Origin of the sequence: Stenotrophomonas tumulicola (genome assembly GCF_014117215.1) — a bacterium.
GTDB classification, from domain to species: domain Bacteria; phylum Pseudomonadota; class Gammaproteobacteria; order Xanthomonadales; family Xanthomonadaceae; genus Stenotrophomonas; species Stenotrophomonas tumulicola.
Map to the genome: position 1 here is coordinate 227,429 of NZ_JACGXS010000001.1, position 219,543 is coordinate 446,971.

Genomic DNA, 219,543 nt, shown 5'->3' on the forward strand with positions numbered 1-219,543 from the left:
TGATTGCTTCCGTGCTGGGCAGCTTCGGCACCGCCGGTGTGCCGGGTACGGCCGTGGTGATGGCCACCGTGGTGTTGAGTGCGGCCGGCCTGCCGCTGGAAACCATCGGTTACCTGTACGCGATCGACCGCATCCTGGACATGATGCGCACGATGACCAATGTCACCGGCCAGATGCTGGTGCCGGTGCTGGTGGCCAAGGAAGCGGGGCTGTTGGACCAGCAGGTCTACGACAACCCGTCCACCAACGTGGGCATCGATGACCCGGATCCTGCCCCGCGCGCGTGATGGATCATCTGTCGGGTGATGGCCCTTGGTCGGCGTGTGCGGGCATGCCGCAGCCGATCATCGGTAGAGCGTGGCCATGCCGCGCTGGCAGGAGCATGACGGTGAAACGAAAGGCCGCGGGTCATTGGGGGGGCGCTCTCCTCCCGGTGCTGGCATCGCTGCTGCAGTCGGCTCCGGAATCCACCAGGCGGTAATGAAGGCAAATGCGAGGCGGGCCGCCGATGACGGAAAAATCCGTCCCATGAGAAAAGCCGCTGGCTGGCAGCGGCTTCCTGGACGGTGCGGCAGCGTCGCGTGGTTCAGAGATCGACGCGGCGTGCCTGCATGAATTTGTTGCCCCAGTAGCCGGTCAGCAGGGTGTCCACGCGAACGTCCTTGCCGGTGCTCGGGGCATGCAGGAACCTGCCTTCGCCGACGTAGATGCCGACGTGGTCGACGCGGCCCTTGCGGCCGAAGAACACCAGGTCGCCTTCTGTCAGCGCGGTACGGTCGTTGATCAACTCGTTCTTGCGGTCGCTGGCCATGTCGCGCGATACGCGTGGCAGTTCGATGCCCAGCGCAGTGCGGAAGACGTAGCCGACCAGGCCGCTGCAGTCGAAGCCGCTGTCCGGCGTGCTGCCGCCCCAGCGGTATGGCGTGCCCAGCAAGGTCATCGCACGGCGCAGCACGGACTGGATCTTGCCGTTCTCTTCTGCTCCGGCGACCACGATGGAGCCGGATGCATTGGCGTCATAGTTGGCGAGCAGGCGGCTCAGGTCGCCAGCGACCATGGCCGAACGGTCCATGAGGGGAATGCTGTCGTTGGCGGCAAGATGCGGCAGAAGGGCGGCGAGGGTAGCGCTGGCCGCTGCATCGGCGCGGCTGCGTGGAGCAACGATGGCCTGGGCCCTGGTTGCGGCAGGCATGCTTGAAGCGGCAGGGGGCTCGGCCGCCGTGACCGTGACCGGGGAACTCTGCGCCCATGCGGGCACGGTGGTCAGTGCAAGGGCCAGAGTGAGCAGGACGCGCTGGGTGCGCTGGGGCGAGCGGGGTGAAATCTGGGCACGCTGGCCTTCACACATCAGGTCGTCGGTCGTCACGCGGCGGTCACAAGGTTAAAAGCGATGGGGAATAATGCCTTGCAAAGACGTCAGACAAGTACAAATTTCGTTAATATTTCGTTTATATAAACGTGATGTTCGTCACGCTTCTGTTCTTCTACCCTGTTCATGTCAATGCAGGACGCGTTTGGCACCGGTGTAATGGTCCTTCCAGTAGTGCCCGCCCAGCGAATCCAGCCTGACGGTACCGCCAGTGCTGGGTGCATGTACGAAGCGACCTTCGCCTACGTAGATGCCAACGTGGCTGACATTGCCTCGGCTGCCAAAAAAGACCAGGTCGCCGGTTGCCAGGCGCCGTGGTTCGATCTTCGGCCCCTGCACTGCGGCCAGCTCGCGCGAGGTGCGCGGCAGCTTCAGGTCGACCATTTCGCGGTACACATAGGTCACCAGGCCACTGCAGTCGAAACCGGATTCCGGTGTATTGCCACCGTAGAGGTAAGGAGTGCCGACCAGTCCGATGGCGCGCATCAGCACCGCGTTGGCTGCCTGCGGATTGGCCGGTGCCACGCTTGGCCAGGTCCCGGTTGCAGGAGGCGGGGCGGCCGCGCGGCTGGCCTTGCCGCCACCGCAGGCGGTGATCAGGGCCGCCATGCCCAGCAGCGCGAGGGCAACCATGGTCCGGCGCAGGCCGGGCGAAACTGGCGTCATGTCCACGATCTCCGGATAATGCGCGACCTCAGATAGGCCGTCATGATGGCGGCGTACCCGTCGGGCGGCAACCCGCCCCCCTCCGCCTGCCCTCGGCAGCTACCAGACAGAGTTGCGCATGAAGATTGAAAAAGACCGCGTTGTCCGCTTCCATTACACCGTTTCCGAGGTTGGCCAGGAGCCGATCGAATCGTCCCGGGAGCGCGAGCCGCTGGCGATCCTGGTCGGCCATGGCAACATCATCCCGGGCCTGGAAAACGCGATGATGGACAAGGAAGCCGGCGCCACCTTCGGTGTGGACGTGGCATCGGCCGATGCCTACGGCGAACGCCGCGACGGCCTGACCCAGCGCGTGCCGAAGAAGCATTTCGGCAAGGAAAAGCTGGTTCCGGGCGCGCAGGTCGTGCTGCAGACCAATTTCGGCCCGCGTGCTGTCACCGTGCAGAAGGTCGGCATGAGCGTGGTCGATGTCGACCTGAACCATCCGATGGCCGGCAAGGACCTGCATTTCGACGTGGAGATCATCGACGTGCGTGAAGCCGGCAAGGAAGAGCTCGAGCACGGCCACGTGCATGGCGATGGTGGTCACCAGCACTGAGTGCTGGCGCCCGCGCTGTAGTGCGAACGGCCCGCGGAAGCGGGCTGTTTTGTTTTGCAGCGGCGAGCCACGCTCGCTGCATTCCCGCGTCGCGCGCATCGCCAGCGCGGCCAGGTCCCGTTCTCCCGGTCTTTTCCTGCGGCGTGAGGCGGTTCCACCTGTTTGCCGCATCTCCCCCGCATAATGACCCTCCTTGATCCCGGATTTCCCGTGACTACCGCGTCTTCGTCCTTGCAGCCACTGCCGGCGGCCGACCGCATCACCGTGATGGACGTCCTGCGCGGGGCGGCCCTGCTGGGCATCCTGCTGATGAACATCGAAGCCCTTGCCGGCCCGCTCGATCTTTCCTTCACCGGCATCGACCCGCGCTGGCACGGGATCGACTACGCGGCTGACGCGCTGGTCTACGTGCTGGTCCAGGGCAAGTTCTTCCTGTTGTTCTCGCTGCTGTTCGGTGCCGGCTTCGCCGTGATGGCGCAGCGTGCGCTGGACAGCGGCCGTGCGTTTGCGCCGCTCTACCTGCGGCGCAGCCTGGCACTGTTACTGATCGGTACCTGCCATGCCGTGCTGGTGTGGTCCGGTGACATCCTGGTGATGTATGCCGTGCTGTCTTTCCCGTTGCTGGCCTGCCGCCGGTTGCCAGTGTCGGCGTTGCCGGTGGCCGGCGGGCTGGCGTATGCATTCGCGGTCGGCTTGAGCCTGCTGTTCGCACTGGTGGTATGGGCAGCAGGGCGCGCTGATCCCACCGCACTGGACAGCGCCGGCGCCATGCGCGCCGCACAGGACATCATCCAGGCACAGCGGCTGGCCTATGGACAGGGCAGTTGGGCCGAGGCCAGCCTGCAGCGCTTGTCGGACCTGCGGCATATGTTCGGCGGCATCCTGGTGACCGGTCCTGAGATATTCGGCATGTTCCTGATCGGCGCCTGGTTCGCGCGTCGTGGCGTCCTTGCCGATCCTGCGCGGTTCGAAGCGCTTTATGCGCGGCTGCGTTGGGTTGCCTTGCCGGTGGGCTTGCTGCTGATGCTGGCCAGTGCGGCGTGGCATCCGTACCTGGCGCCTGGTCAGTTCACCCCGGCGACTGGGCTTTCCTATGCATTGGCTGCAGTCGCCAGCCTGCTGATGTGCCTGGGCTACCTGGCGTGGATCGTGCGCGCGCGCAGCGCGCTGGGCTGGTTGGCCGCCCCGGGACGTATGGCGCTCACGCATTATCTGCTGCAGTCGCTGCTGTGCACGTGGATCTTCTACGGGTACGGCCTGGGCTTCTTCGAACAATTGCCGCGCGCCTGGCAGGTGCCGTTTGCGTTGGCGGTGTTTGGCGCGCAGGTGTGGCTAAGCCATGCCTGGCTGGCACGTTTTCGTTTTGGCCCGGTGGAGTGGTTGTGGCGGGCGTCGACCTATCTGCGCCTGCCATCGATGCGGCGTGCGGTAGCGGGCGGCTGAGCCCGCGCTGCGCACGTGCATGTTGCGCGACCTGCAGTACATCGTGGCATCGTCACGTCTGGCACGTGGCAGGTCATGGCATGCTCCTTGTCGACGCGAGTGCCGGCACCGGCCAACCGATGGCCGACCCTGCGCGACGCGCTGGTTCCGTAACGATTTGAGCGACTCCAATGACCAATACCCGTGATGACCGCTATGACTATGACCTGATCGTCCTTGGAGGCGGCTCTGGCGGGCTGGCGGTGGCGTTTCGTGCGGCACAGCATGGCAAGCGTGTTGTCATGCTGGAGCCGGACGAGCTGGGTGGAACCTGCGTCAATGTCGGTTGTGTGCCCAAAAAGGCGATGTGGCTCGCGGCCGACCTGGCCGGACGCATCGGCCTGGCACGCGCAATGGGCTTCGACGTGCCGTTGCGGCCGTCGCTGTCCTGGAAGGAACTGGTGGTGCATCGCCAGGGCTACATCAGCAACATCCACGCCAGCTACCGCAAGCGGCTGGATGAGTCCGGCGTGGTGCGCGTGCCACGACGCGGGCGCCTGGTCGATGCACACACGGTGGAATGCAGCGACGGGGTGCGCGTCAGCGGCGCGCATGTCGTGCTGGCCACTGGTGCCCACCCGCAGCGGCCGGACATCCCTGGCGCGGAGCTGGGCCTGGTATCGGATGACTTCTTCAATCTCTGCCACGCACCCGCCGAGGTCGCCATCGTCGGCGGCGGTTACATTGCCGTGGAGCTGGGAGGGCTGCTGCAGGCACTGGGCAGTCGTGTCACGCTGCTGGTACGCGGCAGTCGCCTGCTGGACCGTTTCGACGGCGAGTTGGCGGCGCAACTGGCCGAGAACCTGGTCCAGCAGGGCGTGCGCATCGAGTTCAATTACCGCCTGCGCGAACTGCAGCGTGATGGGGATGGAAAGCGCGTGCGTGTGCTCGGCCACGATGGTCCGTTGGACAGTGTGTTCGACGATGTGTTCTTTGCCATAGGCCGTCGCGGGAATTCCAGCGATATCGGTCTTGAGGACGTGGGCGTGGAGGTTGGCGATCGCGGCGAGGTCGTGGTCGACGCATGGCAGGCCACTGCGGTGCCGAGCGTGCATGCGGTCGGTGATATCGCCGGCAAGGTCGGGTTGACCCCGGTGGCGATAGCCGCTGCACGACACCTGGCCGATCGCCTGTTCGGAGGCAAACCGGACGCAAAGATGGATTACGACAACGTTCCCAGCGTGGTGTTCACGCACCCCCCTCTGGGCCAGGTCGGACTGGGCGAGGACGAGGCGCGCGAACGCTACGGTGATGTGCGGGTGTACCGCAGCAGCTTCCGCCCGATGCTGCAGGCGTTGGCTGACGGCACCCAGCGCAGCCTGTTCAAGCTGGTCTGTGCCGGCCCGGAAGAGCGCGTGGTGGGCGTGCACCTGCTGGGCGAGGCGGCTGACGAGATCCTGCAGGGCTTCGCAGTGGCAGTGAAGATGGGGGCGACCAAGGCACAGTTCGACGCCACGGTGGCGATCCATCCGACCTCGTCGGAAGAGATCGTCCTGATGCGCTGAAGCGTCCGGTGGCGGCGGCCGCCCCGCATCATCCACCGCATCGCACATGAGACAATGGCGCGCCAGATGTCCACGCCCATGCCGCCGCTTGCCACGTCCTCCTCCCGCATCGCACTGGGGGGAATAGGGCTGGCCGCCGTCGGCGCAGTGGCTGCCTCGGGCAAGGCCATCATCGTCAAGCTGGGCCTGCGCCACGGCGTGGATGCGACCACGCTGCTGGCGCTGCGGATGGCGATGGCGTTTCCCTTGTTCCTGCTGCTGGCATGGTGGTCGTCGCGACGTGCCGCGCCGCTGGGCTGGGCTGATCGTGCACGCATCGCGTGGCTGGGCTTCACCGGCTACTACCTGTCCAGCTGGCTGGATTTCCAGGGCCTGCAATACATCAGCGTGACCCTTGAACGGCTGATCCTGTATCTCAATCCGACCCTGGTGCTGTTGATCAACGTGCTGCTGGCGCGGCAGCGTCCCGGACGCTGGCAACTGGTGGCGCTGGGCCTGAGCTATGCCGGCGTGCTGGTGGCCTTCGGGCACGACCTGCAGCGCGAAGGCGGCCAGATCGTGCTCGGCAGCCTGCTGGTGCTGGGCAGTGCGCTGAGCTACGCGCTGTACCTGTTCGGCAGCGGGCAGGTGGTGGCGCGCGTGGGCGCGGTGCGGCTGACCGCCCAGGCCAGCTGCGTGGCCTGTGGGCTGGTGCTGCTGCATTTCGGCCTGACCCACCCGTGGCCATTGCTGTGGCAGGCCCCCGTGGCCGTGCAATGGTTGTCGCTGCTCAACGCCACCGCATGCACGTTGCTGCCGGTACTGGCGATCATGCTGGCGGTCAAGCGCATCGGCTCGTCGTTGGCGGCACAGGTCGGTATGCTCGGTCCGGTATCCACCATCGTGATGAGTCTATGGCTGCTGGACGAACCAATGGGCCCGGCGCAGATCGCCGGCACCGTCCTGGTGCTGTGCGGCGTGCTGCTGGTGACGCGGCTGCGCCGCTGAGCGCGGAAGAATCGCGCCTGCGCATCCTGGCGGTGATCCGCGCGATACCCGCGGGGCAGGTGATGGGCTATGGCGAAGTCGCGCTGAAGGCGGGCCTGCCCGGACGTGCGCGGCTGACGGCGCGCGTGCTGGGTGGCAACGACGATCCGCACCTGCCCTGGCACCGCGTGCTGCGTGCCGATGGCCGCATCGCCATGCCAGAGGGATCGCGTGGCTGGCGCGAGCAATGCCAGCGTCTGCGCGCCGAGGGCGTGGTGGTGGAAAACGGACGCGTGCGTCGGCCCCGTCATGATCCCGTGCAGGCCCTGGATGCGGCGATATGGGGGCCGCGCTGAGCACGGCGGCGCGCTGAACGCCGATGGTGGAAATGGCCGACAGGATCGGGCACTGCGGCTATGATGGAGGTTGATCCAAAGGGTGCCCCATGTTCCCGCGACTGCCAACCGTCACCAAGGCGCTGCTGATCGCCAATGCGATCCTGTTCCTGCTGCAGCAGCCTTTCCTGCTCGGCGATGCCACGTTTGCACCGTTCATGCTGCAGCCGTTGCAGCAGGGCTTCGATGCGTTTTCGCCCGGCGGCAACTTCCAGCCCTGGCAGTTGCTCACCTATGGCTTCCTGCACGGCAGCTTCGGCCACCTGTTCTTCAACATGCTGGCGGTCTTCATGTTCGGCGCGCCGCTGGAGCAGACCTGGGGCGAAAAGCGCTTCCTGATCTACTACCTGGTCTGCGTGGTCGGCGCTGGCCTGTGCCAGTTGCTGGTCGGTGCCCTGATGGCCAACCCGGCGACGGTGCTGGGTGCCTCCGGTGGTGTGTTCGGCCTGCTGCTGGCCTATGGCATGTTGTTCCCGAACCAGCGGGTAATGCTGCTGTTCCCGCCGATCCCGATGAAGGCGCGCACCTTCGTGATCCTGTTCGGCATCGGTGAACTCGTGCTGGGCGCCACCGGCTGGCAGCCAGGCGTGGCGCATTTCGCGCATCTGGGCGGCATGCTGTTCGGCTGGCTGCTGATCCGCTACTGGCGCGGGCAGCCACCGTTCAACAACCGTCGTCCACCCGGACCACCAAAGCGCAAGAACCACCTGCGCAGCGTGTAAAAAAGGGGACGGAGGGGATTAAAGCGACTTAATCCCCTCCGTCCCCTTTTTCAGTGGTCGGCCAGGATCACCTGGGCTGCGTTGTGGCCTGGCGCCCCGGTGACACCGCCCCCCGGATGCGTGCCTGCCCCGCACAGGTACAGGCCTGGCAGGGCACCGCGGTAGCCCGCCTGGCCAATCATCGGCCGTGCGGCGAACAACTGGTTGAGGCTCAGCGCGCCATGGAATATGTCACCACCTACCAGGCCAAAAGTACGTTCCAGATCCAGCGGTGACAGGATCTGGCGGCCGAGCACGCTGGCAGTGAAACCCGGCGCATATCGCTCCACGGTGGCAACCATCAGATCGGCCACCTCTTCGCGGCACATGTCCCAGCTGCGGCCGTCAGGCAATACCGGCGCTACGTGCTGGCAGAACAGGCTGGCCACGTGGGCACCCGGTGGCGCCAGTGAATCGTCCAGCGTGCTGGGGATCAACATCTCCACGATGGGCTCGCGCGACCAGCCGAAGTGGCGCGCGTCCTGCCAGGCGCGGTCCATGTAATCCAGGCTGGGCGCGAGGATGATGCCGGCGGTCAGCTGATCGCCGCTGCCGGGCAGTGCGCTGAAGTCTGGAAGTCGTGCCAGTGCCACGTTCATGCGGAACGTCCCAGACCCGCAGCGCCAGTGCGCCATGCGCTCGCGGGTAGCGTCCGGTACCTGTTCGGGCGCCAGCAGGCCCTCGTACAGCAGTTTCGGATTGACGTTGGCGACGACGCACTTCGCTTCGATCACCTCGCCATTCTGCAGTGCCACGCCGACCACGCGTCCGTTCTCCACCAGCAGGTGCTGCACGGCGGCGTCGACCCGGATCGTCGCCCCCGCTTCGCGCGCGGAAGCCGCCATGGCCTGGGTGATCGCACCCATGCCGCCGAGGGCATGGCCCCAAGCTCCTTTTACGCCGTTGCATTGGCCGAATACATGGTGCAGCAGTACGTAGGCGCTGCCCGGTGTATACGGACTGGCATAGTTGCCGACCACGCCGTCGAAGCCGAACAGGGCCTTGATCGGTTCGCTTTCAAACCAGCGATCCAGATACTCGGCGGCCGACAAGGTGAACAGGTCGAGGAGCTCCTGGCGCAGTGCGGGGCTCAGCGCGGCCAGTTCGCGACCGAGGCGGCCCATCTGCCACAGCGCGGGCAGTGCCTGCCAGCCTGGCTGGGCGCCCAGGTCGGGTGGGGCGCGCAATGCCCAACTGCGCAACACATCGGCGAACAGCTCCAGACGCTGTTCATAGGCGGGCAGGGCGGCCGCATCACGACGCGAGAACTTCGCTACTTCAGCGGCTGTTCGCCCGGCCGCGGCAAGCAGGTAACGCCCGTCGGGGAGGGGCAGGAAATTGTTGGCCCGGCGCAGGACGGTGCGCAGCCCATGCCGCTCCAGTTGCAGGTCCTGGATGACCTTGGGTTGCAGCAGCGACACCGTGTAGGACGCCACCGAGTTGCGGAAGCCGGGATGGAATTCTTCGGTTACGGCGGCGCCGCCGACCACGGCGCGTCGTTCCAGTACCAGCACGCGCTTCTTCGCCTGTGCGAGATAAGCGGCACAGACCAGTCCGTTATGGCCGCCGCCGACAATGATGGCATCCCATGTCATCGCTATCTCCCGAAAGAGCGTGGGCGGAGGGGATCAATTCGATATCCGCACGGTGCCGGTAGGCGAAGTCGAAAGCGACGTATCAATCGCTTCCGTCTCCTTTCCCGATTGCCGCTTCGATGGCGGAGATATCGATCTTCTTCATGGTCATCATTGCATCGAAGGCGCGCTTGGCCAGTGCCTGATCGGAGCTGGTGACGGCCTCGACCAGCACGCGGGGGCTGATCTGCCAGGACAGCCCCCAACGATCCTTGCACCAGCCGCAGGCGCTTTCCTGGCCGCCGTTGTCGACGATGGCGCTCCACAAGCGGTCGGTTTCTTCCTGGGTTTCTGTGGAGATCTGGAACGAGAACGCTTCGGACTGCTTGAATGCTGGTCCCCCGTTGAGACCCACGCAGGGAATGCCGCAGACGGTGAACTCGACTGTCAGTACGTCGCCTTGCCTGCCGCTTGGAAAGTCGCCGGGGGCGTGATGGATGGCGGTTACCGCGCTGTCAGGAAACACGCTGGCATAGAAGGTAGCGGCCTCCTGTGCGTCGCTGTCGTACCAGAGGCAGATCGTATTCTTGTAGGCCATGACCGGGCTCCGCAAGGTGGCGGGTGCGCACCATTACCACGATTGATGTTAACGCGTGATCAGTCGCAGCGACGCAATGCGCCATATATTCATGGCTGGAGTCGGAAGCATTTTTGTGTAGAAAATTCCGGAACGTACGTCACAAGTTTTTGATCGGCGTGTCGATGAATATGTTCAAAAAATTGGACGGCCATTTTTCGTTCAACTTCCGTTGCAATTTCATAAAGGTTGTACTTAGTATCGATTCATCTGCAATCAAACGTTCACGTTTTTGTGGTGCGGATGACACACGTGGTTGCCTCTTATGAACAAGGGAATTTCATGATCTCCAGCAAGCAGGCCGCAAGGCTGAAACGCACGGCACTCGCCGTTGTCCTGACCTCTTTCGTAGGTGCTGCCGCAGCGCAGAGCACTACGGGTTCTCTCTACGGCAACGCACCGGCCGCCGCAGGCACCACGGTGGTCGTGCAGAGCGATACGGGCCTGACGCGCAGTGCAAGCGTGGACGCGAATGGTCGTTACAACCTTGGCTCGCTGCCAGTGGGTCGCTACAGCATCTCGCTGCAGCGCGATGGCCAGGTGGTCGAGCGTCGCGAGAATGTCCAGTTGCGGGTCGGCGTGGGTACCGAAGTCTCCTTTGGCGGTGGCGGCGATGCGACGACGCTGGGCGCGGTGAACGTCACTGCGGCCAACATACCGAAGATCGACGTGAGCAATACCGTTTCCCGTTCGGTCATCACCTCCGAGCAATTGGACGTGCTGCCCCTGGGGCGCAGCGCCGAAGCCATCGCCCTGCTCGCACCGGGCGTTGTTGCTGGCAGCAGTGCATTCACCAACGGCTCGCGTTCGGTACTGTCCTTCGGTGGCTCCAGCGTCACCGAGAATGCGTACTATCTCAACGGCTTCAATGCCTCCAACCCATTGAGCAACCTGGGTGGCGTCAGCCTGCCGTATGGCTCGATCGACCAGCAGGAAACCTACACCGGCGGCTACAGCGCCAGCTACGGTCGTTCCACGGGTGGTGTGATCAACCAGCTCGGCAAGCGCGGCACCAACGAATGGCACTTCGGTTTCCAGAGCACCTGGTCGCCGGACACGCTGGCGGCGTCGGCGGCAACGGTGATGCATCCCGACCGTGCACTCCCTGCAGGCTACGAGTATGACGACCCGAGCCGGCCGGGCACGCTGTATCGCTACCGCCACAACGACACGGCGACGCGGACCACGGTCAGTGGCTATGCCAGCGGCCCGCTGATCGAAGACCGCCTGTTCATCCACCTGGCGGCGGAAACCGACAAGACTGACGGTGTGTCCACCAACAGCGTCGCCGCTGCGCAGCAGGCACGTGACAATTACAGCATCGACACGCCGAAGTTCTACGGCAAGATCGACTGGAACATCAACGACAGCAACACGCTGGAATACACCCGCGTGCAGAATACCGACCGCCAAAGTGGTTACTACACGGCGTTCGACTATGACACCCTGTCCGAGGGCGAACGCACGGGAACGTACCCGAACACCACGAAGGTGAAAGATGACTACGACATCTTCAAGTTCACCAGCTACCTGACCGACGACCTGACCCTGAGCGCGGTGTGGGGACGCAGCAAGCAGAGCAACCTGGAGTCCAATCCGCTGGAGTCGGGCAATCCGTACATCAGCGGAGCGAACAGCCAGGATCCTTCCATCACCGGCGGCAGCCCCATCCGCAATGACCAGCCGGCGCAGTATACGAAGGCCGATGATGCCGGCAGCAAGACGCGCGGCCTGCGCGTCGACCTGCAGTACCGCATCGGTGATCACGAGATCACTGGTGGTATCGACAACATGTATTACCAGGCGCATAACGAAGGCCAGGCGATGACCGGGCCCGGCTATGCCTGGTATTACCAGCGCGTAGCGCCCGGTGAGTCGCCGAGCCCGGGATTCGGCATCACGCCCCCGGGCGGCGATGGTTACTTCGCCTACAAGTACATTTTCTCCACCACCACCAGCATGTCGGTCGAGCAGAAGGCGTATTACCTGGAAGACCGCTGGCAGGTAACGCCGAACTGGCTGGTGACCCTCGGCATCCGCAACGACAAATTCACCAACTTCAACAGTTCGGCCGTTCCCTACGTGGAAAGCGGCGACCAGTGGGCACCACGCCTGGGCGTCAGCTGGGACGTATTCGGTGATTCGTCATTGAAGATATTCGCGAACCTGGGTCGTTACTACCTGGCCCTGCCGAACAGCGTCGCGATCCGTGGCGCCTCCGCATCGACCTATACCCGCGAGTACTTCACCTACGGCGGCATCGATGCCAATGGCAATCCGACCGATCTGACTGCCCTCGGGCCAGGCCCGGTGTCCTCCAATGGCGAATACGGCGCGACGCCGGATCCGCTGTCCGTGGCACCCACGGACCTGAAGTCGCAGTACCAGGACGAGCTGATCCTGGGCTTCGAGAAGACCCTGGGTTCGGCCTGGAACAGCGGCGCGAAGTTGACCTACCGTCGGCTGCAGTCGGCGATCGATGACACCTGTGACGCCGATCGCATCTACGACAAGCTCGACGCGATGGGCGTGGATTCGAGCGGCATGGAGGTTCCCGGCTGCGTGATCTTCAACCCGGGCAAGACCAATACCATCATGGTCAAGCACAGCGATGGGTCGGGCTACACCCCGGTCCGGATGAGCGCGAACGATTGGGGTTATGGCAGCAACAAGGCCAAGCGTGACTATGTCGCGGTGGATCTGTTCATCGAGCACCCGATGAGCGACAAGTGGTACGGACGGGTGGACTACACCTGGTCGCGCAGCTTCGGCAACACCGAGGGCCAGGTGAAGTCGGACATCGGCCAGGATGATGTATCCAAGACCCAGGACTGGGATGCGGCGACCATCATGGAGTACGCGGGCGGGTATCTCGCCAATGATCGCCGGCACCAGTTGAAGGGATACGGCGCGTATCAGTTCAATGATGAGTGGATTGCTTCGGCGACCCTGAGCATCATGTCCGGCATGCCCAAGAGTTGCCTTGGCTACTACGGCACCGATGAAAGCGACCCGCTCAATGGTTACGGTTCGTCGTACCACTATTGCAACGGCAGCTTCTCGCGTCCGGGCGATGCAGGGCGCCAGCCGTGGACGACGCGTGTGGACCTGGGCGTGATGTATCGCCCGGCATTCGCCGACCACAAGCTGTCCTTCGGCCTGGACGTGTTCAACGTGCTGAACCAGCGTCGCCAGATCCAGTCCGAAGCACAGTACGAAGAGGGTCCGTATACCGTGTCCAACACCTACAACATGGGCACCTACTTCAGCACGCCGCGTTCGGTTCGACTGAGTGCGTCCTACGACTTCTGACCGTAGCGTGTAGAGGCTTTCTCTTTTTTTGTTGTGACACATTCGACCCCGGCATCCTGCCGGGGTCTTTTTTGGGGCTGGACAGTAAAAAAGGGCGCCCATGGGGCGCCCTCGAGTTCATGTCAGTAATGGGGATCAGTGCCAGACGCGGATCTGTTCGGCCTCGATGCGCTGCATCGGCTGGCCCGGCTTGCAGCTGAAGCTGGCAGAGAACGCCGGCAGGTTGGACAGCGGTCCGTTGGTACGCCACTTGCCCGGCGCGCGGATGTCCGCTCCCACGCGTGCCACGGCCTCGTTGGGCGACAACTGCTGGCCCCACAGCGCCGCCCAGGCGCTGAAGAAGGCCTGCTGGTCTGCCGGCTTGGCATTGGGTTCCAGCGCCGCGTAGGCCTCCCAGGCCAGCTCCAGCCCGGCCAGGTCCGCCAGGTTTTCTTCCTGGGTCAGCGTGCCGTTGACCTTGGCTCCCTTCACGCCCGGGAAGTCATAGCTGCCGTACTGCGCCGCAACCCGGCTGCCCAGCAGCGTCCAGGCGGTCTTGTCGGCCGGGCTCCACCAGCTGCGCAGTTCGCCGCGGGCATCGATCAGCGCGCCCTTGGCGTCGATGGCGCGGGTCAGCTCATGGCCGACCAGTGCGCCATAGCTGCCGTACTTGTTGGCTGCGTTGGCCTGTGCGCTGAAAATTGGCTCCTGCAGTGCGGCGGCGGTGACGATCAGGCGGTTCTGCGCCAAATCGTATGCCAGTGACGGCTGCTGCGGCAGCACGTCCCAGCGACGGTCGGCGTTGCCCTTTCCGATGCGCTTCATCTCCTCGCGGTGGCGCCAGGTGGAGGCGATCAGCATGTTGCCACCGAAGCTGCCACGGCCCATCGGTTGCACGCTGTAGTCCAGGTCGCGCAGGGGGGTGCCGATCTCGATCTTCATCGCGCCCAGCTTGGCCTGTGCTTCAGCCTTGGCTTCTGCGCTCAGCCAGGTGCTGCGCTTGAGGGCTTCGATCTGCGTTTCACGCAACTTGTCGATGATCACCGCTGCCTGGCGGCGATCTTCGCCCGACAGGTGCCTGGCGGCATATTCACGGCCGAGCATCGGACCGGCCGCTACGTTGATCGCATCCAGCACCTGCTCCCAGCGCGCCGCAGGCAGGGTCTGCCCGCGCAGCACGCGGCCGCGGAATTCGAACTCGGCATCGCGGTAGGCCTTGGACAGGTACGGTGCCATCGCATCACCCACGCGCCAGCGCAGGTAAGCCTTCCACTGGTCCGGCTTGATCCGGGTGACCATGCCGTCCAGCGCCTTGAACAGGGATTCGTCGGACAGCGACACCAGGTCGTCCTTCACTCCCTGTACCTTCAGGAAGGCGTCCAGCTGCAGGTTTTTGTAACGGCCGTTGAGATCCTTGGTGGAGATCGGCGCGTAGTTGCGGAACGGATTGTTGAGGTCGGCCAGTGACTGGGCATTGCGCGCCAGTTCGGTTTCCAGCGCGATCACCGCCTGCGATTCGGCGTCCAGCTTGTCGGCCGGGGTGCCGGTCAGGGCCAGGATCTGTTTGACATAGGCGCGGTAACGCCCGATCACCGCCACTGTATCGGCATCGGTGCGGGTGTAGAACGCCGGGTCTGGCAGGCCCATGCCGCCCTGCATGAAATAGCCGATATGGCGGTCCAGCGCCTTCAGGTCCACGTCCGGGCCGAAGTTGAAAGCTACCGGAATGCCGACCTGGTGCAACGCCGCGAAGGAGGCTGGCACGTCCTTGGCCTTCTTGATCGCATTGATGCGGGTCAGCAGCGGAGCGATCGGATTGGAACCGTCGGCTTCCACTGCTGCCTCGTCCAGGCCGCTGGCCCAGAAGTCACCGAGCAGCTTCTGCACGTTGCCCTGCGGGCTGGCCATGGCGGCATCCAGCAGCTCGCGCTGCTGCAGGCGGCTGCGGTCCACCAACTGGCCCAGCGCCGTGGTGGCGCCGGTCTGCGGCACCGGATTGGCCTTCAGCCACGCTGCGTTGCTGTAATCGTAGAAGTCGGTGCACTGCGCGGTTACTGCCGGCGCACGTGCAGCCTTCTTCTTGGCGGCCAGCGCATCGTGTGCAGGAAACAGCATGGCCAGGCTGACGCCCAGGGATATGGCAAGCGGACGAAGATTGGGCATGGAAGAGCGAATCCATCGAGGATTGAGGGCTGCGGCACTATAGCAAGCCCGGGCCGAAGGCGGCGTGCTCCGGATGGGGGGATCAACGGCTGCTACCCACCCCATTCGGCAGCGCGTACCGGATACACAAAGGCCCGGGTTTCCCCGGGCCTTTGTGCGGTGCACTAGCGGTGGCGCGTTACCAGATCACGACCTGCGCATCGCCAGCGCGCGACATCGGCGTACCGGCCTTGCACTGGAACGCCGTGGCGAAGGTCGGCAGGTTCGACGGCGCACCCATCGCGCGGAACTGCGCCGGTGCATGCGGATCGGTGGTCAGGCGGACCTTTGCGTTCTCCGGGGTGTATTTGGTACGCCACACGGTGGCCCAGTTGAAGAAGAAGCGCTGGTCGCGGGTGAACCCGTCAACCTTCGGATCTTCCTTGCCGGCCGATGCTTTCTGCAGTGCATCGTAGGCCGTGGCAAGGCCGCCCAGGTCGGCGATGTTCTCGCCCAGCGTCAGGCTGCCATCGACGGCCTGGCCGTCCACCTTGTACCCGTTGAACTGCTTGACCAGCTTGCCGGTGAGGCCCGCGAAGTTCTTGCTGTCCGCCTCGGTCCACCAGTTCTCGAAGTTGCCGGTCGGCCCGAAACGGCTGCCCTGGTCGTCATAACCGTGGGTCATCTCGTGGCCGATCACCGCACCGATGCCGCCATAGTTCAGTGCGTCGTCGGCGTTGGGATCGAAGAACGGCGGCTGCAGGATCGCTGCCGGGAACACGATCTCGTTCTGCAGCGGGTTGTAGTACGCGTTGACGGTCTGCGGGGTCATGCCCCACTCGGTCTTGTCCACCGGCTGGCCGATCTTGGACAGGTCGAACTTGTAGTTGAATGCGTTGGCAGCATGCACGTTGCCGAGGAAGCTGTCACGGCCGGTATCCAGGCCCGACCAGTCGCGCCATTTGTCCGGGTAGCCGATCTTCGGCGTGAAGGTTTCCCACTTGGCAATCGCCTTGGCCTTGGTCTCGTCGCTCATCCACGTCAAACCCTGGATACGCTCCTTCAGCGAATCGGCAAGGTTCTTCACCAGCGTTTCCATCTTCGCCTTGGATTCCGGCGAAAAAGCGACCTTGACGTACAACTGGCCGAAGGCTTCGCCGGCGCCGTTCTCGATGGTGCCGAGCACGCGCTTCCAGCGTGGCTTCTGTTCCTTCTGGCCGTTGAGCGTCTTGCCGTAGAAGGCGTAGTTCTCATCGGCGAAGGCATCGCTCAGGTACGGCGAGGCGCTGTCCACGGTGTGGAAACGCAGGTAGGCACGCCATACGGCCGGATCGGTGTCGGCCAGTGCCTTGCTCACTTCTTCATGGAAGGCGGGGATGGCGAGCGAGAACTTCTCCGGTGCGGCTACGCCCTGCGACTTGAAGAACTCGGTCCAACTGAAGTTCGGGGTCAGCTTGTCGGCGTCGGCCAGGGTGACAGGGTGGTAATACAGCGAGACGTCCCGCGACAGCTCGACGCTGGACTTGGAGGCCTTGGCCAGGCGGGTTTCAAACTTGATGACCTCCTCGGCCTGGGTGGCGGCATCGGCGGCGGGCACGCCGGCCAGCTCCAGCACCTTGGCCACATGGGCCTGGTAGGCCTTCAGCTTGTCCGCTTTTGACGCGTCGGTATAGAAGGTCTTGTCCGGCAGGCCCAGGCCGCCCTGGCTGGCATAGGCCATGTTGACGGCGGAGTTCTGGAAGTCGGCTTCGGCACCGAAGCCGAACAGCACGTTCTCGCCCTTGGCGGCCGTGTCGCGCAGGTAGGCGGCGATCGCGTCCTTGTCGGACAGCGCGTCGATGGCAGTGAGGTCGGCCTTGATCGGCTCGATGCCCTGTTCGTTGATCCTGGTTTCATCCATGCCGGTGGCCCACAGGTCACCGACCACCTTTTCGATGTGGTTCGGATTCTTTACCTGCGCCACCTGCTCGGCCAACTGGTGTTGCACGGCGACCGAACGTTCGTCGAGGATGGTGAACGCGCCCCAGCTGGTGCGGTCGGCCGGGATTTCGTTGGAAGCCAGCCACTTGCTGTTGACGTAATCGCCGAAGGCCGTGCAGGCGTCCAGGCTGCTGTCCAGGTCACTGGCCTGGAAGGCGTTGTAGGCCGGAAGTTTGGACTGGTCCAGGGTGTAGGTGGTTTCGTTGGCGGCCGGAGTGGAGGCGGTGCCATCCGTGGCCGGGGTTTCGTTCTTGCCGCAGCCGACCAGCGCGGCCGAAACGGCCAGGGTCAGCAGGACGATCTTGGGAGTACGGGTCACTTTGTATGGCCTCCAGGCCGCGTGATGTCTGGGAATGGCCCTGCAAGGGCCATAGGGCGGACGATACGCCTCCGACCCCCCCTGCAAGGGTGTCGAAGGTCATGCCGCCTTGCAAGGGTAGGCGCGCGGGCAGTATCGGCAAAGTGGCGTCGCAGGGAAAAAGAGGAGGCCCGCCTTGCGGCGGGCCTCGTCTTTGGCGCCCTGTGCAGGGATGCAGTGGCGCGGATTATTACTTCGCGCCGAACTCGTACTTGGCCTGCACGTAGATCGCACGCCCGTAAGCGTTGTACAGGTAATTGTTGTATGGCTGGCCGCTGGTCCCGGCGAAGCTGTAACGCTGGTTGTCAGGCATTTTGTTGAACACGTTGTTGACCATCAGCGACAGAGTCAGGTTCTCCATGGCGCGGTAGTTCACGCTCAGGTTGTAGGTGGTATACGAGCCCCACTTGCCGGCCTTGTACCCGGATGGGTGGATATAATCGTAGCCGTTGCCCAGGTAGGCCATGTAGTTCGGCGTCTTGCCGATATAGTTGGCATACAACGTGGTGGTCCAATCGCCCTTGGCCCATGCGACCGAGCCATCGGCGCGCACCTTGGCGTAGGAATCATAGATCCACATGGCATACGGGTCGCCCAGCAGGTCCAGGTAGTCGTCACCCGGCTGCGGCTGCAACTCACGCTCCAGCATGTTGGTGTAGTTGCCGGAGAACTGCAGTGCGCCGAAACGGCCCATGTCCTGCACGTACTTGAAGCTGGCCGTCAGCGCCTGCAGGTTCTGGCTGGCGACGTTCATCTTCGGTGTATAGATCTCGTCCAGCACGCCAGCGCCGTCACGGGTCACCCAATCGGCCACGTTGTCGCAGCTGGCCGAAGTATTGTTGGACAGGCCGTTGCGGCAGTAGTATTCCGCCAGCAGCAACTGGTCGGAACTGAGCGTGTTGACCTCGTTCTTGATTTTCCAGTTGTAATAATCCACCGAGAACGACAGGTTGTTCAACGGCGCCCACACAATGCCGGCATTCCATACATCGGCAGTGATCGGCTCCAGGTCCGGGTTGCCGGACTGCACGCCGAATACCGATTCGTTGTCGTAGGGGCAGCCAAGGGTGTTGGCCGGGTCGTAACCTAGCTGGCCGCAACGGTAATAGTCAGTCGAGCTATTGGCGTAGTAGCCGCTCATTCCCTGGAACGCATCAGCCAGGGTCGGGGCGCGGAATGCCGTACCGTACTTGCCACGGAACAGCAGGCTTTCGATCGGACGGAACTCGACGCCCACGCTGTAAGTGGCCTTGTCGATCGTACTGTCCTGGATCTTGAACGCGTCGTAGCGGCCAGAGGCGGTGACGGTCAGGGAATCCAGCAGTGGCAGGCGCAGTTCGCTGGTCACCGCGTAATTGCTGCGGTGGCCCGCACCTGAAACCGCCGTGGTGCCCCACACGCTGCCGTCGACCAGGCCCGGATCGGGCGAGTAATCCCAACCTTCGCTGCCGCCTTCCACCACCACTGCGAAGCCGGCATCGCCACCGGGCAGCGAGAACAGCGAACCATTGGTCAGCTGTACGCGCCCCAGGTTCTGCCAAGTACGGCTCTCGCTGTAGCTGTATCCGGTGAAGCTCTGGAAGTCGCCGGCGGGCATGGGCGCGTAGAACGCTTCCCAGTTGGGGTTGTAGATGTTGTAGCCATCGTCGTCGACGCCCAGTACCGGGCCCAACACGTGATCTTCGAAGTAGCTGTCGATCGGGTCGGCCCAGCGTACGAAACCGCGTTCGGTCAGCTTGTATTCGCCCCGGCTGAAGCTGGCGCTGTAATCCCAGTTGCCAGCCGAGCCGCGACCGCCGAGCGTTACCTGGTAGGCCTTGTTGCGGTCGGTATTCAGGATGTCCTTGTAGCCATTGGGGCCGATGTCTTCCGGCGCGAACACGCGCTGCAGGTTCAGGTACTGGTCCGAGCCCTGGTCATAGAACGCTCCCCAGCCCGCTGACGTACCCCACCAGGTGTAGTTGGAGCCGGTGGCGTACTGGACTTCTTCCAGGTTGACCAGCGCATCACCGAACAACTGGAAGTTGTCATTTACATCGAAGGTCAGCGAGCTGTATATCTGGCTGCTTTCCTTGCCGTTCTTGATAGTCTTGTAGCCGGTGCCGTAGATCGAGCCGCAGGCTTGGCCCGTCGGACGCGTGCCCAGCACCGTGGTGCCGCCGAACTGCCCGGCGACGTTGGCGCACAGGTTCGGATCCATCATTGCATAGCGGTTTTCATTGTCTGGCTGCAGTACCAGGAAATCATTGGATACGTACTGCGGGCTGTAACCATCGGGGTTGTTGACCTTGGTCAGGTCGCGCTGGTAACCCCAGATCGGACTGGTCTTTTCATACTGGGCGTTGACCAGTACGTTGAGGCGTTCATCGGCGCTGGTGAAGCCCTTGGCCACGCTGAAGCGGAAATTGCTGCCGCCGCCTTCCGAATAGGCTCCGCCGCGCACATTGATCGAGCCACCATCCAGGCGGTCCTTCAGGATGATGTTGACGACGCCGGCGATGGCGTCTGAACCGTACAGCGAGGATTGGCCTCCTGGCAGGATCTCGATGCGATCGACGATATCGATCGGGATGCCACTGATGTTGTTGAACGAATCGCTGCCGTTGTACAGCGCAGGGTAGGCCAGCATCGGGCGGCCATTGATCAGGTACTTGGTGTAGCCGGGGCTCAGCCCGAACATGCCGGCCGCCTCGGCACCCTGGGTGAAGGATGCGGAGGTCTGGCCGCCCTGCAGGCCGCCGGTGGTCAGCGACGACTGTTGCAGCACGTCGGCGACACTGGTGAAGCCGCGGGTCTGGATGTCCTCGGCGGTGACCGTCAGGACCGGCGTATGGGTCTCGATTTCCGTCTGCGGGATCAGTGAGCCGGTGACTGTGACCCGGTCAAGGCTGGTGGGTGCGTCCTGGGCCAGGACCGGTGAGGACACGGCGATCAGGCTTGCAAACAGGGCGATGGTTAGCGGGTGGCGCGTAATCATGGAACGCTGGTGCATGGTGGGTATCCTGAGCAGATGGCTGGATGCTGGCCATGGTCTTCCGTGACGCTTCATCGCCCGTTCAGACCTGGTGGCGTCGCCAAAACGTAACACAGCATTAACGAGGGTGACATGTTTTCTTGGAAATGAATCACAATTTTCGAGATATTTGTGAATATGTTTTCTTTATAAAACAAAGCCTTGCTGATTTTCTTGAAAGGAAATTTCCGTGCTCGGTGAGTATCGGTTGAACTGGCCGGGATTTTTTTCATCGGTGTTGGCATGGTGGAACGGGGGCTTGAAGTCCCCGTCGGCGACGGCGGCGCAAACCCGCATCGGTGCGTTGCTCCGCACCCATCCCGACTAGGCGACGGCTCAATGACCGACGGATCTGCCGCGGCTTGTATCATTGCGCCTTACGTTCGATTCGATGATCCCGGAGTACCGCAGTGAACAACCCGCAACGCCGCCCGCACGCCAGCCAGGTGCAGAAGGGCCTGACCCCGCATGCGCGAATCCGCAACGTGGTGGCCGTTGGCTCAGGCAAGGGGGGGGTAGGCAAGAGCACCACGTCGGTCAACCTGGCCGTGGCGCTGCAGCAGCTTGGCGCGCGGGTAGGGGTGCTGGATGCGGACATCTACGGACCATCGGTGCCGGCCATGCTGGGCCTGTCCGGCCGCCCGGAAAGCCCGGACAACAAGAGCATCGAGCCACCGCGCGCATTCGGCGTGGATACCATGTCGATAGGCTACCTGATCGAAGACGAGACGCCGATGATCTGGCGTGGCCCGATGGCTACGTCGGCGATGACCCAACTGTTCAATGATACGTTGTGGGACGATCTGGACGTGCTGTTGATCGACCTGCCGCCGGGGACAGGCGACATCCAGCTGACCCTGACCCAGAAGATTCCGCTGGCTGGCGCCGTGATCGTCACCACGCCGCAGGACATCGCCACGCTGGATGCCAGGAAGGCGCTGAAGATGTTCGAGAAGGTGGAGGTGCCGGTACTGGGCATCGTCGAGAACATGGCCGTGCATACCTGCAGCAACTGCGGGCACGTCGAACACCTGTTCGGACAGGGCGGCGGCGAGAAGATGGCCGCGCAGTACGGCGTGCCGCTGCTGGGCTCGCTGCCGTTGCAGATCGAAATCCGTGAGCAGGGCGATGCCGGAACCCCGATCACCGCCTCGCAACCGGATTCTGCCGCCGCGCAGGCCTATCGGCATGCGGCGCAGCGGCTGCTGGAAGAGCTGGCCAAGCGCCCGCGTGCGTCGATTCCGATCCTGTCCTCGCTGGTCTGATCCCAATCATCCGGGTAGCGCCGAGCCATGCTCGGCGAACGGCATGGCACCCAATGCCTGTTGTCTGCGGTGGTAACCCCGCCGGGCATGGCCCGGCGCTACACCCAGCTGCGGCGGCAACTGTAGAATCGTGGCCCGGGCGTCCGCCCGCCCCATCAAGCAGCCAGGACCGAGCATGAGCATCAAGAGTGACCGTTGGATCCGTCGCATGTCCGAGCAGCACGGCATGATCGAGCCGTTCGAGGCTGGGCAGGTGAAGCAGGCCGACGGCCAGCGCATCGTCAGCTATGGCACGTCCAGCTATGGCTACGACGTGCGCTGCTCGCGTGAGTTCAAGGTATTCACCAACATCAACTCGACCATCGTCGACCCGAAGCACTTCGATCCGGGCAGCTTCGTCGACGTCACCGCCGATGAGTGCATCATCCCGCCCAACAGCTTCGCGCTGGCACGCACGGTGGAGTATTTCCGCATCCCGCGCGACACGCTGGTGGTCTGCCTGGGCAAGAGCACCTATGCACGCTGCGGCATCATCGTCAACGTGACGCCGCTGGAGCCGGAGTGGGAAGGGCACGTGACCCTGGAGTTCAGCAACACCACGCCGCTGCCGGCGCGCATCTACGCCAACGAAGGCGTGGCGCAGATGTTGTTCTTCCAGGCCGATGCGGACGACGTGTGCGAAACCTCGTACAAGGACCGTGGCGGCAAGTACCAGGGCCAGACCGGGGTGACCCTGCCGCGCACCTGAGCGACGCGGCATTGCATGACGAAAACGCCGGGCGTGGCCCGGCGCTACCTTATTTGCCGCGGCCGAACAGCATGCCGACGCCGACCGCCACCAGGCCGACGGGCCACCAGGTGGTGAGCAGGCGGGTGAAGTTCATGTTGGTCCAACCGAGGTTGGTGGCGAGCATGAACAGCCCGACCAGGATCAGCAGGATGGCGGCAACGAGATTGAAACGCATCGGAGTCTGCAAACGCTCAGGAGTGGGGCGGATATCCTAGCCGTTCCTGCCAGTACGCGACACGCTGCTGCAGCACGGCGGGGGCGTGGCGATGTGCCTGCCCGCTGCCCCAGACCGGCCCCGGCCACGCAGGATCGCCCTCGTGGCGCCCGATGACATGGAAATGGAACTGGCGCACGATGTTGCCCAGCGCTCCCATGTTGATCTTTTCGACGCCCTCTTCGGCCTTCAGGGCCTTGGAGGTGCGGTTCAGTTCGGTGCGCAGCTTGTCCTGCTGGTCACCATCCAGTTCGATCCACTCGACCAGGCCGGCCACGCGGGGCACGACCACCAGCCACGGGAAGCGTTCGTCGTTCATCAACCGGATCTGGGACAGCGGTCCTTCCGCCACCAATACGCTGTCGGTGGCCAGGCGCGAATCCAGTTCAAAATCGCTCATCCAATATGCTCCTTGAAGAATTCCAGGGTGCGGTCCAGCGCCAGCGCGGCGCTGTCTGGATCATACGCATGTCCGACATCGCGGTTGAAGCCATGGTCGGCCGGATAGACGAAGCTTGCCATCCTGGGCAGCTTCTCGCGGTGGGCCGCGATGGCTTCCGGGGGGATGCTCTTGTCCAGTGCGCCGAAGTGGAACATCACCGGCGCCTTGGGGCTTTCATCCAGGAACTGCACGTTGCGGGCACCGTAATAGCTGACCGACGGCAGGCCCAGCCGCAGCGCCGCCAGCAGTGCGATGCTGCCGCCCCAGCAGTAACCGACCGTGCCGACCTTGCCGGCTGACGCCAACCGGGTCGCTGCGGCGCGGACGAGCACCAGCGACTTCTCCACGCCCAGTTCGTTGACGCGTTCCAGGCCGCCCTTTACGCCATCAGCGTCGTAGGCAAGTTCCAGCGGTGGGGCATCCGCGTCAGCTTCGACCAGGTCGAAGAACGAGGGTGCCAGCACCGCGTAGCCCGCCGAGGCGAACCGTTCGGCCACCGAGCGCATGTGCTCGTTGACCCCGAAAATTTCCTGGATGACCACCAGCCCGCCGCGTGGCGTGCCTTCGGGTAGCGCTTCCCATGCCTTTGCTTTGCCATGGTGGGTGTCCAGCGTGATCCACTTGCCCATCGTGCAGCGCCTTCTTGAGTGATTGCTGGCGCCATTATCCTCCGATGGCGGGTTAGGGGGCCGTCAGCGGAAGGCTGTCCCCCCTGACCGGCCTGCGGACAAAAGGGCTATCTGCAACCCAGGTTGCGCGGGGCCTTGCCCTGTGCCTGGAGATCACGCAGGAATGCCTCGAACTTGCGCTGTGCTGCCTGCAATGTGGGTTCGTAATACTCGACTCGGCGAACGACGGGCGTGCCCCCCTCATGGATCTCATAGGAGCACAGGTAGTAGGTATTGCCGGCGCTCGCCGTGCCTGCGTTGCCCGACAGCAGAAGGGCTGTCAGCCAGATTGGGGTGAAGAGCTTCATGCGACATCTCCTTTCGGTTGGCTGAACGGCAGGGGGACGGTGCCGCGCAGCACCTGATGGCATTGCTGGATGGAGACATCCTGTGCCTTGGGCTTGCATTGAGCTATGAGGATTACTGCAATCGCAGCGCCCGGTATGCGGGGCTACGGAATGGTTCAGGGGCAGGCAGGATGCCCGGTATACTTGCCCGATCCAGGCCCCCAGGCCACGCCCGGCCCAGGCCCCCAGAGTCTCCCGATCCATGTCCCAGCTGAACCCCAAAGTCGGCTTCGTCAGCCTTGGCTGCCCGAAGGCACTCGTCGATTCCGAGCGCATCCTCACCCAGCTCCGGGTGGAAGGGTATGACATCGTCCCCACCTACGACGCCGCCGACGTGGTGGTGGTCAATACCTGTGGCTTCATCGACTCGGCCGTTGCCGAATCGCTGGATGCCATCGGTGAGGCGATGAATGCGAATGGCAAGGTCATCGTCACCGGTTGCCTGGGCAAGCGCCCCGAGCAGATCCGCGAGGCGTATCCGGACGTGCTGGCGGTGTCCGGCCCGCAGGATTACCAGAGCGTGATGGAGGCCGTGCACGCCGCGATACCGCCGCAGCACGATCCCTTCGTCGACCTGGTGCCGGACTACGGCATCAAGCTGACGCCGCGGCATTATGCGTACCTGAAGATTTCCGAAGGCTGCAACCACCATTGCAGCTTCTGCATCATCCCGTCCATGCGCGGCAAGCTGGTCTCGCGGCCGGTGGACGACGTACTGCGCGAAGCCGAACGGCTGGTGCGCGGCGGCGTGCGCGAGCTGCTGGTGGTCTCGCAGGACACCTCGGCCTACGGCGTGGACGTGAAGTACGCCGAGCGCATGTGGCGCGACAAGGCCTACCAGACGCGCATGAAATCACTGTGCGAAGGGCTGTCCGAGCTGGATGCCTGGGTGCGCATGCATTACGTCTACCCGTATCCGCACGTGGACGAAATGGTGCCGCTGATGGCGGAAAACCGCATCCTGCCGTACCTGGATATTCCGTTCCAGCACGCCAGCCCGCGCATCCTGCGACTGATGAAGCGCCCGGGTGCGGTTGAAAAGACCCTCGAGCGGGTGCAGAACTGGCGCCGCATCGCGCCGGACATCACCGTGCGCTCGACCTTCATCGTCGGTTTCCCCGGCGAGACCGAGGCCGAGTTCGAAGAGCTGCTCTCCTTCCTCGACGAGGCGCAGCTGGATCGCGTCGGTGCGTTTGCCTATTCGCCGGTGGAGGGCGCTACCGCCAACGGCCTGCCGGACCCGGTGCCCGAAGCGGTGAAGCAGGAGCGGCTGGCCCGTTTCATGGAAAAGCAGGCACAGATCTCCGCCGCCCGCCTGGAAGCGAAGATCGGCACGGTGCAGCAGTGCCTGGTCGATGCGATCGAGGGTGATATCGCGGTGGCGCGTTCGAAGGCCGATGCACCGGAGATCGATGGCCTGGTGCATGTCCAGAACGCCGATACGGTACCGCTGCGCGTGGGTGAGTTCGTCGACGTGGAGATCACCGAAAGCGACGAGCACGATCTGTACGGCGATGCGCTGCCGCCCGCGCGCAAACCGTTCGATCTCAAGATGCTGTGACCGGGTCGGCGGCCGCCGCCGACACCGGCCGCGTTCGCCGGCGTTTCATCGCGCCCTCGCGCGAAGCGGTGGACCGGGCCTGTTTCAGCCAGCCGTTGTTCTCCGGCCTGCGCGCTTTCCATGAGCTGATGACGGCTGCCGACTGGCCGTCCGTTGGCGCGCTGGATGCACGCCTCGTGCTGCCTGGCAAGCACCTGGTGATGCAGGATGAGGCGCTGCTTGCGGACGGCCTGCACTACGAACGCCGCATTGCCGAGCGTGGGCAGATCGCCACGCGGGCGCGCAATTGGCATGACCTGTTCAATGCCCTTGTCTGGGCGCGCTACCCATCATTGAAGTTGGCGCTCAACGCGCGGCAGTGCCTGCATATCGCGGCGATGGGAGTGGGCGCACGCAATCGTGCGCAGGCCGCGCTGACCCAGTTCGATGAGGCCGGGGTGATCGTGCGGGTGCGTGATGCCAGCCTGTTGCCTGCGTGGGATTGCCACGACTGGGAACGTTTGTTCGCGCAGGGCGCCGGGCAATGGCGAGATGGCGATATCGCTGTTGTCGCCGTGGTCGGGCATGCCTTGATGGAGCAGGCATTGCTGCCGGGGCGCCTGCTGGTGGGCAAGTGCGTGGTGGTGCAGGGTGAAGAGGACGCCGCCTGCATTGCCGGGACCACCCGGGCCATTGGCGAGGGCAGGGTGCTGGAGGACCCGCTGCAGCTGCGCCCGTTGCCGCTGGCGGGCATACCCGGGTGGCACGGCGGGCAGGACAGCGCTTTTTACCGGCAGTCCGACTATTTTCGTCCGCTACGCGAAGGGCGGATCTATCCGCCGCCGCTTGGCATGACGCCGGACCACGACAGGTAGCGCCGAGCCATGCTCGGCGGCTTTCCTATTCGCTGTGGTACTCCACCGACAGGATTGCAAAGTCGTGGCGGCCGCCGGGCAGGTCGACTTCGAACTCATCGTCTATCCGCTTCTTCAGTAGTGCGCGTGCCAACGGCGAATCGATGCTGATCCAGCCGGTGCTGGCCTCGGTTTCGTCCGGGCCGACGATCCGGTAGCGGCTGACCTCGCCACTTTCCACGTTCTCGAGTTCCACCCACGCGCCAAAGAACACTGCCTGCGGATCGCTGGGCTCCCCATCGACCACGCGCAATGCCTCCAGCCGTTTGCTCAGGTAGCGCACCCGACGGTCGATCTCACCCAGCTGCTTCTTGCGGTAGGTGTATTCGGCGTTCTCCGAGCGGTCGCCTTCGGCAGCAGCGGCGGCAAGCGCCTTGACCACGTCGGGCCGGCGCACGCGCCATAGATCGTCCAGCTCCGCTTTCAGCCTTGCGTGGCCGCTGGAGGTGATCAGTGCGGTGCTTTTCTCTGCCGGGGGACGCCAACGGGACATCTACTGCTCTCTGCTGCGGAATGAACACCGACAGCTTACGGGAAGCTGTCCGGCGGCACCGCTCCAGCCAGGGGACGGCAGTGGAGCGGTGGGGCATGGGGTGGCGGCGATCTGCAGTGACGGGCATGCCCCGTCCCTGCCCACGCTCAGCGTTTGCCGCCGAAGATGCCGCCCAGGATGCCGCGCACGATCTGGTTGCCCAGCTTGGTACCGACGGTGCGGGTGGTCTGCTTGGCCATGGTTTCGATCATGCCCTGGCGGCGCTTGGTGCCGAAGATGGCATCCTTGATCGATTGACCGAAACCGCTGTCCTGTGCCTCGTCCTGTTCACGGGTGCGGGCCTTGGGCGTGTCGCTGGCCTGGACCGTTTTCTGCGCACGCTGGGCCAGCAGCTCGGCTGCCGACTCGCGGTTGACTGCCGTGTCGTATCGGCTTCCGACCGGGCTGCCGGCACGCACCTGTGCACGTTCGGCCTCGCTCACCGGGCCCATCCGGCAGCGTGGCGGGGCGATCTGTGTCTGCTGCACGGGCATCGGTATGCCTTTGTCCTGCAGGGTGGAAACCAGGGCCTCGCCGGTGCCGAGCTGGCCCAGTACGCGGGTCACGTCCAGCTTCGGGTTCGGCACGAAGGTCTCGGCGGCGGTTTTCACCGCCTTCTGGTCGCGCGGGGTGAACGCGCGCAGCGCATGCTGCACGCGGTTGCCGAGCTGGCCCAGGATGTTGGCAGGCACGTCGTCCGGGAACTGCGAGCAGAAGTACACGCCCACGCCCTTGGAGCGGATCAGCCGCACCACCTGCTCGATGCGTTGCACCAGGGCCGATGGTGCATCGTCGAACAGCAGGTGTGCCTCGTCGAAGATGAACACCAGCTTCGGCTTCTCCAGATCGCCGACTTCCGGCAGGGTCTCGAACAGTTCCGACAGCAGCCACAGCAGGAAGGTCGAATACAGCTTGGGCTTGAGTACCAGCTGGTCGGCGGCGAGGATGCCGATCACCCCGCGGCCATCATGGTTGACCCGCATCAGGTCGGCCAGCTCCAGGGCCGGTTCGCCGAAGAAGGCTTCACCGCCATCCTGCGACAGTCGCAGCAGCGAACGCTGGATCGCCGCCACCGATTGCGCGCTGACCAGGCCATATTCGGTGGAAACGTCCTTGCGCTCCTCGGCGACCAGGCCCAGCAGTGCACGCAGGTCGTCCAGGTCCAGCAGCAACAGCCCGCGGTCGTCGGCCAGCTTGAACACGATGTCCAGTACACCGGCCTGGGTATCGCTCAGTTCCAGGATGCGCGAGAGCAGGGTCGGGCCCATCTCGCTGACCGTGGTGCGCACCGGATGGCCCAGCTTGCCGTACAGGTCCCAGAAGATGGCTGGGCTGGCGGCGGGGGCGTAATCGGCCACGCCGATCTGCGCGGCGCGTTGCAGCAGTGCCTCGCCGCCGGCACCGGGCACCGCCAGTCCGGATACGTCGCCCTTCACGTCGGCCAGGAACACCGGCACGCCGATCCTTGAGAAACCTTCGGCCAACGTCATCAATGTCACCGTCTTGCCGGTGCCGGTGGCGCCGGCCACCAGGCCATGGCGGTTGCCCAGTTTCGGCAGCAGGGTAACGGGGACGTCGTCGGTGGTGCCTTTGCCGAGCAGAATCGGGTCCATGGTCCAGCCCTTGTGATGAATGCGCCCAATGTTAACCGGCCTCGCAGCGGGCGCGTGGCCCGGGTTGCCGGGACCTCGGCGGCACCGCTACTCTGCCTGCCTGTTTCGTACACAGTGCCAAAAATGCCCGTTTCTGTCCTGCTTGCTCGTGGCTTGCCCATCCTGGCCATGGCCAGCCTGCTCGTCGCCGTGCCCGATGCGCACGCGCAACGCGTCTCAACCCGTGACCGGGCCAAGGCAGACGTGCTGCAGCAGCGCATGGCTGTTGCCGAGAAGCGCTATACCGACGCGCTGGTGCAGGTGGCCAACGCCGACCCCAAGGGGACCACTGAAGCCGATGCGGCGCTGGAAGACATGGAAGACGTGCTCAGCGCCTGCGTCGGCCAGAAGGGCTGCCAGATGAGCACCCTGCTGGCGACCTACAAGCGCCTGCTGAAGCGCGACGCCGACGCTGAAGGCGAGGACGCGGTGGCCGATGAGGCGGGCGACCCGCTGCATGCCGACCCCGACCATGTCGCTCCGCTGGCGGCCGACGTACCCGAAGCGGCGCGTGCAGCCGCACTGCTCAACGACAAGCGCCACGCCTTTGACAGCATGGTCGAGTACAACCCGGCCATCCAGGCTGGTATCCGCCGCTGGCTGACCGACATGCGCCCGGCCTTGCTGACCAGCTATGAGAATTACCAGAACCTGCGTGCGGTGATGTGGCCGGAATGGGAGAAGCGAGGCCTGCCCGAAGCGCTGTTGTTCGGCATCATGGCCAAGGAATCCAACGGCCGCGTACATGCTTCTTCACGTGCCGGCGCAGCGGGCCTGATGCAGTTCATGCCCGCTACCGGCCGTCGGTTCGGGCTGGGGCCGGACGGAACCGGCTTCGATACGCGGTTCGATGCACGCAGTGCGGCCGAAGCCAGCGCGACCTACCTCGACGAGCGCCTGCGCCAGCTGGACAACAGCATCGAACTGTCGCTGGCAGGCTACAACGGCGGCGAGGGCCGTGCGCTGCGGGTGTCACGGCAGAACCCGGGGCAGAGCTTCTGGGTGAACAACGTCTACAGTGAGTTTCCGGCCGAAACCAAGGACTACGTGCCGATGGTGATCGCCGCGGCGTGGATTTTCCTGCACCCGCAGCAATACGGCGTGGAATTCCCGAAGGTCAACGCGCAGCCGACGACGCTTCGCCTGGCGAAGTCCACCACGATCTACGAATTGACCATCTGCCTGGGTAGCCATGGCACGCGCGATGGTTACATGCGTGCGCTGCGCAACCTCAACCCGCGATACGAGGCGGATGGCTGGATCCCGGCGGGCACGCTGATCAACGCCACCACGCGCATCGCCGGCCTGTACGCCCGCAACTGCGTCAGCGGCCCGCGTGCGGACCTGGCGCGGGCATTGATCACTGCCGATCTGAATGCCGCCATCGTGCGCCCCAGTGCGGCCAGTTTCACCGGCAGCGTAGCCGTTGGCGGCGTGGTGCCGGTGGCGGCCGCTGGCGCCAATGCGGTACCGGCTGCACCTGCTGCGGTGGTGGCCACGCCGCGTCCAGCGGCGCCGCGAGCCAAGCCGGTGCGCAGCCATAAGGTGGCCAAGGGCGAAACGCTGGGACGGATCGCAGCGAAGTTCCAGTGCGATGTGCCGACGCTGGCACGTGCCAATGGCCTGAAGGCACCGGCCTACAGCCTGCGCCAGGGCCAGACGCTGAAGCTGCAGGGCTGCGGCGACTGAGCCGGGGTTTCGTGTTGGGCGCTACCGAAGCGCGAAGGCGATGGCGCAACCCTACTGCAGGTCGCGCAGGTTCAGGCGGCGCAGGGTGGGGTTCTTCCATGCGGTGATGCCGGCCACGCTGAGCACCGCGAAGCCGCCCAGCACCACCGCCGGCACCAGCCCCAGCAGCCGGGCCATGGTGCCCGCATAGAACGCGCCCAGTTCGTTGGACGAGCTGATGAAAATGCCGTTGATGGACGACACCCGCCCGCGCATCTCTTCCGGCGTGGCCAACTGCAGGATGGTCGAACGCACCACCACCGAAACGCCATCGAAGGCCCCGTAGAACAGCAGGATCAACGCCGACAGCCAGAAGTGGTGCGACAGTCCGAAGCCGATCACGCACAGCCCGAAACCGGCGACGGCGAACAGCAGTACGCGGCCTGCATGCTCCTGCAGCGGATGGCGTGCCAGCCACAGCCCCACCGCGATCGAGCCCAGTGCCGGTGCCGCGCGCAGGATGCCCAGCCCTTCCGGGCCATGGTGGAGGATGTCCTGCAGGAATGCCGGCAGCATCGCCACCACGCCACCCAGCAGCACCGAGAACATGTCCAGTGCCATGGCGCCGACCATGATCCGGTTACCGACCACGAACTTCGCGCCTTCGGCGATGCTGCGGAAGATCGGTGCGGCAGGGCCTTGGTGTACCGGCTCGCTGACCTTCAGCGTGGCCAGGCAGGCGATCGCCACCAGCGCGAATCCGGTCGCCACGCCATACGCCACGCCCTTGCCTCCCCAGCCGACCAGCACGCCGCCCAATGCAGGGCCGAAGACCATGCCGGCCTGGAAGAACACGCTGCCGAGTCCGGCGCCACGCGCGAACTGGTGACGCTCCAGCACGCGTGCGAACAGCGCGTTGTAGATGGGCGACAGGAACGCACGGACCATGCCGGTCAGCGCGATGGCCGCATAGATCGGCCAGACGCCGTGGAACGGCAGCCAGTCCAGCGCCACCGCGCACAGCACCAGTGCGGTGGCGACCAGGCCGGAACACGCCACCATGCCGAGCCTGCGCCGCGGCAGATGGTCGACCAGGTAGCCGGCAAACGGGGCTACGCAGAAGAACGGCAGTACTTCGGCCAGGCCGACCAGGCCCAGCGAGAATGGATTGCGGGTGACTTCGTAGATGTGCCAGCCCACGGTGACCGCGACCACCTGGTAGGACAGCATCGCGAAGATGCGGTACGCCAGCAGCTTGGTGAAGCCGGGACGGGCCAGCAGGGTCCGTGCGCTTTCTTCGTCCGCTGCGCCGGCGCTCACGGTTGGGCGCGCTGCAGCTGGGCCTGCGCGGTCTCGCGGATGAAGGCCAACATCGCCGCCACGCCATTGCTGCGGGTCGGCGACAGGTGGCGAGCCAGGCCGATGTCCTGGATATAGGTCGGTTCGGTTGCCAGGATTTCGCTGGCGCTGCGCCCGGAGTAGACCCGCAATGCCAGGAAGATCAGTCCGGAGACGATCGCCGAATCACTGATGGCATGGAAGCGCAGCATGTCCGCATTGCCCTCCGGCACGATCCAGACCATCGACTGGCAGCCCAGCAGGCGGTGTTCCTCGCTCTTCCAGGTGTCCGGGAATGCGGGCAGCTTGCGGCCAAGGTCGATCAGGTACTGGTAGCGCTCGGACCAGTCGCTGAAGAAGGAGAACTCTTCGGCGATGGCGGTCTGGGCTTCGGCGGCGGTGGTTTCAAGCGGGAAGGGGGAATCGGTCATTTCGTTCTTCAGGTGGCGGGTTGCTGCTGGCCCCGTGGCGGGCCGGCCAGGGAACGACTAGGCGCGCTTGCGCACCCAGCGCACGCCCTGTGCGGTGTCTTCCAGCACGATGCCTTCGGCGGCCAACTGGTCGCGGATGGCGTCGGAGCGGGCAAAATCACGCGCCTTCTTGGCGGCAGAGCGTGCTTCGATCAGCGCCTGGATGCGCGCATCGTCGTCGTGGTCACCGGCGGTATTGCCGAACCAGGCCGCGGGATCCTGCTGCAGCAGGCCCAACGCCAGGCCGGCACCGAGCAGCTCGCTCTTCAATCGTGCCTGCTCCGCCGGGCCGGTCGCCTTGCGCGCCTCGCCGGCGATGCGGGCCAGCTCGGCCAGCGCCAGCGGCGTATTGAGGTCATCGTCGAGCGCTGCTTCCACGGGTGCCGGGATGCTTGCCGTTGCTGCCACGTCGGCCAGCTCACGCAACGTGCCATACAGCCGGTCCAGGGTGCGTCCGGCCTGTTCGATCACCGCATCGGACCAGTCCAATGGCTGCCGGTAGTGTGCCGACAACAGGGCCAGGCGCAGCGCTTCGGGCGGATGCTGGCGTACCAGGTCGTGCACGCGTTCGATGTTGCCCAGCGACTTGCTCATCTTGGCGCCGCCGAAATTCAGCATGCCATTGTGCAGCCAGTAGCGGGCGAACACCGCCCCGCCATGCGCGCACTCGCTCTGCGCGATTTCGTTCTCGTGGTGCGGAAACTGCAGGTCTACGCCGCCGGCATGGATGTCGATGGTCGGGCCCAGATGGGCGGCCGCCATCGCCGAGCATTCGATATGCCAGCCAGGGCGGCCGCGGCCCCAGGGGGAGTCCCAGCCAGGCAGGTCATCGCTGGAGGGCTTCCACAGCACGAAGTCGCCCGGGTCGCGCTTGTACGGGGCGACGTCGACACGGGCGCCGGCCAGCATTTCCTCCGGATCGCGACGCGACAGCTTGCCGTAGCCCTCGAAGCTGCCTACCGCGAACAGCACGTGGCCTTCGGCGGCGTAGGCATGGCCGCTGCTGGCCAACTGTTCGATCATGGCGATGATCTGCGGCATGTGGGCGGTCACCTCCGGCTCGATGTCCGGTGGCATCACGCCCAACGCAGCCATGTCTTCCCGGTAGGCGGCGGCGAAACGGTCGGTGATGGCGCTGATCGGCACGCCCTGCTCGCGTGCGGCGGTGTTGATCTTGTCGTCCACGTCGGTGATGTTGCGCGCATAGCGCAGGTTGCCGAAGCGACGCCGCAGCAGGTCGGCCAGTACCCCGAATACCACCGGGCCACGCGCGTTGCCGATGTGCACGTAGTTGTAGACCGTGGGGCCGCACACATACAGGGTCGGACAGGCCGGGTCGAGCGGGATGAACGTTTCGAGCTGGCGTGTCAGGTTGTTGTGCAGGCGCAGGGTCATGGCGAGGGGGCTGGGGGACAAGCCATGGATTCTAGCGCGTGGGCAGGTGGGGAGTCGCGGCGGGAAGACCCTGGAGGTGGGGCAGGCTGGCCCCACGCGCGGCGGAAGGGTAAGGTTCAGCCCTTTGGCGTCTGCGCTGCCTACACTATTGCCGTGCCTCTGATCCCGTTGCCGATGAGAACCGTCCTTCCGCCCGTGCTGGCCTGCCTGCTGGCCGGGCCTGCCATGGCCCAGTCCGACGACGGCGAGCCGCGCAACCGGGTGGTCATCGTCGAAAACCTCAAGTTCGACTATGCCCAGGTGCTCAACGTGGAGCCCGTGTTCCAGACCCTGCGTGCCACGCGCACCGAGGAGCAGTGCGTGCCGGTGGCGACCCGTACGCTGGCGCCGGTGAACGTCACCGGTGACGAGCCGGAGGAGGAGAGGGGCCGTTTTGGCCGGTTCTGGGATTCGGTCCGGTCGATGTTCAAGCCGGGCGAGCAGGAGGGCGACGGAATGCCGGTGGCACCTGCCGAAGCCCCGGCCAGCAACGCACCCATGCTGACCCGTGATTGCCGCATCGTGCCGGTTGGACGCGAGTTCCGCCGCCCGATCGCCTACGACGTCGACTATGTCTACAAGGGCACCAAGTACCGTTCGCGGCTGCCGGAAGACCCCGGCAACCGATTGAAGATCCGCGTGTCGGTCACCCCCTGGGTGGGCGCGGAGCAGGGCGGCTCGGCAAATCCCTGAAGGGGCCGGATCCATGGAAGGGGCTGGACCCTCTTGCACTGCACAATTGCCCGTGCCACCATGGGCGGAAATGAACGCTACCGACTTCCAGCACGACACCAGCGCCGCCCGCCAAGCCACCGGCATGACGTCGCGTGCCCGCCGACCGGAACCCCACATTTTCGCTGGGTGACCGGAGCTTCGTGCTGTCTGTTCGGAAAAAACCCAGCCTCCCGGCTGGGTTTTTTCGTTTCCGTTTCCAGGAAAGTTGTTCCTGAAAGTTTTCCCTCCACCGAGCACCCGGCGCTTCGCGTGCCCCGTGCCCAACGCAAGGATCGATGATGTCCCTCAAGCACTTCCTGAACACCCAGGACTGGAGCCGCAGCGAGCTCGACGCGCTGCTGACCCAGGCCGCGTTGTTCAAGCGCAACAAGCTCGGCGACCAGCTCAAGGGAAAGTCGATCGCGCTGGTGTTCTTCAACCCCTCCATGCGCACCCGCACCAGCTTTGAGCTGGGTGCGTTCCAGCTTGGCGCGCATGCGGTGGTGCTGCAGCCGGGCAAGGATGCCTGGCCGATCGAGTTCAACCTGGGCACGGTCATGGACGGGGACACCGAAGAGCACATCGCCGAAGTGGCCAAGGTACTGGGCCGGTACTGCGACATGATCGCCGTTCGCGCCTTCCCGAAGTTCGTCGACTGGTCCATCGACCGCGAAGACACCGTGCTGAAGAGCTTTGCCAGGTACTCGCCGGTGCCGGTCATCAACATGGAAACCATCACCCACCCGTGCCAGGAACTGGCCCACGTGATGGCGCTGCAGGAGCACTTCGGCACCCAGGACCTGCGTGGCAAGAAGTACGTGTTGACCTGGACCTACCACCCCAAGCCGCTGAATACCGCCGTGGCCAACTCCGCGCTGACCATCGCCACGCGCATGGGCATGGACGTCACCCTGCTTTGCCCGACCGAGCAGTACATCCTGGACGAGCGTTACATGGGGTGGGCCGAGCAGAACGTCGCGCAGAACGGTGGTTCGCTGCAGGTCAGCCACGACATCGACAGCGCCTACGCCGGTGCCGACGTGGTGTATGCCAAGAGTTGGGGTGCGCTGCCGTTCTTCGGCAACTGGGAGCCGGAGAAGCCGATCCGTGACCAGTACAAGCACTTCATCGTCGACGAAGCGAAGATGGCGCTGACCAACAATGGCGTCTTCAGCCACTGCCTGCCGCTGCGTCGCAACGTCAAGGCCACCGATGCGGTGATGGATTCGCCGCAGTGCATCGCCATCAACGAGGCCGAGAACCGCCTGCACGTGCAGAAGGCGATCATGGCCGCGCTGGCCGGGCGCTGATTTTCCCGATTCGAACATTTCCGCCGGGCATGGCCCGGCGCTACCCAGGATTTTACCTCCATGAGCAACAAAGACGTCGTCCTCGCCTTCTCCGGCGGCCTCGATACCAGCTTCTGCGTGCCATACCTGCAGGAGCGCGGCTACAACGTACATACCGTGTTTGCCGACACCGGCGGCGTGGATGACGAAGAGCGCGACTTCATCGAAAAGCGTGCCGCCGAGCTGGGCGTGGCCAGCCATTCCACCGTCGATGGTGGCCCGGCGATCTGGGAAGGCTTCGTCAAGCCGTTCGTATGGGCAGGCGAAGGCTACCAGGGGCAATATCCGCTGCTGGTTTCCGACCGTTACCTGATCGTCGACGCCGCGCTGAAGCGTGCCGCCGAGCTGGGCACCAACATCATTGCCCACGGCTGCACCGGCATGGGCAACGACCAGGTCCGCTTCGACCTGGCGGTCAAGGCGCTGGGCGACTACCAGATCATCGCGCCGATCCGCGAGATCCAGAAGGAACACACCCAGACCCGCGCCTACGAGCAGAAATACCTGGAGGAGCGTGGCTTTGGCGTGCGCGCCAAGCAGCAGGCCTACACCATCAACGAGAACCTGCTGGGCCTGACCATGTCCGGTGGCGAGATCGACCGTTGGGAAGCACCGGGCGAGGGCGCCCGTGGCTGGTGTGCACCGCGTAGCGAATGGCCGGCCGAAGCACTGACGGTCACCCTCAAGTTCGTCGATGGCGAAGCCGTCGAACTGGACGGCAAGGTGCTGCCGGGCGAGCAGATCCTGGCCACCCTCAACAAGCTGTTCGCACCGTACGGCGTGGGCCGTGGCGTGTACACCGGCGACACCGTGATCGGCCTGAAGGGCCGCATCGTATTCGAAGCGCCCGGGCTGGTGTCGCTGCTGGCCGCCCACCGCGCGCTGGAAGACGCGGTGCTGACCAAGCAGCAGAACCGTTTCAAGCCGGACGTGGCACGCAAGTGGGTGGAGCTGGTGTACGAAGGCTTCTACCACGACCCGCTGAAGACCGATATCGAAGCCTTCCTGAAGTCGTCCCAGGCCAAGGTCAATGGCGAAGTGGTGCTGGAGACCCGTGGCGGCCGCGTCGATGCGGTGGCGGTACGTTCGCCGCACCTGCTCAACGCCAAGGGCGCGACCTATGCACAGTCGGCCGATTGGGGCGTGGAGGAGGCCGAAGGATTCATCAAGCTGTTCGGCATGAGCTCTACGCTCTACGCCCAGGTCAACCGCGGTTGACTTCGGCGTAGAGCCCGCGCATTCCTCCTCAACCCTGCGCCTTCGGCGCGCCCCCTTCAACAGGAAGGGGGCTCTCCTCCAGACGCGATACGGTAGCGCCGGGCCATGCCCGGCGGAATTCCACAGGAACCGTTGATTCATGCTTGAACAGACGCTCGATCACCTGCAGGCCCTGGTGTCGTTCGACACCCGCAATCCGCCGCGTGCAATCGGCACCGGGGGCATCTTCGATTACCTGCGGGAAAACCTGCCCGGCTTCCAGGTCGAGGTGATCGACCATGGTGACGGTGCGGTCAGCCTGTACGCGGTGCGGGGCACGCCGCGCTATCTGTTCAACGTGCATCTGGATACGGTGCCGGATTCGCCGCACTGGAGTGCCGACCCGCATGTGATGCGCCGTCTCGACGACCGCGTGGTCGGCCTTGGCGTGTGCGACATCAAGGGCGCAGCCGCTGCATTGGTGGCTGCCGCCAATGCCAGCGATGGCGATGCGGCGTTCCTGTTCTCCAGCGATGAAGAAGCCAACGACCCACGCTGCATCGCCGCCTTCCTGGCGCGCGGCATTCCGTACGAAGCCGTGCTGGTGGCCGAGCCGACCATGAGCGAAGCGGTGCTGGCCCATCGTGGCATCAGCTCGGTGCTGATGCAGTTCACTGGCCGCGCCGGGCATGCCTCCGGCAAGCAGGATGCCGCGGCCAGCGCGCTGCACCAGGCCATGCGCTGGGGAAACCGCGCGCTGGACCACGTCGATTCATTGTCCTCGGCGCGCTTTGGCGGGCTGACCGGGCTGCGTTTCAACATCGGGCGCGTGGAAGGAGGCATCAAGGCCAACATGATTGCTCCGGCAGCCGAAGTCCGCTTCGGTTTCCGTCCATTGCCGTCGATGGACATCGATGCCCTGCTGGCCATCTTCGCCGGATTTGCCGAGCCGGAAGCGGCACTTTTCACCGAAACGTTCCGCGGCCCAAGCTTGCCGGCCGGGGATATCGCCGATGCCGAGAACCGGCGCCTGGCCGCGCGCGATGTCGCCGATGCCCTGGACCTGCCGATCGGCAATGCGGTGGACTTCTGGACCGAAGCCTCGCTGTTCTCGGCTGGCGGCTACACCACGATGGTGTTCGGCCCGGGCGACATCGCCCAGGCCCACACCGCCGATGAGTTCGTGACGCTGGAGCAGCTGCAGCGTTACACCGACGCCGTGCATCGCATCATCAGTACCGGCGCCTGAGTTATTCCAACGCCGCCGTGCCCCGCACGGCGGAACTGCAACGCGGCACCCGCCGCCTGTGACGAAGCCGAAATGTCCCCAGCCCTCCAGCCTCATCGCCAGACCCGCCAGACCATCGTGCGCCTGCTTTCCAGCATGGCCAGCGCGAAGGAGATCAGCCAGTACCTCAAGCGTTTTTCGCAGCTGGATGCCAAGCGCTTCGCCGTGGTGAAGGTCGGTGGCGCGGTGCTGCGCGACGACCTGGAAGCGTTGACGTCTTCGTTGTCGTTCCTGCAGGAAGTGGGCCTGACCCCGATCGTGCTGCACGGTGCCGGCCCGCAGCTGGATACCGAGCTGGCCGCTGCCGGGATTGAAAAGCAGACCGTCGATGGCTTGCGGGTGACCTCACCGGATGCGCTGGCGATCGTGCGCCAGGTGTTCCAGCAGGCCAACCTGCGCCTGGTCGAAGCGCTGCAGCAGAACGGGGCACGGGCTACCTCCATTACCGGCGGGGTATTCGAGGCGGAGTACCTCGATCCGGATACCTATGGCCTGGTTGGCGAGGTAAAGAAGGTCAACCTGGCGCCGATCGAGGCCAGCCTGCGTGCCGGATCGATCCCGGTCATCACCAGCCTGGGGGAGACCCGCAGCGGCCAGATCCTCAACGTCAACGCGGATTTCGCCGCCAACGAACTGGTGCAGGAGCTGCAGCCGTACAAGATCATCTTCCTGACCGGTACCGGTGGATTGCTGGACGAGGAGGGCAAGGTGATCGACTCGATCAACCTGTCCACCGAGTACGACCACCTGATGACCCAGCCGTGGATCCATGGCGGGATGAAGGTGAAGATCGAGCAGATCAAGGACCTGTTGGACCGGTTGCCGCTGGAGTCGTCGGTGTCGATCACCCGGCCGGCCGACCTGGCCAAGGAACTGTTCACCCACAAGGGCTCCGGCACGCTGGTGCGCAAGGGTGAAAAAGTGCTGCGTGCCACCACATGGGGCGAACTGGACCTGCCGCGGCTGCGCGGGCTGATCGAATCCAGCTTTGGCCGCACCCTGGTCCCGGAATACTTCGAGCAGACCGCGCTGCTGCGCGCCTATGTCAGCGAGAACTACCGTACCGCGGTGATCCTTACCCAGGAAGCGGAAGGGGTGTACCTGGACAAGTTCGCCGTGCTGGACGACGCACAGGGCGAAGGCCTGGGCCGGGCGGTGTGGAACGTGATGCTTGAAGAGACGCCGCAGTTGTTCTGGCGCTCGCGCCACGGCAACCCGATCAACCACTTCTATTACGCTGAGTCCGACGGTTGCTACAAGCAGGGCAACTGGAAGGTATTCTGGTTCGGTGCCGATGGCTTCGAACGGATCAGGGCCTATGTCGAGCATTGCGCCCAGCGCACACCGAGCCTGCAGGGATGAACATGACCGATCCTGGCCCGGGCACGTACCAGCCGCTGGCCGGCGCCGGTGCGTGGACGCATGTGCCGACCCTGCGGGGGCGCCATGTAACGCTGGAACCGCTGCAGGACACACATGTGCCGGGCCTGGAACTGGCCGTGGACGGCAGCGGGCTGGACCAGCTCTGGTTCACCCAGGTGCCATCGCCGGCGGGCGTCGAGGCCTATGTCGATGCGGCGCTGCAGGCACAGGCCGACGGCAAGGTGCTGCCGTTCGTGATCCGTGACGCGGCCGGCGACATCGTCGGCAGCACCCGTTATTACGGGTTGGATCCGGACGTGCCGACGCTCAGCATCGGCTATACCTGGCATGCACCGCGGGTACAGCGTACCGGCCTGAACACCGAAGCCAAGCTGCTGTTGCTGCAACATGCATTCGAGACACTGGGCTGCCTGAGCGTGGTGTTCGAGACCAGCTGGTTCAACCATGCCTCGCGCACCGCCATTGCCCGCCTGGGTGCCAAGCAGGATGGCGTGCTGCGCAACCACAAGCGGCATGCCGACGGTACGCCGCGCGACACGGTCATCTTTTCCATCATCGATGCGGAATGGGCAGGGGTGAAGCGCCACCTGCAGTTCCGCCTGGACTGCCACGCATGAACGATAGAACCTTCACCCTCGGCATCGTCGGTGCCCGCGGCCATACCGGTGCCGAGCTGATCAAGCTGGTCGCCGCGCATCCCCGGCTGCAGCTGGCCTTCGTGTCCTCGCGCGAGCGTGCCGGCCAACGGCTGGGCGATCATCATCCCGAAGTGCAGGGCGAACTGCGCTACGAAAACCTGGATGCCGATGCAGTGGCTGCCAAGGGCGTGGACGCGGTCATCCTGGCGCTGCCCAACGGCCTGGCTGCTCCGTTCGTCGCGGCGATCGACGCGGCAAGGCCGGAGACCGTCATCGTCGACCTGTCGGCCGACTACCGTTTCGAAGGAAGCTGGTATTACGGGCTGCCGGAGTTGACCCGCAGCGGTTACAACGGCGAGCGGCACATCAGCAACCCGGGGTGCTATGCCACGGCAATGCAGTTGGCCATCCATCCGCTGCTGGACCTGCTGGCAGGTCCGCCGCAGTGCTTCGGCGTGTCCGGCTACTCCGGTGCCGGTACCAGCCCGTCGGACAAGAACAATCCGGAGCTGCTGGCCGACAACCTGATGCCGTACGCACTCACCAACCACGTGCATGAGCGCGAGGTCTCCGCACACCTGCGCGTGCCGGTGGAGTTCATGCCGCACGTGGCACCGCATTTCCGCGGCATCACCATGACCGTGAACCTGTGGCTCAACCAGGTGCAGGCGCGCGAGCAGATCGTCGCCTGCTTCAACGAGGCCTACGCGGGTGAGCCGCTGGTCGAGGTGGTCGACGAGGCACCGTGGGTCAGTCGCATCGCCGGCCGCCACGGTGTGCAGATCGGCGGCTTCACCATGGCCCCGGGTGGCAAGCGGGTGGTCGTGGTCGCCACGCTGGACAACCTGCTCAAGGGCGCTGCCACCCAGGCCATGCAGAACCTCAACCTCGCGCTGGGCATCGACGAGCTCGCTTCGATCCCGCACTGACACCTATTGAAACGTGCGGCCATGGCCGCCGATGGAGCAGAACATGGCAGACCTTCTGTGGCAGAAGCCGGGCGTCGCGGTCGACGCAAAGATCCAGGCTTTCCTTGCTGGCGATGACGTGATCCTCGACCGCGAATTCTTCCTGCATGACATCGCTGCCAGCGGCGCACACGCCGAAGGCCTGCAGCATATCGGCATCCTGTCCAGCGACGAACTGGCTGGCCTGCAGCGTGAACTCGACGTGCTGGCCAATGATTTCCGCGATGGCCGCTTCGTGCTGGATGAACAATACGAAGATGGCCATTCGGCCATCGAGGCGCGGCTGACCGAACGGCTCGGCGATGCCGGCCGCAAGATCCATACCGGGCGCAGCCGCAATGACCAGGTGCTGGTCGCCACCCGGTTGTGGCTGAAGGAAAAGCTGCAGCGCGTGGCACAGCTCAGTGCCGAGATCGCCAAGGTGGCACTGGATCGTGCCGAGGCCGAGAAGGACCTGCCGATCCCCGGCTACACGCATATCCAGCGCGCCGTGGTGTCGTCGGCTGGCATGTGGTGGGCAGGCTGGGCCGAGGCCTTCATCGACAATGCGATCCGTGCCCGCGATACCCACACGCTGGTCGATGCCAATCCGCTGGGCACCGCCGCCGGCTATGGCGTCAACCTGCCACTGGACCGCGAACACACCACCGCCGCGCTGGGCTTCGCGCGCATGCAGGTCTCCCCGATCTACGCGCAGCTGTCGCGTGGCAAGTTCGAGCTGGCCGCGCTGGAAGCGCTGGGCGGGGCAACGCTGGACCTGCGTCGTATCGCCTGGGACCTGTCACTGTTCACCAGCGGCGAGTTCGGCTTCGTTGCGTTGCCGGCGCAGTACACCACCGGCAGCTCGATCATGCCGAACAAGCGCAACCCGGACGTGATCGAGCTGATGCGCGCCACGCATGCCAGCGTGGCTGCCGCGCGTACCGAGATCGAGCAGCTGTTGTCGCTGCCATCGGGCTACCACCGCGACCTGCAGGCGTCCAAGGGCGCGATCTTCCATGGCTTCGGTCGTGGCCTGGCCGCACTGGAATTGTTGCCGGCGCTGCTGGCCAACCTGGAATGGCGCAACGACAAGCTGCTGGCTGCCATCGACTCGGGCATGTATGCCACCGATGTCGCCGTGGAGGCAGCGGTGGCGGGAGTGCCTTTCCGCGAGGCCTACAAGGCCGCTGCGGCAGGCGCCGACAGTGCAGGGCAGGGGCGTACGCCGGAAGGCAGCCTGGCCGCACGCGTGTCGCCCGGTGCGGCCGCCGACCTGCGCCTGGATGTGTTGCGCGCGCGCTGGCAGGCGCTCGCCTGATGGCTGGCACCCTGTACCTGGTGCTGGCGATGCGGCGGCCGGACTTCAACGCCGCGGCCGTGCAGCCGCACATCGCGTTCCTGGACGAACTGCGCGCCGCCGGCCAACTGCACCTGACCGGTGGTTTCAGCGACGGCAGTGGCGGTGCCTACGTGCTGTGCAATGTGGGCAGCCTGGAAGAGGCCAACGCCATCGTTGCCCGCGATCCACTGGTGACCCTGCAGTCTTCGGACCTGGTCGTGCACGAATGGACGACACGATGAATCGCGCACGCGACGCCGTTGTAGAGCGGGTCCATGACCCGCTGGCCGGTGTCGTGATGGCGGGCGTCAGGGCAGCGGGTCATGTACCCGCTCTACCGGAGATCGTGGTGTACTGGCAGGAAGCAGCGGGTCATGGACCCGCTCTACCGGGCGTTGGAGCATGGGCGCAATGACTGCATCGCCGTTTCCCGAACAAATGCTGCCGCCCTGGCGGCGTGCCGTGCTGAAGGTAGGCAGCAGCCTGCTGGCTGCCGACGGTGGCGGCTTGTCGCCACGGCATGCGTTGGGCCTGGCCCAGTTCGTTTCCGCCAATGTGCTGGCCGGTCGCGAGGTGGTGATCGTCTCTTCAGGGGCGGTGGCTGCCGGCCGTGCGATCCTGCCGCGGATGGATGACAGTGGCGCGGCGATGGCCGCGCGGCAGGCCCTGGCTGCCCTCGGCCAGGCACAACTGATTGGCCTGTGGCAACGCTTCTTCGAGCGTCCCGTGGCACAGGTGCTGCTGACCCATGACGACCTGCGCAACCGCCGCCGTTACCTCAACGCGCGCGCCACGCTCAATGAGTTGCTGCGGCTGGGCACCTTGCCGGTGGTCAATGAGAACGACACGGTGTCGGTGGATGAACTCAAGCTTGGCGACAACGACAACCTGGCCGCGACGGTGGCCGCACTGGTGGATGCGGATGTGCTGTTCATCGCCACCGACATCGATGGCCTGTACAGCGCCGACCCGCGCCGTGACCCGGCGGCGCAGCCGATCATGCAGGTGCGCGAGCTGACGGCCGAGGTGCTGGCGATGGCCGGTGGAAGTGGCAGCAGCGCGGGCACCGGCGGCATGCGTACCAAGCTGGAAGCGGCCTCGAAGGCGGCGCGGCTTGGCATTGAAACCATCCTGTTCAATGGCCGCGATGGCGACGTGGTGCGGGCGCTGGCACAGGGGCGCCTGCACGGCACCCGACTGCAGGCGGCACAGAGTCGCGAGGCCGCGCGCAAGTACTGGCTGCGGCATGCGCCGGTAGAGCCCGGGGTGATCTGGGTCGACGAGGGGGCGGTGCAGGCGATGCGCGGCAAGGGCGCTTCGCTGCTGCCGGGCGGCATCACCGGCGCCGATGGCGACTTCCGTCGCGGTGACATGGTGGAAGTCCGTTGCCGGCTGGCCAGCGGCGAGGCGAGTGTCGCCCGCGGCGTTACCCAGTACGCAGCCAGCGACGTGCGCCGTATCGTCGGCCGCCATTCGCGCGACATCGAGAGCGTGCTCGGTTACAACTACGGCGGCAATGTCGTGCATCGCGACGACCTGGTCCTTCTATGAGCTGCGAGACAATGCCCATGAGCGATATCGAACGACAGGCGCGCGACTGCCGGGCTGCGGCGACCGTGATCGCCGGACTGGACGGCGCGCAACGCACGGCTCTGCTGCAGGCGATGGCCACCGCGCTGGAGACAAATGCGGGAACGATCCTGGCTGCGAACGCGCGCGACGTGGCTGCCGCGCGCGAAAAGGGCACCAGCAGTGCGCTGCTGGACCGCCTGGCGCTGGACCCGGCGCGCCTGTTCGCGATGGCCGAAGCACTTCGCGAGGTTGCAGGGCTGCCCGACCCGGTCGGCCAGGTGACCCGCGACGATGTGCGCCCGAACGGCATCCGCGTGCAGAAGGTACGCGTACCGCTGGGCGTGATTGCGATGATCTACGAGGCACGCCCGAACGTCACCGCCGAGGCCGCCGCGCTATGCCTGAAAGCGGGCAACGGGGTGATCCTGCGTGGTGGTTCGGAAGCCATCCATTCCAATACCGCCATTGCCGCCGCCATGGGCAGCGCGCTGCGTGCCCATGGCGTGCCCGAAGCGGCGGTTACCGTACTGACCGACCTGCGCCGCGAGGCAATGCTTGAGCTGCTGCAACTGCATGAGCTGATCGACCTGGCCATCCCACGCGGTGGCGAGGGCCTGATCCGGTTCGTCGCCGAACATGCGCGGGTGCCGGTGATCAAGCACTACAAGGGCGTCTGCCACCTGTTCGTGGATGCCAGCGCGGATATCGACCGGGCCATCGGCCTGCTGGTGGATGGCAAGTGCAGCCGCCCGTCGGCATGCAATTCGCTGGAGACGCTGCTGGTCCATGCCGATATCGCCGATGCTTTCCTGCCACGGGCTGGCGAGGCGCTTGCCGAACGCGGCGTGCAGCTGCGTGCCGACGCGCTGTCACGGCCGCTGTTGCCGGGAAGTGCGGCGGCCACCGATGACGACTATGCCGCCGAGTTCCTCGACCTGCTCCTGGCGGTAAAGGTGGTGGACGGCCTGGAGGAAGCCATCGCCCACATCCGGCGCTATACCTCCGACCACACCGAGGTCATCGCGACCAGCGATACGGCCAACGCCGAACGTTTCGTGCATGCGTTGCAGTCGGCCGTCGTCATGGTCAACGCGTCATCGCGCTTTTCCGATGGTGGCCAGCTTGGCCTTGGCAGCGAAATCGGCATCTCCACCACGCGCCTGCATGCTTACGGCCCCATGGGCCTGGAGGCACTGACGGTGGAACGCTTCGTCGTCCGTGGCGAAGGGCAGGTCCGCACGTAGTTGCCGGCCGCTGGCCGGCGCGATACGGGACCGCCTCAGGCGTCCTCGGCGTCGTCGGTATCCGGGCGGATGGCACTGATGCGTGCCGCGCCGGGGCCGCTGAACGACACCAGCTCATCGCCGCGCAACACCATCCTGCCGACATGGCGATCGATGCCGTCGTAGGAGTATTCGAACTTGAAGGTGCGCTCGAAGCAGAGCCTGCCATCATTGCCGCGTGCCACGCGCAGCCCGATGGCATGCACCGCCTGGTCCAGCCACTGCACATCGGCCGCCCGGCAGGCGTTGCGGCCCAGCACCACGGCACGTTCGGCCGCCGCACGCGAGGAATTCCAGAACGCGTAGCCGAGCGCGCCGGCAATCATCAGCAGGATCAAGGTAGGCATGGCGGCACGCGGCGAGAAGAGGTAACCACAAGATGGCGGCCTTGGCGTCCCAGTTCAAGCGCTATCGCGCAGGCAGCAGTGGCGCCGCCAGTGGCGCGGTGGCGGTCAGCTTCAGCAGCGCCGCCCAGTCCTGGCGGTTGAAGCTGCATTCTTCCTCGCGCCCCGGCGTGCAGGTCGCGGCGATGCCATCGGTTTCCGTGGCGCGCGCCGCAGGCAGTTCGATACGTCCACTGCGGTCCAGCGTCAGCATGCGCATGGCCACGGTATTGAGCACGTTGCCGCCGATCAGGTACAGGGTCCTGTCGCCGCCCATGTTGGCCGATACCACCACTTCGCAATGCGATTTCCAGTGGCCCACCGAGCCATTGCCCAGCGCCTGCACCAGTCCGGCGTAGCTCAGCGTCTGCCGGCGATCGCGCAGGAAGCACAGCAGGTCTCCCGCGCTTGGCTTCTCGGCGGCAGGGTCGGCAAGCCGGTAGGGCGTACTGCCGTTGTAGGCCTGGCGGATGTAGTCGATGTGGCGCGGCGAGGTGTTGAAACCCGGCACGCCGGCACGCACCATCACCCACGACACGAATGCGGCCGACCACGGATTGTCGATGAGGAACGCGCGGCAGTCGCTGTCGGTGTAGCGCGAGCCCAATGGCGCGATGCAGCTGTTGGCACCGGGCTGTCCCCCCATGGCATTCAAGGTGCCGCTGTCACGCCAGTAGCCGGCCACCCGTTGCCAGGCGATCAGACCGTTGTCGGCCAGGTGTTCGTTCTCCGCCTCGGTCACCCCCAGGCTGGCGGCACGGCCTTCGCGGTCGATGAAAGGGCGGAACCAGAGGCGGTGTTCGTTGCACGCTGCCTGGCGGATGGACAGCGCCAGCGGGCTCAGCCCGTAAGGCGGCGGCACGTCGCAGGCTTCGGCGGCGGCCGCAGTGGAGGAGACGGCAGAGAATGGCAACAGGCAGGCAAGCAGCAACCGGCGCATGCGGTAGTCCGCGTCTGGGGGATGGCCCAGCCTCGCAGCGCCATCGTGAACGCGGAGTGGACCCCGGCTGTCCACCGCCGGGCATGGCCCGGCGCTACCGGATCGTGTGGGTCGATCAACCCGGCGGCGGGCCCAGCTTCAATGACAGGTCGACAGCCTGCACATGCTTGGTCAGCCCGCCGATGGAAATGCAGTCCACGCCGTCCTGTGCGATGGCGCGAAGACCGTCCAGGCCAACGCTGCCGGATACTTCCAACGGGATTCGTCCGGCCGTGATGCGCACTGCTTCCCGTCGCAGCTCGGCCGGGAAATCATCCAGCAGGATGCGTTCGCAACCGGCCTGCAATGCCTGCTGCAGTTGCTCCAGGTCTTCCACTTCCACCACCAGCGGCAACTGCGGCCACATCGTACGTGCAGCGGCCACGGCGGCTGCCAACGAGCCCGCCGCACGGATGTGGTTCTCCTTCAGCATCACCGTGTCGTACAGGCCGAAGCGGTGGTTGTCGCCGCCGCCGCAGCGTACCGCGTACTTCTGCGCCAGCCGCAGGCCAGGCAGCGTCTTGCGGGTGTCGAGGATGCGCGTGCCGGTTCCGGCCACGGCAGCCACGTACCGGGCGGTGATCGTCGCGGTGCCGGACAGGGTCTGCAGGAAATTGAGCGAGGTGCGTTCGGCACTGACCAGCGCGCGGCTGTGCCCCTGCAGCAGGGCCAGCACCGTGCCTGCGTCGACCTGCTGTCCTTCGGCCACGCGCCAGTCGATGCGCACCGCCGGGTCCAGTGCGCGATGGGTGGCATCGAACCACGGCCTTCCGGCGATGATCGCGTCCTGCTTGCACAGCAGGTAGGCGATATCGGCCTGGTCGGGCAGCAGGGCGGCGGTCACGTCTCCGTCGCCCAGGTCTTCGGCCAGTGCGCGGGCGACGTCCGCAGCCACCAGCGCCGGATCCGGCGCGGCCGGCGTCGCGGACGAGGGCAGGCTCGCCGACCGGGTCATGCTGTCGGGAAGTCGGCGATCTGGTCGGTGGCGATGGCCTCTTCGGCCAGCAGCACCGGGATGCCGTCATCCAGGCGGAACAGCTGCTTGCGGTCGCGGGTGACCAGCGCCTGGCGCAAAGGCTGGGCAAGCGGATTGCCATCGGCCTTGCTCACGTTTCCGGCACTGATGGCGCGGTTGAGGGCTTCAAGCCCCTTGGCATCCAGCAGGGAAAGGGGCTGGCGGGTGTCCGGTGATACCAGCAGGTCAAGCAGCTTGCGGTCCATGGTTCTTCGTCTTGCGTGGAAGACGGCTAGAATACGTCTTTAAGGCAGGTGACGGCCAATGACCCTCAACCAATCCGCGCCGCTCGTCGGCATCGTCATGGGTTCCCGTTCCGACTGGGAAACCATGCAGCACGCCGCCCAGAAGCTTGAAGCCCTGGGTGTCCCGTTCGAAGTGAAGGTGGTTTCGGCCCACCGCACGCCGGACGTGTTGTTCGATTACGCCGACCAGGCCGGCCCGCGCGGACTGCGCGCGATCATTGCCGGCGCCGGTGGGGCTGCCCACCTGCCGGGCATGCTGGCGGCCAAGACCGCCGTGCCGGTGCTGGGCGTACCGGTGCAGTCCAAGGCCCTCAATGGCATGGATTCGCTGCTGTCCATCGTGCAGATGCCGGCTGGCATCCCGGTTGCTACCTTCGCCATCGGCAATGCCGGCGCCTCCAACGCCGCGCTGTTCGCCGCCGCGATGCTGGCCAGCGACCAGCCGGATATCGGCCAGGCGCTGGATGCGTTCCGCGCGCGCCAGACCGAAGATGTGATGGCCCACGACGATCCGCGTCAATGAGCATGAAGACCGTTGGCATCCTGGGGGGCGGCCAGCTGGCCCGCATGATGGTCCTGGCCGGTGCGCCGATGGGGCTGCGCTTTGAACTGTTCGACCCGGCCAGTGATGCCTGCGGCGCGCAGCTGGCGCCGCTGACCGTCGGCGCCTTCGACGACCGTGAGGCCCTGGCAGCCTTCGCGGCCAAGGTCGACGTGGTCACCTTCGATTTCGAGAACGTGCCGGCAGAGAGCGCGCAGTGGCTGGCCGAGCGCGTGCCGGTGCATCCGTCGCCGTCGGTGCTGGCGGTGGCGCAGGACCGCCTGAGCGAGAAGACGCTGTTCCAGCAGCTGGATATTCCGCTGCCGCCATTCGCTGATATCCGCAGCCGCGACGAGCTGGCGGCCAAGACCGCCGAGTTCGGCCTGCCGTGCATCCTCAAGACGCGCCGGCTCGGCTACGACGGCAAGGGCCAGTTCCGCCTGCGCAGCGAGGCCGACATCGACGCGGCATGGGACGCGCTGGGCGCGCAGGTCGAAAAGACCGGGCTGATACTCGAAGGGTTCGTTGCTTTCCAGCGCGAAGTCAGCGTGGTGGCCGTGCGTGGGAGCGACGGCAGTTTCCGGGCGTATCCGGTCACGGGCAACTGGCATGTCGATGGCGTGTTGTCGGCCAGCGTGGCGCCGGCCCGGCTGTCCGCCGCCGAGCACGACGCGGCCATCGGCCATGCCCGTCGACTGGCCGACCATCTGCAGTACGTGGGGGTGTTCGCGCTGGAGCTGTTCTGCCGCGACGGCGAGCTGCTGGCCAACGAGATGGCACCACGCGTGCACAACTCCGGTCATTGGACCATCGAAGGCAGCGAAACTTCGCAGTTCGAGAACCACCTGCGCGCCGTATTGGGCCTGCCGTTGGGCGATACGCGCATGCTCGGCCACGCCTGCATGTTGAACTGGATCGGCGCCATGCCCGATGCCGGGGCGGTACTCGCGCAGGCCAGCGGCCATTGGCACGATTACGGCAAGCAACCGCGCGATGGGCGCAAGGTCGGCCATGCCACGCTGCGCGACGACGATGCCGGCGCGCTGGCCAATGCGCTGGAGCAGGTGGGTGGCACGCTCGACCGGCAAGCCCAGGTCGAACCGGCAGTACATGCGCTGCGCACCCTCTGACCTGTTGGCCCGGTAGAAGAGGGGCCTGGCCCCGCTCTTGTGTCTCGGAGCTGGGCCGTGATCAGGCACAATTCCGCCGGGCATGGCCCGGCGCTACGTCGACGTGTGCAGGGTCCGGCCGGCCCCGGGTGCGGCTGTTGCCACCAGCCGCGAGGGGATTCACCCGCTCGACCGCCCTTGCACGGATCAGGGCGAGACGGTACTACAGCGCCAGCTGCGCCGCAGCGAACTCCCAGTCCACCATCTGCCACCAGGCGTCCAGGTAACGCGCGCGGTCGTTCTGGTAATCCAGGTAATACGCGTGCTCCCATAGATTGCAGCCCAGCAACGGGGTGCTCAGGCCGGTCAGCGGAGTGCCGGCATTGCGGGTGACCTGGATGGCCAGGCTGCCATCGGGATGCTGGACCAGCCAGGCCCAGCCGGCACCGAACAGCCCCAATGCTGCCTCGTTGAACGCTTGCCGCAGGCGCGCGGTATCGCCGAAGTGGCGCTTGACCCGTTCCGCCAGCCGCCCCTGTGGTTCGCCCCCGCCGCGCGTGCGCAGGCACTGCCACTGGAACTGCTGGTTCCAGGCCTGGGCAGCCGCCTCGAACAGGGTGCCCTGGCTTTCGTGCACGATCCGTTCCAGCGCCGCGTCTTCCCATTCGGTGCCGGCAGTCCGTGCCTGGACGATTTCCACGCAGGCACGCTGATGCTGGTCGTGCTGCAATGCAACAGCCCGTTCGGACAGGTGCGGCTGCAGCGCGCTGGCGGGGTAGGGCAGATCGGTCAGTTCCATGGACATGCGTTGGGATGAGGAAGGGAGGGGGCGATGGTTGGTTCCATCGGCTTACAATGACAGGTACCGTGGGAAGTCTAGCCGACCGTCGCGGTCGGGTTCTCCCATCCAGGAGGCAGTGTGGTTGTGGCAGTGATGCAGCAGATCCAGGCCGAAGTCGATCGTTACCCGCTCGTGCTTTTCATGAAGGGTACGCCGCAGTACCCCACGTGCGGTTATTCCAGCCGTGCGGTACAGGCGCTGATGGCCGCCGGTGCAGTGTCCCTGCGCACCATCAACGTGCTGGAAGAACCTGAGATCCGCGCCAACCTGCCGCGTTTCTCGAACCTGCCGACCTTCCCGCAGCTGTTCATGCATGGCGAGCTGATCGGGGGCTGCGACATCGTGATGGAGCTGTTCGAGGCCGGTGAGCTGAAGCGCATCGTCGAGGAGGCGTCGGCTGCATGAGCGCAGTGCCGTCGCCTGCATCGGACCCCAAGGTGCTCGACGGTCGCGTGATCCTGGTTGCCGGCGCTGGCGGCGGCCTCGGCAGTGCCGCCGCAGTGGCCTGCGCGCGCGCAGGTGCGACCGTGGTCCTGCTGGGCCGCAAACCGCGCCGGCTGGATCGGGTATATGCCCAGGTACAGGCCGTGGGGCCCGAGCCCCTGCTGTATCCGCTGGACCTGGAAGGGGCCAGCCCCGACGACTTTGCCGAACTGGCCATGCGGCTGGACAGCGAACTGGGCCGGTTGGACGGGGTGCTGGTCTGCGCAGCGGATTTTCCGGGCCTGACCCCGTTTGAACTGGCCGACCCGGCGGCGTTTGCACGCTCCCTCCATGTCACGCTGACCGCGCCGGCATGGTTGGCACAGGCCTGCCTGCCGCTGCTGCGGCGGCAGCAGGATGCAGCGCTGGTGTTCTGCGTGGATGACCCGGCCAAGGTCGGCGGAGCGTACTGGGGTGGGTATGGTGTTGCCCAACATGGGCTGCGCGGCCTGCTGGCCAGCCTGCATGAAGAGCTGAAAGCCGGCCCGGTACGGGTGGCTGGCCTGCAACCGGGACCGATGCGCACCGCACTCCGGGCGCGGGCATGGTCGCTGGACCAGGACACGGCGGCCCAGTCGCCGGAGCTTGCCGCCGACCAGGCGGTGACCTTGTTGTCATCGCAGGGCTTGACGTGGCGCGGAAAAGTGGTGGAGCTGGGCGCGGATTGATGGGGCCGAGCGGTTGATTCTTCGCGGGGAGTGAAGAATACGTCACGCTTAAGTTGCGATGGCGTGCCGTTTGTCGCACTACCGTCACAATCAGATCGTACCGTGTTAATCTATTGTTAACCGTTGCGGCAGCTGCCGTTCACGGTTGGGAACCCCAGATAAATGTCCATGCAGCCCCCCGCAATGGCTGTTTGGGCGCGCTTTTTTCCGCCATCGCCAACTCCCATCGAGGCTACCCTAGATGAACCACCCACTCCGGATGTCCAAGCTCACCCTTGGCCTCGTGGCCGCGCTTGCCGCTGCTCCCGCCTTTGCCCAGAGCACCTCCTCAGGTGTCGGCGGCCAGGTCACGTCCAACGCAGGCGCGCCTGTGGTTGGTGCCGAAGTCACCATCACCCACACCGAGTCGGGCACTGTTTCGCGCGCCACGACCGATGCCTCGGGTCGTTATGTTGCCCGCGGCCTCCGCGTCGGTGGCCCGTACACCGTCACTATCACCAAGCCCGGTGAAGGCACCAAGACCGAAGAAGGCGTGTTCCTGAGCCTGAACCAGGTCGGCACGGTGAATGCCAACCTGACCGGCGACATCAAGTCGCTGGACGGCGTCACCGTCATGGCCGCCGCGCCGAGCGTCTTCAGCTCGGAAACCAAGGGCATCGGTACCTCGGTCGATGGTCGCAAGCTGGAACTGGCGCCGAAGGGCAGCCGTTCGCTGGACGATGTCGCCCGCCTTGACCCGCGTGTCACCGTGACCGACCAGGCCACCGGCGCGATCTCGATCGCCGGCGTCAACAACCGCTACAACAAGATTTCCGTCGATGGCCTGTCGCAGGGCGACCCGTTCGGCCTGAACGCCAATGGCATGCCGTACACCGGCTCGCCGATTTCGGTGGACACCATCGCGGCCTATGACATCAACGTCAGTGACTACGATGTGTCCCAGGACGTGGTCGGCGCGGCAGTCAACGCTGTCACCAAGTCCGGTACCAACGAGTTCCACGGATCGGTGTACTACGTGTACAAGAAGGCCGACAGCATGGTCGGCTCGCGTGATGGCGAAGACTACGATGCCTTCGGCAAGGACACGACCAAGGGCTTCACCCTCGGTGGCCCGATCCTGAAGGATCGCCTGTTCTTCTTCGGTGCATATGAAGAACAGGAAGTGACCGATTTCGGCGGCGCCGCGTCCTCGGACGGCTTCAGCACCGGTGCGGTGACCCAGGACGAAATCAACCAGGTCATCGATATCGCCAAGAACCAATATGGCATCGACCCGGGCACCTACGGTGCGGCAGGCGGCATCAACCTGACCAACAAGCGCTACCTGGGCAAGATCGACTGGAACATCAGTGATTCCCACCGCGCCAGCCTGACCTACCAGCAGACCGAAGAGACGCTGCCGCAGCCGTACGACAGCAACTCCAGCTCGGTCATCCTGACCAGCCGTTGGTTCACCAAGGCCAGTGAGACCAAGAACACCTCGCTGCAGCTGTTCAGTGACTGGAGCGACAACTTCACCACTGAAGCCAAGGTCAGCTACCAGAAGTTCTCGCAGATCTCCGGCGCGTCGCAGGACCTGCCGGCGATCAACGTCGGCGTGGCCAGCACCCTCCCGACTTCCACCAATGGCGTGCGTTTCGGCGAAGACCGCAACCGCCATGAGAACGCGATCGACACCAAGAAGCTGACCGCGTCGTTCTTCGGTACGTACTACGCCGGCGACCATACCATCAAGGCCGGTATCGATTACGAGAACACCGAGGCGTACAACATGTACGGCCGCGACCTGCATGGCGTGTACTCGTTCGACAGCATCGAAGACTTCGCTGCCGGCAACTATTACCGTTACGACGTGCGTCGTCCGGTCGATGGCTTTACCGAAGCCGATACCGCCGCGCAGATCGAGTTCAGCCAGATCAGCCCGTTCATCCAGGACACCTGGCAGGTCAACAACAACCTGTCGATCACTTACGGCCTGCGCATGAACATCCCGAAGGCCAAGGAAGCGCCGCCGCGCAAGCCGGGCTTCGAAGAAACCTTTGGCTTCCGCAACGATTACAAGATCGGCAGCAGCAACAAGGTCATCCTGCCGCGATTCTCGTTCAATTACGCCTTCGATACCGAGCGCTACTCTCAGCTGTGTGGTGGTGCCGGCCTGTTCCAGACGGTGCCGCCGTTCGTATGGCTGGCCAACCCGTACCAGAACAACGGCGTGGCCGCCGGCTCGTTCTGCGCCACGCGTCCGGACGTTTCCATCGCCAACTGCGTCCCGAACGACGGCAGCTATAACTTCAGCGTGGATCCGTACAACCAGCCGTTCCCGGCAGGTGCCAGTGCCCCGCCGACCGCGCAGATGGATACCATCGATCCGGACTTCAAGCTGCCGACCGTCTACAAGTTCACCCTGGGCTATGACCATGAGCTGCCGTGGTGGGGCATGGTGGGTACGGTCGAGCTGATGCACCTGAAGAACAAGGACGCGGTGTTCTACAACGCGCTGAACATCGGTACGCCGCAGGGCCAGCTGTTCGACGGCCGTGACAGCTACTGGGTCACCCCGGGTACGGGCAAGAACGCCGGCGCCCTGCCGGGTTACGCCACCAACTCGACCTACCTGACCAACAGCGACAAGGGCTCGTCGACCGCGGTGACCTTCTCGCTGGACAAGCCGCTGTCCAACGGCTGGTACGGCAACCTGGCCTATACCTACACCAAGGCCACCGAAGTCGGTTCGGACACCAGCTCGCAGGGCTGGTCCAGCTACCAGTTCGTGTCGCGCCTGAACCCGAACGAAGAGATCGCCGGCCGCGCAACCCGCGAGATCCAGAACTCGATCAAGCTGTCGCTGGGTTGGGAACACGCGTTCTTCGGCGACTACAAGACCAGCTTCACCGGCTTCTACAACGGGCATGACGGCCTGCCGTACACCTGGATCGTCAATGGCGATATCAATGGCGATGGCGTGTTCCAGGATCCGGCATACATTCCGCTGCTGAACGACCCGAATGTCGTGTTCGTCAATGGTCGCAACGGTGCCGCCAGTGCCGACCAGATCGCCGAGTTCCAGTCCCGCATCGATGCGGATCCGTACCTGGCTGCCCGTCGCGGTTCGGTTGCCGACCGTAACGGCGCACGCAACCCATGGGTCAACCAGCTGGATGTGGCCATCCAGCAGGAACTGCCGGGCTTCTTCAAGGAGCACAAGTCGGTCCTGCGCCTGGATATCTACAACTTCCTGAACATGCTGGACAAGAAGTGGGGCAATACCCGCAACGTCGGTGGCTTCGATACCCGTTACCTGGCCGGCCTGAATCGCGTCACGGCCGATGGCAAGTACGAGTACGACCTTTCCAACAATGCGCCGCAGGATCTGGAAACCTATGATTTCAGCTCTGGCTACCCGCACCGCGTGGTGTCGCGCTGGTCGGCCATGCTGACCCTGCGTTACGAGTTCTGATCCCTCAGTTGGTGAAGTAGTGAAAGGCGGCCGGGGAAACCCGGCCGCCTTTTTCATGCAGGGCTTGTGGAGCCTCCGGCACAGGCGTAGCATCGACCCCATACGCGGCCCACGCCGCTGCCGCGCCCCTCCGGGACGCCGGCGACACCTATCCAACGGTCGGGTTTCCCGGCCGTTTTGCTTTTTAAGGGGGCGGCGCTACAGTCGAAAACCTTGAGGAAGCGAAAAGTTGGACATGACGACGATGATCGATAAGCCGGCGCGCACGCTGCCGGTGCAGGACGCGCGGATCTACCCGCGCGGTGGGCTGGATGTGTTGTCACGGGCCGAGGTGGCGCGCCTGCGCGATGCCTCCGGTGGTGGCATGCACGAGCTGCTGCGGCGCTGTGCGTTGGCGGTGTTGACCAGTGGCAGTGCCTCGGACGATCCGCGCGCGGCGCGTGATCTGTACCCGGATTTCGATATCCAGGTCGCGCAGCAGGACCGTGGCGTACGCATCGACCTGGCCAACGCGCCGGCGATGGCATTCGTGGATGGCGAGATCATCCGCGGCGTGGCCGAACTGCTGTTCGCGGTGGTGCGCGACCTGGCCTACATGGCCATCGAGATGGGCCCGGACTACGCGGCCGAGCTGGAATCTTCCGACGGCATCACCAATGCGGTGTTCGGGCTGCTGCGCAACGCGCGCATCCTCACCCCGGGCGACCCGAACCTGGTGGTCTGCTGGGGCGGGCACTCCATCGGCCGCGACGAATACCTGTACACCAAGCAGGTGGGCTATGAGCTGGGCCTGCGTGGCCTGGACATCTGCACCGGCTGCGGCCCGGGCGCGATGAAGGGCCCGATGAAGGGCGCCACCATCGCCCATGCCAAGCAGCGCAGGCACGTGACCCGCTACATCGGTGTGACCGAGCCGGGCATCATCGCTGCCGAGTCGCCGAACCCGATCGTCAACCATCTGGTGATCATGCCGGACATCGAGAAGCGCCTGGAGGCATTCGTCCGCATCGGCCACGGGATCATCGTGTTCGCCGGTGGCGTCGGTACCGCCGAAGAGATCCTCTACCTGCTCGGCATCCTGCTGCGCGAAGAGAACAAGGACCTGCCGTTCCCGCTGATCCTGACCGGTCCGACCGTGGCGGCACCGTACTTCGAGCAGATCGATCGCTTTATCCGCCTGACCCTGGGCGAGGCCGCTGCCGCGCGCTACCAGATCATCATCGGCGACCCGACGGCGGTGGCACGCAAGATGGCGGCCGGCATCAAGCAGGTGCGCGAGCATCGCCTGGCACAGAAGGATTCGTTCTTCTTCAACTGGTCCATCGAGATTCCGTGGGAGTACCAGCAGCCGTTCGTGCCCACGCATGAAGCGATGGCTGCGCTGGACCTGCACCACGGCCGCGCTCCCCATGCGCTGGCGGCGGACCTTCGGCGCGCGTTTTCCGGCATCGTCGCCGGCAACGTAAAGGAAGATGGCATGCGCCGCATCGAGGAGTTCGGGCCGTTCCAGATCCATGGCGACGCGGACATGATGCAGGCACTGGACGAATTGCTGCGCGCCTTCGTCGAGCAGCGCCGGATGAAGATTTCCGGCGAGTACCAGCCCTGTTACCAGGTGCTGGCCTGATCGTACCCGGGTGGGTGTCGGCTGCTGGCCGGCACCTCTGCTGGCTGTCGGCTCGCCGGGCATGGCCCGGCGCTACGGTCAGCGGGGTATGGCGCGGCGCTACGGCCAGCCGGGCATGGCGCGGCGTTGCGGCCAGCCGGTTATGGCGCGGCGTTACGGCCAGCCGGGCATGGCGCGGCGTTACGGCCGCTTGGGCGCCAGGCATTTGACGCCCATCGCCCGGAACGACCGTTCATCCTCCCGACGCTTGCAGCGCATCCGGCGCTGGCCCATCGTGCTGTCACCACGCTGGGGAGCGTTCCATGTCATTGCGCCGGATCAACGGCTTCACTCTGCTTGAATTGATGGTCACCGTCGCGGTGCTCGCGATCCTGGCCGCCATTGCGTTTCCCAGCTTCCAAGGCACGCTGCGCTCGAACCGCATGGCAACCACCTCCAACGAGTTGATCGCCGCACTGTCGCTTGCGCGCTCGGAGGCCGTGAAGAACACCCGTGGCGCGGGCATCTGCGCGTCATCCGCAGGCACTTCCTGCGATGGTCCAACCTGGTCCGGTGGCTGGATGGTGTGGGGCGATACCAACGGCAACGGAGCCTTCGACGCCGGCGAACCGGTGCTGCGCTTCGCTGAAGGCCGGCCTGCCCTCGAGGGCGTCAGTGGCCAGGACCTGACCATCGCCTTCGATGCGCGCGGTCGCAACCGTGCCGCTGCCGCGCAGGACATCACCCTGCTTCCCGACGAATGCGGCAACCAGGACCTGCAGCGCAGGTTGACCATATCGCCGACCGGCCAGGTCCGGCTGCACAAGGAAAAATGCGCATGAGCCCGCGCCGTATGCGAACCCTTGGACACCAGCAGGGCGGCTTCAGCCTGATCGAAGTGATGATCGCCATCCTGGTGCTCGGTTTCGGCCTGCTTGGGTTCGCCCTGCTGCAGACCATGAACGTGCGCTACGTGCAGAGTGCCAATTACCGGACGCAGGCGACCAACCTGAGTTACGAGCTGCTGGACCAGATCCGCATCAACCGCGTGGCGGCCTCGTTGTATGCGGGTACCTACGCTGCAACAACCTCCAACTGCGAACCGCCCACGGGAACCCGGATCGACAAGGATCAGTTCATGGCTGACTGGCAATGCCGCATGGGCAAGGCCTTGGGTGACGGTGCCAGCGTCACGGTGGCCCGCAACGGCGACGTCATCAGCGTGGCGGTCAGCTGGGGTGACGAGCGCTGGAATGAAGAAGCGGAAGACACCACGTTCACCGCGAGGACGCGCCTGTGAAGCACCGTCAGCCTTCCCCGCGCATGGACGGACTTTCGCTCATCGAACTGATGATTGCGATGGTCATCGGCCTCATCGTCATGCTGGGCGTGATCCAGGTATTTGCTGCATCGCGTGCTGCGTACCAGCTGTCCGAAGGGCTGGCGCGCGTGCAGGAAAACAGCCGTTTCGCCATGGATTCGCTGCAGCGTGAGTTGCGCATGGCCGGGCACTTCGGCTGCGTCAACGACCAGGCGCATACATTGCAGCCGCCCGGCACGCTCAACTCGACGCTGACCGTTGCCGCGCACCCCTCGCTGGATTTCACCCGGTCCATCCAGGGGTATGAAGCGACCGACACCGCACCGGGCAGCGCGATCACGCTGGCGACGACGCCGGCGACAGGCGGCACGGGCTACAGCCCGGCCTTGCCTGCCGAACTGGCCAATGCAATGACCAACCGGGTCAATGGCAGCGACATCGTCGCGTTGCGCTACCTGATGCCCGATGGCGTGCCGGTCACTGCCGTGGGCAACAGCGGTGAAAGGCCATCCTTCGATTTCGACGCCTCCCGCCTGGAGGTGCTGCGCAGCGGCGTGACCACGCCTGGCCTGTTCGGCATAGCAGACTGCCTGTCCGCGACGGTGTTCCAGGCCCAGGCGCTGGATCCGGGCGGAAGAATTGTTTTCGACACGGTCGCCTTGAACGGCTCGAACACCTTTACCAGCCTGTACACCACCGGGCAGGCGATGCTCCATCGCGCGGAGAGCATCGTGTTCTACGTCGGCTACGACGCCGAGACCGGACAGACCTCGCTGTATCGGCTTCGCTTCTCCGCAGAGCCGGGCGGCGCCCTGCAGGTGGGACCCACCGAGGCGCTGGTGGAAGGCGTGGAGAACATGCAGCTGCTGTATGGGCAGGACCGCGAGCTGACCGCCGTGTCGCCATCGGGCTACATCGACAGCCAGGGCACGGCAACCGATGTCGAAGCGTCGCTGACGGACACCGCCCAGGGCTGGCGCCGCGTAGGTGCCGTGCAGGTGGGGCTGGTGATGTCCAGCTCAAGTCCTGCCGCCGCCAAGCAGGCCGAGGGCGATGCCGCCGCACTCAGCGCGCTCGGGGTTACTTTCACCGCGCCCAACGATGGCCGCATGCGCGCTGTCTACCAGACCACGGTAGCGCTGCGTAATCGTCTGTATGGCAACTGAGGCAAGCATGGCCATCCGCACACCCAGACATCCTTCTTCCCGTGCGCAGCGCGGCGCGGTGCTGTACGTCGCGCTGATCATGCTGATCCTGCTTGCCCTGATCGGCATCGCCGGCATGCAGGTGACCGGCATGCAGGAACGCATGGCGGCCAACTACCTGCGCACCAACCAGGCTTTCCAGAACGCCGAAGCGGATGCGCGCGAGGTGGAAAACACTATCGAGCTTGCGATGAGCGACACCGGCATCTACGTCGCCGCGCAGGAAGAGTGCAGCCCGACCTACGACCCGCTGACCTGGGCAGATGGCATCAGCCTGGCCACGGCCAGCTATACCCGGCGGGTGGACAAGTGTTTCGCCGCGTCCAGCCGGCGTATCGGCGAGCGCCAGAACGAAGAAACCGGAAATATCTATCAGGTCACGGCATTGGCCAGTGACGATCCCGACAACGCCTCGGCCAGTGCCGTCATCGACACGGTTTTCATTCCATGACCACCCAGCGTCGCTTCCTTCGTTTGACTTCCTCCACATGGCTGCGCGCAGGTGCCGCCACCGCCGTGCTTGCCGGCGTGGTCGCCCTGGTGGTGCCGCTGCGTGCAGCGATTGGCGATTACGACATCGCCCAGGAGCCGCTGTACACCAAACAGAGCCAGCCACCGTTGATGATGATGGTGATGTCGCGCGACGAACAGCTGTTCAACAAGGCGTACAGCGATTACAGCGACCTGGACGAGGATGGCGTCCTCGACACCACGTACCTGGACAAGTTCGAGTACGGCGGTTATTTCGACTCGAAACTCTGCTACACCCATGACGGCAGCGTATTCAAGGCATCCATTGCTGCAGCTGGCGCCAACGGACACAGCTGCAACAACCAGTGGTCCGGCAATTTTCTCAACTGGGTGACGATGAGCCGTCTGGATGTAATGCGCAGCGTGCTGTATGGCGGACAGCGCTCCACGGACGACCCGGGCAAGACGGTGATCGAACGTGCGCAGATCCCCAACGACCTGCATGCATGGGTGAAGGTCTACGGCGGGCAGGCAGGGCAGAACATCGCTGACTTTACGCCGCTGTCGGGGACTCAGTCGTTCTGCAACGCCACCATCGCGGCCAATGGTGCTCCGTTGATGCGCGTAGCCAGTGGAAACTGGTCGGAGTGGGCGTCCACGGCAAGCTACCAATGCGGAGTGGCACGCAGTGGCGAAGGCAGCGAGGACACCCCGCGTACCGTGTCCCCCTACACGGTGCGGGTTGAAGTCTGCGCGCCGGGCAACAACGCCGTCCGCGAGAGCTTCTGCCGCAAGTACAACGACGGCACCACCGATCATTACAAGCCGGTTGGCGTGCTGCAGAACTACGGTGAAAGCGGGCGCCTGCGCTTCGGCCTGGTGACCGGCACCTACGCCAACCCGCGCGATGGCGGCGTGCTGCGCCGGAACATCGGCAAGATCGCGGGCAATGGCACCACCTTCTGCGCCGCTGGCGACGAGATCGACCTGTCCACCGGCCAGTTCTGCTACATGAAGAGCAGTACCAAGAACGGCGAGGGTGTGATCAACACCATTTCCGCCTTCAAGATCGACCAGTGGAACTGGGGCAGCAACTGGAACGACTGCAACAATTACAGCATCCTCAACCGCCAGGGGCAGGGCGGTAACGGCAACCTGGCCGACCCCGGTACCGGTGGACAGAAGTGCAGCGCCTGGGGCAATCCGCTCGCGGAAATGTATGCCGAGGCGCTGCGCTATGTCACAGCGGGTGCCAAGCTGTATGGTGACGGTGGCGATCTCGAAGGCCTGCCTACCGGCGTGGACTGGAAGGATCCGTACCGCAGCCCGGAAAGCGGCGGCAACTCCTACTGCGCCAGCTGCAACATCCTGGTGATGTCCTCGGGCCTGCCGTCGTTCGACAGCGACAACATCGGTAGCGTGACCAACCTGACATCGGCAGTGGCTGCGACCGATGCCATCGGGACGGCGGAAGGCATGATCGGCAAGAGTTTCATGGCGGGCCGCATTGGCGCCACGCCACGCTATGAGTCGCTCAGCACCCATGAGGACATCTGCGAGGCCCATCCGATCAGCAAGCTGAGCGACGTGCGCGGCATTTGCCCGGACATTCCTTCGATGGAAGGCAGCTTCATGCTGGCCGGCCTGTCCAAGGCAGCAGCGGAAACCGACCTGCGGCCGGGCGTCCAGGGCAAGCCGGCCGATTACAAGGTCACCGCGACCACCTACACCGTCGCGATGGCCGAGAACCTGCCAAAATTCGAACTGAATGTCGGCGGGGCCAAGATCGGCCTCTCGCCGTTGTGCCAGGCAAACAACACCGGCACGGCAGGCATCGACTCCAGCGGCTGGCGCAGTTGCTTCCTGGGCTCGGTGGGCATCGGTACCAAGACCTCCTCGGTTTCGCCCAACTACGTGTATGGCCGCCCCTACAAGAACGACGGCAGTGCGGGCAGCTTCTCGCTGGTCTGGGAGGATTCGCTGTGGGGCAACGACCATGACAACGACGTGGTCACCATGCTCAGCTACTGCGTCGGTGCGGCATGCCACGATGCGATCAGCGGGTTCCAGAACATCTGCTGGCGGGCCGGCAATGACGGGGTATGCAACAGCGAGCGGATCAACGGCACCATCGGTGCCGATGAAGTGCTGGTACGCATAGAGAACCTGTCCGCCTACGCCGGTAATGCGATGCTCACCGGTTACACCATCACCGGTTCCGATGCAGCTGCCCCGGTACAGCGGTTGGCGCTGCGTCCAGGCAACAGCAATGGCTCGGTGCTGACGGTTACGGCCAATCCGCCGAGCAACTGGGGCAGGGCCATCGTCAAGAAGTTCAAGGCCTCCAGCGGCGCGGCGGGCCAGCTCGAAAGCCCGCTGTGGTACGCCGCCAAGTACGGTGTGCCGGAAGGCAAGAAGTGGGACAGCAAGCAGGCCGGTGTGCCGGACAACTATTTCCTGGCGCGCAACCCGACCAAGCTCAAGGAAGCACTGGAAGGCATCTTCAACAGTGCAGCCGAGGGCGACGCGCCGGTCGGCGGCAGCGGCACGGGCGCACGCATCAGCACCGGCTCGTTCACCGTCTCATCGCACTTCAGCGTGCCGCAGGGATCCTACGACTGGACGGGTGATGTCATCGCCACCCAGGTCACCACCGATGGCAGCGACGGCACGGAACTGTGGCGCGCATCCAGCCGCATCGCCAGTTCCACCCGCCGCATCTACATGGCCACCGAACCGACCGCCACGTCCAATGACGGCACGGTGACCGCAGCGAAGGTTGCGGAATTCCTGGCGACCAATATCCCCGGCCGGGACGACAACGAAAAGCTCGCGGTGATGGGTTTCAGCGCATCCATTCCGGAATGGTTTGCCGGAAAAACATCGACCAACCTGGTGAACTACCTGCGCGGTGCACCCATCAGCGGCTTGCGGACGCGCTCGACCCCATTGGGCGACATCGTCAACTCCACCACCGAGATCGTCTCCAATCGCGACGATTACGGTTATGCCACCTGGTCTACTTACAGCACGACGTGGAAGCAGGCCCTGGGTACCTCGTACAGGACGTTCCTGGAGGGCAAGCGCGGCACTGGCGGCCCGCCGACGATGGTCTATGTCGGCGCGAACGACGGCATGATGCATGGCTTCAACGCCTCCGACTCACCATCGGGCGGCAATGAGGAGCTGGCATTCGTTCCCTCGACGTCGCTGCAGCACATCGGCGAACTGGCCAATCCGAAGTACGGCCACCGCTACTATGTCGATGGTCCGTTGACCTCGTCGGATGTCTACTACGGCAACGACTGGCATACGGTGCTGGTGGGAACCACCGGCGGCGGCGGTGCCAGCCAGGCACCGAATGCGGCAGCGGCGGGCAACGGTTCGGTATTCGCGCTGGACGTCGGTAATCCGTCCGGTTTCGATGCCAGCAAGGTCCTGTGGGAAGTGTCGGGCCAGACCGAATCCGATCTGGGTTTCGTGCTGGGCAAGCCTTCCATCGTGCCACTCACGGGCACGGCCGTCGGGGCGCAGCCACGCTTTGTCGCCCTGTTCGGAAATGGCGTGAACTCTACCAGCGGCAAGGCCGCGCTGTACGTGGTCGATATCCAGACCGGCCAGGTACTGCGGAAGATCAGCCCGGCAGGGTCGGGCTACGCCAACCGCAATGGACTGATCAACATCGCCCCGGTGGCATTGAAGAACAACGATGGCATCACCGATACCGTGTACGGCGGTGACATGCAGGGCAACCTGTGGAAGTTCGACCTGTCCGATACCAACCCGGCGAACTGGAAGGTGGCCCTGGATGGTGCTCCGCTGTTCACCGCCAGGCGGGGGGAAGCGCAGCAGCCGATAATGAGTGGCATCGAGGTATCCAGTGGCCCGGGCGGCGGCGTCAGCCTGTTCTTCGGCACGGGGCAGTACTTCGCTGCCGACGACAACCAGGTCAGCAGCACCTCGCCGGTGCAGACGCTGTATGGCGTGTGGGATGACCTGAGGACAGCGATAGGGGGCCGGGCCAACCTTGTCGAACAGACCATCAGCAGCACCACCTCCAGTGGCGGTTACGACATCCGTAATGTCAGCCGTAACAATGTGAGCTACACGACCAGCCGCGGCTGGTACGTGGACCTGGTCGTTGACGGTACGGTCGAAGGTGAGCGCTTCGTCGGCAACCCCAATATCCAGAACGGCAGCGTGTTCTTCACCAGCTATGTGCCGGGCACGGCCATCTGCGGTAGCGGTGGCGGTACCAACTGGCTGTATGGGCTCAACCTGCTGACCGGTGGTGGGGCCATGTCCGGGTTGAGCCCTGAGATCGGTGGCGAATCGCTGTGCACCGGCGAATGCGGTGCGGTGGCGTTGTCCAAGGGGGGCGACCGTGGGCAGGGCCCGCCGGTGAAGGACACCAGCATCTTCGTGCCCAAACTGACGCCGTGTGATCCCAATACCGCAGGTTGTACGGTCGAAGATGCACTGAAAGCCGACCAGTGCACCTTCGTCCTGCGCGCGCCGGGTGCCGATGCCATGTTCATGCCCCGTCCCTGCGGCCGGCAATCCTGGCGGCAGATCCGATGATCCCTTCCACGTCGAGGTTTTCCATGCAGATGCCGCCATCCCGACAGGGCCAGCGTGGCTTCACCCTGATCGAGCTGATGATCGTGGTGGCCGTGGTGGCGATCCTTGCCGCCATAGCATTTCCCTCCTACCAGGAACATGTGCGCAAGTCCCGCCGTGCCCAGGCCAAGGCCGACCTGATCGAACTTACGCAGCAGCTGGAACGCCATCACACCGTGCAGAACACCTACGCCGGCCTGACCCTTCCGTTTAGCCAGTCGCCGCGCGATGGCACGTCGCACTACGCGCTCTCCTTCGATGGCACCCCGGATGGCAGTACCTTCAAGCTGCAGGCGGTGCCGGGCGGGGCACAGGAAAAGGACACGTGCGGCACGCTGACACTGGACCAGGCCGGGCGGAAAACGCCTGCGGCCAGCAGCGTGGAGGGGTGCTGGTAGGGCACCCCGGCAGCGGTGCATCGGAGGCTTGCAAGGGGCGCTTGTTGTTGGCTAGAATGCGCACCCCCGCCCGAATAGCTCAGCCGGTTAGAGCACTTGACTGTTAATCAGGGGGTCGTTGGTTCGAGTCCAACTTCGGGCGCCAGATCCTGCAAAGGCCGCGAGAAATCGCGGCTTTTGCTTTTTCGTTTCCGCGTCATTTTCCCTTGCAGGGCATCGGCCGATTCGGCCGTTCGCTGCGGATGCGCCCGGGAACACTGACCATCACCTTGCTGTGCAGCTGTCCGTCCAGGCACACGCGGATGGTCTGGTTGGTCCCGGCGCCGCGGCCATCGGCACGGAACTGAATGCGGGGCTTCAGGGTGCTCTGGACCGTCCGTACCTCCGAGGGCCGGCGCTGCTCCACCAGCAGCAGCTCGGTGGGTAGCGGGTCTGCCCGCGATCCGGGTGGAACCGGGTAGAGCAGCCAACCCCGGCTCCAGTCCTTGCCGCAGGTGACGCCATCGTCGCTGGGGCATGCCTCGATGCGCTGCTGCCGTGTGATCGCCGTGCTCCGGGCGGTGGCCAGCAGGGATTGCAACTGCATGCGCAGGCTGTCGGCGCGGGTGCGGGCGAGGGCGCCACGCAGCGAAGGCAGCGCCAGTGCGCTGAGGATCGCCAGGATGCAGGTGGCGACAACCAACTGCACCAGCCCGAACCCCCTCGGCTGCGGACAGCACTGGCACTTGCGCGATCTGTTCATGGGGCCCCTGATGTCTGGCTCCATGATCCGGGGTGACATCACCTCCACCCATCGTCGGCAAGGAAGCCAGGGTATGGGGATTCCCCTCAACCGACCGTCACCCATCCCCCCGCTATAATGACCACCCCGGGAACTGGCAGCACCATGAGCGACCGTTTTCAACTCGTCTCGCCGTACTCACCGGCAGGCGACCAGCCGAACGCCATCGAGAAGCTGAGCAGCAATTTCGAAGCCGGTATCGCCAAGCAGACCCTGCTGGGCGTGACTGGCTCGGGCAAGACCTACACCATCGCCAACGTCATCGACCGCATCCAGAAGCCGACGCTGATCATGGCGCCGAACAAGACGCTGGCCGCGCAGTTGTATGGCGAGTTCAAGGCGTTCTTTCCGCACAACGCGGTCGAGTACTTCGTCAGCTACTACGATTACTACCAGCCCGAAGCCTACGTGCCGTCCTCGGATACCTTCATCGAGAAGGACAGCTCGATCAACGAGCACATCGAGCAGATGCGGCTGGCGGCGACCAAGACCCTGCTGTCACGCCCGGATGCGATCGTGGTGGCGACGGTGTCGGCCATCTATGGCCTGGGCGCGCCGGAGGACTACCTGTCGCTGCGGCTGATCCTGTCCAAAGGCGAGCGCATCGACCAGCGCGACCTGATCAACCACCTGACCCAACTGCAGTACACCCGCAACGAATACGAGCTGCAGCGTGGTACGTTCCGCGTGCGCGGCGAGGTGATCGACGTGTTTCCGGCCGAATCGGACAGCGAAGCGCTGCGCATCGAACTGTTCGATGGCGAGGTCGAGAAGATCACCATGTTCGACCCGTTGACCGGTGAAACGCTGCGCAACCTGATGCGTTTCACTGTCTACCCGAAGACCCATTACGCGACTACCCGCGAGCGCGTGCTGGGCGCGGTGGAGACCATCAAGGTCGAGTTGAAGGAACGGCTGGAGCAGTTGTACGCGCAGAACAAGCTGGTGGAAGCGCAGCGCCTGGCGCAGCGTACCCAGTTCGACCTGGAAATGATGGCCGAGGTGGGCTTCTGCAACGGCATCGAAAACTACTCACGCCACCTCACCGGCAAGAACGCAGGCGAGCCGCCACCGACCCTGTTCGATTACCTGCCGCCGGATGCGCTGCTGGTCATCGACGAATCGCACGTGACCATTCCGCAGATCGGCGCGATGTACAAGGGCGACCGGTCGCGCAAGGAGACGCTGGTGGAGTTCGGTTTCCGGCTGCCCTCGGCGCTGGACAACCGGCCGCTGCGCTTCGAGGAGTGGGAACAGCGTTGCCCGCGCGCGATCTATGTGTCGGCAACGCCGGGGCCGTACGAGTACCGCGAGGCAGGGGAGGACATGGCCGAGCTGGTGGTGCGCCCGACCGGCCTGATCGATCCGATGGTGGAGATCCGCCCGGTCGGCACGCAGGTCGATGACCTGATGAGCGAGGCCAACGAACGCATCAAGATGGGCGACCGCGTACTGGTCACCACGTTGACCAAGCGCATGGCCGAGAACCTCACCGAATACCTCGGCGAGCACGGCATCCGCGTGCGTTACCTGCATTCGGATATCGACACGGTGGAGCGCGTGGAGATCATCCGTGACCTGCGGCTGGGAAAGTTCGACGTGCTGGTAGGCATCAACCTGCTGCGCGAAGGCCTGGACATGCCGGAAGTGTCGCTGGTGGCGATCCTGGATGCGGACAAGGAGGGCTTCCTGCGCTCCACCGGCTCGCTGATCCAGACCATCGGCCGCGCTGCGCGAAACGTGCGCGGCAAGGCGATCCTGTACGCCGACCGGATGACCCGATCCATGCAGGCGGCCATCGACGAAACCGACCGCCGCCGCACCAAGCAGGTGGAATACAACGAGGAACACGGGATCGTGCCCAAGTCGGTCGCCAGGCCGATCGTCGATGTGCTGGAAGGGGCGCGTTCGGATGCGGCCGAAAAGGAATCGCGCAAGGGCAAAGGCAAGGGCAAGGCGGGCGGGGTCGCCCTGGCCGAAGAGGGCGCCGACTATGCGACGCTGTCACCAGCGCAGGTGGCCACCCGGCTCAAGGCGCTGGAACAGCGGATGTACCAGCACGCCAAGGACCTGGAGTTCGAGGAAGCTGGCCGCGTACGCGACCTGATCCGCAAGCTGAAGGAGGCCAGCCTGGGGTGATCAGGTCGGCTGAACGATAGCGCCTGCGATTTCTTCACAAAACTATTGCGCTTGGTCGATGTCCTCCGTAATATACGCGGCCTGCACCGGCGCATTCGCAGCGGGGCAGGAGACAAAACGGGCGGTTAGCTCAGCGGTAGAGCACTACCTTGACATGGTAGGGGTCACAGGTTCGAACCCTGTACCGCCCACCACTTCCAACGAAGTGGATATACGAAAAAGGCCAGCCATCGCGCTGGCTTTTTTGTGCCCGGTGCTTTTGTAGTGTCGAGCCATGCTCGACTGCTCTTGCCAGTTGTCCGTCCCGATCGACCAATGCAGCTTCCGATGATGGAGCTGCAGCAGGATGCCATACACGACCTGCCGCTCCACTTCGTGCAGAAACTGGAGCAGATGCTGGCCAAGCGCCAGGCGTCGATGCGGTTCGCGCGTGATCGATGGGGTGCGGCGACGGGCATGGCCCGTCGCTACCAATTTACGTGGGACGAGCAGGCCGCGGTGGCTCAGCCCGTCGCGAAGGCCTGGCGCAGGCTGTGCAGGGAGTCCTGCCGGCATGTGGTGGCGCAGTCTTCGCCCATCTTGAATTCCTGCAGGCGCATGCCGACCAGGGTCAGTGACAGCGCATAGCTGCTGCCGGAGGCGTGGCGCGCGTTGCTGATGGCGTGGCGTGCCAATGCGTCGACGTGCGCGCGATCCGGCAGCAAGCCGAGGTAGGCGCGTTCGGCGCTGTCCAGGTCGGGGGCCATCAGGACGGCATGCGGGTCGTGCAGGGCAGAGAGCTGGGCGGGCGCGGTGCTGGCCGGGGGGAGGAGGGCATCCATGGCGTCGTCTGGCTCGTTGCAGAAGCGGTCAGTGCAGGTTGCGCCTTCAACATTGTCGGAACATTGCCGCAGCCCGGCCGGGCTTATCATCGACACAACTTTCCTGCTGACTACCGGTTTCCTCATGCGCATCCTGCTGGTCGAAGACGATCCTGACCTGTCCCGTGCCCTGCAATCCGGGCTGGAGCGCCAGGGCGTGGTCGCCGACGTGGTGGACAACCTGGCGGCGGCCGCCGAGGCATTGCGCGAACCGGTACATCAGCTGTTGCTGCTCGACCGCCAACTGCCCGACGGCGATGGCATGGCGTTCGTTGCCACCGCCCGTGCATTGCGGCCGAACCTGGCGGTGATCATGCTGACTGCAAAGGGCGAGCTCAGCGACAAAGTGGAAGGCCTGGACGTGGGGGCGGACGACTACCTGGTCAAGCCGGTGGCGATCGAGGAGCTGATGGCGCGCATCCGCGCAGTGGCGCGCCGCCCCACCGAGATGCTGGCACCGGTACTGAAACTGGGCAGGCTGCAGTTCGACTTCGAATCGCTGCAGGCCAGCGTGGACGGCCAGCAGTTGGCGTTGCCACGGCGGCAGGTGCTGGTACTGCAGGCGCTGGCACTGCGCCAGGGCCGTACGGTTACCCGCAGTGCGCTGGAAGAGGCGGTGTACGGCTTCGACGACGAAATCCAGTCCAATGCGCTGGATGCGCATATTTCCAAGCTGCGCAAAGCGCTGCAGCAGGCCGGTGCAGGCGTGGAAATCCATGTCATCCGTGGCGTTGGCTACCTGTTGGGCGAGGCATGAGCATGAATACCGACATCCGCTCGATTTCCCTGGGTTTGGCGTGGCGCGTCTGCCTGGCCCAGGTGTTCACCGTACTGATCGCGGTGATGGCATTGATCCTGACCTGGGGTGACCAGGAGTCCGTGGCGATGGACATGTTCGCCGCCGATAACGTGGCCGCCGCACTGCACGGCGATGGCGGTACGATCACCCTGGACGGCGACCGCTGGCAGACGTTGAACGCGCGTGCCGGCGGCAACCTGTGGTTCGTGGCCGTGGATGAGCGCGGCAATCGGCTGTCACAGGGCAGCATCCCGGAGGTGCATCGTGAGCTGCTCTCGCGGCTGGAACGCGTGGGCTACAGCGAACTGAGTTCGTTGACGCCACCCTACCTGGATGCCGCGCGCATCGTGATCAGCAACAAGGACGGCCGGCGGCTGACCGTGATGGTGGGGGGGCAGCCGAAGACCGGCCTGTGGGAGGGCGCGTTGATGGTGCTGCGGCTGATCGGGCCGTGGTTCTTCCTGCCGCTGATCGTGGTGACGCTGCTGGTGATGCCGACGGTGATCCATCGTGCGATGCGCGGCGTGCGCCGGCTTGCCCAGCAGGCCCGGCAGCTGGATATCGGCAAGCCGGGCGCGCGCCTGGACACGGACCTGGTCAGCAGCGAGATCGCGCCGCTGGTAGCGGCCTTCAACGATGCCATCGGCAAGGTGCAGCAAGGCTATGCAGCGCGCGACAAGTTCCTGGCCGATGCCGCGCATGAGCTGCGCGTGCCGATCGCGGTGGTGCAGGCACGTTTGTCGCAGCTGCCTCAGGGAAGCCTGAAGGCGCAACTGCTCAATGATGTTGCCCGACTGGGCAACGTGGCCGAACACCTGCTGGACCTGCAGCGACTGGATCGCAGCGTGGATACACTGCAGCCGCTGGACCTGGCGGCGCTGGCGCGCACCGCGGCGGCCGAACTGGCACCGTTGGTGATCGGAGCCGGTTACCAGTTTGAAGTGGATGCACCGGAGCGGCCGGTATGGATCGTCGGTGACGGCATCGCGCTGGGCAGGGTGATGGCCAACCTGGTGCACAACGCCATCGTGCATGGTGGCGGCCGCGGCACCATCACCGTGACCCTGGATACCGACGGCACGCTGGAGGTGGCCGATGAGGGCGAGGGCGTGCCGGCCGATGACCGTGAAGCGATCTTCGAACCTTTCCATCGGCTGCGGGCGGCAGGCAGTGGCAGCGGACTGGGATTGCACCTGGTCAAGGAAATCGTCCAGCACCATGGTGGCACGGTCAGCGTCGGTGAAGCACGGGGTGGGGGCGCCAGTTTCCGCATTGCCTTTCATCGCCCGGCGCAACGTCCAGGCTGAAATCTGACCGGACAGCCTGCTGCACGCTGATGGGCGCGTGCTGACGGCCACGCGATGCTTCCCGCATGGGGAGCCAGGCTCGCGACGATCCGGCAACGGTGCCGTGCCTGCTGGGCAAGGCCAGTGCTGCTGCGCTGGTGGCTGGCGCCACGGTCTGTTGCCTGTTGCCGCAGTTGCCGCCTGCGTGGGGGGCCTGGTCGGGACTCGCCGCAGGGGGCGCGTTGTGGTTGCGGCGTTGGCGTGGCCGTTGGTTGGGGCCGTTGCTGGTGGGCGCCAGCTGGGCGGCATTGCATGGGCATTGGGCGCTGGATGCCCAGTTGCCACCGCACGCTGCGCCGCTGGATCGCACCGTCAGTGGGCGCGTCATCGACCTGCCGGACCATCAACCGCATGCCAGCCGCTTCCTGCTGCGCATCGATGGCAGCGATGCAACGCCTCCCGGGTTGCGTGGACGACGCGTGCAGGTCTACTGGAGCGCGCCGTTCGCACGGCCAGGCGGATCATCACCGGAGGCGGATGTGGACGGTTCGGTGACGCGTTTGAGCGTTGCCGCTGGTGCGCGCTGGCAATTGCCGCTGCGCCTGCGTGCACCACGCAGCCGCATCAATCCAGGTGGTTTCGACGGAGAGCGGCATGCGTTGGCGCTGGGCATCATCGGAAGTGCCCAGGTGCGCGGTGGCGCCCAGGCCAGGGAGCTTGCCGCCGGACATGGACTGCCCGCCTGGCGCGAGGCGATGGCCTCGCGCGTGGACATGCGCGTCGGCGCCGATACGGCGCGCTTCGTACGGGCGTTGGCGCTTGGCGATACCCGTGGCCTGCAGGACAGCGACTGGGAGCAGCTACGCGCGCTGGGACTTACCCATCTGATCGCCATTTCAGGTTTCCACGTCGGACTGGTCGCCGGTGGTTTCGCGTTGCTCGTCGGCGGGGCGTGGCGTTGCGCCAGCGTGTTGCCACGTTTGTTGCCACGGCCGACGGCGGCCGCGATGGCCGCTGCCGCCGGCGCGATGGCCTATGCGCTGGTGGCCGGTCTGGCGCTGCCTACCGTGCGTACGGCGCTGATGATCGTGGTGGTGGCGCTGGCTCGTGCTACCCGGCGTCGGCTGCCCTGGGCGCAATCGTTGGCATTGGCCGCCTTCGCCACGCTGCTGGTGACGCCGTTGTCGGTGCTGGCGGCCGGCTTCTGGCTTAGTTTCGGCGGCGTGCTGTGGCTGCTGTGGTGCCTGCCGGGTGGTGGGCGGCCGGAAACCGGGCTGCGTGGGCTGCTCAAGCCGTTCTTCGCGGCGCAGGGCGTGGCCAGCCTGGCGCTGTTGCCGCTGGGCATCAGCCTGTTCGGCCAGGCATCGCGGATCGGCCCGCTGGTCAACCTGGTGGCGGTGCCGTGGTGGAGCCTGGTGGTGGTGCCGCTGGCACTGCTGGGCACGGCGCTGGAGGCGATCCACCCTGGCCTGGGGGGCTGGGCGTGGCGGTTGGCAGGGTGGACCTTCGACCTGAGCTGGCACTGGCTGCAGCCAGCGGCAGGGTGGGCTGGCGCGGTGTGGTGGGTGCCCGCCGCGCCGCGCTGGACGCTGCCGATGGCATTGGCCGGGGTGTTCTGGTGGCTGCTGCCGCGTGGGCGGGGCGGGCTGTTGGCCGCACCGCTGCTGTGTCTGCCGCTGCTGTGGCCCGCGCGCCAGTTGCCGGTACCCGGTGCAGTGGAATTGCTGGTGCTGGACGTCGGCCAAGGCACCGCCGTGCTGGTGCGGACCACCACGCACAGCCTGCTGTATGACCTTGGGCCACCGGGCGTGGGCGCGGGCACGGATGCCGGGGAACGGGTGGTGGTGCCGGCGCTGCGCGCGCTGGCGACGGGGCCGCCGGACAGGGTGCTGCTGAGCCATGGCGATGCGGATCACGCCGGCGGCCTGCCCGGGCTGCGGCGCTGGCTGCCGGCGGTGCCGGTGATGGCACCGGTGGGATCCGGCGTGGCCGGTGCCGCGCCCTGCCATCGTGGACAGCAATGGCAGTGGGACGGGGTGGAATTCCGCGTGCTGTACCCGCCGCTCGGGCATCGCGAGCGCGGTAATGAAAGCAGCTGCGTGCTGCGGATCGGCACCGCGCATGGGGCGCTGCTGCTGGCAGGGGACATCGGCAGGCGCAGTGAAGCCTGGCTGCTGCAGGCCGGCCGCCAGGACCTGGCCGCGGCGGCGGTGCTGGTGCCACACCACGGCAGCGCGGGCTCTTCCAGCGCCGCATGGGTGCTGGCGGTGGCCCCCCGGCTGGCGCTGGTGTCGGCTGGGCACCGCAATCGCTTCGGCCATCCACGTGCCGAGGTCGTGCAGCGCTGGCACGATGCCGGCGCCGAAGTGCTGGGCACGGCGGGCTCTGGGGCCCTGCGGGTGTGGCTGGACGGGCAGGGCCTGCACGTGCGCGAACAACGGGTGCATGAAAGCCGTTGGTGGGATGCCGTGGGGCGGGAGCGGGCGGCTGCTATCCTATCGGTGGACAAACAGGCGGCCGATGGGCCGGAGGGTTGAAACGTGTGGGAACTGGTCAAGGCCGGTGGCTGGCCGATGGTGCCGCTGCTGTTGTTGGGTGTGCTGGCTTTGGCGATCGTCCTGGAGCGTTTCTGGTCCCTGCGGCGTAACGAGGTCCTGCCGCCAGCGCTGGGCCAGGAGGTGCGCAGCTGGGCCGCGCGCGGCAAGCTCGATCCTGCCCACCTGCAGGCGCTGCGCGCGAACTCGCCGCTGGGCGCGCTGCTGGCGGCGGCGCTGGAGGCACGCAATCGACCACGCGAGCAGATCCGCGAGCGCATCGAGGATACCGGGCGCCATCTGGTGCACCGCATGGAACGCTTCCTCAATGCGCTGGGCACCATCGCATCGGCTGGGCCGCTGCTGGGCCTGCTGGGCACGGTGGTGGGCATGATCCAGATGTTCCTGGGCATCCTCGACCATGGGGTCGGCGATGTGAACCAGCTTGCCGGTGGTATCGGCAAGGCGCTGGTATGCACCGCCACCGGCATGATCGTGGCCATTCCCGCGCTGATGTTCCATCGCTATTTCAAGGGCCGCATCAACGGTTATGTCATCGAGATGGAACAGGAAGCGTCGGCCCTGCTGGATGCGCTGGATGGGCGCTCCGGGGTAATGGCCGGCGCCGCACGTCCGCATGCGCCTGGTGCCACCGCCGCCCGTCCGGCTGCGGCCAAGGCCTGACGGATGCGCATCCGCAACGACCGCGCGGCCGACGAGCCGCACATCGACCTGGTGCCGCTGATCGACGTGATCCTGGTGCTGATCATTTTTTTCGTCGTCACCACCACGTTCGACGCGCGCTCTACGTTGCAGGTGCAGCTGCCGCATGCCAGCCAGCAGGCCGACAGCGAGCCGCCGCGTGCGTTGAGCATCCTGATCAATGCCGACGGCCGCTATTTCGTCAACGACCAGGAAGTGCTGCGCACCGACCTGGATTCCGTAAAGCAGACCATCGCTGCGCTGGCCGGTGACGACCGGCAGCAGTCGGTCCTGCTGCGTGCCGACGCACGCACTCCCTACCAGGCCGTGGTCACCGCGCAGGATGCGCTGGGCCAGCTGGGCTTCCGCCGTATCGCCATCGCAACCGCTCCCGAGGTGCGTCAATGAGTTCCAGCCACGCGCCCGTCTGGCCGATCTACAAACGTCTGCTGGGTTACACCCGGTCCTATTGGGTGTTCATGGTGGCCGCGGTGATCGCCATGGCCGTGGAGGCCCTGGCCGGCTATTACTTCACCAGGTTGATGGAGCCGCTGGTCAATCGCGGGTTCGTCAATCCTGAGCCGCGCATGGCGGTGATCCTGCCGCTGACCATCCTGGGCCTGTTCATGATGCGCAGCCTGGCTACGCTGACCAGCGACTACACCCTGGCCCGCACCGGCCGCAGCGTGGTGCGCGACCTGCGTGAGCAGGTGCTGGAAAAGTACCTGCACCTGCCGTCGTCGCATTTCGACAGCGAGGCCACGCCGGTGATGGTCAGCCGGCTGAACTTCGACACCGAGCAGGTCACCCAGGCCAGCGCCGATGCGTTGAAGACGCTGGTCGCCGATACCCTGACCATCATCGCGATGCTGGTGGTGATGCTGCAGATGAGCGTGAAGGTCACACTCGCCATGCTGGTGGTGGTGCCGCTGATCGGCCTGATCGTCTCCTACGTGGGCAAACGCTACCGGCGGATCAGCCGTGGCATCCAGGACGGCATGGGCAGCATGGCGGCCACCGCCGAACAGTCGCTTTCTGCACAGCAGGAAGTAAAGGTCCACGGCACCCAGCAGCATGAGATGACCCGCTACGCACGGCTGGCCAACCGCATGCTGGGCTTGAACATGAAGGTGGAGACCACCCGCGCGCTGGCCTCCAGCACGGTGCAGTTCCTGGCTGCGCTGGCACTGGCGGTGATCGTCTGGGTGGCCACCCGCGAAGCACTGGTCGGCAAGCTCAACGCGGGCCAGTTCATGGGCTTGATGACCTCGATGATGGCGATCATTCCGTCGCTGCGCCGGCTCACCAGCGTGCAGACCTCGATCTCGCGCGGTGTCGCCGCGGCCGAACGCCTGTTCTCCATCCTCGACATGCCGGTGGAGCGTGATCATGGCACCCGGCGCGTCGAGCGGGTGCGCGGTGAACTGGCCTTCGAACACGTGATGCTGCGTTATCGCGAAGACACGGGAACTGCGCTGGATGACATCAGTTTCGTGGCGCGCCCGGGCACGGTGACTGCCGTGGTGGGGCGTTCCGGCAGCGGCAAGACCAGCCTGATCCGGCTGGTGCCGCGCTTCTACGAACCCAGTGGCGGCCGCATCACGCTCGATGGCGTGGCGCTGGACGACTACCCGCTGGCCGACCTGCGCCGGCAGGTGGCGATGGTGGGGCAGAAAGTAATGCTGTTCGACGACTCCATCGGCGCCAATATCGCCTATGGCATGGATGCCAGCGAAGCGCAGATCCGTGCCGCTGCCGAAGCGGCCAATGCCTGGGAATTCATAGAACGCCTGCCGCAGCAACTGGACACGCCGGTGGGCGAGAATGGTGCGCTGCTGTCCGGTGGCCAGCGCCAGCGCCTGGCGATCGCCCGGGCGATCCTGCGCGACGCGCCGATCCTGATCCTGGACGAAGCCACCGCAGCGCTGGACAACGAATCCGAACGGCTGGTGCAGGACGCGCTGCAGCGGCTGATGCCCGAGCGCACCACGCTGGTGATCGCGCATCGCCTGTCCACCATCGAACATGCCGACCAGGTGCTGGTGATGGACCAGGGCCGTATCGTCGAACGTGGTACGCATGCCGAGCTGCTGGCAATGGGCGGCCTGTACGGGCACCTGTACAACATGCAGTTCCGCGAAAGGCAGGCCTGATGTCCGGCAAGGGTACGCAGACACCGGCTTACTGGTACGACGGCTCGACACCGCCCTTGGGGATGCGCCTGCTCAGCCCGCTGTACGGTGCGGTCAGTGGCCTGCGCCGGCGACTGTATCGACGTGGCTGGCTGAAGAAGCGCAGCCTGCCGGTGCCGGTCATCGTGGTCGGCAACATCACCGCAGGTGGCACCGGCAAGACGCCGCTGACCATCGCGCTGGTGCAGCGGCTGCGGGCAGCAGGCTGGAAGCCCGGCGTGGCCAGCCGCGGCTACGGCCGCGAACAGGCCGAGAGTGCGCGCTGGGTGCAGGCCGACACGCCGACCGCACTGGGCGGCGACGAGCCTGTACTGATCGCCTGGAAGACCGGCGTGCCGGTGCGCGTGGACCGCGACCGCGTGGCAGCCGGCAAGGCGCTGGTCGAAGCAGGCTGCGACGTGATCGTCTGCGACGACGGCCTGCAGCATTATCGGCTGGCGCGTGACATCGAGATCGAGGTGGTCGACGCGCAGCGTCGTTACGGTAATGGCCTGCTGCTGCCTGCCGGGCCACTGCGCGAACCGGTGGCGCGCGCATCCGAATGTGATTTCAGGGTGGTCAACCTGGGGGCTTCCGGCCCCGACGGCCAGGGCGGACAATGTGGCTTCGGGCAATGGGCGATGACCCTGCAGATCGACAGCGCCCAGCCGCTGGCCGGTGGCCGGCTGCAACCGCTGTCTGTGTTTGCCGGACAGCGCGTGCATGCCGTGGCTGGCATTGCCCATCCGGCGCGCTTCTTCGAGATGCTGAGGGCAGCGCGGATCGGCGTGGTGCCGCACGCCTTCGCCGATCATCATGCCTACCAGCCGCAGGACCTGCATTTTGGCAGTGAGCTGCCGGTGCTGATGACCGAGAAGGACGCGGTGAAATGCCGTGCCTTTGCCAATGACTGGCACTTTGCCATACCGCTGCAGGCCGATCTGCCTGCAGCATTCTGGGTGGCCCTGACGGACCGCCTTGAGAAGCTGCGCACGGGCTGACCTGCCGTGCGCGATGCCCTTTCCAGGAGAGCCCTGCATGACCGGATTCGTGGTTGCCATTCCCGCCCGTTACGCGGCATCGCGCCTGCCCGGCAAGCCGCTGCGCCTGTTGGGCGGTGAGCCGCTGGTGCTGCACGTTGCACGCCGCGCGCTGCTGGCTGGTGCGCGCGAGGTCTGGGTGGCGACGGACGACAGGCGCATTGCCGATGCGCTGGATGGAATGGACGAGGTGCGGGTAGCCATGACCGACGCCGGCCATTCGTCCGGCACCGACCGGCTGGCAGAGTGCGCGCGCATTGCCGGTTGGGATGATGCGACGGTAGTGGTGAACCTGCAGGGCGACGAGCCGTTCGCCCCCGCGGCGGGAATCCGCGCCGTGGCCGAGGCACTGGTCGATGGCACGGCCCCGATGTCGACCCTGGCCACGCCGGTGGAGGACGCCGGGACCCTGTTCGACCCCAACGTGGTCAAGCTGGTGCGCAACGTGCGCAACGAGGCGATGTACTTCAGCCGCGCCCCGATCGCCTGGCACCGCGATGGTTTCGCACGCAGCCGGGAAGTGCTGCCGCAGGGCGCGCAGTGGCTGCGGCACATCGGCATCTACGGTTATCGTGCCGGCTTCCTGCAGCAGTTCGCGGCAATGCCGCCGGGCACGCTGGAACAGATGGAATCGCTGGAGCAGTTGCGGGTGCTGGAGGCGGGTTTCCCGATCAGCGTGGGGCTGTCGCCGGCACCGTTTCCGCCCGGCATCGATACGCCGGAGGACCTTGAGCGTGCGCAGGCGCTGCTGGCCGCTGGCACGACGATTGCATGACGCCGACTCCGGCATAATCCGGGTATGAATGCCCAACCCGTCCAGGACCTTCCCGAGTTCGCCAGCTGGCTGAATGCCAGTCCGTCCACGCTTGCCGAACTGCGGGGCCGCCCATTGGCCCTGTTGTTCGTCAACGCGGCCTCGGTCTGGTGCGCGCAACGCCTGACCGACGTGGCGAACTGGCAGTCACGCCATCCCGGCCGCCTGCAGGTGCTGGTGCTGCAGGTGCCCCGGTTCGATTTCGAACGCGATGAAACGTCCGCGCTCAAGCTTCTGCGCCGGCAGGGCCTGAGCTCGGCCGCGCTGCTGGACGGCGATTGGGATGGCTGGCGCCGGTTCGGTGTAACGGCGTGGCCAACGATGGTGTTGATCGACGCCCATGGCCGCGAGAGTGGCCGCCTGGTGGGGTTGGGGCAACCGGGTGAACTGGAGCGCAGCCTCAATGGCCTGTGTGCTTCGGTGCAGGCTGCGGATATGCCGCCGCTGCGCGAACTGCGGCCGGAACCCAGGCTGCCCTTGTGCTTCCCGACCGGGTTGGCGGTCACCCCCGAGCGGCTGTACATCGCCGATAGCGGCCATCACCGCGTACTCGAATGCAGCCACGGCGGACGCATCCTGCGCCAGTTCGGCCAGGGCACGCCCGACCTGATGGACGGCGATCCCCAGGAGGCCGCCTTCAACCGGCCCCAGGCGCTGGTGCTGGAGCGCGATGCGCTGTACGTGGCCGATACCGGAAACCACGCACTGCGCCGTATCAACATCATCACTGGCCAGGTCGATACGTTGTGCGGCAATGGTCGCCCCGGGCAACCCAGCGAAGGCATGTTCGATGATCCGCGTGCGGTGCAGCTGAACCATCCCACCGGGCTGGCCGTGGCCGACAACGAACTGCACGTGGCGATGGCCGGCGATAACCGCATCTGGAGCTATCACCTGGGGCAACGCCGCCTGCACTGGCGCGCCGGCAGCGGTGCCATCGAAGAACGCGACGGCAGCGGGCACCTGGCTGCCTTCGCGCAGCCCACCTCGCTGGCGGTGGTGCAGCAGGCGCTGTACATCACCGATGCACTGGGCTCGTCGGTGCGCAGCCTGCAGTTGCGCGGCGACCTGGTGCAGACGCTGGTCGGACAGGGATTGTGGAGCCAGGGGGACGAAGACGGCCCGCGTGGCCAGGCCAGCCTGCAGTTCCCGCAGGCGATCGCGCTGAGTCCAGACGCCCCGTTGCTGTGGATAGCCGATACCGGCAACGGGCGCCTGCGCATGCTGCGGCTGGGTGGCGGTGAACTGGCCACCCAGGCGCTGCCGCGGCGCCTGCATGGCCCCGCCGGGTTGGCTGCCGGTTCCGGTGCGGTGTGGATTGCCGAGACCGACGCGCATGCCGTGCTGCGTTTCGATCCTGCCAGTGGCGTATTGAGTGAAGTGCCGATCAGCGAATGAACGATGTACCCGCTTTTGATGGCAAGGCGTTCGCGGCGCGGCTGAGCACCGCACCCGGTGTCTACCGCATGTACGGCGCAGAGGACATGCTGCTGTATGTCGGCAAGGCGCGCGCGCTGCGCAACCGCGTGGGCAGCTACTTCAACGGCAGCCCGAAGAACGCGCGCATCATGTCCATGCTGTCGCAGATCGTGCGGATGGACGTGACCGTGACGCGCTCGGAGGCAGAGGCGCTGCTGCTGGAAAACCAGCTGATCAAATCGTTGTCGCCGCGGTACAACGTGTCCCTGCGCGACGACAAGTCCTATCCGCACGTGTTGCTGACGCGCGAACCGTGGCCACGAATCGCACTGCACCGCGGGCCACGCGCGGTGCCCGGACGTTACTTCGGGCCGTACCCGGGCGTTACCGCGGTACGCGAAACGCTCAACCTGATGCACAAGCTGTTCAAGCTGCGCAGCTGCGAGGACAGCGTATTCCGCAACCGCTCGCGGCCCTGCCTGCAATACCAGATCGGGCGCTGCAGCGCGCCCTGCGTGGAGCTGGTCGCGGCCGGGGACTATGCCGAATCGGTACGACGTGCGTCGATGTTCCTGGAAGGCAAGAGCGACGAGCTGGCCCGCGAGCTGGGCGAGCAGATGCAGGCGGCCAGCGAGGCGCTGGAGTTCGAACAGGCCGCGCGGCTGCGCGACCTGGTCAAGTCGTTGCGCAGCATGCAGACGCGCCAATACGTGGATGGCCGTGCGGCGGACCTGGACGTGCTGGCGGTGGCCACGCGTGGCACGCAGGCCTGCGTATTGCTGCTGGCATTCCGTGATGGACGCAACATGGGAACCCGGCCGTTCTTCCCGCGCACCAATGGCGAAGAAAGCCCGGAAGAGGTGTTGGGTGCGTTCGTGTCCCAGTATTACGTCGAATTCGAACCGCCGCGCGAGATCCTGCTGGATCGCGAGATTCCCGATGCTTCATTGCTGGAGGTGGCACTCTCCGCGTCCGCCGAACGCAAGGTGCAGCTGCGCTGGAACGTGCGGGGCGAGCGCGCAGGCTACCTGGAGCTGGCCAGCCGCAATGCCGAACTCACCCTGGCCACGGAGTTGAACAGCCGCGACTCGCAGCATGCGCGCAGCGAGGCGGTACGCGAGATGCTGGGCCTGGCCGAGCCGGTGAAGCGGGTGGAGTGCTTCGACATCAGCCATACCATGGGCGAGGCGACGGTGGCCTCGTGCGTGGTGTTCGATGCGGCTGGCCCGGTGAAAGCCCAGTACCGTCGCTTCAACATCACCGGTATCGAACCCGGTGATGACTATGCCGCCATGCGCCAGGCCATTGATCGCCGGTTCCGGCGCGCGGTGGAAGAGCAGGGCGTCTTGCCGGATGTGCTGTTGATCGATGGCGGTGCCGGCCAGTTGGCGCAGGCGCAGGAAGCACTGGCCGACCTGGGCGTGGAGGGTGTCATGCTGGTCGGCGTGGCCAAGGGTGCCGAACGCCGCGCAGGGCACGAAGCACTGGTGCTGCCTGATGGGCGCGAGCTGCGGCCGGGCGCCGCATCCCCGGCGCTGCAGTTCATCCAGCAGGTCCGTGACGAAGCCCATCGCTTTGCGATCACCGGCCACCGTGGGCGCAGGCAGAAAGCCCGGATGACCAGCAAGCTGGAAGACATCCCCGGGATCGGTCCGCGCCGGCGTGCGAGCCTGCTGAAGCATTTCGGCGGCCTGGTCGGCCTGAAGGCGGCTGGGGAAGCGGAAATCGCCCGGGTTGAAGGCATCAATGACGCCCTGGCGGCGCGTATCTACGCTAACCTTCATGGACTGCCCGAGCCGAATGCGGCGGGCGAGTAGAGAGAAAAGATGACGTTGACCCTTCCCACCTGGCTGACCCTGCTGCGGATCGTGATGATTCCGGTGTTGGTACTGGTGTTCTATCTCCCCTATACGTGGACCAATTTTGCCTGCGCGGCATTGTTCGGCCTTGCGGCCATCACCGACTGGCTGGATGGCTGGATCGCGCGCAGGTACCAGCTGGAGTCCGCCTTTGGTGCGTTCCTGGATCCGGTGGCCGACAAGCTGATGGTGGCCGTGGCGCTGTTCCTGATCGTGCAGGGGCATCCCACGCCCTGGATGGCGTTCTGGGCGGCGGTCATCGTCGGCCGTGAAATCGCGGTGTCGGCGCTGCGCGAATGGATGGCCGAACTGGGCCAGCGTGCCAAGGTGGGCGTGGCGATGATCGGCAAGGTCAAGACCACCGCGCAGATGGTGGCGCTGCTGTGCCTGTTGTATTCGGTGGCGCCGAACACGGCGGTCGAGGCGATCTGGATGGGGCCGACGGTCTTCCATATCGGCGACTGGACGCTGGCGATCGCCGCGGTCCTGACCCTGTGGTCGGGCCTACAGTACCTGCACGCGGCGTGGCCCAGCCTGCGTGAGGACGAGCGCGCGGCGCGTGCCCGGGCGCGGTTGAAGAAGGGCGGCTGAGCGGGCCTGTTGACACGTTTGTGAAGACAGGTAGAATGCCGCCTCCCAAGCGGGAATAGCTCAGTTGGTAGAGCGCAACCTTGCCAAGGTTGAGGTCGCGAGTTCGAGTCTCGTTTCCCGCTCCAGTATCCTGGAAAGAGGCCGAAAGGCCTCTTTTTCGTTTGCCGGGCCAGCCCGGCGCCGCGCTGGGGTTTGTTGACAGCGGCGGGCATTCCGGTAGAATGCCGCCTCCCAAGCGGGAATAGCTCAGTTGGTAGAGCGCAACCTTGCCAAGGTTGAGGTCGCGAGTTCGAGTCTCGTTTCCCGCTCCAGATGTTGATCTGCAGACTTTTACTGGCGTCTGCAGGTCGTTGAAAAAAGGAGCTTCGGCTCCTTTTTTCATTCCAGCAAAAGCCACGGGAATCCACCGACGGCCTTAGGTTCCATAGCCCGCGTGGCTGGCAAACCAGCTCGGCATCCTGTCGCGTTCTTGATGCCACTGCAGGTCCCGATCCAGCCTCCACGGCCCCATCCAAGCGCTTGTCATCGTCCCCAGGGTTCTACGGAGCGCCCGCCGAAGACACGTTCTCGCGGTAGGCCGAAGATGAAATAGGGGTTCAGCAAGGGAGGGTGCCCCACCGCGTCCAGTCGCGACTGCTGATCGGTCGTCAATTCGATATCGATGGAGGCAACATTCTCCAGCAGTTGCTCCGCTCGGCTGGCGCCGATCAGCACCGAAGAGACGCCCGGTCGTTTTGCGACCCAGGCAAGCGCGACCTGCGCCATTGGACGGCCGACCTCTTCAGCGACCTCTCGAAGGACATCGACGATGCGAAAATTCGTCTCGGTAAACAGCATGCCGCCGACCGGATTGTCGCCATTGAGGCGTCCGTCGCTTCCGCCCATGTTCGTCTCGCCTGACCGGTTGGGCAGGCTTCCGGCGGGGCCGGCCTCGGCAAGCTTTTCCCGGCCATATTTGCCGGTCAAGAGGCCTGCGCCGAGGGGGCTCCAGGCAACCAGGCCCAACCCAAGGGCATTGCCGGCGGGAATTATTTCCAGTTCGACGCCACGGTCGATGAGGGAATAGGAATACTGCAAGCCAACAGGTTGGGGCAAACCGTGCGCGGTCGCTAGTGTGGTGATCTGCGTGGCATACCACGCCGGCGCGTTCGAAAAACCGTAGTACAGGATATCGCCACGGCGGACAGCGTCCGTCAGGGCGCGCAGCACCTCTTCCGGCGGGGTGGTCTGGTCCCAGACATGGGTCCAGAAAACGTCGATATAGTCAGTTCCGAGCCGCTTCAGCGATCCCTCGATGCCGTCGCGGATGTTGCGCGCCGAATTTCCACCGGCAAGGGGTGTGTCCTGACGCCGTGGGAATCCGGATTTGGTTGCAATGACCATCCGGTCACGGTTGCTGTGCTCGGCAATGAATCGGCCCAGCATCACTTCGCTGCTGCCGCCCGAATAGACATCGGCGGTGTCTACAAAATTACCGCCGACATCGACATACGCGTCGAAGATGGCGCGCGAACTCCGTTCATCAGCGCCCCACCGTCCCGCACCGAAGGTCATTGTGCCGAGAGCCAGTGGGCTTACCGCAAGACCTGAACGGCCGAGTGTACGGTAGTGGGTCATGTTCATTGCTGCATCTCCCTAATTAGTAGAACATGAAATGGGTTGATATCCTGCGATTATTAGGGGGATGTCGTGGCAAGGCCTTATGAGCTGGATGCAATAATGAGACGCGGAAACCTGGACGATCTGGCGGCATTCGCAGCAGTGGCGAGAGCGCGCAGCTTCACGCGCGCGGCGGCGGAGATGGGCCTATCCCCGTCCGCTCTCAGCCATGCAATGCGCAATCTGGAAAAGCGCCTGGGTGTGCTTTTGCTGGCGCGAACCACGAGGTCGGTCTCTCCCACGGCCGCAGGGGAGCGCCTCTTGCGATCGCTCGATCCTGCCCTTGCCGAAGTGGCCAGTGGCCTCGCGGCGCTGGCAGACTGGCGCGGAGCTCCATCCGGCACTGTGCGACTTACGACCCTTCATTATGGCGCTCGAACGGTTCTCGCATCGCGGCTTCCAGCCTTTTTGCTGAAACATCCCGATGTGTCGGTGGAGGTAATCGCCGACGACCGGCCTGTCGATATAGTGGCCGAAGGTTTTGATGCCGGCATCCGCCTCGGCGAGCAGGTTGACAGCGACATGGTTGCAGTACGGCTCGAGCCTGACGTCCGCGCCGTAATCGTAGGCACGCCGGACTATTTTGATCGTCATGGCAAGCCCCGGATACCTCGAGATTTGGAGGCCCACATCTGCATCAATTATCGCCTGGTGGGCGGCGGCGGGCTGCGTCCATGGACTTTCGTGCGCAATAATCGTGAGATTACTGTTCGTACCAAGGGACAGTTGATCGTCAATGATGGACTTCTCGCCGCTGCCGCCGTGCGAGCTGGCGCAAGCCTGGGCGGGCTGATAGAGCATGAAGTCGCGGAAGAGATAGCACAAGGCCGGCTCGTCAAGGTACTCGACGATTGGTGTCCGAGTTTTCCGGGATGCCACCTTTACTATCCCAATCGGCAGATCACGCCGGCGTTAAAGGCTTTGATCGAAACGCTGCGCTGGATGCCAGGTCAGCGTTGATGCCCTGCACCTGGCAACGGAGCCGCGACGAGCAAACCTTGCAGTCGTCGATACAGGTCCGATGCGAGATTCGTTTCCCCTTCAGGATGCCCGGGAAGAGACCGTCGAGGTCTCTTTTTCTTACCTCCCAGTGCCGTTCCGACCTGTCCGGTGTGACATGAACAGGCTTGACGAGGTGAAGGAATTTCGACACAATATCGCTTCTTCGGCGCAGGTTGAAGAGACTGCGGGAATAGCTCAGTTGGTAGAGCGCAACCTTGCCAAGGTTGAGGTCGCGAGTTCGAGTCTCGTTTCCCGCTCCAATACATGGTCTGCAGACTTCCATGTCTGTAAATCGCTGGAAAAAGGGGCTTCGGCCCCTTTTTTAGTTCCAGTCATCCTGGATAGGCTGGCGCCCCCCGGTGCGACTCAGCACCTCGCCAACACGGTCTTGAGGCGCCGAACGGATGCCATGGCCTGGTCAGCCGTTGCGAAGTTGGCAAATCCCATCAGCAAGCCTCCCTGCGATGACTTGCGCATCCGCCAGTTGCCCAATGCCTGGATTGCGAGCCCTTTGGCCTCAGCGGTGGCGGCCAGGGTCTTGTCATTCTGCGCGGTGTCCAGGTGAGCCAATACGTGGATGCCACCCGCCTGTGGCTGCACGTGCAGGCGTTCGCCCATCGCCTGCCCCAGCGCATCGACCAGATAGCCACGCCGGGCCGCATACAAGGTTCGCATCCTGCGCAGGTGCCGGCCAAAATGCCCCTGTTCCATGAAGTCGGCCACCATGGACTGGGTCAGGATGGACCCGGGGCCGGGAAGGTGGTCGACGGCGTCCCTGAACGTGCCGATCTGCGAGGCAGGAACCACCAGATATGCCAGTCGAAGACCGGGAAACAGCACCTTGCTGAAGGTGCCTGTGTAAAGCACCCGTCCGTCACGATCCAGGCTTTTCAACGCAGGCAGGGGCCGACCGTGGTAACGGAACTCGCTGTCGTAGTCGTCTTCAATGATCCAGGCGCGGCGGCGGTTCGCCCAATCCAGCAGTTCCAGTCGCCGTGGCAACGAAAGGGCCACGCCCATCGGGCTTTGGTGGGTCGGGGTGACCACGGCGAAGCGTGCGTGGGCGGCGCGTTGCTGGCCAATGCCCACGTTCAAGCCCTCCTCATCGACGGGTACCGGCTCCAGGCGCATTCCTGCACGCTGCAGGAACTGCCGCGCGAAGATGTAGCCCGGATCCTCGTACCAGCCCAGGTCCCCCGCCTGCAGCAGGGCGTGACGCACCAGTTCCAGCGCCCCTCGATAGCCTGCGGTGACAAATACCTGCTCGTGCGAACAGACGATGCCGCGCGAGAGGCCCAGATAGGTGGCGATGGCACGCCGCAGAGGAGCGAATCCCGCTGGGTCGGGGTAGGTCATTGCTATCGTCTCCAGGGTGCGCAGGTTGCGTCCGGCCAGGCGCGCCCAGGCTTTTCGCGGGAACGCATCCAATGCAGGAAGGCCGAGCCGGAACGGCAAGACTTCACTGTCCGCGGTCTGGGAGTGCGGTGATGCGTGCACCGTAGATGCAGGCGCCTTGGCGTGGCCAGGTCCAGCCAGGTTTCCCAGCTTGGGAGACACGACCGTCCCGGCCGCGCCTCGCGCGACGAAGTAGCCCTCGTTTGCCAGCATCTGATAGGCCATTTCGACCGTGCCTCGCGCCAGGCTCAACTCGCTGGCAAGGCTGCGCACGGATGGCACGCGATCTCCAGGGAGGAGTTTTCCCGCTGCAATCGCCTCACGGTAGCGCCGATACAACTGCAGGTAGATCGGTGCATCGTGTTCCTGGCTTGGTTTCAGATGCTGCAGATTCATACGCAATGCCCCAGTAATCTAGTCAATTCTTGCACCTGTCCCATAGGCCATTACTTTCCTACAGTACTGGCTGCACGACAAGGGAATCCACATGGGCATCATTTACTTGAGACACATCGATAGCGATCAGGATTACCAGGCCTGCTTCACTGTCATGCGTGAACTGCGCCCCCATCTGGCCGACGCCGATGCATTTACCGCACAAGCACGTCGCCAGGCCGGGCAGGGCTATCGCTTGCTGGCCGCGTGGCAGGGCAACGAGGTCAAGGGCCTGGCCGGCTATCGCATTCAAGAGAATCTGCTGTATGGGCGATTCCTCTATGTCGATGATCTTGTATCGACCCTTGATGCACGCAGTCACGGCCTGGGTGGACAGCTGATCGATGCCGTGCGCGAAGAGGCGCAGCGACAGGGTTGCGCGCACTTTGTCCTCGATACAGCGCTGGGAAATCCGCTGGGGCAACGCTTCTATTTTCGCCAAGGCCTGCTGGCCAGAGGGATGCACTTCTGCCAGCCGCTGTAGACCCTGCCGTCCTTTGACGTCAACGCAGATTCCGTTTCTTTTCAATCAGGAGATCCATCATGAGTGCCCCGAAGCGTTTGCCTTATCACACCCTCGCGCGCGAGGCCTACCAAGGCCTTGGTGCCACCAAGAAGGCGCTGGAAAAAAGCAGCCTCGGCAAGCAGTTGATCGAGTTGGTCTGGCTGCGGATGTCGCAGATCAATGGCTGCGCCTTCTGCCTGGAAATGCATGCAGCCGCCCTGCGCGCCGATGGTGTGCCGGATGCCAAGCTGGATGGCCTGGCAGGATGGCGCGTGGCGGAGCACTTCACCGAGCGTGAGCGTGTCGCCCTGGCCTGGACCGAGTCGCTGACGCACGTCGACAAGACCCATGCACCTGATGAAGATTTCGATCCGCTCAAGTCGTATTTCAGTGACGTCGAAATAGCAGATCTGACGTTTGCCATTGCGTTGATGAGTGCTTTCAACCGTCTGGCAGTCGGAATGCGTCAGTAAGCAGTGGCGGTCCGGGCAGCCTGAACGCCTTGCGGTATGCCCATCGCGTGAAACCGAGATTTGATCCAGGAACATGACGCATGTCAAAACGCATTCTTGTCGTTGGTGCCGGCTTTGCCGGAATGTGGAGCGCGCTGGGCGCCGTCCGCCTGCTCGATCAGGTGGGACGCACGGATGTGGAGGTCACCCTTGTCGCACCGGAGCCAACGCTGCACGTTCGCCCCCGCCTGTACGAGCAGGATCCGGAAGGCATGAAAGCGCCGTTGCAGGAGATCTTCCAGATCGCTGGCGTCACCTTCATCCAGGGAATGGTGGAACGTATCGATGTCGCGAAGCAGGAAGTATGCATCGTGGGTTCAGGGGAAGACGTTTCGCGACAACATCTCGGGTATGACCGGCTGGTGCTTGCCACCGGCAGCCGCCTGCATTGCCCGCCGATTCCCGGATTGAAGGAGCATGCATTCAGCGTCGACCAGATTACAGATGCGTCACGACTTCAAGCGCATATCCAGGGATTGGCACGCCGACCGGAGAGTGCCAGCCGTAATACGGTGGTTGTGGCAGGAGCAGGCTTCACCGGCATCGAGATCGCCGCTGAACTGCCCGTCCGTATGCGTGCGGCATTGGGCAGCAACGCTGCCGTGCGGGTGATCATGGTCGAGCGTGGTGCTGATGTTGGCCCGGATCTTGGGCCCGGTCCAAGGCCGGTGATCATGCAGGCGCTGACTGATCTGGGCGTGAGGTGGAAGCTCGGTTCTGGTATCGCGGCCATCGATGCGAAGGGAGTAACGCTCGAAAGCGGAGAACGAATCGACTCGGATACCGTCGTTTGGACAGCCGGCGCGCGGGCCAGCAAGCTCACCGCGCAGATCCCCGCCGATCGCGACCATTTTGGCCGGCTGCACGTCGACCGCAACCTGAAGGTCAAGGGACTCGATTCCGTATTCGCGACAGGTGACTGCGCCTATGCCGCTACGGATGACGATGGGAACTACACCATGATGTCCTGCCAGCATGCCAACAATCTTGGTCGCTCCGCCGGCCATAACGTGGCGGCCGATCTGATCGGCGTGGACCCGATCCCGTACAGCCAACCGAAGTACGTGACCTGCCTGGCCCTGGGGCCATGGGGGGCTGTCTATACAGAGGGTTGGGACCGCCAGGTAATGCTGGTTGGTGCAGAAGCCGGGGCTCTCAAGAAGCAGATCAATACCGAATGGATCTATCCGCCGGCCAGCAGTGACCGCGCCGAGATCCTGGAATCGGCGGACCCTCGCCGCATCGTTGTTGCCTGAGCAATCAGGGCCAGACGCACCTGCGGCCTGGGGCCGGTGAGACGCGGGGCACGCGGCAGGTGCTCGAACTGTAATGCGCATCTGCCCAAGGCCTCGTCCGTTCCGCCATCCAAGGAGCCTGTATGAATATCCTGCATATTGACTGCAGCCCGAGGCCGGAGTCGCACAGCCGCGACTTGTCGGCCGCGATTGTTTCGCATCTTTCTGTCACTGATCCGGATGCGAGCGTCATTCGGCGTGATCTTGGCCGGTACCCATTGCCGCACGCCGAATCCGACTACGCTACGGTCCTTTCTTCGCCCGGGACGCTGGCTGAGGGCGTGTCGAAAGGAGCCCTGGGCCTGTCGGAACAATTGATCCAGGAAGTGGAAGCAGCCGACGTCCTGGTCATCGGCACGCCAATGAACAACTTCACTGTTCCATCGGTTCTCAAAGCGTGGATCGACCAGATACTGCGGATGGGTCGCACGATTGGCGTGTCACCCCATGGAGAGAAGTTTGGCCTGCTGCAGGACAAGCCCGTCTATGTCGGTATCGCTTCTGGCGGTGTTTTCACCGGGGATCGCGCAAGGCAGCCGGATTTCCTCATCCCATACTTGACCGCTGCGTTTGGGTGCGTGGGCTTGAACTCGCTGCATTTCCTTCCCCTGCAAGCTACGGCATTTCTCGGCCATGACGAATTGGCAGCGAATCGGGATGTCCTGCTCGCAACGCTGCCGGCAGCGAGGGAAGCGGTCGGCGCTGCGGCACTTCGGCAATGAAAACAGTGACGCCGAACAACGGCAATGCATTGGTCGGGGCAGGGCATCCCGCCATCCGGGGAATCAAGCCGATCGTACTGGTTCCGCCTTTGGCCGCAGCAGGCTATCCGTTCCTGCTCATGCTGTTCCATGCACTCATCGGACCGGCTGGATCGCAACCGGGCGGGACCCGCTTTGCCGGTGCGGCAATCGTATTGCTGTGTGCCTTTTCCGCTCCCGTGCTTGGGATCTTCGTGGCTTGCCAACCGCAGATCCAGACGAGAATGCGTCGTCTCGCGTATGCCAGTGTGGTGGCGCCGACCCTGTATGTTTTCCTGGGGGTGGTCCAGGCCCTGGTCGGAAGCCCGATTCCGGATCCATGGGTCTGGTGCGTCATATGGTTGGGCATGACGTTATGGGCATCCAGAGCGGCCGGATACGACGCTCACCCTGAGGGCCGGCCTGGCATGGGACGGTGGCGGGTAGCCCATGGAATCAGCGCAGCCATCCTCTGCATCTATGTGATCTTCCACCTTGGGAACCATCTGGTGGGATTGATCGGGCCTGTCGAACACGGCGTGGTCATGGAGGCCGGGCGGACGATTTATCGGGCGCCCTTCATCGAGCCTGTGTTGATCGTGGTTTTCCTGTTCCAGGTTGCCAGCGGACTGTTCCTGGCCTGGCGTTGGAGTTCGGCAAGGCACGGGTTCTTCCGCACGTTCCAGATCGCATCAGGTGTTTATCTCTCGGTGTTCATTCTTGGGCACATGAACTCCGTCTTCATCTATGCACGTACCTATCTTGGCATTCCGACTGACTGGAACTTCGCGATCGGCGCGCCCACGGGCCTTCTGCATGATCCATGGAATATCCGCCTTCTTCCGCACTACGCGCTTGGCGTATTTTTCGTCCTCAGCCATCTGGTTGCGGGCCTCAGGGTTGTCCTCAATGCGCATGGCACGCCGCCGCGCATTGCCGACCGCGTCTGGTTCATCGGTGTAGCGGTCAATGCCGCCATTGCCGCTGCCATCATTGCCGGGATGTGTGGGGTCAGGATCGCCGGATGAGCCCTGCGTCGTGAAGGGTGGCCGCGTAGCCGACAATCGGCCTGGATCGCGTGCATCAAGGATGTTGACGGCGTGAAGCAATCCCGACACAATAGCGCTCCCTCGACGCAGGTCGAGGGTCCGGCAGTTTCCAACACCCGCGGGTGTTGCACGGTTGGGCAGATGAAAGTCTGCGGGAATAGCTCAGTTGGTAGAGCGCAACCTTGCCAAGGTTGAGGTCGCGAGTTCGAGTCTCGTTTCCCGCTCCAAATCCCGACAGACCCCGAATAGGGGGTTTCGTCTTATCAGGGAGTCGCTTCCCTGGTCGCTGTACACCGGCCTGGTGGCAGAGTGGTTATGCAGCGGCCTGCAAAGCCGCGTACGCCGGTTCAATTCCGACCCAGGCCTCCAGACAAAGCCCTGATTTATCAGGGCTTTTTTTATGCCTGAAAGTTTTCCTGGAAATCGAACGGCGCGGACCTGCGCGCGGTCATCGATGCGGCCCAACCCATGTTGCGCCGTCCACTTCACGTCACCCCCAGCACTCCCATCGCCCGACGGGTGCGTGCCAGCCGATCCGGCAGTCCCTCCGGTGTGGCCTTGCTGGTTGCCGCCCCCAGGTTCACCCGGCGACTCACCCCCAGCGTATCGTCGCGGTCGGCCAGTGCATTGATTCCGGCGTCATGCCACCACGCAGCTGCAGCCAATGCACTCGTTTCGGGGGATTCGAGCAATTCCGGCTGGTCTTCCAGCGGCATGCCGATCAGTTCCCCTACGCGTCGATAATTGGCACGGCCGGTCAACTGGATCAGGCCCCGGCCCCGGAATCGGAAACCGTCCCCGCTCGCTTCGTCGCCGTTCCCATTGCGGTTGGCATATACGCGGTTGCCCAGCTTCTCCGGCCTGCGCACGTAATGCGGTTGTTCGGTGTCCGCCACCCTGTGGCCGAACACCTGGTCCAACCGTTTGCGGCTGTAGGACAGGTTTTCCTGCAATGTCTGCAGGCCATTGCTCTCGTGGCCGCACTGCGCCAGGAAGTGCGCGATGCGGCGTGGCGTGTTGATCTCGAATCGTTGCATCGCCACATCGAGCGGGTAGGTCCAGCGCTGTGCCAGGCTTAGCGGACACATCAGGATCTGCGAAAGCTGCATGGCACTGATCATCGGTCTCGCTCCACATGCCGGATGCGCGCGACGTGGCCCTGCGCGCAGAAAGCCTGCACCTGGGAGGAAGCGTGTGATCCCTGTCACCCGCCATGCCCATCCGGTGCCTGCCCGACGATGCGGCTGCGGCCGTTGGAGCGCCAGAGGCGGCCTCGTCCGGCACCGGACCGCGGGTGCCTGGATTTCATGCCGACGCAGCCGGCAGGGGATGCCACGACAACCTGCGCGCTGGCCCCGCGACGCGCAGCCGGGAGGCGGGCGGCACCGGAACTCCCGCAGCCGTCAGAGTCGGGTGGTGTCGACGAGCTGGCGGCCTTCCTGGGTCAGGTCGATATCGCCATCTTCGGCCTGGGCCGCATACCCCGCCTCCACGGCCCAGTTCGCGTCGGCATCGCTGACCGGTCGTGTCGCCTGGATATCCTCGAGGATTCGTTGCTGTTGTGCAGTCAGCGGCATGTTCGATCCTGTAGGCAGTGGCGAAGTGCCAGCCTACCGATCCGGGGTGAGCGGAGCGTCATGTGCCGCCATCCGTCGGAAGGAGCCTCTGTGGCGGCGGTTTTGTGTGAACTATTCAGTTGCGTGACGGCAAAGTGTGCTGTGTGTCATTGACCTGTAGTCATATTTGTGAGTAATTCAACAGGCGGGCTCTGTTGGTCCGCCCGGTGCCCCCGGCACTGCCGCTGCAGACATGTCCACGGAGGTCGTTCATGGATAACGGCAGACACAATCTGGCTGAAACTGTACGGGCGGAGCTCGAGGACAGCTACCAGCAGCACGGATGCGGCCCGGAGTTCTGGAACGACTACCAGCGCGTGCTCGCCCGGCTGGTTCCCGAAGGGCGCGAGCGCACGCAGGTCACCAACGACGTCGCGTTGCTGATCGAGCAGTTGGGCATCGTCCAGCACGCAAAACTGGTGCCAACAGCGGACTCGTCCTCGCGCTGAATCCGGGCCAGCTGCCACGCGCCCAGCAACACCAGCACCACCAACACCCCCAGCAGGGCCAGCGTAACCGGTCGCAGCAGGCGGCGAGGGCGGCCCGCCATCCGCTCTGGTGCGCAGAACCGGATCAGGCCGGTGTCAAAGCCGGCATCATGCTGCACCCGGTGGCAGGCCAGCAGGCAGGCCGCGCACGATAGGCAATCAGCGTGTGGTCCGTTGCGGATGTCCAACCCCATCGGGCATGCCTTCACGCAGGCAGCGCAATCGATGCAATCGCCCAACCGGTCGAACGCGAATCGAGGCATCGGGCCCGCCAGCTCCGGATGCGCGGCGCGGAACACGTAATCCTGCGCGGTGGTGCCATCCAGCAGGCCCCGGCCCCGACGTGCCACGCTGCCCAGGCCGGCGGGCCGCGCGCCGCGTGGCTCGCCGCGAGGCGCCATGTAGAGCATGCGAGGCGTATGCCCATCGGACAGCGCAGGCTGGAAGCGGGCGAACGGGCACAGCGTCGTGCAGACGCGGCGGCGCAGGAAGCCGCCGTTGCCCCAGGTGGCTGCTGCGTAGAACAGGATCCAGAATATCTCCCAGCCGCTCGGCCGCAGCTGCACCAGCCGCCCGAGGAGCGCGTCGATGGGAGTGAAGAAACCGACGAACGTCACCCCGGTCCACAACGCGATCATGGCCCACAGCACGTGCCGCAGCGTCCTTTCGGCAACCGGGTGGCGCAGCCATCGTCGCGTGCATCGCTCCACCCGGTTGAACAGCGTGCTCCAGAGTGTCTGTGGGCAGGCATGCCCGCACCACAAGCGTCCGGCCACATGGGTGAACAGTGCCAGCCCCACCGCCGCCGCAGCCAGCAGGCTGATCAGCAGGCCGACATCACCGGGCCACAGTGTCAGTCCGAACAGGTCGAAACGACGGTTGGACAGGTCCAGCAACAGCGCCTGGCGGCCATTCCAGCGCAGCCATGGCAGGGCGTGGAAGCTGGCCAGCAGGACGGTGGTCAACAGTGTCGGCAGATGGGACAGCCACGGCAGGCGGTTCACCCCAGCGGAACCTCGTCGTCGGCGGTGCGCGGCATCGGCCGCAGCAGGTAGCAGGTGACCGTGCTGGAAGCAGCAGTGACCAGCCAGGACAGGAAGAACACCAGCGTGTAGCCGAGCTCGCGGCTGATGGCATGGCCGGGCAGGCTGATGTCACGCAGGCGCAGGGGATCGACGAAGGCGAAGAACACGCCGCAGGCCAGGCTGGCCGCGACGAAACTCGGCCACAGGATCACGCCCAACGATTGCATGCGTGGGCAGCGGGGGCGTTTTCTGGCGATGCGCTGGCGGTTCATGCAGATGCGCTCCGGCAACAGGCGGGTCAGGGCGGGGCGACACGGAGGCACGCCATCAGGGAGGGGTCAATCTAGGAACAGTGCAGGCCACCGACATTGATCTGGATCAAGTGGACGTTCTGGCTGGCGATGGGATAATGGCCGCACGAATCGCGCTGGATCCCATGCAAACGCTCCCGCCTCCCTTGCCTGAAGCCTCCCTCGACCTGTGCAGCGAAGAAGAAGTCACTCGCCTGGTGCATGACTTCTATGCGCGCGTGCGCGAAGAGCCCCGGCTGGGACCGGTGTTCGCCGGGCACGTGGAAGACTGGTCCACGCACCTTGCCCAACTGGTCGATTTCTGGTCTGCCCTGCTGCGTGGCACGCGCCGGTTCCAGGGATCGCCGATGTCCAAGCACATGGCCATCGATGCCATGGACCGGGACCTGTTCGACCGTTGGCTGGTCCTGTTCCGGATGACCACGGCCGAAAGCGGCAATGCCGACATGCGGCGGTTGGCAGACGACATCGCCGCACGCATCGCCGATACCTTCTGGAAGCGCTACCAGATGCTGCGCTGGCCGCAGGTCGCACTGCCCATCGTGGGTACCTCGGGCTGATTTGATCCAGGTCAAGGCGTGGTTGTCTGCGCCCGGGCACGCTGGTGGCATGGATACCATTTCCCACGTGCAGGATGACCTGGCCTGGTGTTTCGATGCGGGCGTCCTGCGCCGGCACGACAGGGCCGGTCCGCGCTACACCTCCTATCCCACCGCACCGCATTTCCACGATGGCTTCGGCGAAAGCGCGTTGCGGCAGGTGCTGGCCGGCAGCAACCGCCAGGCGAGGGCGCTGTCGCTGTATGTGCATGTGCCATTCTGCAGCAGCCCGTGCTTCTACTGCGGCTGCAACCGGGTGATCACCCGCGACCGCAGCCAGGGCCAGCGTTACGTCACGCGCGTGCTGGCCGAGGCCGACCTGCTGGCCTGCCGGCTGGATCCCCGGCGTGAAGTGATCCAGCTGCACCTCGGTGGCGGCACGCCGAACTTCCTTGAACGGGACACAATGGCCGGACTGGTGCAGGGGTTGCGGCAACGCTTCAACCTGAGCGGATCGGCGGCGCGCGACTTCTCCATTGAACTGGACCCGCGCTTCATTGATCGTGCCGACGTGGCGCAGCTGGCCGCGCTGGGCTTCAACCGTGCCAGTCTTGGCGTGCAGGATTTCGATCCAGGCGTGCAGGCTTCGATCAACCGCATCCAAGGAGTGGAGGAGACGCTGGATATCCTGCAGGCATGCCGTGACCATGGCATGCGTTCGGTCAACGTGGACCTCATCTACGGCCTGCCGGGGCAGACCGATGAAGGCTTCGGGCGCACGTTGGAGCAGGTGCTGGCACTACGTCCGGACCGGCTGGCGGTCTATGGCTATGCGCATCTGCCGCAGCTGTTCCGCGCCCAGCGGCAGATCGACGAATCACGCCTGCCTGCGCCGGAACGGAAGCTGGGCCTGCTGGGCCTGGCCGTACGGCACCTGCTGCAGGCCGGTTACCAGTACATCGGCATGGACCATTTCGCCTTGCCCGGCGAGGACCTGTCGCGTGCGCAGCGTGCCGGGCTACTGCATCGCAATTTCATGGGTTACACGACCCATGCCGACACTGACCTGCTGGGGTTGGGCGTGAGCGCGATCAGCAACGTGGGCCACAGCTACAGCCAGAATCCGCGGGACCTGCCATCGTGGGAAGCGGCGGTGGACGCCGGGCGCCTTCCGGTATGGCGGGGTGTCGAGCTGGATGCGGACGATGTCCTGCGTGCGGAAATCATCCAGCAGTTGATGTGCCACGGTGAAGTGGATGCAGGTGCCGCCTGCGATCGTCGTGGCATCGCGTTCGAGAGCTACTTTGCCGACGCGTTGTCGCAATTGGCTTTGTTGCAGGCCGATGGCCTGGCCGAGGTGCACGGCGCACTGGTGCGCGTTACCAGCAAGGGGCGGCCGCTGCTGCGGCTGCTGGCGATGTGCTTCGACCGCTACCTGCTGCCGGCTTCACAGCCGGCGAGCTACTCGCGTGCGATCTGAGCGGCCGCTGGTGCGCGCCAGAGATACTGGTGCCCGGAGCCGGAATCGAACCGGCATGGGGTTGCCCCCGGCGGATTTTAAGTCACATCAGTGTTCCTAACTGCTTGATCCATATGGGGCTCCATGGGACTAAAAACCCCCTTAAAGCCCCGTGTGCTGCACAGAATGTGCACAGAATCAGGCCAGTCGTTTGATGGCTTCTGCGAGGTGTTCCGGTGCCAAGTGCGCATACCTCCGGGTCATCGCCATGGAGCTGTGTCCAAGCACCTCCGACACGGTATGCAGGGGCACGCCGGCCTGCACTAGCCACGATGCGCAGGTGTGCCGCAGGTCGTGCCAGCGCACGTGCTGCAGACCGCATGCTGCGCGGGCATTCGCCCATGAATCCCTGACCTGATCGTCAGAAACCCCCAGCGGCAACCGTGCGGCGATCCCCGCCACCTTGGGGTGCAGAGGCACCAGCTGCAGCGTCTTCGTCTTGCTGGTGCGATCCAGGTGGATGAAGCCGCCGCGCACCTCGTGTGCCGTCAGGCGCAGCAGATGGCCACGCCTGATGCCGGTATACGCCGCCAGACGCACGTAGTCGCCCACGGCAGGGTTGGGGCATGCCATCGCCAGCGCCTCGACCTGGGCCGTCGTCAGGAACGTCTCGCGCGGTTTCTCAGGCAACAGGGTGATCGCAGCTGGCCGCTCCAACCATTCCCACTCGCGCCATGCCATCCTGCTGACTTGCCGCAGGATGCGCCCCTTGTGGTTGACCGTGGCCGGGGCCTTGCCCACCTCCGCAGCCTTCACCTCGGCCCATACCTGCGTTATCTCCGACAGCTTGCGTCCTTCTACGTACGGCATCAGTGCCCGCACGTGCGCCTTGGTTTTGGCCTCGGACTGTAGACGCGGCACATGGTCGATCAGCCACCTTTCGATGGCGTGTTCGATCAGTCTCTGCGGCTCGCGACCAGACGCAGCGTCCTTGACTGAGGCGAGCCACTTCCGCTCGTAGTCTTTGGCGTCCTTGAACGACCAGTGGCGAGAAGTTTTGCGATACGTTCGCCCACCGTATCCGATGGTGACCTGATAGTGGCCGTTGGGACGCTTGGTGATGGGCATGTCTTTACCTTGCACTTGGCCCACCAGACCGCGAGGTCGGCAGGGTGGATTCTGTCGGAGCGGGGGCCTTGGCCGAGCCGGGTAGCAACAAGCGCTCCAGCATCGATTGCACGCCGCAATGTCTTGACCGAGCAAGAGCAGTCGTCTGCTGCCTGCGATACGGTCATCAAGCGCTCAGAAGCGCCCATGGTGTTCTCCTTTCGGCGCCACTGCGGCGCGCAGGTGTTCGGTGGATCGCTCAATGGCATCGCGCAGCGCCAGGTTCTCCGCGCTCAGCTCGATGATTCGGTCGGCGGCTACGGCCAGCTGGTCGCGTAGTACGTCCTTGGCCGGCTGCTTCATGCGGCGCGGTGGCTTCGGGAAGAGCTGCGGGTTCACAGCAGCCACCCCTTCGTCCGCCCGCACCGGCAGCGCATGCCGCCGGACCGGCAGGGGATCGTGTAGCGGTGGAGCCGGAGCAGGCAGAGTAGGCGGCGGATCATGCGAACAGCTCCAGTTGAGCGGACGGGTCACATTGGGGTGCGCGCAGCGATGCCGCCCAATCCATGATTTCAGTCGCCTGCCGCCGAGCTGACGGCGAGTCGCTGGGGTGGCTACCAGCTCCGCCCACCCGCCGCATCACTTCCTGCAATCCACCCAACAAGGCAGCTTCTCGATCAAGTCCGGAAGGGGTGCCGGTAAGCATGAGCGGCGACGAGCCGCCTCCATAGCCTGAAATGCAATAGGAGGTTGCAAAGATCCAGCCGTGGCCAGGAACGTGCAGCAGTTCAATTTCGGCCGTCGGCGATCGCCCGGCTCCTTTGAGAGTCAGCACCTCGTCGGGGTCGAGGTAGACGCCATTCTGATTGGGGGCAGGCATGCCGCTGGCATTGCGCCCGCGCAGCAGATGCTCAGCGCACTCAGCCATGCGCCACCACCCGCCAACCCCACCGCAGCGCGGCCTTGACCGCCCGCAGTGCCAGCACCAGCAGCGCGAACGCAGCGAACCCGACGAAGAACAGCAGCGCGGCGATTGCCAGCCGGGTCATATCGGTGAGGAACAAGTGGACGATCACGGCTGCACCTCTTGGTTTTCATCGGTCTGCGGGGCTCCATGCGCCGCGATCATCTCAGCGTGCCGCTTGAAGATGCGTATCTGCAGATCGATGCATTCGGCAGCCATGCCCAAGGAGTCGACTCCGATATGTTCCGGCACATGCAGCACTACCTCGCCACCCTCGGGGATCGAACAGCGCATGGTGCGATAGATCAAAGGTGCGTCGCTCACGGCTTCACCCCCGCCTGGCTGTCGATCAGGGCCAGAAGGCGAACCGCCTCTGCGTGCTTCTCGGGGTTGCCTTGCGGAAAGTCCGGATGGTCGTGACCACGCTCCTGCCATTCCATCAACTCAACTGCATCCCGGAACTGCCCCAGGTCCACGTCCTGCGCGGGTGGAGCGGCGTAGAGGCAACGCATACTGCCAAGGTTGCCGATTCGGTCAACTGCCTTCAGTGCCTCTTTCCCATCCTCGTACACACCGTATAGGGCCTGTCCGTGGAACGCCGCATAAAACAACGGCTCCTGGCCCACCGGCTGGCGGGCGGCGATGGCTTCCACCGCTGCCAGAACTGCAATGCGGTACGCGGCAGTCTCTGGAACGCGAAGCGCTGGCGTCAGGCACTCGTTGAAAGCTGCCAGAGCATCCCCCTGCACCTCGCCAACCTGCTGCTTGCCAGTTGCGGCCAGCAGCGCCCCTCCAACCCGCGAAGCCTCCGCGTTGCAACGGTTCGCGATCTCGAACAGGTCCAATCCGGGCTCTTTGAACAGCGCCTCGCCAAGCTGCGCTGTGAGCTTTTCCACTGCGGCGGTAGGTAGATCGTTCATGCTGCTACTCCCATGGATGCCAGGTCGATTTCGTCCACCTTGTCCCGCAGGAACTTGCGGGCCTTGCGCAGGTGCGCGGCGGCGGTGTCGCGATCCCCGTTGGTGAAGACGCTCAGCACGTGCATGTGCACCGCGCGGCGGTGGTCACGGCGGTACAGGCGGTAGGTGATGACCGAGCCATCCTCGGTCGGGAAGCGGCCCCAGGAGAAACCGAGCGTTTCCTTGGGCGTGCGGCGGGTGGCGTGGCGGCGGTTCATGCGGCGATCCTCAGCGGCGCGCGGCTCACCGGCCCGTGCCACAGGTTGAAGGTGTTGTTGAGGCGGACCTGCAGCGGGCTGCACTGAAGAGCAGGCAACGGGTCACGCAGGCGTCGCGCCGTGTTGAGGCATGCACCGCAACGGGCCTGTCGCCTCCCATTGACCATCGGGAAGAAGCGCTCAGGCAGGCGGGCGATGCAGCTGGTGCAGGTCTTCATAGTCAGAAGTTCAGGTCGTCGTCGGCGAAGTCATCGATCGGCGCCTGCTGCGGTGCCTGCTGCTGCGGACGCTGTTGGCCGTAGCCGCCCGTCTGCTGCCGCTGCGGCGCATTGCCGCCGCCCTGGCGGTTCGGCTTCCAGTCGTCGACCTGCGCATACCAGCTGCCGCTGTTGGCGATCTTGATATCGGCGTTTACCCACTCGCCGCTCTGCTGCTGCAGCCAGGCGATCAGCTGCTCCCGCTTCATGGAGAGCTTTCCGACCACGTAATCGGGCGCGCCGTCGCGCGGCGGCTTGACGATCAGCCCGTCGATGAACTTTTTCTCGCTCATGCTGCTTCCTTGATGAACTTGGCGCGGGCGGCCTGGTACTCGATCAGGAACCGGTCCAGATGGGCCTGCAGCTTCTTGGTGAAGTCGTCCGGGGTGACGCGGACGATCAGGGGCTCATAGCCGGGGCAGTGCGACATGAAGTCCCACCAGGCGCGCCCGGTGATGATCAGCGAACCGTGCACCTGGGGCTTGTGTTCTTCCGGCACGATGCCGGCGCGCACCCACTTCACGTGCGTGGGGCCGTCCGGGCATTTGATTTCCAGGCCGCCGTCCAGATCGATCATGCTGTCCGGGCTACAGCCAAGCGTGCCGGCGTCATTGAGGATGAAGCCGACCTGCCGCGGCACCACGTCCCGGTCGAAGGCGTACAGCTCGCGCGCGTCCGGCTCCAGGTCTTTGCCGCGCTGCGTGTGCCGGTTACCGCCGAACGACTCGCCAGCCTGCGGGCGCATCAGTTCATCGATCAGCTGGTTGATGTACGTGTCGGCAGCAGCGGCGTACTCGCCGCGCTTCGGGGTGATGATGCTGCTGAACTCGCTGGCGGTCGGCACGCCGAGACGTGCCTGATACCACTCAGGCGAACCCTGCTCGACTTCGAGAATCCGCATGGGTCAATCCTTCGGCTTGGTGGCTTCGTTGGCGCGGTTGTACGCCTCGCGCACTGGGCCGGGGAGGTTGGCAGCCTTGCCGCCGTAAGCTGCCAGGACCTTGGCCTTGCTCGCCTTGTAGTCCTCATGCGTTTTCAAGGCGTCGGCTACGGCGATCCATTGCAGCGCCACAGGGTCAATGCCGCCGCCGCTGGAACCATTGCCGTCGTCGTCTTCGCCGCCGATGGTTAGGTTGAAAATCATCTTGATCAGGTAGCGTTGGCCGTAACTGATGGCCGAGCCGCGACCGTGGGTCAGGGTCTTGTTCAACGAGCCATTGATGCCGGCGTTATCGATGGGCGCGTCGTAGTGGTACGTGCGGCTGTGGCCACCGTCGTGCAGCACGTCGCAAACGATCCCCACGTGGTCAGGCAGGTCGGACTTGACCGTGCCGAACGACAGCGAGAAACCTTCCTCGGTGTAGATGGGCGTGATTGCGCGGTTGATATCTTCCAGCAGCGCGTAGGCGCTCTTCGTCTGCGGGTTGTTGCCGCGCTTCTGGATGTTGGGCATGCGGGACTGTGTGCGCTTCATTGCGGCGGCGTACTCGCGCGCGGCATCCCGGTCCTGCATTTCCTTGTGCATCTCCCACATGCGTTCCAGGCGCTCGACGCCCTGTTCTGGGAGCATCAGAGCCTGCTGCAGCGCGGCCTGCAGCCCGGTTGGCTGGGCGCTGTCTGCGGTGATGGTGACGATCTCGCTCATGGCGGTTCCTTTTTTCTACTTCGAATGAGGTGCCCGGCTCTCGGAGCCGCCGCCGGGCGGGCGGGTGCGTGGTGTGGACCCGCCCGGCTCGGGACCCTGCGCTCAAACGGGGGAGATGAGCGCAGGGCAGGGGTGTTGGGTGGAGAGGGCGGGCGCTTATCCCCCGCTATCGACCAGCGCTTGCCAGTCCAGCCGCACCGCGATCCGCGATGCATTCCTCTCCGTGGTCTTTACGCGGCCAGGTCTTCCTGCACCGGCTTGTTGGACTTGCCCTGGTTCAGCGGCGACACAAGGGTCAGCGAAACTTCGTTCTGGATCAGCGCGCACAACAGGCCCGCTTCTTCAGACGTGGGATGGAAAACGGCGCTGAAGGTGACCTGCAGGCTGCCGCCTTCCAGCGGTTCGAACTTGAAGCGCTTCAGCGTCACGTCGGTGATGGCAATCGGCTCGGACAGGCCCAGCCCGGAGCCGATGATCAGCTCGTAGCCCGGATACTCTTCGGCCCACGACAGCGAGCCCAGGCGCGGAAACTTGACCGCCGTCAGACCATCAGTGCCTTCGATCAGGTCCTGCTGCTCGCCCGGCGTCGCCTTGCGATACAGCGCCTTGCGCAGTTCCTTGTTGAAGAAATCCAGCACGCCGCTGTTGACCACTGCCACGCATTTCAGGTCGCCGGCCAGCTTGTTCTCTTCGCCGTGCTTCTCCGCACGAGGGTTGAAGTTGGCGACCTTGGCGGCCGCATCGTTGAGTTCGAACATCGGTGTTGCCTCTCATAGAGCCGGTGCGACCGGCGGGGTAATCAGGACCAGGCGACCGGCCAGCACATCGCCCAGCCCAGACCGGCGACGATGGCGATGCACCCGAGGAAGGCCGCGAAGTCAGACCAGCTGCGGCAGCCGGTGGCGGTCAGGAGTCGCATCAGCGTTCGATCTGCTGAAGGGCCGCAACGATCTGCGGGTTGTCCGTGGCCGCGATGACGCGCTTGATGAACTCGTCCTTCGAGATGCCGTCCGGCGGCAGATAGTCGCGGGTCGCTTTGATGACCGCAGCGATTGCGCCATAGAGAACCGGCGCGGCGGCGACGAGGTGCGCGTTTCCGAATGCGTCCGAAGCAGGTGGCAGATGCGAGTAGGCGTCGTCACCGCTTACCTCTGCAATTCGAACGCCGTATTCGTACTCGGGAGTGATGGCTTTGATCGCGTAGCGACCATCGCCTTCTTCCTCAACGACCCAGTTGCCTGCAGTGATGCCCTGGTGGGAGCCATCAATCACTTCCTGCTGCAGACGGGCCTTGACCGTGCTTTCAACAGTGTGCTCGTAGGCGCGGAAGTACGTCGCTGTAGCCTTGGCACGGCTCTCAATGGCCTGCGGGGTAGCGTCGTGCTCAAGCTGGAGGGCTTCGGCTTGTGCTGCCGCCTTTGTCTCAGCCTCGTCCTTCGTGCTGTAGAGGTCACATTCCCTGTAGACGCTGCCTGAGCCGACGCCGGTTTCAAGGCACATGTAATGAACCGGACCATCGGTTCTTGCCGTATTAATCTGGACCGAGCCGATAGTCAGCACGCGCACGCCGTACGTGCGGATCGTTCGAGCCAAGGAAAGCCCTTGGTTGCGGCCGTAGTTGTAGGTGCAGCGCGGGCAGTCCATCTCCATGGTGTGACCGGCCGGCGAAGTGCACGACCAAACCTTCGACCCCTTGCAGTCAGGGCAGGGGTAAGCACCTGCCTTGGTGTCCTGATAGGTGTAGAACACCGTGTCGCCGATGGCGTAACGCGGGGTGGGAATGTTCATTCGCAATCTCCTTCAACGCAGATGCCGTTCTCGGCCTCGTGCTGGTTGTCTTCGGCCTCGGCCTGTGCGGCATCGGCGAGGGGTAAGGGCGGCGCGATCTGCGGCAGCCCGCCCTGGTAGTCGGTCTTCTGGATCAGGCGCATGCGATAGCCCCCAGCAGCAACGCCCAGAGCAGGGCGGCGGCGATAACCCACACCACGGGGCGCGAAAGTTGCTTGGTGAACCAGGCGCTCATGCGGCACCCCGGACGCGGGCGAGGGCCGATACCAGCTCTGCGCGCATGTGCTCTTCAATCGCTTCGCCAGCCCCGCCGTAGCCTCGATACTCGCCATGCGACGACAACAGCTCGTCTACCTTCTCGATCAGCTCGGCGACTCCAGCAAACTCCAGCGCATGCGCCATCCACTGCTCGGCGGCGTTGCGGTCGAAGTGCGCATCGGGCGGGTTGCCACCGGCGCGGGAGTATTCCTCGAAGACCTTGCGGGCCAGCACATCAGCGGGGCCGCTCATGCGTAGGTCCTCAGCAGCGACATGGCGGCCTCGTACTCCGAACCCACCACGTCCTTCACCCCATCCAACATCTCGCGGGTGTGGCGGGCCGCAGCGGCGCGGAAGATCAGCGACACGTTGCGGTCGTCCTGAGCCTGCAGCGCCTTGGCCATCTCGGCAGCCTCGGCATCGCTCAGCGACACCTCACCCAAGATCGAAGGAGTGCGCGCCAACAGCTCAATGGCATCGGTCGTGCGGTCGAGGATCGTGGCGTCCAGCAGCGGCATGCCTGCGCCGTCGTGGTCGATCCATGCGGGGTTATGGAGGGCCATGGCTCAGACCTCCACCGGCTTGCCGCCGCGAAGTACGTACCAGACGTTCGCCTTGATTCCGTCCTGCCCAACCAGCCCTGCCCACACGGCCACGATCTTGTAATCGTCGTCGCGCTCCACGAGGAAGAGGGCATTGCCTTCGGCGCCCATGACCTTGCCCTGGTAACCAGAGGCCATCGCCGCGCCTCGGTCGCCGGTGCTGCTGGCCGCGCCTCGGTCGCCGGTGCTGCTGGCCGCGCCTTGGTAGCCGGTGCTGCTGGCCGCGCCTCGGTCGCCGGTGCTGCTGGCCGCGCCTTGGGTGCCGGTGCTGCTGGCCGCGCCTCGGTAGCCGGTGCTGCTGGCCGCGCCTTGGTAGCCGGTGCTGCTGGCCGCGCCTTGGTAGCCGGTGCTGCTGGCCGCGCCTCGGTCGCCGGTGCTGCTGGCCGCGCCTCGGTCGCCGGTGCTGCTGGCCGCGCCTTGGTAGCCGGTGCTGCTGGCCGCGCCTCGGTCGCCGGTGCTGCTGGCCGCGCCTTGGCGACTGGTGACGTGTTCGCTGTTCTCCGGCTTCGCCCGGCTGGTGGTGTACTCGATGGCCGCCTTGATGATCCCCGGCAGGCCGATTTCCGCGCTCAGCTTGATCTTGCTGCTGGCCACCTTCGAGTCACCATCGTGGCGACTGATCTGGCCAGACTGCTCGACCAGCGCAAAACGGGAACCGGCCGGGGCGTAGTAGCCGAACACGTCCAGCGGATACTCACAGGCGTGGAAGCCGCGCTTGCAGGCCTTGATATCGCCTGCCAGTTCCAACTCCTCGCCAACCACGTACTGCACGCGCTCGCCACCGTCCGGATGGCAGGCCAGGTCCTTGTCGAAACCCTTAAAGCTAACGACGACTTCCTGCTGATCGGTCTTGGTCGTCATCGATCAGACCTCCACGATGCCGAAGCGCAGCGCCAGCATCTGGCGACGGTCGGAGGCGCTCATGCGGTTGCCGTAGCGCAGGCCGCGTATGGCTGCCTGGGCGGCGACGGCGGTCTCGCTGCTGATGCGGCCAGAGTTGAGATGGCTGGCGATCAGGCTGGATGCTGCGGTGATGTTCATCTGCTTGCCCCGTTGGATGGCCGATGGCCGACGGGGAAACAATACAACTAAGGTTGTAGTAATACAACAACCAAAGTTGTTAGATGCGCAGCGAATTGTGAACGGAGGAATGTTTGTTCAGAAAACGCCCAAAGAAAAACCCCGCCGGAGCGGGGTTGGTCAGGGGGTGGGGCTGGTCTACCCGCCGGCAGCCTTCGCTAGGAGAGGGGCGATGTTGGTTTGGACAACCCAAGTCAGCAACCCAACCACAGCCGCCCCTACCGGAACGACGACAGCTACAAGAGCCGCCCACATCTTCAATGTGGTTGGCGTATGTGCCAAACGCGCCTTTATGACGGCTGTATCCGTTTGAACGGACCCCATCGAAGTATTCAGCTTGTCCAGCGACATACGTATCTCAGCCACATCCCGCTGGATGTACTCAACTGAGGTTTCGAGTTTGGCTATCCGGGCTTCCATGCCCCCATCATTGCCTCCGCCTCCGCTGTTATCAAGAGGGGAGATGGTGCTTGAGAAGCCGTTGTTGCCTCCGATTGATCTTACGTTACCCCTATTCATGGCTGCCCCTCCTGCCCTGTGCTTCCTCCTGCCTTCTTCCACTTAGCCAGCCGAGAAAGGTTGTGGAGCCTCATGTATCCGCATTTCATGCATTCCGTGGTGTACACGCCGTGGAAGTACGGAGTTGGAGAAGTCGATCCATGCGTCATGGTAGGGAGTGCACTGAAATATCCGTTCCCAGGAGTTAGGGAAAGGCCCCAATCAGGATGACCACAGATGGGGCATGGAAGGTCTGAGGGGGAACCCATGTCCTTAAGGAAGTCGATTGCATCTTGCGAGGTCAGGTCCGTTCCGGTGTAGTTGATTTGTTGAATCTCTTCACTCATCAGTCAGCCCATCCGCCAATCCAGTGGACACGGCCAACGACCGTGATCGGTTCCCGCTCGGAATCCATACGCCGTGGCCGTTGCCACTGGTGGTCGCCTGAGGGGTTGTCGCTTGTGAAGTAGGTGATTCCGTCCAGGACCATGGCCCGCTTCACGTAGTACTCAGCATTGGCTGCGCCATGTAGCTGGATCAGGTACAGCGCTCCATCAGCCACACGAGTGTCTGAGGTGTCGAACAAAATGGCATCGCCGTCTTCGATGGTGGGCTCCATCGAATCGCCCTTGCCGTAGTAGATGGCAAGTGGCCGGTTGTGGATGCCACGCCTGCGCAAGCTGGTCCTCTTGAACTTGAGCGTGTGGGTTTCGGCGTACTCCTCTGCCTCCACTCCGGTACCGAGCCCGGCCGCCTGCGAGTACCCGGTCACGTCTGCCCAGTCGCTTTCGCCCTGAATCCCCGTGGATGGCACGGACAGGGGTGTCACAGGCGCAACCATGGGCGGTTCTTCACTTGTTAGCCACTCCACGCGAACGCCGCATGCAATCGCTATCTGAGCGATCCGCTTGGAGTCTTTGGATTTCCCCGACTCCAGCTTTTGTATTGCCTGCTGTGACACCCCGGCGGCCTTAGCCAGCTGGGCTTGTGTCATCTGGGCATGCAGTCGGGCTGCTGACACGCGCTCATTCAGTTCCATGGGCGGGAAGGTGACAACGGTCGTTGTTTTGGTCAAACAACGGAGGTTGTTGACTAATACAACCAAGGTTGTATCCTCTCGCCATGGACAACGCACCCCTCAAAACAGCGGTTGACGCGGTCGGCGGACAGAGTGCTCTCGCCCGACTCCTTTCCACTGAGCAGAAGGTCGTCCGTCAGGGGCACGTGTGGGCATGGCTCAACCGCCAGCACCCCGTCCCAGCGGAACACGTACTGGCCATCGAGACGGCTACGGGCGTCTCCCGCCACGAGCTGCGCCCCGACGTATTCGGCCCAGCGCCCAAGCGCCGCAAGCCCTCTAGCGAGGTGGCGTGAGCCTAATGGCCCGAATCCGCCACCAGTTTCGCCAGCTGCTTTTCCAGCGCCGCGACCAGAAGCGCGGCCATCTCGTAGTTGTGCCGGTTCTTCCCCTTCCACGAATCCCGCTCGGATCGGGCTCGATCCAGCTTCCTCTGTGCCGCTTCGATTTCCTCGGTGGTTGCCATGGCTGAAAAGACCTCTGTTCTGCTGGAAGCGGCACTTCGCCGCATGCTGGATTGGTGTGCGGACAACGGTGGAGTGCCCGAGGGCTTCACCGAGACGGCTCAGGCCGAAATCGCATTCTGGCGCAGCGTCGAAGACCACACGAGTGTCGAGTTTGCTGCCGGCATGTTCGCCCGGTGGCAGGACGAACGCATCCCCGCGGCGGAGTGCCGCTGACATGCCCACCTCACCGACCCCTGGCAGGGAAGGGCACCACGGTGCCGCTGCCTTGGGCGACCGGCGCCCGCAATCGGTCTGCCACGTGCCGGACCTGCACCTTTCCGTTCACCCGCTTCAACACGAACCACCGCTCTCCCATTCGCCGAAGCGTAAGGACGTTGGTACCGACTGACTGATTCCGCTGAGACACAGGCTGCACTCCGTTGGGGTGCGGCCATTTTCAGAACCATCCAGGGGAACGCAGGGGAACACGTTTTCCCCCGCATTCCCCTCAACGAGATAACTGCATGAAAAGCCTGCAAATAACCTTCGAACCCGGCCTCACACGCAACGCAACGCTGCGCGATCACCTCGCAGCTATGGTCCACCGTGGCGCGGGGCTGACGGCGGTGGCGGGGCAGTTGGACATGGCTCCGTCCAAGCTGAGCGAGAAGCTCGCAGGCTGCGACAGCGGCGGCAAGCTGCGTGGTCTGTCGATCGATGACCTGGAGCGGTACATCGCCGTCACCAAGGATGTGTCGCCGGTCCATTACCTCATCGAGCGATACCTGATCACCCCAGAGGCTGCGTCCGCCGAAGCGCTGGCGGAACTGCACAAGAACCTGTCAGCCCTGAGCGGGACGCTCGCGAAGATGGGGATCAGGTGGCCATGAACGCAACCGAGAAGGCCATGGTGGTCGTTCGCATGCTGTGGTTCACCGCGGTTTGCCTGGAGCTGCTTGGAGGGGTTCGGCATGCGTGATTACGCGAAGCTGGTGCCGACCTTCTGGACCGGCGACACCGGCAAGGCAATCCGGAAGAGGGGTCCCGAAGGGGTGGTTGTCGCCCTGTACCTCATGTCCTCCCCGACCTCGAACATGCTCGGGCTGTACTACCAGCCGGTGCTGTACATGGCTCACGAGACTGGACTTGGCATCCAAGGGGCATCTGAGGGGCTTCGATACTGCATCGAAGAGGGCTTCTGCCTATACGACGAAGCCACCGAGTTCGTGTGGGTAAAGGAGATGGCGTCCTTCCAGATTGGCAAGGGTTTGAAGGCGAACGACAACCGTTGCCTGGGTATCCAAAGGGACTACAACAGCCTTCCGGATAACCCGTTCCTCGGCATGTTCTTCGAACGCTATCAGGCGGATTTCAACATGAGAAACCGTCGTGGAAATGAAGGGGCTTCCCAACCCCTTTCAAGCCAAGAGCAGGAACAGGAGCAGGAACAGGAGCAGGAAAAAGAATCCTCACTTCGTTCGGAGTCGTCCCCGCAGCTGGCGCTGACGGGCGACACGACACCGCCGCCTGCTGACCCCAGGGTCAAACGGCAGGAGCGCATCCGGCAGATCGCCGTGGACGCCCAGGCTGCGTTCAACGCCAAGCTGGCGAAGCCCAACGGGGAACTGGCCCGGTGCACGGTGCTAAACAAGCCCAGGGTCAAGGCGGTCGAGAAGGCGCTACCGACGGTTGTCCAGCTCTGCGAGCAGCTGTTCGGCGACAAGCGGGTGACTCCCCAGTTCTGGGATTTGTACTTCGAGACTGCCGCTGACGACGACTTCAGCAGCGGCCGAGGGCCGTATCACGCGCCGCACGAGAACTGGCGGCCTGATTTCCTGTACCTGTTGCGGGAAGAGGTTATCGCCAAGCTGGCGGACAAGGCGCTGTCGGAGGTGGCTTCGTGAGCGCGGCCCGTGACGAGGTGAGTCGCCTGCAGGCCCTGTACGGCGACCAGCAGGCACTGCGCGTGCCACCCCAAGCCATCGAGGCCGAACAGTCGGTGCTGGGCGGCCTGCTGATGCGGCCGGTGGCATGGATGGAAGTGCAGGACGCGCTGACGGCCGACCAGTTCTACCATCGCAATCACCAGCTGATCTGGAAGGCAATCGCGGAGCTGCACGCCAAGGGCCAGACCCCGGATACGGTCTTGCTGACCGACTGGTTCCGCGATCAGGGGAAGCTGGACCTGATCGAGAACGGGGCGTACCTGGTCGAGTTGGAGATGAACACCCCGTCGGCAGCGAACATCCGCGGCTACGCGGGAATTGTGGCCGACAAGGCAAAGAAGCGAGCTCTGATCGCTGCGGCGCAGGAGCTGATGGACGAGGCCTACAGCCCGCTTGGCCAGTCTGCGATCGATCTGGTTGGTACCGCCCAATCGCGCATCGGCGGGCTGCTGGACAACGAGCCGTGCGACCTGGAGCCAGTTGCGCCGGTGATGGCCCGGGTGTTCGCCGAGCTATCAAGCGCGGCCAGCAGCACCGGCATCAGCGGCTTGTCCACCAGCCTGCGGGACCTGGACGAGGTGCTGGACGGCCTGCAGCCGGGTCGGCTCTACGTGTTGGCAGCCAGGCCCAAGATGGGAAAGACCACGCTGGCGCAGAACATGGCCGAGCAAGTGGCGATCCGCGCTGGAAAGTCCGTGGCCTTCTTCAGCTTCGAGATGAAGCCGGAGGAGCTGGGCAAGCGCATGCTGTCCAACCTCGCCGGCATCACCGGCAGCCGCTTGCGCAGCAAGGATTTGGACGAGGTCGACTGGCAGAACGCTGCGCACTGGACGCGCAAGATCGGGGAGGCATCGCTGCGCATCAGCCGCCCGCGCGTCGCCAAGGTGCAGCACGTCTGCGCCCAGGTGCGCCGGATGAAGGCGCAAGACCCGGACCTGTCGCTGGTGGTGATCGACTACCTGCAGCTGATGCACGTAGACGGGGATAACCGCGCCTCCGGCATCGGCGACATAACCCGGGCGCTGAAGCTGCTGGCCAGCGAACTGGACATTGCCGTACTGCTACTGAGCCAGCTCAACCGCGACGTGGAGAAGCGCACAGGCGACAAGCGGCCGATCGTGGCTGACCTGCGCGACTCCGGTTCCATCGAGCAGGACGCCGACGCGGTGATCTTCATCTACCGAGACGAGATCTACCACAAGGACAGCCGCTATGAGGGAACCGCCGAGCTGATCGTCGCCATCCAGCGAGACGGCGCCCCGGGCATGGCGCGAGTGCAGTACACCCCCGGCCTGTTCCGCTTCGAGACCCTGCCCGAGTACTGGCAGCCGAAGCAGAACCAATCCAGCGCGCCGGCCAATGGGATGGCGCCAAAGCGACGTGGCTTGGCTGCGGCCCTGCGTGGAGGAGCTGACGCATGACCACCGAAGCCGCCAAGAAGATCAAGGCGAAAAGGGCGCGCCGCCCGGTGTACCTGATGGTCCGCAGGCTGGTGGACCCAGCTACTGGCGAGTCCGTAGGCGCCCTGGTGCCAGCGCACCCCATCGACCAGCGCCTGCTGAAGGAGCGCCGGTTCAACGTTGGGCGGGAGATCCGCGCCGAGTTGAAGCAATCTCGCAACCCGGCCTTTCATCGCCTCGTGCACGCCGTCGGCGCGCTGCTGGTGGACCACGTGGACGGCTTCGACACGATGACCTCCCACGATGCCCTGAAGCGCGTGCAGCGCGAGGCTGCCGTGCACTGCGAGCAGGTAGAGGTTGACCTGGGCCCGATGGGCAAGGCGCTGGTGCTGCAGCCGCGATCGATCTCCTTCGATGAGATGGACGAGGGCGAGTTCGGCGAGCTGTTCCGGGGCATCACCGACTACATCGATCGCCACTACATCAGCGGCCTGACCGACGCAGTGCGCGGCGAGTACCTGCTGATGGCCGGCGAGCAAAGGAGGACTGCGTGAAAAACTCAGTGGTAAGCGACGTTCAGATAGTCAAAAAAGTGCTTCAGCGCTACATCAATACGGCTGTCGGCATATTCCAGAAGCTCGATGAAGCCGGCCGCGTTCTCAGGCATGAGAAGCGAATCAGTCAGCAGGTCCAGCGATTCCTCAAAAAAGCTGATGGCGGTGAGACAGTCGCCACCGCCCAGGCGGATCAGGCTGCATTCCCTTTCCAGGTCTCTCATCTCGTCCGGCACTCGATCTATCGGCATGGGATGGATGCTGTTGCCCGTCTGCTGGGTCTTTGCGGCTTCGAGTTGGCGCGCAATGACTTTCTTGAACCTCGTCATGGCCCGATTTGCGTGCGTGTAACGGCCGTTCTCTTCCAGCCGCCTCCGTTCGGCAGCTTCACCCTTTGCCACTTGTCGCTCGTAGGCGGCTATTCCAATGGCAGCCGCGATTGCCGCCACGCTTCCGATAGCCTGGACCCAAGCAGCCTGCTCCGAGGCAGTGAGAGAACACCATCCGAGCCAGCTGCAATCCATGTCATCTCCCCTAAGCAGTGGGGTGAAGCATGAAGCGCGGGCGGTCCACAGGCAACCCAACCATCGCCCAGCAGCAGCGCATGGACGCGATCAAGGACATCGGCTGCATCGTGGCGCAGGCGCTTGGCCTGGGCTTCGTCCCCTGCGATATCCACCACCTCACTCAGGGCGGCAAGCACGGCCAGAAGCGGCGCGGCCACGACTTCACCATCGGCCTGAACCCGTGGTCTCACCGCGGCGAGCCCTTCAATGGGATGAGCGCGGACACCTGCGAGAAGCTGTTCGGCCCCTCTTACGCCAAGCAGCCGCGCCTGTTCCGGCAGGAGATCGGCAACGACGACTACCTGTTGGACCTGCAGAACACGGCCCTCGATCGGTACTGGGGAAGGGTGAAGACATGGCACGCAGCCTGACGTTCGGCGTCGACCCCGGATTGACTGGAGCGGTGGCCACGCTCATCGACGGCGTGCCGGGCCCCATCCTCGACATGCCCACCTTCGACGTGGGCGGTTGGGGTGAGGTGGATTGCCGTGCGGTGGTGGTGTTCATCCGTGGGGTGCGCGACCAGCACCCCGATGCGGTGGTGTCGGCCTGCATCGAGAAGGTTGGGGCGCGGCCAGGCGATGGCGGCACCAGCGCATTCCGCTTCGGCCAGACCACCGGGAAGCTGCAGGCGGTGTTTGAGGTGCTTGGCATCCCGGCCACGCGCGTCGTGCCAGCCGTGTGGAAGCGCCAATTCGGCCTCCTGAAGCAGGACAAGGATGCCGCCCGTCTGCTGGCCATCGCACGCTTCCCGTCCGCCGCCAGCGTGCTGACCCGGAAGAAAGACAACGGCCGCGCCGACGCCCTGCTCATCGCCCTGTGGCACGAGAACACGCAGCTCGCGTCTGGTCTCACCGCCGGCGACTCGCCTTTCTGATCACGACGAACCCCACTGAGGGGACGACCATGCGTAAGAAGACCGAAAACGAGACTACAAGGCACGCGGCGCCGCATAGGCAGTTCCGCCGCTCCGCCGTGGAACTGGCAGTGGCCAGCGAGGCAGATGCGCCGCAGGTGGCAAGGAAGGTCCTATCTCGCGTGCGCGACATCCGCAATGCCCAAGGAGAGGGTAGCTACGTGTTTGGCAACCAGGCGTGCTCGGTATTCGCCCTGCGCATCGGATCAGCTGCGGGCGAGGGAATGCTGCGGGAGCACCCGGGCTGGCTGTTCGGCCTGTACGGGGCCGACACCGCCGACGGGAAGCGGGTCAGCTTTCCGACCGCCGAACAGATCGCCGAGGACCTGCGCGAGCACTACGGGTGGGACCAGCCGCTGCCCGTGAACTGTCCGAAGCAACTGAACCTGTTCGCGGCCGCCTGATTGCCATTGATCGGAGCGCTCAGGCTGGGATAACAGAGGCCATGAGCGACCGCCAGACGCCATCACAGACAGCCGCCCGGGGCCAATACCGGGACGACCAGCACGCAGGTGTCGATAACAGCGTGCAGCCGACACGGGGAGTGCCGCGTTGCGGCGGCCGCGGAGACTTACCTCTCCATGGTGACGTTCATGCCTCCGGGAAGCGGCAACTCTTCGCTCATCGGGTGCTCTGATGCCCAGGAAGAAGGAAGAGGGGAAAGCCCCCAGCAGAGCCAAGCCAGCCGGTAAGCCCCGCAGAGCCCCTTCGAAGGGGGGCAGGCCAACCAAGTACCGCGACGAGTTCACCCGTCAGGCAGCACTGCTTGGCCGTAGAGGCTGCACAGACCCGGAAGTGGCAGAGTTCTTCGATGTTGCCCTGTCCACGGTCAACCTGTGGAAGATCAAGCACCCCGAGTTTTCGGAAGCCCTAAAGCTCAGTAAGGCTGAGGCTGATCTTCGGGTGGAGCGAGCCCTGTTCGAACGGGCAACAGGCTACCGCTGCAGAGAGGACGACGTCCGGGTGATTGAGGGAGAGATCGTAGTCACCTCCACCGACAAGCAGTACCCGCCTGACCCGACCTCGATGATCTTCTGGCTGAAGAACCGCAAGCCCGAGAGCTGGCGCGACAAGCCCGAGGGCTTCAACGACGATGCTCCGCCACCGGCAGCCGTAACCGTCACCGTCGTAAGCGGCCGCAAGCGTGCCAACCCTTAACGAGCCGCAGGCCGCGTTCCTGCAGCTGCCGCATAAGTTTCGAGCCTTTGTCGGCGGCTTCGGCTCAGGGAAAACCTGGGTAGGGTGCGGCTCGCTATGCCAGCACGCCTGGCAGTTCCCACGCATCCCCGCTGGCTATTTCGCCCCCAGCTACCCGCAGATCCGCGACATCTTCTATCCGACCATCGAGGAGGTGGCGTTCGATTGGGGGTTGCGAGCGCAGATCAACCAATCGAACAAGGAAGCGCACCTGTACGCGGGCAGGCAGTACCGCTGCACGGTCATCTGCCGATCGATGGACAAGCCGTCCAGCATCGTGGGCTTCAAGGTTGGCAAGGCCCTGGTCGATGAGATCGACACTCTGAAGAAGAAAAAGGCACACGAGGCGTGGCGAAAGATCATTGCCCGCCTGCGCGTGAAGGCCGACGGCCTCCAGAACGGCATCGACGTTACCACGACGCCCGAGGGCTTCAACTTCGTGTACGAGCAGTTCGAGAAGATCCCCGGAGACGACCCGAAGAAGGCTGCGCTGTACGGAAAGGTGCATGCCAGCACCTACGACAACGAGGCTTTTCTTCCCGAGGATTACATCGAATCCCTGTTCGAGACCTACCCGGCGCAGCTGGTTTTGGCGTACATCGAGGGCCAGTTCGTGAACCTGACCAGCGGGTCGGTCTACGGCACCTTCAGCCGGAAGCTCAACGGCACGATGGCCACGATCGCTGAGGACGAGCCACTGCACGTGGGCATGGACTTCAACGTGATGAACATGACAGCGATCGTGTGCGTGATTCGCGCCGACCAGCCCATGGCCCTAGAGGAGCTGACCGGGATTCGTGATACCCCGGCCATGATCGATGCGTTGAAGGAGCGGTTCCCTGATCAGCGCATCACGGTTTACCCCGACGCCAGCGGCGGCAGCTCGCACACCAACAACGCCAGCATCTCCGACCTGGGCCTGCTGCGTGCTGAGCGCAACTTTTCAGTCCGTGTACCGACTGCCAATCCCCGGATCCGCGCGCGCGTGGTCAGCGTGAACGCCATGCTCTGCAACGCCAAGGGCCAGCGCAGGCTGCTGGTGAACGCCTACGGCTGCCCGAAGCTGACCGAAGCGCTGGAAAAGCAGGCCTATGACGACAATGGCATGCCGGACAAGACCACCGGCTTCGACCATCCGCCGGACGCCTTGGGTTACTTCATCCATAGCCGATTCCCTGCGGTGAGAAGCGCGCGCGACAGGCCGTCCATTGAACAGCCTCGGGTGCTGGTGCCCCATAGCCGGCAGTGGTTGGAGCATTCCGACCAGCCCTCACTCGCCGAACGTAGGAGATCCGCCCTGTGACCATGCCCACCGCCGAAAGCTTCACCGACGCACTGGCGGCCGAGCAGGCAGCCGACGCAGAGCGCGAGGCGCAGGCCCAGGCGCTTGCACGGGAAGAGGCGGACGTCACCAACTGGCACAAGCGCATCAAGGAGTCGCGTGACTTCGACAAGGGTGCTCGCAAGGGCTATGCGCTGGACAGGCGTTATTGCGCCAACCGCGTGGATCCGGTCTACGACGTGAGCGTTCCGATTGCAGGCACGTACGTGAACCTGCTCACCTCGTTCCTGTATGCGCGCGACCCTGAGCCTGCCGTGCAGCCGGCCGAGTCTGTGGGGACCAGCCGGGTGAAGCTGGCCAAGCAGGTCGGCCGCACGCTGGAGATCGTCATCGCTCGCCTGTGGAAACGTGGGCGCCTGAAGCACGCTGCAGACGCGATGGTGCGCTCCGGGCTGAGTGTAGGTATCGGCTGGATCAAGGCGGCCTGGCATCGGGAGACAGAGCGCGACGCCATGACCGACCAGCGCATTGCCGACCTGCGCAACAAGATGCAGGCGCTGGCCTCGATCGAGACAGAGCTGGCCGCGGGGGACGCAGCCAATCCCGACCTGTTGCGTGCTCAGTACGAGCAGCAGATGCAGGCGCTGGAATCCCAGGTCGAGCAGATCATCTACAACAGCCTGGTGGTGGACTTCGTCCGTGCTGATGACGTCCAAGTCTCGATGGACGTGGCCACGCTGAAGGATTACGTGATCGCTCCATGGATCGCGCATCGCAGCTTCATGCCCTATGACGAGGCAGTGGCAGCATTCCCCGAGCTGCGCGACGAGCTGGGCAAGGCAGAGGCCTATTACCACGCGAAACGCGACTGTGATCCGCGCGATGGCGGTTTCACAGCCACCTATGGCGCCGTCAGCGACACAGACGCCGAGGTGTTCCGCAGTGCCACCGTAGCAGGGCAGGGTGCCGATGCCGGCCCACGCTTCCTATGCGTTTGGGAGGTGTGGGACTTGACCACCAACCTGATCCACACCATCACACCGGGCCTGCGGCGGTACCTGCGCGCTCCGTACGCCCCTGACCAGGCCAGTACGCGGTTCTATCCGTTCTTCCAGTGGGCACCATTGTGGGTCGATGGCGAGCGCCACCCGCAGTCGTTGGTCGATCGCTCGCGCGCCCTACTGGACGAGTACAACCGGACCCGCACCAACTACCGCGAGCACCGCCGTCGAGCCATCCCGAAGATGGGCTTCGACCGCGGCGCGCTGGATCCGGATGACGCGAGGAAGCTGGAAGGCGCCACCACCAGCGAGATGGTGGGGTTGGACTTGAAGGGCCAGACAAGCCGCGACGTCCTCTTTGCCGTCCAGTACAACCAGATCGACGCCGCGCTGTACGACACTGCCCCCATCCGCGCCGAGCTTGAACTGATCTGGGGCATTCAGGAGGCGCTGTCCTCCAGCATCCAAACAGCCAAGACCGCCACCGAGTCCGAAATCCAGCAGCAGGGCACCGAATCCCGCCTGGGTTACAGCCGCGATAGCTTGGACGAACTGCTCGGCGAACTGGCGCTGTACAGCGGTGAGCTTGCTATGTCGCCCAACGGGCTCTCAGTCGATGAGGTGTTCGATATCGCCGGCCCGGAGGCCCTGTGGTTCAACGCGCCGCTGCCCGATCTGGTGAACTCACTGCTCAACGTGGACATTCGCGCGGGCAGCTCTGGCCGTCCAGCATCCAGCCTGCGTCGGCAGCAGTGGGGCGCGATCCTCCCGCAGTTGCAGGAGGCGGTGATCACCATCGGCCGGATGCGCGGCGCGACGTCGTTCGACATCGCCAACAGCCTGGAGCAACTGGCCGTTGAGTCGGTCGAGCGCCTGGGAGACCCATCGATCGACGCGTACGCGTTCATTCCGCAGGTGCCGGAGGTGTCAGCCATGGGCATGCCAGGCGCTGATCCAATGATGCCCGGCGCACCTAGTCCCGACCCGATGCAGCAGCTTCCGCCGGCTGAAGCGCCGGTACCCACCGCAGCACCCGTGGGCGGCGTCGTCGCCCAGCCTCTCTGACCACAGGAGCAGATCATGCGCCGCCACCCACTGACCATCGCTATCAAACACGCCCTCGCGCTCTGGGCTCGCTGAGCAGCCCGCCAATCCGCCGCCAACTGAGGTACCACCATGCATATTGAAGACCCGAACACGCCGGCCGTGCCGGACACCACCCCGACCGATGCTCAACCGGCTGACGCCGCAGCACCGCCGGTCGCCGACGGCGGCGACAACAGCCAGCCGGCCGCCGCAGAATTAGATGCATTCTCCGCCGGCGTGGAAGCGGCACGCGAGCAAGAGGCGAAGGACGATCCGCTTCCCGCTGCAGCACCTCCGGCCGATGGCCAGCCGCCCGCCCAAGAGCCCGCACAAGGCGCGCCTGCAACTCCTGCCGCCATCGACCCGGCAGCACCTCCCGCGGGCCAGCAGCCGCCTGCGCAGGGCGAACAGCCGCAGCCTACCGTCGATGAGGAAGTGAAGCAGCTCGGCCTGAAGGAGCGCGCTGCGGAACGGTTCCAAGAGCTGCACTCGCAGGCCAAGGCTGGCGAAGTGGCGAAAGAGCGCGTCAGCCAATGGGAACAGACCGTTCAGAGCACCGGTGCATCGCCTGAGCAGTTCGGCGCGTCAATGCGCTACCTGGCTGACGTGAACTCCGGCGATCCCACTCGTATGGCAGCTGCCTACGATCGCATGCAGGGCGAGCTGCAGTGGCTGGGCAAGCAGCTTGGTCGCGAGGCGCCGGGCTTCGACCCGCTCAGCGCGCATCCGGACCTGACCGGCCGCGTCACCTCGGGAGATATCACGCGTGACGTGGCGCTGGAGCTTGCTCAGCACCGCCAGCAAGGGCAATTGCAGCAGACGCATGCCCAAGCACAGCAGCAGGACATGCAGTATCAGCAGGGGCTGGCCTCGGTGCAGCAACTGGGAACGCAGCTTAGCGCTGGCGATCCGCAATTCCAGCATAAGCTGGCCATGCTGGGCCCTAGCATCGACATCATCCAACGCACACTGCCGCCGGCGCAGTGGGCACAGGAGATCCACCGGGCCTACCTGGCCATTCCAGCCGTTGCCGCGGCCCCGGTGGCTGCTGCTGCACCAGCACGGGCAGCGCCCAACCCGATCCGCCCCAATGGAGGGGCACCGCTGGCGCCGAAGGTCACTCCGGAAAATGCTTTTGATCTCGGAGTGCAGGCAGCCAAGGATCAGGGGCAGTAAAGAAAAAGGGGCCTTTCGGCCCCTTCTTTCTACCTTGCCTCCACCGTGAAAAGAGGCTCATTGCCCATGGTGCGGCCATGTTTGTCTACCATCCAGCCCTGCCATTTCGTGAATCGGCGTCGATCATAGGCAACACCACCACCTTCCGAAGGCTGGCCATCGATGGTGAAAAGGCGATCTGAGCCGAACTGCTTGCAGAAGATGGTCAGTCGACTACCTAACATGAGCGTTGGTATCCAAGGACCGTCTCCGGTAACGACTCCTGCGACGCTGTCAGCCCTGAGATCAACTGAGTAGTCACCGCTGATGTAAGTGGCCGTTCCGTATGGATTGGAGACGAACCCGCCAGCCCCCTCGCCAGTCAACAGGATTGCTGAACTTCCACCCTCATTACCGTTGTTTGCATTGACGGATAGGTACCACTCATCACCGGTCGTGAAGAAGCAGCCCGCAGGAACCTGCGAAGCATCTGCTGCAAAAAGTGCGTGTACGGGAATACTCATTCCATTGCCCCTGTTGAGAAAGCCGGTTTTCCCCGGCTGGCCGAGTGTATCTGGCAATTCGCCCATTGACGCGTCCACCAGCGCTGGCATCTTGACCACCGAGCGGCCCACCAGCCGCCCCGCGTGTGACGTAAGCCGGGTTCGCCGCCGGTAGCGCTGTAACGAGCCTCGCGCCCTCGGAACGCGGAAAGACCCTCAGCCCCTACGGGCTGGCCATCTTTCCTTCCGAGGCCATTCCTATGCCGCTTACCGCTGCCCAGATGATTTCTGGCGCCAACACCCAGTTGCAGGCGTTTGCCAAAGACGATCCGATCGATCAGTTCACCTCTGATCGCCCCTTGGCCAACTGGCTGATCCGCAACAAGAAAGATTCGATCTTTGGTAACGGCGTCTTCAACGAGAAGATTCGCTACACCAACGATTCGAACTACCAGAACTATTCTGGTGACGATCAGGTCACCTACAACCGCAAGAAGACCACGCGCCTGGCGCCGTACCAGGCATACGAGGCGTTCGACGGCTTCACGCTCAACGAAACCGAGCTGGCCAACAACGGCATCATCCTCACTGATGACCGCAATGCGGTGATGACCGAAGCTGAGAAGATCCAGATCGTCAACATCCTGACCGAGAACAGGACCACCCTGAAGGACGGCTTCCAGGAAAACTGGGACATTGAAGTCCACATGGACGGCTCTACCAACCCGAAGGCGGTACCCGGCTTGGATGCGCTGGTCAGCACCACGCCCGCGGTTGGCACGGTTGGCGGCATCGATGCCGCGGCAACGCCATACTGGCGCAACTGGGCGGACATGGGCATCAGCACGGCAACCGCTGGCAATCTGATCCAGCGAATGGAAACCCTGTGGCGCAAAACCATCGCCTACGGAAAGATGGGAGCGCCAGACTTCATTCCGATGGGTTCGGAAATGTACGACGCGCTGCAGGCCGATGCGCTGAAAGTGATGGGTCGCCAGATCACCATCGGCCCGTCCTCCAGCGGTGGCGGCGTCACCTTGGACCCGACCACCAAAGAGCTGCGCTTCAAGAACGTCCTGGTGGTGTGGGATCCGACCTTCGATGCCCTGGACGATCTGGTCGGCGTGATCGCCAATCCGTGGAAGAAGCGCGGTTACTTCCTCAACAGCAAAACCATCAAGCTGCGCCCTGTGCAGGGCCGCTGGATGATCAGCCGCACTCCGCCGCGGGTGTATGACCGCCACACGCACTACTTCGGCGTGACTGCGCATTACGGCCTGACGATGAAGAAGCGCAACAGCAACGCGGTCTTCTCGATCGCCTGACCCACGCAACGCCGGCGGGGCCAGACCTCGCCGGCAGGAGACCTGAAATGCCGAACGTAAAGACGCTCCCGATCGGGGGCACCATCGTCAAGCTCAACAAGACTCCGCTGCTGGGCGGCTGGGGTCGGGAAGGGCTGGCCAACCTGGGCGCCAATACCGCCGTGGCCACCGGCGTCCTGCTGCAGGGCCACGAAGCACCGGCAGACGGCAGTACGCCAGGCGCTGCCAGCACTGGCTGGTTCACGCTGCTCAGCGGCGCGGCCGACCTGGCCCCGGTGGTCGAGATTGCCGACCTGCCGGACTTCATTCGCACTGGTGCCGACGCGACGGCGCCGATCACCCTGGAGGGCGTGCAGTAATGGCCAAGACCGTATCCCTGTTGCTGCTGACGCTGGTCATCGACCGCGATGCAACCACGAAGCTGCCGGTGCAGGCGTTCGACTTCGAACGGCCGATCCTGAACGAGCTGTACCCGGAAGAGTCCATCAGCGAAGTGAAGCGTGAATCCATCGAGGTCAAGAACTTCGACGTGGCAGAGGCCTTTGCCGGCCTGGAAAACAAGTATGGCCGGACCGCCGAGGGTGCCGAGGCGCTGCGCTATGCCTACCGCAGCCGCGCTGAGTTCGCCAAGGCGGTGGAGACGAGCATCGCCGGTGCCAAGGAAGACTCCGGGCTGGTCGAGGACGAAGAAGAAGGAGACCAGCCGGCTGAGCTGGAAGACCTCGCCAGCAAGACCATCGCCGAGATCGAGGCGGAGCTGGACAACCTGACAGACGAAGAGCTGCATGAGCTGGCTGAGATCGAGAAGGCCAGCAAGAACCGCAAGGGCGTGCTGGATGCCATCAGCGCAGCGCTGGGCGAGCAGGGCAGCGACACCGAGTAAGTCCGCTGGCGGCGGGCTGGCGGCCGGCCGGGGCGACTCGGCTGGCCGTTTTTCTTTCTGGAGGGCGAGATATGGGCGGCAACAACGCACCGATCATGGTGAATGGCGGCAACGTCTACGACAGCCCGCTGGGCTACGACGCACCGATCAACTACGACACCGGGCAGGTGAATCTGGCCTCCCTCGGCGTGGAGTGGTCGCTGAAGAAGTGTCGGGACGAGATCATCCAGAGGCTTGGTTTCGTCGTCGCTCCGGTCAAGGTCCAGCGGACGTTCGACCAGCTTCGCTCTACCGTGGCCACGTCGCTTGGATTCAGCTACGTCGGTGCGCCGACCCCGCGAACCATGCAATCGTTACGCATTGACCTGCTGCGTCGGCTGGGCTTCTCCGTACAGGCGACGGCGGCAGCGTGGCCGCCAGGCATGAAGGAACTGTTGACCAACTTCCTGACCGAGGCGCAGGAGGCGCTGCAGCACCAGTATCGGCTGAGTGTCGGCACGCCGTTGCAGCCGTTCGCGGAAGACGACGACCTGACGACGCTGGACCCGTGGGCAATCTTCCTGCTGGCCCTGGCCAATGCGAAGGCCCACCACGGGCAACAGGATTCGAAGGCCTACTTCGACCAACTGGGTGGATACATCGCCACGGTGTCCAAGTCGGCGGACATCGACCAGATCATCAACACCGCCCAGGACTCGCTGCTGCAGCGATACGCGATGGACCGTTACGAGGATGGATCTGCCCCGCTGGTGGAGGACGACGACAAGACCGCCATCGACGGTGTCGCGGTGGAGATGCAGGCCATCGCCGATGCCAAGGCCAAGTATGGACAGAAGGACGCCGAGGCGTATTACACCCGACTGCGGGAGATGGCCGAGCGGCGCCCGTTCGATCTTGACGCCATGGTCAACAGCTTCATCCGCGACACGCAGGACCAGCTCTATCAGCAGTACAAAGAGCTGCGTACCGAACGCTGGTGGACCATCGAGTGCATCCCCGGCGCGAATCTCTACGACGTGCCTTTGGACCTGGACCAGTACCTCGATTTCCGTCGTATCACCTGGGCCGGCATCCTCGATGGGGCGCAGTGGACACCGCTGATCTCCGGCATCGATCCGGTGCTTTACACCAGCACCTCGCTGAGCAAGCCTGCCTACTACCGCCTGAGCGGCGTGATTGAGATATTCCCGGCCCCCGACCGCGCATACACGATCAAGATGCGCGGACACCTCGGCCTGAAGTGGCTCAACGGCGACAACGACCTGCTGACAGTCAACAGCCGCGCTGTGTTCCTGCATGCCCTGTCCAACGCCAAAGCCCACTATCGGCAGCCCGACGCCGGCAACTACATGCAGCAGGCCCAGGCCTATGTGCGGCAGTTGGTTGCGGGAAGTCACGGAACGCGCCGCTACATCCCCGGCACCCGGCAGGCGGCGCCCGCCGTTCGACCCATTCCTGTTGGCGGCTGGCCGGAGGGCTGATCAATGCGTGCAACCTACCTATCTGCGGTCAAGGCTGGCATCACGCGGCTGCGGGACAAGGGCGGCGCGTCGGAGGATGCGCTGTTCGACCTGGTCAACGGCTACGTCACTGCCGCACGCACGATTCGCATGCGCCCTGGCGCGCGTCTGCCGTTGACGCTTCCGCCGGGGACTGTTGGGCTGACCTCCTTCAAGGGGGCTTTCGTGGTTTTCGCCGATGCGGTGATGCCGGCAGGCCCCGGCTACTCCGTAGTGGTGCTGAAGCATCCGAGCAACGGCTCGGCCACGCTGAAGGAGATTCACTTTTCGTTGCCGTTTCTCGGCTACCTATACGTCGTGGCGGAGTTCTCCGACGGCTCGACATATCACTACTGGCTGGAGGAGGGGAGCCCGTGGGCAGCCAACACGACATACCTTCCCGATGCGCTTGTGAGCCCCACTGTGCCCAATGGACTGGCCTACCGGCTGGCTGACACTGGATCCGGCTACGCGACGTGGGAGGCATACGCGGTGCGTGCCACTGGCAACACCGTCGTGCCCACGGCCAACAATGGTTTCCGTTACACGGTAACTGCAGTGAGCAGCGCGGGCGCCCGCTCCGGAGACACCGAACCGACGTGGCCGGCACAGGCCGGGGCGGCGGTGAACGAGGACGTTGCCATCGAGAACCCGTATGCGAACGCTGGCAGCGGAACGGCTGGCGGTTCGGTACCGGCGTGGACCATTGGCCTGCAGGCTGCTCCCGGGGATCTGATCCGGCCCATCAACTTGCCATCACCAACTCCCATTGCGCCAACGAATGCAGACTTCAGTGCAGGCTCGGCTGGCTGGGACATCGAGGGTGGTGCGCAGGTCAATACTGGCCGGTTGGAGCTGCCGGGCAGCATCAGCGATGGCGCTGCGGTCAATCAGGCGCGGTTCGTGGTCGCGGACGGTGCAAACCTCAATGCCACTTGCCAGGTCGACCAGGGGCCAGCAGCCGCTGGCGCAACCCGTGGCTGGTGCGAGATCCGGTGGTACGACGAAGAGGATGTGATGGTGTCCTATAGCCAGGGCACCATGATCACCAGCGGCGTGGGCACGTCTTCCGTGACTTCCCCCAAGCCAGTTGGTGCCGCGTACGCGCGCGCGGTGATCGGGCTCTGGTCGGTGGCAGACCATAACCACCTGACTTACGGCGATTCCCTGACTGTATCCGGCGCGGTGAACGGGCTTCCTGCTGGCCTCGTCTATCAGGCGGTTCAGGCCAGCACCGGCCATACGGGCGGCAGCGAGCCAGAGTGGCCGAACATCCTCGGCAAGCGGATTGTCGATGGTGGTGTGACCTGGGAGGCGGTGGCAATTACCCGTGTCACGTGGCAGGCAGCACCGTTGTTCGTGAGCGGCGGTGCCGAGCCAGTATGGCCGCCAGAGGTGGGTGGCACGGTTGTTGACGGCACCCTGACCTGGCAAGCGGTCAGTCGCCGCATTGAGGACGAAAACTGCCCCAACAGCAAGGTGGTGGCTATCGCGGCATCCAAGGTATTCGCGGCGGATGGCGACACCATTCGCTACAGCGCGACCGTGGCGCCGAAGGACTGGACCAGCAGTGATGATGCCGGGTTCCTGCCTACGGGCCTGCAGAACTATGGCGCCAACCCGGTGGCGGCCATGGGCCTCTATCGTGGAAACCTGATTCCCTTCAATGCCGAGGCTTTCCAGCTTTGGCAGGTAGATGAAGACCCAGCCAGCATGGCGTTGCTCGATGCGCTGCCGATGGGTAGCACCCAGCATCGCGCCATCGCCGCGGTATCCAATGATCTGCTGTTCCTGAGCAGCCAAGGCGTGCGTACGGTGGGCATCGCTGCCAGCAGCACCAACTTCCAGGCGGGCGATGTAGGCATGCCCATCGACGTGCTGGTGCAGGCGTGGCTGGCCGACCCTGCCGTGGTGCCCCGGGCGCTGTACTACCCTGCCGCTGGCCAGTACTGGCTGATGTTCGCCCGCGACGGCGCGACGGAGGTGTTCGTTTACACCATGACCCAGATCGGACAGGTGGGCGCCTGGTCGCGCTACCTGTTCCCGTTCGAGGTCGGCGCGTGGGCCATCCAGGGCGATTCTCTGTATCTGCGCTCGGAAGACCGTATCTACCGGATGGAAGAGGGCGCGGTCGGCGACGAGGTCCAGGCGGGGGTCACAACCCCCTTCAAAGGGGTCATCCAATGGCCGTGGCTTGATTTCGGTCAGCCAGGTGTCTCGAAGATGCTCTACGGCTTTGAGATCGTGGGGCAGGGCAAGGTGCAGGTGCAGGTCGGCTATGACCAGACCAACAGCGGCGCGTTTACCGCTCCGTATGAGGTCCGACCCGACACGCTGACCGGCGGGCCCATCCCGCTGCCGCTGGCTGGCCCATCGTTTGCTGTCCGGCTGGTCTACGACGGCACAGAGGCGTGGCAGTGGAATGCGTTTGGCCTGTATTTGCAGGATCTCCGGCCAATGACGTGACCCTTGAACAGGGATAGGCGGAGGGCAGCATAGGCGCATGATTTCGCCGCGCCTCCCTCGCAACATCGTCCGCTGTCGGCCTCTGCATCTGGTGGTGCTGGCGGACTGCCTGCGGGAGGAAGAGCAGCGGCAGTTCCTCGCCGTGCTCGGCGGACCGGCCTACAACCCCGACACCGCAGCGCATGCGCTGGTCAACATGTGGGCGGCGTCTGCCCCATACGCTTTGACCGTGCTGCGTGCTGATGGCACGCCGGCGGCCGCAGGTGGCTTTGAGTACGTCGGCCAAGGCATCTGGCAGTCGTGGATGGTCGGCACCTCTGATGGCTGGACCGAACAGTGGCGATCGATGACCAAAGCCACGCGCTGGCTGATCGAGCAACTGTTCGCCAACGACGCGCGCCGCATCCAGGTCAACGCGCTGGCCAGCCGCACGAAGGCGCTGGAGTGGTTCGAGCGCTCGCTGGGCCTCCAACCCGATGGCATATGGCGGCGGCAGGGCGCGAATGGCGAGGACATCGCCCACTTTTCACGAATGCGAGGTGCCTGATGGGCGCAAGTAGCGGTAGCAAGGCGGCCAATGCCGCCGCACAGACCGAGGGCTGGCGTACCTCGAACATCAACCGTTCCGTGGGCCAGATCGACCAGATCTATGGCTCCCCAAACCGGCAGGCAGGTCTGGATGACTTCCTTGGCGCCAGCCGCCAGTTCTACACCGGCGAGCTTGACCGCCAGAAGGAGCAGGCCGATCGGAGCCTGAAGTTCGCCATGGCGCGCAGCGGCCTCGCCGGCGGCAGTGCTGCAGTTGACGCTAACCGCCGATTGGGGGAGGACTACAGCCGTGGCGTGCTGGACTCTGAACGTCTGGCACAAGGTGCGCTGTCCGACCTTCAGGCGGCTGATGAAACATCTCGACAGAACCTAATATCTCAGGTCGCCGGCGGCATGAGCCTGACCAGTGGGGCCAATCAATCGGCGTTGGCTATGCAGAACAACCTGCAGTCAGCGCAAGGACGGCTAAGCGCGGATGCCCTCGGCGACGTGTTCGGAGGGTTATCCGACGTGTACACGCGCAGTCGAGATCTGGCGGCTGATCGCCGTGGCTTCCGCGACGTTTACAACACTCTGTACCAGCCCGGATTCGGCTACGGCGGCGCCCGATGAGAGCACTCCCCGAGGTTCTGGATGCAATGACTTCGCTGGTCAGCCAGCCCAGCCTGTCGGATATCCTGCGGCTGCAGGAACTGTGCGAACAGATGCCGCAGGCTGAAATGCCTGTGGAACACGTCTTCCTGCCCGGTCAGTACCTGCGCAAGATGAGTATGCCGGCGCATTCCCTGGTCGTCGGGAAGCGGCACCGGTACCGGCACGCCCTGATCGTCACCGGCCACGTGACCGTCCGCACCGCCGATGGAATGCACGAGCTGCAGGGCACCCACATCATCGACTCGCCTGCAGGGATGAAGCGCGCGATCTACGCGCATTCCCCAAGCGAGTTGGTAACCGTCCACCTTACGGACGAGACCGACCTGGACCGCATCGAGGCGCTGGTGATCATGCCCGACGATGAGCCGCTTGCCTTGGAGAATCAGCCATGACGTGGGTCGCCACAGCTATCACCCTGATAGGAGCTGCTACCCAGCAGTACACCCAGCACAAGGCCAATAGCGCCCGTGATGACCGCTTGGCGCAGCAGATCCGCACCCAGTCAGCTAATCAGGACCGGGCCAATGCAGCAGTAAACGATCTGCTCACACAGCGGGCCACCGACGACGGAGCCGTACAGCGCGACGCAACGGAGCGCAGTTTCCTCGACCAGGCACAGGCGGCCCAGCTGGCAGCCGGCAGTGGTCTACGGCAGCCTGGTGCTGTCAGCGACGCATACCGCACTGCAGCCAACGATGCTGCGTTGGGGATCGGAGACTACAGCCGGAACGCTGCCAGTCTGATGGCGCGGATGGACGCGCCGCGACAGCAGCGGCGGCGCGAGAGCCTGCAGAGTGGCAACCTCGCAACCCAGCTGGGGCTGATCGGACGGCAATCGCAGAGCGACGACTACCTCTCCAATCTCCAGCTGCAATCTGTTCAGGCTGATCCGTGGCTCAGCGCGGCCGGTATGGTCGCGCAGGGCGTTGGCCGCGGAGTGGCTGGCCGTGCAGGAAGCGCAGCGAGCACTGCGGGCACGGCCAGCGGCTTCGGAAGCGAAGCCAGTAATTGGTACACCAATCCGAAACTTTGGGGGCGTTGACATGGCAACGAATGGTTGGGCCTCCTTGGGTGAGGCATTCGCTGGCGGCGGCGCACGCCGCGAACAGGCATACCAGCAGGGTCAGTCCCGTGCTGCACAGCTCGCTACCCTGCTTGCAGGGGCGCAGATCAAGCGCAGCGAGGCGATGGCGCGTGACCAACTGCCGTCGAGCATTGGCGGTGTGGTCGCTGATCCGGGGCAGGCCAACCTACTCACAAACGCACTGCTTGCCGGTATCAATCCGACGCAAATCAGCGGCTACCAGGGCGACGTGCAGGAACAGGGCTTCCGGCAATCGGCGGTGGAAGCGCCGAACTGGAACGAGGCCAACCGCTACCTGCGGGGCGTGGCGTCCGGTCCACAACAGCTCGCGACAGTTCAGGGCCAGAACCTGATCAACAACCAGTTCCTGGAGGGTGGCGGGGGCATCTCGACCACCGACCAGGGAAGGGCCAGCATCGGCGCAGACCAAGCACGCTCTGCGGCGTCGTATGCCAGTGCGAACAGCTCCAATGTGACGGCAGACGCCACACGGGAGCGGCTCGGTATCGCGCGGGCGCAGTTCGACCTGCAGCGGCAGGGCCAGTGGAATCCTAGCGGTAAACAGGCAGGTGGCGCCGCGTCGCTGCCGATTGGCGCGCTGCGCGAGCTTCTCGGCACCGAGGAAGCCCTGGGAGGGACGCAGGTCCTGGCGGACATCATTGGGAAGACCGAGGCGCGGATGGCCGACGGTTCGCTCAGCGTCTCCCCATGGGCGGCGGCGGCGGGCGTTGCTCGCACGAAACTGGGCATCGCCAACGCCAACGACGTCAACCTGACCGAATGGGATGCTGATCGGACCAAGATCGTCAACGAGTCCCTGCGGCTCAACAACGGCGTGCAGACCGAAGGCGATGCCCAGCGCGCTGCCAACGAGCTGATGAGCGCCAACGATGAGCAGACCGTGCGCCGCGCGCTGCGGCGTCTTTCGGAAATCAACGCCCGTGCGGTGGAGCTCCAGCAGCGCAAGGCTGGCTTGGTAAATGCGAACTATGGCCGCGAGTACACGGCGGGCGGCCAGCTGCTGGGCACTCCTGCCGCAGCGCAGCGCCCAGTACCAGCTTCTGCCGCAGCTGCATTTGGTGCCGGCTCCCAGCCCGCGGCACCGGTTCGCCGGCGCTTCAATCCGGCCACCGGGAGGATCGAATAATGCCCATCGAGGTGGATCTGCCCGACGGCAGCATTGCCGAGTTTCCGGATGGCATGCCGGACGCGGAAATCAATGCGGTTCTGCAGCGCCAGTTCGGGGGCGGTCAAGCCCCGGTAACGGATATGCCAGCCGTCCAGGCACTGCCGCCTGATTTCTCCGGCGTCACCGCTTCAGTAGACAGCACCGCCAGCGACAGGCAGGCGGACGGCTGGAAGGCTGGCATCGGCCGTGACCTGGCCTTCGGCGCTCGATCAGCGCTGCAAGGCGCTGGCAGCCTGCTGGGTGCATTCGGCGGTGATGCGCTTGGCGCACTGGAAACGAATGTCACCGGCCGGCCGGTCTCCAGCTTCCGTGACAACGCCGCGCGACTGGCGGATGTGCTTGGCCTGCCGCAGGCGCAGACAGCGGGAGACCGCGTGCTGGGTGATATTGGCGAAGCGCTGACTGGCACCGCGTTGTCGCTGGGCGGCGGCGCAGCGCTGAGCGGCGGCCGTGCAGCAGCACCGACGATTGCCAATGCTGCGCCTGCGCCAACAGCAGTTCCCGGCATAGCAGAGCGCGCTGGCGAGTTCCTGACGGCTCAGCCGTTGCTGCAGGTGTTGAGCACTATCGGCAGCGCGGGCGCGGCCGGCACCGCGCGGGAAAATGGCGCGGGCGGTGGCGGTCAGCTTGCAGCGGCGCTTGCTGGCGGTATTGGGCCGGCGGCCCTGGCCCAAGGCGGTGCGGCCGCCCTGCGCGGCGCTGTGCGTGGCCGGTCCGGAGATGCCATGCGCAACACCATCGCCGATTTTGAGGCGCTGGGCACGACGCCTTCCGTGGGCCAGGCGTCAGGAAACTCCAACCTGGTTGGCGTGGAGAACCTACTGGCCGGCGCACCGACCAGCTCTGGAGTGATGCAGCGCTTCGCACAGGGGCAGGGCGACGACATTGCACAGAACCTTGCTGGTCGTTCGCGCGCGCTGGCGCCCGATCCTACTCGGCAGAACGCTGGCACCGCGATCGAGAGTGGTGTCGCCTCCTTCAAGGGGGACGTTACTGCACGCCGCCGCGCGCTCTACGATGCCGTGGACCAGCTCGTACAATCGGATGCACCCGTGCGGCTGGACCGCACCAGAGCCGAATTGACGCGGCTTACCACGCCTGACCCAGGTGCCCCGTCATCTTCCGGCTCGCTTATTCCCGACGAGGTGAATCAGCTTGCCCGCAATATCGCTGCGGACCTCGGCGAAACTGGCGACTCGCTGCCGTACCAGACCTTCAAGGATCTGCGCTCGAACCTGGGCAACGGGCTCTTCGACTTCTCACTGACACCGGACAAAGCCACCACCCAGCTGCGTGGCGTCTACCGCGCGATGGGCGACGATATCGAGGCAGCTGTTGCTGCACAGGGAGGCCAGGCACCTGCGGCGCTCGCGCGCGCCAACGCCTATTTCAAGTCGACGCAAGAACAGCTGAAGCAGTTGGAGCGCGTGGTCAATAAGAACGGCGGTCCGGAAAAGGTATACAACGCGGTCATGGCCGGCGCGGGCGAGGGCGGCACCACGCTGAAGCGCGTCATGGAGGCGCTGCCTGACGACGGCAAGAAGTCGCTGACTGCCGCTGTACTCAATCGAATGGGGCGCCCGACGCCTGGCCAAGCCGGTCTGCCTGCTGAGCAGTTCAGCCCCGGCACCTTCATGACCAACTGGAGCAAGCTGTCCAATGAGGCGCGCGCGGAGCTGTTCGGCCACTACGGCCCTGGCTTTGCCAAGGACATGGACCAGATCGCCCGCGTGGCCGACAACATCAAAAGCGGGGCATCGTTCTTCGCCAATCCGAGTGGCACCGCGAACAGGGCGGCCGCATATACCTACGGGGCGGCGCTGGTGGCGTCCATGATGGATGTGACTGGAACTACCACGTCGCAGCTGCTCGGGGCAGGGCTTGCCGCAAACGGCGGCGCTCGTCTGCTGACCAGTCCGCGTTTCGTCAAATGGCTTGCCAGGGCGACAACTGCGCCGAAGGGGTCGGTGGCCGGAAGCTTGAGCTCGCTTCGAAATATCGCAACGAGCTCGAACGACGGTGAGTTAGAAGATATTGCGGAGCAGCTGAGGAAGGCCCAGCAGGAAGCCGATGGCGCTGACAACGAAGACTAGAACGCAGCCAACAAACGCCACAGCCAGCCAGCCGCCGTGGCGCGACCCCCGCTCGTGCTTCCGCTCCCAGTCTTTCCGCTGGATCTCGCCCCAGGCCCTGTCGGGGTGAAACTCCCCGGTTCCTTTGAATCGGTCTTCGGTCATCTTCAGTCCCTCTCAATGTCGTGATGGTAGTCCGCCATAAGGCGGACCGCCTCAATGGGAAGAAGAGTCGCCGAGGATCTTTGCCTTTTCGGCGTCAAACTCGGCTTGGTTCAGTGCCCCACTCTCCAAAAGACCTTTTAAACGCTCGATCTGGCTGTACTTGTCGACGGTATCGCCTGGATGGGCCTTCTGCTTCGCCGCGATAGCAAGACCAGGAAGCTTGTTGTCGATATCGGCATCGTAGTTGGAAATAATCGCATTGGCTGCGCGAATGGAGGCGTTTCTTCCTGAGTTCTTGCGCATGTCGTTGTACACGGCTGAGTAGAAAACTCGCCGATCTTCCGCGCATGCCCCCTTCGCTGCTGCGGCCATGGCAAAAGCATTCTGTCCGGTCGGAGCATATTCACGCAGCCTCGCCTCCAAGCAGCTCGTGTAAGCCCGATTGGCCTGGGTGCCATCGAGGTTGGTGGAAACCATATCGACAGCTTCCCGATCCCGGCTACCCAGTGCTTCCCCCAGCTTTGACCAGCCAGACTCCTGTGCGTGAACAGTTACCGAGCAAAGAGTCAGGGACGAGACAAACATCAATTTCAGGCGCATAGGTCCTCCTTGACCCGGCCAATCCGGGCCCGTCGGCATCCTACCACCGTCGAACGGCCGGCCCCGCAGAGGAGCGCACCGGCCATCATGGACGACCGGCGCCTTACTCACTCTCCTACTTTGAAGATAGATTCTTCGCCAATCTGAACACCATCTTTCATCAGCCAGACCTCAAACTCATCGACGTAGTAAGAAGGGTAGCTCTCATGGTAATCACGCGCGATTGCCGGTGCTCCATTCAAGTTGAATCCGTACTTGTGCTCAGGCGCACTGGATATATGCCCCCACAACTCCGGGGCGTCATCCCAGAACAGAAGATTCAATGCCTTCCTTCGATCTTCGCCAACAAGCCTGCTGGTGAGATCGCCAACCCTGAAATCGGCCGAATACTCCTCGCTGATTACAAGCCCGGGAATGTCAGGCGCCAAGGTAATTGAGCCAGCTTTATCGCCAGTCAGGTAAAGGATATTTTCGCGATCCCCATTGGGTGTTTCGAACCACGTCCGAAGAGCCCAGCCTCCTTCAACGAATACCAACGACCCACGCGGAGCCAATCCGACCGGTTTCCTAATAAAAGCGTGCACTGAGGCGTTCATCACCATCTCCTTGGTTGGAAGCAGCACTATTGCCTAGCTAGCACCAACAGACCAGTCAGGGAACTCCTACGCGTCCATTGATCCCCCCCGCCTGACAGGCAACGTAGCCCCATCTACTCAGTGGGGGCCGCAGTGGCGACAATCTCAGCACAGGAAGCCAGTGGTCAGAACGTTGTCGCGTTTCTGGACATGCTGGCTTGGTCCGAGGGGACCGACAACGGCCGCCAGGCCACCATGAACCACGGCTACGACGTGTTGGTGGGCGGGGCGCTCTTCACCGACCTGAGCCGACACCCGAACAAGCTGGTACGCCTGAACCCCAAGCTGGCATCGACAGCAGCGGGCCGTTACCAATTCCTGTCCCGGACGTGGACCGCCCTGCAGCGGATGCTGGGGCTGAAGGATTTCAGCCCGCTGAGCCAGGACAAGGGCTGCATCGAGCTGATCCGTGGGCGCAAGGCCTTGGCCGCGGTGAAGGACGGGCAGTTCGACCGCGCGGTGGCCCTGTGCGCAAAGGAGTGGGCCAGCCTGCCCGGTGCCAACTACGGGCAGCATGAGCAGAGCTTGGAGAAGCTTCGGCTGGTCTACAAGAAGGCTGGCGGCACGTTGGGCAGGGGCGAATGAGCATGGAAGCCCAGTCGAGCCACGACGGCAGCACTCGTATCTCGTTCGGGCCCTTCGCGAAGGTGATCTTCACGGCCTTCACCAGTTTGGTGGCAGCTGGTGGCGTGTGGCTGGTCAGCTCTATGCAGGAGGTGCTGACCCAGCAGCAGGTGACCAACCAGCAGATGACCACGGTGCAGCAGCAGTTACAGACCTTCAACACACAGTTGGCCGACGTGCCGGCGCTGAAGCTGGAGCTGGCCAAGCAGTCCATCAAGGTCGAGCAGCACGACCAGGAGCTGAAGGAGCTGCGCCAGCTCAGGGGGCTGCGATGAGCGCTCGGTTCAACTGGCGCGGCGTGGCGGGGCGCGCAAGCACTTGGCTGGCCATCCTGTCGGCCTCTGCAACCGCTGGCCTTGGCGCCTACGCCCTGATGCCGGAGCGCGCGCAGAACGTGTTCCCCGAGTGGATGCTGATCACCATGGGGGCCTTGGCGGTCGGTTCGGCGTTTCTGGTCCCGGTGGCCACCAGCTTCAAGCAGAAGGCAAAGAGGGGCATCCATGCAGATCCCTGATCCCATCGCTCCGTATGTGGGCCTGATCCGCGTGGCCCTGTGGTGCCTGCTTGCTGGCGGCCTGTTCGTCACCGGCTGCAACCATGGCGAGGACACTCAGGCTGCCAAGAGCCAGAAGGCCATCAACAAGGCTGAGGGGCAGCGCGATGCTGCGCTTGCCGCTGCTGCCGAGAACCTGCGCGCAGCGAACGCCTGCGGCTTGCTGCTGGAGGACGTGAACCGGCATACCCAGGCGGCGATAGACGAAGCGGCTCGCCAGAAGGCGGCAGCCAACGCAGCTGCTGACCGCGCCCAGGCGGCAGCGGTGGAGAGTCAGCGCCGGGCCAGTGCCGCCGAGAAAGCCCTGCAGGCTGCCAAGTCCCAGCCGCTCTGCCGCTCTCAATTGGAGGTGTCGCTGTGCGATTCCATTCCGCTGCTCTGATCCTGCTGCTGGCTGGCTGCTCCCATCAACCCGAACTAGCCAAGCTTCCGCAGGCCGTCTACATCACCGTGGAGAAGCTGGTTCCATTGGATGACCGGCTGACGCAGCCCTGTGTCACCACCCGCGCCACCAGCCGCACCGTAGAGGCCGTGGTGACCGCCTACAACGCCAACCTGCTGGCCCTGCAGGACTGCAATTCCCGCATGGGCGAGATCCGGGCACTTGGCCGGGAGCGTTCCCAGCCATGAGCAAGGTCAAGCTGCAGGACTCGCTCGGTCGAGTCGTCAACATCGACGGCAGCGCCACCAAGGGCGCGACTGTGGGCGTGAATCTGTATGGCCCCGATGGCAAGACGCTCGTTCCTGCATCAGCCCTTGGCTTTGGCGCTGACCAATCAGCCCCGCGCGTCAGCTGGGACCAGATCGGCAACCTGCCGGGGAACATCAAGATTCTGGCTGGGATGACAGGGCTTGGGTTTCCGGTGCGCGTCGGCCCCAACGACTGGCGCCAACGCACCCTTCAGGCTGGTGGCGGGATTCGCGTTACCAACGGCAACGGTCGGGACGGCGACCCTGTTTTCACGCTGGCGAAGGTGGAGGATAGCGGCGACGGTCAGGATTTGGTCAAGGTGACCATCGATGCCTACGGCAGGGTGATCGCCACCGCTTCGGCCACCACCAGCGACCTTGTCGAAGGCAGCAATCTCTACTTCACCGATCCCCGGGCCGATGCACGCGTGGAAGCCGGCATCGCCAATCACGTCGCAGAGGCGGACCCGCACCCGCAGTACACGACCGAGTCCGAAGCCGCCGCCGCTGCCCCTGTGCAGTCCGTCGTGGGCAAGCAGGGTGACGTGACAGCCAGCCATATCGCCGGCGCGCTGGGCCTTGGCACTGCGGCCACGGCAGATGCCACTGACTTCATCGCCGCCGCCTCTCTGGCTGCCCTTCCTGACGCCGTCGATGACGCTGCAGCCGCCACTGCAGGCGTCGTTGTCGGCGGTATGTACCGCAACGGTTCCACCCTCTGCGTTCGCATCTCCTGAGGCCCCCATGACCACCAAGTTCCCTGAAGCACTCGATACCTTCGACAACCCCAGCCCTGATTCCAGCCAGGCAGCCGTGAGGACGCATTCTGCGCAGCACAGCGACGCCAATGACGCGCTGGAGGCGCTGCAGGCGAAGGTTGGCGTTGACCTTTCGGAAGATCCGGAGTCGCTGGACTTTAAGTTGGGGGCGCTGGAAAACCTGACTGATGGCCTTGGCAGCGCTGCATTCCAGCCGGTCGCCTCGTTTGCATCTTCGGCGCAGGGGTTACGAGCCGACTCGGCAGTTCAGCCGGCCATCTTGCAGGCTGCCGCTGATGAGCTACAGGGTCAGATTGACAGTTTGGTAGATGGTCAGCAGACCAGCGCCATCTACGCCGACACGCTGGAAGACCTGCAGGCTGTCGTCGGGACGTATGTGGGGCAGGGCGCGTTCGTAAATAATGGAGACGGCACCGGACAATACATCTGGGACGGCGCGGCGTGGCAGTTCTCGCGCGCCGACGTGCTGACGCAGAAGGCGGACCTGTCCGATCTGGATGACCGGGTTCCAAAGATCCCTGTAGCCGCGCAGCGCGTGCCGGTCCTGGTCGACGACGTGAGGAACGTGCCGGTATGGCTGCACGACGGCCTGCTGGACGCCAGCGGCATCGGTCCGGTGCTGGGCGACAGCATCCTGAACTCCATGATCGAAGAGGGGGTGTCTACCCAGAAGGTCCCCGTGGCGTCTTCGCTGGTTCCGGTGATGTGGGATTCGGCAGGGAACGTCCCTGCCTGGCTTGAAGATGGGCTCTTTGGCGTTTCCGGCCTCGCTCCTTCGACACTGGCGCTGATTCAAGCTGCGGTCCAGCGCCGCCAGTACGGCACGGCCTTCCAGACGCCACTGCACACCGACGGCAGGACGCTCTGGCGGTTCCGCTCGAAGATTGCCCGGCTTCGCACAGGCTCCAGCTTGCAGGCGAACGCAGCGGTCGTCGGCGACAGCTATGCGCAGCTCCCGCCCATCCCCCAGGCCTTTGCCGACGTGCTGCGGGAGAAGCACGGCGAGGGCAGCCAGGGCTGGATGACCGCTGGCGAACAGACGTGGATCGACGGCATCACCGCCACGTTCGTTGGTGCCTGGACGCTCTACGACGTGACGGGCACGGCGCCGACCATGGGGTGTGGGCCTGACGGGCAGGCCCGGTCCACGGTCGCCGACGGTGCACGCTGGGTGTTCAACGGCGTGGATGCCGAGCAGTTCCGGGTGCACTACGTGGATACCGCTGGCGCCTTTGAGGTCGGCTACTACGTGTCCGGTACGCCGACGTGGACGGCTGTTGTCGGCGGCGACACCGAAGAGCGTCGGTCGGTGACCATCGACGTGCCGGCAGGCGCCACGCAGATTGAGATACGACGCACCAGCGGTCTGGTCTACGTCCTCGGTTTCGAAGGGCTGTCGCCAAGCCGGGATGGCGTGACCTTCAATCCGTGCGGCAACTCGGGATCGGTGTCGGCCAACCTTATCCAGGCAAGCAGTGGCTACGACATCCTGCAGGCCATGGATGTCGACCTGATCTTCAACATCCTCGGCACCAATGACGCGGCCATCTACCTCAACAGCACCGAGTTCATCCAGAACCTTGACACCTGGATTACCGATGTCCGCACGCGCCTTCCGGGCGTCGGGATCGTATTGGTCGCACCGCCGCGCACCGGGAACACCAATCGCTCCGATCTGGTCATGTTCCGCAACGCGCTGTACGACCTGGCCATCGCACGTAGCTGCGAGTTCTTTTCCATCTACGACGAATGGGGCACCTACGCCGAAATGAATGCCTTGGGCATGTTCGCCGACGCCGTCCACCCCGGCCCAGCCGGTGCCCGCTACATCGCCGACCGCATCCTCCACACCTTGGGAATTTGACCAACATGGCTATCACTCGCGCACTCAGCCTCGGCAGCGTTGTCCTGCCCGGCGTCCATCCGAAGCTTGGCAGCTTCATGGAACTGGAGTTGCCTCATATGGACGGCGTCATAGGGATCTACGTTCTTGGGGGAAGTCTTGAATCCAGTGTGATCAATCGCGTGAATCCCACTGAAAGAGCCACGATCATTGGATCGCCCCAACTGGATCCCAGTGGCTTCGGCATCATCTGCAATTGGGCCAACTGCCTGGACATTGGCAAGCAGGCCACGCCCGACCGAACCTGGTATGCGATCAGCCGACCGAGGACGGCGGCTGATCCCGGTAACGCGGCGCTGGCCAACACCATCGTCAGCAATAAGAATTTCGTAGGCAGTCCATCGCGGCAGACAGGCGACCAGTTGTTCTGGCACCAGACCCCGGCGATCAACAACGTGGCGGAGAACGCCACTGCAGTGAATACCAACAGTGCCCCTGCATCAGGCTATGACGCTGACAAGTGGGCGGCTGCTGTGGGCTATGTCGATACGGTAGCGGGGGTTAACAGAGCCGGCTCTCGCCAAGGCGGCGGCCCCATGAGATGGAGCTTCACTCCTGGCGGGTTGACCATTCCGCGCGCAACGGACGGCAGTGGTCGGACGATCAGAGTCGGCGCGCTGGCAACCAACTCAGACGTTGGTGAACGCGGTGATGCGCACGTTGGAATTTTCATCAATGTCAACAGGACGCACAGCGAATCCATCATTGAAGATAACGTCAATTATGTAGGGAATGTTTGGCTGCCAACCGCGTTCAGCATCACCGACGTGTAAGACGGGGCGCCTGTGCTTCAGGCGCTCGATGCCCGCTGGTGCTTCACCCGTGGCTACGAGGCACATGGTGTAATCCGCACCATGTGCTATTCCGCCAAGATCAACGCCGAATACCAGAAGCTGGTCCGTCAGTACGGGGCGACCATGTCCCTGGAGGCATTCACCCAGCTTTACCTGATGGACGAGGGCAAGAAGCGTCCCAAGACGCCGAAAGCCCTGGACGAGGCGTTCCGCCACGGCACCTCGCCGGCAGAGCGGGCCATCGCTGCCTCAGTGGAGCAGTGGAACCGGGCTGAGATTCAGGTGCTGGAGCAGGAACTGTTCGCCCAGCGCCGGCGCCTGGTCGATGCTGAGCGGGCGCTGCAGGTGAAGCCCACGAAGAAGGCCGAGAACGAAAGGGGCGTCGCTGGCCGGAAGATCGAACGGGCACTGTCGAAGCTGACCAGCCTCAAGCGCACACAGCCCGGGGCAGGGGACAGCCGGATATTCCCCGGGTACTACGCCCCGGTGATCGTCTCTGAGGGTGGGCAGCGGGTCATCAAGCCCATGCGCTACCAGTGCCGGCTGGCGGGCAAGCCTGCCACCTACGACCAGCGTTACCCCGGAACCTACAACGCCCGCCGCGACAGCTTGGAGAAGTTCTGGGCCCCGGCCTTTGGATACACCCACGGCCTGATGGTGGTCGACACCTTCTACGAGAACGTGGAGGGGCCGGACGGAAAGAATCAGGTGGTGCAGTTCACGCCCCGGACCGGTGAGCCGATGCTGGTGGCCTGCTTGTGGTCGCACTGGGTGGACCCAGCGGGGCAGGAGCCCGACCTACTGTCCTTCGCCGCCATCACCGATGACCCGGAGCCGGAGGTGGCTGCTGCCGGCCATGACCGGACCATCATCAACATCAAGCCCGAGCACGTGGACGCCTGGCTCAACCCGGATCCGGCCGACCTGACCGGCCTGTACCGGATCTTCGACGACAAGCGGCACCCGTTCTACGAGCACCAGATCGCGGCCTGAGAGTTTCAGGTCAGCAGGGAAGCGAGTGGTAGCCTGAAAGGCTCTCTCTGCACATTGCCTGTCGGTTGCTGCAGGCGGGGCAGGTGAGTACGGCACCCCCGTCCAGGTCGATGAGTCCATGGCGCTCGGTTGCGGTGAACTGCCGGTGGCATCTCATGCACCGGCATGCAATGCGGGTGACCTGGAGCAGGGTGCCTGCGGAAAGCATGACGCTCTCCATACCGTGAATTTCGAACTGGCCAGTGTGGGGCATGTCGATTCCTTCGGTAGCGTGCAGGGGGATGCACCTATCCATCATGCCCCTGAATCAGGACCGGTGGTAGAGACGTTCGTCGCATTCAGGCACGTATCGGCCCCTGAGACTGGGCGGGGCTATCCTCCCCGGCATGACCACGCCGCTGCCCGAAGGATTCGAGATCAAGCCCTACCTGGGCGGCCCGGCGTTGTTCCTCGATGGCAGCGTGGTGGTCCTGGCGGCCGAGCTGGACAATGGCAACGCTCGCCTCGACATGTGCGTGGGGACCATCCGGCAGCAGAGCCGGTTCATCACCGATGCGCGGAGGGCTGAGGGGTACATGGCCCGCTGGGCAGTGCTATGGGAAGCGGAGATCCGGGCGCTGTATTCGCAGAGGCCCGGGTTCGGGTGGTATCCCGGAGAGGTGCTAAACGGATCGAAAGGAGATCCATGACGACTCCGGCCACCTATGCACAAAAACTGCACAGCTGATTTCAGCTCGATGTGTTGATAAGCATGGAAAAGCCTTGGTGCCCGGAGCCGGAATCGAACCGGCATGGGGTTGCCCCCGGCGGATTTTAAGTCCGATGCGTCTACCAGTTTCGCCATCCGGGCCGCGGCGCATAGGGTGCACCACGGCGGCCGAATTTGGAATGGTGGCGACGCAGCGCCTACCCTGCATGGATGGGCCATGTCATATTCCAGCGTGTTCGAGGGGAGGGAGTAACCATGCCGTTGCGTGCGATTGCCTACGTCAGCCGTGCCCGCCCGGAGCTGCAGCCTGCGGAGTTGGACGCGTTGCTTGCCGATGCGACCGCCTTCAACCGCATGGCAGGGGTCACCGGTGTGTTGATGTTCGATGGCGAGCGCTTCCTGCAGTACCTGGAAGGCCCGGCTGATGGCCTGGAGTCGGTATTCGCACGCGTACTCAATGCACGTCGCCATGAAGGCGTGCAGCAGTTGGCGTCCGGGCCGCTGCCGGCGCGCTGGTTTCCCCGCTGGACCATGGCCAACCGCCGCATCGAAGCATCGTTGCTGTCGGACATCATCGACGCACCATGGCAGGGGTTCGAGGGCCCCAGCACCGCCTCCAGGCGGGGATTCGCGTTGCTTCTGCGCAACTGGCTGGGTGGGCATGGTGAGCTTGAACCGGCCGCGGTAAGCCTGGGCTCCTGATCCACTGGCGGCATGCCGGCCTGCTGCAGATCCATCCGTTGCGTGGTCAGCACGCGGCGGGGCGGTTAATCTTGTGCCCCATGGACCAGCAAACGGGTGCGCAATGAACATCTCCGACCGCATCACGCCGCAGGGGCAGCACGCATGACCGCAGGGGTTCCGGCCACGGCCTCTCCGCACCCGGCCATCATCGGGCTCGGTTATGTCGGCCTTCCGCTGGCGGTGGCGTTCGGTCGGCTGTTCCCCACGCTGGGCTTCGACATCGATGCACAGCGTGTCGCCGAACTGCGAGGCGGCCATGACCGGACGCTGGAAACGGAGGAGGCCGAGCTTGCCGGCGCTACTTTCCTGCACTGCACCTCGGACGCGGCCGAACTGGCCGACTGCAATATCTACATCGTCACCGTGCCGACGCCGATCGATGCCCACGAGCAACCCGACCTGGGCCCGCTGCGTGCGGCGAGCACGCTGGTGGCGGGCCTGCTGCAGCCGGGCGACCTGGTCGTCTATGAGTCCACCGTGTACCCGGGAACCACCGAAGAGGTGTGCATACCGTTGCTGGAAGCCGGCTCGGGGCTGCGCTTCAACGTCGATTTCCACTGCGGCTACAGCCCGGAACGGGTAAGCCCGGGAGATCGCCAGCGCCGCCTGGCCGACATCCGCAAGATCACCTCCGGTTCCACGCCGGAGGCGGCCGCGGCGGTGGACGGCCTGTACCGGCGGATCATCACTGCCGGTACCTTCCCGGCACCGTCGATGCGGGTGGCGGAGGCGGCAAAGGTGGTGGAGAACATCCAGCGCGACGTCAACATCGCCTTGGTCAACGAACTGGCACTGATCTTCGACAAGCTGGGCATCGACACCCAGGAAGTGCTAGAGGCGGCGGGCAGCAAGTGGAACTTCCTGCCGTTCCGGCCTGGCCTGGTGGGTGGACATTGCATCGGCGTGGATCCGTATTACCTGCTGCATAAATCCGAAAGCGTCGGCTACCACCCGGACCTGATCCACACGGCGCGCCAGGTCAACAACCGGGTCGGGACCCATGTCGCGGAGCGGGTGCTGGCGTTGCTGGCCGCGCGTGGCGGTGCGCCGGGGCAGTCGCGGGTACTGGTGCTGGGGGTGACCTTCAAGGAGGATTGCCCCGACCTGCGCAACAGCCGTGCGCTGGAGCTGGCGCAGCAACTGCGGGCAAGTGGTGCACAGGTGGACGTGCATGATCCCTGGGTCGGGCCGGCTGCACTGGCCGGACTGGACCTGCAATGGGTGGCCCAGCCGCGGCCGGGCGGTTATGACGCTGTGGTGCTGGCGGTGGCACATGCCCATTTCCGGGCGATGGACGCGCAGGCCATCGCATCGCTGCGCGCACCACGCGGCGTGGTGTACGACGTCAAGTCGGTCTGGCCGCGCGAACTGGTGGATGATCGCCTCTAGCGCTGTTGTCGGACCATTGCGGCGGCGGCGGTTAGACTCGCTGCATGTCCTGTAAAGAGGAAAGCCATGCACCGCTACCTGGCCTACGTGCTCGCCATCGTCCTGTTTCCGGTCTGCCTGTGGCTGGCCACCGTCTGGCCCGCCTGGTACTGGGGTGTCGGGTTGACCGCGGCGCTGGTGGTGCTGGGTAGCTGGGACCTGCTGCAACGGCGCAGCACGCTGCGGCGCAACTATCCGGTGCTGGCACATTTCCGCTATGGGATGGAATCGATCGGGCCGGAAATCCGCCAGTACTTCGTGCAGAGCGACCTGGAGGACGTGCCGTTTTCACGCCAGCAGCGGGCGTTGATCTACCAGCGCGCCAAGAACGAAATGGACGTGGTGCCGTTCGGCACCCTGCGCAGTACCTACGCCGTGGACTATGAGTGGATCAACCATTCGCTGGCGCCCACCAGCATCGGTCACGATGATTTCCGCGTACTGATCGGCCCCAACTGCGCCAAGCCGTATTCGGCCAGCGTGTTCAATATCTCGGCGATGAGCTTTGGTTCGCTGTCGGCCAACGCCATCCGTGCGCTCAACGAAGGCGCCCGTCGAGGTGGCTTCCATCACGACACCGGAGAAGGTTCGATCTCGCCGTATCACCGCGAAATGGGCGGTGACCTGGTGTGGGAAATCGGTTCGGGCTACTTCGGATGCCGTGACGAGCAAGGGGCGTTCAGCGAAGAGCGGTTCGTTGCCAATGCCACCCACGACCAGGTGAAGATGATCGAGATCAAGCTGTCGCAGGGGGCCAAGCCCGGGCACGGCGGGGTGCTGCCGGCAGCGAAGGTCAGTGCCGAGATTTCCGTCACGCGCGGGGTGCCGATGGGCGTGGATTGTGTTTCTCCTTCGCGCCATTCGGCCTTCTCCACGCCGGTGGAACTGCTGCGGTTCGTGGCGCGGCTGCGTGATCTTTCAGGCGGCAAGCCGGTGGGGTTCAAGCTGGCCATTGGCCATCCGTGGGAATGGTTCGGCATTGCCAAGGCGATGCAGGAAACCGGCCTGCTGCCGGACTTCATCGTGGTCGATGGCGCTGAAGGTGGGACGGGTGCGGCGCCGGCGGAGTTCATCGATCATGTCGGCGTGCCGATGCATGAGGCGCTGCTGCTGGTGCATAACACCCTGGTCGGGCTGGACCTGCGCGACCGTATCCGGCTGGGTGCGGCGGGCAAGATCACCACTGCCTTCGATATCGCCCGCATCATCGCGCTGGGCGCGGACTGGTGCAACGCGGGCCGTGGCTTCATGTTCGCGCTGGGGTGCATCCAGTCGCTCAGCTGCCATTCGGACAAATGCCCGACCGGCATCGCCACCCAGGACCCCGCGCGCTGGCGGCACCTGGACGCGGCCGACAAGGCCAGCCGCGTATACAACTACCATCGCCAGACGCTGCATGCATTGAAGGAACTGCTGTGTGCGGCCGGTCTCAATGATCCGGCCGAACTGGGCCCGGAGCACATCCTGCGTCGCGTATCGCCGGTGGAAATCCGCTCGCTGGCTTCGTTGTACCGCTACCTGGAGCCCGGAGAGCTGTTGCGCCAAGTGCCCGACCACGCGGTGTTCCACGATTACTGGCCCGATGCACGCAGCGATTCGTTCCAGCCGCCGCAGCGGATCCAGGCGCTGCGTGCGAGCAAATCGCGCTGAAGGGGCTTATCGCCGCAGGGTTTATCGCCGCAGCCATCCGATCACGCCGTCGGCTGCGCGCAGCGCGCTGGCATAGCAGGCGGTGAGCAGGTAGCCGCCGGTCGGCGCTTCCCAGTCGAGCATTTCACCGGCGCAGAAGACGCCTGGCAGTGCCTGCAGCATCAGGTTGTCGTCCATGGCCTCCAGCCGTACGCCGCCGGCCGTGCTGATGGCTTCGGCGATGGGCCGCGGGCGGCGCAAGCGCAGCGGCAGGCGCTTCAGCGTGGCCGCAACCCGTCCGATGTCTTGGCCGGCATCCTTGCCCAGCACTTCGAACAGCAGTGCCGTCTTCACCGTATCCAGCCCAGCCTGCCGGCGCAGGTGTTCGCCGAAGCTGCGGCCCTTGCGCGGCTGCGCCAGGTCGGCAAGCAGCCGTTCCAGGTCACGCCCGGGCACCAGGTCCAGCGACAGCGTTGCCTCACCGTCGCGGTTTATCGTTTCGCGCAGGTCTGCCGACAGCGCATAGACCATGCTGCCTTCGATGCCATATTCGCTGGTCACGCATTCACCTTGAAGCTGGCGTGGCTGACCCGACAGGTCTGTCCAGTGCGCTACCACCGCTTTCAGTGGCATGCCGGCATTGCGCTGCACGAACCATGGCGTCCATTCCACATCGAAACCGCAGTTGGCGGCCTGCAACGGGGCGGTATCCACGCCATGCGCCCGCAGCGGCGCCACCCAACTGCCGTCCGAACCCAACTGCGGCCAACTGCCGCCGCCGAGCGCCAGGACGGTTGCATCTGGCATCTCCTCGACCGTGGCATCGGGTGTGGCGAAACGCAGCGCACCGGTATTCCCCCAACCCAGCCAGCGGTGCTGGACGTGGAACTGCACGCCTTGTTCCTTCAGGCGTCGTACCCATCCACGCAGCAGTGGTGCGGCCTTGCGGTCTACCGGGAACACGCGACCGGAGCTGCCGACGTAGGTGTCCACGCCCAGCCCGGCTGCCCAGCCGCGCAGCGCGTCGGCATCGAAGCCGTCCAACCAGCGGCCGACGGTGGCGGATTGTTCGCGGTAGCGGTTGTCGAACAGTGGCCGCGGATCGGAGTGGGTAAGGTTCAGTCCGCCTTTGCCGGCGATCAGGAACTTGCGACCGGGCGAGCCCTTGGCTTCATACAGGTCCACGGCCAGGCCGGCAGCAACCAGCCGCTCGGCGGCGAACAACCCGGCTGGTCCGCCGCCGATGACGGCGACCCGGCGCGCTGGCGCAGGGTCAACGTGGCTGGACATCAAGCAGCTCGACGTCGAACACCAGCGAGGAGCCTGCCGGGATCGGGCCGACCTTGCGGTCGCCGTAACCCAGTGCCGGGGGAATCATCAGGGTGCGCTTGCCACCGACCTTCATGCCGGCCACGCCATCATCCCAGCCACGGATCACCTGTCCGCCACCGAGCTCGAACGAGAACGGCTGGCCGCGACCGACCGAGCTGTCGAAGGTCTTGCCATGCTTGCTCTCGGTACGCTCGTCGTAGATCCAGCCGGTGTAATGCACGGTCACCTTGCTGCCCGGCGTGGCTTCCGTACCGGTTCCAGTCTGTGTGTCGATCCGCTCGAACGAGGCGATGGTGCCGCCGGGTGGCGGGCCGGAAGGGGTGCAGCCGGCAGCAAGCAGGGACAGTGTCAGGGCGGCGAACAGGCGGCGCATGGGCAGCACTCCAGGGGCGAGGGGTGCAAAGGGTATCGCATCCCGGCCGCTTGCCCGCCAGTGGTGCGGCCAGCGTCAGCTCACGGCACCAGTGCCTGGCCACGCTGTCCGGGAACCACGACATTTCCGATCACCACCAGATGGAAGCGCTCGAACGTCGGCACCACAACGTTCACCAGTGCCGTGCCCAGTGCGGTCTGGTGGACAACGGCAAAGCCCGCCTGCAGCCCATGGGCGCCCAATACGGCTGCAATCTGGCGGACCTGGCTGTGCACGTCCCCAGCCGGCACCTCGGCGAGCGTGGCAGGAACCAGGAGCTGGGTGGCCAGGCGCTGTTCGACGTCCATCGCCAGGCAAGCCTGGAGACGGGGCCATGGCTGCAGCCGGGCCCACAGGTCGGGAGCCTCTTTGCGGGCATCCAGCAGGGCGTCGGCGTCGCAGCTGAGGCCGAGATGGGACTGCACCAGCTCGCTGAGCGCCCGTCGTGCGGCATGCGCCGGATTCAATGAGGCGCCGGCGCCATAGGGCCGGGTGTGTGGATACAGGCGATGGGAGACGGCCAGGCAGGTGGTGACGCCAGGCCCATTGGAAATGTCCAGCAGGGTGATGTCCGCATCGACGAGATGGGACACGCGACGATACAGATCCGCCGTATCGGCAGGCAGGCCATCGCAGGACACCACGTGGAGGGGGGCCTGCCGGGCATGGAAGAAGTGCCGGAGCAGGAACAGCGACATCGCATCGCGCTCGATGCACTCGTTCAGCGCGTGCAGCAACGCTTCGTCAACGCTTGCGCCAATGGCGGTGCCGCTGTTGCTGGCGTAGCGACGCAGGCCGGTGTAATCGAAGCTGTCATCACGCAGTGGGGCGTCCACGTAGTCGGGTGCTGACAATGCCAGTGGATAGTCGAAGTCGGGGCCATCATGGAGGTTTTCATAGCGTCGACAGGCGATCGTCTCTTCCACTTGGTCGGCAAGCAGCGCGCCGGGAAGGCAGGCAATGGCCTCGGGTGGCATCCGGGCAATGAGGTCATCGACCGCAAGTACGGTTGCCTGGTCGGCGGCATGACGTCTGGTCAGCAGGTGTTCCAATGCTTCATAGAGTGCGCCGGTTCGAGCTGCCTGCATCTCTCCTTTCCCCCAGCCGCCGGTCACCAGTTGTCCATGGGCGTCATGCAGTTCCGTCCAGGCGGCGCAGGGTCCGGTTCCCAGTGATTGGCATCGGGGCGTCAATCCCAGGGCGCCGATGTCCTGCAATGCTCTTCGTTCTGCCTCGGCCAGCGTGAACTCGCGTTCTTCGGGGAGCGTCATCTGCATTCACCATGTCGTGGAAGGAATGTCAGCCCTGTCACAACGGTAGGACTGGCGCGGTGGCAGGTACGTCGGGCTTGCAGGTTGGAAGGGGTAGGGGAATGCCGTTGTGTCGACGAGTGTCGAGTGCAGTGCCAATTCCGGCGCCGATGCAGGCTCCCGGCGCTGCGGCTTCGATCCCGGGGCGGGATCGCGGCCGCAGTGCCGGGCTGTCTTCCGATCAACCCAGCAGGGCCACTTCCTGTGCGTTGAGCTGCAGCTCATCGGCCATCGCAGCGCCGGAGATCAGGAATGGAATACCGAAGATACCCATGACACCCTCTTTCGTTTCTGCACCGCCAGTTGCGGCAGGACCCACGTTATCTGGCAGCGCTGATGGCGAGCATCGGTGGTTTGCCGGGGATCGTGTCAGGGGATGTCGCTGCAGCGCTATCATGCACATCATGTCGAAACTGCTGCTCAACCTCCGCCACGTGGGCGACGATGAATACCAGAATGTCTGTGCCCTGTTGGATCGGCTCGGCATTGCCTGGTACCGCACCGAGCCCAGCCCATGGGGCATTTCCAATGGCGGCCTATGGGTGCGCGAGGATGCCGACCATCCGCGGGCCAAAGAGGCGATGGCGGCCTACCAGGCCCAGCGTGGCGAGCGCATGCGCGCCCAGCGCGCGCAGGAGTTGCGTGATGGCACCGGGGAGACGTTCGCCAACCTGCTGCGGAGCCGGCCACTGTATGTGGTCGGGGTGCTGCTGGTGATGCTGGTGGTGGCGTCGCTGGTGCTGCTGCCGTTCTTCCTGCTGCGCGGGTGAACGCTGGGCCGCCCACGGGCGGGACCAGCGGCGCGCGGGCGGTTAAAATGGGCCGATGATCGCCAATACCGCCGCCTATCATTTCACCCCCGTCGACGCTCCCCAGGCCCTGTGCGACCTGCTGCAGGCCCGTGCCGAAGCTGGCGCGCTGCGCGGTACGATCCTGGTGGCCGGGGAAGGTATCAACCTGTTCCTGGCCGGTAACGAGGCGGAAATCGCCGGTTTCTACACGGCGCTGCACGCCGATCCGCGCTTTGCCGCGATGCGGGTCAAGACCAGCCTCAGTGAACACCAGCCCTTTGCCCGCCTGAAAGCCAAGGTGAAGGATGAAATCATCAGTTTCCGCCTGCAGGATGGGCAGCCACTGGCCTATCCACGCGCGCCGACAGTGGATCCGGCCACGTTGCTGCGCTGGTTGCGGCAGGGACACGACGATGCCGGCAAGCCGGTGGTGATGCTTGATACCCGTAACCTGCAGGAAGTGGAATACGGCACGTTCAAGGACGCGCTGGTGCTGCCGATCCACAAGTTCACCGACCTGCCGGAGGCATTGGCAGCACATCGGGAGGCATTGAAGGACAGCACCGTGGTCAGTTTCTGCACCGGCGGAATTCGCTGCGAGAAGGCTGCGTTGTGGATGTACAACGATGGCATGGACAACGTGCTGCAGCTCGATGGCGGCATCCTGGGCTACTTCGAAGCCGTGGGCGGAGAAGGCTACGAGGGCCGTTGCTTCGTGTTCGATGAGCGGGTGGCGCTGGATGCCCAGCTGCAGCCGCTGGTGGACCAGCCGCTTCCCGAACCGCGCCCCAGCGCTTTCTGAGCGGTTGCGGGTAGCGCCGGGCCATGCCGGACGGCCCCAGGGCCATCCCGCAGGAATCAGTATTCCGCCACCGTCACTGGCCGTGGCGCCGTCCCGACCCCATCCAGTGGGGATCTCCTGATGAAATGGAATGCACGCCCGATGATTCCTTTGTCGATCCTCGACCTGGCCCCAGTGTGCGAGGGCAGTGATACCACCGCTGCCTTCGCCAACATGCTGCAGCTGGCCCAGCATGCCGATGTGTTGGGTTACCGCCGTTACTGGCTGGCCGAGCACCACAACATGCCGGGTATCGCCAGCGCGGCCACCGCCGTGCTGATCGGCCATGTGGCCGGTGGTACCAAGCGCATCCGGGTCGGTGCCGGTGGCATCATGCTGCCCAACCATGCGCCATTGCAGGCTGCCGAGCAGTTCGGCACGCTGGCTTCGCTGTACCCGGACCGCATCGACCTCGGCCTGGGCCGTGCGCCGGGCACTGACCAGCCGACCGCGCGTGCGCTGCGCCGCTACTTCGACGGTGCCGACCAGTTCCCGCAGGACGTGCGCGAACTGCTGCATTATTTCGAGCCCGCACAGCCGGGGCAGGCCGTACAGGCCGTGCCAGGTGCCGGCCTGCGGGTGCCCGTGTGGATCCTCGGTTCCAGCCTGTTCGGCGCGCGCCTGGCCGCCGCGCTCGGCCTGCCGTACGCGTTCGCTTCACATTTCGCTCCCGATTCGATGGACGAGGCGCTTGCCGTGTACCGCCGCGAGTTCCGCCCCTCGGCCACCTTGGAGCAGCCGCACGCGATGCTCGCGCTCAACGTGGTGGCCAGCGGCAGCGAAGCGGAATCGCGGCGGCTGTTCACCAGCCAGCAGCAGAGCTTCGTCAACCTGCGGCGTGGCCGCCCGGGCAAGATTCCGCCGCCGCTGGCGGATATCGATGGATTCTGGGAGCCGCATGAGAAGTTCGGCGTGGAGCGCGCGCTGGCGTGCACCGTGCTGGGCGATGGTCCGCAGGTGGCAGAGGGCATCGCTGCATTTGTGGCACGGCACCAGCCCGATGAGCTGATGCTCACCGCCAACATCTTCGACCATCAGGCGCGCCTGCGTTCGTTCGAACTGACCATGCAGGCCTGGCACGCGCATCACGCGGGATGATCGGCATCCGCCGGGCCTGGCCCGGCATTGCCTGGAAGGTGCTGGAGGGGTGGCGCGGGGCCATGCCCGGCGGATGCGGCGCTGGCCCTTCAGAACCAGCGCTGGAACAGCTCCATCGCATATCCCAGCAACTGCCCTGAGCTGAAGCCGAAGAATATGATGGCGGCCAGCGCAGCGATCCAGTTGACCAGCATCAGCACGCCGTCGCGCTCCAGCAAGGCCAGCGCGAACAACAGCAGCTGGAAGCCGAACAGGTAATTTGTGAAGGGAATCGGCAGCGACAGCAGGATGCCCAGCAGCACCAGCAGCAGCCCGCTGAAGGCGTGTGCCGGTACCGGTGCCAACAGTTGGGGAAGGCGCGGCTTGAGCAGGCGATCAAGCCGACGCAACGCACCGTCGATCCTGTCCAGGAACGTGTGCATCGTGCCGCGGCGTGGCCCGCGACGGGCGATGAAGCCGGGCACCCACGGCTTGCGCAGGCCACACAGCATCTGCAGGCCGATCAGGATCACCAGCGGGCCACTGACTGCGCCACCCACCCCGGGGATGGGAATGAAGGCGGGCAGGATGGCCACGAACAGGAACACGCCGAATGCGCTCTGCTGCAGGTCCTGCAGCATCTGCCCCAGCTTCATGTGCTGGGCAGGGTCACCGAACTCGAACATCGCCAGCAACGTGCGGATGCCCTCGTTGCGGTAGACCGGTGGTTCGTGCTCCGGCGACGGGCCGGGCTCAGGCGGTGAGTTCATCGACCTGCTCATCGGACAACGTGCGCAGCAGCAGCTTGTCCACGCGGGCACCATCCAGGTCGATCACCTCGATGCGCCAGCCGGCCCAGTCGAAGTATTCGCCGGCGTGCGGGATGCGGCCGAAGAAATGGATGCACATGCCGGCCAGCGTGTAGTAATCGCCTTCCTCGGCATCGGGCAGGTCGTTGGTGCCCAGCAGTTCGCGCAGGTCGTCCACCGGCAGTGAACCATCGACCAGCAGTGAACCGTCTTCGCGGGTCACCACCAGGGCGTCTTCGTCGGCATTCTCGACCGCCTGCAGGCGACCCACCACCGCGCCCATCAGGTCGCTGATGGTCACCAGGCCCTGGATCTCGCCGTACTCATCGACCACCAGTGCCATCGACTGCTGTTCCTCGCGGAAGATCTCCAGCAGTTTCATCGCATGGGTGCTCTCGGACACGTACAGCACTTCGCGCAGGTTCTGGAACAGCGCATGGTCGCCACGCGCCATCCGGGTCGCCAACGACTTCACTTCGAGGATGCCGACCACTTCGGAATCATTGTCCCGGTACACCGGGTACCGCGAGAACTCGTTCTCGCTCATGATTTCCAGGTTCTTTTCCAGGACGCCCTGCGTGTCCAGCCATGCGATCCGGTTGCGCGGGGTCATCAGGCTGTCGGCGGTACGGTCGCCCAGGCGCATGACCCGGTTCATCATGTCGCGCTCGTGCGCATCGATGACGCCGGCCTCGTGGCTTTCGGCCACCAGCATGCGGATCTCTTCTTCGCTGACACTGGCGGCCTCGTCCTTGCCAAGCCCAAGCACGCGCAGCACCAGCCGGGTGGTGTGCGAGAGCAGCCAGACGCCGGGCGCGGCGATCCTGGCCAGCCAGCCCATCGGCAGGGCGACCAGCCCGGCGATGTCTTCCGAACGGGTGATCGCTACACGCTTGGGCACCAGCTCGCCGAAGATTAGCGTCAGGAAGGTGATCAGCGCCACTGCGAGGGTCTTGCCGACGCCGCTGGCGTAGGCGAAGGCCGGCGCCAGCTCGTGGATCCAGGCGGCGATGGCCTCGCCGATCGCTTCACCGCCGAACAGGCCGGTCAGCACGCCGATCAGGGTGATGCCGATCTGCACGGTGGACAGGAAGTTCTCGGGCTTTTCGGACAGCTCCAGGGCACGGGCGGCACGCTTGGAGGAGTTGGCCATCTGCTTTAGCCGGCTCTTGCGCGACGTCATGACCGACATTTCGGACATGGCAAAGAAGCCGTTCAACAGGATGAGGGCAATGACGATGATGAATTCAAACACGGGCGGCGTCCCCGGTTGGTGGCAGGGAGGGCGGGTGCTTGCGATGGCGGCTGGCGCTGGGGACCGGGGTCGGGCGCGGCGGCGGAGGGTAAGGGTCGTCGTCCATAGGGTGCGCCCGGAGGCGCGCTGGCATCTTAGCAAAGGAGGGGAGGCATGCCGCAAGTGCCTGTTCAGGTTCTGGTGGGGAATCGGGCGGAAATGTCGGGGAGTACCCGCAATGGTCATCTAACCGTCATAATTCCGCCTGGTGCCGTCCTTCCCGCGACGGCGAACAGGTTTCTCATGTTCTCTCTGCAGACCATTTTCGGTTCCGGCAAACAGTTCTACACCCTGCTCGATGAGGCTGCCGTCGCGGCCAATGACAGCGCCCGGGCGCTGCACGCGATGATGCGCGAATCCGACCGCCAGCCTGCGCTGGATGCTTTCAAGCTGGCCCGCCTGCGTGAACGCGCCGCGTCGGACAAGATCAGCCAGGCGCTTGTCGACAGTTTCATGACCCCGATCGAGCGTGAAGACATCGAGGCGCTGGGCTCGGCGCTGTACAAGATCCCCAAGCAGATCGAGAAGTTCGCCGACCGCTATTCGCTGGCGGTGGCCCACCTGGAGCACATCGACTTCGCCCCGCGTGCTGCGATGCTGGAGCAGGCCGCCGGGGTGGTGGTGGAGATGGTAGCCGACCTGCGCCACATGAACCTGGACCGGATGACCGCGCTGAACGAAAAGCTGCGTTCGCTGGAAAACGAGGCCGACCGCCTGATGTTGGAACTGTACCGCGACATCTATTCCGGTCGGCTGGACCACGTGCAGATGTTCCTGTTGAAGGAATTCTTCGAGATCCTGGAAAAGGCCATCGACCGTTGCCGCGAGGCTGGCGTGGTGGCCTACCAGATCGTGTTGAAGAACAGCTGACGGGCCGCACTGATGCTGACCCTTGTCCTGGTGGTGATCTTCGCCGCGCTTGTCTTCGAGTTCATCAACGGTTTCCACGACACCGCCAATTCCATCGCCACCGTGGTCGCGACCAAGGTGCTTTCGCCCGGCTGGGCAGTGATGCTGGCCGCCTTCATGAACCTCATCGGCGCGCTGACCGGCACTGCCGTCGCGCTGACCATCGCCTCCGGCCTGCTCAACACCAACGTGGTCGAGGTGACGCCGCAGGTGATCCTGTGCGCGTTGTTGGGCGGCATCATCTGGAACCTGATCACCTGGTGGAAGGGCCTGCCGTCCTCTTCCTCGCACGCGCTGATCGGCGGGCTGTGCGGCGCCGGCCTGGCGGCTGCGCACAACAACTGGGATGCCCTGATCTGGTCCGAGCGCCTGGGCAGCTGGGCGCAGAACAAGGGCCTGCTGTGGAAGGTGTTCGTGCCGATGATCACCTCGCCGGTGGCCGGTTTCGTGCTCGGCATCGTGGTGATGTTGCTGTTGTGGGCCCTGATCGCCGGCCTGGCGAAGATCGGCGGCGTGATCGGCCGGTTGGCCCGGCCCCGCTTCGTCAACGCGTTCTTCGGCAAGGCGCAGATCGTGTCGGCGGCCTACATGGGTTTCGCGCACGGGCATAACGACGCGCAGAAGACCATGGGCATCATTGCCATGACCCTGATCGGTGCCGAGGCGACCGGTGCGCTGGACAACCTGCCATCCTTCCTGTCCTTCATGCATCCGGACGCGAGTGCCGGTGATGGCATTGCGATGTGGATCGTATTGACCTGCGCGGTGGTGATGGCCGCAGGTACCGCTTCGGGTGGCTGGAAGATCATCAAGACGCTGGGCCACAAGATGGTCAAGCTGCACCCGATCCATGGTTTTGCGGCCGAAACCAGCTCGGCGACGGTGCTGACGGTGGCTGCGCACTTCGGCATGCCGGTGTCGACCACCCACAGCATCTCCACCGCGATCATGGGCGTGGGCTTCGCCAAGAACCCGCGCTCACTGCGGCTGGGCGTGATCGAGCGCATCGTGTGGGCGTGGATCCTGACCATCCCGGCAGCCGGCGGCTGCGCCTACCTGATCCTCAAGTTGTTCGAGATGGCGGGCTGGGCGTAACGCCTGGTCTCCAGCGCGGTGGCATAGGTAGCGCCGGGCCATGCCCGGCGGATGATTCCGCTGCCGCTGCGCTCGCCGGGCATGGCCCGGCGCTACCGCGGCGTGTTGGTTGGCCCGGCGCTGACGGCGCCTGTCAGTTGCGCTGGAACAGTGCCTGCACGTCCTTGCGGAACGCCGCCTGGCTGTCCGCACGGCTGTAGAACATGTGGCCGCCCGGGTAGCTGCGGACCTGCACGCGGTCCGGGTTGCTGCCCATCGTCGGCATCTGGTCCACGGTCAGGATCGAGCCCATGAACGGGCACGACAGATCGTTCCAGCCGTGGGCGATCAGCACCTGCAGGTGCGGGTCGATCGCCACCGCCTGGCGCAGTTGGGTCACCGCCCCTTGGCGCAGTTCGCTGTTGCGGTCCCACAACCGGTTCACGTCATAGTTCAGTGCCTGGTAACGCGCATCGACCTTCCAGCCGACCACGCGGGTGGCGAAGTCGACCATCGCGGTGGTGGTGGGGGCGATGATGCTGTCCAGCAGCGGATCATTGGCACGCTGCTCGGGATCATTGGGGAACGGATCGAAGGCGGTTACGTTGGAGTCGTAGCGGCTGCCGAGCGTGCCCTTGTCGCGGAACACCTCGCGCAGATAGGCCTGGGTTTCCAGACGGCCACCGGCGCGGCGCACGAACAGTGGGTCGAGGCCGGTCAGCTCGGCGACCCGGCGCAGCATCGCTTCGGTTGCCTGCGGATCGCTGCGGCCCTTCATCAGCGCGCTGGCATAGTCGCCGCGGGTGTACTCGACCACCTCGCGCATCGCCGCGTCGGTCAGTTTCCCCTCGCGCTCCAAGTGCGCGGCGGCGATCGACGGCAGCGTCTGCATCCACGCCATCGGCGAGACATCGGCGTTGTCTTCCAGCGTCGGGCTCAGGTACGGCGACACCAGCACCAGGCCATTCATCGCCACGCCCAGCCGGGTCTGCAGGAAGTGGGTGATGCGTGGGCCGCGATAGCCGCCATAGCTCTCGCCGGCCAGGTACTTGCGCGAGGCCATGCGCTGGTTGCGCAGCAGCCAGTCGTAGACCGAGCGCGACAGATACTCGATGTCGGCGCTGGGGTTGTACAGCTGCTTCTTTGCTTCGTCGTCGCCGATGCGCGCGCGGCTGAAGCCGGTGCCAACCGGATCGATGAACACCAGATCGGTGAAATCCAGCCAGGTGCCCGGGTTGTCATGCAGCGTGGCAGGCGCCGAAGCGCTGTCGCCTTCCGAGCCGAAGGTCACTACCTTGGGGCCGATGGCGCCGAGGTTGAGATAGACGGATGAGGCACCGGGACCGCCATTGAGGGCGAAGGTCACCGGCCGGTCCTTGCCTGGCATCGTGTAGGAGGTGAACACCACGTCGGCGATCACCTTGCCTTGCGCATCGCGCACGGGCAGGGTGCCGATGGTGGCCGTGTAATCGAGCGTGCGCCCGGCCAGGCGCATGCTCTGGCGAGTGGACGCGTCGGCGGGGAGTGCTGGCGCCTCGGCCTTCTCTGCCTTGGTGTCGGACTGGGTGTCGGCCGCGGGTGCGGCCAGTACGCAGGTGGGGGTGATGAGCAGGCCGACGCAGAGCGCGGCAGTGTGCAGCAGGAACTTCATGGCATCGGCACGGTGGCGTAGGGATCCCGATGCTAGGCTGCAGCGCCGGTACGCCGTATGTGTCCAAAGGCATGCATAGGCGTTGCGGCCCGATACGGACAAGTGGACAGGCCGCGCCGCGCCGCATGGACAACGGCGGGCGCAGGGTGCCGAGGCCGTCGCCACGGCCCCGGGAAATGAATCGCCGGCTGTCAGGCTTCCAGCGAGGCCAGGTCGCCCTTGGTTTCCAGCCACCCCTTCCGATCACTCGCCCGCTTCTTGGCCAGCAGCATGTCCATCAGCGAATGGGTCTGTTCGCCATCGTCGATGGTCAACTGCACCAGGCGGCGCGTATCGGGGTGGATGGTGGATTCGCGCAGCTGCGGCGGGTTCATCTCGCCCAGCCCCTTGAAGCGGGTCACGCTGATGGCGCCCTTGATCTTCTCGCGCTCGATCTTGTCCAGCATGGTGCGCTTTTCTTCCTCATCCAGTGCGTAGAACACCTGCTTGCCCACGTCGATGCGGAACAGCGGCGGCATGGCCACGAACACATGGCCGGCGTCGACCAGTGCGGGGAAGTGCTTGAGGAACAGCGCGGTGAGCAGCGTGGCGATATGCAGGCCGTCGGAGTCGGCGTCGGCCAGGATCACCACCTTGCCGTAGCGCAGGCCGCTGATGTCGTCCTTGCCTGGATCGCAGCCGATGGCAATGGCCAGGTTGTGCACTTCTTCGGACGCCAGCACGCTGTTGGACGACACTTCCCAGGTGTTGAGGATCTTGCCGCGCAGCGGCATGATCGCCTGGAAATCCTTGTCGCGGGCCTGCTTGGCGCTGCCGCCGGCGGAGTCACCTTCGACCAGGAACAGCTCGGTGCGCGACAGGTCCTGGCTGATGCAGTCGGCCAGCTTACCCGGCAGTGCAGGGCCCTGGGTGACCTTCTTGCGCACCACCAGCTTTTCGGTCTTCAGGCGCGCGCTGGCGCGCTCGATGGCCAGCTGTGCGATTTTCTCGCCCATCTCTACGTTCTGGTTCAGCAGCAGGCTGAAGGCATCGTGCGCGGCGCCCTCGACGAAGCCGGCAGCCTGGCGCGAGGACAGGCGTTCCTTGGTCTGGCCGCTGAACTGTGGGTCGGTCATCTTGATCGACAACACGAACGCAACGCGGTCCCATACGTCTTCCGGGGCCAGCTTGACGCCGCGCGGCAGCAGGTTGCGGAAGTCGCAGAACTCGCGCAGCGCTTCAGTCAGCCCGGTACGCAGGCCATTGACATGGGTGCCATGCTGCGCCGTCGGAATCAGGTTGACGTAACTTTCCTGTACCAGCTCGCCTTCCGGCATCCAGGCTACGGCCCAGTCGGCGATCTCGGTCTCTTTCCTGACATGGCCGATGAACAGGTCGCCCGGCAGCATTTCGCGCTCGCCCAGTTCGGCCTTCAGGTAATCGCGCAGGCCGTCCTCGTAATACCAGGTGTCGACCTCGCCGGTGGCTTCATCGGTCAGCTTGACCGTCAGGCCTGGGCACAGCACGGCCTTGGCGCGCAGCAGGTGCTTCAGGGCGCGTACGGCGAATTTGGGCGTATCGAAATACTTTGGATCCGGCCAGAAGCGCAGGCGGGTGCCGGTGTTCTTCTTGCCGACGTTGCCTACCACTTCCAGTGGGGTTGCACGGTCGCCGTTGCGGAAGGTGATGCGATGCTCGGCGCCATCGCGCTTGATGTGCACCTCGACCAGCGTGGACAACGCGTTGACCACGCTCACGCCCACGCCGTGCAGGCCGCCGGAGAAGGTGTAGTTGTTGTTGTTGAACTTGCCGCCGGCGTGCAGGCGGGTAAGGATCAACTCCACGCCGGGGATCTTTTCTTCCGGATGGATGTCCACCGGCATGCCGCGGCCGTCATCGCTGACCTCGACGCTGCCGTCTTTGTGCAGGACGATGTCGATCGAACGGGCGTGGCCGGCGAGGGCCTCGTCCACCGAGTTGTCGATCACTTCCTGCGCCAGATGGTTCGGGCGCGAGGTGTCGGTGTACATGCCGGGGCGGCGCTTTACCGGATCCAGGCCGGACAGGACTTCAATATCGGCGGCGTTATAGCGGGCGTTCATCTATGTTTCAAAGCCTTGGAGCGACGCGCAAGTGTGCGGTCTGTGCGGGGATTTTGCACGCCTGCGGTTCAGCTGGTGGGCGGAGGTTGGCGGTAAAATGGCCCGAGCTGGGAAAGGGACGCCAGCGCCCCCATTTCCGGGTCGATACCGCGAGGAGGACTCCATGAAGAAGCTGCTCACCATCGCCATTGTCGCTGCTGCCGTGGTCGCCGTGCCGCTGGCACTGGCCCAGAATGCCGGCCAGCCTGCGCCGCAGAAGGGCGACCAGGCCAACCCTGCGCAGTCCGAGGCTGAGGCCAAAGCCAAGCGCCGCGCGCAGGCCACCGCCGAAATGAAGGCCAAGGGCCAGCAGGCGCCACAACGCGAAGAAGAAGAGGAAGAGGCGAAGAAGAAGCGATAACGCCGCTGCCTTCCGCTTTCCAGCCCCGGTTTCCCCACCGGGGCTTTCTTTTTGCCTGATGGCAGGCAGCCCCCCTTGGGCTCCGGGCCTTCAATCTGTAAACTATCGCTTTCCGGGAGTAGTGCGTGTCCACCATCAGCGATTGGACTGGCAAGGCCATGCGTGGCAGCCAGCAAGGCTGGGCGCAGGTGACGGTCCCCATGGCCGGCACCGCCAAGCTGACCTCGCTCGGTGGATACCGCCCCGCGTCCTCCCTCGCCGCCCCGGCGAACCGGAAAACCCCCTTCCTGCCCACCCCCCGCCCGACGGGATGGGGTGGTGCGGCCGTTTTCCAATTCAATACAGGATGCTTGCAGCCATGACTCCCTTGATTTTCGTAACCGGCGGCGTGGTGTCCTCGCTCGGCAAAGGCATTGCCGCCGCGTCGCTGGCCGCCATCCTCGAGGCGCGTGGCCTGAAGGTCACGATGATGAAGCTCGACCCCTACATCAACGTCGATCCAGGCACCATGAGCCCGTTCCAGCATGGTGAGGTCTATGTCACCGACGATGGTGCCGAGACCGACCTGGACCTGGGCCATTACGAGCGTTTCGTGCGAACCCGCCTCAGCCGGAAGAATTCGGTCACCACCGGGCGCATCTACGAGAACGTGATCCGCAAGGAGCGCCGCGGTGATTATCTCGGCGCCACCGTGCAGGTCATTCCGCACATCACCGATGAAATCCGCCGCTGCATCGACGAAGCCACCGAAGGCTTCGACGTGGCGCTGGTGGAGATCGGCGGAACGGTGGGCGACATTGAATCGCTGCCGTTCCTGGAGGCGATCCGCCAGGTACGCACCGAGCGCGGCCCGGAGAAGGCATTGTTCATGCATCTCACGCTGGTGCCTTATATCGCCGCTGCCGGTGAGCTGAAGACCAAGCCGACCCAGCACTCGGTCAAGGAGTTGCGTTCGATCGGCATCCAGCCGGACGTGCTGCTGTGCCGTTCCGAACAGGTCGTGCCGGACTCCGAGCGCCGCAAGATCGCGCAGTTCACCAATGTGTCCGAGCGCGCGGTGATCAGCGTGCCGGACGTGGACGTGCTGTACCGCATTCCGATGGGCCTGCACCGGCAGGGCCTGGACGACATCGTGGTCAACCAGTTCAAACTGGCCGACAAGGCGGGCCCGGCCGATCTGTCCGAGTGGGAGGACGCGGTGGATGCGACCCTGAACCCGCTCGATGCGGTGACCATCGCGGTGGTGGGCAAGTACGTGGACCACCAGGACGCTTACAAATCGGTTGGTGAGGCGCTCAAGCACGGCGGCCTGCGCCAGCGCACCAAGGTCACGCTGAAGTGGCTGGAAGCGCAGGAGCTGGAAGGCAGCGACATGTCCGCGCTGTCCGACGTCGACGGTATCCTGGTGCCAGGTGGCTTTGGCGATCGTGGCTTCGAGGGCAAGGTGCTCACCTCGCAGTATGCGCGCGAGCACAAGGTGCCGTACTTCGGCATCTGCTACGGCATGCAGGCGGCGGTGGTGGATTACGCGCGCCACGTGCTGGGCCTGGAAGGGGCCAACAGCACCGAGAACGACCGCCAGTCGCCGGATCCGGTGATCGGCCTGATCACCGAGTGGCGCACCGCCACCGGCGACGTGGAGAAGCGCGACGACAAGAGCGACCTGGGCGGCACCATGCGCCTGGGCCTGCAGGAACAGCGGCTGAAGCCGGGTACGCTGGCCCATTCGCTGTATGGCAAGGACGTGGTGTCCGAGCGCCATCGCCACCGTTACGAGTTCAACAACCGCTACCGCACCCAGTTGGAAGACGCCGGGCTGGTGATCGCCGGCAAGTCGATGGATGACACCCTGGTGGAAGTGGTGGAGCTGCCGCGCGATGCGCACCCCTGGTTCCTGGCCTGCCAGGCGCACCCGGAATTCCTGTCCACGCCGCGTGATGGGCATCCGTTGTTCATCGGTTTCATCCGTGCCGCGCGTGAGCGCAAGGCCGGTGGCCAGCCGCTGGCGCAAGCCCGGGGCTGACTTGCAGCGGGGGCCCCGTGCCCCCATCTTCCGCGCTTGAACCCCTGGCGCCTGCCGGTACCTGCCGGCGCCGCGCCCAAACAAGGAAACGCCATGAAACTGTGTGGATTCGAGGTCGGGCTGGACCAGCCCCTGTTCCTGATCGCCGGCCCCTGCGTGATCGAGTCGATGCAGCTGCAGCTCGACGTGGCCGGCCGCCTGAAGGAAATCACCGGCAAGCTCGGGGTGAACTTCATCTTCAAGTCCAGCTTCGACAAGGCCAACCGTACCTCGGGCACCGCATTCCGCGGTCCGGGCATGGAAGAAGGCCTGAAGGTGCTGGCCGAAGTGAAGAAGCAGATTGGCGTGCCGGTGTTGACCGACGTGCATGAATACACGCCGATGGACGAGGTGGCTTCGGTGGTGGATGTGCTGCAGACGCCGGCGTTCCTGGTACGGCAGACCGATTTCATCAAGAAGGTCTGCGCGGCCGGCAAGCCGGTCAACATCAAGAAGGGCCAGTTCCTGTCGCCGTGGGACATGAAGCCGGTGGTGGAGAAGGCCAAGTCGACCGGCAACGAGCAGATCATGGTCTGTGAGCGCGGGGCCAGCTTTGGTTACAACAACCTGGTCAGCGACATGCGCTCGCTGTCGGTGATGCGCGATACCGGTTGCCCGGTGGTGTTCGACGCCACCCATTCGGTGCAGTTGCCGGGCGGGCAGGGCACCAGTTCCGGCGGCCAGCGCGAGTTCGTGCCGGTGCTGTCGCGTGCCGCCGTGGCGGTCGGCGTGTCCGGGCTGTTCGCCGAAACCCACCCGGATCCGTCCAAGGCGCTGTCCGACGGCCCCAATGCCTGGCCATTGGATCGCATGGAGGAACTGCTGGAGACGTTGATGGAGCTCGACGCGGTGACCAAGAAGCACGGCTTCTCCCGCTTCGCCTGATGCCGGGGTGCCGGGCCGGGCCCGGCATTGCCGCAGCGGCCGGGTACCGCCGCTGCGGCGGATTTGGCTTCTGACCTGTGTGCGGGGATAATCACGCGGCATTCGTTTTGTCGCCTTCCTCTACAGACAGGTAACCGGCCAGCCCATGAGTACGATCCGCAGCATCCACGCCCGTGAAATCCTCGACAGCCGTGGCAATCCCACGCTGGAAGCCGAAGTCATCCTGGAGGACGGCTCGTTCGGTCGCGCCGCGGTTCCCTCCGGCGCCTCGACCGGCACCAAGGAGGCGGTGGAGCTGCGTGACGGCGACAAGACCCGTTACCTCGGCAAGGGCGTCCGCAATGCCGTGGACAACGTCAATACCACCATCGCCAGTGCACTGAAGGGCTTCGATGGTGCCGACCAGGCGGGCCTGGACCGTCGCCTGATCGATCTGGATGGCACCGAGAACAAGGGACGCCTGGGCGCCAACGCGCTGCTGGGTGTTTCGATGGCAAACGCCCATGCCGTCGCTGCTTCGAACAAGCAGCCGCTGTGGCAGTACCTGGCCAATGGCCGTGACGTGACCCTGCCGGTGCCGATGATGAACATCATCAACGGTGGTGCGCACGCCGACAACAACGTGGACTTCCAGGAGTTCATGGTGCTGCCGGTGGGTTTCAGCTCGTTCTCCGAAAGCCTGCGCGCGGGTACTGAAATCTTCCATTCGCTGAAGTCGGTGCTGAAGGGCCATGGCCTGAGCACGGCGGTGGGCGACGAAGGTGGTTTCGCGCCGGATTTCCGCAGCAACGTCGAGGCGCTGGATACCATCCTGGAAGCCATCGGCAAGGCCGGTTACACCGCCGGCGAAGACATCCTGCTGGGCCTGGACGTGGCGTCCAGCGAGTTCTATGAGAACGGCAAGTACAACCTGGTCGGCGAGAACAAGCGCCTGGCCTCCGAGCAGTTCGTCGACTTCCTGGCCGACTGGGCCGCACAGTATCCGATCATCACCATCGAAGACGGGCTAGCCGAGAACGACTGGGCCGGCTGGAAGCTGCTGACCGAGCGGATCGGCAAGAAGGTGCAGCTGGTGGGCGACGACCTGTTCGTGACCAACCCGCGCATCTTCAAGGAAGGCATCGAGTCCGGAACCGCCAATGCGATCCTGATCAAGGTCAACCAGATCGGCACGCTGAGCGAAACGCTGGAAGCCATCGCCATGGCTGACCATGCCAACTACGCCGCCATCGTGTCGCACCGCTCCGGTGAGACCGAGGACACCACCATCGCCGACATCGCCGTGGCTACCACCGCCACCCAGATCAAGACCGGCTCGCTGTGCCGCAGCGACCGCGTGGCCAAGTACAACCAGCTGCTGCGCATCGAAGAAGCGCTGGGTGCCGGTGCGCGTTATGCCGGCCGCGATGCCTTCGTTTCGTTGAAGCGCTGATCGCATGCGCAACTGGCGGTGGCTGCTGCTGGTGCTGGCCCTGCTGCTGGCATGGCTGCAGTACCGTTTCTGGTTCGGCCCGGGCAATTCCGGCGAAGTGATGACCCTGGAGGCCCAGGTCGAACACCAGAATCGTGACAACGATGGCCTGCAGCAGCGCAATGATGCGCTGGCTGCCGAAGTGCAGGACCTGAAAGAGGGCCAGTCGGCCATCGAAGAGCGTGCGCGCAGCGAGCTGGGCATGATCAAGCCCGGCGAGAAATTCTATCGCGTGGTGGAGGACGCGCCGGTTGCCCCGGTGCGTGCGCCGTCCGCGGCACCGGCGCCAGCCGATCCTGCGGCGGACGTCCCATGAGCCCGGCGATCTGGGTAGTCGTGCCAGCGGCTGGTCGCGGCGCACGATTCGGTGCGCCACTGCCCAAGCAGTACCTGCCGGCAGGCGGGCGGCTGCTGCTGGCCCATACCCTCGATGCGTTGCTTGCGCACCCGGCGGTGGCCGGGGCGATGGTGGTGATCGGCCAGGACGATGCAGACTGGCCGGGCTGGACCGAATGGGCCGGCAAGCCGGTGTCGACCTGTACAGGGGGTGCGACGCGCGCAGCATCGGTGCTGGCGGGATTGCAGGCGCTGCCGGAAACCGTGCGTGCCGACGAGTTCGTGCTGGTGCACGATGCTGCCCGGCCAAACCTGGCGCTCGCTGACCTGGGGCGCTTGCTGGAAGTGGGCCGCGCCGACCCGGTCGGCGCGATCCTGGCCGCACCGGTACGCGATACCCTCAAGCGCGCAGGCGACGATGGCGGCATCGACGGCACCGAGCCACGCGAGCGCCTGTGGCGCGCGCTGACCCCGCAGCTGTTCCGTCGCCACCAGCTCAGCCGCGCGCTGGCCGATGCCGCGGCAGCAGGCGTGGAAGTCACCGACGAGGCGATGGCCATGGAGCGGCAGGGCCAGCGTCCGCTGCTGGTCGAAGGCAGCGAGGACAACTTCAAGGTCACCACGCCGGCCGACCTGGACCGTTTCGAATTCATACTTTCCCGCCGCGACGGCTGATCGCGCCGCGCGGCTCTGCAAGGGCTGTATCCATGAGCACCACTCCGTTCCCACCTGTCCGCATCGGCCAGGGTTACGACGTCCATGCCTTCGGTGAAGGCGACCACATCATGCTGGGGGGCATCCGCGTACCACATGGTGCCGGCGTACTGGCCCACAGCGATGGCGATGTGATCCTGCATGCACTGTGCGATGCGATGCTGGGCGCGCTGGCGCTGGGCGACATCGGACAGCATTTTCCGCCCAGCGACGATCGCTGGAAGGGCGCCGACAGCAGCGATTTCGTGCGTCATTGCGATGCGCTGCTGCAGGAGCGTGGCTGGCAGGTCGGCAACACCGACATCACGGTGATCTGCGAGCGTCCGAAGGTCGGGCCGCATGCGCTGGCGATACGCGAACGCATCGCCGGATTGCTGCAGCTGCCGCTGGATGCGGTGAGCGTCAAGGCAACCACATCCGAAAAGCTGGGCTTCACTGGCCGCAGCGAAGGCATCGCCGCGCAGGCCGTGGTGCTGCTGGTGGCGGCATGATTCCTTTGCCGCTGGCGTTTGGCGCGCCGCTGTTCACCCACGCACGGATCCGCAGCACGCCGGAAGATTTCCAGGTCGATGAGTTGCCGTCTTTCGAGGCGAGCGGCGAGGGCGAGCACTTGTTGCTGGATATCCGCAAGCGCGATGCCAACACGCAGCATGTGGCCAAGCGTCTTGCCGACTGGGCCGGGCTGCCGGAGATGGCGGTCAGCTATGCAGGCATGAAGGACCGCCACGCGGTCACCACGCAGCGTTTCAGCGTGCACCTGCCCAAGCGGGTCGCGCCGGACCTGGCCGGGTTGGCCAGCGACGAGATCGAAGTACTGTCGTCCACCTGGCACAACCGCAAGCTGCAACGTGGTGCTCTGGCCGGCAACCGCTTCAAGCTGGTACTGCGCGAGGTCGATGGTGATGCCGGGGCGATCAGCGAGCGCTTGCAGCAGATTGCCCTGCGCGGGCTGCCGAACTGGTTCGGCGAGCAGCGTTTTGGCCGTGACGGAGGCAATGTCCCGGCGGCGCTGGCGATGTTTGCTGGCCGTCGGGTGCGCAAGGACCAGCGATCGCTGCTGTTGTCTGCCGCGCGTTCGGCATTGTTCAACCAGGTGCTGGCCGCGCGGGTGGAGCAGGGCAGTTGGGACCAGCCGCTGGACGGCGAGGTATGGATGCTTGATGGCAGTCGCAGTGTCTTTGGGCCAGAGCCATGGAGCGACGTACTGGCCGAGCGCCTGGGCCGCTTCGACATCCATCCGAGCGGGCCGTTGTGGGGGGCTGGCGAACTGCGCAGCGTCGACGCGGCGCGCGAACTGGAACTGGGCGCGATCGGCGATGAACAGTCGCTGGAACTGCGTGCCGGACTGGAAGCCGCCGGGCTGAAGCAGGAGCGCCGTGCCCTTCGCCTGCGTCCGGCCCTGCTGCAGCACCAGTGGCTGCAGCAGGACGTACTGGAACTGTCCTTCGCCCTGCCTCCGGGCTGCTACGCCACCGCCGTCCTGCACGAACTGGGCCCCGTAAGCTGAAAAAGGGGACGGAGGGGATCAAGTCGTTTGTGGCCTGCGAAAGCGGCCACAAACGACTTGATCCCCTCCGTCCCCTTTTTCAGCGGGCCAGGAGAACCAGGACGGCGCCGGTGCCGCCTTGGCTGGCGGGTGCGGAATGGAAGGCCAGTACGTCGTTGCGCAGCCGCAGCAGGCGATCGACCAGGTTCTTCAGGACCGGGGCGCCGCCATCGGACTGCCGGCCCTTGCCATGGATGATGCGTACGCAGCCATGTTCGTGCGCGTGCGCTTCCAGCAGGAACTGGCGCAGCAGCTGTTCGGCCTGCGTGGCCGTGGCGCCATGCAGGTCCAGTTCGTCCTGCACGGAATACTGGCCCTTCCTGAGCCGCTGGAACATGCGCGGAGGCAGGTTGTCCCGTCGATAGCTCAGTGCGTCGCCGGCATCCAGTGGCGCGCTCCCGCGCAGCAGGCGCGCGAACTCGCCGAGCGCCTCCTGTTCATCACGTTCGGCCATGCGGGCGCGCGGACGTGGTTTGGGCGCGCTGGGTGCCGGCCCGCTCCCCTTGCGCAGCGGAGTGACCTCGCCAATGGCCGAGCGGAACAGCTCGGCTGGATCTTCGTCATGCGGGTGTGCCATTGGAACAGGGTAACGCATGGGCGATGTCGACCCGATGCACCGTCAATGACCCATGGCAGGGTAGGCCGTACGGCCGGCATGCGGCACAATACGGGACGCACTTGCGTGGTTGCCGCTGCTGCCGGGGGGAGGCGCAGCGACCACGCCCATGTCAGCAAGTGATGGAAGCGAAGTCTTGAACAATCAAGCGGTTGAAACGCGGATGCGGGTATTGGTCAGCAATGACGACGGTGTCGATGCCCCGGGCATCGGCATGCTCGCGTCCGTGCTGCGCGAGGCAGGACATGAAGTCACCGTGGTCGCGCCCGACCGCGATCGTTCCGGTGCCAGCAATTCGTTGACCCTGGACCTGCCCGTCCGCGTGAAGCGGATTGACCATTACACCGTTTCAGTGGCCGGCACTCCGACCGACTGCGTGCACCTGGCGTTGACCGGCCTGTTGGAGCATGAGCCGGACATCGTCGTTTCCGGCATCAATAACGTGGCCAACCTCGGTGACGACGTTATTTATTCCGGCACGGTATCGGCGGCAATGGAGGGGCGCCACCTTGGCCTGCCCGCCGTCGCCGTGTCGCTGGCCAGCCGCAACCGCGAGCCGAAGCATTTCCAGACCGCGGCCCGCGCGGCGGTGGAGATCGTTGCGCGCCTGCGTGCCGACCCGCTGCCTGCCGACACCATCCTCAACGTCAACGTGCCGGACCTGCCGTGGGCAGAGGTCAACGGCTTCGAGGTAACCCGCCTGGGCAACCGCCACCGTGCCGAAGGCTGCATCGCGCAGGAAGATCCGCGTGGCAACCTGGTGTACTGGATCGGCCCGGCCGGGCGCGAGCAGGATTCCGGTCCGGGGACCGATTTCCACGCGGTACGCACCGGTTTCATCTCCATCACGCCCATCCAGGTCGACCTGACCCGTTACCAGGCATTGGAAAAGGTGGCCAGCTGGGTCGGTGGTCTTACCGCATCGCTGGAACGATCCGCATGAGTCCTCGCCTGCGCCTGCAACCGGAAGCGGTGGGTATCGGCATGACCTCCCAGCGCGTGCGCGACCGCTTGGTCGAGCGCCTGCGCGAAGCCGGCATCAACGACGAAGCAACCCTCAACGCCATCCGTGTCGTTCCGCGCCATCTGTTCATCGACGAGGCGCTGGCCTCGCGGGCCTACGAGGACACGGCGCTTCCCATCGGGCATGGGCAGACCATCTCGCAGCCATGGGTGGTGGCGCGGATGACCGAAGCGGTGCTGCAGGTGGCGCCGAAGACCGTGCTGGAAGTCGGCACCGGGTCGGGTTACCAGGCTGCCGTGCTGGCAGCGGTGGGGCTGGAAGTATTCACTGTCGAACGGATCGGCGACCTGCTGCGCCAGGCGCGCAAGCGCTTCCGTTCCCTGGCCATGAACATCCGCACCAAGCATGACGACGGGCGGGTCGGCTGGCCCGAACACGGTCCGTACGATGCCATCGTGGTGACCGCGGCCGCGCCGGCGCTGGTGGATGCCCTGGTCGAGCAGCTCGCCGTCGGTGGCCGCCTGGTGGCACCGGTCGGTGGGCCGGGCGCACAGTCGCTGGTGCAGCTGGATCGCCTCCAGGATGGCAGCATCGAACAGCGTGTGTTGGCGCCGGTCACTTTCGTGCCGCTGCTGTCTGGCATGCTGGACTGATTTTCCACGGAGCAGGGCATTCATGAAGATTTTCGGGCCGCTGTACGAGCGGGCGTTGAAGTGGGCCAACCATGAGCGGGCACCGACGTACCTCACGGTGCTGAGCTTCATCGAGGCGATCATCTTCCCGGTGATGCCTGAAGTGATGCTGGCTCCCATGTGCGTGGCCCAGCCCAAGCGTGGCTGGTGGTTCGCAACGCTCAGTCTGTCCGGTTCGATGGTGGGCGCCGTGGTCGGCTATGCGTTGGGCCATTTCGCATTCGAGGCAGTCAAGCCGGTACTCGATGCAATGGGCATGTTGCCGGGCATTGAAAGCGGTATCGCGCTGGTGCAGGAAAAGATGATCGAATCGCCATGGGCGGTGTTCACCTTCCTGGTGCTGGGTGGCTTCATGCCGATCCCGATGAAAGTCTTCACGTGGGCTTCGGGTATTGTCGGCGTACCGATGCCGCAGTATCTGTTGAGCATGCTGATCGGTCGTGGCAAGCGTGTGTTCGTGCTGGCCGCGGTGATCCGCCTCGGCGGGGCACGTGCCGAGGCTGCGCTGCGGCGCTGGATTGAACCGCTGGGCTGGATCGCTACCGCATTGGTGGTAATGCTGGTCGCCTGGCTTGTATGGAGGTCGAAGTTCGCATGAGTGCAGATCGTATGAGCAGGGGCGCGCGACTGGGCGTGCTGGCGGTAATGGTGTCCACGCTGGCTGCCTGTGGGACGGCCACGGTGGTGCGTCCGTCGGGCAGCGGTGGAGCGTCGAGCACCCCGAAGACGTCGGTCGCGCAGCCGGGCAAGACGGTCCGGGTGCAGAAGGGCGACACCATCTACGCCCTGGCGCGCATCCATAGCATCACCCCGGCCGACCTGATTGCCTGGAACAGCCTGTCCAATCCGTCGACCATCTATCCGGGCCAGGTCATCCGCCTGTACCCGGAGGGGGCCGGCAGTGGGCGTGTGCCGACCACGGTGGTGACCGCGCCACGTGCCTCCGGCGGCACCACCACCACCACTACGCCGGTATCGACGACGGCCCCGGCGCGCAGTGGCATCAACTGGCGCTGGCCGGCCGATGGCGCAGTGGTGGGGCGCTTTGCCGCAGGCGAGACGACCAGGCAGGGCGTGGATATCGCCGGCACCAGTGGCCAGGCGGTGAAATCGGCTGCCGATGGCGTAGTGGTGTATTCCGGTGCCGGCCTGGTGGGCTATGGCGAACTGATCATCGTCAAGCACAACGAGCAATGGCTGTCCGCCTATGGGCACAACCGCAAACGGCTGGTCAACGAGGGCCAGAGCGTGAAGGCCGGCCAGCAGATAGCGGAAATGGGGCGCACCGGCGCCAACCGCGACATGCTGCATTTCGAGATCCGCTATAACGGCAAGCCGGTCGACCCGCAGCAGTACCTGCCGGCGCGCTAGCGCCACAGATACGCGTAGCGCCGGGCCATGCCCGGCGAGCGCGCAGCGCGGCTGCCTTGGGGCCCAGCGCGGCTACCCCCAGCGCGGCTGCCTTAGGGTCGTGAGTGAGGCGGGGGCAGGCTGCCGAGCATGGCTCGGCGCTACAGCGTTCATTCTTCGAGGATGAACGCCGCAGCGACCTTGCGGCCTTCACCGGCCAGGATGTTGAAAGTGCGCGCGGCGGCCGGGTTGTTCATCACCTCCAGCCCGATGCCACGTGACAGGCAGGCCGCCATCAGCTGCTGCGACGGAAACACCTGCCGGGCGCCGGTACCGAGCACGATCAGTACCGGTTCCAGCGCCAGGATCTGTTCCAGGTGTCCAATCTCCAGCCCGGCAATCGAGCGCACCGGCCAGTCTTCGATCAGCGCCTGTGGCGTGACGATGAAGCTACGTGCCAGCTCGCGGTCGTTCACCCGCGCCGAATTCCCGTCCGCGCCGCGGAGGGTGAAGGCATAGTCAGGGACTTCGTGGTTCAGCTGCATGGCGGGGAGGGGCTTGTTCAGGCGCGCGGCAGGACGATCTGGCGCTGTTCCTTGCTGGGGCGATACAACACCGCGACATGGCCGATGCGCTGCACCAGCGCGCTGCCGCTGGCCTTCACCAGCTCGGCAATCATTGCATCGCGGGCCTCGCGATCTTCCGCACCCACCTTTACCTTGATCAACTCGTGGCGCTCCAGCACCTCTTCCAGCTCGGCCAGGAAGGCCGGGGTCACGCCTTTGCCGCCAATCTGCAGCAGGGCTTTGAGGTCGTGGGCGTGGCCGCGCAGAAAACGGGTCTGGGAGGCGGTCAAGGCAATGGACATGCAGGAAAGCGCGGTAACTTTGGGGGTTCAGGGTATCATGACCGCCCCCTCAGCCCGTACTCATCAATGGTTTCCCGCAGCAAGAGCAGCCAGCGCTGGTTGAAAGAGCACTTCTCCGACCCCTTCGTGAAGAAGGCGCAGGCCGAAGGCATGCGCTCGCGGGCGGCCTACAAGCTGGAGGAACTGCTCGAACGTGACCGGTTGCTGAAGCCGAACATGGTGGTGGTCGACCTCGGTGCGGCGCCGGGCGGCTGGTCGCAGCAGGTCCGGCGACAGATGGGTGACAGCGGAAGGGTCTTCGCCCTGGATATCCTGGAGATGCCGCCGCTGGCCGGCGTGGACTTCCTTCACGGAGACTTCAGGGAGGAAGCCGTCCTATCAAGGTTCGAGGCGATGGTCGGGGACCAGCCGGTAGACCTTGTGCTGTCCGATATGGCCCCCAATAAGAGTGGAATGGATGCGGTCGACCAGCCGCGGATGATGCACCTGGCAGAGCTGGCCATGGATTTCGCCGACAACCACCTGAAGACCGGTGGGGCGTTCCTGATCAAGCTGTTCCAGGGCGTTGGTTTTGACGACTACGTGCGCGAAATGCGCAGGCGGTACGACAAGGTCTCCATCCGCAAGCCGGAAGCCTCGCGCAAGCGCTCTCCCGAGGTTTATGCCTTGGGGCAGGGCAAACGTGCCCATATGAAGTAATCTCGCCGAGCAAGCTCGACCCATGCACCACCCAGGACCAGAGGAACACCGGAGCCAATGAGGATGAACGACTTGACCAAGAACCTCCTGCTATGGGTGGTCGTCGCCGTCGTGCTGATGGTGGTTTTCCAGAGCTTTTCGCCGAAAACCAGCGGCGCAGGCGCGCCGGGCGCGACCTATTCGCAGTTCCTCGACCAGGTGGACAGCGGAACGGTCCAGAAGGTGACGTTTGCCGGCGACATGCGCGGCGGCACCAACGAGATCACCTACACCACGCGTAGCGGGCAGACGTCCACCATCACGGCACCGTTCGATCGTGACCTGATCAACGTGCTGCGCACCAAGAACGTGGAAATCGTCCAGCAGGAGCCGTCCAGCGGCATCTCGCTGGGCGCCATCCTGATGAATTTCCTGCCGGTCATCCTGATCATTGGTTTCTGGCTGTTCATCATGCGCCAGATGCAGGGCGGTGGCGGCGGCGCCAAGGGCGCGATGTCGTTCGGAAAATCGCGTGCCAAGCTGCAGGGCGAAGACCAGGTCAAGGTCACCTTCGCCGACGTTGCCGGCTGCGATGAAGCCAAGGAAGAAGTGGGCGAACTGGTCGACTTCCTGCGTGATCCGTCCAAGTTCACCAAGCTCGGCGGAAAGATCCCGCGCGGCGTGCTGATGGTCGGTCCGCCCGGTACCGGCAAGACGCTGCTGGCCAAGGCCATCGCCGGCGAGGCCAAGGTGCCGTTCTTCTCGATCTCCGGTTCGGATTTCGTGGAAATGTTCGTCGGCGTCGGCGCCAGCCGCGTGCGCGACATGTTCGAACAGGCCAAGAAGCACGCGCCGTGCATCATCTTCATCGACGAAATCGACGCCGTCGGTCGCCACCGTGGTGCCGGCCTGGGCGGCGGTCATGACGAGCGCGAGCAGACCCTGAACCAGTTGCTGGTGGAAATGGACGGTTTCGAGGGCGGCGAAGGCGTGATCGTGATCGCCGCGACCAACCGTCCGGACGTGCTGGACCCGGCGCTGCTGCGCCCGGGCCGCTTCGACCGCCAGGTGGTGGTTGGCCTGCCGGACGTGAAGGGACGCGAGCACATCCTGAAGGTGCACATGCGCAAGCTGCCGCTGGCCGACGACGTCGTGCCGATGGTGATCGCGCGGGGCACCCCGGGCTTCTCCGGTGCCGACCTGGCCAACCTCTGCAACGAGGCGGCACTGTTCGCCGCGCGCAACAGCGAGAAGGAAGTCCGCATGGACCACTTCGACCGTGCACGCGACAAGATCCTGATGGGTGCCGAGCGCCGCTCGATGGCCATGAGCGAGGAGGAGAAGACCCTCACCGCCTACCACGAAGCCGGCCACGCCATCGTCGGCCGCCTGGTGCCCGAGCATGATCCGGTCTACAAGGTCACCATCATTCCGCGTGGCCGCGCGCTGGGCGTGACCATGTACCTGCCGGAAGGCGACAAGTACTCGATCAACCGGGTGGCGATCAACTCGCAGCTGTGTTCGCTGTACGGTGGCCGCGTGGCCGAAGAGCTGATCTTCGGTGCCGACAAGGTCACCACCGGTGCGTCCAACGACATCGAGCGCGCCACCAAGATGGCCCGCAACATGGTCACCAAGTGGGGCCTGTCCGAGACCCTCGGCCCGATCGCCTATGGCGAAGAGGACGATGAGGTGTTCCTCGGCCGTTCGGTGACCCAGCACAAGAGCGTGTCCAACGACACCGCCCGCCGCATCGATGAGGAAGTGCGCAGCATCCTGGACAAGGCCTACGCCCGTACCACCGAGCTGCTGACGGCCAATGTCGACAAGCTGCATGCGATGACCCAGCTGCTGTTGCAGTACGAGACCATCGACGCGCCGCAGATCGACGCCATCATGGAGGGCCGCGATCCGCCGCCGCCGATGGGCTGGGGCAAGTCCAGCGGCAACGATGGCAAGGACGGCGGTGGCAGCGACAAGGGTGGCGACGCCCGTCCGGTGCCGCCGATCGCCGGGCCCGCCGAACTGCACTGACGCCCGGGTTCGGGCGCTTGACGAAAGGCCGGGGAAACCCGGCCTTTTCGTTCTTCGCCCGGCAGGCGAGAATCAACGAAAGGGGCCTGGCCCCGGGTCCATCCCGCTACTTACCGGAGCACGCATGTCCCAACAGCCACCACAATCGGTGTCCCACACGGCCGAAATGATCATCGCCACGGTGGTCGGCGTTGCCGTCGGCCTGGGCCTGGACAACCTGTTGCTGGGCTGCGTGGTCGGCATAGCGGTCGGCATCGTGCTGAGCATCGGCAGGACGCTGTACGTTGATCGCAAGCGACGCCAGCGCTGATCTGTAGCGCCGGGCCATGCCCGGCGGGTTTCCCGGGGTCGCCGGGCATGGCTCGGCGCTACCCTCGTCCTCTTCGATTCCAGGAACTGCCATGTTCGATATCTCGCCCCAACTTGACTGTGCCGGCCGCGTACTGCGCCTGGACCGTGCGCAGGTGATGGGCATCGTCAACGTGACGCCGGATTCGTTCTCCGACGGCGGTGCACATGACACCACCGAAGCCGCCGTCGCCCACGGCCTGAAGCTGGTGGAAGAGGGAGCGGACCTGCTGGACATCGGCGGTGAATCGACCCGGCCGGGCAGTGCACCGGTACCGCTGGAAGAGGAGCTGCGCAGGGTAGTGCCGGTGATCGAACAACTGGCCGCGCGCACGGCGGTGCCGATCAGCATCGACACGTTCAAGCCTGCGGTGATGCGCGCCGCCGTGGCAGCAGGCGCCGGCATGATCAACGACATCCACGCCCTGCGCCAGCCCGGTGCGCTGGAGGCGGCGGCGGACGCGGGCGTGCCGGTGGTATTGATGCACATGCAGGGCGAGCCGGGCAGCATGCAGGCCTCCCCGCATTACGACGACGTCGTGGCCGAGGTGCATGGGTTCCTGGTGCAGCGCCTGTTCGCCGCGGAAATGGCCGGCATCCCGAAGAAGAACCTGGTCATCGACCTGGGCTTTGGCTTCGGCAAGAGCGTTGCCCACAACATGACCCTGCTGGCACGTTCGGAGCGCTTCCTGGAGCTGGGTGTGCCGATGCTGGCGGGCCTGTCACGCAAGCGCAGCCTGGGCGAGCTGACCGGCCGCGAGGTGCCCACCGAACGCGTGGCGGCATCGGTGGCCGCGCACCTGGTCGCGGTACAGCGGGGTGCACGCATCGTGCGCGTGCACGACGTTGCCGCCACGGTGGATGCATTGAAAGTGTGGCAGGCCGTCGATGCCGTACCGGTACCGCGCAAGGACGCCCCGCCTGCCATCCGCTGGCCGGACGAGGACTGATGGCCATCGACCGGCGGCCGTTGGCGATCGCCGTCATGGGACCGACCGCCAGTGGCAAGACCGCCACCGCGATCGCGCTGGCGCGCCAGTTGGGCGGCGAGATCGTCAGTGTCGACTCTGCTTTGGTGTACCGCGGGCTGGACATCGGTTCGGCCAAACCCGATGCCTCCGAACGCGCCCAGGCCCCGCACCACCTGCTGGATCTGTGCGATCCCTGGCAGGCCTATTCGGCCGCCGGGTTCGCCGCCGATGCGCGTCGTGCCGTGGAAGGCATCGTCGCCCGTGGCAAGGTGCCGATCCTGGCCGGAGGCACCGGGCTGTATTTCCGCGCATTGCTGCAGGGCCTGTCGCCGATGCCGCCAGCCGATGAGGGCACCCGTGCCGAGCTGGCCGCCGAGGCGGCCGAGCGGGGCTGGCCGGCCCTGCATGCACGGCTGGCCCGGGTCGATCCGGTGGCGGCCGCGCGCATCCACGCCACCGATCCGCAGCGTATCCAGCGGGCGCTGGAAGTCCACCGGCTGACCGGCAGGCCGATCAGCTATTGGCAGCGCCTGCCCGCCGAAGGTCGCCTGCCGGTGCGCACCCTGAAGCTGATCCTGGCGCCGCGGGAGCGGGCCGTGCTGCACCAGCGCATCGCACAGCGCTTCGATGCGATGCTGGCGCAGGGTTTCCTGGATGAAGTCCGGGCATTGCGCGGGTTGCCGCAGATGGAGCAGGTGCCGGCCCCGCTGGACCTGCCGGCGATCCGTTCGGTCGGCTACCGGCAGGCCTGGGAGTTCCTCGACGGCGTCGGCGATGCCGCCACGTTCCGTGACAAGGCGGTCTTCGCCACCAGGCAACTGGCCAAACGGCAGCTTACCTGGCTGCGTGGCGAGCTTGATGCGCGTTGGTTCGACCCCCATGTCGAGCAGCAGCGGTTGACGGCGGCGGTCGCCGCCTTCATGGCCTGACAGCGGCCTCGGCGCCCGGCGTGTACCATCGTCGGGTCGACGGGCGGTGGGGGGCCGCGTCATCTGTCGACACCCATAAAAACAATAATCAGGAGTTTGCAATGTCCAAGGGGCAATCGCTGCAGGATCCGTTTCTGAATGCACTTCGGCGCGAGCGCGTGCCGGTTTCGGTGTACCTGGTGAACGGCATCAAGCTGCAGGGCACGATCGAATCGTTCGACCAGTTCGTGGTGCTGCTGCGCAATACGGTCAGCCAGATGGTCTACAAGCACGCCATTTCCACCGTGGTGCCGGCGCGCAACGTCAAGATCGGCCCGGGTGGCGGGTACGTACAGTCCAACGAAGAAGGTCACGATGCGGGTGGTGAAGTCATTGAATAAGCCTGGAGTGGTTCGTGTTTGATCGCTCGAAGAAGGGCGAGAACGCCCTGTTGATCCAGCCCCACGTCGGCAAGCTGGAAGAGGACGTGCTGGAAGAATTCGGTGACCTGGCCCGTTCGGCCGGCGCCAGCATCGCCGCCACGATCACCGCGCGCATCGACCGGCCCAGCCCGTCCACGCTGATCGGCAGTGGCAAGCTGGACGAAGTGAAGGCGGCTGCCGATGCCACCGGCGCCGACCTGGTGCTGGTCAACCATGCGCTGACGCCAGGACAGGAGCGCAATCTGGAACGCTTCCTGGAACGACGGGTGATCGACCGTACCGGACTGATCCTGGACATCTTCGCCCAGCGTGCGCGCAGCCATGACGGCAAGCTGCAGGTGGAACTTGCCCAACTGCGGCACATGTCCACGCGGTTGATCCGTGGCTGGACCCACCTGGAGCGGCAGCGCGGCGGCTCCATCGGCCTGCGTGGACCGGGTGAAACCCAGTTGGAGACCGACCGGCGCCTGTTGCAGAAGCGCGTGGAGCAGCTGCAGAAGCGGCTGGAGAAGGTCGAAGTACAGCGTACCCAGATGCGCCGGGCGCGCCTGCGCAGCGAGCTGCCGCGCGTGGCCCTGGTGGGCTACACCAACGCCGGGAAGTCGACCTTGTTCAACGCCATGACCGGTGCGGAGGCGTACGCCGCCGACCAGCTGTTTGCCACGCTGGACCCGACCGTCCGGCGCATCGTGCTGCCCGGCGGCAACGTCGTGCTGGCCGATACCGTTGGCTTCGTCCGTGACCTGCCGCATGACCTGGTGGCGGCCTTCCGTTCCACCTTGTCCGAGGCCCGGGAGGCCGATTTCCTGCTGCACATCGTCGATGCCGCCGATCCACACCGCGAAGAGCGCATCTCCCAGGTGGACGAGGTGCTGACGGCAGTGGGGGCCGGGGACCTGCCGCAGTTGCTGGTGTTCAACAAGATCGACCGCATCGACGGCGCCGACGTGCGGCATGACGCGCAGGACGGCGTGCCGGATGAGTCGCGACGCGAGCGGGTGTGGATTTCCGCACGCGACGGGCGTGGGCTTGACGTGCTGCAGACGGTGCTGGGCAAGCGGCTGGGCCTGCAGCACGTGACCGGTGAGCTGCGCTTGCCGCCATCTGCCGGTCGCCTGCGTGCCAGGCTGCACCAGTTGGAAGTGGTGCGCGAAGAAGGCGCTGACGAAGACGGTTGGCTGTTGCAGGTTGATATTCCCATCGCCGAGGCCGAGAAACTGGCTGCCAGCGAAGATGGCGCGCCGGTGCGCGCCCTGCTGCCGGAGAAGTTGCCGGAGTGGTAGGCATCCTGCGCCTGCAGGGTGGCAGGCATGGCCTGGAGTTGCCGGTGCCGCGATCCTGACAGGCAGGGCCATCCTGCGGTACAACGTTGCAGGTTGCCCCTGCCGGTTCCACCCATGACATCTCCCACCGACGAACTGCTGGCCGGATTGGCCAGCGAACTGGGCCAGAAGCTGCTGCAGGCCAAGCTGCAACTGGTCACCGCCGAAAGCTGCAGTGGCGGCTGGATCGCCAAGGTCATGACCGATATCGCCGGTTCCTCGGCGTTCTTCGATTGCGGCATGGTGGTGTACAGCTACGAGGCCAAGCAGCGCCTGCTTGGCGTGCGCGCGCAGACGCTGGAGGCGTTCGGAGCGGTCAGCCGCGAGACGGTGCTGGAAATGGTGTCTGGTGCGCTGGTCAATTCAGGGGCGGGAATCGCCGTGGCGGTGACCGGCATCGCTGGTCCCGGCGGCGGCAGCGACGACAAGCCGGTGGGCAGCGTGTGGATCGGCTGGAAGCGGCGCGGTGGCTACGCGCAGGCCCAGCTTTTCCATTTCGACGGCGACCGCGAAACAATCCGCAGGCAGACAGTTTCGGCGGCGTTGCACGGGATACTGGCCCAGCTGTGAGATGCTGCCTGCTCCATCTGCGTGGAGCAGTCTTCGATGTGGGAAACGCTGGGTACCGTCCGTGACCTCGGGCGACTGCAGGAAATCGCTGCCGTCCTGATCCGCTATGGTTTCGGCGACCTGGTCCGGCGCATCGGCCTGGCCGACGTACTCGAACGCGCCGGCCGGCTGCTGCATTGGGGAGATGACACGCAACGGCAGCCGATGACCGCGCCGATGCGCGTGCGGCGGGCGATGCAGGAACTGGGACCGACCTTCGTCAAGCTGGGGCAGGTGCTTGCCACCCGGGTCGATCTGTTTCCGCCGGATTGGATCGCGGAATTTTCCGAACTGCAGAATGCCGTGCCGGCGCTGCCTTACGCGCAGATCCATGCGCAACTGCAACGCGACCTTGGTGGCGAACCTGCCGCGGTGTTCGCCTGGCTGGATGAAACGCCGATGGCCGCCGCCTCGCTGGCGCAGGCGCACCGCGCGCGGCTGCACGATGGTCGCGAAGTGGTGCTGAAAGTACGGCGTCCCGGTATCCGTGACGTGGTGGAAGCCGACCTGCGGCTGCTGGCGCGGTTGGCGGAGGTTTTCGAAGCGCGCCTGCCTGACCTGCGCCGCTATCGGCCGGCCGAGGTGGTGCAGCAGTTCACCACCTCGCTACGGCGCGAGCTGGATTTCGCTGCCGAATGCCGTAATGCCGAACGCATCGCGCGCGACTTTGCCGGTCGCGACGACATCCTGATTCCCGCAGTGCACTGGCAGTGGACCTGCGAGAGCCTGAATGTCCAGGATTTCGTCGATGGTATTGCCGGCCGTGACCTGGCCGGCGTGGATGCGGCTGGGCTGGATCGGGTCATGCTGGCGCGTCGCGGTGCCGACATCGTGTTGAAAATGGTGTTGCAGGACGGATGTTTCCACGCTGATCCGCATCCGGGAAACATCATCTACCTGCGTGATGGCCGGATCGGGGTGATTGATTTCGGCATGATCGGCACCCTGTCCGAATCGCGTCGCTTCCAGGTGGCGCAACTGCTGCATGGGCTGGTCGAGCAGGAGCCGGAGGCAGTGGCCGATATCCTGCTGGACTGGGCGGGAGGCGTCGCGGTGGATGAAGGGCGCCTGCAGCAGGACATCAGCCAGTTCGTCGACCGCTATCGCGGCGTGCCGCTCAAGGACCTGCGCATCGGCCTGATGCTGTCCGACATCACCCAGTTGCTGCGCAGCTACAACCTGACGCTGCCGGCCGACCTGGCACTGATGATCAAGGCCTTCCTGACCCTGGAAGGCATGGGCCGGCAACTGGACCCTGAATTCGACATGGCCAGCGCCGCCCGTCCCTTCCTAGAGCAGGTGGTGCTGCAGCGCTACGCGCCGCGTGCGCTGCTCAAGCGTGGCCGGCGCAGCCTGCTGGGAATGATCGACCTGGCTGGTGAGCTGCCGCGCGACCTGCGCCGGCTGGTGCAGGCGGCCCGGCGCGGGCGGTTGCAGTTGAAGGTCGAGACCAGCGCCTTGAAAGGCTTCGGCGACCAGGTCAACCAGGCAGCGAACCGGTTGGTGGTCGGCATCGTCACCGCCGCGTTGATCATCGGCTCTTCGATCGTGATGCACAGCGTGGGCGGCATCTCCAGTCGCTGGCTGCTGGTGCTGGGGGTGGGTGGATTCGTTGGTGCGGCGCTGTGCGGGGTGTGGATCCTGTTTTCCATCTGGCGCAGCGGCAGGCGGCGTTGATGCGGGCGTAGCCGGCGAACGGCCGGGCCCCTCGTGGTGGGTCGCTGGAAGCAGGGATTGGGCCGGGCGGGAGGGATTCGTGGGGGACGGCAAGAGCCGCATCCTGCGGGCCTCGTTTCGCGCCATCCGTGGCGCTCAACGCCCCCACGAACCCCTCCCGCCCGGCCCTGACAGTCTGCGGGCGCGTCCCGCCACGGGAAAAGAAAAATGAAGAGCGGTAGCGCCGACCCATGGTCGGCGGAAACCATCCGCTAGCGTCACCAAAGAGCCGCCGACCATGGGTCGGCGCTACCGGATTCCGCTTTTTTTCTTACCGTGGTGGACGCACGGGATGTGTCACAGGGCTGGGCGGGGGCGTTGAGCGGCATGGACGGCGCGCCGCGCCGTTCGCTGCCATCCCGGCAGGGCACTTGCGACGCGAAAGAGTTAGTAGTATTACTACTAACCATGGACACCACGAACCTGACCGAGACCCAGCAGGCCATCCTGCAGATGATCGCCGATCGCATCGACGGCGACGGCGTGCCGCCATCGCAAACCGAGATCGCCCGCGCTTTTGGCTTCAAGGGGGTGCGTGCCGCGCAATACCACCTGGAGGCGCTGGAACAGGCCGGGGTGATCCGTCGCGTGCCGGGCCAGGCGCGCGGCATCCGCCTGGTGCAGGCATCGCCGGCCAGGCCGCTTGTCGCGCCGGATGTCGATGACAGCGTGCTGCGCCTGCCGGTGCTGGGGCGTGTTGCCGCCGGCCTGCCGATCGGCGCGGACATCGGCTCGGACGATTTCGTCGTGCTCGACCGGGTGTTCTTCTCGCCGGCACCGGATTACCTGCTGAAGGTGCAGGGCGATTCGATGATCGACGAAGGCATCTTCGACGGCGACCTGATCGGCGTGCACCGCACCCGTGACGCACGCACCGGGCAGATCGTGGTGGCGCGCATCGATGACGAGATCACCGTCAAGCTGCTGAAGATCGGCAAGGACCGCATCCGCCTGCTGCCGCGGAACCCGGATTACGCGCCGATCGAGGTGCTGCCGGACCAGGATTTCTCGATCGAAGGCCTGTATTGCGGCCTGTTGCGACCCAACCGATGAAAGTCCGGGGGCGGCTGCGGCTGACGTCTGCGGCGATAATGTTCGACTTGCCCGGCCTGCGTCTCACTCTGTGCGATGAGCGGCCGCTACAGTCCCCCCGAACCCGAGTTGACCACGATTAAAAAGATGACCACTTCCCCAAGGACCAAGACGATGGACGAGAACAAGAAGCGCGCCCTGGCCGCCGCCCTGAGCCAGATTGAGAAGCAGTTCGGCAAGGGCTCGGTGATGCGCATGGGCGACCGTGTTGTCGAACCCGTCGAGATCATTCCGACCGGTTCACTGATGCTGGATATCGCACTGGGAATCGGTGGCCTGCCCAAGGGGCGGGTGGTGGAAATCTACGGCCCGGAATCCTCGGGCAAGACCACGCTGACCCTGCAGGCCATTGCCGAGTGCCAGAAAAAGGGCGGCACCGCGGCGTTCATCGATGCCGAGCACGCCCTGGACCCGGTCTATGCCGCCAAGCTCGGTGTCAACGTGGACGACCTGCTGCTGTCGCAGCCCGATACCGGCGAACAGGCACTGGAAATCGCCGACATGCTGGTGCGTTCCAATTCGGTGGACATCGTGGTGGTCGATTCGGTTGCCGCATTGACCCCGAAGGCGGAAATCGAAGGCGAAATGGGCGACCAGCTGCCGGGCCTGCAGGCCCGCCTGATGAGCCAGGCACTGCGCAAGCTGACCGGCAACATCAAGCGCTCCAACACGCTGGTGGTGTTCATCAACCAGTTGCGCCACAAGATCGGCGTGATGATGCCGGGCCAGAGCCCGGAAGTGACCACCGGCGGCAACGCGCTGAAGTTCTACGCTTCGGTGCGCCTGGATATCCGTCGTATCGGTGCGATCAAGAAGGGCGATGAGATCATCGGCAACCAGACCAAGATCAAGGTGGTCAAGAACAAGCTGGCGCCCCCGTTCAAGCAGGTCATCACTGAAATCCTGTACGGCGAGGGCATCAGCCGTGAAGGCGAGCTGATCGACATGGGCGTGGAAGCCAAGCTGGTCGACAAGGCCGGTGCCTGGTACAGCTACGGTGAAGAGCGCATCGGCCAGGGCAAGGACAACGCCCGTGGTTACCTGCGCGACAACCCGCAGGTGGCCGCCAAGCTGGAAGCCGAACTGCGCGAGAAGTTCCAGCCGGCCGAAGCGCCCAAGGAAGCTGGCGACGAAGACGACGCTGAAGAAGCGTGAGAAATGCTGTGGGGCAGGGCGGCGCCGTCAGTGACGTCGCCCTGCTCCACAGGCTTGTTGCATGCCCGCACGCGGGGATGGCGTCAAGGATGACGCAATTGAAGGGAACGACATGCACGATGAACCGGAACCGCCGTCCTCCGGACGCAAACGCCGACGACCGGAACAGACGCCATTGCAGCGGGCACTTGGCCTGCTGGTTCGCCGCGAGCATTCGCGCAAGGAACTGGGGCGCAAACTGGTCGCGCGCGGCATCGAGCCGGAGCAGGCGCAGGCAGCCGTCGATCGGCTGGCCAGCGAGGGGTGGCAGGACGATGAGCGTTTTGCCGAAACCCTGGTGCGCAATCGCGCCAACAGCGGTTACGGGCCACGACACATCCTGGCCGAGCTGGGTACCCATGGCCTGGACAGCGATGCGGTAGCGGCCGCGATGGCCAGCTACGAGGGCGACTTCCTGCACAATGCGCGCGACCTGGTGCAGCGCCGGTTTGGCGAGGAAGGGCCACAGGACCTGCCACAACGGCGCAAGGCTGCCGACCTGTTGGCCCGTCGCGGATTCGATGGCGACACCATCCGCCGTGCGACCCGCTTCGACCCAGAGGACTGAGCGCCTCGGGCCTGATACCCTTCAGGGTTTCGGAGGTCCGAAACCCGACCCTGGCCAGTGTGGCCGGTGGCGGTTGTTCCTCCGGCCCGCAGACTGCCAGCCCCCATGAACGCACCCGCCAAATTCACCACCTCCCAGATCCGCAGCGACTTCCTTGAGTTCTTCAAGGGCAAGGGCCACACCATCGTGCCGTCGGCACCCCTGGTGCCCGGCAATGACCCGACCCTGTTGTTCACCAATTCGGGCATGGTCCAGTTCAAGGACGTGTTCCTGGGCGCGGAAAAGCGCAGCTACGTGCGCGCGGCCGACGTCCAGCGCTGCCTGCGCGCGGGCGGCAAGCACAACGACCTGGACCAGGTGGGTTATACCGCCCGCCATCACACCTTCTTCGAAATGCTGGGCAACTGGTCCTTCGGCGACTACTTCAAGAAGGACGCCATCGCCTGGGCCTGGGAACTGTTGACGCAGGTCTGGAAGCTGCCGGCCGAGCGCCTGCTGGTCACTGTCTACCAGACCGATGACGAGGCCTACGCGTTGTGGCGCGACATGGTCGGGATCCCGGAAGAGCGGATCGTGCGCATTGGCGACAACAAGGGCGCGCCGTTCGCCTCGGACAATTTCTGGCAGATGGCCGAGACCGGTCCGTGCGGGCCCTGCACCGAAATCTTCTACGACCATGGCGACCACATTGCCGGCGGTCCCCCGGGTTCGCCGGATGAAGACGGCGATCGCTTCATCGAGATATGGAACCTGGTCTTCATGCAGTTCGACCGCCAGCCCGATGGCACGCTGGTTCCGTTGCCGGCACCGTGCGTGGATACCGGCATGGGCCTGGAGCGGCTGGCCGCGATCCTGCAGCACGTGCATACCAATTACGAGATCGACCTGTTCCAGGCGCTGATCCGCAAGGCCAGCGAGCTGACCGGCATGGCCGACCTGGAGAACAAGTCGCTGCGCGTGATCGCCGACCACATCCGCGCCTGCTCGTTCCTGATCGTCGACGGCGTATTGCCATCCAACGAGGGCCGTGGCTATGTGCTGCGTCGTATCATCCGCCGCGCGCTGCGCCATGGCTGGATGCTGGGCGTGCGCCAGCCGTTCTTCAGCGGCCTGGTGCCGACCCTGGTGGAACAGATGGCACAGGCCTACCCGGAGTTGGCCGTAGCCGCCGACACCGTCACCCGTGCGCTGCGCGCCGAGGAAGAGCGCTTCGCCGAGACACTCGATGCCGGCATGAAGATCTTCGAGGATGTCGCTGCCAAGGCAACCGGCGGCGTGATCCCGGGAGTTGACGCGTTCCGCCTGTACGACACCTATGGCTTCCCGCTGGACCTGACCGCTGACATCGCGCGCGAACGCCAGATGACCGTGGACACCGACGGTTTCGACGCGGCGATGGAGCAACAGCGCGAGACCGCGCGTGCGGCTGGCAAGTTCGGTGGCGGCGTGAGCCTGCCGGCGGACCTGGTGGCCACGCTGGAGCCGACCGTGTTCCAGGGCTATGACGCGCTGCAGGCCGATGGCCTGCGTGTGGTGGCACTGTTGAAGGACGGTCGCCCGGCGCAGTCCGTGCAGGCCGGCGATGCCGTGATCGTGCTGACCGACAGGACGCCTTTCTATGCCGAGTCCGGTGGCCAGGTGGGCGACACCGGCCTGCTGTCGGGCAATGGCGCGCGCGTTCTGGTGTCCGATACCCAGAAGTTCGCTGGCCAGTTCCACGGCCATGTGGGCACGCTGGCCGAGGGCAGGCTGGAAATCGGTGACCTGCTTTCCGGCGAAGTCGATGCACAACGCCGCGGCACCACCATCCTCAACCATTCGGCTACCCATCTGCTGCATGCGGCGTTGCGCGAAGTGCTGGGCACCCACGTGCAGCAGAAGGGCTCGCTGGTCGCACCGGACCGGCTGCGCTTTGACTTCTCGCATTTCCAGCCGATCACCGCCGGAGAGCTGGCGATCATCGAGCGCAAGGTGAACCAGCAGGTGCGCGCCAACAACGCTGTCGAAGTGCACAACATGGGCATGCAGGAAGCGCTGGATTTCGGTGCCATGGCGCTGTTCGGCGAGAAGTATGGCGAACACGTGCGCGTGCTGAGGATGGGGGACTACTCGACCGAACTGTGTGGTGGCACGCATGTCAGCCGTACTGGCGACATCGGCCTGTTCAAGATCACCTCCGAAGGCGGCGTGTCAGCGGGTGTGCGGCGCATCGAGGCGGTCACCGGCCAGGGCGCGCTGGACTACGTGGATGCCGAGGAGGCCCGCCTGGCGGAAGCCGCCAGCCTGCTGGGTGGCAGCGCGACCGACGTGGTCGACAAGATCCGGGCGCAGGCGTTGCGCCAGAAGCAGCTGGAACGTGAGCTGGAGTCGCTGAAGGCGAAGCTGGCAGCCGGAGCAACGGCGGACCTGTCCTCGCAGGCGGTCGACGTATCTGGCGTGAAGGTGCTCGCTGCGCGGCTGGAAGGCTTTGACGCCAAAGCCCTGCGCGAGGCCGTGGATCGCCTGAAGCAGCAACTGGGCGATGCGGTGATCCTGCTGGCCGGTACCCAGGACGGCAAGGCCGCCCTGGTGGCCGGGGTGAACGGCAGTGCAATGGGCCGGGTCAAGGCCGGGGAACTGTTGGCCCATGTTGCCAGTCAGATTGGTGGCAAGGGCGGCGGTCGCCCGGATCTCGCCCAGGGTGGTGGTGAGGACGGGCCCGCCCTTGCCTCCGCACTGGCGGCCACCATCGACTGGGTCCGGTCGCACCTGTGATGAACTGCAACCCTCCCGCGCCTTGTGGCGACGGGAGGGCTGGCAGTACCATTGGTAATCTTTTTCCCTTTGTCGTGGGGCGGACCGTGATGGAACGCCAAGCCGGTGGGGGATACCCTTCCACACGGTTCCATGGAGAAATTCAAAAATGTTGATCTTGACTCGCCGCGTAGGCGAAACCCTGATGATCGGTGACTCGGTCAGCGTGACCGTCCTGGGCGTCAAGGGCAATCAGGTTCGTATCGGCATCACTGCGCCGAAGGACGTGGCCGTCCACCGCGAAGAAATCTACCAGCGCATCCAGGATGGTACCGATAAAGGCAACGTCGGCAGCGGCAGCGAAAATTCCGCAGATTAAGGCTTTACCTTCCAGCGTGAAAAACGCTATTATTCGCGTCCCCGCTGAGGAGTAGTCATCCAACAGCGGCAGTAAACCCCGGAGCGATGCCCGAGTGGCTGAAGGGGCTCCCCTGCTAAGGGAGTATAGGGTCAAAAGCTCTATCGAGGGTTCGAATCCCTCTCGCTCCGCCAGATGACGAGAAACGCCCGCAGATCAGCGATCTGCGGGCGTTTTTCTTTGTCGCATGCCCGGCCGGCCAGGCAACACACCGCCAGTGCCAGCGTCGCGGTTACTCCAGTACTTCCAGCGTATCGACGACACGCACGCCGGAGGCCTGTCCCAGCCACGCGTCGAACCATGGCTTGTGGGAATTGCCGACCACGCTCAGCACGCGCTGGCCCGGCCGGTCGCGTACGGTTTCCAGGATGTTGGCCACCATGCGCAGGTTGCGGATCTCCCAGCCGTTGACCCATATCTGTGGATAGTGCCCGGCGGACGGGGTCTGCAGCGCCGTGCGCACGTTGCTGGCGGCCATGAAAGCCTGGGTATCGGGGGCATTGAGCATGCGGTACAGCGGCAGCAGGTCATCGCCGGCCATCAGCGCCTTCTCGCGCGCGATCAGTGCCTGCATCCGTGGCTTGTTCTTGTCCCATGCCTGCTGGACGCCGTCGGCGAAGGCCTTGAGGTCGGCGACGCGGTGTGCGCCGCCGGTGTAATCGTCGACCGGATGGACGCGTGGCAGTCCCAGCCGCGCGGCAAGGCGTGCAGCGATCTGGATGCTTTCGTCGCTGCGCCTGCCGACGTCCTGCAACTGCTGCACCAGGGCCGGGTCCAGACCGTCGCCGGCGTGCCGCTCGGCGGCATCAAGCTGCAGCCACTGCACGTAGGCTGACGCACGCTCGCCTGCGGCCAGCAAGGTGGCGGCCAGGCGCCGGCGTTCGGCCGGGGAGGGCGCCTGCGGCCAGGTTGCCAACAGACGGTCGGCCTCGGCACGCGCAGCGGGCATGTCCAGTCCGGTTGCCGCCTGCGCCTGCGCCGGTGCCTTGCAGTCATCGCCGTAGACGCTGGGGTGGCGCAGCAGCATGTCGCACTGCTCGCCGCTCACCGCTTCGATGGTGATCACCGTCGGCTTGAAGGCGGCCAGCTTGTCCAGCAGAGGCTCCAGGGTGGTGGCCCGGAACTCCTTGTGTTCGGAAAGGTGCACGCTGCCCAGCACCATCACCTCGGTTCGTGGCCCGGGCATCCCTTCGTCCAGCGCCGCGACATCCACCTGTGCCTGTGCGCCGAGCGGGGCCAGCAGGGCGACCCATGCCCACCAATTGCAACGATGCTTCATGCGGCACCCCTCTGTCCCTGTGATGGCTGTCATTGAAGCAGCTTGCCGGGGATGCTCAAGGTGCGTTCGGCAGGGTGACCAATGACCCATTCCGCGCAGGCGCCGCTGCTTCAGTCGCCGGTCTGCGCATGTGGTGCCTGTACGGGTTTGGACTGGGGCGAATCTTTCTGGCGCAGGAAGATGGTCAACACCACCAGTGCCAGTACGGCAAGGAACTCACTCTGCCAGTTCTGCATGGATTCGAACCAGAATGAGCTGCTGCCCAGATGCTCGCACAGGCTGGGTGGCGGCAGGCCCAGCAGTCGCTGCTGGGCTTGTTCAGCGCGCCAGCTGCCCAGTGCGTGCAGGCTGAAACTGAGCAGGAACAAGGCGGCGAAGGCCAGCGCCAGCGAATGTTCGTACAGTTTCAACCAGGGGCCTCCCTTGCGCACCGGCAGCGGTGCAGGGCCATCGTCGATGCGGGCCTGTTCCTGTGCCGGGTCCAGTGGACGCGATTCGGCCGAACCGCGTTGGCGCAGCACCACCGTCAGCAGGACATACATGCCCATCTGCAGGAACTCGCTTTCCCAGTTTTCGAAGGTGGCGCTGATGAAGTGGCCGCTGCATAGATAAGCCAGTGCATCCAGCGGTGCGGCGCCATGCAGCACCAGGTCCTGGTTGTGCACGCGGAACCCGGCCACGGCTTGGCCGGCCAGGAACAGCAGGAACAGGCCCAGCAGGACCAGTGACAGCCCATTGCGCTTCCACACGGCATGCCTCGCTTGGCAGGTGGCAGGGCCTGCAAAGGTGCCCCGCAGGCCCGGCAAGGCGTCGTGAAACCGCACTGCACGAAGGCCGGAAGCAGCGGGACGATGCCCCGCTGCTTCCGGCCGGATCACAACGGCAGGTCGAACACCAGTACTTCCGCGTCGTGGCCGTTTTCGAGGGTCAGCTGTGCCTCGTCGGCCAACTGCAGCGCATCGCCCGCATCCAGGGTGACGCCATTGACCTGCAACTGGCCACGCGCCACCTGCACGTAGGCACCGCGTCCCGGGGCCAGCGTGTGCTGCAGGCGATTGTCGCCGTCCAGGATCGTGGCGAAGATGCGCGCGTCCTGGTGGATCGACAACGAGCCGTCAGCCCCGTCCGGCGAGACGATCAGGCGCAGTTGGCCGCGCTTGGATGCCGGGCTGAAGTTGGCTTCCTGGTAGGACGGTGCGATGCCCTGCTGGTCCGGGAACAGCCAGATCTGCAGGAAATGCACCCGCTCGTCGGCGGAATGGTTGAACTCGCTGTGGCTGACGCCGCTGCCGGCGCTCATGCGCTGCACATCGCCATAACGCAGCACCGAGCCGGTGCCCATCGAGTCCTTGTGCTCCAGCGCACCGTCGAGCACGTAGGAGACGATCTCCATGTTGCTGTGGCTGTGGGTACCGAAACCCTGGCCGCCGATCACCTTGTCTTCGTTGATGACCCGCAGCGGACCGAAGCTCATGTAACGCGGGTCATGGTAGTTGGCGAAGGAGAAGGTATGCATGGAGTCCAGCCAGCCATGGTTGGCCTTGCCGCGGGTGGCGCTCTTACGGATCCGGATCATGGTGGCTCTCCTTGTTCGATGGTTTCGATTTGGGGTGTGGCCCGTTCTGGACCGTGTTTCCCCGTTGGAAGGAAGTATCCGCTTGCCCTTCGGGTTTGAAAAACGGATAGTTTTGCAAGCCATCATCGAAAAATTCGAATGCTCAAGCTCAGCCTCGACGCCCTTCAGATCCTGGATGCCATCGACCGGCGGGGGTCCTTTGCGGCTGCCGGCAAGGCCCTGCACAAGGTGCCCTCGACCATCTCCTATACGGTGGCCAAGCTGGAAGAGGATCTGGGAGTGCAGTTGTTCGATCGGGTCGGTCCGCGCGCGGAGATGACCGAGGCGGGCCGTGCGCTGCTGGACGAAGGCCGGCATCTGCTGCGGGCAGCCCGCGAGCTGGAACTGCGGGTGCGCCGGGTGGCATCGGGCTGGGAGGCCGAACTGACACTGGCAATGGACTCGATGTTTCCCACCTGGCTGCTGGGCGCGGACATCGCGGCATTTCGTGGCGTGGCGGCGCAGACCCGGCTGCGGCTGATCGACGAGGCGTTGTCGGGTACCTGGGAAGCCTTGCTGGATCGCCGGGCGGACCTGCTGGTGGGCGCGGCAGGCGAGGGACCCAGTGGAGGGGGATATGTGGTGGAACCGCTGGGCCGCGTGGCGTTCGTGTTCGCGGTGGCGCCTGGCCATCCACTGGCTGCGGTTCCAGGAGTGCTGCGCCGTGAGCAACTGGCCGGACATTGCGCCGTTGCCGTGTCCGATTCCGCGCGTCGGTTGTTGCCGCGCACCGTTGGCCTGCTGATGGGCCAGGAAACGTTGAGCGTGCCGGACATGGCCAGCAAGCTGCGGCTGCAGCGTGAAGGCATCGGTTTTGGTTTCCTGCCAGAACCCTGCGCGCGTGCGGCAGTGGCGCGCGGGGAACTGGTGATCCGTGACGTGGAGGAGCACAAGCCTGATGAAACGTTCTGGCTGGCGTGGCGTACCGGCGAGGAGGGCGCGGCGTTGCGTTGGTGGCGCGAGCGGCTGCGCGTGCCGGGCATGCTGGACCGGTGGTGGCAGGCGCTGGGGTAATGCCGGGCCCTGTCCGGCGAGGCAAAAAAAAACAGCAGGCCGAAGCCTGCTGTTTTTCCGAATGATGGTGCGCCCGGAGAGATTCGAACTCCCGACCGCCTGGTTCGTAGCCAGGTACTCTATCCAACTGAGCTACGGGCGCACGGTGTACTGCGTTTCCATCATTGTCACTGGTGCGCCCGGAGAGATTCGAACTCCCGACCGCCTGGTTCGTAGCCAGGTACTCTATCCAACTGAGCTACGGGCGCATGCGACAGCGATGTTTTTGCTACTGGCACCAACGGCGGGGCTGGTGTTCCTGTTGATGGTGCGCCCGGAGAGATTCGAACTCCCGACCGCCTGGTTCGTAGCCAGGTACTCTATCCAACTGAGCTACGGGCGCGTTGCAACAGGAGCGGAATTATGCGGATTGCCGCCGCATCCGTCAACGTCTTTGTGAAGGCTTTCATTCAAATGAACGCAATAATGCTTCGGAAACCGCGGCGGGTGACTTCATCCAGCTGAAATGATCCGCGCGTGTTCCCAGCGTTGCCGCGTCCAGCACGGCCAAGGTGGCATCCACCCGTGGCAGCTTGGCCAGCAATGCCTGCATGGAGCCGGTCGGCGCCAGCCAGTCCCCGGCCATCAGCACGGCCTGCGCACGGCCGCGGACACCACGCAGCTGGCGTTCCAGGTCTTCGTCCATGCCGGCGGCCGCGTAGCGGTTGCTCAATCCCACCTTGGCCCAGTCGCTGATCAGGCCACGTGCTTCGGTGCCGCCGAAACCCAGGCGTCGCCCGTGCAGTACGCCCTGGCGAAGCGCCAGCCAGGGCAGGAAACGGTAGGCCAGCGGCAGCAGCCATGCACGCGGCGGCGGAAAGCTGCGCCACCACGGGGTGCCGCTGGCGACCAGCCACAACTGGGTGAAATGGGCGGTGGCGCGACCGGCATGCACGCAGGCCAGTTGCCCACCCAGGCTGTGCCCGCCGATGATCCAGCGTCGTCCGTCCGGTTGTGGATCATGTCGCGCCAACAACCCTTGGCTGGCCGGCAGGTCCTGCTCGAGCAGTTGCCGGTATCCCCAGTCCTGCGTGCGCGACGGGCGTAGTGAACTGCTGCCGTTGCCACGCCATTCATGCAGGTACACCGCGATGCTGTGCGCGGCCAGGGCCTGGGCCAGCGGCAGGTAGTGGCGTGCAGCCACGCCGAGCGCGGGCAGCCATAGCAACCGTGCACGCGGGGAATCCGGTATGACGTGCAGCAGCTCGAAGCAGTGGCCATCCCCCGCCTGCAGCGCGGTGCTGCCCACATCGCCGCTCATGCGTGCGTCGCCGCGCCGAAATGATCCAGCACCAGCACATCGCTGCGCCCGGGTGTGTAACCGTGCCGCAGGCCGCGCGCCACGTAATCGATGCCGGCCTCGCAGGCATTGGCCAGGCTCAGGCCATTGCATAACTGCGCGGCGATGGCCGAAGCGAGCGTGCACCCGGTGCCATGTGCATCCACCGAAAGTCGCGCATGGATGAAGGTTTCGCTGCTGACCGTATCGAAGAACCGGTCGATCACCCGGCTTCCTTCCAGCAGGTGGCCGCCTTTGAGCAGTACCGCGCCCGCGCCCATGTCCAGCAGCGCTGCCGCTGCCTGCTCGGCATCTTCGCCATTGCCGATGCGCCGACCGACCAGCAATTCCGCTTCCGGCGTGTTCGGCGTGACCAGCGTGGCCAGCGGCAGCAAACGGCTGCGCAGCGCGTCCAGTGCACTGCCCTCCAGCAGCCTGGCACCACTGGTGGACACCATCACCGGGTCGAGCACGACGTGCGTGGGATGGTGTTTTTCCAGCGCATCGGCGACGCAGTGGATGACCTCGGCATTGGCCAGCATGCCCAGCTTCACCGCATGCACGTCGAAGTCGTCGAAGCACGCCTCGATCTGTGCCTGCAGGAAGGCGATCGGCGGCACATGTACCGCGGTGACGCCACGGGTGTTCTGCGCGGTCAGTGCTGCGATGGCCGACAAGCCGTGCACGCGATGGGCGGCGAACGCCTTCAGGTCGGCCTGGATGCCGGCGCCACCGCCGGAATCAGAGCCGGCGATGGTGAGGACGGAGACGGGAGTATTCGGGCTCATCCGCCGATTGTGCCTGCTTGCCGGGTGACGGGCCATGCCCCTGCCGGTAGCGCCGGGCCACGCTCGGCGAGCGCAGCCATGCGCGCTATAGGCGGCGCATGGCCCTGCTCACCAGCCACCGTTGGGATGGAACTCGGAGAACACCGCGGTCGTCGGGTCGAATACCGCGCCCCAGGACATCGCGCCGCCATCGCAGATCCGGATCGCCTGGCGGGCGGGATTGATATTGCTGCCGTCGGGCAGCTTGAACGCGTTGACATAGATCAGTTCGCGGCCATCGGCTTCGATGCCCACGTACTGGCGGTCGAAGTCCACGGCGTCGGCCACCTGGTCCCGCAACGTCGGCAACTGCGCTTCCAGTTGTTCCACCTGCTGCCGGCTCGGCGCCCAGTAGCCGGTGACCCGGCCAGCGTCGCGGCCAGGGCTCGGCCGCGAGCAGGTGTCGAGCACCTGCGCGGCCACCACCGGGCGGGTGACTACCCAGGACTGCCCGGTCTTCAACGCGGTTGGCACGCTGGGCGGCCCCTGCAGGGTGCTGCAGGCGCCGAGCAGGGCGCCAGCAGCCAGCAGCAACAGCAGGCGCATGCAGCGGCTCACAGCACCTCCGAGGCATAGTCGGCCAGGCGCGAACGCTCGCCACGACGCAGCGTGATGTGCGCGCTGTGCGGCCAGTTCTTGAAACGATCCACCGCGTAGGTCAGCCCTGAGGTGGTTTCGGTCAGGTACGGCGTATCGATCTGCTCCACGTTGCCCAGGCAGACGATCTTGGTGCCCGGGCCGGCGCGGGTGATCAATGTCTTCATCTGCTTGGGGGTGAGGTTCTGCGCCTCGTCCAGGATCAGGTAGCGTGACAGGAAGGTACGTCCGCGCATGAAGTTCAGCGAGCGGATCTTGATCCGGCTGGCCAGCAGGTCGTTGGTCGCCGCGCGCCCCCAGCTGCCGCCTTCCTGGGTGTGGGTGAGCACTTCCAGGTTGTCGGTCAGCGCGCCCATCCATGGCGTCATCTTCTCTTCTTCGGTACCCGGCAGGAAGCCGATGTCTTCGCCTACGCTCACGGTTGCGCGGGTCATGATGATCTCGCGGTAACGCTGCTGGTCCATGGTCTGCGCCAGGCCGGCGGCAAGCGCCAGCAGGGTCTTGCCGGTGCCGGCGGTGCCGAGCAGGGTGACGAAATCGATCTCCGGATCCATCAAGGCGTTGAGCGCGAAATTCTGCTCGCGGTTGCGCGCGCTGATGCCCCATACCGCGTGGCTGCCATGGCGGAAGTCATCCACCAGCGACAAGGTGATCTTGTCGCCTGCCATCTTGCTGACGCGCAGTTCGACTTCGTCATCGCCGGGCAGGTAGACGTACTGGTTCGGATACCACTCCTCGTCATCCAGCGCTTCGATCTCGTAATGCGTGCGGCCCTTGTCGCTCCAACTGCGCAGGTCGCTGCCGTGGCGCTTCCAGAAATCTTCCGGCAGTTCGGTGGCGCCGGTATAGAGCAGGCTGAAATCGTCCAGCGCGCGGTCGTTTTCGTAGTCCTCGGACACGATGCCGGCGATGGCGGCCTTGATCCGGAGGTTGATGTCCTTGGAGACGAATACCACCGGGATGTCCGGTGTTTCTTCCTGCAGCGCGAGGATCGCACCGAGGATGGCATTGTCCGGGATGACCTTGCCAAAGCTCTTGCCGGCGTCGAAATGGCTGGTCTGGAAGCGCAGCTTGCCGGCGCTCTGCTTGCCGCGCAGCTGCAGGCCGTTGGGCAGTTGCAGCGGGATGCCGTCGGCCAGCTTGTCCAGGCCCGAGGCCTGCACCAGTTCATTGAGGAAACGGCTGACCTGGCGTGCGTTGCGGCTCGCCTCGGAGGTTCCCTTCTTGCCATTGTCCAGTTCTTCGATCACCTGCATCGGCAGGTAGACATCGTGCTCCTCGAATTTGAACAGCGCGGTGGGATCGTGCATCAGCACATTGGTATCCAGCACGTAGATGCGCTTGCCTCGGGTCATCATCGGTTCCTGGTGGGCGGACAGGGAAAAGCCACCGCGGCCTGCAGGGCAGGGTGGTGGCGGACGAAGAGAACAATGGGAGTCACTGTGCTTGCGCGGCCTTCAGTGCGTCCAGCACGGCATCGGCATGGCCGGCGACCTTGACCTTGCGCCAGGACTGCACGATGCGGCTTTCCGGAGAGACCAGGAAGGTGCTGCGTTCGATGCCACGCACCTGCTTGCCATACATGTTCTTCAGCTTGACCACGTCGAATGCACTGCACAGCGCCTCGTCGGCATCGCTGACCAGCGGGAACCGGAAGCCCTGTTTCGCGCAGAAGTTGTCATGCGACTTCACCGAGTCGCGGGAGACGCCGAGCACCGTGGCGCCGGCCTGTTCGAACCGTGGCAGCAGCGCATTGAAGTCGATGCCTTCGGTGGTGCATCCCGGTGTGCTGTCCTTCGGATAGAAGTACAGCACCAGCCATCTGCCGGCGAAATCGCCGAGGGTGGCGTGGGCGCCGCCGGACAGGGCCAGCGGCAGCGAGAGGGTGGTGCGGTCCAGGGTGTCGCCGTTATCCATGGGGTCCTTCTGCGTGCCTGGGGTCATGCCACTACAACGACAAGCTACTACAGTTGCATGAAACATCGCGCGCCCGTGACGAACGCGCGAAATCGTCAGAACTTCATCGGGTCCATGATCGCGTCCAGGTTCAGGTGGTCGCAGAACTCCAGGAAGTCGTCGCGCAGCGCGGCGATATGCATGTTGGCGGGAACACCGATGGTGACCTGCGCGCTGAACATTTCCGCGCCGGTCTGCATGGCACGGTAACGCGTGCTCTGCAGGCTTTCGATGGTGATGCCCTGGCGGTCGAAGAAGTCGGCCAGCTGGAACAGGATGCCAGGCTTGTCGGCGGCGATCACTTCGACGATGTAGGGCAGCAGGTTGGACTGCGCCTGCTTGGCCTCGGTGCGGTACCAGACCAGCTTCAGGCCTTCCTCGCGCTCCAGCCGGGTCAGCATGGCCTCCAGCTTGGCCACCGAATCCCAGGAGCCGGTGGCCAGGGCGGTGACCGAAACATCGCGGCCCACGGTGGACAGGCGGGCATCCACCAGGTTGCAGCCGCTGTCGGCGATGCGACGGGTGACTGGCAGCAGGGGGGACTCCGGATGCGTCGTGTAGGCGTTGATCAGGAGATGGTTTTCGCTGGGCGAAGGGCGCGCGGTGGTGTCGGTCAAGGCGATTCCGGGGTAATGCATGCGTGAGTCTGAATGCCCGCAACGGGCGGGGATTCACCAGCGTCCAGCATACTTGCCCGCGCTTTCGCGCCGCAAGTAACATGGGCAGCGCCTGGGCCTTCGTGCGGCAGGCGTTTATCCCCCCCTACAGCCAAGAGCAGCACGCCTTGTCCCTTTCCGGCCTCATCACCGCGCTGGCGACCCCGTTCCGGGCCGACGGTTCCCTCGACCCCGATGGTTGGCAGCGCCTGCTGCACCTGCAGCTGGAAGGGGGCGTGCACGGCGTGGTCGTGGCCGGTTCCACCGGCGAGGCGGCTACCCTGACCGACGACGAATACGACCTGCTGCTGGCAAGCGCGGTCGCGCGCGTTGGCGGGCGGGTGCCGGTGCTGGCGGGTACCGGCCTGTCCGGTACCGCGAAAACCATCGAGCAGACCCGCCGGGCAGCCGCCGGGGGGGCGACCCATGCGCTGGTGGTCACACCGCCCTACGTGCGGCCGACCCAGGCCGGACTGATCGCCCATTACCGGGCCGTGGCGGACCAGGGCGGCCTGCCGGTGGTGCTGTACAACGTGCCGGGACGTACCGGCTGCGACCTGTTGCCGGAGACCGTGGCCGAACTGGCCGACCATCCCAACATCGTCGGCATCAAGGAAGCGGTGGGTGATGTCGGGCGCGTCAAGGCCCTGCTGGCCCTGCGCAGTGACCATTTCGCCGTGCTCAGTGGCGACGACGGCAGTGCCGCGCGCTCCATCCAGGCCGGCATGGACGGGTTGGTCTCGGTCGGCTCCAATGCCTTGCCGGGCGCCTACCGCCGGATGTGCGAACTGGCCGCCGCCCACGATCACGCCGCCACCGACAGCTGGGACGCGCGCCTGCAGCCGTTCCATGATTTCTGTGGCGTCGAATCGAACCCGATCCCGGTCAAGGCGCTGCTGCGCCGGATCGGCATCGGCCATGACCTGCGCCTGCCGCTGCTGCCGTTGTCGGCAGCGCACCAGCCCGCGGCCGAGCATCTTGCCGGTGACATCGCCGCGCTCGAAGCCCTTTCCAGCCACTGACTCCTCCAGTGGCCTGATCCAGGAGATTCCCATGCGTCAATCCGTTTCCACCTTCCGCGTGCTGTCCATCGCGATCCTTGCCCTGGGTACCGTCGTGGCGACCACCGGCTGCTTCAAGAAGGGCGCGCGCGGCGACTATGCGCTGGCCCCGGAGATGCGTCCGCTGGAAGTCCCGCCGGACCTCACCGCACCGGCCGGCAGCACCACGGCTGCGACCACCGGTGAAACCGGTTCGGTGCTGGCCTCGCAGGCGTCGCGTCCGGCCTCGGCTCCGGCTGAAGCCGCCCCGGCAGCTGCGGCTGCCGGCCAGCCTGCTGCCGCGCCGGCCAACAATGCCTCTGGCTTCATCGTGGCGGCAGACAGGGACCAGGCCTTCGCCCAGGTCGGCACCGCGCTGGAAGGCATCGATGGGCTGACCATCGCGACCCGCGCGCAGTTGCTGGGCTCGTACGACGTGGCGTTCGAAGGCAGCAATTTCCTGGTGCGCGTGGTGGCCGTGGATGCAGGTGCCTATGTTTCCGCCGTCGATCCGCGTGGCTTGCCGGCTACCGCCGAGGCGCCGGTCAAGCTGATCGCCGCACTGAAGGAAAAGCTCGCACCGTAAGCGTTCCGTGGCACCGGGCCATGCCCGGTGCCCTTGGATGCACGGATGCAGCAACGGAAAAGGGCGCCATCGGCGCCCTTTTTTCCGACCGCAAGCTGGCTTTCAGCGCTCCAGCAGCTTCAGCTTGTCCGGCTTGCCATCCCACTCGCCGGCATCGGCGGGCGGGTCCTTGCGCACCGTCAGTACCGGCCAATCCTTCGCCAGTTCGGCGTTCAGCGCGACGAAGGCCTCCTGTCCGGCCGGCACGTCATCTTCCGGGAAGATCGCGTTGACCGGGCACTCGGGCTCGCACAAGGTGCAGTCGATGCACTCATCCGGGTCGATCACCAGGAAATTCGGGCCTTCGTGGAAGCAATCCACGGGGCACACTTCCACGCAATCGGTGTGTTTGCACTTGATGCAGTTTTCGGTGACGACAAAAGGCATAGGGGGAGAGGCAGATCCGTCTTCAAGCCGACAATTCTAGAACAGGTTGGGCATCGGCGTCGGCTTGGCGGGCTGATCGGTCGGATTCGGCAATCGCCTCCGCGCGATTGCAGATCCGCCCATCGCCCTGCATGCGCCCGCCAGGGCAATCTTTTGCCGCAGTGCACATTGCCTTCGCATGCGGCAGCCCCCCAGACTTCGCTGTCTAGCGGTAGACAACGGCGTCAGCGCCGTGCGTGTGGTGGGAATCGTATGAGAACCTGCTAGACCCAGTACCTGCCGCGCTGAGCGGCAGGCGTCCCCGGCAACCGGATCATCCCATGTCCCAAGTGATACCTGTCTCCACCAGCGCGCGCGGCGAGAATACCGCCTTCATCGTGCTGATCAGCTGCGTGGCCACCATCGGTGGCTTCCTGTTCGGTTTCGATAGTGGTGTCATCAACGGCACCGTCGACGGCCTGCGCATGGCGTTCAACTCCAGCGAGGCGGCGCTCGGTTTCGAAGTGGCTTCCATGCTGCTGGGGTGCGCCATCGGCGCGTTCGCCGCCGGGCGGCTTGGCGACCTGCTGGGGCGCCGCAGCGTGCTGATCATCTCCGCCGCGCTGTTCCTGTTGTCCGCGCTGGGTGCCGGCGCGGCGCATGCCTCGTGGCTGTTCATCACAGCGCGTGTGATCGGCGGCTTCGCCGTCGGCGCGGCCAGCGTGATGTCACCGGCCTATATCGCCGAAGTGGCTTCGGCACGCTACCGCGGCAAGCTGGCCACGGTGCAGCAGATGGCGATCATCAGCGGCCTGTTCGTTGCCTTCCTCAGCAACTTCCTGCTGGCGCGCGCCGCCGGCGCCTCGACCGAGCCGTTGTGGCTGGGCCAGGAGGCATGGCGCTGGATGTTCTGGATGCAGTCCATCCCTTCGCTGGTGTTCCTGGTGCTGCTGCTGGCCATTCCGGAAAGCCCGCGCTTCCTGGTGGTCAAGGGGCGTCGTGGTGAAGCGGCCGCGGTGCTGTCCCGGTTGTACGGTCCAGCCGAAGCCGAGGTCAAGCTGGGAGAGATCGAGGCCAGCCTGGCACAGGACCAGCACAAGCCTTCGTTCGCCGACCTGAAGGACAAGACGTCGGGCAAGCTGCGCGGCATCGTATGGGTCGGCATCGGGCTGGCCATCCTGCAGCAGCTGGTCGGCATCAACGTGGTGTTCTACTACGGTGCCGTGCTGTGGCAGGCGGTCGGTTTCTCCGAGAACGATGCGCTGCTGATCAATGTATTGTCCGGCGCGCTGAGCATCGGTGCCTGCCTGGTCACCGTGCTGCTGATCGACCGGATCGGACGCAAGCCGCTGTTGTGGGTCGGCTCGGTCGGCATGGCGGTGTCGCTGGCACTGATGGTGGTGGCGTTCTCCAGCGGCAGCCTGGTAGATGGCAAGCTGCACCTGTCCGACGGCATGGGGCGATTGGCGCTGGTGGCGGCCAATGTCTACGTGGTGTTCTTCAACATGTCCTGGGGCCCGGTGATGTGGGTCATGCTGGGTGAAATGTTCCCGAACCAGATCCGTGGTTCGGCGCTGGCGGTGGCCGGCGCGGCGCAGTGGACGTCGAACTTCGCCATTACGGTGAGCTTCCCGATCCTGTTGACCGGCATCGGCCTGGCGGGTGCGTACGGCATCTATACCGTAGCGGCATTCCTGTCGATCTTCTTCGTGCTGCGCTACGTGCGCGAAACCAAGGGCAAGGAACTGGAGCAGATGGAAGGCTGATGCTTGCCGGTGGGCCGGGCTGGCGACGCGCCATGCCCGGTGCCTGCCGGGCGCGGCCTGTGCGATACCTGGTGCAGGTCGCGCTGCGCGTTCGCCGGGCATGGCCCGGCGCTACCGGCAGGTGGGTGGATCACGAAAACAAAAAAGCCCGCTTCTGGCGGGCTTCTTGCTTCCTGCTGCGGTGACTGGTGCTCCCTAGGGGACTCGAACCCCTGTTTTAGCCTTGAGAGGGCCACGTCCTAACCTCTAGACGAAGGGAGCGTTTGAAGTGTCACTGCCGGGGCAGGCGCGCTAGTATATGCATCTCGATGCCATTGGGCAATCCCGAAACTTCAACCGGAAGCGCCAACATCAATTCCACCGCGACATCCCCGATCAGCCTGCGCGTGATTCCGCGCGACCAGCACACCATCTCCCGCAAGGACATCAGCCCCAACGCCCTGCGCGTGCTGTATCGCCTGCGTGATTCCGGCTTTGCCGCCTACCTGGTGGGCGGCGCCGTGCGCGACCTGCTGGTCGATGGCCATCCCAAGGACTTCGACGTAGCCACCGACGCTACGCCCGAACAGGTCAAGCAGTTGTTCCGCAACTGTCGCCTCATCGGCCGCCGCTTCCGCCTGGCCCACGTGGTGTTCGGCCGCGAGATCATCGAGGTCGCCACCTTCCGTGCCAACAGCGATGACGGCAGCGGCGACCGTGAGATGGAAAACGGCATGCTGGTGCGTGACAACGTGTACGGTTCCATCGAAGACGATGCCATCCGCCGCGACTTCACCTGCAATGCCCTGTATTACACGGTCGAAGATTTCTCGGTACGTGATTACACCGGCGGTTTCGAAGACGTGCAGGCGCGCCTGATGAAGTTGATCGGCGATCCGGAACAGCGTTACCGCGAAGACCCCGTGCGCATGTTGCGTGCGATCCGGCTGGCGGCCAAGCTTGGCTTCCAGATCGAAGAAAAAACCGCCGCGCCGATCCCGCAGTTGGCCGGGCTGCTCAATGAGGCCGCGCCGGCGCGCCTGTTCGAGGAAGTACTCAAGCTGTTCCTGTCCGGCCATGGCGTGGCCAGTTTCGAAGGCCTGGAGCGCTATGGCTTGTTGGCCGTGCTGTTCCCGGAAAGCGCCATCGCCCTGCGCGCGAACCGCAGCGGTGCGCTGCGCCGCATGTTGATCGAGGGCCTAGCCAATACCGATCTGCGCGTGGCCAATGACGAGCCGGTGTCGCCGTCTTTCCTGTTCGCGCTGCTGCTGTGGCCCGCGTTCTGTCGCGCCCAGGCTACCCTGCTCAAGCAGGGGGTGGCCGAGGAAGAGGCGCAGCGCCGTGCCGCCGACCGGGTCACCCTGCACCAGCTGACGACCATTGCCCTGCCGCGCAGGTTCTCGTTGCCGATGCAGGAAGTCTGGCTGCTGCAGGCGCGTTTCGGTTCGCGCCAGCGCAAGCGCGTATTCCGCACGTTGACCCATCCGCGTTTTCGTGCGGCATTCGATTTCCTGATCCTGCGCCAGGTGGCATCCAGCGAGCATGCTGCCGACGTGGCGTTCTGGCGCGAGGCGCAACAGCAGTCCGGCCGCGAACTGGAGTCGGCGCTGGACGTGCTGCACAGCCAGGACGAGCTGGATGAAGACGGTGCACCGCGCAAGCGCCGCCGTCGCCGGCGTCGCACCGGCGGTGCCGCCGCGCCTGCGGCCGAGTAAGCATCGTGGTCGAGGCGTGGATCGGGCTGGGGGCGAACCTCGGCGATGCGGCCGGCACGGTCCGCGCCGCGCTCGCCGCGCTCGGCGAACTGCCGGGCACGCGCATGCTGCGTGCCTCTTCGTTGTATGCCACCCCGGCATGGGGCAACCTGGACCAGCCGCCATTCGTCAATGCGGTGGCCGGCGTACATACCGGGCTGCAGCCATTGCCACTGCTGCGCGCGCTGCAGGCGCTGGAGCAGCGGTTTGGCCGCGTGCGCGATCCGGCGCTGCACTGGGGGCCGCGCAGCCTGGACCTGGACCTGCTGCTGTATGCCGACCAGGTCATCGACCTGCCGGAGTTGAAGGTGCCGCATCCGTTCCTGCACCAGCGCGGTTTCGTGCTGGTGCCATTGGCTGAAGTGGCGCCGGACCTGGCAATTCCGGGGCATGCCCGGGTGCGGGACGCAGTAGTGCAGGTGGACGCCTGCGGGATCGCGCCGATAAGGGGATAATGGCCGAGTTATCACCCCCGGTTATCTCCTAATGAGCACCCACGCAGACAGCAAGCCCTGGACGGTCCCGGCGCTGGCCGAGGCAAAGCGCAACGGACAGAAGCTGGTCATGTTGACCGCGTACGACGCGGGATTTGCCCGCACTTTCGACAGCAATGGCGTCGACCTGATCCTGATCGGCGATTCGCTGGGCATGGTGGTGCAGGGCCATGATTCCACCTTGCCGGTCACCGTGGCCGACATGGTCTACCACACCCGTGCGGTGGCCCGCGTGCTGCAACGCGCGCTGCTGGTCGCCGACCTGCCGTTCGGTGCCGATGCGACCCCCGAGCGTGCCTTCGAGGCGTCCCTGCAGTTGCTGCAGGCTGGCGCGGAGATGGTCAAGATCGAAGGCGCCGGATTCAAGCTGGACATCATCCGTTACCTGGTGGAGCGCGAAATCCCGGTCTGCTCGCACCTTGGCCTGACCCCGCAGTCGGTACTGCGGCTTGGTGGGTACCGGGTCCAAGGGCGCGGTGATGCCGCCCGCCAACTGGTGGAAGACGCCAGGGCGGTGGTCCAGGCCGGTGCCAGCCTGCTGGTGCTGGAATGCCTGCCGACCCCGGTGGCGGCCGAGGTCACCGCGGCCGTGGCGGTGCCGACCATCGGCATCGGTGCCGGCCCGCAGTGCGATGGGCAGGTGCTGGTCATGCACGACCTGCTCGGCCTGGACAGCGGGCATCGCCGTCCGAAGTTCGTCAAGGATTTCCTGGGCGAAGGCGGTTCCGTTGCCGGGGCAACCCGTGCTTATGCCGATGCAGTACGCAACGGCTCCTTTCCCGACGCAGAGCACGCCTACGCATCATGATCGAGACCGTTACCGAACTTTCCCGGCTGCGCACCGTGGTCAGCGGCTGGAAGCGTGAAGGCCTGCGCGTGGCATTGGTGCCCACCATGGGCAACCTGCATGCGGGCCATTATTCACTGGTCACGCTGGCGCGGCAGTATGCCGACCGCGTGGTATCCAGCGTGTTCGTCAACCCGACGCAGTTTGGCCCGAACGAAGATTTCACCCGCTATCCGCGTACGCCGGAAGCCGACACCAGCGGCCTGCAGGCCGCCGGCTGCGACGTGCTGTGGTTGCCGACGGTGGAGTCGATGTACCCGTTCGGGGTCGACCTTGCCGCCAATGTCAGCGTGCCGGGAATCAGCGGGCTGCTTGAGGGCGCGCATCGTCCCGGCCATTTCGATGGCGTGTGCACCGTGGTGTCGCGCCTGTTCAACCAGGTGCAGCCGGATGTCGCGGCCTTCGGCAAGAAGGACTTCCAGCAACTGGCGGTGATCCGCCAGATGGTGGAAGACCTGGCGTTCCCGATCCAGATCATCGGTGGCGAGATCGTCCGCGAGGACGACGGCCTGGCGATGAGTTCGCGCAACCAGTACCTCAATGCCGAACAACGGCCTGCGTCGACCACGATCCACCGCGTGCTGTTGGGCATGCGCGAAGGCTACGCTGCCGGCCTTCCTCGTGGGCGTATCGAGGCCGATGCAACTGCAACGTTGCAGGCCGCCGGCTTCCAGGTGGATTACGCCGTCGTGCGTACCCCCGACCTGGTCGAGCCGCCGCATGAAGGTGGGCCGCGCGTCGCGTTGATTGCCGCGCGCCTGGGCAGCACGCGGTTGATCGACAACCTGGAGTTCTGAAAGGTCGCCAGCGGAGTCAGGTCCCTTGCGGCCCCGCCACGACAGATCGGACCTCCCGCGTAGCTGCAAGGAACCGGAATTCCGTGCGCTCGGAGTTCGCCTTGTCATTGCGGGCTGCCTGCTCCCAGGCGGCCTGCATGGCCAATGCCTCAAGCCTGGCGATCTCGCGCAGCACGGGATATCGCCCATGGAGGTTCGTGACCGGCGCTGCCGGCCGTGCGCGGCCGGCAGGCGGCATGATCGCCGGCGCCGCACGCTGTGTTGCCGGCTGGTCCCGGTTGCACACTGCCGCAGGCGCTCGTGGCGCCTGCCGGGCCTTTGGCGGGCGGCCTGCAGCCTGCCGGGGTGGGGTAAATCGGGCAATCAGGCCCTTGACGGGCACGCGGGTAAGGGTTGCAGGCATGGGGTTTCCTTGGTTTTCGGCTTAGTTGAGCGCACGTAGGGGGTGCGGGCTTGCGTTGGGCGCTCATCTGCCGGCCTGCAGTGCCGACCGGGCGCAGCCTGAACGGCCGGGTGCCGCCGCGCCGGCCCTGACGCCAATCCCCCTGGTGGTAGAATCTCCTCTTTCCTTTACCGCGTTGCCGTGCCATGCACCTGTCCCTGCTGAAGACCAAGATCCACCGCGCCACCGTCACCCACTCCGAGCTGAACTACGAAGGCTCGATCGCCATCGACGACAACCTGCTGGCGGCGACCGGCATCCGTGAGTTCGAACAGGTGCATATCTGGGACGTCACCAATGGCGCGCGTTTCAGCACCTACGCCATCCGTGCCGAAGCGGGCAGTGGCGTGGTTTCGCTCAACGGCGGCGCTGCGCGCCATGTGCAGGTCGGTGACATCATCATCATCGCTGCCTTCGCCAGCATGACCGAGCAGGAAGCTGACAGCTTCCGTCCGAAGCTGGTATATGTGGACGGCAACAACCAGATATCCCATACCAACGACAGCATCCCGACCCAGGCCGCATGACGACGAACAACGGATTCGACCCGCTCCATTCCCATGCCCAGCGCCTGCGTGGCGCGCGCATCCCCGACCTGCTCTCCGCCGAACCTGGCCGCGTGCATGACCTGGCGGTGCGGGTAGGTCCGTTGTATGTCAATTTCGCGCGCCAGAAGTACGATGCGGCGGCATTGCAGGCGTTGCTGGCGCTGGCTGCCGAACGTGATGTCGGCGGTGCCATCAACCGCCTGTTGCGCGGTGAGCAGGTCAACCTGACCGAAGGCCGTGCGGCACTGCATACCGCGCTGCGCGGAGACGTGGTCGATGCACCGGTCGCGGCGGAGGCCTTCGCCACTGCACGCGAGGTGCGCCAGCGCATGGGCGGGCTGGTGCGTGCGCTGGAGGACAGCGGCGTCACCGACGTGGTCAGCGTGGGTATCGGTGGTTCCGATCTCGGTCCGCGGCTGGTCGCCGACGCGCTGCGCCCGGTCGACGGCGCGCGCCTGCGCGTGCATTTCGTGTCGAACGTGGACGGTGCCGCCATGCAGCGCACGCTGGCGACGCTGGATCCGGCGCGTACGGCTGGCGTGCTGATCTCCAAGACCTTCAGTACCCAGGAAACCCTGCTCAACGGCAGGATCCTGTGCGATTGGCTGGGCGGCAGCGAGCGCCTGTACGCGGTCAGCGCCAACCCGGAGCGTGCCGCTGCGGCGTTCGACATCGCCGCAGCCCGTGTGTTGCCGATGTGGGATTGGGTGGGTGGCCGTTACTCGCTGTGGTCAGCGGTTGGGTTCCCTATCGCCCTGGCCATCGGCTTCGAGCGCTTCGAGCAGTTGCTGGAAGGCGCCTCGCAGATGGATGCGCATGCCCTGGACGCGCCGCTGGAGCGAAACCTGCCGGTGCTGCATGCGCTGACCGATATCTGGAACCGCAACCTGCTGGGCTACGCCACGCATGCGGTGATGACCTACGACCAGCGCCTGGCGCTGTTGCCGGCCTACCTGCAGCAGTTGGTGATGGAGAGCCTGGGCAAGCGCGTGCAGCGCGATGGCCAGCCTGTGGCCAGCGATACCGTGCCGGTGTGGTGGGGCGGGGCGGGCACGGACGTGCAGCACAGCTTCTTCCAGGCCCTGCACCAGGGCACCAGCGTGGTGCCTGCCGATTTCATCGGCTGCGTGCGCAGCGACGATCCCTATGTGGTCAACCACCAGGCGTTGCTGGCCAACCTGCTGGCGCAGACCGAAGCGCTGGCCAATGGCCAGTCCAGCGACGACCCGCACCGCGATTATCCCGGTGGGCGGCCGAGCACGCTGATCCTGCTCGATGCGCTGACCCCGCAGGCACTGGGTGCGCTGATCGCGATGTATGAGCATGCGGTGTACGTGCAGTCGGTGGTCTGGAACATCAACGCGTTCGACCAGTTCGGCGTGGAGTTGGGCAAGCAGCTGGCCAGCCAGTTGCTGCCGGCACTGCAGGGCGAGGCGGTGGAGATCGCCGATCCGCTGACGCGCGAGATCCTCGGCCTGCTGTAGCGCCCAGCCATGCTCGGCGGCATTTTCTGATCCGGGCACGCACGCCGGGCATGGTTCGGCGCTACCTGGGCGGCGATGCCGTCGCCTGCATGCAGCGCGGTGCCGCGCTGTTTCCTAGCGCGTCGAATCCGGGCTTGGCCGCTTGGCCAGCTTGCGCTGCAGCGAACGCCGATGCATCCCCAACAGCCGCGCGGCTGCCGAGACATTGCCCCCGGTTTCATGCATCGCCTGCTGGATGTGTTCCCACTGCAGGCGGCTGATCGGGGTCATTGCATCGGGTACGTCCAGTTCGCCGTCATCGGCAGGGCCGTCGTCTTCTTCGCCGAGCGCGCGCAGGATCATCGGTACCGTGGCTGGCTTGGGCAGGTAGTCGTCGGCGCCAAGCTTGATGGCTTCCACCGCCGTGGCGATGCTGGCATAGCCTGTCACCAGCAGGATGCGCATGTCCGCACGCAGCGCGCGCAGTGGCTGGATCAGCCCCAGCCCGGATTCGCTGCCCAGCTTCAGGTCGATCAGTGCATAGGCGGGGGGCTGTTGGCGGGCCAGCAGCAGTGCGGTGGGGGCATCCTGCGCGGTGCGTGTTTCCAGTCCCTTGCGGGCCAGGCTGCGTTGCAGGGTACGCAGGTACAACTCATCGTCGTCTACCAGCAGGCCATCGCCCTGCGGCGTGGCTTGCGGGGGCAGGGCGGTATTCATGGTGTTTCCTCGCGGGGAGCCAATGCGATACGGAAGCCTACGCGACTGCCTGCACCGGGGGCTGGGCGCATCCACATTTCGCCGTGGAGGCGTTCGATGGTGGCGTGGGACAGGGCCAGGCCGACGCCCATGCCTTCGCTCTTGCTGGAGCTGAAAAGGGTGCCTGGCAGCACTGCCTGGCGCGCATCGAAACCATGCCCGAAATCACGCACTTCCCCGACCAGGTCGTCGCCCTCGATGCGCAGGGACAGGTCCACTTCGGCGCGGCCGGCCTTTTCGCCAGCGTCGGCGGCATTGTTCAACAGCACCATCAGCAAGTGACCGACGCCGGCATCCAGCGGCAACGTCAGTGGCGCATCGGCATTGCGGGTCAGGGTGATGGTCGGGCGCACCAGGCGCCACTGTTCCAGTACCTGCAGCGCCGTGGCCGGACCGCGCCCGGGCGCATCCGGCGAGGCGGGCGCGGCCAGTGCCAACACGCGCTCGCGGCACTGCACCAGCAGCTCCCGCAGGGTTTCCACGTCGTCGCGCACGTCCATGCTTTCATTCTGCTCGGCAATGTCATCGGCCAGCAGGGTCATGGTCGCCAACGGCGTGTTGAGTTCATGCGCCACCGAGGCGGCATGGGTGGCCAGCGCGACGATGCCTTCATTGCGTGCGAAGCGTTCGCGCAGCAGTGACAGCTCATGCTCGCGCTGCCGCAACGCGATCGCCAGCCGCGAGGAGAACGCCAGCACCACCGTGGCGGAAATCAGGAAGTTGGCGACAATGCCCCATTGCTGCAGGTCTTCGGGGGCGAAGTAGCCACCGGGCGGCAGCGGCAGGCCGAACGCCGCGCTCAGCGAATAGCCGAACAGGCAGGCGCCCGCCACGGCCAGCGTCCAGCGAGCAGGCAGCGCCAGCGCCGCAAGGGCGATAAGGATCAGGAACAACGAGCCGAACGGATTGGTGATGCCACCGCTCCAGCCCACCATCCAGGTGAGCACGGTGACATCGACCAGGATATGCCCGAAGGCGGTCACCGGGGCGGTATCGGTGCCATGGACGCGCAGCTGCGCGTAGATGTTGAACAGGGCCAGTACCAGCACGCCAGCCCACAGCGGCAGTTGCGGCAACGGCAGGCCCAGCACCCAGGTGGCCACGAGGATCGTCGCGGCCTGGCCGGCCGTTGCCAGCCAGCGCAGGCTGCACAGGGTCTGCAGGAAGGGGGCGTCGGGAGTGGTCATTGGATGTCCATCGTATGCGCTCGGCGCGCCCCCTGCCTGCGACAATCGGCCGCAGACGACATCGCGGCTGAATGGGAGTCACCCGACCGTCGCGTGGCGGCGCTAGAATATTGCGATGCATGACGCCGTATCCCGACCGACTCCTCCCGCCGAGCCCACCGCCTGGCCGCGCCGCCTGACCCAACCCGTCCGCATCGGCGGCGTGGTGGTGGGCGGAGGCAAGCCCGTGGTGGTGCAGTCGATGACCAACACCGACACGGCCGACGTAGCCTCCAGCGTCAAGCAGGTGGCCGAGCTGTGGCGGGCCGGTTCGGAAATGGTACGGCTGACGGTCAACAACCCCGAGTCTGCCGCCGCCATTCCGCGCATCGTCGACAAGCTGGCGATGATGGGCATCGAGGTGCCGTTGATCGGCGACTTCCACTACAACGGCCACCAGTTGCTGGCGGCCGAGCCTGCCTGCGCCGAAGCCCTTGCCAAGTACCGTATCAATCCGGGCAACGTGGGATTCGGCAAGAAGAAGGACCTGCAGTTCGCCCAGCTGATCGAGTTCGCCATCCGCTACGACAAGCCGGTGCGCATCGGTGCCAACTGGGGCTCGCTCGACCAGTCGTTGGCCGCCCGGTTGATGGACGAAAACACCCTGCGGGAGCAGCCCTGGGATGCCGGGCGCGTGCTGCGCGAGGCCTTGATCCGCTCGGCGCTGGATTCGGCCGCGCAGGCGGTCGAGCTTGGCCTGCCGCGTGACCGCATCGTGCTGTCGGCCAAGGTCAGCGGCGTGCAGGAACTGATCGCGGTGTACCGCGACCTGGCACAGCGCTCGGACTTTGCCCTGCATCTGGGCCTTACCGAGGCCGGTATCGGCAGCAAGGGCATCGTCGCCTCGTCGGCGGCGCTGGCGGTGCTGCTGCAGGAAGGCATCGGCGACACCATCCGCATTTCGCTGACGCCCGAACCGGGCCAGTCACGGACGCAGGAAGTCATCGTCGCCCAGGAACTGCTGCAGACCACCGGCCAGCGCGCTTTCACGCCGCTGGTGACTGCCTGCCCGGGGTGTGGCCGGACCACGTCCGAGTTCTTCCAGGAACTGGCCAAGGTGGTGCAGAACCATGTGCGCGAAAAGATGCCGCGGTGGAAGATCGAGCATCCCGGCGCGGAGAACATGACGCTGGCCGTGATGGGGTGCATCGTCAACGGGCCGGGCGAATCGCGGCATGCCAACATCGGCATCTCGCTGCCGGGCACCGGTGAGGCACCGGCAGCACCGGTGTTCGTCGATGGCGAGAAGACGGTCACCCTGCGTGGCGCGAACATCGCCCAGGACTTCGTTGCCCTGATCGACGAATACGTCGAACGGACTTATGTCCGAAACGCCGGATAAGCCGTTCCTGCCGGGCGGCAACGAAGCGGCCGCAGGCTACCGGCATTGGTTGTCGCGCAACGCATGGCGCTTCGTCCTGCTGTTTGCCGGCGTACTGGCGCCGCTGGCGGTGTTCGTGGCACTGGCCGATGAAGTCCATGAGCTTGAAGCGGTGTACTTCGATGCGCCGTTGCTGTGGCGCCTGCACGGCTGGCACGGACCGGTGCTGGACCAGGTCGTGGTGGTGGTCACCCGGCTGGGCTATGAGTGGTTCCTGATTCCGGCCGACGTGGTGATCGTATCGCTGCTGCTGGTGCGCAGGCGCTGGCGGGAAGGGGGCTTCGCCGCCATCGCCATGCTGGGTTCGGCCCTGTTGAACATGGCCAGCAAGCAGTTCTTCCAGCGGGACCGGCCCAGCCTGTGGGAATCGATCGCCCCTGAATCCACCTACAGCTTCCCCAGTGGCCATGCGATGGGCAGCATGACGTTCGCCTGCGTGGTGCTGCTGTTGGCCTGGAATACCCGCTGGCGCTGGTGGGTGGTCCTGCTGGCATCGTCGTTCGCGATCCTGGTCAGCGTGTCGCGGGTATACCTGGGCGTGCATTATCCGTCGGACATCCTGGCCGGCTGGTGCGCGGCACTGGCCTGGGTCACCGGCTGCTACCTGATGATGTTCCGACATCGCCGCCCATGGCGGCGGCGCCGGGCACTACAGGGCGGGGAGACGTGAATGAATCATGAAGATTTGCGCCCCAATAGGCTATATTGATCTGGCAAGCGGCACCAATGCAGGCGGTGAAGAGAAGATGCCGGACTATTGTGATACTGGCCGCATTTCCGGATTGACCGTCGGAATCTGCGCTTGTGGGACGCTGGCCCGGTACCTACCGTGGGAGGCGGCAGCGGTGGTGAAAGGGGAACATGCATGACGATTCGTGTCTATCTGGTGGATGACCATGCATTGGTCCGCACCGGCATGAAGATGATCCTGTCCGGTGAAACCGACATCGAGGTGATCGGCGAGGCGGAGAGCGGTGAGGACGCATTGCGCGAAATCCGGCAACTGAAGCCGGAGGTGGTGTTGTGCGACCTGCACCTGCCGGGGGTCAGTGGGCTGGAAGTGACCGAGCGCATCGTCCGCGGGCAGGAAGGCACGCGCGTGGTCATCGTCTCGGTGCTGGAAGATGGTCCCATGCCAAAGCGGCTGCTCGAAGCCGGCGCATCGGGATACATCAGCAAGGGCTGCAATGCGCAGGAACTGCTGCGTGCGGTGCGGGATGCGTCGATGGGACGACGCTACCAGGGCAGCAACATCGCCCAGAACCTGGCGCTGTCGACCGTGGAGGGCAGTGCCTCGCCGTTCGACAGCCTGTCCCCACGCGAGCTGGAAGTGGCGTTGCTGCTGACCCAGGGCCTGCGACAGGAAGATATCGCCCGTCGGCTGAGCCTGAGTGCGAAGACCATCAACACGCACAAGGCGCGCCTGTTCGAAAAGATGGGTATCCACGACAACATCGCGCTGGCCCGCATGGCCAGCCAGTATGGCCTGGTGGATCCGGCACGGCCGATGTAGCCGTTTGCCGCGCCGTGTTGGGCGGCGAACGTGGGTCGTCACGCCGGGCATGGCCCGGCGCTACTGAAACCGGTTCGTCGGGCATGGCCCGGCATGTAGCGCCGGGCCATGCCCGGCGGGGCAGGAGCAAGGATCAGCGACCGCGCACCCGCGCGACGATCTTCGCTGCACCGGCAGCCGCATCGCGGACCTTGTCCCATGCCGCGTCGGCGATCCAGTTGCCCGGCACCATCCATGAACCGCCGATGCAGACCACGTTCTTCTGCTCCAGGTATTCGGCCGCGCTGTCTTCGGTGATGCCACCGGTCGGGCACAGCTTCAGGTCCGGCACCGGGCCGGCCAGGCCCTTGATCATCGCCAATCCGCCCACGGCGGTGGCCGGGAACAGCTTGCAGACCCGGAAGCCGCGCGCATACAGCGCGAGCAGCTCGGTGGGCGAGGCCGCGCCAGGAACCACCGGCAGTGGTGCCGCGGCCAGTGCATCGGCCATGTGCGCGGGCGTGCCCGGAGTGACCAGGAAATCCGCACCGGCATCGATGGCCTGCTGGATCTGCTCCACGGTCAGCACCGTGCCGGCGCCCACCACCACGCCCGGCAGCTCACGCTTCAACATCGCAAGCGCTTCCATCGCCACCGGCGTACGCAACGTCAGCTCGATGGCCGGCAAGCCACCTTCCAGCAACGCCGCACTGACCGCCCGCGCCTGGTCCAGCGTATGCACCGTAACCACCGGCAGGATGCCCGCCGCCGTCAACAACTCCGCTGCCCGTACCTGATGCTGCTGAATGCTCATGCCCTGCTTTTCCTTTTTTTCTTTCGTATGCAGCGCACGATGCGCCGCTGAAGCGTCCGAGGCTGCGGTGGGTGGGCCGCTGCCAGGACCGCTCTCGCGCAGGACGCGCGAGTGCGAGCCCCCATGGATGGGTTCACGGCGTGTCCTGGCAGCGGCCCACCCACCGCAGCCGCCAGCCGACAGACCCGCCGCGCATAGCGCTCAGGCGTCCTTGCCCTCATGCGGCGCCGCCGCCGCTGCGGCGTCGTGCCCCAGCTCATACTCGGCGTCGTAATCCCATGCGCTGCCATCGGCGGCAGCCGGTCCGCAGGAAATCGATATCGCCCCCTGGTCGGCCGGCCCCACCACCAGGCGGTTGACCGCGAACAGGTTGCGTCCCAGATCGTGTGCCGCCGGTGCCGTGTTCGGTGCCAGCCCACGCGCGGCCCATTCGGCAGCGTCCACCAGCACTTCCAGCGTGCCGGCTTCGCCGTCCAGGCGCACGATGTCGCCTTCGCGCACCTTCGCCAGCGGACCGCCACGTGCCGCTTCCGGCGTCACATGGATGGCGGCGGGAATCTTGCCCGACGCACCGGACAGCCGCCCGTCAGTGACCAGCGCCACGCGGCGGCCCTGGTTCTGCAGCAGGCCCAGCAATGGCGCCAGCGAATGCAGCTCCGGCATGCCGTTCGCGCGCGGGCCCTGGTAACGCACCACCGCCACGAAATCCTGTGGCAGCAGGCCAGCCGCGTGCAGCTTGTTCAGTACCTGTGGCGCATCGACCACCACGGCCGGTGCCTCGATGCTGCGATACTGCGGCTTCACCGCCGACAGCTTGATCAGGGAGCGTCCCAGGTTGCCGCGCAGCAGGCGCAGTCCGCCCTGGTTCTCGAAGGGATTGTCCACGCCGCGCGCGACTTCTTCATCGGCGCTGCGCACGATGCCGTCCACGTACACCACCTGGCCGTCCTGCAGGCGCGGCTCCCGCGCATAGTCGGCCATGCCGCCGCGCGCGATGGTGACGATGTCGCCGTGCATCAGGCCGGCGCGGATCAGTTCGCCGAACACGAACGCCGGACCGCCCGCGGCCGCGAAGCGGTTCACGTCGGCCTCGCCGTTGGGGTACACGCGGGTCAGCAGCGGGATCAGCTGCGACAGCTGGTCCATGTCGTCCCAGGTCACCACGATGCCGGCCGCGCGCGCCACGGCGATCCAGTGGATGGTGTGGTTGGTCGAGCCACCGGTGGCCATCAGGGCGACAATTGCATTGACGATGGCACGCTCGTCGATGATCCGGCCGATTGGGCGGAAGTCATCGCCCAGCGCAGTCATTTCAAGCGCGCGCACCGTGGCTTCGCGGGTCAGCGCACTGCGCAGCGACTGTTCCGGATTGACGAAGGAGGCGCCCGGCAACTGCACGCCCATTGCCTCCAGCAGCACCTGGTTGGAATTGGCGGTGCCGTAGAAGGTGCAGGTACCGGCGCCGTGGTACGACGCCGCTTCTGCTTCCAGCAGTTCCTCGCGGGTGGCCTGGCCGGCGGCATAGCGCTCGCGGACTTCGGCCTTCTGCTTGTTGGGAATGCCTGGAGTCATCGGCCCGGCCGGCACGAACACCGACGGCAGGTGGCCAAATGCCAGTGCACCGATCAGCAGGCCCGGCACGATCTTGTCGCAGACCCCGAGGTAGATCGCTGCGTCGAACATGTCGTGGCTCAGGCCGATGGCGGTGGACTGGGCGATGACATCACGCGAGAACAGCGACAACTCCATGCCGCCGCGGCCCTGGGTCACGCCGTCGCACATTGCCGGCACGCCGCCGGCAACCTGCGCGGTGGCGCCAAGGTCGCGGGCGATCTGCCGGATCTGCTCCGGATACCCCTCGAACGGCTGGTGTGCCGACAGCATGTCGTTGTAGGAGGTGATGATGCCCAGGTTGGGCGTCACCCCGCCGCGCAGGCGGCCTTTGTCGGTGCCGCCGCAGGCGGCGAAACCATGGGCGAGATTGCCGCAGCTGAGGCGGCTGCGGAACGGGCCGTCACGCAGGGCGGCATCGATCGCGGCCAGGTAGGCGGCGCGCGAAGCGGCGCTGCGGCGGACGATGCGCTCGGTGATGGCGTGCAGTTGCGGATGCAGACTCATTGGCTACCAGCGTTGAGAGGTGGCGAGAGGAAGGGAGGGGTCACGCATGGCCGGATCAGTCGGCCCAGTGCACGCGCAGGCGCGGGCCGGGCTGGTCGATCGCGGCGAGGATCGGGTACTGCTGGACCTCGTTGCTGTCCAGCGCGCGCTTCAGCACTTCAAGCTTCTGCTTGCCGCGCAGCAACAGCAAGCGCTGGCGGCAGGCACGCAGGCCATGTGGCGTCAGGGTGATGCGCAGCGGCCACTGGTTGGCGCCGGGGCAGCCGGTGGCATCCAGCGCCGCGTAGGGCAGGGTGCTTTCCAGGGCGCGCTGCAGGTCGCGCGAACCGGGGAACAGCGAACAGGTATGCCCATCATTGCCCATGCCCAGTGCCACCAGGCTCGGCGGCAGGTTGTACTGGGCCTGCAGGTTGGCCGTGTACACGCATTCGGCCAGCGGCTTGCCGATGCGGACCAGCGGATCGAAATGGGCACCTTCAGCGCGCTTCAGCAGGCTCTCGCGGACCAGCCAGGCATTGCTGTCGCGATCCTGTGGCGACAACCAGCGCTCATCGGCCAGGCTGACTTCGACCCGGTCCCAGTGCACGTCCAGCTCGGCCAGCGCCTGGTAGACCGGCGCCGGTGTGGTGCCGCCCGAAAGCAGCATGCGTGCACGGCCGTGTTCGGCGATGTCGGCATTGAGGATCCCGGCCATGTCGGCGGCTACCGCCTCGATCCAGCCATCGGCGTCACGGTGTGCGATGAACTCCACGCGGTCGGAAGAAAACACGGTTGGCATCAGGCAACGGCTCCAGTGGCATCGCATTCGGCATCGACCGCATAGGCAGCCGCACCGAGCAGGCCCGGGTTGGGATGGATCACCGCCAGTGACGGTACCCTGCCCATGATCGAAGAGAAACGCCCCTTGTGTTCGAAGCGTTGGCGGAAGCCGGAATGCTGCAGCGATTCCAGCATGCGCGGCACCAGTCCACCGGTCAGGAACACGCCATCCCAGGCACCCTGGATCAACACCAGGTCGCCGGCGATGGCGCCGAAGATCGCGCAGAACAGGTCTACGGCGCGCATCGCCTGTGGATCGGCCTGGGCCGCGCGCGCGGTGACGTCGGCAGGCTGCAGCTGGCCCGGATCGAAGCCGGCCATCTCGCAGACGGCACGATGGATGTTGACCAGGCCGGGGCCGCAGATCAGGCGTTCATTGGAAACGCGCCCAAACGTTTCCGAAAGGATTTCCAGGATGCGGATCTCTTCGGGCGTGCCCGGCGGGAAGCTGACATGCCCGCCTTCGGTTTCCAGCGGATAGCAGCGGTTGCGGCGGATCACCAGCCCGCCCACCCCCAGCCCGGTACCTGGGCCGATGACACCGTAGTTGGCGGCTGCACCGGCCTTGCGCGGCGTCCAGTGGGCGCCGCCGATCTGCACCACGTCGCGTGGCTGCAGCAGCGAGATGGCCATCGCCTGGGCGGCGAAATCGTTGATCAGGTGCAGTTCGGAAAAGCCAAGCATCGCCGCGGTGCGGCTGCGTGAAATCACCCACGGATGGTTGGTGATGCGTGCTTCATCACCGTCAACACGGCCGGCCACGGCGAACACGCCACGGCTGGCTTCGGCGCCCAGTTCCTGCAGGTAATGGCCTGCGGCATCACCCAGCGACGGGAAATCCGCTACCGGGTACTCGCGGATGCTGCCTTCCAGCAGCGGTGTATCGGCACCGGTTTCAGCCAGCGCGAATCGTGCGTTGGTACCCCCGATGTCGGCAACCAGCACCGGCTGGGCCAGCACGCTCATGCCTGCCCGTCCGATGCGTCGGCAAGCACGTCGCCGGGCAGGAAGTCCGCTGCGGCCTCCGGCCCCCACTGGCCGGCGGGGTAGGGTTGCAGCGGCAGCCTGGCGTTCTTCCAGGCGTCGGCCACGCTGTCGATCCAGTGCCAGGCGGCGCGTACTTCGTCGTCGCGCACGAACAGCGCGTGGTTGCCATTGAAGGCATCCAGGAACAGGCGTTCATAGGCGATGCGACGGTGCAGGCCGGTCGGCACCGACAGCTCCAGTTCCAGCGGCTGCAGTTCCAGTGCGCCCCATTCGGGGCCGGCCAGGCTGCTCATCAGCCCCAGTTCGATGTTCTCCTGTGGCTGCAGCTGGAATACCAAGCGGTTCGGCGTCGCCTGTCCGCGATGCGGGCGTTCGAACAGCCAATGGGTAACCGGCTTCAACGTCACCACTACGCGGCTGGTGCGCTCAGGCAGGCGCTTGCCGGTAACCAGGTGGAATGGCACGCCGGTCCAGCGCCAGTTGTCGATATGGGCGGTGACACCGGCGAAGGTTTCCACGTCGCTGCCTTCCGGTGGCTGGTAGGCCTGCGCCGGCTGGCCGTTGATGGTGCCGGCGGTATAGCGGCCGCGCACGCTGTCACGCGCGGCATTGGCGGCATCGAGCGGGCGCAGCGAGCGCAGTACCTTGACCTTCTCGTCGCGGATGCGGTCCGCTTCCAGCGAGGCGGGCGGCTCCATCGCCACCAGGCACAACAGCTGCAGGATGTGGCTCTGGATCATGTCGCGCAGCGCGCCGGAGCGCGCGTAATAGGCATCGCGGCCATCCACGCCTTCGCTCTCGGCGACCAGGATGTGCACCGATTCGATGTAGTTGCGGTTCCACACCGCTTCCAGCAGCGTGTTGCCGAACCGCAACGCGATCAGGTTCTGTACCGCTGCCTTGCCCAGGTAATGGTCCAGGCGGAACACGCGGTCCTCGTCGATCCAGCCACCGATGGTGGTGAGGATCTGCTCGGCGCTTTCGCTGTCGCTGCCGATCGGCTTCTCCAGCATCAGCCGGTGCGGTGCAGCCAGTGCGCCGCCCTTGGCCAGGCCTTCGCAGGTGGAGATGTACAGGCCCGGCGGGATGGCCAGGTAGCTCACGCAGTGGCGATCCACCAGGCCGGACACGGCTTCGGCGACCGAATCGGCGTTGCGCAGGTCCACCGAACGGTAGTCGATGCGTTGCAGCAGCGATTCGATGTCCTGCGCGGTGGCCAGCGGGTGGGCCTGCTGCAGGCGCGGCCGCAGGATCTCGCGGAAGCCTTCGGTGTCGTGCGGCGACAATGCCAGTGCGCGGACCTTGAAGTCCTCCGGCAACAGGCCATCGCCAAGCAGGCGCAGCAGGGAAGGGAACAGATAGCGCTGGGCCAGATCGCCAGTGGCGCCGAACAGGAGGAGGGTATCGTGCATTGCTCGAGTTTCAGATCCGGGTGACATCGTCTTCAATCGCTGCCTGGCTGGGTTCCGGGGAAGGTTGGCACTGCTTTTTCCGTTGTCTGCCACAGGCATTCCGGCCAATGCCGGATGTACCTGCCGCGGGACGGCGGATCATTTTCTGCTGGCGCCGGGCAGATCATGCACGGCGACCGGTAGATACTGCCATGTGAAAACGTTTACATGGCAGAATGTGCAACTGTATTCGATTGCAGCGGCGTCCGTCATGCGGCACCGAGGCAAAAATGCTGCCAACGGGAGGGCCGGGGGCAGTCCACATGCAACAGCCCAGGCGACGGGCGGACTGGAAGAGTGAAATGGCAAAAGTACAGTTGCAGGGTGTGCGCAAGGTCTATGACAACGGCCAGGTCGCGGTCAAGGACGCGACCTTCGAGGTGGCCGACGGCGAGTTGATGGTGCTGGTCGGCCCGTCGGGCTGTGGCAAGTCCACCCTGCTGCGCATGATCGCCGGATTGGAAGAAATCAGCGGCGGCACGCTGGTCATTGGCGAGCGCGTGGTCAACGACGTGGCGCCGAAGGACCGCGACATCGCGATGGTGTTCCAGAGTTACGCGCTGTACCCGCACATGACCGTGGAGCAGAACCTGGCCTTCGGCCTGAAGCTGCGCGGCCACGACAAGGCGACCATCGACAGGCGTGTCGGTGAGGCGGCACAGACCCTGGGCCTGACCGACATGATGGACAAGCTGCCCAAGGCGATGTCCGGTGGCCAACGCCAGCGCGTGGCGCTGGGCCGTGCACTGGTGCGCGAGCCGGCTGTGTTCCTGCTGGACGAGCCGCTGTCCAACCTGGACGCCAAGCTGCGCCACAGCGTGCGCACGGAGATCGCCCAGCTGCACCGGAAGCTGGGCACGACGATGATCTACGTCACCCACGACCAGGTGGAGGCAATGACCCTGGGCCAGCGCATCGTGGTGCTGAAGGACGGCATCATCCAGCAGATCGATACGCCGATGGCGCTGTACGACAGGCCGGCCAACCTGTTCGTGGCCGGGTTCCTTGGCAGCCCGGCGATGAACGTGCTGCGTGGCACGCTGCAGGCCAGCGCGGCGGGTGCGGTGGTGCTGGACGGTGCATGGAAGGCGCCGCTGGGCCACGCCACGCTCGACCCTCGCTGGCTGGACAAGCCGATCGCCGTTGGCGTGCGGCCAGAGCACCTGCAACCGGCGGAAGAGGGGGCGGAGTGGTTCTTCGAGGCCCGTATCGAGGGCATCGAGCCGGTCGGCAACGAAATATTCGTCAACCTGGCCAGTGGCCTGCATGCGCTGACCATGCGCGTGGCGCCGCGCGCCTTGCCTGCGGTGGGCGAGACCTTGAAGGTGGCCGTACAGGCCAATGCGCTGCATTTCTTCGACGCCGAGACCGGCGAACGCCTCACGGCCTGACCGTAGCGCCGGGCCATGCCCGGCGGACCCGTAACGCCGGGCCACGCCAACGGACCGTAGCGCCGGGCCATGCCCGGCGGCTTTCATCCGCACCACGGAAGGGAAATGAGGCAAGGCCAGCATGTCCGCCGGGCATGGCCCGGCGCTACGTCGACGTGTGCATGGCCTGTTGAACCGCCCTTGTGCAGGTCAGCGTGCCAGGCCGTCCAGCAGCGGCACGCGGTGCGCCTGCTGCCCGCCAACGCTCAACGCGGCCTCGCTGGTTTCCAGCGGCAGTACCGCCAGTGCCAGCGTGCCGGCGGCGCTGGCTACCGTGCCCAGCGCGCTGCCTGCCTGCTCCACGCTGTCCCCCGGTGCCGCTGCAGCGGCCAGTTGCAGCAGTTGCAGCGCCCGCTTGGCCTTGCCCAGGAAGTGGGTGCGCGCGACGATCTCCTGGCCCGGATAGCAGCCCTTCCTGACGCTGTAACCGTTCAGCCTGTCCAGTCCCAGCTGCTGTGGCGTCCACTGCTCGCGCTGGCTGGCTTCCAGCCGTGGCAGCCCGTAGCGGAGATCGGCCTGGCGCCACGCGTCGATGAAGGGCTCATCGGCCTGGGAGATGGGGCTGCCCGCCGTTGCCGGACCGATGCGCATGACGCGCGGAAGGGCGTCGCTGCCCATGTCCAGCTCCAGTGAATCATCGAGCGATCCGGCCACTGCGGCGCAGAACGCGGCTTCCGGGGCAGTGAATGCACCGACGACCTGCAGGTCGTCGCGCAGTGTGATTTTCACCTTGCGGCGAAACACAAAACGTTGCAACTGCGATCCAATCTCATCCGCGCCGGCATCTGCGAAGACCAGCAGCAACGACTCCGCAGACAGCCGGATGAGCTGAAACACGGCGATCGTGCGGCCTTTGGCCGTCAACCACGCACTCCAGTGCCAGTGGCCATCGCCCAGCGCGACGATGTCGCTGGAGAATTGCGCATGCGCGAACGCCACTGCGTCCGGACCGGAAATCGACAGCAACCGGCGGTCCGCCAACAGGGGGAATCCAACTAAATCAGGGGAAAGGTTGTCAGGCACGTGAACGAGGTCTAGAATTTGTGCGTTGCGAGAATCCTGATGATAGGCCAAACAACCCCCACTCCCGACACTGAATCTGAAGCTCCGCTGGATCCGACGGCACCCGTGCCTGAAGACGCTCCGGTGGTGCCGAAGGAATACGGTGGCCGCGGCGGACTTGATCCGGTGCGGTATGGGGATTGGGAGAAAAACGGACGCTGCGTCGATTTCTGAGCAGCATTGAGCCAACGCGGCATTGCGCCGCCCAGCCGAGACAACGAGCCCAGCGAATGGCGACCAGAGAACGTCCCCTTTCCCCGCACCTCCAGGTGTATCGCTGGCAGATTCAGATGGCCACCTCGATCCTGCATCGAGCGACCGGCATCTTTCTGTCTGTTGGAGCCCTGATCATCGCCGGCGGCCTGCTCGCCCTGATGATCGGCCCAGAATCCTGGACCTGCTTCACCAACCACGCAGGCGCCTGGTACGGCAAGCTGTTCCTGTTCGCCTGGACCTGGTCCTTCGCCTACCACCTGTGCAATGGCATCCGCCACATCGTGCAGGACTTCGCGGTTGGCTTCAGCATCCCCGCCTTCGTGCGCAGCAGCTGGCTGTCGGTAGTCGCCTCGCTGGTGCTCACCGCCCTGGTCTGGGCCTACGTATTGCTTTCCGGAGGTGCCGCATGAGCCGTTACCGCACCGCGTTGAAGAACGTGCGTGGACTGGGCGCCGCCAAGAGTGGCACCGAGCACTTCGTACACCAGCGCCTGACCGCCACCGCGCTGGTCGCGCTGTCCATCTGGTTCCTGGTGTTCGTGCTGAGCCTGCTGGGCGCCGATTACGTGACGGCCACCGAAGCGATCGCCAAGCCGTGGAATGCCGTGCTGGTCGTCGGCTTCCTGGTGGCCATGTTCTGGCATGCCCAGCTTGGCCTGCAGGTCGTGCTGGAAGACTACATCCACAATTCGCTGCTGGCCCTTGCGCTGCAGACCACGGTGAAGTTCGTGGCCGTGCTCGGCGGGATCGTCAGTGTTTTTGCGGTCGCCCGCATTGCGCTCGGCGCTGCCTGAGTCCAGGCACCAAGACAGGAATCCAGATTAGATGTCCGCTTACAAGATCACCGAACACAAGTACGACATGGTCGTGGTGGGTGCCGGCGGTGCCGGCCTGCGTGCCACGTTCGGCCTGGCCGCCAAGGGCCTGCAGACCGTGTGCCTGACCAAGGTCTTCCCGACCCGTTCGCACACCGTCGCTGCACAGGGCGGCATTTCGGCCGCGCTCGGCAACATGGGCGAGGACGACTGGCGCTACCACTTCTACGACACCATCAAGGGCTCGGATTGGCTGGGCGACCAGGATGCGATCGAGTACATGTGCCGCGAGGCGATCCCGGCGATCATCGAGCTGGAGCACTATGGCGTGCCGTTCAGCCGTACCGAAGAGGGCAAGATCTACCAGCGCCCGTTCGGCGGCATGACCACCAAGTACGGCGAAGGCCCGGCCGCGCAACGTACCTGCGCGGCGGCCGACCGTACCGGCCACGCCATGCTGCACACGCTGTACCAGCAGTCGTTGAAGCACGATGCGCGTTTCATGATCGAATACTTCGCGCTGGACCTGATCTTCGACGAAGACGGGACCTGCCGTGGCGTCCTGGCCATCGACATGGCCGAAGGCTCGCTGCACCTGTTCCGCGCCCAGGGCGTGGTGCTGGCCACCGGCGGCTATGGCCGCGCGTACTTCAGCGCCACCTCCGCCCACACCTGTACCGGTGATGGCGGTGGCCTGGCCATGCGTGCCGGCATCGCGATGCAGGACATGGAATTCGTGCAGTTCCACCCGACCGGCATCTACGGCGCCGGCTGCCTGATCACCGAAGGCGTGCGTGGCGAAGGCGGCATCCTGCGCAACAGCAGCGGCGAACGCTTCATGGAGCGCTACGCACCGCACTACAAGGACCTGGCTTCGCGCGACGTGGTTGCGCGTTCCATGACCGTGGAAATCCGCGAAGGCCGCGGCGTCGGCGAGCACAAGGACCACATCCTGCTCGACCTGACCCACCTCGGCCCGGGCGTGATCGACGACAAGCTGCCGGGCATCGCCGAAAGCGCGCGCATCTTTGCCGGCGTCGACGTGCACAAGCAGCCGATCCCGGTCATCCCGACCGTGCACTACAACATGGGCGGCATCCCGACCAACTTCCATGGCGAAGTGGTGCGCATCGACGGCGACAACCCCGATGCGGTCATCCCGGGCCTGTATGCCATCGGCGAAGCCGCCTGCGTGTCGGTGCACGGTGCGAACCGCCTTGGTTCCAACTCGCTGCTGGACCTGGTGGTGTTCGGCCGTGCAGTGGCCAACCGCTGCGCCGAGACGATCACGCCGGGCGCCACGCACAAGCCGCTGCCGTCCGATGCCTGCGACAAGGCGCTGGGCCTGCTGGACAAGCTGCGCTATGCCAAGGGCGATACGCCGACCTCGGTGATCCGCGACAACATGCAGCGGACCATGCAGGCCGACGCGGCGGTGTTCCGCACCAGCCAGACGCTGAAGGAAGGCTGCGAGAAGATGGCCGGCATCTTCGATTCGTTCCAGGACGTCAAGGTCAGCGATCGCTCGCTGGTCTGGAACTCGGACCTGATCGAAACCTACGAGCTGAACAACCTGCTGCTCAACGCGGTGGCGACGATCAACTCGGCCGAGCAGCGCAAGGAAAGCCGCGGTGCGCATGCGCACGAAGACTTCCCGGACCGCGACGACGTCAATTGGCACAAGCACACGCTGGTCAAGGTCGACGACAAGGGCAAGTGCAGCTTCGACTATCGACCGGTGCACATGTACACGCTGACCGACGAGGTCGACGTGGTGCCGCCGAAGCCGCGCGTGTATTGATCGCGACCCCCGCCTACCATGCAATCCGCGCCGTGATGGCGCGGGCCGCCTGAGCCAACGAGAGCAGCCATGGCCGAGTTTTCCCTGCCGAAGAATTCAAAGATCACCAAGGGCAAGCACTTTCCCGCCACTGGTGGTGCGAAGAACGTGCGCACCTTCAAGGTCTACCGCTGGAGTCCCGACGACGACAGCAACCCACGCACCGATACGTACGAGATCGACCTTGACGCGTGCGGACCGATGGTCCTGGACGCGCTGATCAAGATCAAGAACGAGATCGACCCGACCCTGACCTTCCGTCGCTCGTGCCGCGAGGGCATCTGCGGTTCGTGCGCGATGAACATCGACGGCACCAACACGCTGGCCTGCACCCGCGCCATCGCCGATTGCGGCAAGGCCGAGGTGCCGATCTACCCGCTGCCGCACATGAGCGTGGTCAAGGACCTGGTGCCGGACCTGACCCACTTCTACGCGCAGTACGCCTCGATCAAGCCGTGGATCCGCACGCAGACGCCGGCACCACCGGACCGCGAGCGCCTGCAGTCGCCGGAAGACCGCAAGCAGCTCGATGGCCTGTACGAGTGCATCCTGTGCGCATGCTGCTCCACCAGCTGCCCGAGTTACTGGTGGAACGGCGAGCGTTACCTGGGCCCGGCGATCCTGCTGCAGGCCTACCGCTGGATCATCGATTCGCGCGATGAAGACACCGG

General features: G+C 65.1%; 225 protein-coding genes and 13 tRNA genes (2 of these 238 only partly in view). 151 read left to right on the forward strand and 87 right to left on the reverse strand.

Annotated features, from left to right (window positions below; all coding sequences use genetic code 11):
• Positions 1-287 carry the end of a dicarboxylate/amino acid:cation symporter gene (locus H4O11_RS00985; RefSeq protein WP_182337581.1) on the forward strand. It extends 1,045 nt beyond the left edge of the window, so only the last 287 of its 1,332 coding nucleotides appear in the window; its start codon lies off the left edge, out of view; it ends in the stop codon at positions 285-287.
• A gap of 299 nt (positions 288-586) precedes the next feature.
• On the opposite strand, the gene H4O11_RS00990 is transcribed toward H4O11_RS00985, so the two are convergent.
• On the reverse strand, positions 587-1,366 hold the full coding sequence (locus H4O11_RS00990; RefSeq protein ID WP_425505983.1) for a C40 family peptidase: 780 nt from the start codon (positions 1,364-1,366) through the stop codon (positions 587-589).
• Positions 1,367-1,498: 132 nt separating this feature from the next.
• Positions 1,499-2,041, reverse strand: a complete 543-nt coding sequence (locus H4O11_RS00995) for a C40 family peptidase (RefSeq protein WP_343042749.1) — start codon at positions 2,039-2,041, stop codon at positions 1,499-1,501.
• A gap of 112 nt (positions 2,042-2,153) precedes the next feature.
• On the opposite strand from H4O11_RS00995, the gene H4O11_RS01000 reads away from it, so the two are divergent.
• From H4O11_RS01000 to H4O11_RS01025, 6 genes are all read left to right on the forward strand, one after another.
• Positions 2,154-2,633 (forward strand): FKBP-type peptidyl-prolyl cis-trans isomerase, encoded by a 480-nt coding sequence (locus tag H4O11_RS01000; RefSeq protein ID WP_182337583.1) that lies wholly within the window; start codon positions 2,154-2,156, stop codon positions 2,631-2,633.
• A 183-nt stretch (positions 2,634-2,816) separates the two neighbouring features.
• Positions 2,817-4,076 (forward strand): DUF418 domain-containing protein, encoded by a 1,260-nt coding sequence (locus H4O11_RS01005; RefSeq protein ID WP_182337584.1) that lies wholly within the window; start codon positions 2,817-2,819, stop codon positions 4,074-4,076.
• 170 nt (positions 4,077-4,246) lie between these two features.
• Positions 4,247-5,620, forward strand: coding sequence for a glutathione-disulfide reductase (gorA, locus tag H4O11_RS01010; protein ID WP_182337585.1), 1,374 nt, complete (start codon positions 4,247-4,249; stop codon positions 5,618-5,620).
• Between the two features lie 66 nt (positions 5,621-5,686).
• Positions 5,687-6,607 (forward strand): DMT family transporter, encoded by a 921-nt coding sequence (locus tag H4O11_RS01015; protein WP_182337586.1) that lies wholly within the window; start codon positions 5,687-5,689, stop codon positions 6,605-6,607.
• Entirely contained in the window at positions 6,514-6,942 is a 429-nt protein-coding gene (locus H4O11_RS01020; protein WP_182337587.1) for an MGMT family protein, read from the forward strand. Before H4O11_RS01015 ends, H4O11_RS01020 begins: the two co-directional genes overlap by 94 nt.
• Positions 6,943-7,031: 89 nt before the next feature.
• Positions 7,032-7,703: a rhomboid family intramembrane serine protease gene (locus H4O11_RS01025; RefSeq protein WP_182337588.1), complete on the forward strand. Its 672-nt coding sequence runs from the start codon at positions 7,032-7,034 to the stop codon at positions 7,701-7,703.
• A 50-nt stretch (positions 7,704-7,753) separates the two neighbouring features.
• On the opposite strand, the gene H4O11_RS01030 is transcribed toward H4O11_RS01025, so the two are convergent.
• Positions 7,754-9,337 (reverse strand): phytoene desaturase family protein, encoded by a 1,584-nt coding sequence (locus tag H4O11_RS01030; RefSeq protein WP_182337589.1) that lies wholly within the window; start codon positions 9,335-9,337, stop codon positions 7,754-7,756.
• Between the two features lie 82 nt (positions 9,338-9,419).
• Positions 9,420-9,914, reverse strand: a complete 495-nt coding sequence (locus H4O11_RS01035) for a VOC family protein (protein WP_182337590.1) — start codon at positions 9,912-9,914, stop codon at positions 9,420-9,422.
• Positions 9,915-10,235: 321 nt separating this feature from the next.
• Between H4O11_RS01035 and H4O11_RS01040 the strand changes: the two genes are divergently transcribed.
• A complete protein-coding gene (locus H4O11_RS01040; protein ID WP_182337591.1) occupies positions 10,236-13,265 on the forward strand; it encodes a TonB-dependent receptor in 3,030 nt (1,009 codons plus the stop codon).
• A 135-nt stretch (positions 13,266-13,400) separates the two neighbouring features.
• On the opposite strand, the gene H4O11_RS01045 is transcribed toward H4O11_RS01040, so the two are convergent.
• From H4O11_RS01045 to H4O11_RS01055, 3 genes are all read right to left on the reverse strand, one after another.
• Positions 13,401-15,407, reverse strand: a complete 2,007-nt coding sequence (locus tag H4O11_RS01045) for a M13 family metallopeptidase (RefSeq protein WP_182337592.1) — start codon at positions 15,405-15,407, stop codon at positions 13,401-13,403.
• Positions 15,408-15,585: 178 nt separating this feature from the next.
• Positions 15,586-17,685: a M13-type metalloendopeptidase gene (locus tag H4O11_RS01050; protein WP_182337593.1), complete on the reverse strand. Its 2,100-nt coding sequence runs from the start codon at positions 17,683-17,685 to the stop codon at positions 15,586-15,588.
• A 229-nt stretch (positions 17,686-17,914) separates the two neighbouring features.
• The gene (locus tag H4O11_RS01055) at positions 17,915-20,716 is read right to left on the reverse strand and encodes a TonB-dependent receptor domain-containing protein (protein WP_182337594.1); all 2,802 of its coding nucleotides are present in this window, start codon (positions 20,714-20,716) and stop codon (positions 17,915-17,917) included.
• A 431-nt stretch (positions 20,717-21,147) separates the two neighbouring features.
• On the opposite strand from H4O11_RS01055, the gene apbC reads away from it, so the two are divergent.
• Together apbC and dcd are read left to right on the forward strand one after the other, a co-directional pair.
• Positions 21,148-22,002, forward strand: a complete 855-nt coding sequence (apbC, locus tag H4O11_RS01060; protein WP_182337595.1) for an iron-sulfur cluster carrier protein ApbC — start codon at positions 21,148-21,150, stop codon at positions 22,000-22,002.
• 175 nt (positions 22,003-22,177) lie between these two features.
• Positions 22,178-22,750 carry a dCTP deaminase gene (gene dcd, locus H4O11_RS01065; protein ID WP_182337596.1) on the forward strand — a complete coding sequence of 191 codons (573 nt, stop codon included), beginning with the start codon at positions 22,178-22,180 and terminating at the stop codon, positions 22,748-22,750.
• Between the two features lie 49 nt (positions 22,751-22,799).
• On the opposite strand, the gene H4O11_RS01070 is transcribed toward dcd, so the two are convergent.
• The 4 genes from H4O11_RS01070 to H4O11_RS01085 form a co-directional block, all read right to left on the reverse strand.
• On the reverse strand, positions 22,800-22,967 hold the full coding sequence (locus tag H4O11_RS01070; protein WP_182337597.1) for a LiaI-LiaF-like domain-containing protein: 168 nt from the start codon (positions 22,965-22,967) through the stop codon (positions 22,800-22,802).
• A gap of 16 nt (positions 22,968-22,983) precedes the next feature.
• Entirely contained in the window at positions 22,984-23,406 is a 423-nt protein-coding gene (locus H4O11_RS01075) for an HIT family protein (protein WP_182337598.1), read from the reverse strand.
• Positions 23,403-24,077, reverse strand: coding sequence for a dienelactone hydrolase family protein (locus tag H4O11_RS01080; RefSeq protein WP_182337599.1), 675 nt, complete (start codon positions 24,075-24,077; stop codon positions 23,403-23,405). The genes H4O11_RS01075 and H4O11_RS01080 overlap by 4 nt, the downstream gene beginning before the upstream one ends.
• A gap of 107 nt (positions 24,078-24,184) precedes the next feature.
• Positions 24,185-24,424, reverse strand: coding sequence for a hypothetical protein (locus H4O11_RS01085; RefSeq protein ID WP_182337600.1), 240 nt, complete (start codon positions 24,422-24,424; stop codon positions 24,185-24,187).
• A gap of 241 nt (positions 24,425-24,665) precedes the next feature.
• On the opposite strand from H4O11_RS01085, the gene rimO reads away from it, so the two are divergent.
• Together rimO and H4O11_RS01095 are read left to right on the forward strand one after the other, a co-directional pair.
• Entirely contained in the window at positions 24,666-26,024 is a 1,359-nt protein-coding gene (rimO, locus tag H4O11_RS01090) for a 30S ribosomal protein S12 methylthiotransferase RimO (protein WP_182337601.1), read from the forward strand.
• A complete protein-coding gene (locus tag H4O11_RS01095; protein WP_343042751.1) occupies positions 26,021-26,878 on the forward strand; it encodes a DUF3025 domain-containing protein in 858 nt (285 codons plus the stop codon). The genes rimO and H4O11_RS01095 overlap by 4 nt, the downstream gene beginning before the upstream one ends.
• A gap of 25 nt (positions 26,879-26,903) precedes the next feature.
• On the opposite strand, the gene greB is transcribed toward H4O11_RS01095, so the two are convergent.
• On the reverse strand, positions 26,904-27,410 hold the full coding sequence (gene greB, locus H4O11_RS01100; protein ID WP_182337602.1) for a transcription elongation factor GreB: 507 nt from the start codon (positions 27,408-27,410) through the stop codon (positions 26,904-26,906).
• Positions 27,411-27,556: 146 nt separating this feature from the next.
• Positions 27,557-29,062 carry a helicase HerA-like domain-containing protein gene (locus H4O11_RS01105; protein ID WP_182337603.1) on the reverse strand — a complete coding sequence of 502 codons (1,506 nt, stop codon included), beginning with the start codon at positions 29,060-29,062 and terminating at the stop codon, positions 27,557-27,559.
• 123 nt (positions 29,063-29,185) lie between these two features.
• Between H4O11_RS01105 and H4O11_RS01110 the strand changes: the two genes are divergently transcribed.
• Positions 29,186-30,790, forward strand: a complete 1,605-nt coding sequence (locus H4O11_RS01110) for a transglycosylase SLT domain-containing protein (protein WP_182337604.1) — start codon at positions 29,186-29,188, stop codon at positions 30,788-30,790.
• A 51-nt stretch (positions 30,791-30,841) separates the two neighbouring features.
• Here the strand turns inward: H4O11_RS01110 and H4O11_RS01115 are convergent, their stop codons facing one another.
• Genes H4O11_RS01115 through cysS form a run of 3 tightly spaced genes read right to left on the reverse strand, consistent with a single transcriptional unit; the run spans position 30,842 to position 33,972 of the window.
• The gene (locus tag H4O11_RS01115) at positions 30,842-32,089 is read right to left on the reverse strand and encodes an MFS transporter (protein WP_182337605.1); all 1,248 of its coding nucleotides are present in this window, start codon (positions 32,087-32,089) and stop codon (positions 30,842-30,844) included.
• Positions 32,086-32,538: a SufE family protein gene (locus H4O11_RS01120; protein ID WP_182337606.1), complete on the reverse strand. Its 453-nt coding sequence runs from the start codon at positions 32,536-32,538 to the stop codon at positions 32,086-32,088. Before H4O11_RS01120 ends, H4O11_RS01115 begins: the two co-directional genes overlap by 4 nt.
• A gap of 57 nt (positions 32,539-32,595) precedes the next feature.
• A complete protein-coding gene (cysS, locus tag H4O11_RS01125; protein WP_182338374.1) occupies positions 32,596-33,972 on the reverse strand; it encodes a cysteine--tRNA ligase in 1,377 nt (458 codons plus the stop codon).
• Between the two features lie 174 nt (positions 33,973-34,146).
• On the opposite strand from cysS, the gene H4O11_RS01130 reads away from it, so the two are divergent.
• The 11 genes from H4O11_RS01130 (at position 34,147) to H4O11_RS01180 (ending at position 45,685) form a co-directional block, all read left to right on the forward strand.
• Complete coding sequence (locus H4O11_RS01130; protein WP_182337607.1) at positions 34,147-34,704, forward strand: hypothetical protein; 558 nt, start codon at positions 34,147-34,149, stop codon at positions 34,702-34,704.
• Positions 34,705-35,024: 320 nt separating this feature from the next.
• Entirely contained in the window at positions 35,025-36,035 is a 1,011-nt protein-coding gene (locus H4O11_RS01135) for an N-acetylornithine carbamoyltransferase (protein ID WP_182337608.1), read from the forward strand.
• Between the two features lie 60 nt (positions 36,036-36,095).
• Positions 36,096-37,292 carry an argininosuccinate synthase gene (locus H4O11_RS01140; RefSeq protein WP_182337609.1) on the forward strand — a complete coding sequence of 399 codons (1,197 nt, stop codon included), beginning with the start codon at positions 36,096-36,098 and terminating at the stop codon, positions 37,290-37,292.
• A gap of 139 nt (positions 37,293-37,431) precedes the next feature.
• Complete coding sequence (locus tag H4O11_RS01145; protein ID WP_182337610.1) at positions 37,432-38,520, forward strand: acetylornithine deacetylase; 1,089 nt, start codon at positions 37,432-37,434, stop codon at positions 38,518-38,520.
• 72 nt (positions 38,521-38,592) lie between these two features.
• Positions 38,593-39,921 carry an acetylglutamate kinase gene (locus tag H4O11_RS01150; protein ID WP_182337611.1) on the forward strand — a complete coding sequence of 443 codons (1,329 nt, stop codon included), beginning with the start codon at positions 38,593-38,595 and terminating at the stop codon, positions 39,919-39,921.
• A gap of 2 nt (positions 39,922-39,923) precedes the next feature.
• Positions 39,924-40,559 (forward strand): GNAT family N-acetyltransferase, encoded by a 636-nt coding sequence (locus H4O11_RS01155; protein WP_182337612.1) that lies wholly within the window; start codon positions 39,924-39,926, stop codon positions 40,557-40,559.
• A complete protein-coding gene (gene argC, locus H4O11_RS01160) occupies positions 40,556-41,509 on the forward strand; it encodes an N-acetyl-gamma-glutamyl-phosphate reductase (RefSeq protein ID WP_182337613.1) in 954 nt (317 codons plus the stop codon). Before H4O11_RS01155 ends, argC begins: the two co-directional genes overlap by 4 nt.
• Before the next feature lie 43 nt (positions 41,510-41,552).
• Positions 41,553-42,848 (forward strand): argininosuccinate lyase, encoded by a 1,296-nt coding sequence (gene argH, locus H4O11_RS01165; protein ID WP_182337614.1) that lies wholly within the window; start codon positions 41,553-41,555, stop codon positions 42,846-42,848.
• The gene (locus H4O11_RS01170) at positions 42,848-43,111 is read left to right on the forward strand and encodes a YciI family protein (protein WP_182337615.1); all 264 of its coding nucleotides are present in this window, start codon (positions 42,848-42,850) and stop codon (positions 43,109-43,111) included. The genes argH and H4O11_RS01170 overlap by 1 nt, the downstream gene beginning before the upstream one ends.
• 160 nt (positions 43,112-43,271) lie before the next feature.
• On the forward strand, positions 43,272-44,420 hold the full coding sequence (proB, locus tag H4O11_RS01175) for a glutamate 5-kinase (protein ID WP_182337616.1): 1,149 nt from the start codon (positions 43,272-43,274) through the stop codon (positions 44,418-44,420).
• A gap of 17 nt (positions 44,421-44,437) precedes the next feature.
• Positions 44,438-45,685, forward strand: a complete 1,248-nt coding sequence (locus tag H4O11_RS01180; RefSeq protein ID WP_182337617.1) for a glutamate-5-semialdehyde dehydrogenase — start codon at positions 44,438-44,440, stop codon at positions 45,683-45,685.
• Positions 45,686-45,720: 35 nt separating this feature from the next.
• On the opposite strand, the gene H4O11_RS01185 is transcribed toward H4O11_RS01180, so the two are convergent.
• The 4 genes from H4O11_RS01185 to H4O11_RS01200 all read right to left on the reverse strand — a co-directional run bounded on the left by H4O11_RS01185 (position 45,721) and on the right by H4O11_RS01200 (position 48,307).
• Positions 45,721-46,071, reverse strand: a complete 351-nt coding sequence (locus tag H4O11_RS01185; protein WP_182337618.1) for a DUF3301 domain-containing protein — start codon at positions 46,069-46,071, stop codon at positions 45,721-45,723.
• A gap of 61 nt (positions 46,072-46,132) precedes the next feature.
• Positions 46,133-47,047: a DUF2272 domain-containing protein gene (locus tag H4O11_RS01190; RefSeq protein ID WP_182337619.1), complete on the reverse strand. Its 915-nt coding sequence runs from the start codon at positions 47,045-47,047 to the stop codon at positions 46,133-46,135.
• A gap of 115 nt (positions 47,048-47,162) precedes the next feature.
• Complete coding sequence (nadC, locus tag H4O11_RS01195) at positions 47,163-48,041, reverse strand: carboxylating nicotinate-nucleotide diphosphorylase (protein WP_182337620.1); 879 nt, start codon at positions 48,039-48,041, stop codon at positions 47,163-47,165.
• Positions 48,038-48,307, reverse strand: a complete 270-nt coding sequence (locus tag H4O11_RS01200) for a Trm112 family protein (RefSeq protein WP_182337621.1) — start codon at positions 48,305-48,307, stop codon at positions 48,038-48,040. Before H4O11_RS01200 ends, nadC begins: the two co-directional genes overlap by 4 nt.
• A 58-nt stretch (positions 48,308-48,365) precedes the next feature.
• Between H4O11_RS01200 and purE the strand changes: the two genes are divergently transcribed.
• Positions 48,366-48,869, forward strand: a complete 504-nt coding sequence (gene purE, locus H4O11_RS01205) for a 5-(carboxyamino)imidazole ribonucleotide mutase (protein ID WP_182337622.1) — start codon at positions 48,366-48,368, stop codon at positions 48,867-48,869.
• Between the two features lie 2 nt (positions 48,870-48,871).
• The gene (locus H4O11_RS01210; protein ID WP_425506001.1) at positions 48,872-50,017 is read left to right on the forward strand and encodes a 5-(carboxyamino)imidazole ribonucleotide synthase; all 1,146 of its coding nucleotides are present in this window, start codon (positions 48,872-48,874) and stop codon (positions 50,015-50,017) included.
• Positions 50,018-50,219: 202 nt separating this feature from the next.
• Here H4O11_RS01210 and H4O11_RS01215 read toward each other — a convergent pair whose 3' ends face one another.
• Positions 50,220-50,801, reverse strand: coding sequence for a superoxide dismutase (locus tag H4O11_RS01215; protein ID WP_182337624.1), 582 nt, complete (start codon positions 50,799-50,801; stop codon positions 50,220-50,222).
• Between the two features lie 129 nt (positions 50,802-50,930).
• Between H4O11_RS01215 and grxD the strand changes: the two genes are divergently transcribed.
• The 11 genes from grxD (at position 50,931) to H4O11_RS01270 (ending at position 65,211) form a co-directional block, all read left to right on the forward strand.
• A complete protein-coding gene (gene grxD, locus H4O11_RS01220) occupies positions 50,931-51,242 on the forward strand; it encodes a Grx4 family monothiol glutaredoxin (RefSeq protein ID WP_220466541.1) in 312 nt (103 codons plus the stop codon).
• The gene (locus H4O11_RS01225; protein WP_182337626.1) at positions 51,239-51,988 is read left to right on the forward strand and encodes an SDR family NAD(P)-dependent oxidoreductase; all 750 of its coding nucleotides are present in this window, start codon (positions 51,239-51,241) and stop codon (positions 51,986-51,988) included. The genes grxD and H4O11_RS01225 overlap by 4 nt, the downstream gene beginning before the upstream one ends.
• Positions 51,989-52,229: 241 nt before the next feature.
• Positions 52,230-55,445, forward strand: coding sequence for a TonB-dependent receptor (locus H4O11_RS01230; RefSeq protein WP_182337627.1), 3,216 nt, complete (start codon positions 52,230-52,232; stop codon positions 55,443-55,445).
• Between the two features lie 244 nt (positions 55,446-55,689).
• A complete protein-coding gene (gene ppnN, locus H4O11_RS01235) occupies positions 55,690-57,072 on the forward strand; it encodes a nucleotide 5'-monophosphate nucleosidase PpnN (RefSeq protein WP_425505984.1) in 1,383 nt (460 codons plus the stop codon).
• 302 nt (positions 57,073-57,374) lie between these two features.
• A complete protein-coding gene (locus H4O11_RS01240) occupies positions 57,375-57,893 on the forward strand; it encodes a GspH/FimT family pseudopilin (RefSeq protein ID WP_281367565.1) in 519 nt (172 codons plus the stop codon).
• Positions 57,890-58,351 (forward strand): type IV pilus modification protein PilV, encoded by a 462-nt coding sequence (gene pilV / locus H4O11_RS01245; protein ID WP_182337629.1) that lies wholly within the window; start codon positions 57,890-57,892, stop codon positions 58,349-58,351. The genes H4O11_RS01240 and pilV overlap by 4 nt, the downstream gene beginning before the upstream one ends.
• Before the next feature lie 23 nt (positions 58,352-58,374).
• On the forward strand, positions 58,375-59,538 hold the full coding sequence (locus tag H4O11_RS01250) for a PilW family protein (RefSeq protein ID WP_182337630.1): 1,164 nt from the start codon (positions 58,375-58,377) through the stop codon (positions 59,536-59,538).
• Positions 59,539-59,545: 7 nt separating this feature from the next.
• Positions 59,546-60,028 (forward strand): pilus assembly PilX family protein, encoded by a 483-nt coding sequence (locus H4O11_RS01255; RefSeq protein WP_182337631.1) that lies wholly within the window; start codon positions 59,546-59,548, stop codon positions 60,026-60,028.
• Complete coding sequence (locus tag H4O11_RS01260) at positions 60,025-64,629, forward strand: pilus assembly protein (RefSeq protein ID WP_182337632.1); 4,605 nt, start codon at positions 60,025-60,027, stop codon at positions 64,627-64,629. Before H4O11_RS01255 ends, H4O11_RS01260 begins: the two co-directional genes overlap by 4 nt.
• A gap of 23 nt (positions 64,630-64,652) precedes the next feature.
• A complete protein-coding gene (locus tag H4O11_RS01265; protein WP_182337633.1) occupies positions 64,653-65,066 on the forward strand; it encodes a type IV pilin protein in 414 nt (137 codons plus the stop codon).
• A gap of 68 nt (positions 65,067-65,134) precedes the next feature.
• Positions 65,135-65,211: transfer RNA gene (locus tag H4O11_RS01270), tRNA-Asn, on the forward strand.
• A gap of 51 nt (positions 65,212-65,262) precedes the next feature.
• On the opposite strand, the gene H4O11_RS01275 is transcribed toward H4O11_RS01270, so the two are convergent.
• Entirely contained in the window at positions 65,263-65,808 is a 546-nt protein-coding gene (locus H4O11_RS01275; RefSeq protein WP_182337634.1) for a GspH/FimT family pseudopilin, read from the reverse strand.
• A 144-nt stretch (positions 65,809-65,952) separates the two neighbouring features.
• On the opposite strand from H4O11_RS01275, the gene uvrB reads away from it, so the two are divergent.
• Positions 65,953-67,986: an excinuclease ABC subunit UvrB gene (gene uvrB / locus H4O11_RS01280; RefSeq protein WP_182337635.1), complete on the forward strand. Its 2,034-nt coding sequence runs from the start codon at positions 65,953-65,955 to the stop codon at positions 67,984-67,986.
• Positions 67,987-68,105: 119 nt separating this feature from the next.
• Positions 68,106-68,180 (forward strand) — tRNA-Val (locus tag H4O11_RS01285).
• Positions 68,181-68,489: 309 nt separating this feature from the next.
• Here H4O11_RS01285 and H4O11_RS01290 read toward each other — a convergent pair.
• The gene (locus H4O11_RS01290; protein WP_182337636.1) at positions 68,490-68,807 is read right to left on the reverse strand and encodes a hypothetical protein; all 318 of its coding nucleotides are present in this window, start codon (positions 68,805-68,807) and stop codon (positions 68,490-68,492) included.
• Between the two features lie 124 nt (positions 68,808-68,931).
• Between H4O11_RS01290 and H4O11_RS01295 the strand changes: the two genes are divergently transcribed.
• The 13 genes from H4O11_RS01295 (at position 68,932) to H4O11_RS01355 (ending at position 82,372) form a co-directional block, all read left to right on the forward strand.
• A complete protein-coding gene (locus tag H4O11_RS01295) occupies positions 68,932-69,603 on the forward strand; it encodes a response regulator transcription factor (RefSeq protein WP_182337637.1) in 672 nt (223 codons plus the stop codon).
• A 2-nt stretch (positions 69,604-69,605) separates the two neighbouring features.
• On the forward strand, positions 69,606-70,952 hold the full coding sequence (locus H4O11_RS01300; protein ID WP_182337638.1) for a sensor histidine kinase: 1,347 nt from the start codon (positions 69,606-69,608) through the stop codon (positions 70,950-70,952).
• 65 nt (positions 70,953-71,017) lie between these two features.
• Positions 71,018-73,468 carry a DNA internalization-related competence protein ComEC/Rec2 gene (locus H4O11_RS01305; protein ID WP_182337639.1) on the forward strand — a complete coding sequence of 817 codons (2,451 nt, stop codon included), beginning with the start codon at positions 71,018-71,020 and terminating at the stop codon, positions 73,466-73,468.
• Positions 73,469-73,471: 3 nt separating this feature from the next.
• On the forward strand, positions 73,472-74,149 hold the full coding sequence (locus H4O11_RS01310; protein ID WP_343042752.1) for a MotA/TolQ/ExbB proton channel family protein: 678 nt from the start codon (positions 73,472-73,474) through the stop codon (positions 74,147-74,149).
• 3 nt (positions 74,150-74,152) lie between these two features.
• The gene (locus H4O11_RS01315) at positions 74,153-74,575 is read left to right on the forward strand and encodes an ExbD/TolR family protein (RefSeq protein ID WP_182337640.1); all 423 of its coding nucleotides are present in this window, start codon (positions 74,153-74,155) and stop codon (positions 74,573-74,575) included.
• A complete protein-coding gene (gene msbA / locus H4O11_RS01320; protein WP_182337641.1) occupies positions 74,572-76,320 on the forward strand; it encodes a lipid A export permease/ATP-binding protein MsbA in 1,749 nt (582 codons plus the stop codon). The genes H4O11_RS01315 and msbA overlap by 4 nt, the downstream gene beginning before the upstream one ends.
• Positions 76,320-77,339 (forward strand): tetraacyldisaccharide 4'-kinase, encoded by a 1,020-nt coding sequence (gene lpxK / locus H4O11_RS01325; RefSeq protein WP_182337642.1) that lies wholly within the window; start codon positions 76,320-76,322, stop codon positions 77,337-77,339. The genes msbA and lpxK overlap by 1 nt, the downstream gene beginning before the upstream one ends.
• 37 nt (positions 77,340-77,376) lie before the next feature.
• The gene (gene kdsB / locus H4O11_RS01330) at positions 77,377-78,153 is read left to right on the forward strand and encodes a 3-deoxy-manno-octulosonate cytidylyltransferase (RefSeq protein ID WP_182337643.1); all 777 of its coding nucleotides are present in this window, start codon (positions 77,377-77,379) and stop codon (positions 78,151-78,153) included.
• Positions 78,154-78,177: 24 nt separating this feature from the next.
• Complete coding sequence (locus tag H4O11_RS01335; RefSeq protein WP_182337644.1) at positions 78,178-79,590, forward strand: hypothetical protein; 1,413 nt, start codon at positions 78,178-78,180, stop codon at positions 79,588-79,590.
• Positions 79,587-81,428: an excinuclease ABC subunit UvrC gene (gene uvrC / locus H4O11_RS01340; protein ID WP_182337645.1), complete on the forward strand. Its 1,842-nt coding sequence runs from the start codon at positions 79,587-79,589 to the stop codon at positions 81,426-81,428. The genes H4O11_RS01335 and uvrC overlap by 4 nt, the downstream gene beginning before the upstream one ends.
• Before the next feature lie 9 nt (positions 81,429-81,437).
• Complete coding sequence (pgsA, locus tag H4O11_RS01345; protein ID WP_182337646.1) at positions 81,438-82,061, forward strand: CDP-diacylglycerol--glycerol-3-phosphate 3-phosphatidyltransferase; 624 nt, start codon at positions 81,438-81,440, stop codon at positions 82,059-82,061.
• 49 nt (positions 82,062-82,110) lie between these two features.
• Positions 82,111-82,186 (forward strand) — tRNA-Gly (locus tag H4O11_RS01350).
• 110 nt (positions 82,187-82,296) lie between these two features.
• Positions 82,297-82,372 (forward strand) — tRNA-Gly (locus H4O11_RS01355).
• Between the two features lie 211 nt (positions 82,373-82,583).
• Here H4O11_RS01355 and H4O11_RS01360 read toward each other — a convergent pair.
• Complete coding sequence (locus H4O11_RS01360; RefSeq protein WP_182337647.1) at positions 82,584-83,684, reverse strand: aldo/keto reductase; 1,101 nt, start codon at positions 83,682-83,684, stop codon at positions 82,584-82,586.
• Positions 83,685-83,780: 96 nt separating this feature from the next.
• Here H4O11_RS01360 and H4O11_RS01365 point away from each other — a divergent pair, with 96 nt between their 5' ends.
• Positions 83,781-84,680, forward strand: a complete 900-nt coding sequence (locus H4O11_RS01365) for a LysR family transcriptional regulator (RefSeq protein WP_182337648.1) — start codon at positions 83,781-83,783, stop codon at positions 84,678-84,680.
• 226 nt (positions 84,681-84,906) lie between these two features.
• Positions 84,907-84,982, forward strand: a tRNA-Gly gene (locus tag H4O11_RS01370).
• A 106-nt stretch (positions 84,983-85,088) separates the two neighbouring features.
• Here the strand turns inward: H4O11_RS01370 and pdxR are convergent.
• Entirely contained in the window at positions 85,089-86,513 is a 1,425-nt protein-coding gene (pdxR, locus tag H4O11_RS01375) for a MocR-like pyridoxine biosynthesis transcription factor PdxR (protein WP_182337649.1), read from the reverse strand.
• 91 nt (positions 86,514-86,604) lie between these two features.
• On the opposite strand from pdxR, the gene H4O11_RS01380 reads away from it, so the two are divergent.
• From H4O11_RS01380 to H4O11_RS01410, 7 genes are all read left to right on the forward strand, one after another.
• Entirely contained in the window at positions 86,605-87,036 is a 432-nt protein-coding gene (locus H4O11_RS01380; protein ID WP_182337650.1) for a GNAT family N-acetyltransferase, read from the forward strand.
• A gap of 59 nt (positions 87,037-87,095) precedes the next feature.
• Positions 87,096-87,530 (forward strand): carboxymuconolactone decarboxylase family protein, encoded by a 435-nt coding sequence (locus tag H4O11_RS01385; RefSeq protein ID WP_182337651.1) that lies wholly within the window; start codon positions 87,096-87,098, stop codon positions 87,528-87,530.
• 80 nt (positions 87,531-87,610) lie between these two features.
• Positions 87,611-88,825: an NAD(P)/FAD-dependent oxidoreductase gene (locus H4O11_RS01390; RefSeq protein ID WP_182337652.1), complete on the forward strand. Its 1,215-nt coding sequence runs from the start codon at positions 87,611-87,613 to the stop codon at positions 88,823-88,825.
• A 122-nt stretch (positions 88,826-88,947) separates the two neighbouring features.
• On the forward strand, positions 88,948-89,586 hold the full coding sequence (locus H4O11_RS01395; protein WP_182337653.1) for an FMN-dependent NADH-azoreductase: 639 nt from the start codon (positions 88,948-88,950) through the stop codon (positions 89,584-89,586).
• The gene (locus H4O11_RS01400) at positions 89,583-90,632 is read left to right on the forward strand and encodes a hypothetical protein (RefSeq protein WP_220466542.1); all 1,050 of its coding nucleotides are present in this window, start codon (positions 89,583-89,585) and stop codon (positions 90,630-90,632) included. Before H4O11_RS01395 ends, H4O11_RS01400 begins: the two co-directional genes overlap by 4 nt.
• Before the next feature lie 172 nt (positions 90,633-90,804).
• Positions 90,805-90,880: transfer RNA gene (locus H4O11_RS01405), tRNA-Gly, on the forward strand.
• A 68-nt stretch (positions 90,881-90,948) separates the two neighbouring features.
• Positions 90,949-91,022: transfer RNA gene (locus H4O11_RS01410), tRNA-Cys, on the forward strand.
• 116 nt (positions 91,023-91,138) lie between these two features.
• On the opposite strand, the gene H4O11_RS01415 is transcribed toward H4O11_RS01410, so the two are convergent.
• From H4O11_RS01415 to H4O11_RS01430, 4 genes are all read right to left on the reverse strand, one after another.
• A complete protein-coding gene (locus tag H4O11_RS01415; RefSeq protein WP_182337654.1) occupies positions 91,139-91,774 on the reverse strand; it encodes a glycoside hydrolase family 19 protein in 636 nt (211 codons plus the stop codon).
• 282 nt (positions 91,775-92,056) lie between these two features.
• Positions 92,057-92,230: a hypothetical protein gene (locus H4O11_RS01420; protein ID WP_182337655.1), complete on the reverse strand. Its 174-nt coding sequence runs from the start codon at positions 92,228-92,230 to the stop codon at positions 92,057-92,059.
• A gap of 346 nt (positions 92,231-92,576) precedes the next feature.
• Positions 92,577-93,761, reverse strand: coding sequence for a 4Fe-4S dicluster domain-containing protein (locus H4O11_RS01425; protein ID WP_425505985.1), 1,185 nt, complete (start codon positions 93,759-93,761; stop codon positions 92,577-92,579).
• Positions 93,758-94,054, reverse strand: a complete 297-nt coding sequence (locus H4O11_RS01430; RefSeq protein WP_182337656.1) for a hypothetical protein — start codon at positions 94,052-94,054, stop codon at positions 93,758-93,760. Before H4O11_RS01430 ends, H4O11_RS01425 begins: the two co-directional genes overlap by 4 nt.
• Before the next feature lie 164 nt (positions 94,055-94,218).
• On the opposite strand from H4O11_RS01430, the gene H4O11_RS01435 reads away from it, so the two are divergent.
• Positions 94,219-94,653: a group III truncated hemoglobin gene (locus tag H4O11_RS01435; protein ID WP_182337657.1), complete on the forward strand. Its 435-nt coding sequence runs from the start codon at positions 94,219-94,221 to the stop codon at positions 94,651-94,653.
• A 49-nt stretch (positions 94,654-94,702) separates the two neighbouring features.
• Positions 94,703-96,112, forward strand: coding sequence for an oxygen-independent coproporphyrinogen III oxidase (gene hemN / locus H4O11_RS01440; protein ID WP_182337658.1), 1,410 nt, complete (start codon positions 94,703-94,705; stop codon positions 96,110-96,112).
• Positions 96,113-96,289: 177 nt separating this feature from the next.
• Here the strand turns inward: hemN and H4O11_RS01445 are convergent, their stop codons facing one another.
• The 20 genes from H4O11_RS01445 to H4O11_RS01540 form a co-directional block, all read right to left on the reverse strand.
• Positions 96,290-97,219, reverse strand: a complete 930-nt coding sequence (locus H4O11_RS01445; RefSeq protein ID WP_182337659.1) for a tyrosine-type recombinase/integrase — start codon at positions 97,217-97,219, stop codon at positions 96,290-96,292.
• Positions 97,220-97,393: 174 nt separating this feature from the next.
• On the reverse strand, positions 97,394-97,597 hold the full coding sequence (locus tag H4O11_RS01450; protein WP_182337660.1) for a hypothetical protein: 204 nt from the start codon (positions 97,595-97,597) through the stop codon (positions 97,394-97,396).
• 100 nt (positions 97,598-97,697) lie between these two features.
• Entirely contained in the window at positions 97,698-98,126 is a 429-nt protein-coding gene (locus tag H4O11_RS01455; RefSeq protein WP_182337661.1) for a hypothetical protein, read from the reverse strand.
• Positions 98,119-98,274: a hypothetical protein gene (locus H4O11_RS01460; RefSeq protein ID WP_182337662.1), complete on the reverse strand. Its 156-nt coding sequence runs from the start codon at positions 98,272-98,274 to the stop codon at positions 98,119-98,121. Before H4O11_RS01460 ends, H4O11_RS01455 begins: the two co-directional genes overlap by 8 nt.
• Positions 98,271-98,486: a hypothetical protein gene (locus tag H4O11_RS01465; protein WP_182337663.1), complete on the reverse strand. Its 216-nt coding sequence runs from the start codon at positions 98,484-98,486 to the stop codon at positions 98,271-98,273. Before H4O11_RS01465 ends, H4O11_RS01460 begins: the two co-directional genes overlap by 4 nt.
• Complete coding sequence (locus tag H4O11_RS01470) at positions 98,483-99,082, reverse strand: hypothetical protein (protein ID WP_182337664.1); 600 nt, start codon at positions 99,080-99,082, stop codon at positions 98,483-98,485. The genes H4O11_RS01465 and H4O11_RS01470 overlap by 4 nt, the downstream gene beginning before the upstream one ends.
• Positions 99,079-99,339, reverse strand: coding sequence for a hypothetical protein (locus H4O11_RS01475; protein ID WP_182337665.1), 261 nt, complete (start codon positions 99,337-99,339; stop codon positions 99,079-99,081). The genes H4O11_RS01470 and H4O11_RS01475 overlap by 4 nt, the downstream gene beginning before the upstream one ends.
• Positions 99,336-99,557: a hypothetical protein gene (locus H4O11_RS01480; protein WP_182337666.1), complete on the reverse strand. Its 222-nt coding sequence runs from the start codon at positions 99,555-99,557 to the stop codon at positions 99,336-99,338. Before H4O11_RS01480 ends, H4O11_RS01475 begins: the two co-directional genes overlap by 4 nt.
• Positions 99,558-99,559: 2 nt before the next feature.
• Entirely contained in the window at positions 99,560-99,889 is a 330-nt protein-coding gene (locus tag H4O11_RS01485) for a hypothetical protein (RefSeq protein WP_182337667.1), read from the reverse strand.
• Entirely contained in the window at positions 99,886-100,497 is a 612-nt protein-coding gene (locus H4O11_RS01490) for a lambda exonuclease family protein (RefSeq protein WP_182337668.1), read from the reverse strand. Before H4O11_RS01490 ends, H4O11_RS01485 begins: the two co-directional genes overlap by 4 nt.
• Before the next feature lie 3 nt (positions 100,498-100,500).
• Positions 100,501-101,241, reverse strand: a complete 741-nt coding sequence (locus H4O11_RS01495; protein WP_182337669.1) for an ERF family protein — start codon at positions 101,239-101,241, stop codon at positions 100,501-100,503.
• Between the two features lie 230 nt (positions 101,242-101,471).
• Positions 101,472-101,999, reverse strand: a complete 528-nt coding sequence (locus tag H4O11_RS01500) for a hypothetical protein (RefSeq protein WP_182337670.1) — start codon at positions 101,997-101,999, stop codon at positions 101,472-101,474.
• Positions 102,000-102,159: 160 nt separating this feature from the next.
• On the reverse strand, positions 102,160-103,029 hold the full coding sequence (locus tag H4O11_RS01505) for a hypothetical protein (RefSeq protein WP_182337671.1): 870 nt from the start codon (positions 103,027-103,029) through the stop codon (positions 102,160-102,162).
• Complete coding sequence (locus tag H4O11_RS01510) at positions 103,026-103,172, reverse strand: hypothetical protein (protein ID WP_182337672.1); 147 nt, start codon at positions 103,170-103,172, stop codon at positions 103,026-103,028. Before H4O11_RS01510 ends, H4O11_RS01505 begins: the two co-directional genes overlap by 4 nt.
• Before the next feature lie 88 nt (positions 103,173-103,260).
• A complete protein-coding gene (locus tag H4O11_RS01515; RefSeq protein ID WP_182337673.1) occupies positions 103,261-103,539 on the reverse strand; it encodes a hypothetical protein in 279 nt (92 codons plus the stop codon).
• A complete protein-coding gene (locus H4O11_RS01520) occupies positions 103,536-103,850 on the reverse strand; it encodes a hypothetical protein (RefSeq protein ID WP_182337674.1) in 315 nt (104 codons plus the stop codon). Before H4O11_RS01520 ends, H4O11_RS01515 begins: the two co-directional genes overlap by 4 nt.
• A 3-nt stretch (positions 103,851-103,853) precedes the next feature.
• Positions 103,854-104,750 carry a DUF7666 domain-containing protein gene (locus H4O11_RS01525; RefSeq protein WP_182337675.1) on the reverse strand — a complete coding sequence of 299 codons (897 nt, stop codon included), beginning with the start codon at positions 104,748-104,750 and terminating at the stop codon, positions 103,854-103,856.
• 3 nt (positions 104,751-104,753) lie between these two features.
• Positions 104,754-104,930 carry a hypothetical protein gene (locus H4O11_RS01530; RefSeq protein ID WP_182337676.1) on the reverse strand — a complete coding sequence of 59 codons (177 nt, stop codon included), beginning with the start codon at positions 104,928-104,930 and terminating at the stop codon, positions 104,754-104,756.
• Positions 104,931-105,107: 177 nt separating this feature from the next.
• Positions 105,108-105,488, reverse strand: a complete 381-nt coding sequence (locus H4O11_RS01535; RefSeq protein ID WP_182337677.1) for a hypothetical protein — start codon at positions 105,486-105,488, stop codon at positions 105,108-105,110.
• A gap of 325 nt (positions 105,489-105,813) precedes the next feature.
• On the reverse strand, positions 105,814-106,506 hold the full coding sequence (locus tag H4O11_RS01540) for a S24 family peptidase (protein WP_182337678.1): 693 nt from the start codon (positions 106,504-106,506) through the stop codon (positions 105,814-105,816).
• Positions 106,507-106,589: 83 nt separating this feature from the next.
• Here H4O11_RS01540 and H4O11_RS01545 point away from each other — a divergent pair, with 83 nt between their 5' ends.
• Positions 106,590-106,841, forward strand: a complete 252-nt coding sequence (locus H4O11_RS01545) for a YdaS family helix-turn-helix protein (protein WP_182337679.1) — start codon at positions 106,590-106,592, stop codon at positions 106,839-106,841.
• A 2-nt stretch (positions 106,842-106,843) separates the two neighbouring features.
• On the opposite strand, the gene H4O11_RS01550 is transcribed toward H4O11_RS01545, so the two are convergent.
• Positions 106,844-107,011, reverse strand: coding sequence for a hypothetical protein (locus H4O11_RS01550; protein WP_182337680.1), 168 nt, complete (start codon positions 107,009-107,011; stop codon positions 106,844-106,846).
• Between H4O11_RS01550 and H4O11_RS01555 the strand changes: the two genes are divergently transcribed.
• The 5 genes from H4O11_RS01555 to H4O11_RS01575 all read left to right on the forward strand — a co-directional run bounded on the left by H4O11_RS01555 (position 107,010) and on the right by H4O11_RS01575 (position 110,891).
• Positions 107,010-107,225: a hypothetical protein gene (locus H4O11_RS01555; protein WP_182337681.1), complete on the forward strand. Its 216-nt coding sequence runs from the start codon at positions 107,010-107,012 to the stop codon at positions 107,223-107,225. The genes H4O11_RS01550 and H4O11_RS01555 overlap by 2 nt on opposite strands.
• 290 nt (positions 107,226-107,515) lie before the next feature.
• On the forward strand, positions 107,516-107,881 hold the full coding sequence (locus tag H4O11_RS01560) for a hypothetical protein (RefSeq protein ID WP_182337682.1): 366 nt from the start codon (positions 107,516-107,518) through the stop codon (positions 107,879-107,881).
• An 81-nt stretch (positions 107,882-107,962) separates the two neighbouring features.
• The gene (locus tag H4O11_RS01565) at positions 107,963-108,895 is read left to right on the forward strand and encodes a hypothetical protein (RefSeq protein ID WP_182337683.1); all 933 of its coding nucleotides are present in this window, start codon (positions 107,963-107,965) and stop codon (positions 108,893-108,895) included.
• The gene (dnaB, locus tag H4O11_RS01570; protein WP_182337684.1) at positions 108,892-110,358 is read left to right on the forward strand and encodes a replicative DNA helicase; all 1,467 of its coding nucleotides are present in this window, start codon (positions 108,892-108,894) and stop codon (positions 110,356-110,358) included. Before H4O11_RS01565 ends, dnaB begins: the two co-directional genes overlap by 4 nt.
• Positions 110,355-110,891: a hypothetical protein gene (locus tag H4O11_RS01575; protein WP_182337685.1), complete on the forward strand. Its 537-nt coding sequence runs from the start codon at positions 110,355-110,357 to the stop codon at positions 110,889-110,891. The genes dnaB and H4O11_RS01575 overlap by 4 nt, the downstream gene beginning before the upstream one ends.
• A gap of 5 nt (positions 110,892-110,896) precedes the next feature.
• Here H4O11_RS01575 and H4O11_RS01580 read toward each other — a convergent pair whose 3' ends face one another.
• Complete coding sequence (locus tag H4O11_RS01580) at positions 110,897-111,415, reverse strand: hypothetical protein (RefSeq protein WP_182337686.1); 519 nt, start codon at positions 111,413-111,415, stop codon at positions 110,897-110,899.
• Positions 111,416-111,444: 29 nt separating this feature from the next.
• Here H4O11_RS01580 and H4O11_RS01585 point away from each other — a divergent pair, with 29 nt between their 5' ends.
• The 7 genes from H4O11_RS01585 (at position 111,445) to H4O11_RS01615 (ending at position 118,115) form a co-directional block, all read left to right on the forward strand.
• Positions 111,445-111,828 carry a Ref family recombination enhancement nuclease gene (locus H4O11_RS01585; RefSeq protein ID WP_281367566.1) on the forward strand — a complete coding sequence of 128 codons (384 nt, stop codon included), beginning with the start codon at positions 111,445-111,447 and terminating at the stop codon, positions 111,826-111,828.
• Entirely contained in the window at positions 111,813-112,334 is a 522-nt protein-coding gene (locus H4O11_RS01590; protein ID WP_182337688.1) for a RuvC family protein, read from the forward strand. The genes H4O11_RS01585 and H4O11_RS01590 overlap by 16 nt, the downstream gene beginning before the upstream one ends.
• Positions 112,335-112,363: 29 nt before the next feature.
• Positions 112,364-112,777: a hypothetical protein gene (locus tag H4O11_RS01595; RefSeq protein ID WP_182337689.1), complete on the forward strand. Its 414-nt coding sequence runs from the start codon at positions 112,364-112,366 to the stop codon at positions 112,775-112,777.
• Positions 112,778-113,009: 232 nt separating this feature from the next.
• A complete protein-coding gene (locus H4O11_RS01600; protein WP_220466543.1) occupies positions 113,010-113,531 on the forward strand; it encodes a hypothetical protein in 522 nt (173 codons plus the stop codon).
• The gene (locus tag H4O11_RS01605) at positions 113,518-114,873 is read left to right on the forward strand and encodes a phage terminase large subunit (protein ID WP_182337690.1); all 1,356 of its coding nucleotides are present in this window, start codon (positions 113,518-113,520) and stop codon (positions 114,871-114,873) included. The genes H4O11_RS01600 and H4O11_RS01605 overlap by 14 nt, the downstream gene beginning before the upstream one ends.
• Before the next feature lie 2 nt (positions 114,874-114,875).
• Positions 114,876-116,918 (forward strand): hypothetical protein, encoded by a 2,043-nt coding sequence (locus H4O11_RS01610; protein WP_220466544.1) that lies wholly within the window; start codon positions 114,876-114,878, stop codon positions 116,916-116,918.
• A 111-nt stretch (positions 116,919-117,029) separates the two neighbouring features.
• Positions 117,030-118,115: a hypothetical protein gene (locus H4O11_RS01615; protein WP_182337692.1), complete on the forward strand. Its 1,086-nt coding sequence runs from the start codon at positions 117,030-117,032 to the stop codon at positions 118,113-118,115.
• 29 nt (positions 118,116-118,144) lie between these two features.
• On the opposite strand, the gene H4O11_RS01620 is transcribed toward H4O11_RS01615, so the two are convergent.
• Positions 118,145-118,717, reverse strand: coding sequence for a hypothetical protein (locus H4O11_RS01620; RefSeq protein WP_182337693.1), 573 nt, complete (start codon positions 118,715-118,717; stop codon positions 118,145-118,147).
• 161 nt (positions 118,718-118,878) lie between these two features.
• Between H4O11_RS01620 and H4O11_RS01625 the strand changes: the two genes are divergently transcribed.
• The 11 genes from H4O11_RS01625 to H4O11_RS01675 all read left to right on the forward strand — a co-directional run bounded on the left by H4O11_RS01625 (position 118,879) and on the right by H4O11_RS01675 (position 130,339).
• A complete protein-coding gene (locus H4O11_RS01625; RefSeq protein WP_182337694.1) occupies positions 118,879-119,922 on the forward strand; it encodes a phage major capsid protein in 1,044 nt (347 codons plus the stop codon).
• 47 nt (positions 119,923-119,969) lie between these two features.
• Positions 119,970-120,281 carry a hypothetical protein gene (locus tag H4O11_RS01630; RefSeq protein WP_182337695.1) on the forward strand — a complete coding sequence of 104 codons (312 nt, stop codon included), beginning with the start codon at positions 119,970-119,972 and terminating at the stop codon, positions 120,279-120,281.
• Complete coding sequence (locus H4O11_RS01635) at positions 120,281-120,805, forward strand: hypothetical protein (protein WP_182337696.1); 525 nt, start codon at positions 120,281-120,283, stop codon at positions 120,803-120,805. The genes H4O11_RS01630 and H4O11_RS01635 overlap by 1 nt, the downstream gene beginning before the upstream one ends.
• A gap of 71 nt (positions 120,806-120,876) precedes the next feature.
• Positions 120,877-122,286: a phage adaptor protein gene (locus H4O11_RS01640; protein WP_182337697.1), complete on the forward strand. Its 1,410-nt coding sequence runs from the start codon at positions 120,877-120,879 to the stop codon at positions 122,284-122,286.
• A 3-nt stretch (positions 122,287-122,289) separates the two neighbouring features.
• Entirely contained in the window at positions 122,290-124,770 is a 2,481-nt protein-coding gene (locus H4O11_RS01645; protein ID WP_182337698.1) for a hypothetical protein, read from the forward strand.
• Positions 124,771-124,807: 37 nt separating this feature from the next.
• Positions 124,808-125,317 carry a hypothetical protein gene (locus tag H4O11_RS01650; RefSeq protein ID WP_182337699.1) on the forward strand — a complete coding sequence of 170 codons (510 nt, stop codon included), beginning with the start codon at positions 124,808-124,810 and terminating at the stop codon, positions 125,315-125,317.
• Complete coding sequence (locus H4O11_RS01655) at positions 125,317-125,931, forward strand: hypothetical protein (RefSeq protein WP_182337700.1); 615 nt, start codon at positions 125,317-125,319, stop codon at positions 125,929-125,931. Before H4O11_RS01650 ends, H4O11_RS01655 begins: the two co-directional genes overlap by 1 nt.
• Before the next feature lie 26 nt (positions 125,932-125,957).
• Positions 125,958-126,365, forward strand: coding sequence for a hypothetical protein (locus H4O11_RS01660; RefSeq protein WP_182337701.1), 408 nt, complete (start codon positions 125,958-125,960; stop codon positions 126,363-126,365).
• On the forward strand, positions 126,362-127,015 hold the full coding sequence (locus tag H4O11_RS01665) for a hypothetical protein (RefSeq protein ID WP_182337702.1): 654 nt from the start codon (positions 126,362-126,364) through the stop codon (positions 127,013-127,015). Before H4O11_RS01660 ends, H4O11_RS01665 begins: the two co-directional genes overlap by 4 nt.
• Before the next feature lies 1 nt (position 127,016).
• Positions 127,017-128,204 (forward strand): hypothetical protein, encoded by a 1,188-nt coding sequence (locus tag H4O11_RS01670; RefSeq protein ID WP_182337703.1) that lies wholly within the window; start codon positions 127,017-127,019, stop codon positions 128,202-128,204.
• Complete coding sequence (locus tag H4O11_RS01675) at positions 128,204-130,339, forward strand: hypothetical protein (protein ID WP_182337704.1); 2,136 nt, start codon at positions 128,204-128,206, stop codon at positions 130,337-130,339. The genes H4O11_RS01670 and H4O11_RS01675 overlap by 1 nt, the downstream gene beginning before the upstream one ends.
• A gap of 195 nt (positions 130,340-130,534) precedes the next feature.
• On the opposite strand, the gene H4O11_RS01680 is transcribed toward H4O11_RS01675, so the two are convergent.
• Both H4O11_RS01680 and H4O11_RS01685 read right to left on the reverse strand, forming a co-directional pair.
• Positions 130,535-131,083, reverse strand: coding sequence for an SHOCT domain-containing protein (locus tag H4O11_RS01680; protein WP_182337705.1), 549 nt, complete (start codon positions 131,081-131,083; stop codon positions 130,535-130,537).
• Between the two features lie 107 nt (positions 131,084-131,190).
• Complete coding sequence (locus H4O11_RS01685; protein WP_182337706.1) at positions 131,191-131,679, reverse strand: hypothetical protein; 489 nt, start codon at positions 131,677-131,679, stop codon at positions 131,191-131,193.
• Positions 131,680-131,811: 132 nt separating this feature from the next.
• On the opposite strand from H4O11_RS01685, the gene H4O11_RS01690 reads away from it, so the two are divergent.
• From H4O11_RS01690 to H4O11_RS01735, 10 genes are all read left to right on the forward strand, one after another.
• A complete protein-coding gene (locus H4O11_RS01690; protein WP_425505986.1) occupies positions 131,812-132,303 on the forward strand; it encodes a glycoside hydrolase family 24 protein in 492 nt (163 codons plus the stop codon).
• Positions 132,300-132,617 (forward strand): hypothetical protein, encoded by a 318-nt coding sequence (locus tag H4O11_RS01695; RefSeq protein WP_246333209.1) that lies wholly within the window; start codon positions 132,300-132,302, stop codon positions 132,615-132,617. The genes H4O11_RS01690 and H4O11_RS01695 overlap by 4 nt, the downstream gene beginning before the upstream one ends.
• Positions 132,614-132,856, forward strand: a complete 243-nt coding sequence (locus H4O11_RS01700; protein ID WP_182337708.1) for a hypothetical protein — start codon at positions 132,614-132,616, stop codon at positions 132,854-132,856. The genes H4O11_RS01695 and H4O11_RS01700 overlap by 4 nt, the downstream gene beginning before the upstream one ends.
• Positions 132,843-133,277, forward strand: coding sequence for a hypothetical protein (locus tag H4O11_RS01705; protein ID WP_182337709.1), 435 nt, complete (start codon positions 132,843-132,845; stop codon positions 133,275-133,277). The genes H4O11_RS01700 and H4O11_RS01705 overlap by 14 nt, the downstream gene beginning before the upstream one ends.
• Positions 133,253-133,525 carry an Rz1-like lysis system protein LysC gene (gene lysC, locus H4O11_RS01710; RefSeq protein ID WP_182337710.1) on the forward strand — a complete coding sequence of 91 codons (273 nt, stop codon included), beginning with the start codon at positions 133,253-133,255 and terminating at the stop codon, positions 133,523-133,525. The genes H4O11_RS01705 and lysC overlap by 25 nt, the downstream gene beginning before the upstream one ends.
• Positions 133,522-134,322: a hypothetical protein gene (locus H4O11_RS01715; protein WP_182337711.1), complete on the forward strand. Its 801-nt coding sequence runs from the start codon at positions 133,522-133,524 to the stop codon at positions 134,320-134,322. The genes lysC and H4O11_RS01715 overlap by 4 nt, the downstream gene beginning before the upstream one ends.
• Before the next feature lie 7 nt (positions 134,323-134,329).
• Entirely contained in the window at positions 134,330-136,228 is a 1,899-nt protein-coding gene (locus H4O11_RS01720) for an SGNH/GDSL hydrolase family protein (protein ID WP_182337712.1), read from the forward strand.
• 5 nt (positions 136,229-136,233) lie between these two features.
• Complete coding sequence (locus tag H4O11_RS01725; RefSeq protein ID WP_182337713.1) at positions 136,234-137,040, forward strand: hypothetical protein; 807 nt, start codon at positions 136,234-136,236, stop codon at positions 137,038-137,040.
• 81 nt (positions 137,041-137,121) lie between these two features.
• Positions 137,122-138,054 (forward strand): SOS response-associated peptidase family protein, encoded by a 933-nt coding sequence (locus H4O11_RS01730; RefSeq protein ID WP_182337714.1) that lies wholly within the window; start codon positions 137,122-137,124, stop codon positions 138,052-138,054.
• A 386-nt stretch (positions 138,055-138,440) separates the two neighbouring features.
• Positions 138,441-138,743: a hypothetical protein gene (locus H4O11_RS01735; protein WP_182337715.1), complete on the forward strand. Its 303-nt coding sequence runs from the start codon at positions 138,441-138,443 to the stop codon at positions 138,741-138,743.
• 74 nt (positions 138,744-138,817) lie between these two features.
• Here the strand turns inward: H4O11_RS01735 and H4O11_RS01740 are convergent.
• Positions 138,818-138,904 (reverse strand) — tRNA-Leu (locus tag H4O11_RS01740).
• Positions 138,905-139,018: 114 nt separating this feature from the next.
• Here H4O11_RS01740 and H4O11_RS01745 point away from each other — a divergent pair.
• The 3 genes from H4O11_RS01745 (at position 139,019) to H4O11_RS01755 (ending at position 142,585) form a co-directional block, all read left to right on the forward strand.
• Entirely contained in the window at positions 139,019-139,465 is a 447-nt protein-coding gene (locus H4O11_RS01745; protein WP_182337716.1) for a BLUF domain-containing protein, read from the forward strand.
• A 144-nt stretch (positions 139,466-139,609) separates the two neighbouring features.
• The gene (locus H4O11_RS01750; protein ID WP_182337717.1) at positions 139,610-140,896 is read left to right on the forward strand and encodes a nucleotide sugar dehydrogenase; all 1,287 of its coding nucleotides are present in this window, start codon (positions 139,610-139,612) and stop codon (positions 140,894-140,896) included.
• A 66-nt stretch (positions 140,897-140,962) separates the two neighbouring features.
• Entirely contained in the window at positions 140,963-142,585 is a 1,623-nt protein-coding gene (locus tag H4O11_RS01755; RefSeq protein ID WP_182337718.1) for an FMN-binding glutamate synthase family protein, read from the forward strand.
• A 21-nt stretch (positions 142,586-142,606) separates the two neighbouring features.
• On the opposite strand, the gene H4O11_RS01760 is transcribed toward H4O11_RS01755, so the two are convergent.
• The 3 genes from H4O11_RS01760 to H4O11_RS01770 all read right to left on the reverse strand — a co-directional run bounded on the left by H4O11_RS01760 (position 142,607) and on the right by H4O11_RS01770 (position 145,579).
• Positions 142,607-143,854 carry a TIGR03862 family flavoprotein gene (locus H4O11_RS01760; protein WP_182337719.1) on the reverse strand — a complete coding sequence of 416 codons (1,248 nt, stop codon included), beginning with the start codon at positions 143,852-143,854 and terminating at the stop codon, positions 142,607-142,609.
• Positions 143,838-144,269 carry an FKBP-type peptidyl-prolyl cis-trans isomerase gene (locus H4O11_RS01765; protein WP_182337720.1) on the reverse strand — a complete coding sequence of 144 codons (432 nt, stop codon included), beginning with the start codon at positions 144,267-144,269 and terminating at the stop codon, positions 143,838-143,840. The genes H4O11_RS01760 and H4O11_RS01765 overlap by 17 nt, the downstream gene beginning before the upstream one ends.
• Before the next feature lie 80 nt (positions 144,270-144,349).
• Positions 144,350-145,579 (reverse strand): YcaO-like family protein, encoded by a 1,230-nt coding sequence (locus tag H4O11_RS01770; RefSeq protein ID WP_182337721.1) that lies wholly within the window; start codon positions 145,577-145,579, stop codon positions 144,350-144,352.
• 443 nt (positions 145,580-146,022) lie between these two features.
• On the opposite strand from H4O11_RS01770, the gene H4O11_RS01775 reads away from it, so the two are divergent.
• The 3 genes from H4O11_RS01775 to H4O11_RS01785 all read left to right on the forward strand — a co-directional run bounded on the left by H4O11_RS01775 (position 146,023) and on the right by H4O11_RS01785 (position 148,348).
• A complete protein-coding gene (locus H4O11_RS01775; protein WP_182338380.1) occupies positions 146,023-146,388 on the forward strand; it encodes a DUF6164 family protein in 366 nt (121 codons plus the stop codon).
• 55 nt (positions 146,389-146,443) lie between these two features.
• Positions 146,444-147,211 carry a sulfurtransferase gene (locus H4O11_RS01780; RefSeq protein ID WP_182337722.1) on the forward strand — a complete coding sequence of 256 codons (768 nt, stop codon included), beginning with the start codon at positions 146,444-146,446 and terminating at the stop codon, positions 147,209-147,211.
• Positions 147,212-147,352: 141 nt separating this feature from the next.
• Positions 147,353-148,348 (forward strand): LLM class flavin-dependent oxidoreductase, encoded by a 996-nt coding sequence (locus H4O11_RS01785; RefSeq protein WP_182338381.1) that lies wholly within the window; start codon positions 147,353-147,355, stop codon positions 148,346-148,348.
• An 89-nt stretch (positions 148,349-148,437) separates the two neighbouring features.
• On the opposite strand, the gene H4O11_RS01790 is transcribed toward H4O11_RS01785, so the two are convergent.
• Both H4O11_RS01790 and H4O11_RS01795 read right to left on the reverse strand, forming a co-directional pair.
• Positions 148,438-149,097 (reverse strand): exopolysaccharide biosynthesis protein, encoded by a 660-nt coding sequence (locus H4O11_RS01790; RefSeq protein ID WP_182337723.1) that lies wholly within the window; start codon positions 149,095-149,097, stop codon positions 148,438-148,440.
• Positions 149,081-150,391 (reverse strand): CNNM domain-containing protein, encoded by a 1,311-nt coding sequence (locus H4O11_RS01795; RefSeq protein WP_182337724.1) that lies wholly within the window; start codon positions 150,389-150,391, stop codon positions 149,081-149,083. Before H4O11_RS01795 ends, H4O11_RS01790 begins: the two co-directional genes overlap by 17 nt.
• 282 nt (positions 150,392-150,673) lie before the next feature.
• Between H4O11_RS01795 and H4O11_RS01800 the strand changes: the two genes are divergently transcribed.
• Together H4O11_RS01800 and H4O11_RS01805 are read left to right on the forward strand one after the other, a co-directional pair.
• On the forward strand, positions 150,674-151,300 hold the full coding sequence (locus H4O11_RS01800) for a DUF47 domain-containing protein (protein WP_182337725.1): 627 nt from the start codon (positions 150,674-150,676) through the stop codon (positions 151,298-151,300).
• A 12-nt stretch (positions 151,301-151,312) separates the two neighbouring features.
• Positions 151,313-152,434 (forward strand): inorganic phosphate transporter, encoded by a 1,122-nt coding sequence (locus H4O11_RS01805; RefSeq protein WP_182337726.1) that lies wholly within the window; start codon positions 151,313-151,315, stop codon positions 152,432-152,434.
• A gap of 133 nt (positions 152,435-152,567) precedes the next feature.
• Here the strand turns inward: H4O11_RS01805 and H4O11_RS01810 are convergent, their stop codons facing one another.
• Both H4O11_RS01810 and parE read right to left on the reverse strand, forming a co-directional pair.
• On the reverse strand, positions 152,568-154,064 hold the full coding sequence (locus H4O11_RS01810; protein WP_182337727.1) for a S10 family peptidase: 1,497 nt from the start codon (positions 154,062-154,064) through the stop codon (positions 152,568-152,570).
• A gap of 191 nt (positions 154,065-154,255) precedes the next feature.
• Entirely contained in the window at positions 154,256-156,145 is a 1,890-nt protein-coding gene (gene parE, locus H4O11_RS01815; RefSeq protein ID WP_182337728.1) for a DNA topoisomerase IV subunit B, read from the reverse strand.
• A 163-nt stretch (positions 156,146-156,308) separates the two neighbouring features.
• On the opposite strand from parE, the gene H4O11_RS01820 reads away from it, so the two are divergent.
• From H4O11_RS01820 to truD, 8 genes are all read left to right on the forward strand, one after another.
• Complete coding sequence (locus H4O11_RS01820) at positions 156,309-156,545, forward strand: hypothetical protein (protein ID WP_182337729.1); 237 nt, start codon at positions 156,309-156,311, stop codon at positions 156,543-156,545.
• 358 nt (positions 156,546-156,903) lie between these two features.
• Positions 156,904-158,568, forward strand: coding sequence for a CTP synthase (gene pyrG, locus H4O11_RS01825; protein ID WP_182337730.1), 1,665 nt, complete (start codon positions 156,904-156,906; stop codon positions 158,566-158,568).
• A gap of 93 nt (positions 158,569-158,661) precedes the next feature.
• Positions 158,662-159,492, forward strand: coding sequence for a 3-deoxy-8-phosphooctulonate synthase (kdsA, locus tag H4O11_RS01830; protein WP_182337731.1), 831 nt, complete (start codon positions 158,662-158,664; stop codon positions 159,490-159,492).
• 145 nt (positions 159,493-159,637) lie between these two features.
• Positions 159,638-160,924 (forward strand): phosphopyruvate hydratase, encoded by a 1,287-nt coding sequence (gene eno / locus H4O11_RS01835; RefSeq protein WP_182337732.1) that lies wholly within the window; start codon positions 159,638-159,640, stop codon positions 160,922-160,924.
• Between the two features lie 4 nt (positions 160,925-160,928).
• Positions 160,929-161,279, forward strand: a complete 351-nt coding sequence (ftsB, locus tag H4O11_RS01840; RefSeq protein ID WP_182337733.1) for a cell division protein FtsB — start codon at positions 160,929-160,931, stop codon at positions 161,277-161,279.
• Positions 161,276-161,974: a 2-C-methyl-D-erythritol 4-phosphate cytidylyltransferase gene (gene ispD / locus H4O11_RS01845; RefSeq protein ID WP_182337734.1), complete on the forward strand. Its 699-nt coding sequence runs from the start codon at positions 161,276-161,278 to the stop codon at positions 161,972-161,974. The genes ftsB and ispD overlap by 4 nt, the downstream gene beginning before the upstream one ends.
• Positions 161,975-162,006: 32 nt before the next feature.
• On the forward strand, positions 162,007-162,504 hold the full coding sequence (gene ispF / locus H4O11_RS01850; protein WP_182337735.1) for a 2-C-methyl-D-erythritol 2,4-cyclodiphosphate synthase: 498 nt from the start codon (positions 162,007-162,009) through the stop codon (positions 162,502-162,504).
• Positions 162,501-163,520 (forward strand): tRNA pseudouridine(13) synthase TruD, encoded by a 1,020-nt coding sequence (truD, locus tag H4O11_RS01855; RefSeq protein ID WP_182337736.1) that lies wholly within the window; start codon positions 162,501-162,503, stop codon positions 163,518-163,520. The genes ispF and truD overlap by 4 nt, the downstream gene beginning before the upstream one ends.
• 79 nt (positions 163,521-163,599) lie before the next feature.
• Here truD and H4O11_RS01860 read toward each other — a convergent pair whose 3' ends face one another.
• Entirely contained in the window at positions 163,600-164,136 is a 537-nt protein-coding gene (locus H4O11_RS01860; protein WP_182338382.1) for a Smr/MutS family protein, read from the reverse strand.
• A gap of 202 nt (positions 164,137-164,338) precedes the next feature.
• Between H4O11_RS01860 and surE the strand changes: the two genes are divergently transcribed.
• The 4 genes from surE to H4O11_RS01880 are packed head-to-tail and all read left to right on the forward strand — an operon-like array spanning position 164,339 to position 167,202.
• Positions 164,339-165,118 carry a 5'/3'-nucleotidase SurE gene (gene surE / locus H4O11_RS01865; protein ID WP_182338383.1) on the forward strand — a complete coding sequence of 260 codons (780 nt, stop codon included), beginning with the start codon at positions 164,339-164,341 and terminating at the stop codon, positions 165,116-165,118.
• Positions 165,115-165,792, forward strand: a complete 678-nt coding sequence (locus H4O11_RS01870; protein ID WP_182337737.1) for a protein-L-isoaspartate(D-aspartate) O-methyltransferase — start codon at positions 165,115-165,117, stop codon at positions 165,790-165,792. Before surE ends, H4O11_RS01870 begins: the two co-directional genes overlap by 4 nt.
• Positions 165,793-165,814: 22 nt before the next feature.
• Positions 165,815-166,429 (forward strand): YqaA family protein, encoded by a 615-nt coding sequence (locus H4O11_RS01875; protein ID WP_182337738.1) that lies wholly within the window; start codon positions 165,815-165,817, stop codon positions 166,427-166,429.
• The gene (locus H4O11_RS01880) at positions 166,426-167,202 is read left to right on the forward strand and encodes a peptidoglycan DD-metalloendopeptidase family protein (protein ID WP_182337739.1); all 777 of its coding nucleotides are present in this window, start codon (positions 166,426-166,428) and stop codon (positions 167,200-167,202) included. Before H4O11_RS01875 ends, H4O11_RS01880 begins: the two co-directional genes overlap by 4 nt.
• A gap of 149 nt (positions 167,203-167,351) precedes the next feature.
• On the opposite strand, the gene H4O11_RS01885 is transcribed toward H4O11_RS01880, so the two are convergent.
• On the reverse strand, positions 167,352-167,726 hold the full coding sequence (locus tag H4O11_RS01885) for an Mth938-like domain-containing protein (protein ID WP_182337740.1): 375 nt from the start codon (positions 167,724-167,726) through the stop codon (positions 167,352-167,354).
• 17 nt (positions 167,727-167,743) lie between these two features.
• Positions 167,744-168,049, reverse strand: a complete 306-nt coding sequence (gene yhbY / locus H4O11_RS01890; RefSeq protein WP_182337741.1) for a ribosome assembly RNA-binding protein YhbY — start codon at positions 168,047-168,049, stop codon at positions 167,744-167,746.
• 66 nt (positions 168,050-168,115) lie between these two features.
• Between yhbY and rlmE the strand changes: the two genes are divergently transcribed.
• The 15 genes from rlmE (at position 168,116) to H4O11_RS01965 (ending at position 183,217) form a co-directional block, all read left to right on the forward strand.
• Entirely contained in the window at positions 168,116-168,748 is a 633-nt protein-coding gene (gene rlmE / locus H4O11_RS01895; protein ID WP_182337742.1) for a 23S rRNA (uridine(2552)-2'-O)-methyltransferase RlmE, read from the forward strand.
• Between the two features lie 63 nt (positions 168,749-168,811).
• Positions 168,812-170,761, forward strand: a complete 1,950-nt coding sequence (gene ftsH / locus H4O11_RS01900; protein WP_182337743.1) for an ATP-dependent zinc metalloprotease FtsH — start codon at positions 168,812-168,814, stop codon at positions 170,759-170,761.
• A gap of 124 nt (positions 170,762-170,885) precedes the next feature.
• Complete coding sequence (locus H4O11_RS01905; RefSeq protein WP_182337744.1) at positions 170,886-171,071, forward strand: hypothetical protein; 186 nt, start codon at positions 170,886-170,888, stop codon at positions 171,069-171,071.
• Positions 171,072-171,162: 91 nt separating this feature from the next.
• Positions 171,163-172,059 carry a dihydropteroate synthase gene (gene folP, locus H4O11_RS01910; protein WP_182337745.1) on the forward strand — a complete coding sequence of 299 codons (897 nt, stop codon included), beginning with the start codon at positions 171,163-171,165 and terminating at the stop codon, positions 172,057-172,059.
• On the forward strand, positions 172,059-173,009 hold the full coding sequence (gene miaA, locus H4O11_RS01915) for a tRNA (adenosine(37)-N6)-dimethylallyltransferase MiaA (protein WP_182337746.1): 951 nt from the start codon (positions 172,059-172,061) through the stop codon (positions 173,007-173,009). The genes folP and miaA overlap by 1 nt, the downstream gene beginning before the upstream one ends.
• A gap of 101 nt (positions 173,010-173,110) precedes the next feature.
• A complete protein-coding gene (hfq, locus tag H4O11_RS01920) occupies positions 173,111-173,389 on the forward strand; it encodes an RNA chaperone Hfq (protein ID WP_182337747.1) in 279 nt (92 codons plus the stop codon).
• A gap of 14 nt (positions 173,390-173,403) precedes the next feature.
• Positions 173,404-174,714 (forward strand): ribosome rescue GTPase HflX, encoded by a 1,311-nt coding sequence (gene hflX / locus H4O11_RS01925; protein WP_182337748.1) that lies wholly within the window; start codon positions 173,404-173,406, stop codon positions 174,712-174,714.
• Between the two features lie 114 nt (positions 174,715-174,828).
• Positions 174,829-175,323 carry a CinA family protein gene (locus H4O11_RS01930; RefSeq protein WP_182337749.1) on the forward strand — a complete coding sequence of 165 codons (495 nt, stop codon included), beginning with the start codon at positions 174,829-174,831 and terminating at the stop codon, positions 175,321-175,323.
• A 36-nt stretch (positions 175,324-175,359) separates the two neighbouring features.
• Positions 175,360-177,039, forward strand: coding sequence for an ABC1 kinase family protein (locus H4O11_RS01935; protein WP_182337750.1), 1,680 nt, complete (start codon positions 175,360-175,362; stop codon positions 177,037-177,039).
• Between the two features lie 447 nt (positions 177,040-177,486).
• Complete coding sequence (lexA, locus tag H4O11_RS01940) at positions 177,487-178,131, forward strand: transcriptional repressor LexA (RefSeq protein WP_182337751.1); 645 nt, start codon at positions 177,487-177,489, stop codon at positions 178,129-178,131.
• A 153-nt stretch (positions 178,132-178,284) separates the two neighbouring features.
• Positions 178,285-179,325, forward strand: a complete 1,041-nt coding sequence (gene recA / locus H4O11_RS01945) for a recombinase RecA (RefSeq protein ID WP_182338384.1) — start codon at positions 178,285-178,287, stop codon at positions 179,323-179,325.
• A 112-nt stretch (positions 179,326-179,437) separates the two neighbouring features.
• Complete coding sequence (recX, locus tag H4O11_RS01950; protein ID WP_182337752.1) at positions 179,438-179,932, forward strand: recombination regulator RecX; 495 nt, start codon at positions 179,438-179,440, stop codon at positions 179,930-179,932.
• Positions 179,933-180,037: 105 nt separating this feature from the next.
• Entirely contained in the window at positions 180,038-182,686 is a 2,649-nt protein-coding gene (gene alaS / locus H4O11_RS01955) for an alanine--tRNA ligase (RefSeq protein WP_182337753.1), read from the forward strand.
• Between the two features lie 148 nt (positions 182,687-182,834).
• On the forward strand, positions 182,835-183,044 hold the full coding sequence (csrA, locus tag H4O11_RS01960) for a carbon storage regulator CsrA (RefSeq protein WP_182337754.1): 210 nt from the start codon (positions 182,835-182,837) through the stop codon (positions 183,042-183,044).
• Between the two features lie 80 nt (positions 183,045-183,124).
• Positions 183,125-183,217 (forward strand) — tRNA-Ser (locus H4O11_RS01965).
• Between the two features lie 98 nt (positions 183,218-183,315).
• Here the strand turns inward: H4O11_RS01965 and H4O11_RS01970 are convergent.
• From H4O11_RS01970 to H4O11_RS01980, 3 genes are all read right to left on the reverse strand, one after another.
• Positions 183,316-184,362, reverse strand: a complete 1,047-nt coding sequence (locus H4O11_RS01970) for a DUF5694 domain-containing protein (RefSeq protein ID WP_182337755.1) — start codon at positions 184,360-184,362, stop codon at positions 183,316-183,318.
• A gap of 110 nt (positions 184,363-184,472) precedes the next feature.
• On the reverse strand, positions 184,473-185,111 hold the full coding sequence (locus tag H4O11_RS01975) for a DUF6766 family protein (protein WP_182337756.1): 639 nt from the start codon (positions 185,109-185,111) through the stop codon (positions 184,473-184,475).
• 125 nt (positions 185,112-185,236) lie between these two features.
• Positions 185,237-185,938: a pirin family protein gene (locus H4O11_RS01980; protein ID WP_182337757.1), complete on the reverse strand. Its 702-nt coding sequence runs from the start codon at positions 185,936-185,938 to the stop codon at positions 185,237-185,239.
• 138 nt (positions 185,939-186,076) lie between these two features.
• Here H4O11_RS01980 and H4O11_RS01985 point away from each other — a divergent pair, with 138 nt between their 5' ends.
• A complete protein-coding gene (locus H4O11_RS01985) occupies positions 186,077-186,991 on the forward strand; it encodes a LysR family transcriptional regulator (RefSeq protein WP_182337758.1) in 915 nt (304 codons plus the stop codon).
• A gap of 65 nt (positions 186,992-187,056) precedes the next feature.
• Here the strand turns inward: H4O11_RS01985 and H4O11_RS01990 are convergent.
• The 9 genes from H4O11_RS01990 to H4O11_RS02030 form a co-directional block, all read right to left on the reverse strand.
• Positions 187,057-187,133 (reverse strand) — tRNA-Arg (locus H4O11_RS01990).
• A gap of 29 nt (positions 187,134-187,162) precedes the next feature.
• A tRNA-Arg gene (locus H4O11_RS01995) sits at positions 187,163-187,239 on the reverse strand.
• A gap of 57 nt (positions 187,240-187,296) precedes the next feature.
• Positions 187,297-187,373 (reverse strand) — tRNA-Arg (locus tag H4O11_RS02000).
• Positions 187,374-187,436: 63 nt separating this feature from the next.
• The gene (locus tag H4O11_RS02005; protein WP_182337759.1) at positions 187,437-188,291 is read right to left on the reverse strand and encodes an alpha/beta hydrolase family protein; all 855 of its coding nucleotides are present in this window, start codon (positions 188,289-188,291) and stop codon (positions 187,437-187,439) included.
• On the reverse strand, positions 188,288-189,097 hold the full coding sequence (gene thiD, locus H4O11_RS02010) for a bifunctional hydroxymethylpyrimidine kinase/phosphomethylpyrimidine kinase (RefSeq protein ID WP_182337760.1): 810 nt from the start codon (positions 189,095-189,097) through the stop codon (positions 188,288-188,290). Before thiD ends, H4O11_RS02005 begins: the two co-directional genes overlap by 4 nt.
• Before the next feature lie 108 nt (positions 189,098-189,205).
• A complete protein-coding gene (locus H4O11_RS02015; RefSeq protein ID WP_182337761.1) occupies positions 189,206-189,682 on the reverse strand; it encodes a hypothetical protein in 477 nt (158 codons plus the stop codon).
• An 8-nt stretch (positions 189,683-189,690) separates the two neighbouring features.
• Positions 189,691-191,088, reverse strand: coding sequence for a PhoH family protein (locus tag H4O11_RS02020; protein WP_182337762.1), 1,398 nt, complete (start codon positions 191,086-191,088; stop codon positions 189,691-189,693).
• 82 nt (positions 191,089-191,170) lie between these two features.
• Positions 191,171-191,650, reverse strand: a complete 480-nt coding sequence (locus tag H4O11_RS02025; RefSeq protein WP_182337763.1) for a peroxiredoxin — start codon at positions 191,648-191,650, stop codon at positions 191,171-191,173.
• A 95-nt stretch (positions 191,651-191,745) separates the two neighbouring features.
• On the reverse strand, positions 191,746-192,306 hold the full coding sequence (locus H4O11_RS02030) for a glycine cleavage system transcriptional repressor (RefSeq protein WP_246333259.1): 561 nt from the start codon (positions 192,304-192,306) through the stop codon (positions 191,746-191,748).
• 167 nt (positions 192,307-192,473) lie between these two features.
• Here H4O11_RS02030 and dapA point away from each other — a divergent pair, with 167 nt between their 5' ends.
• Positions 192,474-193,367: a 4-hydroxy-tetrahydrodipicolinate synthase gene (dapA, locus tag H4O11_RS02035; RefSeq protein WP_182337764.1), complete on the forward strand. Its 894-nt coding sequence runs from the start codon at positions 192,474-192,476 to the stop codon at positions 193,365-193,367.
• 31 nt (positions 193,368-193,398) lie between these two features.
• Complete coding sequence (locus H4O11_RS02040; RefSeq protein WP_182337765.1) at positions 193,399-193,971, forward strand: hypothetical protein; 573 nt, start codon at positions 193,399-193,401, stop codon at positions 193,969-193,971.
• Positions 193,972-194,073: 102 nt separating this feature from the next.
• Here H4O11_RS02040 and fdxA read toward each other — a convergent pair whose 3' ends face one another.
• Positions 194,074-194,397, reverse strand: coding sequence for a ferredoxin FdxA (gene fdxA, locus H4O11_RS02045; RefSeq protein WP_182337766.1), 324 nt, complete (start codon positions 194,395-194,397; stop codon positions 194,074-194,076).
• 320 nt (positions 194,398-194,717) lie between these two features.
• On the opposite strand from fdxA, the gene H4O11_RS02050 reads away from it, so the two are divergent.
• Positions 194,718-196,142 carry a sugar porter family MFS transporter gene (locus H4O11_RS02050; RefSeq protein WP_182337767.1) on the forward strand — a complete coding sequence of 475 codons (1,425 nt, stop codon included), beginning with the start codon at positions 194,718-194,720 and terminating at the stop codon, positions 196,140-196,142.
• A 186-nt stretch (positions 196,143-196,328) separates the two neighbouring features.
• On the opposite strand, the gene H4O11_RS02055 is transcribed toward H4O11_RS02050, so the two are convergent.
• Positions 196,329-196,403: transfer RNA gene (locus tag H4O11_RS02055), tRNA-Glu, on the reverse strand.
• 53 nt (positions 196,404-196,456) lie between these two features.
• Here H4O11_RS02055 and pcnB point away from each other — a divergent pair.
• From pcnB to pgi, 6 genes are all read left to right on the forward strand, one after another.
• Positions 196,457-197,836 carry a polynucleotide adenylyltransferase PcnB gene (gene pcnB / locus H4O11_RS02060; RefSeq protein WP_182338385.1) on the forward strand — a complete coding sequence of 460 codons (1,380 nt, stop codon included), beginning with the start codon at positions 196,457-196,459 and terminating at the stop codon, positions 197,834-197,836.
• Between the two features lie 5 nt (positions 197,837-197,841).
• A complete protein-coding gene (gene folK / locus H4O11_RS02065; protein ID WP_182337768.1) occupies positions 197,842-198,330 on the forward strand; it encodes a 2-amino-4-hydroxy-6-hydroxymethyldihydropteridine diphosphokinase in 489 nt (162 codons plus the stop codon).
• A 31-nt stretch (positions 198,331-198,361) separates the two neighbouring features.
• Entirely contained in the window at positions 198,362-199,177 is an 816-nt protein-coding gene (gene panB / locus H4O11_RS02070) for a 3-methyl-2-oxobutanoate hydroxymethyltransferase (RefSeq protein WP_182337769.1), read from the forward strand.
• Positions 199,174-200,013: a pantoate--beta-alanine ligase gene (panC, locus tag H4O11_RS02075; RefSeq protein WP_182337770.1), complete on the forward strand. Its 840-nt coding sequence runs from the start codon at positions 199,174-199,176 to the stop codon at positions 200,011-200,013. Before panB ends, panC begins: the two co-directional genes overlap by 4 nt.
• A gap of 588 nt (positions 200,014-200,601) precedes the next feature.
• The gene (gene panD, locus H4O11_RS02080; RefSeq protein WP_182337771.1) at positions 200,602-200,982 is read left to right on the forward strand and encodes an aspartate 1-decarboxylase; all 381 of its coding nucleotides are present in this window, start codon (positions 200,602-200,604) and stop codon (positions 200,980-200,982) included.
• Positions 200,979-202,487 (forward strand): glucose-6-phosphate isomerase, encoded by a 1,509-nt coding sequence (pgi, locus tag H4O11_RS02085; protein WP_182337772.1) that lies wholly within the window; start codon positions 200,979-200,981, stop codon positions 202,485-202,487. Before panD ends, pgi begins: the two co-directional genes overlap by 4 nt.
• Before the next feature lie 114 nt (positions 202,488-202,601).
• On the opposite strand, the gene H4O11_RS02090 is transcribed toward pgi, so the two are convergent.
• Both H4O11_RS02090 and H4O11_RS02095 read right to left on the reverse strand, forming a co-directional pair.
• Positions 202,602-203,183, reverse strand: coding sequence for a response regulator transcription factor (locus tag H4O11_RS02090; RefSeq protein ID WP_182337773.1), 582 nt, complete (start codon positions 203,181-203,183; stop codon positions 202,602-202,604).
• Positions 203,180-204,409, reverse strand: coding sequence for an ATP-binding protein (locus H4O11_RS02095; protein WP_182337774.1), 1,230 nt, complete (start codon positions 204,407-204,409; stop codon positions 203,180-203,182). The genes H4O11_RS02090 and H4O11_RS02095 overlap by 4 nt, the downstream gene beginning before the upstream one ends.
• 115 nt (positions 204,410-204,524) lie before the next feature.
• Between H4O11_RS02095 and ispG the strand changes: the two genes are divergently transcribed.
• The 3 genes from ispG to H4O11_RS02110 all read left to right on the forward strand — a co-directional run bounded on the left by ispG (position 204,525) and on the right by H4O11_RS02110 (position 207,342).
• Positions 204,525-205,790: a flavodoxin-dependent (E)-4-hydroxy-3-methylbut-2-enyl-diphosphate synthase gene (gene ispG, locus H4O11_RS02100; RefSeq protein WP_182337775.1), complete on the forward strand. Its 1,266-nt coding sequence runs from the start codon at positions 204,525-204,527 to the stop codon at positions 205,788-205,790.
• Complete coding sequence (locus tag H4O11_RS02105; RefSeq protein ID WP_182337776.1) at positions 205,771-206,499, forward strand: phosphatase PAP2 family protein; 729 nt, start codon at positions 205,771-205,773, stop codon at positions 206,497-206,499. The genes ispG and H4O11_RS02105 overlap by 20 nt, the downstream gene beginning before the upstream one ends.
• Before the next feature lie 195 nt (positions 206,500-206,694).
• Positions 206,695-207,342, forward strand: a complete 648-nt coding sequence (locus H4O11_RS02110) for a response regulator (protein ID WP_182337777.1) — start codon at positions 206,695-206,697, stop codon at positions 207,340-207,342.
• A gap of 133 nt (positions 207,343-207,475) precedes the next feature.
• Here H4O11_RS02110 and eda read toward each other — a convergent pair whose 3' ends face one another.
• From eda to zwf, 5 genes are all read right to left on the reverse strand, one after another.
• Positions 207,476-208,135, reverse strand: a complete 660-nt coding sequence (gene eda / locus H4O11_RS02115) for a bifunctional 4-hydroxy-2-oxoglutarate aldolase/2-dehydro-3-deoxy-phosphogluconate aldolase (RefSeq protein ID WP_182337778.1) — start codon at positions 208,133-208,135, stop codon at positions 207,476-207,478.
• Between the two features lie 201 nt (positions 208,136-208,336).
• A complete protein-coding gene (gene edd / locus H4O11_RS02120) occupies positions 208,337-210,253 on the reverse strand; it encodes a phosphogluconate dehydratase (protein ID WP_182337779.1) in 1,917 nt (638 codons plus the stop codon).
• A gap of 55 nt (positions 210,254-210,308) precedes the next feature.
• Positions 210,309-211,031: a 6-phosphogluconolactonase gene (pgl, locus tag H4O11_RS02125; protein WP_182337780.1), complete on the reverse strand. Its 723-nt coding sequence runs from the start codon at positions 211,029-211,031 to the stop codon at positions 210,309-210,311.
• The gene (glk, locus tag H4O11_RS02130) at positions 211,031-212,038 is read right to left on the reverse strand and encodes a glucokinase (protein ID WP_182337781.1); all 1,008 of its coding nucleotides are present in this window, start codon (positions 212,036-212,038) and stop codon (positions 211,031-211,033) included. Before glk ends, pgl begins: the two co-directional genes overlap by 1 nt.
• Positions 212,035-213,471, reverse strand: coding sequence for a glucose-6-phosphate dehydrogenase (gene zwf, locus H4O11_RS02135; RefSeq protein WP_182337782.1), 1,437 nt, complete (start codon positions 213,469-213,471; stop codon positions 212,035-212,037). The genes glk and zwf overlap by 4 nt, the downstream gene beginning before the upstream one ends.
• Before the next feature lie 341 nt (positions 213,472-213,812).
• Here zwf and H4O11_RS02140 point away from each other — a divergent pair, with 341 nt between their 5' ends.
• Positions 213,813-214,901: an ABC transporter ATP-binding protein gene (locus H4O11_RS02140; protein WP_182337783.1), complete on the forward strand. Its 1,089-nt coding sequence runs from the start codon at positions 213,813-213,815 to the stop codon at positions 214,899-214,901.
• A 189-nt stretch (positions 214,902-215,090) separates the two neighbouring features.
• Here H4O11_RS02140 and ygfZ read toward each other — a convergent pair whose 3' ends face one another.
• Positions 215,091-215,963, reverse strand: coding sequence for a CAF17-like 4Fe-4S cluster assembly/insertion protein YgfZ (gene ygfZ / locus H4O11_RS02145; protein WP_182337784.1), 873 nt, complete (start codon positions 215,961-215,963; stop codon positions 215,091-215,093).
• 39 nt (positions 215,964-216,002) lie between these two features.
• On the opposite strand from ygfZ, the gene H4O11_RS02150 reads away from it, so the two are divergent.
• From H4O11_RS02150 to H4O11_RS02170, 5 genes are all read left to right on the forward strand, one after another.
• Positions 216,003-216,176 carry a DUF1674 domain-containing protein gene (locus H4O11_RS02150; RefSeq protein ID WP_182337785.1) on the forward strand — a complete coding sequence of 58 codons (174 nt, stop codon included), beginning with the start codon at positions 216,003-216,005 and terminating at the stop codon, positions 216,174-216,176.
• Between the two features lie 56 nt (positions 216,177-216,232).
• Complete coding sequence (gene sdhC / locus H4O11_RS02155) at positions 216,233-216,628, forward strand: succinate dehydrogenase, cytochrome b556 subunit (protein WP_182337786.1); 396 nt, start codon at positions 216,233-216,235, stop codon at positions 216,626-216,628.
• A complete protein-coding gene (sdhD, locus tag H4O11_RS02160) occupies positions 216,625-217,011 on the forward strand; it encodes a succinate dehydrogenase, hydrophobic membrane anchor protein (protein ID WP_182337787.1) in 387 nt (128 codons plus the stop codon). Before sdhC ends, sdhD begins: the two co-directional genes overlap by 4 nt.
• Before the next feature lie 31 nt (positions 217,012-217,042).
• On the forward strand, positions 217,043-218,833 hold the full coding sequence (gene sdhA / locus H4O11_RS02165) for a succinate dehydrogenase flavoprotein subunit (RefSeq protein ID WP_182337788.1): 1,791 nt from the start codon (positions 217,043-217,045) through the stop codon (positions 218,831-218,833).
• A gap of 69 nt (positions 218,834-218,902) precedes the next feature.
• Positions 218,903-219,543: the 5' portion of a succinate dehydrogenase iron-sulfur subunit gene (locus H4O11_RS02170; RefSeq protein WP_182337789.1), read on the forward strand. 145 nt of this gene lie beyond the right edge of the window; only the first 641 of its 786 coding nucleotides appear in the window; it begins with the start codon at positions 218,903-218,905; its stop codon lies beyond the right edge, outside the window.

What these genes read in the sequence shown, in the direction of transcription:
- H4O11_RS01000 (WP_182337583.1), top strand. Translation starts at nt 2,154, where the DNA reads ATGAAGATTGAAAAAGACCGCGTTGTCCGCTTCCATTACACCGTTTCC.
- H4O11_RS01005 (WP_182337584.1), top strand. Translation starts at nt 2,817, where the DNA reads ATGACCCTCCTTGATCCCGGATTTCCCGTGACTACCGCGTCTTCGTCC.
- gorA (WP_182337585.1), top strand. Translation starts at nt 4,247, where the DNA reads ATGACCAATACCCGTGATGACCGCTATGACTATGACCTGATCGTCCTT.
- H4O11_RS01015 (WP_182337586.1), top strand. Translation starts at nt 5,687, where the DNA reads ATGTCCACGCCCATGCCGCCGCTTGCCACGTCCTCCTCCCGCATCGCA.
- H4O11_RS01020 (WP_182337587.1), top strand. Translation starts at nt 6,514, where the DNA reads ATGGCTGCTGGACGAACCAATGGGCCCGGCGCAGATCGCCGGCACCGT.
- H4O11_RS01025 (WP_182337588.1), top strand. Translation starts at nt 7,032, where the DNA reads ATGTTCCCGCGACTGCCAACCGTCACCAAGGCGCTGCTGATCGCCAAT.
- H4O11_RS01030 (WP_182337589.1), bottom strand. Translation starts at nt 9,337, where the DNA reads ATGACATGGGATGCCATCATTGTCGGCGGCGGCCATAACGGACTGGTC.
- H4O11_RS01035 (WP_182337590.1), bottom strand. Translation starts at nt 9,914, where the DNA reads ATGGCCTACAAGAATACGATCTGCCTCTGGTACGACAGCGACGCACAG.
- H4O11_RS01040 (WP_182337591.1), top strand. Translation starts at nt 10,236, where the DNA reads ATGATCTCCAGCAAGCAGGCCGCAAGGCTGAAACGCACGGCACTCGCC.
- H4O11_RS01045 (WP_182337592.1), bottom strand. Translation starts at nt 15,407, where the DNA reads ATGCCCAATCTTCGTCCGCTTGCCATATCCCTGGGCGTCAGCCTGGCC.
- H4O11_RS01055 (WP_182337594.1), bottom strand. Translation starts at nt 20,716, where the DNA reads ATGCACCAGCGTTCCATGATTACGCGCCACCCGCTAACCATCGCCCTG.
- dcd (WP_182337596.1), top strand. Translation starts at nt 22,178, where the DNA reads ATGAGCATCAAGAGTGACCGTTGGATCCGTCGCATGTCCGAGCAGCAC.
- H4O11_RS01070 (WP_182337597.1), bottom strand. Translation starts at nt 22,967, where the DNA reads ATGCGTTTCAATCTCGTTGCCGCCATCCTGCTGATCCTGGTCGGGCTG.
- H4O11_RS01075 (WP_182337598.1), bottom strand. Translation starts at nt 23,406, where the DNA reads ATGAGCGATTTTGAACTGGATTCGCGCCTGGCCACCGACAGCGTATTG.
- H4O11_RS01080 (WP_182337599.1), bottom strand. Translation starts at nt 24,077, where the DNA reads ATGGGCAAGTGGATCACGCTGGACACCCACCATGGCAAAGCAAAGGCA.
- H4O11_RS01085 (WP_182337600.1), bottom strand. Translation starts at nt 24,424, where the DNA reads ATGAAGCTCTTCACCCCAATCTGGCTGACAGCCCTTCTGCTGTCGGGC.
- rimO (WP_182337601.1), top strand. Translation starts at nt 24,666, where the DNA reads ATGTCCCAGCTGAACCCCAAAGTCGGCTTCGTCAGCCTTGGCTGCCCG.
- greB (WP_182337602.1), bottom strand. Translation starts at nt 27,410, where the DNA reads ATGTCCCGTTGGCGTCCCCCGGCAGAGAAAAGCACCGCACTGATCACC.
- H4O11_RS01105 (WP_182337603.1), bottom strand. Translation starts at nt 29,062, where the DNA reads ATGGACCCGATTCTGCTCGGCAAAGGCACCACCGACGACGTCCCCGTT.
- H4O11_RS01110 (WP_182337604.1), top strand. Translation starts at nt 29,186, where the DNA reads ATGCCCGTTTCTGTCCTGCTTGCTCGTGGCTTGCCCATCCTGGCCATG.
- H4O11_RS01120 (WP_182337606.1), bottom strand. Translation starts at nt 32,538, where the DNA reads ATGACCGATTCCCCCTTCCCGCTTGAAACCACCGCCGCCGAAGCCCAG.
- cysS (WP_182338374.1), bottom strand. Translation starts at nt 33,972, where the DNA reads ATGACCCTGCGCCTGCACAACAACCTGACACGCCAGCTCGAAACGTTC.
- H4O11_RS01130 (WP_182337607.1), top strand. Translation starts at nt 34,147, where the DNA reads ATGAGAACCGTCCTTCCGCCCGTGCTGGCCTGCCTGCTGGCCGGGCCT.
- H4O11_RS01135 (WP_182337608.1), top strand. Translation starts at nt 35,025, where the DNA reads ATGTCCCTCAAGCACTTCCTGAACACCCAGGACTGGAGCCGCAGCGAG.
- H4O11_RS01140 (WP_182337609.1), top strand. Translation starts at nt 36,096, where the DNA reads ATGAGCAACAAAGACGTCGTCCTCGCCTTCTCCGGCGGCCTCGATACC.
- H4O11_RS01145 (WP_182337610.1), top strand. Translation starts at nt 37,432, where the DNA reads ATGCTTGAACAGACGCTCGATCACCTGCAGGCCCTGGTGTCGTTCGAC.
- H4O11_RS01150 (WP_182337611.1), top strand. Translation starts at nt 38,593, where the DNA reads ATGTCCCCAGCCCTCCAGCCTCATCGCCAGACCCGCCAGACCATCGTG.
- H4O11_RS01155 (WP_182337612.1), top strand. Translation starts at nt 39,924, where the DNA reads ATGACCGATCCTGGCCCGGGCACGTACCAGCCGCTGGCCGGCGCCGGT.
- argC (WP_182337613.1), top strand. Translation starts at nt 40,556, where the DNA reads ATGAACGATAGAACCTTCACCCTCGGCATCGTCGGTGCCCGCGGCCAT.
- argH (WP_182337614.1), top strand. Translation starts at nt 41,553, where the DNA reads ATGGCAGACCTTCTGTGGCAGAAGCCGGGCGTCGCGGTCGACGCAAAG.
- H4O11_RS01170 (WP_182337615.1), top strand. Translation starts at nt 42,848, where the DNA reads ATGGCTGGCACCCTGTACCTGGTGCTGGCGATGCGGCGGCCGGACTTC.
- proB (WP_182337616.1), top strand. Translation starts at nt 43,272, where the DNA reads ATGGGCGCAATGACTGCATCGCCGTTTCCCGAACAAATGCTGCCGCCC.
- H4O11_RS01180 (WP_182337617.1), top strand. Translation starts at nt 44,438, where the DNA reads ATGAGCGATATCGAACGACAGGCGCGCGACTGCCGGGCTGCGGCGACC.
- H4O11_RS01185 (WP_182337618.1), bottom strand. Translation starts at nt 46,071, where the DNA reads ATGCCTACCTTGATCCTGCTGATGATTGCCGGCGCGCTCGGCTACGCG.
- H4O11_RS01190 (WP_182337619.1), bottom strand. Translation starts at nt 47,047, where the DNA reads ATGCGCCGGTTGCTGCTTGCCTGCCTGTTGCCATTCTCTGCCGTCTCC.
- nadC (WP_182337620.1), bottom strand. Translation starts at nt 48,041, where the DNA reads ATGACCCGGTCGGCGAGCCTGCCCTCGTCCGCGACGCCGGCCGCGCCG.
- H4O11_RS01200 (WP_182337621.1), bottom strand. Translation starts at nt 48,307, where the DNA reads ATGGACCGCAAGCTGCTTGACCTGCTGGTATCACCGGACACCCGCCAG.
- purE (WP_182337622.1), top strand. Translation starts at nt 48,366, where the DNA reads ATGACCCTCAACCAATCCGCGCCGCTCGTCGGCATCGTCATGGGTTCC.
- H4O11_RS01210 (WP_425506001.1), top strand. Translation starts at nt 48,872, where the DNA reads ATGAAGACCGTTGGCATCCTGGGGGGCGGCCAGCTGGCCCGCATGATG.
- H4O11_RS01215 (WP_182337624.1), bottom strand. Translation starts at nt 50,801, where the DNA reads ATGTCCATGGAACTGACCGATCTGCCCTACCCCGCCAGCGCGCTGCAG.
- grxD (WP_220466541.1), top strand. Translation starts at nt 50,931, where the DNA reads ATGCAGCAGATCCAGGCCGAAGTCGATCGTTACCCGCTCGTGCTTTTC.
- H4O11_RS01225 (WP_182337626.1), top strand. Translation starts at nt 51,239, where the DNA reads ATGAGCGCAGTGCCGTCGCCTGCATCGGACCCCAAGGTGCTCGACGGT.
- H4O11_RS01230 (WP_182337627.1), top strand. Translation starts at nt 52,230, where the DNA reads ATGAACCACCCACTCCGGATGTCCAAGCTCACCCTTGGCCTCGTGGCC.
- ppnN (WP_425505984.1), top strand. Translation starts at nt 55,690, where the DNA reads ATGATCGATAAGCCGGCGCGCACGCTGCCGGTGCAGGACGCGCGGATC.
- H4O11_RS01240 (WP_281367565.1), top strand. Translation starts at nt 57,375, where the DNA reads ATGTCATTGCGCCGGATCAACGGCTTCACTCTGCTTGAATTGATGGTC.
- pilV (WP_182337629.1), top strand. Translation starts at nt 57,890, where the DNA reads ATGAGCCCGCGCCGTATGCGAACCCTTGGACACCAGCAGGGCGGCTTC.
- H4O11_RS01250 (WP_182337630.1), top strand. Translation starts at nt 58,375, where the DNA reads ATGGACGGACTTTCGCTCATCGAACTGATGATTGCGATGGTCATCGGC.
- H4O11_RS01255 (WP_182337631.1), top strand. Translation starts at nt 59,546, where the DNA reads ATGGCCATCCGCACACCCAGACATCCTTCTTCCCGTGCGCAGCGCGGC.
- H4O11_RS01260 (WP_182337632.1), top strand. Translation starts at nt 60,025, where the DNA reads ATGACCACCCAGCGTCGCTTCCTTCGTTTGACTTCCTCCACATGGCTG.
- H4O11_RS01265 (WP_182337633.1), top strand. Translation starts at nt 64,653, where the DNA reads ATGCAGATGCCGCCATCCCGACAGGGCCAGCGTGGCTTCACCCTGATC.
- H4O11_RS01275 (WP_182337634.1), bottom strand. Translation starts at nt 65,808, where the DNA reads ATGAACAGATCGCGCAAGTGCCAGTGCTGTCCGCAGCCGAGGGGGTTC.
- uvrB (WP_182337635.1), top strand. Translation starts at nt 65,953, where the DNA reads ATGAGCGACCGTTTTCAACTCGTCTCGCCGTACTCACCGGCAGGCGAC.
- H4O11_RS01290 (WP_182337636.1), bottom strand. Translation starts at nt 68,807, where the DNA reads ATGGATGCCCTCCTCCCCCCGGCCAGCACCGCGCCCGCCCAGCTCTCT.
- H4O11_RS01295 (WP_182337637.1), top strand. Translation starts at nt 68,932, where the DNA reads ATGCGCATCCTGCTGGTCGAAGACGATCCTGACCTGTCCCGTGCCCTG.
- H4O11_RS01300 (WP_182337638.1), top strand. Translation starts at nt 69,606, where the DNA reads ATGAATACCGACATCCGCTCGATTTCCCTGGGTTTGGCGTGGCGCGTC.
- H4O11_RS01305 (WP_182337639.1), top strand. Translation starts at nt 71,018, where the DNA reads ATGGGGAGCCAGGCTCGCGACGATCCGGCAACGGTGCCGTGCCTGCTG.
- H4O11_RS01315 (WP_182337640.1), top strand. Translation starts at nt 74,153, where the DNA reads ATGCGCATCCGCAACGACCGCGCGGCCGACGAGCCGCACATCGACCTG.
- msbA (WP_182337641.1), top strand. Translation starts at nt 74,572, where the DNA reads ATGAGTTCCAGCCACGCGCCCGTCTGGCCGATCTACAAACGTCTGCTG.
- lpxK (WP_182337642.1), top strand. Translation starts at nt 76,320, where the DNA reads ATGTCCGGCAAGGGTACGCAGACACCGGCTTACTGGTACGACGGCTCG.
- kdsB (WP_182337643.1), top strand. Translation starts at nt 77,377, where the DNA reads ATGACCGGATTCGTGGTTGCCATTCCCGCCCGTTACGCGGCATCGCGC.
- H4O11_RS01335 (WP_182337644.1), top strand. Translation starts at nt 78,178, where the DNA reads ATGAATGCCCAACCCGTCCAGGACCTTCCCGAGTTCGCCAGCTGGCTG.
- uvrC (WP_182337645.1), top strand. Translation starts at nt 79,587, where the DNA reads ATGAACGATGTACCCGCTTTTGATGGCAAGGCGTTCGCGGCGCGGCTG.
- pgsA (WP_182337646.1), top strand. Translation starts at nt 81,438, where the DNA reads ATGACGTTGACCCTTCCCACCTGGCTGACCCTGCTGCGGATCGTGATG.
- H4O11_RS01360 (WP_182337647.1), bottom strand. Translation starts at nt 83,684, where the DNA reads ATGAACATGACCCACTACCGTACACTCGGCCGTTCAGGTCTTGCGGTA.
- H4O11_RS01365 (WP_182337648.1), top strand. Translation starts at nt 83,781, where the DNA reads ATGAGACGCGGAAACCTGGACGATCTGGCGGCATTCGCAGCAGTGGCG.
- pdxR (WP_182337649.1), bottom strand. Translation starts at nt 86,513, where the DNA reads ATGAATCTGCAGCATCTGAAACCAAGCCAGGAACACGATGCACCGATC.
- H4O11_RS01380 (WP_182337650.1), top strand. Translation starts at nt 86,605, where the DNA reads ATGGGCATCATTTACTTGAGACACATCGATAGCGATCAGGATTACCAG.
- H4O11_RS01385 (WP_182337651.1), top strand. Translation starts at nt 87,096, where the DNA reads ATGAGTGCCCCGAAGCGTTTGCCTTATCACACCCTCGCGCGCGAGGCC.
- H4O11_RS01390 (WP_182337652.1), top strand. Translation starts at nt 87,611, where the DNA reads ATGTCAAAACGCATTCTTGTCGTTGGTGCCGGCTTTGCCGGAATGTGG.
- H4O11_RS01395 (WP_182337653.1), top strand. Translation starts at nt 88,948, where the DNA reads ATGAATATCCTGCATATTGACTGCAGCCCGAGGCCGGAGTCGCACAGC.
- H4O11_RS01400 (WP_220466542.1), top strand. Translation starts at nt 89,583, where the DNA reads ATGAAAACAGTGACGCCGAACAACGGCAATGCATTGGTCGGGGCAGGG.
- H4O11_RS01415 (WP_182337654.1), bottom strand. Translation starts at nt 91,774, where the DNA reads ATGATCAGTGCCATGCAGCTTTCGCAGATCCTGATGTGTCCGCTAAGC.
- H4O11_RS01420 (WP_182337655.1), bottom strand. Translation starts at nt 92,230, where the DNA reads ATGCCGCTGACTGCACAACAGCAACGAATCCTCGAGGATATCCAGGCG.
- H4O11_RS01430 (WP_182337656.1), bottom strand. Translation starts at nt 94,054, where the DNA reads ATGAACCGCCAGCGCATCGCCAGAAAACGCCCCCGCTGCCCACGCATG.
- H4O11_RS01435 (WP_182337657.1), top strand. Translation starts at nt 94,219, where the DNA reads ATGCAAACGCTCCCGCCTCCCTTGCCTGAAGCCTCCCTCGACCTGTGC.
- hemN (WP_182337658.1), top strand. Translation starts at nt 94,703, where the DNA reads ATGGATACCATTTCCCACGTGCAGGATGACCTGGCCTGGTGTTTCGAT.
- H4O11_RS01445 (WP_182337659.1), bottom strand. Translation starts at nt 97,219, where the DNA reads ATGCCCATCACCAAGCGTCCCAACGGCCACTATCAGGTCACCATCGGA.
- H4O11_RS01455 (WP_182337661.1), bottom strand. Translation starts at nt 98,126, where the DNA reads ATGGCTGAGTGCGCTGAGCATCTGCTGCGCGGGCGCAATGCCAGCGGC.
- H4O11_RS01470 (WP_182337664.1), bottom strand. Translation starts at nt 99,082, where the DNA reads ATGAACGATCTACCTACCGCCGCAGTGGAAAAGCTCACAGCGCAGCTT.
- H4O11_RS01475 (WP_182337665.1), bottom strand. Translation starts at nt 99,339, where the DNA reads ATGAACCGCCGCCACGCCACCCGCCGCACGCCCAAGGAAACGCTCGGT.
- H4O11_RS01480 (WP_182337666.1), bottom strand. Translation starts at nt 99,557, where the DNA reads ATGAAGACCTGCACCAGCTGCATCGCCCGCCTGCCTGAGCGCTTCTTC.
- H4O11_RS01485 (WP_182337667.1), bottom strand. Translation starts at nt 99,889, where the DNA reads ATGAGCGAGAAAAAGTTCATCGACGGGCTGATCGTCAAGCCGCCGCGC.
- H4O11_RS01490 (WP_182337668.1), bottom strand. Translation starts at nt 100,497, where the DNA reads ATGCGGATTCTCGAAGTCGAGCAGGGTTCGCCTGAGTGGTATCAGGCA.
- H4O11_RS01495 (WP_182337669.1), bottom strand. Translation starts at nt 101,241, where the DNA reads ATGAGCGAGATCGTCACCATCACCGCAGACAGCGCCCAGCCAACCGGG.
- H4O11_RS01500 (WP_182337670.1), bottom strand. Translation starts at nt 101,999, where the DNA reads ATGTTCGAACTCAACGATGCGGCCGCCAAGGTCGCCAACTTCAACCCT.
- H4O11_RS01505 (WP_182337671.1), bottom strand. Translation starts at nt 103,029, where the DNA reads ATGAACATTCCCACCCCGCGTTACGCCATCGGCGACACGGTGTTCTAC.
- H4O11_RS01510 (WP_182337672.1), bottom strand. Translation starts at nt 103,172, where the DNA reads ATGCGCCTGATCCAGAAGACCGACTACCAGGGCGGGCTGCCGCAGATC.
- H4O11_RS01515 (WP_182337673.1), bottom strand. Translation starts at nt 103,539, where the DNA reads ATGAGCGGCCCCGCTGATGTGCTGGCCCGCAAGGTCTTCGAGGAATAC.
- H4O11_RS01520 (WP_182337674.1), bottom strand. Translation starts at nt 103,850, where the DNA reads ATGGCCCTCCATAACCCCGCATGGATCGACCACGACGGCGCAGGCATG.
- H4O11_RS01525 (WP_182337675.1), bottom strand. Translation starts at nt 104,750, where the DNA reads ATGACGACCAAGACCGATCAGCAGGAAGTCGTCGTTAGCTTTAAGGGT.
- H4O11_RS01530 (WP_182337676.1), bottom strand. Translation starts at nt 104,930, where the DNA reads ATGAACATCACCGCAGCATCCAGCCTGATCGCCAGCCATCTCAACTCT.
- H4O11_RS01535 (WP_182337677.1), bottom strand. Translation starts at nt 105,488, where the DNA reads ATGAATAGGGGTAACGTAAGATCAATCGGAGGCAACAACGGCTTCTCA.
- H4O11_RS01540 (WP_182337678.1), bottom strand. Translation starts at nt 106,506, where the DNA reads ATGGAACTGAATGAGCGCGTGTCAGCAGCCCGACTGCATGCCCAGATG.
- H4O11_RS01545 (WP_182337679.1), top strand. Translation starts at nt 106,590, where the DNA reads ATGGACAACGCACCCCTCAAAACAGCGGTTGACGCGGTCGGCGGACAG.
- H4O11_RS01555 (WP_182337681.1), top strand. Translation starts at nt 107,010, where the DNA reads ATGGCTGAAAAGACCTCTGTTCTGCTGGAAGCGGCACTTCGCCGCATG.
- H4O11_RS01550 (WP_182337680.1), bottom strand. Translation starts at nt 107,011, where the DNA reads ATGGCAACCACCGAGGAAATCGAAGCGGCACAGAGGAAGCTGGATCGA.
- H4O11_RS01560 (WP_182337682.1), top strand. Translation starts at nt 107,516, where the DNA reads ATGAAAAGCCTGCAAATAACCTTCGAACCCGGCCTCACACGCAACGCA.
- H4O11_RS01565 (WP_182337683.1), top strand. Translation starts at nt 107,963, where the DNA reads ATGCGTGATTACGCGAAGCTGGTGCCGACCTTCTGGACCGGCGACACC.
- H4O11_RS01575 (WP_182337685.1), top strand. Translation starts at nt 110,355, where the DNA reads ATGACCACCGAAGCCGCCAAGAAGATCAAGGCGAAAAGGGCGCGCCGC.
- H4O11_RS01580 (WP_182337686.1), bottom strand. Translation starts at nt 111,415, where the DNA reads ATGGATTGCAGCTGGCTCGGATGGTGTTCTCTCACTGCCTCGGAGCAG.
- H4O11_RS01585 (WP_281367566.1), top strand. Translation starts at nt 111,445, where the DNA reads ATGAAGCGCGGGCGGTCCACAGGCAACCCAACCATCGCCCAGCAGCAG.
- H4O11_RS01590 (WP_182337688.1), top strand. Translation starts at nt 111,813, where the DNA reads ATGGCACGCAGCCTGACGTTCGGCGTCGACCCCGGATTGACTGGAGCG.
- H4O11_RS01595 (WP_182337689.1), top strand. Translation starts at nt 112,364, where the DNA reads ATGCGTAAGAAGACCGAAAACGAGACTACAAGGCACGCGGCGCCGCAT.
- H4O11_RS01600 (WP_220466543.1), top strand. Translation starts at nt 113,010, where the DNA reads ATGCCCAGGAAGAAGGAAGAGGGGAAAGCCCCCAGCAGAGCCAAGCCA.
- H4O11_RS01610 (WP_220466544.1), top strand. Translation starts at nt 114,876, where the DNA reads ATGCCCACCGCCGAAAGCTTCACCGACGCACTGGCGGCCGAGCAGGCA.
- H4O11_RS01615 (WP_182337692.1), top strand. Translation starts at nt 117,030, where the DNA reads ATGCATATTGAAGACCCGAACACGCCGGCCGTGCCGGACACCACCCCG.
- H4O11_RS01625 (WP_182337694.1), top strand. Translation starts at nt 118,879, where the DNA reads ATGATTTCTGGCGCCAACACCCAGTTGCAGGCGTTTGCCAAAGACGAT.
- H4O11_RS01630 (WP_182337695.1), top strand. Translation starts at nt 119,970, where the DNA reads ATGCCGAACGTAAAGACGCTCCCGATCGGGGGCACCATCGTCAAGCTC.
- H4O11_RS01635 (WP_182337696.1), top strand. Translation starts at nt 120,281, where the DNA reads ATGGCCAAGACCGTATCCCTGTTGCTGCTGACGCTGGTCATCGACCGC.
- H4O11_RS01640 (WP_182337697.1), top strand. Translation starts at nt 120,877, where the DNA reads ATGGGCGGCAACAACGCACCGATCATGGTGAATGGCGGCAACGTCTAC.
- H4O11_RS01645 (WP_182337698.1), top strand. Translation starts at nt 122,290, where the DNA reads ATGCGTGCAACCTACCTATCTGCGGTCAAGGCTGGCATCACGCGGCTG.
- H4O11_RS01650 (WP_182337699.1), top strand. Translation starts at nt 124,808, where the DNA reads ATGATTTCGCCGCGCCTCCCTCGCAACATCGTCCGCTGTCGGCCTCTG.
- H4O11_RS01655 (WP_182337700.1), top strand. Translation starts at nt 125,317, where the DNA reads ATGGGCGCAAGTAGCGGTAGCAAGGCGGCCAATGCCGCCGCACAGACC.
- H4O11_RS01660 (WP_182337701.1), top strand. Translation starts at nt 125,958, where the DNA reads ATGACTTCGCTGGTCAGCCAGCCCAGCCTGTCGGATATCCTGCGGCTG.
- H4O11_RS01665 (WP_182337702.1), top strand. Translation starts at nt 126,362, where the DNA reads ATGACGTGGGTCGCCACAGCTATCACCCTGATAGGAGCTGCTACCCAG.
- H4O11_RS01670 (WP_182337703.1), top strand. Translation starts at nt 127,017, where the DNA reads ATGGCAACGAATGGTTGGGCCTCCTTGGGTGAGGCATTCGCTGGCGGC.
- H4O11_RS01675 (WP_182337704.1), top strand. Translation starts at nt 128,204, where the DNA reads ATGCCCATCGAGGTGGATCTGCCCGACGGCAGCATTGCCGAGTTTCCG.
- H4O11_RS01680 (WP_182337705.1), bottom strand. Translation starts at nt 131,083, where the DNA reads ATGCGCCTGAAATTGATGTTTGTCTCGTCCCTGACTCTTTGCTCGGTA.
- H4O11_RS01685 (WP_182337706.1), bottom strand. Translation starts at nt 131,679, where the DNA reads ATGAACGCCTCAGTGCACGCTTTTATTAGGAAACCGGTCGGATTGGCT.
- H4O11_RS01695 (WP_246333209.1), top strand. Translation starts at nt 132,300, where the DNA reads ATGAGCATGGAAGCCCAGTCGAGCCACGACGGCAGCACTCGTATCTCG.
- H4O11_RS01700 (WP_182337708.1), top strand. Translation starts at nt 132,614, where the DNA reads ATGAGCGCTCGGTTCAACTGGCGCGGCGTGGCGGGGCGCGCAAGCACT.
- H4O11_RS01705 (WP_182337709.1), top strand. Translation starts at nt 132,843, where the DNA reads ATGCAGATCCCTGATCCCATCGCTCCGTATGTGGGCCTGATCCGCGTG.
- H4O11_RS01715 (WP_182337711.1), top strand. Translation starts at nt 133,522, where the DNA reads ATGAGCAAGGTCAAGCTGCAGGACTCGCTCGGTCGAGTCGTCAACATC.
- H4O11_RS01720 (WP_182337712.1), top strand. Translation starts at nt 134,330, where the DNA reads ATGACCACCAAGTTCCCTGAAGCACTCGATACCTTCGACAACCCCAGC.
- H4O11_RS01725 (WP_182337713.1), top strand. Translation starts at nt 136,234, where the DNA reads ATGGCTATCACTCGCGCACTCAGCCTCGGCAGCGTTGTCCTGCCCGGC.
- H4O11_RS01730 (WP_182337714.1), top strand. Translation starts at nt 137,122, where the DNA reads ATGTGCTATTCCGCCAAGATCAACGCCGAATACCAGAAGCTGGTCCGT.
- H4O11_RS01735 (WP_182337715.1), top strand. Translation starts at nt 138,441, where the DNA reads ATGACCACGCCGCTGCCCGAAGGATTCGAGATCAAGCCCTACCTGGGC.
- H4O11_RS01745 (WP_182337716.1), top strand. Translation starts at nt 139,019, where the DNA reads ATGCCGTTGCGTGCGATTGCCTACGTCAGCCGTGCCCGCCCGGAGCTG.
- H4O11_RS01750 (WP_182337717.1), top strand. Translation starts at nt 139,610, where the DNA reads ATGACCGCAGGGGTTCCGGCCACGGCCTCTCCGCACCCGGCCATCATC.
- H4O11_RS01755 (WP_182337718.1), top strand. Translation starts at nt 140,963, where the DNA reads ATGCACCGCTACCTGGCCTACGTGCTCGCCATCGTCCTGTTTCCGGTC.
- H4O11_RS01760 (WP_182337719.1), bottom strand. Translation starts at nt 143,854, where the DNA reads ATGTCCAGCCACGTTGACCCTGCGCCAGCGCGCCGGGTCGCCGTCATC.
- H4O11_RS01765 (WP_182337720.1), bottom strand. Translation starts at nt 144,269, where the DNA reads ATGCGCCGCCTGTTCGCCGCCCTGACACTGTCCCTGCTTGCTGCCGGC.
- H4O11_RS01770 (WP_182337721.1), bottom strand. Translation starts at nt 145,579, where the DNA reads ATGACGCTCCCCGAAGAACGCGAGTTCACGCTGGCCGAGGCAGAACGA.
- H4O11_RS01775 (WP_182338380.1), top strand. Translation starts at nt 146,023, where the DNA reads ATGTCGAAACTGCTGCTCAACCTCCGCCACGTGGGCGACGATGAATAC.
- H4O11_RS01780 (WP_182337722.1), top strand. Translation starts at nt 146,444, where the DNA reads ATGATCGCCAATACCGCCGCCTATCATTTCACCCCCGTCGACGCTCCC.
- H4O11_RS01785 (WP_182338381.1), top strand. Translation starts at nt 147,353, where the DNA reads ATGATTCCTTTGTCGATCCTCGACCTGGCCCCAGTGTGCGAGGGCAGT.
- H4O11_RS01790 (WP_182337723.1), bottom strand. Translation starts at nt 149,097, where the DNA reads ATGAACTCACCGCCTGAGCCCGGCCCGTCGCCGGAGCACGAACCACCG.
- H4O11_RS01800 (WP_182337725.1), top strand. Translation starts at nt 150,674, where the DNA reads ATGTTCTCTCTGCAGACCATTTTCGGTTCCGGCAAACAGTTCTACACC.
- H4O11_RS01805 (WP_182337726.1), top strand. Translation starts at nt 151,313, where the DNA reads ATGCTGACCCTTGTCCTGGTGGTGATCTTCGCCGCGCTTGTCTTCGAG.
- H4O11_RS01810 (WP_182337727.1), bottom strand. Translation starts at nt 154,064, where the DNA reads ATGAAGTTCCTGCTGCACACTGCCGCGCTCTGCGTCGGCCTGCTCATC.
- parE (WP_182337728.1), bottom strand. Translation starts at nt 156,145, where the DNA reads ATGAACGCCCGCTATAACGCCGCCGATATTGAAGTCCTGTCCGGCCTG.
- H4O11_RS01820 (WP_182337729.1), top strand. Translation starts at nt 156,309, where the DNA reads ATGAAGAAGCTGCTCACCATCGCCATTGTCGCTGCTGCCGTGGTCGCC.
- pyrG (WP_182337730.1), top strand. Translation starts at nt 156,904, where the DNA reads ATGACTCCCTTGATTTTCGTAACCGGCGGCGTGGTGTCCTCGCTCGGC.
- kdsA (WP_182337731.1), top strand. Translation starts at nt 158,662, where the DNA reads ATGAAACTGTGTGGATTCGAGGTCGGGCTGGACCAGCCCCTGTTCCTG.
- eno (WP_182337732.1), top strand. Translation starts at nt 159,638, where the DNA reads ATGAGTACGATCCGCAGCATCCACGCCCGTGAAATCCTCGACAGCCGT.
- ftsB (WP_182337733.1), top strand. Translation starts at nt 160,929, where the DNA reads ATGCGCAACTGGCGGTGGCTGCTGCTGGTGCTGGCCCTGCTGCTGGCA.
- ispD (WP_182337734.1), top strand. Translation starts at nt 161,276, where the DNA reads ATGAGCCCGGCGATCTGGGTAGTCGTGCCAGCGGCTGGTCGCGGCGCA.
- ispF (WP_182337735.1), top strand. Translation starts at nt 162,007, where the DNA reads ATGAGCACCACTCCGTTCCCACCTGTCCGCATCGGCCAGGGTTACGAC.
- truD (WP_182337736.1), top strand. Translation starts at nt 162,501, where the DNA reads ATGATTCCTTTGCCGCTGGCGTTTGGCGCGCCGCTGTTCACCCACGCA.
- H4O11_RS01860 (WP_182338382.1), bottom strand. Translation starts at nt 164,136, where the DNA reads ATGGCACACCCGCATGACGAAGATCCAGCCGAGCTGTTCCGCTCGGCC.
- surE (WP_182338383.1), top strand. Translation starts at nt 164,339, where the DNA reads ATGCGGGTATTGGTCAGCAATGACGACGGTGTCGATGCCCCGGGCATC.
- H4O11_RS01870 (WP_182337737.1), top strand. Translation starts at nt 165,115, where the DNA reads ATGAGTCCTCGCCTGCGCCTGCAACCGGAAGCGGTGGGTATCGGCATG.
- H4O11_RS01875 (WP_182337738.1), top strand. Translation starts at nt 165,815, where the DNA reads ATGAAGATTTTCGGGCCGCTGTACGAGCGGGCGTTGAAGTGGGCCAAC.
- H4O11_RS01880 (WP_182337739.1), top strand. Translation starts at nt 166,426, where the DNA reads ATGAGTGCAGATCGTATGAGCAGGGGCGCGCGACTGGGCGTGCTGGCG.
- H4O11_RS01885 (WP_182337740.1), bottom strand. Translation starts at nt 167,726, where the DNA reads ATGCAGCTGAACCACGAAGTCCCTGACTATGCCTTCACCCTCCGCGGC.
- yhbY (WP_182337741.1), bottom strand. Translation starts at nt 168,049, where the DNA reads ATGTCCATTGCCTTGACCGCCTCCCAGACCCGTTTTCTGCGCGGCCAC.
- rlmE (WP_182337742.1), top strand. Translation starts at nt 168,116, where the DNA reads ATGGTTTCCCGCAGCAAGAGCAGCCAGCGCTGGTTGAAAGAGCACTTC.
- ftsH (WP_182337743.1), top strand. Translation starts at nt 168,812, where the DNA reads ATGAACGACTTGACCAAGAACCTCCTGCTATGGGTGGTCGTCGCCGTC.
- H4O11_RS01905 (WP_182337744.1), top strand. Translation starts at nt 170,886, where the DNA reads ATGTCCCAACAGCCACCACAATCGGTGTCCCACACGGCCGAAATGATC.
- folP (WP_182337745.1), top strand. Translation starts at nt 171,163, where the DNA reads ATGTTCGATATCTCGCCCCAACTTGACTGTGCCGGCCGCGTACTGCGC.
- miaA (WP_182337746.1), top strand. Translation starts at nt 172,059, where the DNA reads ATGGCCATCGACCGGCGGCCGTTGGCGATCGCCGTCATGGGACCGACC.
- hfq (WP_182337747.1), top strand. Translation starts at nt 173,111, where the DNA reads ATGTCCAAGGGGCAATCGCTGCAGGATCCGTTTCTGAATGCACTTCGG.
- H4O11_RS01930 (WP_182337749.1), top strand. Translation starts at nt 174,829, where the DNA reads ATGACATCTCCCACCGACGAACTGCTGGCCGGATTGGCCAGCGAACTG.
- H4O11_RS01935 (WP_182337750.1), top strand. Translation starts at nt 175,360, where the DNA reads ATGTGGGAAACGCTGGGTACCGTCCGTGACCTCGGGCGACTGCAGGAA.
- lexA (WP_182337751.1), top strand. Translation starts at nt 177,487, where the DNA reads ATGGACACCACGAACCTGACCGAGACCCAGCAGGCCATCCTGCAGATG.
- recA (WP_182338384.1), top strand. Translation starts at nt 178,285, where the DNA reads ATGGACGAGAACAAGAAGCGCGCCCTGGCCGCCGCCCTGAGCCAGATT.
- recX (WP_182337752.1), top strand. Translation starts at nt 179,438, where the DNA reads ATGCACGATGAACCGGAACCGCCGTCCTCCGGACGCAAACGCCGACGA.
- alaS (WP_182337753.1), top strand. Translation starts at nt 180,038, where the DNA reads ATGAACGCACCCGCCAAATTCACCACCTCCCAGATCCGCAGCGACTTC.
- csrA (WP_182337754.1), top strand. Translation starts at nt 182,835, where the DNA reads ATGTTGATCTTGACTCGCCGCGTAGGCGAAACCCTGATGATCGGTGAC.
- H4O11_RS01970 (WP_182337755.1), bottom strand. Translation starts at nt 184,362, where the DNA reads ATGAAGCATCGTTGCAATTGGTGGGCATGGGTCGCCCTGCTGGCCCCG.
- H4O11_RS01980 (WP_182337757.1), bottom strand. Translation starts at nt 185,938, where the DNA reads ATGATCCGGATCCGTAAGAGCGCCACCCGCGGCAAGGCCAACCATGGC.
- H4O11_RS01985 (WP_182337758.1), top strand. Translation starts at nt 186,077, where the DNA reads ATGCTCAAGCTCAGCCTCGACGCCCTTCAGATCCTGGATGCCATCGAC.
- H4O11_RS02005 (WP_182337759.1), bottom strand. Translation starts at nt 188,291, where the DNA reads ATGAGCGGCGATGTGGGCAGCACCGCGCTGCAGGCGGGGGATGGCCAC.
- thiD (WP_182337760.1), bottom strand. Translation starts at nt 189,097, where the DNA reads ATGAGCCCGAATACTCCCGTCTCCGTCCTCACCATCGCCGGCTCTGAT.
- H4O11_RS02015 (WP_182337761.1), bottom strand. Translation starts at nt 189,682, where the DNA reads ATGCGCCTGCTGTTGCTGCTGGCTGCTGGCGCCCTGCTCGGCGCCTGC.
- H4O11_RS02020 (WP_182337762.1), bottom strand. Translation starts at nt 191,088, where the DNA reads ATGACCCGAGGCAAGCGCATCTACGTGCTGGATACCAATGTGCTGATG.
- H4O11_RS02025 (WP_182337763.1), bottom strand. Translation starts at nt 191,650, where the DNA reads ATGGATAACGGCGACACCCTGGACCGCACCACCCTCTCGCTGCCGCTG.
- H4O11_RS02040 (WP_182337765.1), top strand. Translation starts at nt 193,399, where the DNA reads ATGCGTCAATCCGTTTCCACCTTCCGCGTGCTGTCCATCGCGATCCTT.
- fdxA (WP_182337766.1), bottom strand. Translation starts at nt 194,397, where the DNA reads ATGCCTTTTGTCGTCACCGAAAACTGCATCAAGTGCAAACACACCGAT.
- H4O11_RS02050 (WP_182337767.1), top strand. Translation starts at nt 194,718, where the DNA reads ATGTCCCAAGTGATACCTGTCTCCACCAGCGCGCGCGGCGAGAATACC.
- panB (WP_182337769.1), top strand. Translation starts at nt 198,362, where the DNA reads ATGAGCACCCACGCAGACAGCAAGCCCTGGACGGTCCCGGCGCTGGCC.
- panC (WP_182337770.1), top strand. Translation starts at nt 199,174, where the DNA reads ATGATCGAGACCGTTACCGAACTTTCCCGGCTGCGCACCGTGGTCAGC.
- panD (WP_182337771.1), top strand. Translation starts at nt 200,602, where the DNA reads ATGCACCTGTCCCTGCTGAAGACCAAGATCCACCGCGCCACCGTCACC.
- pgi (WP_182337772.1), top strand. Translation starts at nt 200,979, where the DNA reads ATGACGACGAACAACGGATTCGACCCGCTCCATTCCCATGCCCAGCGC.
- H4O11_RS02090 (WP_182337773.1), bottom strand. Translation starts at nt 203,183, where the DNA reads ATGAATACCGCCCTGCCCCCGCAAGCCACGCCGCAGGGCGATGGCCTG.
- H4O11_RS02095 (WP_182337774.1), bottom strand. Translation starts at nt 204,409, where the DNA reads ATGACCACTCCCGACGCCCCCTTCCTGCAGACCCTGTGCAGCCTGCGC.
- ispG (WP_182337775.1), top strand. Translation starts at nt 204,525, where the DNA reads ATGCATGACGCCGTATCCCGACCGACTCCTCCCGCCGAGCCCACCGCC.
- H4O11_RS02105 (WP_182337776.1), top strand. Translation starts at nt 205,771, where the DNA reads ATGTCCGAAACGCCGGATAAGCCGTTCCTGCCGGGCGGCAACGAAGCG.
- H4O11_RS02110 (WP_182337777.1), top strand. Translation starts at nt 206,695, where the DNA reads ATGACGATTCGTGTCTATCTGGTGGATGACCATGCATTGGTCCGCACC.
- eda (WP_182337778.1), bottom strand. Translation starts at nt 208,135, where the DNA reads ATGAGCATTCAGCAGCATCAGGTACGGGCAGCGGAGTTGTTGACGGCG.
- edd (WP_182337779.1), bottom strand. Translation starts at nt 210,253, where the DNA reads ATGAGTCTGCATCCGCAACTGCACGCCATCACCGAGCGCATCGTCCGC.
- pgl (WP_182337780.1), bottom strand. Translation starts at nt 211,031, where the DNA reads ATGCCAACCGTGTTTTCTTCCGACCGCGTGGAGTTCATCGCACACCGT.
- glk (WP_182337781.1), bottom strand. Translation starts at nt 212,038, where the DNA reads ATGAGCGTGCTGGCCCAGCCGGTGCTGGTTGCCGACATCGGGGGTACC.
- zwf (WP_182337782.1), bottom strand. Translation starts at nt 213,471, where the DNA reads ATGCACGATACCCTCCTCCTGTTCGGCGCCACTGGCGATCTGGCCCAG.
- H4O11_RS02140 (WP_182337783.1), top strand. Translation starts at nt 213,813, where the DNA reads ATGGCAAAAGTACAGTTGCAGGGTGTGCGCAAGGTCTATGACAACGGC.
- H4O11_RS02150 (WP_182337785.1), top strand. Translation starts at nt 216,003, where the DNA reads ATGATAGGCCAAACAACCCCCACTCCCGACACTGAATCTGAAGCTCCG.
- sdhC (WP_182337786.1), top strand. Translation starts at nt 216,233, where the DNA reads ATGGCGACCAGAGAACGTCCCCTTTCCCCGCACCTCCAGGTGTATCGC.
- sdhD (WP_182337787.1), top strand. Translation starts at nt 216,625, where the DNA reads ATGAGCCGTTACCGCACCGCGTTGAAGAACGTGCGTGGACTGGGCGCC.
- sdhA (WP_182337788.1), top strand. Translation starts at nt 217,043, where the DNA reads ATGTCCGCTTACAAGATCACCGAACACAAGTACGACATGGTCGTGGTG.